This window comes from Microvirga sesbaniae (assembly GCF_025460805.1).
Classification (GTDB): Bacteria; Pseudomonadota; Alphaproteobacteria; order Rhizobiales; family Beijerinckiaceae; genus Microvirga; species Microvirga sesbaniae.
The window spans coordinates 29,074-215,848 of record NZ_JAMXFJ010000001.1 but is presented as its reverse complement, the minus strand read 5'-3'; the positions used below and the strand labels follow the sequence as shown (position 1 = coordinate 215,848).

The window sequence follows — 186,775 nt, the reverse complement described above, 5'->3', positions numbered from 1 at the left end:
CACACCCGCCGGGCCCGGGGGCCCCCGCGCCCGCCCCCCCCCCGCACCGCGCCGAACGATGTGCACTTCGATAATCGGCATCGCTCCTGACAGTGGAATGCGCTGTCAGGAGCGATGCTTGTGCTCTGAGACCGGGCGGGTAGGCCCTTGCGCCGCTCAAGTCAACCGGTGCGCCGCAGAAGGGCCGGCGCAGGCTCCAGGCCGAAGGGCTGCGGGGCCGCCTGGTCGCCGGCGATCTCCGGCTTGACCGGACGCGGGGCCGCGAAGGCGAAGCCCTGCCCCAGCGGCACGCCGAGATCGCAGAGGACCGGAACCATCCCGTCCTGGTCGACCCGCTCGGCGATGAGCCGGATGCCCTGGCGGCGCAGGGCCGGGGCGAAGTCGCGCACGTCCAGCTCCGGCCCGGCATAGCGGCCGTCCGTCTGCTCGGCCGCCTTGATCATGAGATCGGCCGGCAGCTTCATGAAGCGGATGCCGAGGTCGCCCAGGGCCACGGGATCGAACCGCAGGTCGGCGGCGCGGTCGAGGGAGAACGGAACGCCCCGCTCGCGCAGGGCGGAGAGCGCAGCCCTGTGATCGGCGTCGAGGTGGCGCCAGCTGTGCTGGGGCAGTTCCAGGACGATCTTGCCGAGCAGGTCCGGGCTGGCGTCGACGAGCCCCGCGAGCGACCACAGGAAGCCCGGCTCGGCGACCGCATGGGCGGTCAGGTTCACGCTCACGATGGCTTCGCTGCCGCGGGCGACGAGATGGCGCGCGACCGCCATGGCACGCATCAGGACCCGGCGGTCGAAATCCGCCGCGCGTCCGGAGGCTTCGAGGATCGGCAGGAAGTCCGCCGGCCCGAGGAGCGTTCCATCGGCCAGGCGCAGCCGCGCCAGCGCCTCGTAGAAGCGGATCTTGAGCTGCGGCAGAGATACGACCGGCTGCAGGTGCAGCTCGATCCGGTCGGCCTCGAAGGCCTGGGCCACCAGCCTCATCCGGCCGACCTCTTCGGTCGACGGGCTGCGCATCGACGGCAGCAGGGACGGTTCGGGGAAGCGGACCCCCTGGGGGCGGGCCTGCGGCGGCGGCTCCATCGCGGGGTCGGCCGACCGGGCCAGTTCGCGCAGAACGGCCGCCGGGCCGACCGCCGGCCCCGGCGAACGCAGGACCAGCGGCGCAGGCGGAACCTGTCCGTCCGCCGGAGCGCCCGCGAATCGCATCGCCAGCGCCTGCCGCTCCGCTTCGGCCTGCCACCACAGGACGACGAGACCGAAGAAGACGGTCATGACCAGAAAGCCGAAAACCGGCAGGACGAGCCCCGCCTCCATCGGCATGGTGGCCGAGGCGGCAGCCGTCAGGATGGCCGGCGCGAAGGCGAGCAGCGCCGCCTTCCTGTCCCGCAGGACTGAAGTGTTTTTCTTGTTCGTCACCATGGGTGCCCCCGCTCCCCTGGCTCGGCGAATATGCGCGAATCAGTGTGTTAACAGACAATGAATCAGCGCGATTCGCGGGGCAAGTTTCGCATTCCCGCAATGGACATTTTTACGCATTCCGGCGTTGCCCGCCCATGATGTCGGCCATCCCGTCAGGGCCGATGAAAGGACCGATCCGATGGAAGAACCGCGCAAGGACCTGCTCATGCAGGTGGATGGAATGACCTGCCAGGGATGCGTCAATTCGGTCACCCGGGCGATCCAGCGCCTCGATCCCGGGGCGAGGGTCGACGTGGACCTCGATCACGGCCGCGTGCATGTCACCACCACGGCGCAGAGCGTCGAGGTGGCGCGCGCCCTCGACGCCGCCGGCTACGAAGCCCGCGCCATGACGGGCTGAGCCGAGGGCTGCGCCAGGCTCATGGCTCCGCCCAAAGTTCTTTTTGCGGCGCCCCGAAACGGCTGCTAGGTTCCCGGCCAGCCAGACACCATCGGGGACCATGATGACCGCACAGACCTCCAGAGCCGCCAACGACCTCGTCGCACCCAACGACCTGGATGCCTGGTGGCTTCCGTTCACGGCCAACCGCTCCTTCAAGCAGCGCCCCCGGATGATTGCCCGCGCCAAGGGCATGTACTACTACACTCCGGACGGCCGGGAGGTGATCGACGGCGCCGCCGGCCTCTGGTGCTGCAATGCCGGCCATAACCGCGACGAGATCACGGCGGCCATCCAGGCCCAGGCGCAGGAACTCGACTATTCGCCCGCCTTCCAGTTCGGCCATGCGGGCGGCTTCGCCCTCGCGTCGCGCCTCGCCCAGCTCGCGCCGGGCGATCTCAACCACGTGTTCTTCTGCAACTCGGGCTCCGAGGCGGTCGACACGGCGCTCAAGGTGGCCCTCGCCTACTGGAACGTGAAGGGCCAGGGCAGCAAGACGCGCCTCATCGGGCGCGAGCGCGGCTATCACGGCGTCGGGTTCGGCGGCATCTCGGTCGGCGGCATCGTCAAGAACCGCCAGTTCTTCGGCAGCCTGCTGGCGGGCGTCGACCATCTGCCGCACACCTACAACCGGGCCGAGCAGGCCTTCTCCCGGGGCGAGCCGGAATGGGGCGCGCATCTCGCCGACGAGCTGGAGCGCATCGTGGCCCTCCACGACGCCTCGACCATCGCGGCCGTGATCGTCGAGCCGATGGCCGGCTCCACGGGCGTCCTGCCGCCGCCGAAGGGCTATCTCAAGCGCCTGCGCGAGATCTGCGACAAGCACGGCATCCTGCTCATCTTCGACGAGGTGATCTCGGGCTTCGGCCGCCTCGGCACGGCCTTCGCGGCCGAGCGCTACGGCGTGGTGCCCGACATGATTACCTTCGCCAAGGGGGTGAATTCGGGCACGGTGCCCATGGGCGGCGTGCTGGTGCGCGAGGGCCTGTACAACACCTTCATGAACGGCCCCGACCACATGATCGAACTGTTTCACGGCTACACCTATTCGGGCCATCCGCTCGCCTGCGCGGCGGCCCTCGCCACCCAGGACATCTACCGGGACGAGAAGCTGTTCGAGCGCGCCAAGGCGCTGGAGCCGGTCTGGGCCGATGCGATCCATTCCCTGAAGGACCTGCCGAACGTGCTCGACATCCGCACCATCGGCCTCGTGGGCGCCATCGACCTCGCATCCCGGCCGGACGCTGTCGGCAGGCGCGCCTTCGAGGCCATGGACCGCGGCTTCCAGGAATACGGCCTGATGATGCGCATCACGGGCGACACCATCGCCCTCTCCCCGCCCCTCATCATCACCGAGGAGCAGATCGGCGAGATCGTCGACAAGCTGACCAAGGTGATCAAGGCGGTCGCCTGATCCCGGTCGACTCAAGGCCGGCCCCATGCCGGCCTCGAGCGTTTTCGTTCTTCCCCGCCGGGCGTTCAATCGACCCGTCATGGCCACCCTCCGCACGTCATGGCCGGCCTTGTGCCGGCCATCCCGATACGGAGAAGCGCGGCGCCTCAGACAATCGAGATCACCGGGACGAGCCCGGTGATGACGGGGAGGGTGGTATGAGGCGGTGATGACACCCCTCCGCACGTCATGGCCGGGCTTGTCCCGGCCATCCCGATGAAGACAAGCGCTGAGCCTCACCGCATCGGGATCACCGGGACAAGCCCGGTGATGACAGGGACCAGGCGGCTCGGCACGGAAAGGCATGGCATCTCGAAGCAGCGCGATGCGCCACGCGGGCCCCGCCGTGACCGCCGCCCCTGCCCGCCCGGCAAGAACCCTTGCCCGGCCTCGCTCCAGGGAGTAGTGACCGCAGCACGCTCTTTCCAATCCAACGGCTGCTGTAAGAAACCATGTCCAAGGCCGACAAGATCAAGGCCCGCGCCCCGCGCGGCTTTGCCGATCGCACCCCTGCCGATCTTTCCGCCACCGAGCGCATGCTCGCGGCGATCCGCGAGTCCTACGAGCTCTACGGCTTCGAGGGCGTCGAGACGCCTTTCGTCGAGTACACCGACGCTCTCGGCAAGTTCCTGCCGGATCAGGACCGACCCAACGAGGGCGTGTTCTCGTTCCAGGACGACGACGAGCAGTGGCTGTCCCTGCGCTACGACCTGACCGCGCCGCTGGCCCGCTACGTGGCGGAGAATTTCGACGCCCTGCCCAAGCCCTATCGAAGCTACCGGGTCGGCTGGGTGTTCCGCAACGAGAAGCCGGGTCCCGGGCGCTTCCGCCAGTTCATGCAGTTCGACGCCGACACGGTCGGGGCCGCCTCCGTGGCGGCCGATGCCGAGATCTGCATGATGGCCGCCGACACCATGGAGAAGCTTGGTCTCAAGCGCGGCGACTTCATCATCAAGATCAACAACCGCAAGGTGCTCGACGGCGTGCTCGAGGCCATCGGCCTCGGCGGCGAGGACAAGGCGGGCCAGCGCCTGACGGTGCTGCGCGCCATCGACAAGCTCGACCGCCTCGGCCCGGAGGGCGTCGGCCAGCTCCTCGGCGCCGGCCGCAAGGACGAGAGCGGCGACTTCACGAAGGGCGCGGGCCTCGATCCCGACGCCATCGCCCGTGTGCTCGCCTTCACGGACGCCAAGGGCGCCGACAACGCGGCGACGGTCGAGAACCTGCGCCGGGTGGTCGGCACATCGGACCGCGGCCTCGAAGGCGCGACCGAACTGGCGGAGATCGCCGCTCTGGTCGCCTCGTCCGGCTACGAGGACCGGGTGACGATCGACCCCTCCGTGGTGCGCGGCCTCGAATACTATACGGGACCCGTCTACGAGGCGGAACTGACGTTCCAGGTCCAGGACGAGGACGGGCGCCCCGTGCGCTTCGGCTCGGTGGGCGGCGGCGGGCGCTATGACGGCCTCGTGGGCCGCTTCCGCTCCGAGCCGGTGCCGGCGACCGGCTTCTCCATCGGGGTCTCCCGCCTCCTCTCGGCCCTGCAGATGGTGAAGAGCCCCATCGTGTCCGGGGCCGAGAAGCCGGGACCCGTCGTGGTGCTCGTCATGGATCGGGACCAGATCGCCGCCTACCAGCGCATGGTCTCGACCCTGCGCCAGGCGGGCGTCCGGGCCGAGCTCTATCTCGGCTCCTCGGGCATGAAGGCGCAGATGAAATATGCCGACCGGCGCCACAGCCCCTGCGTGGTGATCCAGGGCTCCAACGAGCGCGAGCGCGGCGAGGTCGAGATCAAGGACCTCATCGAGGGCGCCAAGGCGGCCCAGGCGATCGCGTCGAACGAGGAGTGGAAAGCGGCCCGTCCGGCCCAGTTCTCCGTGCCCGAGGCGGATCTCGTCAGGGCGGTGCGCGAGGTTCTCGACCGCCATTTCGGATAAGCTTGGCCTTTCGGGAACCCCTGTGGTTTCATAGGGGTTGTCTCCCAAGCTTGACCATCAGGAGATGAAGATGCCGAAGGACAAGGACAAGAAAAGCACTGCGAAATCGAAGAAGGGATCCGGCAAAGGCGCCGGCACCAAACTGGCGAAGACGGCCAAGAAGTCCGGCCTCATGGACCTGATCAACACGGATCTCGGCCGCGAGATTCTCGCCGACGCGCTCATCGCGGCCGCCGGTGCCGCGGCGGCCGCCCTGACCAGGACACGTACCGCCAAGAAGGCCGGAGCCGCCGCGGTGAATGCCGGCGCGCAGGGCGCCGACCTGACCCAGACGGCGGCAGGCGCCGTCGCCGGCGTGGTCACGGAGGCCGCCCGCCACTTCCTGCCCGCCAGCCTCGTCGGAGAGGAAGGCGACAAGCAGGAGCCCAAGAAGGTCAAGTACGTCCAGCGCTCCAGCGGCACCAGCAAGAGCCGGACCAGCAAGGCGAAGTCCGACCCCGCCGACAAGCAGTAAGCCCCGGACCGTCGCGCCGTCTCACCCCGTCATGGCCGGCCTCGTGCCGGCCATCCCGCCTGTCCGAGCGCGGGGTCATTGCGATCGGCACCGCAGGAACAGGCCCGGCGAGGGCGCGCAGGGACGGATCCCCCTCCGCAGCCGATGCCGGATCCTCGCCCAGGCATTCACCGTTCCCGTCGAAAACAATCGCCTTCCCGGCCCGGCATTGCTAGAGAGCATGCCGATACAAGGATTGGGCAAGACCAGTGACGGAGACGGATGCCATTGTCGCGCTGACCGCGCTCTTCGAGCGCGAGGGCTATGCGCGGATCGAGCCGCCGGTGCTGCAGCCGGCGGACGTGTTCATCGACCTGTCCGGCGAGGATATCCGGCGCCGCATGTTCGTGACGCAGGACGCCTCCGGGGCGGAGCTGTGCCTGCGGCCCGAATACACGATCCCGGTTTGCCTTCAGCACCTCTTCCACCATGGCGCCCAGCCCTCCGGCTATTCCTATGGCGGGCCGGTCTTCCGGATGCGCCCGGGCGAAAGCGGCGAGTTCCTGCAGGCGGGGCTCGAGTCCATCGGCCGGCCGGATGTCTCGGCCGTCGACGCGGAGATCCTCGCCCTGGCCCTGGACGGGCTCAGGCAGTTCGGCGGCCCCGCCCCGATCGTCAAGCTCGGCGACATGGGGCTTCTCCATGCGCTGATCGATGCCCTCGGAGTGGCGCCGGCCGCCAAGCGCCGGGTGATCCGCGCCATCGTGTCGGGCCAGGGGCTGGCGAGCCTCGGCGAGCCCGACGGATCGGGCGCCCAGGAGCATGCGGGCCTGCTCGCGGCCATCGAGGGGCAGGCTCCCCAGGCGGCCAAGGCCTTCGTGGAGGACATCCTGTCGATTGCCGGCATCGCCCGTGTCGGCGGACGCAGCGCGGGCGAGATCGCCGAACGCTTCCTGGCGCGCGCGGCGAACCGGACCGGCCTGGCCGAGGAGGCGCGGCAGATCCTGGAGCGCTACCTCACCGTTGCGGGCGATCCGGACCATGCGGCCCACGCGGTCCGGAGCCTCGCCAGGGAGGCCGGCCTCGACCTCAGCGGCGCGCTCGCGACCTTCGAGGAGCGCACCGGCTTCATGGCCGCGCGGGGGCTCGACGTGAGCGCCTTCTCGTTCTCCGCGACCTTCGCGCGCAATCTCGATTACTACACGGGGTTCATCTTCGAAGTGCAGGACCCGCGCCGCGGCGACGGCAAGCCCGTGGTGGGCGGCGGCCGCTACGACCGCCTGCTCGAACATCTGGGAGCCGAAGCCCCGATCCCGGCGGTGGGCTGCTCGTTCTGGCTCGACCGTATCGTGGGAACACCCTGATGACCGATTCCCCTCTCATCCTGGCCGTCCCGTCCAAGGGACGCCTGCAGGAGAACGCCGCCGCGTTCTTCGCCCGCGCCGGCCTCGTCTTCACCCAGTCCCGCGGGGCGCGCGACTACCGCGGCACGCTCGCGGGCGTTCCGGACGTCGAGGTCGCGTTCCTGTCGGCGTCCGAGATCGTGAGCCAGCTCGCCAGCGGCACCGCCCATCTCGGCATCACCGGCGAGGACCTGATCCGCGAGCAGGTCGCCGACGCGGACGAGGCCGTCGAACTGCTCACCCCGCTGGGTTTCGGCCATGCCAACGTGGTCGTCGCCGTGCCGCAGGCCTGGATCGACGTGCGCACCATGGCCGACCTCGACGAGGTGGCGGCCGATCTTCGCGCCCGCCACGGCTACAAGATGCGGGTGGCGACCAAGTACGTGAACCTCACCCGCCGCTTCTTCGCCGAGAAGGGCGTGGCGGATTACCGGATCGTCGAGAGCCTCGGCGCCACCGAGGGCGCCCCGGGCGCGGGCTCCGCGGAGCTGATCGTCGACATCACCACGACAGGCGCGACGCTGGCCGCCAACGCCCTCAAGATCCTGGACGACGGGGTGATGCTGCGCTCCGAGGCCAATCTGGTGGCCTCGGCCCGCGCCCCCTGGACGGACCGGGCGCGGATTGCGGCCACGGCCGTTCTGACGCGCATCGCCGCCGAGGAAGAGGCCAGAACGAGCCGCGAGGTGCGGGCGGCCCTCGACCCGGCCCGGGGCGCGGCACTCGTGGCGCTGGCCAGGGATCACGGCGCATCCCTCCCCTATGGCAACGCACTCGGCCGCGAGGTCGTGCTGCATTGCCGGGCCGCGACGGTGTTCGAGATCGTGGCGGCCCTCCAGGGCATCGGCGCCCAGGACATCTCGGTCCGGGCGTTCGACTACCTGTTCCGTCCGACCAACGCCCTCACCGAGCGCCTCCTGCGGCGAATTGGCTGAAGCATGTTTCCTCACGGATGGATAGGACAACATCACCTTGGGCGTTGCCTCGGGGCTCGAGGCCACTTATGGTCCGGGCGTTTTTTGCGTGAAGAGGTTCCGATGAACGCACTTCGACTTGCGACATTTGTGGTGGCTCTCGCCGCCGTCTCGGGAGCTCATGCCCAGTCGGCAGCGACGACCCTCGGCCGGCCGGTCGGCCCGACGCGCCAGGTGGATCCGAAGGTGCCGCAGCCGGGAGACGGCGGCAAGATCTTCCCCCTGAACTCCTCCTGGGTGGCCGTGAGCCTGAACGGCAAGCCGTTCACCGGAGACCGTCCGAGCTTCAAGCTCGACGATCAGCTTCGGGCGACGGGCTTCGGCGGCTGCAACACCTATGCCACGGCGGCCTATCCCCTGCGCGAGCAGGGTCTCGCGGTCGGCCCCTTCGCCCTGACGAAGAAGAGCTGCGACAAGGCCGCCATGGCCATCGAGCAGGCCTTCCTCGTGGCGCTCCGCTCCTCGGGCAAGTGGGATATCCAGGGCCGCAACCTGATCATCCAGACCCAGAACGGCGGACGGCTGATCCTGGAGCGGTCTCTTTAACCTGCTCTCGGGTTTGAACGACAACGGCCGGCGCGAGCCGGCCGTTTTCGTTTCTGGACCCGGCGGACGGCCGCGGAGTGTCATCCACCCCGTCATGGCCGGGGCAAGGCCGGCGATGCCATGGGGATGGCTGAAAGCCTCTCCTATTCCGCGGGCTCGGCCTGGCGCAGATCGACCGGGGTCGAGAGGCCGCCATCGGTCTTCTTCATGTCGATCCGACGGTCGTGGTAGGCCGCGAGCGTCGAGCGATGACCGATGGACACCACCGTCGTGTCCGGCAGCTTGTCCTTGATGATCCGATAGATCTCGCCTTCCGTGGGTTCGTCGAGCGCGGCGGTCGCCTCGTCGAGGAAGAGCCAGTCGGGCTTGGCGAGAAGCGCCCGGGCGACGGCGAGGCGCTGCTGCTCGCCGAGCGACAGGGTTTGAGCCCAGTTGCGGTCGTCGTCGAGCCGCTCGGCGATCTGCGGCAGCCGGGCCGAGCGCAGGGCCTCGGCGATCTGGACGTCGTCGTAGGATTCCGCCCGGCCGGGATAGGTCACCGCCTCGCGCAGGGTCCCGATGGGGATGTAGGGCCGCTGCGGCAGGAGCATCATGGTCTGTCCCTCGGGGACCAGCACCTGCCCCTCGCCGAAGGGCCAGATGCCCGCAATGGCGCGGAACAGGGTGGACTTGCCGGAGCCGGACGGCCCGGTCATCAGGGTGCGTTCGCCCGGGTGGAAGGCCAGCCCGTCCGTATGCATCAGAGCGCTGCCGTCGGGCAGACGCACGTCCAGGTCCTCCAGGCGCAGGTCCCGCCCGGGCGCTTCGGTGACGGCCAGCTTGCTCTCGCCCCCGACGCGCTGGGCCGAGGCGATCGCGCCCTCGAAGGTGGTGAGACGGTCGAGCACGGCCTTGTAGTCGGCGAGCGTGGTATAGATCGTGATGAAATAGGTCAGCGCCGATTCCACCCGCGAGAACGCCCCGACCACCTGCTGCATCTGGCCGAGGGAGATCTTGCCGATGAAGTAATACGGCGCGGTCAGGATGTAGGGCACCACCACGTTGGCCTGGAAATAGGCCGACGTGAAGGTGTTCAGCTTGATGAGGCGGAACACGATCCGCATGTAGTTGTCGACGATCTGACCGAACCGCCGGCCGAGGCCTTCCCGCTCGGCCGTCTCGCCGGACAGAAGGGCGACCTGCTCCGTGTATTCGCGCAGGCGCGCCAGGGAGAAGCGGTAATTCGCCTCCACGCGCTCCTGTTCGAAGTTGAGCGCGATCAGCGGCCGGCCGATGAGGTGAGTCACCCAGGTGCCGAGGATGGCGTAGGCCGCGCAGACCCAGACGAGCAGACCCGGCACTTCCACGCTCGTCCCCGGGAAGGTGAAGCCGGCCGAGATGGTCCAGAGGATCGCCACGAACGACACCAGGGTCGCGGCCTGATTCATCAGGCCGACGGACAGGGAATAGGTGCTCTCGACGAACTTGCGCAGATCCTCCGAGATGCGCTGGTCCGGGTTGTCCGCGCCGCGGCCCATGATCTGCATCCGGTAATGCGTTCCGTCGCCGAGCCACTCGCGAAGGTAATAGGTGTTGAGGAAGGCGCGCCAGCGGATGGAGAGCACGTTCTGCAGCAGCACCTCGGTCAGGGCCATGGCCACGAACACGGCCGCCAGCGGCGTGAAGATGACGAAGAGCTGATACCAGAAGGCTGCCGCGTCCTTGGCCTCGAGCGCGTTGAACATGTCGCGCGAGAAGAAGCTGAGGCGGACGTTCAGCGCGACCTGGGCGAGGTTGATGGCGATGAGGATCCCGATCATCGCGATGCCGATGGTGCCCTCCCGCGCCCGCACGAGGCCGAGGAAGGGGATGCGGATCACGCTGTCCGCCTGCGAGTCGAGATAAAGGTCGGTGATGCGGCAGATGGTGCGCACGACCGGGACGTAGGACAGCCCGTAGATGATCGCCCCGAAGGCCGTCGCGCCCAGCGCCGCAGAGGGCGGCGGCACGTACCCGGTGTAATCGCCCGTGATCAACCCCGTGGCGGCGCCGACGACCAGCGCCACCAGCACCAGATGGGTCGCCGCGATCATCACGACGAAGATCTTCAGGAAGGTCGGGATGGTCCGGCCTGCGAACACGATCCCGGCCAGGAGGAGGCTCGAGAGGGGCAGGTAGAACGGAACTTCGGCCGCCCCGGACAGGGACGCCAGAAGAACGGCCAAACCTACGAGTGCCAGCGCAACGCTCGCCTTGATCATACACATCTCCTGCCGAGATCCCGTTCCCGGCTCCGTGGACATCTCGGAAGCCGGATCAATCGTGCTTGTGGCGAAAGAAAGGAGGAACTTCGCTCCTCCCCATGCGATAGCAGCCTTGTGAGAAGTGCAACAGGCACATAAATGGCCAATTGCGTTCGGCAAAACAGATTGTCCTGTTTAACGAACGAAACAATTGACTTAGAGAACGGGATGTTTCATGTGTCATTTCGACATCCCCGACGTCACTGCAAAGGCGACTTCATGAACGCCCCTCTCGGCTATCTCGGCGGCCAGACTGCCCAGCGCCTGATCCCGGCGGAGCCCATCGTGCGCCTGGAGAAGGTGTCCAAGACGTTTCCCGGACGGGACGACCAGCCCGTCACGGCCCTTCGCGAGATCAATCTCGCCGTCCCCCAGGGTTCGATCCTGGGCGTCATCGGCCGTTCGGGCGCCGGCAAGTCGACCCTGATCCGCCTGGTGAACGGGCTCGAGAAGCCCTCCTCCGGCAAGGTGATCGTCGACGGCGCCGACATCGCGGCCCTGCCGGAAGCCGCGCTTCGTCATGCCCGCCGCTCGATCGGCATGATCTTTCAGCACTTCAACCTGCTCTCCTCGCGCACGGCGGCCCAGAACATCGCCCTGCCCCTCGAGGTGGCCGGCTACGACAAGGCCGAGATCGGGACCCGCGTGGAGGAGCTTCTGGCCCTCGTCGGCCTCTCGGACAAGCGCAACCGCTATCCGTCCGAACTCTCGGGGGGCCAGAAGCAGCGCGTCGGCATCGCCCGCGCGCTCGCCACCAAGCCCAAGGTTCTCCTGTCGGACGAGGCGACCTCGGCTCTGGACCCGGAAACCACCCGGTCGATCCTCGACCTGCTCGGCCGGATCAACGACGAACTCGGCCTGACCATCCTGCTCATCACCCACGAGATGGCGGTGATCCGCAACATCGCCCGCGAGGTCGCGGTGATCGAGGGCGGACGCATCGTCGAGCAGGGCGACGTGTTCGAGGTCTTCACCCGGCCGCAGCACGAGGTGACCCGCTCGTTCCTCGCCGACGAATCCGGCCGCGCCCTGCCGCCCTACGTGCAAAGCAGGCTCACGGCCGAGGCGGCGCCCGGAAGCCAGGCGGTCGTGCGCATCGGCTTCCGCGGCCCCCACGCGACGGACCCCGTCCTCGCGCGGCTTGCGCGCGATCTCAGCATCGAGACCAACATCCTGTCGGGCTCGGTGGACGAGATCGCAGGACGCCCGTTCGGCACCCTCGTGGTCGGCGTGCCCGAGCAATCGCTGGCCACCACCCTCGACTTTCTGAACAAGCACGGTCTCGACACGGAGGTCCTCGGCCATGTCGCCTGAGATGATCCGCCTCATCGCCAATTCCACGGGCGAAACCCTCTACATGGTCGCCGTCTCGGCGCTCATCGCCACGCTCTTCGGCCTGCCGCTCGGCGTGTTCCTCGCCACGTCCGGCAAGGGCGAATTGTTCGCAGCCCCCTGGGTCAACCGGGTGCTCGGCGTCATCGTCAACGCCACGCGCTCGACCCCCTTCATCATCCTCGTCGTGGCGATCATCCCGTTCACGCGCCTGATCGCCGGCACCTCCATCGGCACGAACGCCGCCATCGTGCCGCTGACGATCGCCGCCACGCCCTTCATCGCGCGCCTCATCGAAGGCGCGATCCGTGAAGTGGACCAGGGCCTGATCGAGGCCGCGCGCGCCTTCGGCGCGAGCCCGCTCCAGATCGTGCGCAAGGTGCTGATCCCCGAGGCCCTGCCCGGCATCGTTCTCGGCCTGACGCTCGCCGTCGTGTCGCTGCTGGGCTTCTCGGCCATGGTCGGCGCGGTCGGCGGCGGCGGCCTGGGGGATCTCGGCATCCGCTACGGCTATCAGCGCTTCATGCCCGAGATGATGCTCGCGGTCGTGGTCGTGCTCATCGTGCTGGTCCAGGCGGTGCAGAGCATCGGCGACCGCCTCGCACGCCACCTCAACAAGCGAATCCGCCACGCCTGATCATCGAACACAACATCGCACAAGGAGTCACCCGATGAACCTGAAGAAGCTGGGCCTCGCCGCCCTTCTCTCGATTGCCGCCCTGCCGGCCCTGGCCCAGACCCAGACGATCCGCATCGGCGCCACGCCCGGCCCGCACGCGCAGATCCTCGAAGCCGTGAAGCCTATCGCGGCCAAGAAGGGCCTCGACCTCAAGATCGTCGAGTTCTCCGACTACGTGGTGCCCAACACGGCGCTCGCCGGCGGCGACATCGAGGCGAATTCGTTCCAGAACCAGCCCTATCTCGACAACCAGGTGGCCGACCGCGGCTTCAAGATCGAAAGCGTCGCGCTCACCGTGAACTTCCCGATCGGCATCTACTCCAAGAAGCACAAGAGCCTCGACGCCCTGCCGAACGGCGCGACGATCTCGATCCCGAACGATCCGACCAATGGCGGCCGGGCGCTTCTGCTGCTGCAGGACAAGGGTCTGATCAAGCTGAAGGACAATGTCGGCTTCAAGCCGACGCCCATCGACGTCACCGACAACCCGAAGAAGATCAAGTTCGTCGAGATCGAAGCCGCCCAGGGACCGCGCGTCCTCGAGGACGTGGATGCGTCCGTCATCAACACCAATTATGCGACCGCGGGCGGCCTCGATCCGGTGAAGGATCCCATCGCCCGCGAGAACCCGAAGGGCCCCTACGTGAACCTCATCGCCGTGCGCAGTGAAGACAAGGACAAGCCCTGGGTGAAGGCTCTCGTCGAGAGCTACCACACGCCCGAGGTGAAGCAGTTCATCGAGGAGAAGTTCAAGGGCTCGGTTCTGACGAGCTGGTAGGCATCGTCCTGGACGACGCGCCATGAAGCCGGCCATCCGGGCCGGCTTTTTCGTGCGCTATTTCTGCCGCGGCTCCTTCAGGTTCCCGCCGGCGGCGACGAGCTTTCCGTCCCGCTTCGCCTTGACGGCCTCGAGCAGGGTCCAGGCGGCGTTGCGCACCTCGTCCTGAACGGCCTGATCCCGGTCGAGCTCCTCATGGCTGGTGGCGTAAGGCTTCCAGTAGCCGATATAGCGCTCGAACTCCGCGGCCGCGCCCGCGGGCTCCAGGTCCATGGCGCGCAGCCAGTCGGAGAGACTGCGGCGGACGCTCCCCGCCCCTTCGGCATCGCCGTGGACGATGACGGAGAACTGCCTGCCGGCCAGGTGCTTGGGATAGTCCCAGCCCTTCAGCTCGAGACCCTTGGCGATGTCCGTCTTCTTGCCCTGGGTCGAGGTCGGGTCCGGATTGCCGCCATCGGCGCAGACGAGCCGGTCCATCATCAGCTTCAAGGGCGACGAGACCTGATACCAGTTGACCGGCGTGATGATCATCACCCCATGCGCCTCGACCCATTTGGGATAGATCTCGTTCATCCAGTCGTGCGTCTGACCGAGGGAGTAGTTGGGATAGCAGGAGCAGGGCCAGTGGCACAAAGCGGCCGCCGTCGAGAAGCAGGCCTTGCAGGGATGGATGTGACGGCCGTACTCGGCGGTGAGGCGGCTCAGTTCGAGCACCTCGACCTCCGTGTTGCCGGCACTGGCCAGGACCTGATGGGCGATCTCCACGAGACGGTAGCTCTTGGACATCTCGCCGGGACAGGTGTGCTCGCTGCGCGACGACGCCGAGATGAGAAGGAAGCGGGCCGGACCGGCCTTGTCCTCGTGCCGCTCCTGGGCCCGGCCGATCGCGTCCTTCGCGGCGATCCAGTCGACCGCGAGGTCGTAGTCGGGATCGGTGAAGCCGGGTCCCGCCTTGCGGGTCTTGGGGCTCTTCCGGTGGTGGCTGTAGGCGTCCCAGGCGGCATCGGCGACCCGCTGCAGCACTCCCTCCAGCGCCTCGAAGGCGGGATCCTGGAACTGCTCGAGGAACCGTCTGCGGAACTCCATCTCGTCGAGGGTCGGGTCCGGAGTCCCCTTGCGCGCTTCTGGAATGGACAAGGAGGGCTCCTGTGCAGGGGAAGGACGTGTCAAGCTTGCAACGCAGGGTGCCCATGCCGGTTCCGGCATGGCGTCGGCCGATGGCGGTCACTATTTGCTTATTCCGTATCGGCCCTACCTTCCTGCCGCATTGTCAATGGAGCAGCCCATGTCGACCATTCCCACTGTCCGCCTGAACGATGGCAACGCCATGCCGCAATTCGGCTACGGCGTCTGGCGGGTCTCCAACGAGGAAGCCGCCGGCGCCGTCGGCGAGGCCATCAAGGCGGGCTACCGCTCGATCGATACGGCGGCCATCTACGGCAATGAGGAAGGCGTCGGACAGGCCATCAAGGCCGCTCCCGTGGCCCGTGAGGAGCTCTTCATCACCACCAAGGTCTGGAACGACCGTCACGGCTATGACGAAACCCTGCGCGCCTTCGACGAAAGCCTGGCGCGCCTCGGGCTCGACCACGTCGATCTCTACCTCATCCATTGGCCCGTGGCCGGCAGCGAGGCCTATCGCGACACGTGGCGCGCGCTGATCAAGCTGAAGCAGGACGGGCGCGCGAAATCCATCGGCGTGTCGAACTTCATGGTTCAGCATCTGCAGAAGCTGATCGACGAGAGCGGCGTGACACCGGCGGTCAACCAGATCGAGCTGCATCCGCGCTTCCAGCAGACGGAACTGCGCGCGTTCCATGCGAAGAGCGGCATTGCGACGGAATCCTGGAGCCCGCTCGGGCAGGGCACCCTCCTGAGCGACGAGACCCTCACGGCGATCGGCCGCAAATACGGGAAGACGCCCGCCCAGGTCGTCCTGCGCTGGCATCTCGACAACGGCCTCGTGGTGATTCCGAAATCCGTCACGCCCTCCCGCATGCGCGAGAACATCGACGTGTTCGACTTCAAGCTCGCCGCCGAGGACATGCGTGCGATCGAGACGCTCGACGACGCCTCCGGCCGCGTCGGGCCGGATCCGGCCGTGTTCGGCTAGAGCATCGGACGTGAACAGTGGGACCACGTCTGGGTCCGATGCTCATATCCTTAAGCGGCGCATCGTTCGGGCCCCTGTCCTGATCGCTCGGCCCGATGGTCACCCCGTCGTCATCACCGGCCAGTCCAATCCACCACCACGTCATCACCGGCCTTGTGCCGGTGATCCCGATTGTTCGAGGCGCCGCGCCTCACCGCATCGGGATGGCCGGCACAAGGCCGGCCATGACGTGGGGAGGGTATCAACCCGATGCTCCCCTCTTGGCCGGCGCACCGCTGACTGCGAAAAGCCGGGTCCACTTTTTCGCACGGTGCGCTGACGGCTGCCAGATCCCTACAGGCGGCTCTTCGCGGGGTCGCCTGCCGCCTCCAACTGCTTGTAGATCGCCTCGGCGATCGGCAGGAGCTGGGCGCGATCCGCTTTGGCCGTGACCACGTAGGACAATCCGTTGTCGATCCAGGAACAGGCCGAGACGCCGTCCTGTTCCTCGAAGCGGAAGGACGTCTCGGACTCATTCTCGCGCGACCGGGCATAGAGCGTGAGGCGGCTGCCGCCCGCATTCTCGTACATGAAGAGCGCTGCTGCCTCGCCGCTGTCGGGAAGCAGCCTCCCGCCGATGAGACGATAGCCCTGGGCGTTCAGATTCGGCGCCGTCAGCGGCTTGCCCACGCGCCGCGACAGCCATTGCACGAGATGCGCCTCCTGATCGCCGGGAACTTCCACGGGGTGCAGGCGCTCGCTCACATAGATGCGATGCGCCGCGATGGCGTTGTCGGCGACGGTCATGGCGTCTGCCTGCCTGTAAGCCCGGGCGCTCCACCAGATGCCGCCCCAGGCTCCCAGGCCTCCCCCGATGACAAGCCATGCCAGTGCGGCGGCGAACGCCGCAGGACGGATCAACGGCGTGCGACGGCGGGCAGCCAGGAGGTTGGCGACGCGAAGACGTGAGGGAATGGGCTCCTGCGCCTTGAAGGCGAGGCGCGCGCGCAAGGCGTCCCGCTGCTCGATCTCGCGCTCGACCTGCGTGGCCGCCGCCGGATGATCGGCGAGATACGCCCTCACCGACTCGCGCTGCGAAGCGGAGAGCCGGCCGTCGACGAAGGCCTGCAGATCGTCCTCTCCGATGGGTCGCTCGCCCGTCACTTCACTCTCCTCAAGGCGGCACCGCGCCCGTGTTCCATGAAATCTCTCAATCGCGCCCGCGCCCGGCTCAAGCGTGACATGACGGTGCCGAGCGGGACGCCGAGCACCTGCGCGGCCTGCTCGTAGGACAGATCCTCGACGCCCACCAGCAGCAGGATGGAGCGCTGCTCCTCCGGAAGAGCCTCGAGCCCTTTCAGGACGTCGCGCAGACCGGCATGGCCCTCGGGGCTCATGTCGGGAGACTGGACATCGTTCAGGACCTCCTCCCCCACGGGTGTGCCGCGCACCTTCCTCTGGCGAAGGCTGTTGATGAACAGGTTGCGCTGGATCGTGAAGAGCCAGGCTCTCAGATCGCCGTCGCGCCGCTGGTTCCAGCGGCTGATCGCACGCTCCAGGGTATCCTGGACGAGATCGTCCGCCGCCTCGCCATCGCGCAGGAGGGCCCAGGCGTACCGGCGCAGGCCCGGGATCAGCGGTTCGAGAAGGGAAGCGATCTCGTCCAAGGGCGACTCTCAGCTGGCCGCGTCATTCAACGATGAACGGGCTGCTCCTGCAAGGTTCAGGGGGCCGCGACATGCCAGACATTGTTGACGCCGTCGCCGGTCACCTCGCCCGGTTTGGTGTCCTTGACCCAGAGATAGAGCGGCTTTCCCTTGTAGGCCCATTGCTTGGTCCCGTCGTCGCGGGTGACCACGCTCCAGTCGCCCGAGGCGGCCGCGCTCCCGCCCGCCATCAGCGGCGGCCAGTTCTGGGCGCATTGCCCATTGCAGGCCGACTTGCCGGCGCTGTCGCGGTCGAAGGTGTAGAGGGTCATGCCCTTGGCATCGACGAGGGCCTTGCCCTTACTCGTATCCGCCACCTTGGCGGGGGCAGAGGATTGAGCAAGCGCGACGGTTGCAGCGACGAGGGCTCCTGCCAGGACGGCCGGACGCAGAAACAGCTTCATGGGTGTCCTCCTGAGGCCTGTGATGGCCACGACATGAGAGACACGCCGGGCTTGGGATTATTCCCAAGGATGGAAAATTTCTATCAGCGCCCCATCGCGTTGAAGCCGTTCTCGTCGACGGGCTCCCGCAATTCGATCCGGTGCCGGCCGTTGTCGCGGATCTGCGCCGTGCGATAGCGGCCGTCAAGCTCGTCTTCGGGATTCTGCAGGATCTCGACTCCGGCCTTGCGGAGGCGCTGGACCTCCTTGTCCACGTCGGCGACGAGGAAGCTGATGACCGGCAACGGCGTCACGGCGACATTGCCCGTGGCATGGGGATCCCGGTCCGCCTCCAGCACGTGATCGACCTCTGTGATCTCCAGCAGGAAGCCGCTCCGCTCCAGCACGGCCTGGCGGCCGGGAACCAGGCTCTGGCTCCCGAGCAGCCGAAACCCGAGCATATCCTGGTACCAGCGGACGCTCTCGTCGAAGTCCGGCGTGCGGATGGACGCCGAGCTGGAGCGGGCGGACGAGGCGGACTGCGCCCGGGCCGGAGGAAAGCCCGCGATCTGAACTGCCGCGCCGAGGAGGAGAAGGACGGCAAGAAGGCTGCGCCGCGGCATGGGAAAGGAGAAGATGGTCGGTTTCACGGGTGATCCCTCGTCGGCCGCCGGAACTTAGCCGTCTTCTCTCATGAACGTCCTTCGGTCCAGTTCGTTCTTCGAGCCTCAGGTATTCTCGGCCTGCAACAGCTTGAGCAGCAGGCCCGACAGCTGCCCGGCCTCCTTCTCTCCGAGCTTCTCCCCGAAAAAGCGGCTGATGGCGCCGCCATAGACCGGCCACATGCGCTCCTGCAGGGCTCGTCCCGCTTCGGTGATCTCGACGAGCTGCCGCCGCCTGTCGCCGGGAAACGGAATGCGGCGCACGAGCCCGTCGGCTTCCATGCGGTCGAGAAGCCGGGAGAGGTTGTATTGCTCGAACAGCACAGCCGCCTCGATCTCGCGCGGCGTGAGCCGCCCGTCCGGCCCACGCTTCAGCTCCAGCAGCACGTCGTACCAGTGCAGCGACGGAAAGCCGGCGCTTTTCAGCTCCGCCTCGATGCGCCCCACCACGGTGCGCTCGGCCCGGATCAGGCGCCCCCAGGCCTTGATGACGGCGGCGGACGGCTCTTGCATGCGGGCAAACCCTTCCTTGATTCAATGCAAATGCATATAAGTTGACGGATCGATGCATCTGCATCAAAACTTTATGCACTTGCATGGAGAATTGCAATGCCACTCGCCCATCCGTCCGCTTCCGACTATGCGGCCCTGCTCCTGCGCGTCGCGCTCGGAATCATGTATATCGCTCACAGCGTCGTCCTGAAGTGGATGACCTTCACCCTCGCAGGAACCGCGCAATACTTCGAATCGCTCGGCCTGCCCGGCGCCCTCGCCTACGCCACGTTCCTGGCCGAGTTCATCGGCGGAATCCTGCTCGTGCTCGGCGTGCAGAGCCGCTGGGTGGCGCTGGGCCTGCTGCCGGTCCTGTTCGGCGCCGCCTGGGTGCACGCGGGCAACGGCTGGGTCTTCTCGGCTCAGGGCGGCGGTTGGGAATATCCGCTTTACCTGATCGTCCTGTCCGTTGCACAAGCCCTTCTCGGCGACGGCGCCTATGCCCTCAAGCCCTCGCGCCCCCTGAGCCTTGCCCCCGCCCGGGCCTCCCTCGAGGCCGCGGCCTGATTGCCCTTCAACCCTGGAGAAGACCCATGAAGCTCTATTATTATCCGGGCGCCTGCTCGCTCGCGCCTCACATCGTCGCCCGGGAGGCCGGCATTCCCGTCACCCTGGAGAAGGTCGATCTCGCCAACCGCACCACCGAGACCGGGGCGGACTTCGCCGCCATCAACCCGAAGGGCTATGTGCCGGCGCTCGGCCTGCAGGACGGTTCCGTGCTCACCGAGGCCAGCGCCATCGTCCAGTATCTGGCCGACCAGCAGCCCGACACGGCTCTCGTGCCGCGCCCCGGGACCGTGGAGCGCTACCGCCTGCTCGAATGGCTCGGCTTCGTCAGCACCGAGATCCACAAAGGCTTCGGTCCTCTGTGGAACCCGGCCACGCCGGACGCCGTGAAGGCTGCCACCAAGGAGCGCCTCGCGGCCCGGTTCGCCTATCTGGACGGGGCTCTCGCCCGGCAGCCCTTCCTGATGGGCGAGACCTTCACGATCGCGGACGCCTATCTCTTCACGGTCGTGAACTGGGCGAACTTCCACAATGTCGACCTTTCGCCGTTCCCGCACCTGCAGGCCTTCCAGGCCCGCATCGCGGCGCGCCCGAGTGTGCAGCAGGCCCTTGAGGCCGAAGGGCTTCTCAAGTCCGCCGCCTGATCGTGAGAGCACCGGACGTGATTAGTGGACCCAGGTTTGGGTCCGATGCGCCGGTCAAGAGAGGGAGCCTCGGATGAATCCCAAAAGTGGTGTCCACTTTTGGGTCCGAGGCTCTAGACCGCGACTCCGATGACGAAGGCCCCGGAGGAATCCGGGGCCTTTTTCACGGCTCGGGACCGGACGAGCGATCACACCACGAGGAAGTCGCCGGCCGCGAGCAGGGTGTGCGGGATGAGCTGCGCGAACTTGATCGCAGCATGGCGGGTGCCCATGCCGTCCGCATCGTAGGACAGGGCGCCGGTCTTCTCGTTGTAGAGGACGCGGTCGTCGGCCTCGGCGGCCTTCGCGCCGATATGGAACGCCTCGTCCGACAGGACCCCCTTGGCAAGCCGTCCGAAGATCCGGGACGAGAGATGGATCGCATCCTCGGCAGAGACGAAATCGCCGATCCGGTCCACGTTCGCCGCGCCGAGTCTCGTCGTGAAGGCGAACACGTCGTCGCCCGCGCCGCCGGTCAGCCTGTCCCGTCCGAGCCCGCCGTTGAGGTGGTCATCGCCGTCGCCGCCCTTGAGAATGTCGGCCGCCCGGCCGCCCCGGAGCACGCGCGCCTCCGGGACGGGAACGGGCTGCGACGGGTGGTCCGTGGGAGCAACCGTCACGCCGCTCGCGGTGACCGTGATGAGGAAATGCCTGTCGAGGGACGCGCCCTTGGGGTCGCTCGCCCGCACGACGATGTCGAAGGATTGATCGCCCGCCGCGAAGGGCGTGTCGACGAGAAGCTGGTCGCCGTGGATGCGGAAGTGCCCGCCGGGATTGGCCGCGAGGAAGTAGCCGAGCGGGTCCCCGTCCGGGTCGACGCCGCTCAGACGCCCGACGAGCGCGCCGGACTTGGCGTCCGCCTCGATGCTCGTGTCGTCGAGGCTGACGGAGGTCGGAGCCGAGTTCGTCGTCGCGGTCAGGGCGATCGTTCGATCGGAGAACTGAGCGTACTCGATGCCGGTGAGCGAGTCGGTGCCTTCGTTCGATTCCGACCGTGTGTCCTTTATAGAGACGCTGCCATTGGTATGCTTCTCAAGGACGTAGTCGGAGAAGTTGCCGCTGAAGATCGCGACATCGACGCCATCGCCGCCGAGCAATGCGTCGCTTCCGGTTCCGCCCTCAAGGGCATCATCGCCCCCGTCTCCTTCGAGAATGTCGTGGCCCCGGTCCCCTGAAATCCTGTTGTCGGCTCCATTGCCAATGAGATGATCCGGCAACGAACTCCCGATGAGATCCTCGATGTTGCGGACGGTGTTCCAGGTGAACGGATTGGTCTGCTGCTTGCCGGTGATCCTGAGATCGATGGTGCCAGCGACGTGCAGCGTGTCGATGCCGCCTCCCCCGTCGACGAAATTGGTGTTGGCGCCCATGTTGAACGCTTCGGATCCGTCGCCCCCATAGGCGATGTCGTTTCCGGCGCTGAAGATCACTTCGCCCTTCAGGATTCCTCCTCGTCCGTCATAGATATTCACCGAGGGGCCGCGCGGGGACAGCCAGGCGCCGCCGCCGAGGACGACCTTCCCGTCGATTTCACCTTTGTTGACCACGATATTGGATCCCATACCGAGGCCCAATATGGCAGTGTCGCCCCTGATCAGGCCGGTATTGGTGATCGACAGGGTGTCGTCCGGGGCATCGTACCCATAGAAATAGATGCCGTCTCCGCCCACGATCGTGCCGGAATTCGTAATGCTGGTCTGAGTCCCTCTCGTCGTGTCGAGGAGGATCGCCGCGCCTTCTGCATGGATTCTCCCGGCATTGTTGAGCACATTGAACCAATGCTCTTCATTCGGGGTTGCGAACGTAATCGCGGTCGTCGAACCCAGGACCGATCCAGTCGCTGAAACCTCGATCCGCCCCGATATGGCGACCGCCGTATCCTTCTCGCTCTGAACGGTCCCATCCAGAAGCAACGTGTTGCGCTCGCCGCTGATGCCGAACGAGCCCCATCCTGAGGCACTGATGGAACAACCATCCGCCAGGATCACCGTATCGTCGGATTGCAGCTGAAGCGCGGTCTCGCGGTCCTTCGTCGTCGGCGGCAGAGGACGGGTTTCGTCGATCACATAGACGGTCACGGCACGCTCCGTTGCTTCAAGTTCCATGTGATATAGTGTTTCGATAACCTTAGCAATTCGCTGTGCGCTGGAGCACAAAAGAAAAGCCCCGGAGTTTCCTCCGGGGCTTCCCTTACGTCAGTGCTGTTGGAGCGACTTCTTGGAAGTCCATGCCGCCACTCAAGTCCGGCCTGCCGGACTTGAGCTTCCCTCAGGAAGGGGCGGCCCGAATCGGACCCTTTAGAAGTCCATGCCGCCCATGCCGCCCATGCCGCCGCCCGGCATGGCCGGAGCGGATTCGCGCTTGGGAGCCTCGGCCACCATGGCCTCGGTGGTGACGAGCAGGCCGGCGACCGAAGCCGCGTCCTGCAGAGCCGTGCGGACGACCTTCGCCGGATCGACGATGCCGGCCTGGAGCATGTCCACGAACTCTTCCGTCTGGGCGTTGAAGCCGAAGGTGTCGGACTTCGTGTTGTCGCCGATCTTGCCGACAACGATCGAGCCTTCGACGCCGGCGTTCTCGGCGATCTGACGGATCGGAGCCTCGAGAGCGCGCAGCACGATCTTGATGCCGGCATTCACGTCGGCGTTGTCGCTCTGGAGCTTGGCCACCGCAGCCTTGGCGCGCAGCAGAGCCGTGCCGCCGCCGGGGACGATGCCTTCTTCCACCGCGGCCCGGGTGGCGTTCAGGGCGTCGTCGACGCGGTCCTTCTTCTCCTTCACCTCGACCTCGGTCGCGCCGCCGACGCGGATCACCGCGACGCCGCCGGCGAGCTTGGCCAGACGCTCCTGGAGCTTCTCACGGTCGTAGTCCGAGGTGGTCTCCTCGATCTGCGCCTTGATCTGCGAAACGCGGGCCTCGATGTCGGCCTTCTGGCCGGCGCCGTCGATGATCGTGGTGTTTTCCTTCTCGATGCGGACGCGCTTGGCGCGGCCGAGCATCGGGAGCTGGACGGTCTCGAGCTTGATGCCGAGGTCTTCGGAGATCGTCTGGCCGGCGGTGAGGACGGCGATGTCCTCGAGCATGGCCTTGCGGCGGTCGCCGAAGCCCGGAGCCTTCACGGCGGCGATCTTCAGGCCGCCGCGCAGCTTGTTGACCACGAGCGTGGCGAGAGCCTCGCCTTCCACGTCCTCGGCGATGATGAGGAGCGGCTTGCCGGTCTGGACCACGGCCTCGAGGATCGGCAGCATGGGCTGGAGCGAGGAGAGCTTCTTCTCGTGGATAAGGATGTAGGGATCCTCGAGCTCGGCCACCATCTTCTCGGCGTTGGTGATGAAGTACGGCGAGAGGTAGCCGCGGTCGAACTGCATGCCTTCCACGACGTCGAGCTCGGTCTCGGCCGTCTTGGCCTCCTCGACCGTGATCACGCCCTCATTGCCGACCTTCTGCATGGCATGGGCGATCATCTCGCCGATGTCCTTGTCGCCGTTGGCGGAAATCGTGCCGACCTGGGCCACTTCCTCGGACGAGGCGACCTTCTTGGCGCGGGACTGGATGTCCTTCACGGCCTCGGCGGTGGCGAGATCGATGCCGCGCTTGAGGTCCATGGGGTTCATGCCGGCGGCCACCGCCTTGGCGCCCTCGCGCACGATGGCCTGGGCCAGAACCGTCGCCGTGGTGGTGCCGTCACCGGCGATGTCGTTGGTCTTCGAGGCCACTTCGCGCACCATCTGGGCGCCCATGTTCTCGAACTTGTCGGAGAGCTCGATCTCCTTGGCGACGGTGACGCCGTCCTTGGTGATGCGCGGCGCCCCGAAGGACTTCTCGATCACCACGTTGCGGCCCTTCGGACCCAGCGTGACCTTCACGGCATCGGCGAGGATGTCGACACCACGGAGCATCTTGTCGCGGGCGTCGGAGGAGAACTTAACGTCTTTGGCAGCCATGGGCTATGCCTCCAGTTAAATTGGAAAAGTCTTGCGATCAGGGCGATGGCGGCCGGTTAGCCGACGATGCCCATGATGTCGGATTCCTTCATGATCAGGAGGTCCTGACCGTCGATCCGCACTTCGGTGCCGGACCACTTGCCGAACAGGACGCGGTCGCCGGCCTTCACGTCGAGGGCAGCAACCTTGCCGCTCTCGTCACGGGCGCCGGGGCCGACGGCGACGACTTCGCCTTCCTGCGGCTTCTCCTTGGCGGTGTCCGGGATGATGATGCCGCCGGCCGTCTTTTCCTCGGCTTCGATGCGGCGGACGACGACGCGGTCGTGCAGCGGACGGAACTTCATGGAACTTCCCCTTTGACGATGGGCGCGGCCCCTCTGGCCGCCCCTGGTCTCTTCGCTGTTAGCACTGTCCTTGGAGGAGTGCCAACGCTGGCGGCGAGATAGGCATATGCGTCAGGGGAGTCAAGAGACCTGCCCAGGGACGATGGCAGAAAGTTCCCCTTGGCTCCTCCTAGAGGCCCGGTGCGATCCTTTCAGACCGGGCAGGCGCCGCCGACGAACCGTCGTGCCGGCGCTCCGGGCCGGCCGCCTCAGCGCCGGGACGTCAGCATGGCGGCCGCCACGATGAGGATGCCGCCGCCGAGGGTCGCCCAGGTCGGGACCTCGCTGAACACCCCGTAGCCGATCAGGACCGCCCAGATCAGGGCCGTATATTCGAGCGGGGCAAGCCTTGCCGCCTGGGCCTTGGCATAGGCGGTGGCCATCAGCACGTGGCCGATCACCCCGAGTACGCCCATGAGCAGGAACCAGGGCAGGTGCGCGGTGTTCAGGGGCTGCCAGGCCCAGAGACCGAACGGCGCCACCAGGATGAACGGCCCGATGTTCTGGAAGATCACGATGTGCAGGAACTTGTCCCGTTGCGCGCGCTGGCGCAGGAGCACCAGGCTCAGCGCATAGGTGATGGCGGATACCAGGGCGGCCGCGACGCCCGCCCAGGACCGGGCCGCCCCGGTCTCCCCGGTCTGGCCGAACACCACCACGAGGGTCCCGAGGAACCCGATGGCGATGGCGCCCACGATCCGGCCGTCGACCTTCTCGCGCAGCATCAGCATCCCGAACAGGGCGATGAACATGGGCGACAGGAAGGACAGGACGAGGGTTTCGGCGAGAGGAAGCTGTCCCAGGGCATAGAAGAAGCTCAGCGCCGTGACGACCGCGATCACGGACCGGATCGCATTGGCCGCGACGGTCTCCCGGTTGGGCCAGCCCGGCTTCAGGACGGCGACGACGCCGGCGACCACGAGGCTGCCGCACATGAAGCGCAGGAAGGCGACCTGGAAGGTCGGGTAATGGGCGGACATCCCCTTGATGACCGCATCCATGATGGACAGAACCGCGATGCCCGCGGCCGCCCGCAGGGCGGGACCGAATTTCATGATGTCACGACGATGTGGAGACGGCGTCCGGAATGAGCGCCGTCGAGAAGCACGGCTCTTACAGCACTTTCCGCGCGCCTTCACCCCTCTTTTCGGAGCATCGACAGGAAAGCGATCCGCCGGTCCCAGCTTAAATTCCGCCAGCTTGGCGGAAACAAAAGCCGCGCTTCCGGTTTATTCTGCAAAACAGCTAGACAGGATACTTCGATGCGCGCTTGGACCTCTTGCTCTGCACTGCTTCTGGCCGCCCTCCTCCCGGCTGCAGCTTCCGCGCAGCCCGTCTACCGGAGCGGCAATTTCTACGGCAACACCTATGTCTCCCCGGGCTACGACTATCCCTATGCCCGCACGGAAGACGGCTATGCCGAGAACGATCCCCGCGCGACGCGCCCGGTCGCCCGCGCCTATCAGGCCGAGCAGGTGGCAAGCTACCCGTATGACGTGCGCACCACCGGCAGCGTCGTCGGATCCCTGCCGCAGGATTACGGGAACGGCACGGGCTACGACAACAGCATCGACTACGCGATCGCGCCGGAGTTCCAGCGCCAGCTCGTGTCGTATCGCGGCGCCGAGCGTCCGGGCACGATCATCGTCGATACCAACAACAAATTCCTCTATCTCGTGCAGGACGGCGGCCGGGCCATCCGCTACGGCATCGGCGTCGGCCGCGAAGGCTTCGAATGGAGCGGGCGCAAGACCGTGTCCATGAAGCGCGAATGGCCGTCCTGGCGTCCGCCGGCCGAGATGCTGCGCCGCCGCCCCGACCTTCCGCGCTTCATGGAAGGCGGGCCTGACAACCCGCTCGGAGCCCGGGCGCTTTATCTGGGCTCGTCCCTCTATCGGATCCACGGCACCAACGAGCCGCACACCATCGGCCAGGCCGTCTCGTCCGGATGCATCCGCATGCTCAACGACGACGTGGTCGATCTCTACAACCGCGTGAAGGTCGGAACGACCGTGATCGTGATCTGATCGCGTCCCGCGCGACATTTGCGGGACGTTGCGATGGCCGGGCTCGTCCCGGCCATTCGCTTTTGGGAATCGCCCGCAGGCCGATGTAAGGCGGCATGACTAAAGCATCGGACGTGAAAAGTGGACTTGCCCTTTTGGGATCCATCCGATGCGTTCTTCTTGAATGAGAGCATCGGTCAGAACGGACCCAGCGGGCCGCGCCAGCGAAAACCGGATCCACTTTTCGCTGGCGCGGCCCTTCGGGTCACTGGCGTGGCCCTTCGGGTCGCTGACGCGGCCCTCTGGGTCCGTCCGATGCTCTAGGTCAACGGAAGATGCCATGAACTATGCTTTTCTCTTTGCCGCCATCGTCAGCGAGGTCGTCGCGACATCGGCCCTCAAGGCATCGGAGGGCCTCACGCGCGTCTGGCCGTCGGTCATCGTGGTCGTCGGCTACGGGCTCGCCTTCTACTGCCTGTCCCTGACCATGCGCACGATTCCGATCGGGATCGCCTACGCGATCTGGTCCGGTGTCGGCATCGTGCTGATCGCCCTCGCGGGATGGCTGATCTACCGGCAACCGCTCGACCTGCCCGCGCTCGCCGGCATGGCGCTCATCCTGGCGGGCGTTCTGGTCATCAACGTCTTCTCGACAACGGCCGGCCACTGACACGACAACGCCCGCCGGAGGGCGGGCGCTTCCGCGATCATCGCCGAGGAATCCTCAAGTCCAGTCCCCTTCGTCGCCGCCATCGCCGCCGAAGTCGGAGAAATCGTCCTGGCCGCCCTGGTCGTCCTGCGGGTCCTGATTCTGGTAGAGCGAATCCGTGATGCCGCCGAGATTGGCATTGTCCGCCACCTGATCGGCCCCGCCCAGGCCGGCCAGGGAGGACGCGTCGTTCAACGGATTGTTGTCGCCGCTGAAGGCATGGGTCAGGGCGTTGGCGATCATCATGCCGCCCGCGACGCCCGCCGCGGTCGAGAGGGCGGTTCCGAGGAAGCCGCCGCCGCGCTGCATGCCGCCGCCCCAGGGACCGGGCGCTCCGCCCATCATGCCGCCCTGCGGAGCCCCATAGGGCTGCTGCTGCGGATAGGGCTGCGGCTGGCCCCAGGGCGAGGCCTGGCGGGCCGGCGGCGTGTTGTAGGCCGGTCCCGGCGGACGCGACGCGCCGCCGCCGAAGATGCTGGACAGGAAGCCGCCCTGCTGGGGCTGGCGGCTCGCCCGGTCGAGTTCGGCCCGCAGCTGCTCGTTCTCGGCCTGGAGATTGCCCAGGGCCTGTTCCTGGACGAAGACGGCTTGGGCCAGGGCATAGGGCGCATAGGGCTGCTGGCGCAGCTTCTCGGCGATGAAGCGCTCGGCCTCCGGATCGCGCGGCTGGTCCGCCACCTGCTCGAGGCGTCGGAAGATGTCGCTGATGACCTGGCGTTCCTGATCATTCATGGCATGGCTCCTTGAAGGCGTGCTGGAGGAGGATGTAAGCACGGCCCCTGCCTTTGTCAGGGGTGGGCCAGTCCGAGCCGGCGCATATTCCGCAGGGCCTGCGGGGCGATCGCCTCCAGGTCCGCAACGTCGCGCCATGCCGCACCGTGCACCTCCCGCAGATCGGGACGGAGCGCGCCGGGCTCCGTTGCCCGCACCACATAGCGGATGTCGTGATGCCAATGCTCCGGTTCGTTCCGCTCGGGACGCGCCGGGATGCGGTGGCTGTCGATATCGACGGGAAGGCCCGTCCGCTCATGCCAAGGATCGATCACGAGACCGTGCAGCCCGGTTTCCTCCACGGCCTCCCGCAGGGCAGACCCGGGCAGATCGTCCGGCGGCTCGTAATGGCCGCCGGGCTGGAGCCAGCGCCCGAGGGAGCGGTGATGGATCAGCAGGATCCGCCGGCCGGCGGGATCGAGGATGAACGCCGAGGTGGTGACATGCCCGGGCCACGTCCCGCGGGCGTGAAGAGCGTCCCGGTCCGCGATCTGCCGGCGCAGAAGCGCATGCCGGTCCTGCGGCACGCCGAACGCCTGGGCATGCGCGTTCAGGATGGTCCCGATCTCTTCCCGGAAGGCGGCCGGATCGAAGGGCATGGACGAGGCACCCACGGTCGCTCAGCCTTCCATCACCTTGGCGAAGGCCTCCTTGTAGTCGGGGTGCCAGCGCGAGAGCGGCGGACGGTTCTCGATCAGGTCCTCGGCGGCCCAGCGGATGCGCTTCTCGTCCGTCTCGCGGGTGGTCTCGTTGTCCGGGCAGAGCACGTAGAAATCGTTCCGTTCCAGGGCCGGCAGCAGGAAGTCGACCACCTGCTCCGGCGCCCAGGCGCCGGCCGGCTTTTCGGCAATGCCCCGCGCCCGGGTGAAGCCCGTATAGACGAAGCCCGGAATGAGGAGATGCGCCGTGACCCGGCAGCCGGGCCGGTTGCGCAGGTCGTGGGCCAGCGCCTCGGTGAAGACCTTCACGCCGGCCTTGGAGATGTTGTAGGCGGTGTTGCCGGGCGGCGTGGTGATGCCCTGCTTCGATCCCGTATTGATGATGGCGCCCGGGCTGCTCTGGCCGATCATGGCGGGGGCGAAGACCTGGACGCCGTTGATGACGCCCCAGAGGTTGGTCTCGAGGATGGCGCGCCAGCGCTGCGGATCGCCGAACATCTCGCCGCCGCCCTCGGTCCCGGCATTGTTCATCAGAACGGCCACCTCGCCGAAGGCGGAATGAACCGTCTCGCGGAGATTCTCCACCTGCTCCAGCCGGCTGACATCGGTCGCGACCGCCAGCACGTGGTCCGGGCTGCCGGCGAGGCCGGCCACCTCCTCGGCGGCGAGCCGGAGCGCCTCGCCTTCGAGATCCGCCAGGCAGACCCTCATGCCGAGTTCCGCGAATCGCCGGGCGGCGGCAAGCCCGATGCCGCTCGCGGCTCCGGTGACGACGGCGACGCGGCCGGCGGCGATTGCAGGATGCTGGGCCATTGCTTGGATCCTTTGTTCTCGTTTCTGAGCGGATGCGATTCGACGACAGGCCCAAAGTGGCGCGGCGGGGCTCCTTCGCCAAGGCCGGCGGAGTGATGGGCGCCATATGTCCGACGCGGTGCGCGGGCCCCGGTCTCGCTCCCGGCCTGCACCTTCTCTGCCATGACGCCCTCTCCCCGTCATGGCCGGCAAGGTGCAGGCCGCCCCGATGCAGCGGGGCGCCTCAAGAAAGCGGGGTCACCGGGACAAGCCCGGTGATGACGTGGAAGGTGGTGTGAGCGGATGATGCCACCCTCCCACGTCATGGCCGGCCTTGTGCCGGCCATCCCGATGCGGTGAGGTGCGGCGCCGCAAGCAATCGGGATCACCGGCACAAGGCCGGTGATGACGTGGCGGGTGGGACAAGCCCGGTGATGACGGGCAGGGTGAGAAACGCAAATGCCATCTGCAAAAGAAAAGTCCCGCATCTCTGCGGGGCCGTGGAGGTGAACGGTCTATTCCGCGTCCGGCGACTTCAGGGGCCGGACGTTGGTTTCGGCCTCGTCCTCGTCGAAGAGCGTGGGATCTTCCTCCGGCGTGTCGAGGCGGGTCTTCTTGCGCAGGGCCACGTATTTCTTCTGGATCTTGGTGCGGCTCTCGCGGGCGATTTCGAGGGCGCCCTGGACCAGGGAGCGCTCGGCCTTCTCGTTCTGCAGCTCCTCCGTGAGGCGGCGGTTGGCCGCCTCCAGGGTGCCGCGCTCCTGATCGAAGCGCTTGGTGAGCTGATCGATGCGCTCGGTGAGGCTCGCCAGCTTGTTGTCGGAGCTTTCGATCTGGAAGTCCTTGGCCGCGATGGCCTTGTTGAGCATCTCCACGCGCTCCTGCAGCTCGATGCGCGAGCGCTGGAGTTCGTTGACCATGGCGACCTGGCGCTCGACCTCCTGCTGGGTCGCCTCGAGGCGGCGATCGAGAGTGTTCTTCTCGATGGTCGTCTCTTTCAGGGTACGCTCGACGCCGCGCAGGGCCTCGTTCTTGTCGCGCAGCTGGTCGCGGGTATGGGTCAGGATCTTGTCGGTCGCGGCCAGGCGAGAGTTGAGGCCCTCGATCTTCATGTCGAGAGCCGAAAGATCGGTCTGATGGGCCGAGCGCTCGGAATCGATCTGGGTCTCCAGGCGCTGGCGCAGCACCTGTTCGGCCATGAGCTTGGTCTCGAGCTCGGAGGCGCGCTGGCGCGTGGCCTCGAGCTGGGTCTCCAGTTCGCCGTAGCGGTTCGTCAGGCTGGACAGGCGATAGTTCTGCTCCTCGGCCACCTTCTGCAGGCGCTTCACCTCGTGATCGAGCAGGCCGTTGCGCTCGCGGGTCTCGATGAGCTCCCGTTCGGCCCGGGCCACCGTCTGGTCGGCCTCCTGGGCCTCCAGGCGCAGGGCCTGGTTCTCCTCGGTGATGTTGCGGGCGCGCTCCGTCTCGATGGCGAGTTGGTTCTCGAGATCGGCGACGATGGCCTCCTTGTCCTTCACGTTGAGGCGCAGGTCCTCGATGAAGGATTCCTGCTCCCGAACCCGGGTCTCCGCCTTGCGCAGCTGCGACACCGCGGCAGTCAGGTCGTCCACCGTCCGGGCATGGAGGCCGTTGAGGTCCCCGAGTTCCCGGCGCAGGGCCACGGTCGTGTCGGTTTCCTGCCTGAGCACCGCCTCGGTTTCGAGAAGGCGCGACTGGAGCTGCGGGTAGCTGCGGATGAGATCGTTCACCGGCTCGCTCAGAAGGGCGAAATCCTCCTTCAGGCTGCGGATCTCCTCGAGACGGTCGATCATGTTGGCGAAGCGGACGCGGATCAGCTCGTTCTTCTGGCCGACGGAATCGAGCGCCCCGTTGGGCCGGACGACGATCGTCTCGCTCTTCTGCGACGGCGCCTCGACGGGCGCGGCGACGGCCTCGGCGGTCCCGCCCCCCTCGTGCAGAGATCCTGCGACGGCCTCGTCCTGCCTCTTTCCAAATCGGTTCCTGAACGACGTCCAACCCGAAGACATGTGCCGGCCCTTACGCCTCTGAAATTCACCCTTTCCCGACTTTTAGCCCAGATGCGGCCGGTTTGGAAATGAAATTTCGTTGCGTAAGAGTGTAGCAGCCCTATTCGGCCGCGACGGTCAGCGACCCCGAGATGCGCTTCTGGAAACCTGCCGCCTCCAGGGCTTCCGGCATGGGCCCGCCGGTCGCCCAGTCGAGAAGCTCGACCGTGTGGACGATGGGGATCTCGGTCCCCTTCCCGATCTGGGTCATGCAGCCGATATTGCCGGTGGCGATCAGATCCGGCTTGGTGCGCTCGATATTGGCGACCTTGCGGGCCCGGAGCTGGGCGGCGATCTCGGGCTGGAGGAGGTTGTAGGTGCCGGCCGACCCGCAGCAGATATGCCCTTCCGGCACGTCTTTGACGGCAAAGCCCGCCTGCTTCAGCAGGGTTTTGGGCTCCGTGCGGATCGCCTGACCATGCTGCATGGAGCAGGCGGAGTGATAGGCCACCACCAGGTCGGTCTCGCGCACCGGCTCCATGAGCTTGAGGGACGTGACGTATTCGGTGACGTCCTTGGCGATGGCGGACACCCGGGCGGCCTTCTCGGCATAGTCCGGGTCTTCCCGGAACATGAAGCCGTAATCCTTGATCGTCGTGCCGCAGCCGGACGCCGTGATGATGATGGCATCGAGCCCCTCCCCGTCGATCTCGGCGATCCAGGCGTCGATGTTGCGCCGGGCGAAACCGTGGGCCTCCTCGTCGCGGCCCATATGGTGGACGAGGGCGCCGCAGCACCCCTCCCCCTTGGGCTGGACCACATCGACGCCATGGCGGTTGAGGAGCCGGACGGCGGCCTCGTTGAAGCCGGGCCTGAGCACCGGCTGGGCGCACCCGGACAGGATCGCCACCCGGCCCCGGCGCTCCCCATGGGCCTTGAAGGTGCCGGGCTGGTCGAAGGGCGAGCGGGCAGGCACTTTCGCGGGCGCCAGCTCGATCATCGCCCGCAGCCGGTTGCCGAGGAGCGGCAGCCCGCCGATCACGCCCTTCAGGGGTTTGGCCAGCAAGGCGGCGCCGAGCGCGAACCGGAAGCGGCCCGGATATGGCAACACGCTGGCCAGCACCCAGCGCAGGAGCCGGTCGTGCCAGGGACGCGTGTAGGTCGCCTCGATATAGGCGCGGGCATGGTCGACCAGATGCATGTAATGCACGCCGGACGGACAGGTGGTCATGCAGGACAGGCACGAGAGGCAGCGATCGATATGCTTGACGACTTCCGGAGACGCGGGCTTCCCGCTCTCCAGCATGTCCTTCATCAGGTAGATGCGCCCGCGGGGGGAATCGAGCTCGTCGCCGAGCAGGAGGTAGGTCGGGCAGGTCGCGGTGCAGAAGCCGCAATGGACGCAGGTCCGGAGGATCTTCTCCGAACTGGCCATGGCGGGATCTCTGAGCTGATCGGGCGTGAAGTTGGTCTGCATGGTTTTATCTCACATCGCCCCTTGCCAGCGGTTGATTGCATCCACGGGATGGATCAGCATGATGACGTTCAAAATGAGGTTGTCGCGGATCCAGAGCCCGACGAAGGCTTCCATGGCGGCGGCCACGAGCATGGTCAGCCAGACCGGCCAGATCCGCGCCAGCACGAACCCGGCGATCATGGCGAGGATGTCCGACACCGAGTTGATGACGCTGTCGCCGTAATAGTCGAGCGCGATGGTCGTCGCGCGATAGCGCTCGATGACCGCGTCGGTGTTCTCGGCGATCTCCCAGGCGGCCTCCAGGCCGATGGCGCAAAGAAGCGCAGTGCCGAAGGGCAGCGCCCTTCCGCGCAGCCGCCCGATCGCCCAGGCTCCCGCATAGAACAGGAAGCCGTGGATGACGTGGGAGGGCGTGTACCAGTCGGCCAGATGCTGCGAGTTGCCGGAATCCTTCACGGTGCCGTGCCACAGCTCGATCGTCCCGCAGGTGCAGATCGGCGTGCGGCCCATCAGCAGGAGGATCGCGGCCGCGCATGCGACGAGCCCGAGGGCGAGCCCGGCGACGAGCGCCGTCCGCGCGCTGTTCCGGGGCCTTGCCTGCGCGAGTGATGCCGTGCCGGCCATCTCAGACCCCCGCATACATCCGGCCGGGATTGAGGATGCCGGCGGGATCGAAGGACGCCTTGATGCCGCGCGAGAGCGTCATCAGGGCATCCGGTTGCGGCTCGAACACGTCGACGGCGGAGCGGATCTCGGCCGGGGCGCGCACCAGGGTGGCGTGGCCGCCGAACGCTCTCGTCGCCTCGCGCAGGACCGACGCGCCCGCATCGCCGTCGACCGGCGTCGAGATCCAGACGAGCCCCCCGCCCCAATCGTAGAACCATTGCGCGTCGAGGGACTGAGCGACCTGCGCAACCAGATCCGGCCCCCTGGTCGGCGCCGTGGAGACGCGCCAGACGGCCCGGTTGCCCTGATCGGTCAGGAGGGTCACGTCGCGCACCGACTGCCAGAGGGCCTCGGCCCCGACGCCTTCGAGGATGTCCATGAAGCGGAAGCGCCTCAGCATGCGCTTGAGCTCGTTCATCCGGTAATCGACCGAGATCCTGAAGCCTTCGAGCCGGATCAGGGTGTTCCCGCCCCGGCGGTCGCGGTCCGGAACATGCGCGGCCCCGGTGACGTCGAAGGGAGAACCGAGGGCCATCGACAAAGCCTCGATCGCCTGCCGGTCGTCGAGGCCGCGGATGACCAGGGTCGCCATGCGCTCCTGCTTGGGAAGCACCTTGAACGTCACCTCGGTCAGGAAGCCCAGCGTGCCCCAGGAACCGCCCATGAGCTTCACGAGATCGAGCCCGGTGACGTTCTTCATCACGCGTCCGCCGGACTTCACCGTCTCGCCGCGCCCGTTGACGAAGCGCACGCCGATCAGGCTGTCGCGGGCGGCGCCCGCCATGATGCGGCGTGGGCCGGAGATGTTCATGGCCGCCACCGCCCCGATGGTCGGGTCGCCCTTCGTGCCGAGGAGCGCGCGGTAATCCATCGGCTCGAAGGGCAGTTCCTGACCCTTCGCGGCCAGCACCCGCATGACCTCCAGCAACGGCGTGCCGCTGCGCGCGGAGATCACGAGCTCGGCCGGCTCGTAGAGCGTGATGCCGGTCAGCCCCGACGACGAGATGGACGCGTCGGTCTGGTTCGGCCGCCCCATGGGGCTCTTGGTGCCGTTGCCGGCTACGTTGAGGAGCGTGCCCTTGTCGGCGGCCTCGCGGATGATGACGGACGCGTCCTGCTCGTCGCGGGGGGTATGGCGAGGGGAATCGACGATCACGCGGCGAACCTTCCTTCGAGGGGGAACACCTTCGCGGGGTTGAGGAGCCAGCCGGGATCGAACACGCCGCGCACGCGCATCTGCTGCTCGAGATCCGTGGCATTGAACTGGCAGGTCATCAGGTCGCGCTTCTCGATGCCGACACCGTGCTCGCCCGTGAGGCAACCGCCAACCTCCACGCAGAGTCTGAGAATGTCCTCGCCGGCCTTCTCGGCCTTCTCCATCTCGCCCGGCACGTTGGTGTTGAACATGACGAGCGGGTGCAGGTTGCCGTCGCCCGCATGGAACACGTTGGCGACGCCGAGCCCGTAGGACTTCACGATCTCGTCGATGCGGTTGAGGACATAGGGCAGCTGGCCCGTCGGGATCGTGCCGTCCATGCAGATGTAGTCGGCGACGCGCCCCGTGGCCCCGAAGGCGGATTTGCGGCCCTTCCAGATCGCCGCGCTCTCGGCCTCCGATTGCGAGACCTTCATGGTCTTCGGCCGGAACGGCTCGGCAATCGCCACGATGCGCCGGAGCATGTCGTCGATCTCCTGGTCGGAGCCCTCGACCTCGCAGATCAGCATGGCCTCCACGTCGAGCGGATAGCCCGCATGGGCGAAGGCCTCGCAGATCTGGATCGCCGGCTTGTCCATGTATTCGAGCGCCACCGGGATGATGCCCGCCCCGATGATCGCCGCCACGCAGGCGCCCGCATCCTCCACCGACGAGAAGCCGAAGAGCGCGGGCCTTGCGCCTTCCGCCGCGCGCAGGATCCGCACCACCGCCTCGGTGACGACGCCGAGCTGGCCCTCCGAGCCGCAGATCAGGCCGAGCAGATCGTAGCCCGGAGCGTCGAGGTGCTCGCCGCCGATCTCCACCACCGTGCCGTCGAGGAGCACCAGGGTGACGCCGAGCAGGTTGTTGGTGGTCACGCCGTATTTCAGGCAATGCGCCCCGCCCGAGTTCATGGCGATGTTGCCCGCGATGGTGCAGGCGAGCTGGCTCGACGGATCGGGCGCGTAGAAGAAGCCTTCGTGCGACACCGCCTGGCTGATGCCGAGATTGGTGATGCCCGACTGGACGCGCGCCGTGCGCGCCTCGAAATCGACGTTCAGCACCCGGTTCATCTTGGCGACCCCGAGCACGATGGCATCTTCCTGCGGGATCGCCCCGCCGCAGAGCGAGGTTCCCGCCCCGCGCGGCACCACCTTCACGCGGTTCTCATGGCAGAAGCGCAGGATGGCCGAGACCTCCTCGGTGGTCGAGGGCAGCACCACCGCGAGCGGCATCCGGCGGTAGGCGGTCAGGCCGTCGGTCTCGAAGGCGCGGCGCTCGTCCTCGGACACGATCAGCGCCTCCGACGCGACAAGGCGTCCCAAACCCTCGACGATCTCCCTTCGGCGCGCCAGAACCGCCTTGTCCGGCTGTGGAAATGCAATGGTCATGGCATCCTCCCGAGGAGTTATCGCTGCGTCCAGGGAATGGCTACCTTAACAATAAGGCGGCTTTTCCCGATGGCGTTTTCACATAATGTAGAATGTCTCTAACGCATTGTGCGGAAAAGTGGACCCGGTTTTCCGCAAAGAACGATGCGTCGCTCAATAAATTGAGCATCGGATGGATCCCAAAAGTGGTGTCCACTTTTGGGTCCGATGCTCTAGGATGAGACAGGGGTCCAGCAAAGGAGTTTTTGATGCGTTCCTTCGTTCTTTCCGCCGCCCTGCTTCTCGCCGGGCTCGGGTCGGCCCAGGCCCAGGACGCCGCTGCCGGCGAGAAGGTCTTCGCCCAGTGCCGCGCCTGCCACCAGGTGGGCGAGAATGCGAAAAACGCCGTGGGCCCGGTGCTGAACGGCCTCTTCGGCCGCCACTCGGGCTCGGTGGAGGGCTACAACTACTCGGCGGCCAACAAGAATTCCGGCATCACCTGGGACGAGGCCACGTTCCGCGAGTACATCAAGGACCCGAAGGCCAAGATCCCGGGCACCAAGATGATCTATGCCGGGGTGAAGGACGAGCAGAGGGTCAACGACCTCGTGGCCTATCTCAAGCAGTTCGACGCCACGGGCAAGAAGGTCACACAATGAGCGTTCTGCCGTTGCAGGGCCGCCCGGCCAATCCCCGGGTCGGCCTCTTCGTCACCTGCCTGGTCGATCTGATGCGCCCCTCCGTGGGCTTTGCCGCCGTCAAGCTTCTGGAGGACGCCGGCTGCATCGTCGACGTTCCCGTCCAGACCTGCTGCGGGCAGCCGGCCTACAATTCGGGCGACCGCGGCACCACGCGCGACCTCGCCATGCAGGTGATCGACGCCTTCCACGGCTACGACTACGTGGTCGCGCCCTCGGGCTCCTGCGCCGGGACGATCAGGGTCCACTACCCGGAACTCTTCGAGGAAGACCCGAACTGGCGCGCCAAGGCCGATGCGCTCGCGGCCAGGACCTACGAGCTGACCAGCTTCCTGGTCGACGTGCTCGGCGTCACCAGGGTCGATGCGTCCTTCGACGGCCCCGTCACCTATCACGATTCCTGCTCGGGCCTCAGGGAACTCGGCGTGCAGACCCAGCCGCGCCGGCTTCTCGGGAGCGTGGAGGGACTGAGCCTCGTCGAGATGAAGGACAGCGACGTCTGCTGCGGCTTCGGCGGCACGTTCGCGGTCAAATACAGCGACATCTCGGGCGCCATCGTCGACGCCAAGGCCCGCAACGTCGAGGAGGCCCATGCCCCCACCCTGCTCGCCGGCGACCTCGGCTGCCTCATGAACATGGCGGGCAAACTCACCCGCGACGGCCGCCCGATCCAGGTGCGCCACGTGGCGGAGGTCCTGGCCGGCATGACCGACGAGCCGCCGATCGGTGTCGCCAAAGCCCCCGCCGTCAAGTAAAAGTCGATCATGACCGTTCATTCCACCTCTCCCCAGTTCAAGCAGAATGCCGCGCGGGCGCTGAACGACGATCAGCTCCAGAAGGCGCTCGGCAACGTGAAGCAGGGCTTCATCGACAAGCGCCAGATGGCGGCGGCCAAGCTGCCGGAATTCGAGGCGCTGCGGGATGCGGCGCGCGACATCAAGAACCACACGCTCGAGCATCTCGACCTCTACCTCGAAGCCTACGAGGAGAAGGTGAGATCGTCGGGCGGGCACGTGCATTTCGCCCGCAACGCCGACGAGGCCCGCGACATCATCCTCGGCATCTGCCGGGACGCAGGCGCGAAGACGGTCACGAAGGGCAAGTCCATGATCTCGGAGGAGATCGGGATCAACCATCACCTGGAGGCGAACGGGATCCGGCCGGTCGAGACCGATCTCGGCGAATACATCATCCAGCTGCGCGGCGAGCTGCCGAGCCACATCATCGCGCCGGCCGTTCACCTCAACGCCACCCAGGTGGAGGAGGATTTCCGGCGCGTCCACACCCATCTCGACGCCAAGCGCGACCTCTCCGAGCCGGTGCAGCTTCTCACCGAGGCCCGGGCCGTCCTGCGCGAACGGTTCCTGGCCGCGGATGTCGGCATCACGGGCGCGAACTTCCTGGTGGCGGAGACCGGCACCTCGATCATCGTGACCAACGAGGGCAACGGCGATCTGACCCAGATCCTGCCGAAGACCCATATCGTGCTCGCGTCCATCGAGAAGCTCGTCCCGACCCTCGAGGACGCGAGCCAGCTCCTGCGGGTGCTCGCCCGCTCGGCCACCGGCCAGGAGATGTCGGTCTACACCACCTTCTCCACCGGCCCCCGCCGCAGCGCCGACGCGGACGGGCCCGAGAATTACCACGTCGTCATCCTCGACAACGGGCGCTCCTCCATGCTCGGCACCAGCTTCGAGGAGATGCTGCGCTGCATCCGCTGCGGCGCCTGCATGAACCATTGCCCGGTCTATCACGCGGTCGGCGGGCACGCCTATGGCTGGGTCTATCCCGGCCCCATGGGGGCGGTGCTCACGCCCTCGCTGATCGGCGTCGACAAGGCCGGCCATCTGCCCAATGCCTCCACGTTCTGCGGGCGCTGCGAGAGCGTGTGCCCGGTCCGCATCCCGCTCCCCAAGCTCATGCGCCACTGGCGCGAGCGGGAATTCGAGCGGCACCTGACCCCCGCCACCGTCCGGTCCGGCCTCCAGCTCTGGGGCTTCTTCGCCCGGCGCCCCGCCCTGTACCGGTTCGCCACCCGGGCCGCCATGGGGGTCCTGGCCCTGGCCGGCCGCCAGCGTGGCCGCTTCGCATGGCTGCCCATGGCCAGGGGCTGGACCAAGTATCGGGACTTCCCGGCCCCGCAGGGCGAGACCTTCCAAGCGCGCTGGAAGCGCGAGCGCCAGGGAGCCCGCGCATGAGCGCCCGCGACGACATTTTCGCCAACATCCGCCGATCCCTCGGCGTCAAGGGCAGCGAGACCATCCGCCGGCAGATCGTGGCCGACCGCCTGGAGCGCGCGCCCAAGGGCGTCATCCCCAAGCGCGGGCAAGTGTCCGGCGAGGACCGCATCGCGCTTTTCAAGACCATGGTCGAGACGGCGCTCGCCACCGTGACGGAGGTCGCCTCCCCGGCGGAGGTGCCGCAATCCATCGCGCTCTTCCTGCGCAACCACAACCTGCCGGCGACCCTGCGCATGGGCGAGGATCCGCGCCTGCAGGCCATGCCCTGGTCCGAGACCGCCCTCGAGATCGCCCAGGGGCCGAGCGAGGGCCGCGACCTCAACGCGGTGAGCCACGCCTTCGGGGGCGTGGCGGAATCCGGCACCCTCGCCATGGTGTCGGGCCCCGAGAACCCCTCCACGCTCAACTTCCTGCCCGACAACCACATCGTCGTGGTGTCGGGCAAGGACATCGCGGGCGACTACGAATCCGTGTGGAACCGGGTCCGTTTCGCCTACGGCAAGGGCACCATGCCGCGCACGGTGAACTGGATCACCGGCCCGTCCCGTTCCGGCGACATCGAGCAGACCCTGCTCCTCGGCGCCCACGGCCCGCGGCGGCTGCATGTGGTGGTGGTGCGGGACTGAGGGCGCTGCCCGAACCTCACCCTCGTTTCAGGCACAAGCCGCGTCTCCCCGTCATCACCGGGCTTGTCCCACCCTCCACGTCATCACCGGGCTTGTGCCGGTGATCCCGATCCGAAGAACGCCGCGCCTCACCGCATCGGGATGGCCGGGACAAGCCCGGCCATGACGGAGAGGTTGGACGGAGAGGTTGGCCTTACATTCCCCGATCCTTGCTTCGGCCCGCGAGCGGCCCTCGATTCGACAAGCCGTCCGGCTGAGCCATAATCCACCGGCACAAGAGCTGCGCCCCGGAGCCCCGCATGTCCATCCCGACCCTGATCTTCCGCGCCCTCCGCTGGTCGGCCTGGAACGGCTGCGAGACCGGACTGGAGCATGTGGACGTGCGGCCGGCCGATGGGGGCCTCGCCATCGCGGGCGTCGTCATCGGTCAGGACGGCGAGGACGAATTCGGCCTCTCCTACCGGGTCAGGCTCGACGCCCTGTGGCACACCAAGGAGGTTCACGTGCGGACCACCTCGGGGCATGTGCTGCACCTCGAGGGCGACGGCCGCGGGCACTGGCGCGAGAACGGCAGGGACCGGCCGGACCTGCAGGGCTGCATCGATATCGACATCCAGGCGACGCCGCTGACCAACACCCTGCCGATCCGGCGCCTCGACCTGGACACCGGCGAGAGCATGGACATCCGCCTCTGCTACATCGGCACGCCCGATCTGGCCGTCTCTCCGGCCGACCAGCGCTATACGGCGCTCGAAGCAGGTTCCCTCTACCGGTTCGAGAGCCTGGAGAGCGGCTTCACCGCGGATCTGCCCGTGGACGAGGACGGCTTCGTCCTGGACTATCCCGGGCTGTTCAGGCGCCTGGGCTGACGCGCCCGAGCTCGGCCGTGACAACTGGGCACAGGAAAGAGTGCTGGCGTCTCGCCGATTTTTCCATTAAGTCTTTGATATCACATGTAGTTTTTAGTCATTCTAAACTAGAACAACAAATGATCGTCTGTTCCTGCAACATTCTCTCCGACGGTGATGTCAAAGCGTGCCTCAAGCCGGGACCGGAATGTCCCCGCACCCCGGCGCAGGTCTATCGCTGTCTCGGCTGCAGCCCCAATTGCGGGCGCTGCGCGCGGACGATCCGCGCGATCATGGACCAGGCGCTGATCGATGCGGGCGTCGAACCCATCGCGGCCTGCAACCGCGGCTGCTGCCCGACTGCCCTGGAAAAAGCCGCCGCCGAACCCACCCTTTGAACAAAAGGACTTTCACCCTAGTTCACAAATCCTCTAAGGAATGCTCCGGCGCATCCGGCGCCTTGAGCATCGGACCCGAAAGTGCATGGCACTGTTGGGACCCGGCCGATGCTTTTCCTGGATGGGTGCATCGTTCGTGCGAAGACCGGATCCACTTTTTTGGCACGATGCGCCAGTGAACGAGAGGGTAGGATGAAGGGTGATCCCAAGGTAATCGAGTATCTCAATCGCGGCCTGCGCTCCGAGCTGACGGCGGTCAACCAGTACTGGCTGCATTACCGGCTCCTGGACGATTGGGGATACAAGGAACTTGCGAAGACCTGGCGCAAGGAATCCATCGAGGAGATGCACCACGCCGACCGCTTCATCGAGCGCATCATCTTCCTCGAGGGCTTCGCCAACCTGCAGGTGCTCGATCCCCTGCGCATCGGCCAGAACATCCAGGAAATCCTCGAATCCGACCTCGCGGCGGAATACGACGCCCGCAACCTCTACGGCGAGGCGGCCGCCTATTGCGACAGCATCGGCGACCGGGTGTCCAAGAACCTCTTCGAGGAGCTGATGGCCGACGAGGAAGGCCATATCGACTTCCTCGAGACCCAGCTCAACCTGGTCGAGCAGGTCGGCATCGAGCTCTACGCCCAGAAGCATATCGGCGGGCTCCAGGACGACCACGACTGATTCCGCTTCAGCGACAAGCGAATGCCGCTTTCCATGACGTCACCGGCCCCGTGCCGGTGACGCCGGGTGTTTGGAACGCGGCGTCTGTGCGATCGGGATGGCCGGGACAGGCCCGGCCATGACGCGACGGAGGAGCGGTGTGCCCTTCTCCCTCACGCCGGCGGCTGCTGCGCGAGCTTTTCCGGTTCGTGGATCGACGCGATCGGCAGGGTGACGAGGCGCAATTCCGGATCGTCCGGATCGACCCGGACCGAGAAGCCGAGGCTGCGGCACATGTCGAGCATGGTGGAATTCTCGCGCAGGACCTGCCCTTCGATCTCGTGCAGGCCGTCCACCTTGGCCCATTCGATCATCAGGCGCATCAGCTCCCAGCCGAGACCGAGGCCCTTGAGGTCCGAGCGGAGCAGGATGCCGTATTCGCCCGTCTCATGGTTGGCGTCCGCATGGAGACGGACCGCGCCCATCATCTCGCCTGTTCCCTCGTCGAAGGCCACGAAGGCGATCGCCCTGGCATAGTCGAGCTGCGTCAGTCGGGCCAGGAAGGTATGGCTGAAGTCCCTGACCGGCGCGAAGAAGCGAAGGCGCAGGTCCTCGGGCGTGATCTTCTCGAAGAAGCGCCGAAACTCCGCCTCGTCCTCCGGCCGGACGGGCCGCACGAACGCCATTCGGCCGTTGCGCAGCCGGATGTGGCGCTCCCATTCCCTCGGGTACGGCCTGACGGCGAAGCGCGGATGGCCGCTCCCCTTGCGGGTCTCGGGCGCGACCGCCACGCGGGCATCGACCGCGATCACGCCGGTCTGGTCGGCGAGCAGCGGGTTGATGTCGAGCTCGCGGATCTCCGGGATGTCGGCGGCCATCTGCGCCAGCTTCACCAGCGTGAGGGCGATCGCCCTCTCGTCGGCGGCCGGGACGTCCCGATAGGCCTTCAGGCGCCGTGACACCCGGGTGCGGGCGATCAGGTCGCGGGCGAGCTTCAGGTCGAGGGGCGGCAGGGCCAGGGCCTTGTCGTTGATGACCTCGACGGCCGTGCCGCCGCGCCCGAACAGCACGACGGGGCCGAAGGAGGGATCGTCCGCGAGACCGACGATGAGCTCGCGGGCCTTGGCCCGCCGCACCATGGGCTGGACGGTGACGCCCGTCACATGAGCCTGCGGCTTCAGGCGGGCGGCGCGCTCGAAGATCTCGGCCGCCGCCTTTTTCACCGCCTCCTCGGTCGTCAGGTCGAGCTTCACGCCGCCGATGTCGGACTTGTGCACGATGTCGGGCGAGAGGACCTTGACGGCCACCGTGCCGCCCTCGGCGATGATGGGCCGGGCCGCCTCTCCGGCTTCGTCCGGCGTGGTCGCGAGGATGACCGGCGCCGTCGGAATGTCGTAGGCCCGCAGCAGAGCATTGACCTCGAGCGGATCGAGCCAGCGCCGGCTCTGCGCCAGCACATGGGCCACGACGGCGCGTGCCGCCTCCGTGTCCGGATCGAAGTCGTGCGGGAGGTTGTCCGGCGTCTCCATCAGCTCCTCCTGCGCCTCCCGGTAGCGCACGAGCTGCATGAAGCCGCGGACCGCGTCGGCCTCGGTGGCGAAATTCGGGATCCGCGCCTCCTCGAAGAGGCGGGCCGAGTCCGGATCCTCCCCGATCCAGGCGGCGAAGACCGGCTTCTGCCGGTAGCCCCGCGCACGGTCGCGCTTGACCACGTCGACGATGGCTGCGGCCACGTCGGCAGCACCGGCAATGGCGGTCGGCACGTTGAGGATCAGGACGGCGTCGTTCTCGGGATCGGCGAGCAGCGCCTCGAGCGCGCCCGCGTAACGGGCCGGGTCCGCATCGCCGACGATGTCGATGGGATTGGCGTGCGACCAGGTCGGCGGCAGGATGGCGTCGAGGGAAGCTCGGGTCTTCTCCGACAGGGCGGCAAGCGTTCCGCCGAGATCGATCAGCCGATCCACGGCCAGGACCCCGATCCCGCCTCCATTGGTCAATACGGCCAATCGGCTTCCAGGAAACGGCTTCTGGCGCCCCAACGTCTCGGCCGCGGCGAAGAGCTGGTCGAGATCGAGCACCCGCAACAGGCCGGCGCGCCGGAAGGCGGCATCGTAGACCGCATCGGATCCGGCCAGGGCGCCGGTATGGGTCGCGGCCGCCTTCGCCCCTTGAGCATGGCGCCCGGCCTTGATGACCACCACCGGCTTCACGCGCGCCGCGGCCCGGGCCGCCGACATGAACTTCTGCGCGTTGTCGATGGACTCGATGTAGAGGAGGATCGCCCGGGTGCCGCTGTCGGCGGAGAAGAAGTCCAGGCAATCGCTGAAATCCACGTCGACCTTGTCGCCCAGGGATACGATGGCCGAGAACCCCACCTGCCGCTGGGCCGCCCATTCCACCAGTCCGGCGGCGAGCGCCCCGGATTGCGATACGAGGGCCAGATCTCCGGGCCTGACGCTGCGGGCGGCGAAGCTGGCGTTCATCTTGGCCCGCGGCGCCAGCACGCCGATGCAGTTGGGTCCCACGATGCGCAGGCCATGGGCCCGGGCCGCAAGCTGGACCTGATCGCCCAGGGATCCCGCGCCATAGCCCATCCCGGCCGTCGCCACGATGGCGGCGCTCACGCCCGCTCGCCCGGCCTCCTCGATCACGCCGAGCACCCGGCCCGGTGGCACGGCGACCACGATGAGGTCCGGGATTTCGGGAAGTTCGGCCACGGACGGAAAGCAGGGCCTGCCCTCGATCTCGACGTGATGCGGATTGACGGAGAAAAGCTCTCCGTCGAAGCCTCCCGCCACGAGATTGCGCAGGAAGGTCAGGCCGAGAGAACCGGGACGCGGGCTTGCGCCGACGACCGCAATGGAACGGGGGGCAAACAGCCGGTCGAGGCGATAGGTGGACATGACGATCCTTCGTCTCGTGGAGCATCCGAACCCAGTAGGTATCGCAGCCGCTCATATCTGCAATACGCGCCGGTGGCGTTGATCGACCGCAATTCGTCCAGGATGGGAAGCCTTACCCGGACAGGACCGAACGCCGATCCGGCCCGGAAAGCTGCCGCACCCAGCGATAATGAGCGTCCGGACAACGCTCCTCGTTGCTCGAACCGTCCGTCACGGCAATGAGGCGGAAGCCTCGACTCTCGTAGAAGCGGCGAGCCTGCGCGTTCGCCTGGAACGTCCAGAGGTTCAGCTCGCAGCGCCGGTCACGGGTGCAGGACAGGAGAGCCGACCCGACGCCCCTGCCGTGCCACGCCGGATCGACATAGAGGTGGTCCAGCCAGTCGAGCCGAGCAGCGGCAAACCCGAGAAGCTGAGCGCCCGCCTCGGCCAGCCAGACCTCGGACGTCGGAAACACCGTCGCCTGGAAGAAGACGAGATCCTCATCCGGCGTGTGAAGATCCGGCAGGTAAGGCAGGCACGCGTTGCGGACGCGACGGTTCAGACCCGCGACGGCCGGCATGTCCGCCGGACAGGCCGCGCGGAGGGTGAAGCGAGGCACTACTCGGCCAGAACGCGCGCCGGAGGGAAGATCACCTCGACCAGGGTTCCCTCGCTCGGCTTGCTGGCAATCTGCAACGCGCCCCGGTTCGCTTCGACGAGAGCCTTGGTCAGCGGCAATCCGAGGCCCGTGCCGCCGCGCTTGCGCGAGGTGGCGAGCTGGCGGAACGGCTCGAGCGCCGCCTCGACCTCCTCGGGCGTCATCCCGATCCCGGTATCGCGCACACGGAAAGCCACCTCGCCCTGGTCCATGATCGCCGTGGAGACGATGACCTGCCCGCCCGCATCGGTGAACTTGATGGCATTGGAGACGAGATTGAGGACGATCTGGCGCATGGACCGCTCATCGGCCACCACCGGCGGCAGCTTGGGTGCAAAGCTCATGCGCATGACGATGCGGTCGCGCGCGGCCTGCGGCTGGAGCAGGGTCACGCAGGACGAGACCAGTTCGTTCAGGCTCACCCCCGTGAAGGACAGTTCCAGACGGCCAGCCTCGATCTTCGCGAGATCCAGAAGATCGTTCACGAGGCTGATCACATGGGACCCGGAGGCATGAACGTCTTTGAGATATTCCTTGTAGCGTTCGTTGCCGATGGTGCCGAACCGCTCTTCGAGCATGACCTCGGCAAAGCCCAGAATGGCGTTCAGCGGCGTGCGGATTTCATGGCTGATCTTGGCCAGGAGATCGGATTTCTGAGCGCTCGCCTCTTCGGCCGCATGCTTGGCGCCGATCAACTCGCCCTCGGCGCGCTTGAACACCGTGATATCGCGAAGGACTGCGCAGAAGCGACGATCCGGCCCGTCCCCGAGACGGCCCATGGTCATGAAGAGCGGGATCGATCCGCCCTGACGCTCCCGGCCGAGCACCTCGCGCCCGTCATTGAGCAGGCTCCGGACACCGGGGGTGCGCAGCGTCTCCAGGTAGTCGAGAGCGACCATATGGCTCTCCGGGGCCAGGAGCACGGTGATCGCATCTCCCGCCACGGCCTGCTCGTCATAGCCGAAGAGCGCTTCGGCCGAGCGGTTAAGGGAGAGGATGCGCCCCGTCTCGTTGAGCACGATGACGCCGTCGGTTGCCGTATCGAGGATTGCCTCCAATTCGTGGACCCGGCTGTCCTGGGCAGACGCCGGAGCGTCGCCGCCGGCCGCAGGCCGGACGACCATCAGATCAGCCGCTTCGCCTCCCCACTCGGCAGACGCGGAGCGCACGGCGACGGCCATCGTCTCGCCGGCCCTCGTGGTGAGAGCGAGGGCGGATTCTCCGTCACCTGCACCTCCGAGGGCGGGGGAGCCACGAAACAGGTGAACGAGCCCCCCGTCCGAGCGGATCTGCTCGACGTCTCCGTAGCCGGTCAGGTCGAGAAGGAAGCGATTGGCGAACAGGACGGTCTCGCCGCGATGGACCAGCACACCGATGGGCAAGCGGTCGAGCACCCGGTCACCCTTGTCCGAAGCAATCGGCGGCTCCAGCGAGGACAGTCCGGGATCGGGCGCCTCCCCCGGCCCTTCCGGAGCCCCATCATCCCGGGTCGGCGCATTGGGCTCCAGACGCGCTCCGAGCGCGCGGGCGATTTCACGAAAGGCGTTGCGCTCCGCCGTGGAAAGGCCCGATGTCTGGGCTGTCTTCTCGGCGGGACGGCTTGGCTCGAGCGGTTCCGGATCGGACGGCTTGGGACTGGACAGGGCCTCGGTCACGCGATGGCGCAGGTTCGAGAACCAGCTTTCCTCTCCAGGCCGCTCGGGGGCGGCGGAAGGTTCCTCATCCGGCATTTCCTCAGGGGGCCGGAACGGCAGCGTCTCGTCATTGACCAGGCTTTGTGCAATCAGATCGGCCGGGACAATCGACGGCCCATCCTGTGCCGCGCGCTCGCGAACGTCTTCCATGCGCAGGAGGCCGAATCCGCGGAAGCCGGCGAGTTCCCGCCCCGCGCCGAAGACCGGCATCCCGGCCCAGTCGACGGGCACCTGCAGCCGCGAATTGTCGATCCTCCAGAGAACCGTGTGCCCGCTCCAGGTTTCCCGTCGGGAGAAAAGGGCCGCGACGGCCCCATCGGGATCCTCGACGACCGTCTGGGCCACCTCCTCCCAGGTTTTTCCCACCACGGAGCCGGCCATGCTCCCGACGGCCCGGGCAAGCTCGGGCGACACGTCGGTGAACCGCGTATCCGCATCCATGTGCCAGATGAAGCGAACCGGACCGGGACGCCTGTCGGGCCGGGAATCGGCCTCGACGTCCGTGGGCACGACGGGCTCGGGGCCTGTGGGCTCGATCGTCTGGATCGTGCGAGGGCGGGACGAGGTCTTTGGCACGCCACCGGCGAAAATGGTCACCAGGACGGTCTCGCCACTCTCCAGCGCCTCCAGACGACAGAGGGTCGCGACCGGAAGCCAGGGGCGGTTCGGATCAAGGCGAAGCCGCTCTTGACGGGCACCCTGCCGCGGTGCGAGGCCGCCTGCCAGGGCCCTGATGCGGTCATGAGCCCGGAAGCCCGGGACCACCTGCCCGGTCGCATCGGTGAGTGCGTCCTGCACCCCCCTGGCCGCCGGTGACGCCCAGAGCAGCCTCTCCCCTGCCTGGTCCCAGACAAGCGCGCCCGCGTTGGGCTTGGCCAGAAGGCGCAAGTCCGGCTCTGCGGCAAGCCGCGCCATCAGCGCCTCGAATGGGTTGGGTCCGCCCTTCATCAACGGTCCTTGCTGTGAACTGCCTTCGATCCACCTCTGGCAGAGCTTTTAGCCTAATATCGGCAGCCAGGCATGCAAAGCACCGACACTTGAATCCTTTTACTTTCAGGTAACCTTAATAGGGGCGAAGCAAAAGGGAGTTGATTTTGCAGCGCACAATGTGATATTGCACTGCACAAATCCCTCAACGAGCAGGAGTATCCTATGGCCACGAACCCGACCCAAGGTTATGAAGTTCCCCCGGAGATGCGCGACTTCGCCGAGAAGAGCGTCGAGCAGGCCCGCAAGGCCATCGACGGCTTCATGAGCGCCGCTCAGAAGACCGCCGACACGTTCGAAGGCTCGGCCAACACCGTTCAGGCCAGCGCCAAGGATGCTGCACGCAAGACCTTCGCCTATACCGAGCAGAACCTCTCGGCTGCCTTCGATCTCGCCCAGCGGATGGTGCGCGCGAAGGACATGCAGGAAGCCATGCAGATCCAGGCCGAGTTCGTCCGGACCCAGTTCGAGGCGATGCAGACCCAGATGAAGGAGTTCGGCTCCCTGGCTCAATCGGCCATGAAGCAGCCCGGATCCAAGAAGTAACCACCCTGCTCCCTTAGATCTTGCGAGGACGTCACGATGGCGGAAGTGAAGAAGCCCAGAGCCAAGAGTACAGCCAAGAGCGTGCAGAAAGCCGGCGATCTGGTCGAGATGGCTGCCATCCCGACCGCCGAAACGGTCGAGGCCGTCACCGATGCGACGCCCGTTCCGCTTCCTGCGACCGCCGCAGCTCCCACTGAGGCCGGAACCTTCTTCTCATCCGCCAGGAAGCAGGGTGATGCTCTCCGCCAAGCCATGAGCGAAGCGGCGGCGGCATCTGCCAAGGGCGCCCTCGAGGTGAACGACAAGATCATCGACGCCATGATCACGCAGCGCCATGCTGCGCTCGACCTGTGGCGCTCGGCCATCAAGCCGTCTCCTCTGCCCGAGGCCTTCAAAGCCCAGAGCCAAGCCACCCGTCAGGTCTTGGAGGCGGCTTCCGCGCAGTGGAAGGATATCGCCGAGACCACGGCGCTCTGGTTCACCAGGAGCCTCGAGCCGTTGCAATCGGCGCTGCACCGCTCGGATCGCTGACCGCACTCCACATCGGCGTTGCAGTGTATTAAGGCTCGGCCATTCATGGCCGGGCCTTTTTCCATGTCCCTATCCCCGATCCCCGCCGTCATCGCCGTCGTCATCCGGGACGGCCACACCCTGCTCGTGCGGCGCGCGAACCCGCCGGATGCCGGCTTATGGGGCTTTCCGGGAGGCAAGGTCGAATTCGGCGAAACGGTCAAGGACGCGACGAGGCGGGAGCTTCTGGAGGAGACTGCCGTTCATGCGGAACCTCAGGACGTGGTCACCACGCTCGATGTCCTGGTGCGGGATCCGGACGGGCAGGTTCGGCAGCACTATATCCTGATCGCCGTGCAATGCCGTTGGGTGTCAGGTGAGCCGCTCGCCGGCGACGATGCTCTTGAGGCGCGGTGGTTTCCTGTCGAGGATCTGGATCCGGCCGCCCTGCCGATGAGCGCGGACGTGGACGTGATCGCCCGCCGCGCGCAGGCCTCGAACCGTCGTGATCCCTGACACCTCCGTCGAACGCAAAAAGGCCTCGCCTCGAGACAAGGCGAGGCCAAGTTTTGTCTCATACTTGGAGGCCTCGCGGCCGAACTTCACGCCGGGATCTGCGCACAACGGCCGGAAGACCTCAAGTCGACCGCAGCTGGCGTGGTTGATGAACAGTAAACATTCATCAATCGTCAATCATGTTTCGAATGGCTACGGCTGCCGATATTGCAACATTCTCTCGCAATCCCTTATTAGACGCGGGACAGGCAATAAATGCCTATCTGATCTTGGTTGTTAAGCACGGATGACAGTAATGCGTACCTCTGCTCTTGGACTGCTCGCTGCCACGGCGGCTCTTGCCGTTGCGGCTTCGGCGGCGCACGCGGCTGACCTGCCGGGCCGCTATTCCCCTGCTCCCGCCTACAATGCTCTTCCTGTCTTCACCTGGACGGGCTTCTACGCCGGTCTCAATGCCGGCTACGGCTGGAATGCGGGCGACAGCCGCTTCTACGATCCCGCCTTCGGCACCATCAAGGGCCGTCGGAGCGGCGGCTTCGTCGGCGGCGCTCAGGCTGGCTACAACTATCAGTTCGGCATGTTCGTGGCCGGCGCCGAAACGGATCTGCAATATGCCGCCGTCGGCAACAAGGGCGCGTCCTACGGGACCACCTATTATCCCGGCGACTCGGACGGCTTCTTCGGCACGATCCGCGCCCGCGCCGGCGTCGCCTTCGACCGAGCCCTCGTCTATGGAACGGGCGGCTTTGCTTATGGCGATATCGGCGGCAACCGAGGCTATGACCCGCTCCTCGGTCATCACAGCGGCGACGAGATCAACTGGGGCTGGACCCTCGGCGGCGGCGTGGAATATGCCATCACCAATAATTTCACCGCCAAGGTCGAAGGCCTCTATGTCGATCTCGACACGAAGGACAACTACAATCTCGGCGGCCGCGTCAGCGTGAACCGCGATGCCGAATTCGGCGTGCTCCGCGCCGGCGTGAACTACAAGTTCAACTGATCAGGCTCTGCCCCCGATACGCAAAAGACCCGATGGCGACATCGGGTCTTTTTCATATGATAGCCGCATCAAGGATCATTCACGCCTTTCGGCACCTTGAGCCGATCTCCTTCAGTCTCGCTGCGTTTGATGGCGAGCAGTCGCCGCGCCGCGATGGCACCCGGCTCGGTGGAATAGAGTCTGTTGTTGAGCACCTCGATCTGCCAACGCTGCAACTCGAGCAAGGCTTGCAGGCCCTTCACCCGGGCCTGGAGAGCGAGAGCATCCTTCAAAGGGTCTGGTCCACCAGTCGTCGTGGGACCATCCCTGACAATCTTGGGATGAATCATGTCGGAACGCGCAATAGGAGGGATGAAGCACTAGTCGATTCTACGCCAGGAACATAGTCCCCGAAGCAGCTGTGCAATAGGGTTCAAATTATACGCTATTACGTCAGAAATATGGCCCGCTTCGCAGCCGATACGGCGTCCAGGAACCTGGGAGCGGTCAGGCGGTTGGATCGGCACAGCTTACTGGAAATTGTCATGCCCGAGACCCGTCATGAGAGGGAGGCCGAAAAGATCCTGGGCCCGTTGAGCCCGGCGATACGCGACCCAGAAGCTCTGCTGCAGAGCCGTCGCCTTCTGGCTGAAGCGCTCGAGAATGCCGAGCAGAGGGGACGTCGCATGTCCGCGCGTCAGAAGGAGTCGAGCGGTTGAGGTTCTTCACCCTTCTCTAACACCGGCCATGCGATGCGTATCGACGGCGGCCACCCTCCCCTGCGACATTGATACCGAGGAACGGCCTATGGCGAGGCACGTTCCTTCCCTGTGCGATAGGACACAGCGGGAAACTCTCGGGCGTGGTGATCTCCGAGTGTTGGGAGAATCGGTCAATGCGCTCCACTTTGCTTGCAATCACGCTCGGTGCCCTCGGTGCCTGTGCGGTCGGGTCTGCCACTCTGGCGGCCGATACACGCGTTGCAACCATGCCTTTCGGCGAGTGCCTTTCGATCATCAACGAGGCCGCGCAGGATGTGGGCGAGGAGCCGGTCAAGCTGGTGAGCACGAGCGATATCGTGACCGTTCGCATCAATGCCTCGGACGGCTTCGTCACCGTGTCCTGCGATCGGCGCAATGACCGGATGACCTTGACCAAGAGTCCCGTCCCCGAAGCCGCCGGCATGACGGCGGAGGCCCGCTAGAGCCTCGGACCCAAAAGTGGACACCACTTTTGGGATTCATCCGAGGCTCCCTCTCTTGACTGGCGCATCGGATGAGGCGGACCCAGCGGGCCGCGCCAGCGAAAACCGGGTCCACTTTTCCGTCCGATGCGCTAAGCTTTCAGCTTCACCCCGACTGAAAACGGCGAGCCGAGGCTCGCCGTTCTGCCGAGGCACACCAGTGGAAGCGCTTACTTCTTCCGGTTGTAGACATCGAGGGAGACGGCCGCGAGCAGCACGAGGCCTTTGATGACCTGCTGATAGTCGATGCCGATGCCGAGGATGGACATGCCGTTGTTCATCACGCCCATGACGAAGGCGCCGATCACCGCACCGGTCACCTTGCCGACGCCGCCGGTCGCCGAGGCGCCCCCGATGAACACGGCCGCGATCACATCGAGTTCGAAGCCGAGGCCGGCCTTCGGGGTCGCGGTATTGAGGCGGGCTGCGAAGATCAGGCCGGCGAGTCCCGCCAGCACGCCCATGTTGACGAAGGTCAGGAAGGTCAGGCGCTCCGTCTTGATGCCCGACAGCTTGGCCGCCTTCTCGTTGCCTCCGAGCGCATAGATGCGCCGGCCGATGGTGGTGCGGTTGGTCACGAAGGCGTAGAGGGCGATCAGCACCGCCATGATGACGAGCACGTTCGGCAGGCCCCGATAGGTCGCCATCAGGTAGCAGAACGCAACCACCAGGACGGCCAGGAGGCCGTTCTTGAACAGGAACAGCCCAAAAGGCGCCGTCTCGACCGCATGCTTGAGCTGATTGGCCCGGCTGCGGAAGCTGAAATAAATGATCGCGGCCACGCTGGCGGCGCCCAGGAACAGCGCCGTGTAGTTGAAGCCCTCCCCGCCGAAGACTTCCGGAATGAAGCCGGAGCTCAGGCGCTGGAACACCACCGGGAATGGGCCGACCGACATGCCGCCGAGGAGCGCCAGGGTCAGTCCCTTGAACACCAGCATGCCGGCCAGCGTGACGATGAAGGACGGGACCTTGAAATACGCGACCCAATAGCCTTGAGCGGCACCGATGAGGCCCCCCACGATCAGGCAGGCGATGGTGGTCGTCACGGGATCGAAGCCCCAGCGCACCATCATCATCGCGGCGAGGCCTCCGACGAAGCCCACGATGGAGCCGACCGAGAGGTCGATGTGCCCGGCCACGATGACCAGGAGCATTCCCAGCGCCATGATGACGATGTAGCTGTTCTGGAGCACCAGGTTGGTCAGGTTGAGCGGCCGCAGGAGCGTGCCGTCGGTCACCACCTGGAAGAACAGCATGATGACCAGGAGCGACAGCAGCATGCCGTAGTCGCGGAAATGGGCTTTGACGAACTCCATCCACGACGTTTTCTGCTGGGGAACGTGAAGCTCGTCAGCGGTTCTCGTGTCCATCTCAGCGTCTCCCCGACTTAACGATAGCGTGCATGATCTTTTCCTGGGATGCCTCGGCAACGTCGAGCTCGGCAATCAGGGAGCCTTCGTTCATGACATAGATCCGGTCGCACATGCCGAGCAGTTCCGGCATCTCCGAGGATATCATGAGAACACCCTTGCCGGCATCGGCCAGCCGGTTGATGATCGTATAGATTTCATACTTCGCCCCGACGTCGATGCCGCGGGTCGGCTCGTCCAGGATCAGAATCTCCGGGTCCGAGAAGAGCCACTTGCTCAGGACGACCTTCTGCTGGTTGCCGCCGGAGAGGTTCACCGTCTCCTGGAAAACATTGGAGCAGCGGATCCTCATCTTGCCCCGGTAGTCGTTGGCGACCGCCAGCTCCTGGATATCGTCGATGACGAGGTTCTTCGAGACGCCCTCGAGATTGGCGAGCGTCACGTTCTTGCGGATGTCCTCGGCCAGAACCAAGCCATAGGTCTTCCGATCCTCGGTCGCATAGGCGATGCCGTTGGAAACGGCCTTCTCGACGGTGCTGACGTCGATCTCCTTGCCGTGCAGGGTCACCCGGCCGGAGATGTTCTGGCCATAGCTGCGGCCGAACAGGCTCATGGCGAACTCGGTTCGCCCTGCCCCCATCAGCCCGGCGATGCCGACGATCTCGCCGCGCCGGATGTTCAGGTTGACGTTCTTGACCACCTGCACGTGGCTGTGGAGCGGATGATAGGCCGACCAGTTCTCGACCTGGAAGATCGGCTCGCCGATCTTCGGCTCGCGGGTCGGGTAGCGATCCTCCATGGTGCGGCCCACCATCCCGCGGATGATGCGGTCTTCGCTGACCTGCTCCGCCCGGCAATCCAGCGTCTCGACCGTGCCGCCGTCGCGCAGAACCGTGATGGAATCGGCGACCTTCGAAATCTCATTGAGCTTATGCGAGATCAGGATCGACGAGATCCCCTGCTCCTTGAACCGGAGCAGCAGATTCAGGAGCGCGTCGCTGTCCTTCTCGTTCAGGCTGGCGGTCGGCTCGTCCAGGATGAGGAGCTTCACCTTCTTCGAGAGAGCCTTGGCGATCTCGACGAGCTGCTGCTTGCCCACGCCCAGATTGGTGATCAGTTCATCGGGCGATTCGTTGAGACCGACGAGCTTCAGCAGCTCCTTGGTTCTCGCAAACGCCACCGACCAGTCGATGACGCCGTACCTGGCCTGCTCGTTGCCGAGGAAGATGTTCTCCGCGATCGACAGGAGGGGCACCAGGGCAAGCTCCTGGTGGATGATGATGATGCCGAGCTTCTCGCTGTCGGCGATGCCCGAGAAGCGCCGCTCCTCGCCCTCGTAATGGATCTCGCCGGAATAGGAGCCGTGCGGATAGACCCCGCTCAGGACCTTCATCAGCGTGGACTTGCCGGCGCCGTTCTCACCGACCAGAGCGTGGATCTCGCCGGCCTTGACCGCGATGTTGACGTTGTCGAGCGCCTTCACGCCCGGGAACGTCTTGGTGATCCCCCGCATCTCAAGGATCGCATTCATTGCATGACCTCAGGCAAACAGCCTTCCAGAAACGAGCAAGGACCCCGCGCGGCTGCGCAGGGTCCGTTCTTCGTCGGACCAATTACTTGAACTGGTCTTCCTTGTAGTAGCCGCTGCCGACCAGAACTTCCTTCCAGTTCGAGGCGTCGACGCTGACCGGCTTCAGCAGGTAGGACGGAACCACCTTCACGCCGTTCTCGTAGGTCTTCGTGTCGTTGACCTCCGGCTGCTTTCCGGAGAGCACGGCATCGACCATGTTGACCGTGACCTTGGCAAGCTCGCGGGTGTCCTTGAACACCGTCGAGGTCTGCTCCTTGGCAAGGATCGACTTGATCGAGGGGACCTCGGCATCCTGGCCGGTGATGACCGGCATCGGTTGCTTGGGCGTGCCGTAGCCCACACCCTTGAGCGACGAGATGATGCCGATGCTCAGACCGTCATAGGGAGAGAGAACCGCATCGACGCGCTTGTCGGTGTAGAAGGCGGACAGGAGGTTGTCCATGCGGGCCTGGGCGACCGCGCCGTCCCAGCGCAGGGTCGATACCTTGTCCATGCCGGTCTGACCGCTGACCACCTTGAGCTTGCCGCTCTTGATGTAGGGGTCGAGAACGGACATGGCGCCGTTGTAGAAGAAGTAGGCGTTGTTGTCGTCCGGCGAGCCGCCGAACAGCTCGATGTTGAACGGGCCCTTGCCCTCCTTCAGGCCGAGCGCCTTCTCGATGTAGCCGCCCTGGAGAACGCCGACCTGGAAGTTGTCGAAGGTGGCGTAGTAGTCCACGTTCTTCGAGTTACGGATCAGGCGGTCATAGGCGATGACCTTGATGCCCTTGTCGGCGGCCTGCTGCAGCGCGTCGGACAGGGTCGTGCCGTCGATGGCCGCGATCACCAGCACCTTGGCGCCTTTGGTGATCATGTTCTCGATCTGCGAGAGCTGGTTCGGGATGTCGTCTTCGGCGTATTGCAGGTCGACGTTGTAGCCCTTTTCTTTGAGCACCTTGACCATGTTGTTGCCGTCGTCGATCCAGCGCGCGGACGACTTCGTCGGCATGGCCACGCCGACCGTGCCCTTATCCTGCGCCTGGGCGGCGCCAAGCAGGCCGAAGGCTCCAAGAGCCACGGCCGCCAATGTGGTGGTGAATGTCTTCAAGGTCGTTCTCCCTCTCGTCCATGCCCGGAACGACATTCTTTCGCCCGGTGCATATTCAGCATTCTTCGTTCCGGGCTCCCGGTCGGCCTCCCGCACGCGAGGCATCCATGCCGCCCTTTTCGTCCCATGATAAAGGCAGAGCCGCCCCTTGGAACAGCCCTCCCCTCCACTTTGCCGGCGGAGTGTTAGTCCGCTCCCTCCCGGCTATAAATCATACTATAATACTAATCCACGCAGCAAGGACCTCCCCGGGCGCGGATCGCCCCTGAACTGCGGTCCAGCCGGACGGCTCAGTCCACTCCGGAGAAGGCGTGGATCTGGACATTCGCCAGCGAGCTTTCCTCATGCTTGATCCGGACCCGCTGCGCCGCCTGCAGGATCAGGTCGGACATGGCGTCGCTGGCTGCCGCGGGATCGGATTGTTCGATCCCATCGTATACGGCCTGATGCTGCCGCATCACCTCGCGGAAGCGGTCGTCGCTGGATACCGGGGAGCTGATCGTGAACGAGGTCGCGAGCGCCGCGCCGATGACCGATCCGATCGATTGCAGGAAGGGATTGCCCGAAGCTTCCAGAATGGCCTGATGGAAGGCGAGGTCCGCCTTGGTGAAGCCCTGACGGCTGCTCTCGCACTGGTACATGGCCTGGAGGGCCCGATGCATCTCCTTGAGCTGGTCGGGCGTGCGCCGCACGGCGGCAGTGGCGCAGGCCAGGGGCTCGAGCATCTGCCGGATCTCGAAGAGCCATCCGAGGAAGCGGGCATCGACGCCCATCTCGAGATGCCATTCGATGATGTCGGCATCGAACATGTTCCAGTTGTTGCGATCGAGAACCTTCGTCCCGACCTTGGTTTTCGACTCGATCAAGCCTTTCGCCGCCAAGGTCTTCATCGCCTCCCGGAGGGCCGTCCGCGAGACGCCGAAGAGCTCCATCAGCTCCGCATCCCCGGGCAGGGTGCTGCCGATCGGGAAGCGCCCCTGCATGATGTTCTGGCCGATCCCATGGGCAACGAGATCATGGGCGGATCGCGCTCTCGAAGGCCTCTGGATATCGTTCAGCAACACCCGTCTCCTTTTGCTCTACCGTGTTCGAAGCGATGCCGCCGACAGCCCCCGCTGGAGCACGATGAATGCGAACAGCAGGGCCCCGATGGCGATCTTGGTCCACCACGAACTCAAGGTCCCCTCGAACGTGATGTAGGTCTGGATCAATCCCTGGATCAGCACGCCCACGAGCGTGCCGATGATCGTCCCGTAGCCCCCCGTGAGCAGGGTACCGCCGATGACGACCGCCGCGATCGTATCGAGTTCGACTCCCGTCGCCGCCAGCGAGTAGCCGGCAGACGTATAGAAGGAAAACACGATCCCGGCCAAGGCCGCGAGAAAACTCGACAGCATGTAGATGCGGATGGTCGTCCTCCCCACGGGCACGCCCATCAGCTGGGCCGACGTCCTGTTGCCGCCGAGCGCATAGACATTGGCGCCGAAGCGCGTGTAATGCGCCAGAACGATGCCGGCCCCGAATGTGACCAGCATGATCATGGCGATGAAGGTGAGCCTTCCCCCGCCCGGGAGCCCGAAGGCGATATCCGTGATCTGACCATAGGCGGGCGCGTTGATCGGGATCGAATCCGTCGTCAGGACGAAGCACAGGCCGCGTGCCAGGAACATGCCGGCGAGCGTGACGATGAAGGCCGGAATCTGGAATGTATGGATCAGGAACCCCATGGCGGCCCCGAACAGGGCCGAGATCCCGAGGATGAGCACGAAGGCCAGGTAAGGATTGAGACCATATTTCTCGATGGTCACGGCGAGGAACACGCCCGTGAAGGCGATGACCGAACCGACCGAAAGGTCGATGCCGCCGGACAGGATGACGAAGGTCATGCCGACCGCCACGATGCCCAGGAAGGCATTGTCGGTCAGGAGATTGCCGATGACCCGGGTCGAGGCGAAGCTCGGAAACTGCGCGAGGCAGATCAGGTAGCCGACGATGAACACGGCGAGCGTCACGAGGACGGGAAGATGACGCCTGATCATGTCCTGGCCTTCCACACGGAACGGACGGCGGACAGGACCGGCGACTGGGCGAGAAGAACGGCGAGCACCACGATGGCTTTCACGATGAGGTTGTATTCCGGCGGATAGCCGCTCAGCAGGATGCCCGTGTTCATGGCCTGGATGATCAGGGCACCGATGACGGAGAGACCGAGACTGAAACGCCCGCCGAACAGGGACGTGCCGCCGATCACCACGGCCAGGATGGCGTCGAGCTCGAGCCAGAGCCCGGCATTGTTGGCATCCGCCCCGCGGATATCCGCCGTCACGATCAGCCCGGCGATGGCCGCGCACAGGCTGCACCACATGTAGACCGCGATGGTGACGACCTTGGTGCCGATCCCCGCATAGGCGCTCGAGCGCACATTGGCGCCGATCGACTCGATGAAGAGTCCGAGGGCCGTGTAGCGGACCATGACATGCGTGATGATCAGCATCACGATGGCGATCACGACGGGCATCGGCAGCATCAGGAAGGCCCCGCCGCCGATGGCCGCGAATCCCTCGCTCACGAAGGTGATGATCTGTCCCTCGGTGATCAGCTGCGCGAAACCGCGCCCGGCCACCATCAGGATCAGGGTCGCGACGAAGGGCTGAATTTCGAGCACCGCGACGAGGAAGCCGTTCCAGAGGCCGCAGGCCAGGCCGATGCCGGCCGCGGCCGCGAGAGCAGCGGGCAGCGGATAGCCCTGTGCGGTCAAGGTTGCGGCGGTCGCACCCGCGATGGCCATGACGGCCCCGACGGAGAGATCGATTCCCCGCGTCGCGATGACGAGGGTCATGCCGAGAGCCAGAATGGCCACCGGCGCGCCGCGGTTCAGAACGTCGACGAGGCTGCCGAAGAGCCGGCCGTCCTGAAGGCGCAGGGCGAAGAAGTCGCGGAAGACGAGCCAGTTGACCAGAAAGACGATGAGAAGCGCCGCGACCTGCGGAAGCCCCTTGGGAAGCGTGCGAGGAGCACTGGCCTGAATCATGCCGCTCATTCAATGGCCCGCGATGGTTGTCATGATGGTGTTGGCGCTGACGTCGGATCCGGTGAGTTCGCGCACATGCCGCCGATCGCGCAGGACGACGACCCGGTCGCTGTAGGAGGCGATCTCCTCCAGTTCCGAGGAGATGACGAGAAGGGCGAGTCCGTCTTCGCACAGGCGCTCGATCAGGCGGATGATCTCCGCATGGGCGCCCACATCGATGCCGCGCGTCGGCTCGTCGAGAATGAGGAAGCGCGGCTCGGTGGCGAGCCATCGGGCGAGCAGCGCCTTCTGCTGGTTGCCGCCCGAGAGAAGCCCGATGGGCTTCTCCGCATCCGGGGTCCGGATGTCGAGGAGCTTGATGAACCGGTCGGCGATCTCCTCCTGCCGGCGTCTCGGGATCAGACGCAGCCAGCCGCGTTGCGCCTGCAGCGCCAGGATGATGTTCTCGCGAACGGACAGTTCCGCCACGATGCCCTCGGTCTTTCGATCCTCGGGAGTGAAGCCGAAGCGCAGGCGGGCGGCATCCCGCGGCGTGGCGATGCGCACAGGCTTACCGCCGACGAAAGCCTGACCGCTGTCGGCGCGCTCGATGCCGAAAACCAGCTTGGCCGTTTCCGTCCGTCCGGAGCCGAGCAGGCCCGCAAGTCCCACAACCTCGCCGGGGCGAACCGCCAGATCGAAGGGTTCCATGAGACGGCGTTTGCCGTAATCCATGAACGCCACGAGCGGCTCTCCCGTCACCTCCCTGCGCTGGTTGCGGTGGAGTGCCTCGGCGGCCAGCTCCCGGCCGAGCATCATCGAGACCAGCTCGATGCGCGGCAGTTCGGCGATGGGACGAGACCCCACGAGACGACCGTTCCGCAGCACCGTGATCCGGTCGCAGACGGCATAGACCTGGTCGAGGAAGTGCGTGACGAACACGATCCCGATGCCGCGGCTCCTGAGGTCCCGCAGAATCTTGAAAAGAGTTTCGACCTCGTGCGTATCGAGGCTCGCCGTCGGCTCGTCGAGGATCAGCACCTTGGCCGAGAGATCGACCGCACGGGCGATTGCGACGATCTGCTGGACTGCCACCGAATAGGCGGCCAATGGGTTGGCGACATCGATGTCGAGGCCATAGCCTGCCAGAAGCTCTTCGGAGCGACGGCGCATCTCGCCCGTGCGCACCAAGCCGAATCGGTGAGGCTGACGGCCGATGAAGAGGTTTTCCGCGACCGACAGGTTCGGAAGAAGGTTGACCTCCTGGTAGACGGTTCCGATGCCGAGCGAGAGCGCGTCCGCGGGATCGCGCGCCTCGATCTCCTGCCCGTCGAGCCGGATGGTGCCGGCATCGCGCTTGAAGACGCCGGTCAGCACCTTGATCAGGGTCGACTTGCCGGCGCCGTTTTCCCCCAGAAGGCCGTGGATCTCCCCGGCCTGCAGCGTAAAATCCACATGGTCGAGCGCCTGAACGCCCGGGAAGCCCTTCGTGAGACCTCGGATCTCGAGAAGCTGAGGCTGTTCTGTCAATGGTGGAATCCCGTCCTCACCGGCCCGCGGGCGAAGCAGCAGGCGAAAGCCCGCCTGCTGCCGATCACTTGAGGATCCTAGTAGAGGTCCTTGCGCTTGTCGTATTCGGCCTTCGCCGTCTCAGGCGTGAAGACCTTGGACTCGGTCTGGATCCACTTCTTGGGCGCGGTACCGTCCTTCTTGAAGGCCATGAGCGCGTCGAGCGCAGGGCCGGCCATGTTCGGCGTCAATTCGACCGTGACATTGGCCTCGCCGTCGGACATCGCCTTGAAGATATCCGGAACGCCGTCGATGGAGACGATCTTGATGTCCCGGCCGGGCTTCAGGCCGGCTTCCTTGATCGCCTGGATCGCGCCGATCGCCATGTCGTCGTTATGTGCGTAGACGGCGCAGATGTTCTTGCCGCCACCCTCCGCCTTGATGAAGCTTTCCATCACTTCCTTGCCCTTGGTGCGGGTGAAGTCGCCGGACTGGGTGCGGATGATCTTCATGCCGGGATTGGCGGCGACGACCTGATCGAAGCCCTTCTTGCGATTGATCGCCGGGCTCGAGCCGACCGTGCCCTGAAGCTCGACCACGTTGCACTTGCCGCCGGTTTCCTTCGCCAGCCACTCGCCGGCCACCTTGCCCTCATACACGGTGTCGGAGGTCACGGCGGTCAGGTAGAGGGACTCGTCCTTCGTGTCGATCGAACGATCGAGCAGAACGACCGGGATCTTGGCGTCCTTGGCTTCCTTGAGGACCGCATCCCAACCCGTCGACACGACGGGAGCGATGAAGATGGCGTCCACGCCCTGCGCGATGAAGGAGCGCACGGCGCGGATCTGATTCTCCTGCTTCTGCTGCGCGTCGGAGATCTTCAGGTCGACGCCGCGCTTGTCGGCCTCGATCTTCGAGACCTTCGTCTCCGCGGCCCGCCAGCCGGACTCTGATCCAACCTGCGAGAATCCGACGGTCATTTTATTCTGGGCATAGGCGGCGCCTGAGGACAGCATCAGCGCAGCCATGCCGATCGTCGTCAGAAGATGACGGGCCTTCATGAGTTTTCTCCCTAAAATTTGTCGTTGCTCTTCGACTTTAGCAGCCTTATCAGCTGGCCATTAGTACTATTATATGAATCACATTGAGCGCCTATTCAACCAAAGTCGCGTTCTTTTGAGCCCCGAGCGGCGGGGCGCTACACAGTTGCGAAGGCACCGGGACCATGACCGAAGACAAGAAACGCTCTCTGCGCAGCCAAGCCTGGTTCGGCCGCCAGGACAAGATGGGATTTTATTACCGCTCCTTCCTGAAGAACAGCGGCTTCCCGCAGGACCAGTTCGAAGGCCGGCCCGTCATCGGGATCTGCAACACCTGGTCCGAGCTCACCCCCTGCAACGCGCATTTCCGCACCATCGCCGAGCATGTGAAGTACGGCGTGCTGGATGCCGGCGGTTTCCCGCTCGAATTCCCCGTCTCCTCGCTCGGCGAGGTGACCATGCGGCCGACCGCCATGCTGTTCCGCAATCTGGCCGCCATGGACGTGGAGGAGGCGATTCGCGCCCATCCTCTCGATGGCGTGGTTCTCCTGATGGGCTGCGACAAGACCACCCCTGCCCTGCTGATGGGCGCCGCATCGGCGGATCTGCCCACCATCGGCGTGTCGGGCGGCCCCCAGCTGCGTGGCGTCTATCGCGGCAAGTACATCGGCTCGGGCACCAACATCATCTCCATGAGCGAGCAGCTGCGCGCCGGCGAGGTGACCCTGCAGGAATTCCACGAGGCGGAAGGCGGAATGAACCGCTCGGCCGGTCATTGCATGACCATGGGCACGGGCTCCACCATGGCCTCCATGGTCGAGGCCCTCGGCGTAGGCCTGCCGGAGAACGCCGCGATTCCGGCCGCCGACGCCCGGCGCAACCATCTCGCCCGCATGGCAGGACGGCGCATCGTCGAGATGGTGAACGAGGATCTCGTGCTGTCGAAGGTGATGACCCGGCAGGCCTTCGAGAACGCCATCCGCACCCTCGCGGCCATCGGCGGCTCGACCAACGCGGTCGTGCACCTGCTCGCTATCGCGGGACGGGTCGGGATCGACCTCTCCCTGGACGATTTCGACAGGCTCGGCCGCGAGATCCACTGCCTTGTCGATCTCATGCCGTCCGGCCGCTTCCTCATGGAGGACTTCTACTATGCAGGCGGCCTGCCCGTGGTGCTGCGCACCCTGGGCGAGCGCGGCCTTCTGCACAAGGATGCGCTCACCGTCAACGGCAAGTCGCTCTGGGAGAATGTGAAGGACGCCCCGTGCTGGAACCGTGAAGTCATCACCACCTTCGAGGAACCCTTCAAGCCGGAGGCCGGGATCGCCATCCTGAAGGGCAACCTTGCGCCGAACGGCGCCGTCATCAAGCCGTCGGCCGCCTCGCCCGAGCTGATGCAGCACACGGGCCGCGCGGTCGTGTTCGAGACCATCGAGGATCTGCACCACCGCATCGACGACGAGGATCTCGACATCGACGAGACCTGCATCATGGTGCTCAAGAACTGCGGACCGAAAGGCTACCCGGGCATGGCCGAGGTCGGCAACATGCCGCTGCCGCAGAAGCTGCTCAAGAAGGGCGTCCGAGACATGATCCGGATCTCGGACGCGCGCATGTCGGGCACTGCCTACGGCACGGTGGTGCTGCACGTGGCGCCGGAGGCGGCCGCCGGCGGTCCGCTGGCTCTCGTGCAGAACGGCGATCTGATCACGCTGGATGTCGCGGCCCGCAGCCTGCATCTTCACGTCGAGGCCGAGGAGCTGGAGCGTCGGCGCGCCGCCTGGGTTCCTCCGGCCCCGCATGCGGATCGCGGCTGGGCCAAGCTCTACATCGACCACGTTCTGCAGGCCGACAAAGGTGTCGATCTGGACTTTCTCGTCGGACGGACAGGATCACCTGTTCCCCGCGACAACCATTGAACACGACGCCGACCACATTGAAGGGAGAAAACATGTCCTCGACCGGCAAGACTTCCACGCGCCCGCACCGCGGCGTATTCCCGGTGGCCCCCACCATCTTCGATGACGACGGCAGGCTCGACCTCGAAGGCCAGAAGCGCGCCATCGACTTCATGATCGAAGCGGGCTCCGACGGCCTCTGCATCCTGGCGAACTTCTCCGAGCAGTTCGTTCTGACCGACAGCGAACGCGAGACCGTGATGACGACGGTGCTGGACCATGTCGCCGGCCGCGTCCCGGTCATCGTCACCACCAGCCATTTCTCGACCGACATCTGCGTCGAGCGCTGCCAGCGGGCGGAGGCTGCGGGCGCCGCCATGGTGATGATCATGCCGCCTTTCTTCGGCGCGACCCTGCGGGTGTCCGAGCCCGGGATCTACGAGTTCTTCCGCAGGGTTTCGGACGCCATCGGCATCCCGATCATGATTCAGGATGCTCCCATGGCGGGCACGTCCCTGTCGGCACCCTTCCTCGCCCGCATGGCTAAGGAGATCGCGAACGTCTCCTACTTCAAGATCGAGGTGCCCGGCACCGCATCCAAGCTGCGGGATCTCATCGCCCTCGGAGGAGACGCCATCGAAGGTCCCTGGGACGGCGAGGAAGCGATCACCCTCATGGCCGATCTCGATGCCGGCGCCACGGGGGCGATGACCGGCGGCGCCTATCCGGACGGGATCCGCAAGATCATCGACCCCTATATGGCGGGCAACAAGGAAGAGGCCGCGGCCGCTTACGAGCGCTGGCTTCCGCTGATCAATTACGAAAACCGGCAGTGCGGATTGCTGGCCGCCAAGGTGCTCATGAAGGAGGGCGGCGTCATTCGGTCGGAGGCGGTCCGCCATCCGCTGCAACCCCTGCACCCGGAGACCCGCAAGGGCCTGATCGAGGTCGCCCGCCGCGTCGATCCGGTCGTGCTCCGCTGGGGCCGCTAGCGCATCGGACGGACCCAGAGGGCCGCGCCGAACGATGCGCCGCTTAAGGGGTTGAGCATCGGATCGATCCCAAAAGTGGGTCCACTTTTCACGTCCGATGCTCTAGAGAGACATGACGCCACCACCGCCGAAAGTATAACGGGCCGCGGATTCGAGGGATCCGCGGCTTTTTCTTTCCATCGGAGGCAAATATTCCGCTGTTCGACGAGACCGGGTCAACCGGGTTAAAGAACGGATAACAAAGCCGCAGAAAACGCTAAGTGTTTCCACCTATTGACGGCCGGGACAACTCTCACAGACTTTGGCGCGCCTGGTAGAGCGTGTCGTGGGGGCACGCGCCCCCCGTGGCGATGCGGGCAGGTCCACAAAGAAAAATGTCTGATAAGAATTCTACCCTTCGACACAAGTTGACGCGTTCACTCACCGGCGTGGCCGGCCGGTTCTATGCCGGCATCGCGGCGGGAATCGTAGCCCTGGTTGCGCTCGCGATCTTCGGCTCCGTCACGATCTCCACCATTCTGACCGAACAGAAGAAGACCGAGCTCAAACATCTCGTGGAATCTGCCGTCAGCATTGTGGCTGACTTCGATGCCCGCGCGAAGCGGGGCGAGATGTCCGAGGACGAGGCGAAGAAGCGTGCCTCCGAGACGCTGCGCATCCTGCGGTATGGAGGCTCGGAATACTTCTTCATCCAGGATTACCAGACGGTGATGCTGATGCATCCCTTCAACAAGACCGTGGAAGGCAAGGACAACTCGGCCGTGAAGGACGCGAATGGCGTCGCGTTCTTCAAGGAGATCGGGCAAGCGGGCCGGGCCGGCGGCGGCTTCGTGGCCTATCTCTTCCCCAAACCGAACCAGCCGGAACCGCTCCCGAAGCTCACCTATGCGGCCAACTTCGACAAATGGGGCTGGGTGATCGGCAGCGGCGTCTATATCGACGACCTGGCGGCGACGGCCGCATCCTATCGCAACCTGTTTCTGGCGCTCGTCGGCGGAGCGGCGGCTTTTCTCATGCTGATCGCCTTCGGCCTTGGCCGCAGCATTTCCAGGCCGATTCAGAAGCTCGTGGCGAACATGGGTGCGCTCGCCGGCGGCGATCTTTCCGTGACGATCGAGGGAACCTCCCGCCGGGACGAGATCGGCGTCATGGCAGGGTCCGTGCAGGTGTTCAAGGATGCCCTGATCGCCAAACAGCGGGCCGATGAGGCAACAGCCCTCGAGGCCGACGCGAAGTCCCGCCGCGCCGAGCTGCTCGACCAGCTGACGAAGCGCTTCGAGATGAACGTCTCGGCCCTGACGCAGGGCCTGTCCTCGGCCGCCACCGAGATGGAGGCCACGGCAGGGTCCATGACCGCGGTCGCGAGCCAGACGACCCAGCAATCGGTCGGCGTTGCCGCCGCCGTGCAGCAGACCTCGTCGAACGTGCAGACGGTGGCGGCCGCCACCGAGGAGCTGTCGATCTCGATCCGCGAGATCGCCGCCCAGGTCAGCCAGTCCTCGCAGGTGGCCGAGAAGGCGGTGGCCGGCACCCAGCGCACCAGCGCCACCGTGCAGGAGCTCGCAGCCTCCGCCGAGAAGATCGGCAACGTGGTGCAGCTGATCAACACCATCGCGGGCCAGACCAACCTGCTGGCGCTCAACGCCACCATCGAGGCGGCGCGCGCGGGCGAAGCCGGCAAGGGCTTCGCGGTCGTGGCCTCGGAGGTGAAGGATCTGGCGACGCAGACCGCCAAGGCCACCGAGGAGATCTCGCAGCAGATCGGCTCGGTGCAGCAGGCGACCGGCCAGACGGTGGCGGCGATCCAGGAGATTGCGCGCACGATCACCGAGATGAGCCAGATCTCGACCTCGATCGCCGCCGCCATGGAGGAGCAGGGCGCCGCCACCGCGGAGATCGCCCGCAACGTGCAGGAAGCCGCGCGGGGCACGGAAGCTGTCACCGGCAGCATCGCGGATGTGCACCAAGGCGCCGGCGAGACGAGCACGGCAGCCGGCCAGGTGTTGGGCGCGGCCCGCGAGCTTGCACGCCATTCCCACGATCTGGGCCAGGAGGTGACAGCCTTCCTCTCGGGCGTGAAGGCCGCCTGAGACCGCCTGATTCCACCTCCCACATCCCGCCCGGCTCCAACAGAGCCGGGCTTTTTCTTTGGGCACGCCCGGACAGGCCCCTCCCGGATCAGATCCCATCAGGCATTTGCCAAAAGAATGCGATGGAAACGAAAGCCATGAGACATATATGGGAGGGAACTCCTTCGAGACCTCTCATGCCCGAGTCAGACGAACAGCCGGACGACGAACTGGAAGAGTTGAACGGCACGAAGCGCGTCAACTTCCGCGATTATCCGAGCTCCGGCCTCGTGGTGATCGCAGCGCTCAGCTCGGGCCTGGGATGGATGCTGTTCAGGTGGCTGGGCAAGAAGCGCAAGGCCCGGAACGATCCCCAGGCCGACGAGAGCAAGCCTTCCGGCGCGCCGCCTGAGCCGGAGACGCCGGATGGTTCGAGCTCCTGATCCCCGCCTCGATCTATCGCGTGCTCAAGCGCACCGCGGCCGGCGTCTCAAGAGTTTACGGTAGGGAAATTGGCAGGAGGTTTTTATGGCCCGCGATGCTGTTTCCTTCGTTCTCGGCATCATTGCTCCCGTGGCTCTGGTTGGCTGGCTGCTTGTCCTCCATTGACGGGCCGGAACACTGCCGATGAGTTCCATGAGATTTGCCTTCACCGCCGGCGTCGCTGGTCTCCTGGCAGCCGGGGTCGCGCATTCGGCCGAGTTGATGCAGGGCCGGTGCCGGATGGACCATTGCGCCTGGTTCAGCATCGAGAGCCGCGACATGGTCGGCTCCAACGGGAATGGCGCCCTGTTCAAGGTGATCCCCAGGGAATGGACCTCTCATCACCCGAACGGCCGCTATGACAAGCGCCGCCCCCGATCAGGCGGCGAGGTGTCGACGGGTTACTATTTCTGCTCGAAAGCGAGGCCGTCCGCCATATGGCAAGGTGACGAGGGACATTGGCAAGGGACAATGGCAAGGGACAATGGCAAGGGACACTGGCAAGGGACACTGGAAGGTGGCTCTCCTCAACTTGGCCTCGCCCTCCGGAGCCGAACAGAATGCGGTGATCGAGTATTTCGCCGTCTGCCATGGCGTGCAGAGTGGACATGACCCGAAGGGCTCGTTCGAGTCCCTCACGGAGCGGTTCGGGTACGCGCCTGCCGAGAGCGCGGGTCTGCGAGACGTCGAACGGCCCGAGGACGTCTTGAAAGATTAGCCTTCGCGCGCGTTTCGTAACCAGCCGTTTACCTTTTGGGCGCAGCCTTCTCAGGTGCCTGGCTGGCACGGTCCTCCCTCTGGCCGCAGCGGCGGCCTCCCTAGAGCGCCAATCGACCCGGCGCTCTTTCTTTGCGACGGCCTAGCGCATCGGACGGACCCAGAGGGCCGCGTCAGCGACCCGAAGGGCCACGCCAGTGACCCGAAGGGCCGCGCCATCCGATGCGCCGGTCAAGAGAAGGAGCCTCGGATGAATCCCAAAAGTGCAAGTCCACTTTTGGGTCCGATGCTTTAAGCAACAGGCGCTGCACTACGACCTCCATTGTCGTTCCTGCACTCCCCCTTTTCACGCAAGGAGCCACGTCGCCGCAAAACCAGGCATATAATCCTCCCGCGCTCCTTGGACCCTCGGAGAAGACAGAATCCTTACCAGGGAACTCAGATTTTCCTGATAGGCCACGATGTTGCCTTATTCGGTTATCAAAACATCCGCAGCGGATATCGAGCTATAGACATCGGGGTCCGCAGTATTGTGAGCGTCTATAGCCACGTTCATTCCCACCTGTACGTATCGTGCGTTTTCTTCCGGCATAATCCTCGCTAGTTCTCAAGAGAACTGCACAAAACTTATTCAGAAGCCTCGTCAAAGGGGCTCGTTCAATTTTGGGGCATACATCATGGCTTTGAACTCTTCTGTCGCGCCAAGCGGCAACTTTGACCTGTCTAATTGGAAAATCACCCTTCCTGTGGACTCAAACGGCGGGTTCAGCGGCACCGCCATGGAAGTCAAGAACCTCTCGGGCTACCAGCACTCCAAGTATTTCTACACGGCCGCCGACGGAGCGATGACCTTCGTGGCTCCCGTCGAGGGAGCGACCACCAGCGGGTCGTCCTATTCCCGCTCGGAATTGCGCGAGATGAACGGCACCGCAACGGCCGCCTGGAACCTCAAGACCGGCGGGTTCATGAGCGCGACCCTCGAGGTCGATGCCGCGCCCAACCGCGACGGCGTGGGCGGCAAGATCGTCGTCGGCCAGATCCATGGCCAGAACGACGAACTCGTCCGCCTCTATTGGGAGAACGGCAAGGTCTATTTCGCCAATGATCAGGCCGGCTCCGGCAACGCCGAGACGAAGTTCTATTTCGTGAATGCTTCGGGCCAGCAGCCGAGCGTGTCCCTGGACGAGCGCTTCTCCTACACGATCAACGCCAAGGGCGACGATCTCGAGGTGACGATCTTCGCCGACGGCCAGGTCTACAAGTCGGTCAGCAAGATCAACAGCGTGTGGCAGTCCGACACGTTCTACTTCAAGGCCGGCGCTTATCTTGGCGCCAACGAGACGAATGGCTCAGGCTATGGCCAGACTTCGTTCTATGCCCTGAGCTTCAACCACAACGGGGTCGTCACCTCGCCGACGCAGCCGACCCCGACGCCGAACCCCACGCCTGACGCCGGCGACCATGCGCTCGTCGCGACGAGCGACAGGTATGCTGCGAACGAAGACAGGGCTCTGACCGTCTCCGCCGCCCAGGGCGTGCTCGCCAACGACGTGGCGGCCGACGGCGGCAAGGCTGCGCTTGCCGGAACCTTCGCCACGGCTCAAGGCGGCAGCGTGAAGCTGAGTGCCGACGGCTCGTTCGTCTACACGCCGAAGGCCGGATTCCATGGCTCGGACAGCTTCAGCTACAAGGTCAAGGACGTCGACGGCGATACCGACACCGGAACCGTAACCCTCCAGGTGGCCGATGCGTCCGAGCCGAACCCCACTCCGGCGCCGCGCCCGACCACGACGAAGACGATCAACGGCACGAGCGGCGCCAACAGCCTGACGGGAACGTCCGGCAACGACGTGATCGACGGCAAGGGTGGCGACGACAAGATTTGGGCCAAGAACGGCAGCGACGTGCTGATCGGCGGCGCCGGCAAGGACACCTTCACGTTCGATACCAAGCCGGGAGGCACCAATGTGGACGTGATCGTCGACTTCAATGTCGCCGACGACACGATCCGCCTCAACGACTCGGCGTTCACGACCCTCAAGTACGGGGCACTCGCCTCGAGCAGCTTCGTCATCGGCACGAAGGCGCTGGATGCGAGCGACCGCATCATCTACGACGACAAGACGGGCGTGCTCTCCTATGACGCGGACGGCACGGGTTCGACGGCCGCGGTGAAGTTCGCGGTGATCGAAAACCTCGCCAAACTCTCGGCAGCCGACTTCATCATCATCTAGCGCATCGGACCCGAAAGCGGGTCCACTTTTCGCTGACGCGGCCCTCTGGGTCACGTCCGATGCTCTAGCGCACCGTGCGAAAAAGTGGACCCGGTTTTTCGCGTCGGACGGTGCGCTGCTTCAGGAGATGAGCATCGGATCTGATCCCAAAAGTGGGTCCACTTTTGGGTCCGATGCTCTAGGCAAGCTGCCTGGGCGTTCAGAAGCGGCTTCGGCATGGACCGAAGCCGCTTCTTTTGCGCGACCCGATCACGGATGGGCCCGTCCTGTCCGTCTCAATCCTCGAGCCAGCGCTTCGTCGACGCATCGAGATGAATCCGCATCGCCGCCTGTGCTAGGAGGGGATCCGAAGCCTCCAGCGCCGCGTAGATCGCTTCATGCTCCAGGAGCGCGGTGTGCCAGCCTTCCCGGCTTTCGAACCGGACGCTGAGCTGAGCGGAAATCGGGCTGTGACGCTCGTCGAACAGGCCGCGGACGATGCGCATGAGAACGGAATTGCCGCACAGGGCCGCAATGGCGAGATGGAACTGGCGATCCTGCTCGAGCGGATCGCGGCCATCCGCGATGTCGGCCCGCATCGCCTCGAGCGTCGCCCGGAGGGACGCCAGCCCCTCAGGGGTCATGCGCGCACAGGCGAGAGCCACGACCGTTCCCTCGATGGCAGCCCGCGCCTGCATGAGTTCCGACGGGCTCTCGCCCATCGAGTTCATCATGCTCGCGGCGCGTTCCAAAGGTGTGCAGACATAGACGCCGGATCCCGAGCGGATTTCAACGCTGCCGTCGATCTCGAGCGCGATGAGGGCCTCCCTGAGCGAAGGACGCGATACGCCCAGGTGATGGGCCAGATCCCGTTCGGCCGGGAGGCGGGCTCCCGGCGGGAAATGGCCGGACTGGATCAGGCCGCGGATCTGTTCGGCGATCTGCTGGTAAAGGCGCCTCGGCTCAAGGGTCTTGGATGGGATCGACATTGGCGCGGAGCCCTCCGGACAGGAGGGAAATGTAAAACTGGCCTGACCATAGTTCACGCTCCGGTCGCTGACAATAAGGCCGAACTGACACAATTCTGCCGAAACCTTTTAACTTGACCAAATATTCCTCCCGGCCCTATTCCTATTGCAACCAATCTGGCCTGACCAATTAGGGCGGACAGAGAGCTCTGCAGCCAACAGAGCCCTCTTGCAGAGGGAGGATTCATGCGAGGCGTACGGGCCGTTCTCCGCCATTGCACCAGCACGCCGGTGAAGTCCCGAACAGCGCGACGGGCTGCGGATCCGGGACGCGCTCGGATCGGGGCTGTCCCATGAGGGCTTCCGACCGCCGCCCCCTGCCCCGCCGCGATTTGTCTCTCACGGCGCTCGGTCTCGGGACCGCCCCGATGGGAGGGCTCTACAGCCACACCCGCTTTGCGGAAGCCCAGGCGGCAACCGAGGCCGCATGGGCTTGCGGCATCCGCTACTTCGACACCGCTCCCTATTACGGCTATACGCGGGCCGAGCGACGGCTGGGCGCTCTGCTGAGCGATCACGAGCGGGACGGCTACGTCGTCAGCACGAAGGGCGGGCGCCTGATGGTGCCCGACAATAGCGTGAGCAAGGAGGAGAACGGCTGGGTCCGGCCCCTCCCGTTCCGCCCGACCTACGACTACACCTATGACGGCATTCTGAAATCCTTCGAGCACAGCCAGCAGCGGCTGGGCGTCGTCGGGATCGACATCCTCTACATTCACGACATCGGTCCCTACACTCATGGCGAACGGCATGAGCATTACTGGCGCCAGCTCACCGCAGGCGGCGGGTTCCGCGCGCTTCAGGAACTCCGCCGCGACGGAGCCGTCACGGCCATCGGTCTCGGCGTCAACGAGGCGGAGGTGGTTCAGGACGCGATGCAGGAGGCGGATCTCGATGTCGTCATGCTTGCGGGCCGCTACACATTGCTGGAGCAGATGAGTCTCCCATTGATGGAGGCCTGTGCCCACGCAGGAACCGCGATCGTCATCGCCGGCCCGTTCAATTCGGGCATCCTCGTCGGCAACAACAAGTTCGACTACCAGGATGCGCCGCCCGAGGTGGTGGAGCGCGTCCAGGCCTTGAAGGCCGTCTGCGACGAGTTCGACGTGCCTCTCCCGGCGGCCGCCCTTCACTTTCCCATGGCTCATCCGGCCGTCGTCTCCTGCGTGACCGGAGCCCGCGACGCCGGGCAGCTTCAGACGAACGTGGCATGGTTCGAGGCCACGATCCCTGACGAGCTCTGGACCGCCCTTCGCAGGCGCGGCCTGATAGACGAAGCCGCCCCCCTGCCTGGCGAAGGCGGATGAGCTCCATGCGCATCGACGCCCACCAGCATTTCTGGCTGATGCGCAACCGGGAAGGCCAGTGGCCGCCGCCGGAACTGGCTGACATCCATCGTGATTTCGGGCCGCAGGACCTGGAGCCGACCCTGATGGCCTGCGGCATCGCCGGCACGGTCCTGGTTCAGTCGCTTCCGACGATGGACGACACCGACTTCATGCTGGATCTGGCGGATCGGCATTCTTTCATCCTGGGCGTCGTGGGCTGGGTCGACCTCAAGGCTCCCGATGCCGCTCGTCACGTGGTGCGCCTCTCGGCTCATCCGCGGCTGAAGAGCCTGCGGCCGATGCTGCAGGACCTCGCCGACGACGATTGGATCGATGACCCGCGGCTCGACCCGGCCATCGACGCCATGAAGGAGGCGGACCTGCGGTTCGATGCGCTGGTGATGCCGCAGCATCTGAAGGCTCTGACGGCGTTTGCCAAGCGACACCCGGATCTCCCGATCGTGATCGACCATGGAGCGAAACCCCGCATCGCGACCGGAGAGATCCATTCGTGGCGTGGTCCGATGGCTGAGCTGGCCGCCCTCCCCCGGGTTCATTGCAAGCTCTCGGGCCTTCTCACGGAGGCCGGGGGTCGGCGCGACCTGTCGAGCATCGGACCTTATGTCGAGACTCTCCTCGACCTGTTCGGTCCCGAGCGCCTCATCTGGGGCAGCGACTGGCCGGTGCTCCGGCTCGCCGGGACCTACGAGGGGTGGCTCGCCATGTGCCATGATCTCGTGCCGGCCCGCCATCATGACCAGGTGTTCGGCCTGAATGCAGCCCGCTTCTACAAGCTCGATCCGAGGCAGAACGAGAGGGCGGCATGATGCCGGGCACCGGAAGAGACCGAACAAGCCGGCACCCTTTTCACCAAAGGTGCAGATGACACCGCACGGCCCCCCGTGCTTAGATCGGCAATGGCGCGAAGACGCCGCACAGGCAAAGGCCTGAAGTTTGAGGGAGGAACGCTCTTGTCACTCCTCGTCCTGCAAGACGTCGGAAAGGAATTCGGCGCCATTCGGGCTCTGTCCCATGTGAATCTCACCATCAAGCCCGGCGAAGTCGTCGGCCTCATGGGAGACAACGGCGCCGGCAAATCGACCCTGGTGAAGATCATTGCGGGCAACTTCCCGCCCTCCCACGGCAGAGTCCTGTTCGAGGATCAGGAGGTTCACTTCACCAGACCGGTCGATGCCCGCTCGGTCGGCATCGAGGTGGTCTATCAGGACCTCGCCCTGGCGGACAATCTGACGGCCGCCGCGAACGTGTTTCTCGGCCGCGAGCTGAAACGCAAGGTCGGGCCGTTCTCGTTCCTCGACCACGCGACCATGAACCAGCGGACGGCAGCCCTCTTCCGCGAGCTCAAGTCCGAGACGCGCCCGGACGACGTGGTCCGCGCCATGTCGGGCGGGCAGAGGCAGGCGGTCGCCATCGCCCGCACGAGGCTTGCCAAAGCCAAGCTGATCCTCATGGACGAGCCGACCGCGGCGATCTCCGTCCGCCAGGTGGCCGAGGTTCTCGATCTCATCCGCCGGCTGAAGGATGCGGGCATTGCCGTGATCCTGATCTCGCACCGCATGCCTGACGTATTCTCGGTCTGCGAACGGGTGGTCGTCATGCGGCGCGGGACCAAGGTGGCGGACAAGCCGATCAGCCAGTCGAGCCCCGAGGAAGTCACGGCGCTGATCACCGGCGCGAAGGAAGCGGCGTGATGAGCGAACTCTCTCCAGCCACCAGTTCCGACACGAGCGACTTCTCGAATGTGGGCCGGGCCCGCTGGTGGCGGCGCGGCTTCTTCGCGAGCCAGACCGCCTATGTGGCGGGGGCCCTCGTGGTCATCATGATCGTGATGTCGTTCCTGAGCTCGGCCTTCCTCAGCCCCGGCAACCTGGCCAACGTGGCCAAGAACTTCTCCTTCGTCGGCATCGTGACGCTCGGGGTCACCCTGGTGATCGTCACGGGCGGGATCGATCTCTCGGTCGGCTCCACCATGGCCCTGTCGGCGATCACCTGCGCCATCGTCATGCAGGCGTTGAGCGGCACCGCTCTCGACGGCATTCCGCTGGCCGGCATGCTGGTCTCGCTCGCCGCCGGCCTCGGCGTCGCGCTGCTGATCGGCCTGGCGAACGGGCTGCTCATCGCCCGGGTCGGGCTCTCGCCCTTCGTGACCACCCTCGGCATGCTCTCGATCGTCCGGGGCCTCGCCTATGCGGTCACGGAGGGACGTGGACAGGCTCCGACCGGACCGGACGTGAACCTCTTCTACGACATCACCGACGGCAACATCGCGGGCGTTCCGGTCGCCATCATCTATCTGATCGTTCTCGCGGTGATCATCGGCGTCGTTCTTCACCACACGGCCTTCGGGCGGCACATCTTCGCGCTGGGCGGCAACGAGAAGGCCGCGGCGCTCACCGGCATCGCGGTCGAACGGGTGAAGATCGCCGTTTACGTGCTGTCCGCGCTGTCCGCAGGATTTGCCGGCATCCTGATGGTGGGATGGCTCGGCTCCGCTCCGGCCAATCTGGCGACCGGCTACGAACTGACCATCATCGCGGCGGCCGTCATCGGCGGCGCGAACCTCAACGGCGGCATCGGTGGCCCGGCAGGAGCGGTCATCGGCGCCCTTCTCATCGAGGTGATCCGCAACGGGCTCGTGCTCGCCGGAATCAACGCGTATTGGCAGATCGTGCTCGTGGGCGGGATCATCATCCTGGCGGTCCTGGTCGACCGCCTGCGGACCCTGCGCATGACGACCTGAGATCCCGTTGTCTGAGGCAAGCTGCCTTGCCTCGAAAGCGGATGCTAGAAACCGGCCGCGAGAAGCCGGTCACCAGACCCCGGGCATGGGGCGGACAATCAACCAGGAGGAAGACATGATGAAACGCCTGATCCTTGCCGCGGTCGCCGCCGCGGCGCTCACAGCGCCGGCCATGGCGCAGCAGACCTACAAGTTCGCCATCGTGCCGAAGGCGATGAACAACCCCTATTTCGACCTCTCCCGCGACGGATGCATGAAGCGTGCGAAGGAGCTGGGGAACGTGGAATGCATCTATAAGGGTCCGGTCGAGCATGAGCCGGCAAGTCAGGCTCAGATCATCCAGGATCTGATCAGCCAGAAGGTCGACGGGATCGCCATCTCGGTGTCCGATGCGGCGGCTGCGGTGCGCGTGATCAAGTCTGCGCGCGATGCCGGCATTCCGGTCATCACGTTCGACGCCGACGCGCCGAACTCCGCCCGCCAGGCGCATGTGGGCACCGACAACCGCGCCATGGGGCGCGCTCTCGGAGAGGAACTCCTGAAGCTGCGCCCGGAAGGCGGAAAGTACGCCATGGTGTCCGGCGGTCCGGCGGCCGCCAACCTGAAGGAACGCGTCGAGGGTGTGCGCGATGCCCTGAAGGGATCCAAGTGGACGGAAGTCTCCGGCTCTCCCACGTATTGCAACGATGACCTGGCGCTCGCCGTCCAGCAGATGCAGGACCTCAAGACCGCCAATCCGGATCTCGCCGCCATCGTGCCGGTGGGCGGCTGGCCGATGTTCGTCCCCGAGGCCTACAAGAGCTTCGTGAACAAGAACAAGGAAGCCATGAGCCAGGGCAAGTTCTCGCTCGTGGTGGCGGACACCCTGAAGGTCCAGCTCGAGCTGCTGCGCGACGGCTATGCCAACGCGCTGGTCGGCCAGCGTCCGTACGAGATGGGCGAGAAGGCCATGGACATCCTTCTGCAGCTGAAGAAGGGCGAGAAGGTCCAGGACATCATCTATGCCGGTATCGACCGCGTGACGAAGGACAATGTCGCGTCCATGCTGAAGTGAACCGACGTCTTACTCCGCGTCGAATCCAGCCCTGGAGAGGTTTCCCTCTCCAGGGCTCTTCTTTTGCACGCTAGAGCATCGGATGGATCCCAAAAGTGCAAGTCCACTTTTGGGTCCGATGCCTCAGGGGGATCTCGACAGACGCTTACTCCGCAGCACCCGCCGGCTTGACGAGCTGGAGCCCCTCCTGGGCCACGGCCGGTGCCGTCTCCCCGCCCGCCACCTGAACCGTCGGGAAGGCGAACTTGATTCCGTTCTCGTCGAAGGCCTGCTTGATGCGGGCAAAGGCTTTGCGGCGGATCACGAACTGCTCGCCCGGACGCGTCGTCATCTTGCACCGGATCTGGATGGCGAAATCTCCGAATTGCTCGACGCCCTGCATCTTGAGAGGCTCGATGATGTTGTGAGCATATTCGGGATCGGCCGCCATATCCTGGCCGATCTTCTTGATGAGCTTTCGCGCCTTCTCCAGATCCGTGTCGTAGGGGACGTTGATCTGGAACTTGTCGATCACCCAGTCGCGGCTCATGTTCTCGACCGCCCCGAGCACGCCGAACGGCACGGTGTAGACCGGCCCGCGATGATGGCGCAGCTTGACCGAGCGGAGGGAAAAGGATTCGACCGTGCCCTTGTAGCTTCCGCTCTGGATGTACTCCCCGACCCGGAACGCATCGTCGAGAAGGTAGAACACCCCGCTGATCACGTCCTTGACCAGCGTCTGCGCGCCGAACCCGACGGCGACGCCTGCGATCCCGGCGCCTGCGATCAATGGTCCGATTTCCACCCCTAGCGCGGAGAGGACCATCAGCACGGCAACGACGGCGAGGACGGCAAAAATCACGTTGCGAAAGATCGGCAGGAGCGTTCTGAGCCGCGCCTCACGCGAAGCGATCTCGCTGTCCGTGGATGTCTGCGACTGCGCCCGGGCGAGCCGCTTGTCGATCAAGGTCTTCACGACTTGCCAGACGAGATCGGCGACGAGCAGGATGACGATGGCGCTCAGGGCGCCGCGGACGAGGCGGGTCAGCAGCGTATCGCGGCTTGTCATCTCGACCAGGTCGATATGCCAAGCGTCGGCGAGCAGCAGGACGGCGCCGGCGATGAGGAGGGCTCTGATTCCGCGATCCAGATAGACGGCCATCAGTCCCGTATGCGCGGCGGCTTCTCCCTCCACGTGGGGGCGAAGGGCATGGCGGCTGGCCTTCTCGGTCAGGGAGATGGCAAGCGGCAGCACCAGAGCGATGACGGACAGCCAGAAGAATCCCATGAGGCCCGCCACCCACAACCCCCAGACAAGCACGAAATACAGGGACAGCAGGCTGCCTGCGAGCGCGCGCGGCAGCCGCCTCGGCGCGCTCGCCTCCGGGGCCCTGCTGAAGGCCGGCCTAGGGCGGGTCCAGACCACCTCGATGGCGATGACCAGGAGCCCGAGGCCGAGGGCATAGGCCATGACGGCTCGCGCCTCCGGGGTGAAGCCCAGAACCCTGAGCGCATCGACGGTCGCCCATCCGAAGGCGAACCAGCCGACGAACAGGGCAACATGCCGGTGCCAGAACCGCGCCGTCGCCGCATCCATCGGGATCAGCCGGAACTGCTCGGCATGGGCCGGCCCGGCATGATTGGGCGCGAGCAGGAAACGGCTCGCGATCAGAGCCAGCCGCAGGATCACGGCGGCGACGAGAAAGGCGACCACGACCTGGCGGAGGAGCGCAGGCCAGTCGAGGGCCAGGAACGCCCCGATGCTCCCGGCGGCGAAGATCGCCAGGTCGGCGAGATTGAACGCGAAGCGCAGGACGACTGCATGCAGGCGTTCGGAGGTGGTGGTCACCGGGCGGCTCACGATCCGTCCCCGGGACGGACCGGTCACGAGTCGGAAGAGCCGTTCGGCCCCTGCTCCCAGGGCAAGGAACCCGAGAATGAGGATGAGCACCGACAGGGGCCGTCGTCCCTGGAGTTCTTCGAGAAGGCGGCCGGAGGCTCCCCGGAATTCATCCGGCAGCCGCGGCACGGCGGCGGCCAGGGCGGCCAAGCGACCCCGCAGGCCCGTGATCCGCTGCATCATGATCTCGGACGCCGTCGGCCCAGCCGCTGGAGTCTCCACGGCGACGGGAGGCCTCTTCTGCTCATTGATCCAGGTCTGAACGGCGGGATCCTGCAGAAGCTGCAGCAATTGCTGAACCTGGGGTGGAGGAGGAGGGGCCGGTTGAGGCTGCGCCTCGGCTCCGAGCGGCCCCAGGACCAGGAGAACAGCGCCACAGACCATGGCGATCAGCACTCTGCTGCAGGAACACCCACGCATCGCAGGCAAGCACCCTCTTCAGGACCTGCCTTGAAGCGCATCGTGCAGGCCCGGCCACGGTTGGGGATAGCATCGGGCCAAGCCGTCAAAATGTCCATCCGGCCTCACAACGCCTCTGTCCGGGATCGAGGCCCCGTTGCCCCGTCCGGGCTCGCCGGGTTCGGCACGGGCGGCGCCGATCTCAGGGCGCTCATGGTGTAGAGCGCAAGAGCGATCCAGATCAGCCCGAACGCAAGGGCATCGATCCATCCGAACGCCTCGCCATAGGCCAGAACCCCGAGTGCGAGCTGGCCCGAAGGGGCCAGGTACTGCAGCAGGCCGATGGTGGAGAGCTTCAACCGCTGCGCGCCCGCGGCGAACCATATGAGCGGCAAGGCCGTGCTCAGTCCCGTCAGGACGAGCAGCGCGTCCAGAACCAGGTCGCCCCGAAAGGCGGCGGATTCACCGTTCACGGCAACCCGGGCCAGGTAGCCCAGGGCCAGAGGAGTGAGCAGAAGGGACTCGACACAAAAGCCGATGAGCGGCGCGACCGGCACGATCTTTCTGACAAGGCCGTAGCAGCCGAAGCTGAAGGCCAGAGCCAGCGCGACCCACGGCATCTCGCCCGACGAGACCGCAAGGACGAGCACGCCCGAGGCGGCGATCAGGCAGGCGCCGATCTGCGCCGGATTGAGTCTCTCCCGCAGGAAGACAACGCCGAGCACCACGTTCAGGAGCGGGTTGATGAAGTATCCGAGGCTCGTCTGAACGAGATGTCCGGCATTGACGGCCCAGATATAGATGAGCCAGTTGACGGCGATCAGGGCGGCCGAAAGGCTCAGGAGCAGCAACCGGCTGCCGGAGGTCAGCGCCTCGACAAGCTTGCGCCATTGCCGGCCTGCGAGGATGAGGCCAAGGGCAAACAGGCTCGCCCAGACAATACGGTGGGCGAGAATCTGAAGGGCGGGAACAGCCGAGATAAGCTTGAAATGGAGGGGAACGGCCAAGCCCCACATGAAGAATGCGGCCAACGCGTAGAGAACGCCGATCCGCGTCCCGCGCGCTTCGGAAGCCGCCTGTCCTGTATCCATCATAAGCCCCTGGGCATGCCCTTGCTCGGACGACAGGCCGGCTGCCCCGACATCTCCTGCGCGCCACCCTCCTATTTCACATTCTGCAAGGGCGATCACCCCGACTTTGGTGAGACGGCAGGAGCTTTGGAATCAGGAACCATCCGCGCTCCAGGAGTGGAGGAGCCGTCGACCGCCCCGGCAGCCCGAAAGCCGCAGAGGATCCGCGCCGCAACGTCCCGGCTGTTGTCGAGGCCTGAACGTGGCGGATCGATGCGGTGCGAACGGGAGCGGCGGGTGATGCGCGTCAATCGTCCCACAAATCGCGCGGACCCTGTTTGCATCGATATCCCACGAAGCAGATGGGCGTCTCGATGCTTGGAACATAGGCCGCCTGGGCATATTCCGTCACGTCGCAGAAGGTAGCGTCGCGAACGAACCGATCATAGGTCATTCCGCCGGTTCCGAGCACGATGGCGCCTCTCGCGAACACCAATTGGCGGCTGGCCCCGCATGGCATGGTCACCGTTGAAGGGCGTGTCTGGGCCTCAGCGCCGGCCGCCACCAAGGAGATAGCTAAGGCGATTGCGACCTTATCCATTGTCGTCTCCTGTTCCTGAAAGCCCATTCTGCCATAGAAAGGGCCGGAATTCGAGATGATGAGCAGGGCGAAGCCGTGGTCCGATCCAATGGACCCGCTCGCCTTTCAGCCCGTTCCACGCGCCTCATCGACGCTCCGCGATCGCCAGGCCGCAGGATGAGGGGCCCCGGGCCGGCCTTTCGCCTGAGGTAGCCCCTATGATGCGGTTGCGGGTTTGCGCGTTCGGGTAGAGGCTCGTGCGGCTGGGGAGATCATCGACGGAGGGTTCGCCATGACCCACTTGCTGCGACTGAGCACGAGACCGGCAGCATCCTCATTTGTTTCGATCCAGCGGCTGTTCATCGGCTTTCTCGAGACCAGGCGGATGGAAGGCCCGCCATACCGCGCCGCAGGGGCCGACTGGCATTACGACGACTGCGATTGACCGGACCGCCCCCCGCGTCCGGCATCCCCCTGGGCCAGGCCCGATCCCGCAGCCTCTTCGATTGCGGCGATCCGCCCTCGGCTGTTTCGGGCCTGCACTCCATGGAAGGGTCCTGGAAGAAGGACTCCCGAACCTGCGAGTGCCAAAGTCATCGGCAGGGATGGTACAGCCGCCCCGGCTCGAACGAAGGTCCCCAGATCCGCCATCCGAGGTTGCGTGTGATCATGAGGGATTGGGAAGCATCATATCGCAAAGCCCAGGGCAGGCACGAGCCACGGTCAATATCCCTGCCGAAGTCATTCATCGCGAACTCCTTCGCACCCGGGAGACCGGGACATGGGAACAGATTAGGATTGTGATGGACGACGAGCGTTCTCCCATCCGGGTTCGTCTTGTGCTGCGGCGGATTGCCCAGAGCGGAACATCCGGCGCTTCTCCAGCCTGAGACAAAAGTCCGGCCAGCTTGAGCGAGAGGGGCCAACAGACGGATTGGCGAGAGACAGCGGCTCGGACCTGCAAGGGGCGGACCTTGGCCGGCAACCTTGACAGGAAAGGACCTTCTCCTTCCCCCCGAGGCTGGTCTTCCTTTGCCGAAGTGGCTGAGTGCCCGTGTCATCCCTGGCGACAATCATCACTGAGAACATCAAGCCTTTGCTCCCGCATCCGGCAAGAGTGGCTTGACCCGAGGCTGTAATTGGCTAACTGAACGTGCCTGACCTTCCCTGCTACTGGACGTGTTATGGATCAGCCTGAACCGCCGCTGGACCTTGCCAGCATCACCGCCGACATCGTTTCGTCATACGTCGCCAACAACTCGGTTCATCGAGGCGATTTGCCGACCGTGATTGCTTCCGTCCATGCTGCCCTGCAAGGCCTGACGGCTCCAAGACAGGTCGAGCCCGAAAAGCCAGAGCCGCGCGTTTCAATCCGCAAGTCCATCACGCCTGACTTCCTGATCAGCCTTGAGGACGGAAAGAAGTACAAGACGCTCAAGCGCCATCTCAGGACATTGGGGCTGACGGCTGAGGAGTATCGCGCAAAGTGGGGGCTGCCGGCTGATTACCCGATGGTTGCATCGAGCTATGCGGCAAGGCGCTCCGAACTCGCCAGAAGCAGCGGCCTCGGCCAACAGCGGAGGAAGACTGCCGCGAAAGCAGTTGCCGCGACGAAGGAGACCACGACGGCTCCGGCTGAGGATTCGAAGCCCAAGCGTCGCGCATCGTCCAAGAAGAAGACCGGCGAATAAGCGCCGGATAGCCCAGGACGGTCGACCACATCGATCCGGTGCCGGACCCGAGAGCGTGCAGGCCCTCAGCCAGCCAGGCCGATGAGCAAGCGCCACTGATAAAAAAGGAGCGCCTCCCGTCTCAGGGGCGCTCCAAGGTGCGGCCCGCCGCTGCTAACTACGGGGCCGGGATCACCTGCCTATCCGCCCCTGGCTCTCGGCGTCAGTCGGATAGACGACAGATCCAAGAAAATTTGACATTTCGCCTGCTTAATCTGTCCCTCGGGACCGCCCCGCACCCAGTCTCGCTCCTCTAGCGCATCGGACGGACCCAGAGGGCCGCCTCATCCGATGCGCCAATCAAGAGAGGGAGCCTCGGATGGATCCCAAAAGGGCAAGTCCACTTTTGGGTCCGAGGCTCTAGACCGATCCTGAGGAAGCCGCGAAGGAAAGCAACCTGCAATTTCGAAGATCGTTCAGGTTGGAATGCACCTGCTGCTCCTGAAATTTAACCTTGGCCGTTTCAGGATGCCGGCACCGGGCGCGTTGCCTATCAGCCCGATCAAGGCGGGGCTCTACCCCTCGCAAGTGCCCTGGCCGAGGTCCACGACTCCCTCGGCTGGGGCATGTCCTCGTCGGCGAAAATGCCAAGTCGTGAAGGGCCGTGTATGGACCAGGGCCACAAGGCAGGGCGCCTCGGCATCGAACCGAGGCGCATAAGGAAGGACGGGCTCCAAGGGACTGAGATCGAGCCGCTTCATTGCCGAAGGGCTACGAAGCCAGTTCGCGCGGGGCCGAAGCGCGGACGGTCCTGCTCGGGTTATCCAACGTTCCTTTAGAACACGAAGAAGTCCGATGCCTTGACGTTGTTGGGACTTCCAAGGAGCGTTGCAAACTGGACCTGTGCAGCGCCTCCGATGCCATCAGGATCGAAATACAGAGCACCCGTGACATTATCGTAGATGATCCGATCACTGCTATCGGCGGCGGCCGTGCCGACATGGAATGCGTTTCCCCTGAGCGTCCCGGCGGACAATCCCGTGAACACCGCATTGTCCAGCGCAATCGTGTCAAAGAACGATTGGAAGCCGCTGACCTCGTCGACATTCCCAGTACCCAATGCTGTCGTGAAAGCGTAGGTGTCAAAGCCGCTCCCGCCGCGGAGGAAGTCGATGCCGAGGCCGCCATCCAGGCGATCGTTGCCGCTCTCCCCAAACAGGCGATCATCTCCCGTGTCACCGTTCAACCGGTCATTGTCGGAGCCTCCGCGTAACTGGTCATTGCCGGCGCCGCCGCTCAATCGGTCGTTGCCGCGCCCGCCGCTGAGCCAGTCATTGTCATCCAGGCCCCGGAGCGTGTCCCTGCCGTCCTGCCCAAAGAGCGCGTCGGCCAAGCCTGCGCCCGTGAGAACGTCATTGCCGCCAGCGCCGACGAAAATGGCCGCAGCTCCGGTGGACGTGAAAGTATCGTTCGCATTGCTGCCTTCGCGAATGTCAGGATCCGGCAGTGCGTCAAGGCGGAGGGTCAACGAGACCCTCTCCACGTCCACAGGTGTGTTGGTGCCTGCTCCGCTGTCGCCTGGGCCGGTCGGTTGCGTGAAAACGATGTCGGAGATATCGGCGGTGAACTTAAAGCCATTGACCACGAACGAGACAGGAGCGAATGCCGCGGTGAAATCCACGTCGGCATCGCCGGTTGATCCCGGCAACGTCGTGGGAGCAGGCTGGTCGCGTGGGAGGGGAGGAGTGAAGGTAAAGCCTGCCGGGCCGGATTGTACGGTCGGCACCGCCTCAAAGACGAGCGGAGTGGCTACTCCGTCCACGTTGACCGTGACGGTCAGCTTGAGCTCCGCCGGGTCGGCTGGATTGTGCTGGTAGGGCGCAGCGATATAATCCTCACGCAAGGTGGCTGTGCCGAACACCAACGATCTTTCGTCGCCGACAGCGTTGAACGTCAAGCCTTGAGGAGCAAACGCGTTGGTTTCAAAACCTGCATTCAGCAGGCCGCGGACAGCGGTTGTCGTTCCTGGCGGGTTATAGCCTCTTTCGGTCGCTGGATCGTGTTCAAATGCGAATGCGAAGTCACCAGGATCGAAACTCAGGGTCGTTGGCATGGGGTAGCCTCCCTCAATCTTCCGCATGCCTGAGATGGTCACACCTGGGCATGCCAGTGGGTTCATTCGACATCAATGATGCGCGGGCTTGGCCCTATACTGACTACAAACAAGTTGACTCAGGCACAACACGACAAGCTTGGCTTTATTGTCGATCCTCACGGTTCTTATAGAATAAGAATGCCTAGTGTTGTTCACTGTGACTTCAAGAGTGGCGCCAGCATATATGGCAATGTTACTGTGACCTTAATGCCTTAGAGCTACCACGCGAGAGTTGATCGCAAGGAAAACTTGCTTCTCGCAAGTATCGATTCTGCGAGGAAGGTGCGCATTCTAAAGTGCCTTCATAGGACGGTGAACGAGCAGCTTGTCCGTTGGATCGGTCCGCACTTTCTGGGGAGGATGGCTGGCGCTTCCGGTGCAAAAGGCACTCGGGTCAACAGGAGTGCCGTTCGACCATAAAGCCGATAAGCAGCACCGCGATGACCGGCCCGACCCTTGTCATCGTCGAGAGCATCGGACGTGAAAAGTGGCCCCCGCGTCTCCGGCGGGAATGACATCCCGCGGTTGCCGCGGAGCCTGGGCGGAACGGGCGAGATGGTGCGGCGGCGCACACGGCATTGCCCTGGATCATGAGGATTAGGAACAGCAACCCATCTGCTTTGTTGGAGGTTCCATCAACCATTTGCAGATGCCAGCCCGATGTCTGATTCCGAGCCCCGAATGGTGGTCCTGGTGGTCGAGGATGAGACCCTCGTACGCATGTTCATGACCGACTTCCTGGACGAGGCCGGCTTCAAGGTCTTCGAGGCCGTCAATGCCGATGAAGCCTTGACTGTCCTCAAGGCTCGTCCCGACGTTCAGGTCGTCGTCACCGACATTGAGATGCCAGCAGGGTCCATGAACGGCCTCAACTTGGCTCGCGCCATTCAGAAGCGTTGGCCGGGGGTCGGGGTCGTCGTCACGTCTGGTCGAGAGCGCCCGGGTCCAGACGACCTGTCGGAGAAAGTAGCCTTCCTCGCCAAGCCCTACTTGCCGGACACCATCATCAACGTGATCCGGCAATTGGCTACGCCTCAGGTGGTTGAGCCGCAGTCTTCCCAGAGCGCCTGACGTCGCACCGGCTATCAGTGGACGATAGACTCCGGAGGAATTGACGCAAGGACTTCGCCAGATGGGGCTACGATGTCGAGCCGACAAGCCTGATCCCATGACCCATTGAGGTCGCGAGCAGCTTTCCGGATGTCCCGGATGGCATTCTTCAACGGGAATAAATGGCGGGCCCCAACCGTTTACGGAGTTTGTGCTGGTCAAATCACCGGGGCGTTATAACAGTGGTGCGTACAACCGCAGCAATTCGGGGGCGTCTATCAACCTATGAAAACCGCAGCAGAATATAGAAAGCACGCGGAAGAGTGCCGGGTGCTCGCCAAGCAGATGCCCGATGGGGAGCAGAACAAGCAGCTCCTTGAGATGGCTCGAACCTGGGACACCCTGGCGGCAGAGCGGGAAAGGTTGGTTCGAAACCGCTCCGAACTCGACACCGCAGAAGAGTCGAGCAAGGCTCGCATGTCCTCGATCCGCCGGTCTTAGGACAGGCCCATGCCACGCGACGACTTCCAGGCCGGATGTCCGGGAAACCCGATAGCCCTGACCGCAATCATAGTGATTGTGGCCCTTTCGACCCTGTACTCGCTTGTCGTGAGTTGAAAGAAGCCTCACGCGCGGGAAGTCGACACTTCGCACACCATCGAGTAGGCGGTGCAGCCGGCAGCGGGTGATGGGAAGAGGCTATAACCGAGAGGACCAAAACCGGAGCCTGCCATTGGCGACGAGCGCAGCACTGGCCACTCAACGGCCTCGAGTATTCTTAACAAGCGAGAGGTGACTAGACCGCAAGGGGTTCATTCCTCTGGCTCTCCTTGTGCGAGTGGCAGAAGCTGTAGGTACTTCGCCCGAAGAACGGGGTAGCACTCACATGCCGCTTCCTCGACCCGTGAGCGGTCGAGAATGGTAATCTTACCTCGGCTTTGTCGGATCAGCCCATTGTCGTGAAGACCTTTGATGACAACGCTTACAGATGACCGCTGAACGCCGAGCATCTCGGCCAGGTACTCGTGCGTGAGGGGTACGTCGTTGCGGCCTGTCCGATCACCTGAGGCCATAATCCAGCGGCAGCAGCGAGCCTCGATGCTATGAGCGGCATTGCATGCTGTCGATTGTAGAGTGAGCGCCATCAACAACTCGGTGTATCTCAGAAGCATCTGCTGGATGCCTGGACGGGCCGCCGCCGCCTTGCGCATCCTGCCGGCATCCATCCGCAAGGCCGTACCTGGAACTTGGACAAGATACCGTCCAACGGAGTTGAGCGGAATGCCAATAAACAACAGCCCGACCATGCCCTCACGGCCGAACGCAGCCATCTCGACGATCTGGCCGTTGGCCATGTCCCGCACGAGGGATACGATAGCGGTTTGAGGGAAGTAGACGGACTGAAGCACCTCTCCCTGATGGGCAATTTCCATGCCTCGTGGCAGCTCCACCTGCTCAAGGTGCGGCTCCAGGTACTTGAGGTCTCCGGAACTTAAGGTCTCCAGAAGGCGGTTCATGGCATAGGCGACCGTCATCCACCTCTCCTGACATACACAAAGAATGCAGTCTGTGCCCAATAGGTTCGCTGGGGAGTGAAAGTCACGAGATCATGCACCTTCATTGTGAAAACAGCGCAGTTGCTTCGCCGATCCCGGCTTGGGTATGGGCCTGATCGTCTTCGCGTCGTCCCTGCCCCATCGAGCAGCCCCGGTCTTCAGGTCGATTTCCGTGGTGAACCGACGCGGAGCCGCTTCCGGGGCACCACCGCACTTGCCGCCGTGCTTCTCCCGAACTGGGACCGTTGCCACCGTCTTGGTCCCTTCTTGCAGCACGAAGCACGAACAAGCCAACTCCGCTCGCGAAAGAAGGCGGCGTTGAACCATGGTCCGGTGAGCCATTTGCAGGACAGCACCCTCGTCTGACGCATGTGCAGACAACGGGACCGGGCAAACGAGCCAGGCGACCTGGACGAAGCGGCCGAGGACTTCATGGGTCCGCAAGCCCCGATCGTCCGGAGCCTGCATGTCGCGGGCGGCGATCAGGGTCTTGGCCCGACTGCCATCCAGCGAGCGGGCGGGCTGCTTGAGTTTGGCGTCCTCGAGGTCGGACAACTGATTGCGGAGTCGATCGACCTTGGCCTCAGACAGGCTCGGGGGCTGGCCATAGCTGCGGTAGCGGCTGTCCGACGCGGGCCTGTGCCTCGGCGTGCTCAGCCATGAGAGCGTTTTTCGGTGAAGTGGATCCGGTTCACCGTCAAAAAATGCGGCTCGGCAAAGAAGAGAGATGATTCCACGTGAGTGGAAACAGCTCTCGTGTGCTCCCGCGGTGCGGGGATGTGGCGGGCGCCCAGATGAAGCGAAGAACCAGGCCGACGAGTTGCTGCCAGGGAGCCTTGCTGCCATTGGCCCCGCTGTGCCCGTGCTTGGGCGATGGCCGAGCAGTCATAGCAGCCAGCGACCGCAAGCGGGTGGGCCGTAGCCTGGCGGGCCAGCCGGTCCAAGCGGGCAATCTCAAGAACGACAGGCAGGATGCGCTAACCGCTTTTGCGAGCGGCTCATGGGAGCAGGATGCTGTGTATCTTGGCAGGTCTCTCCGGGTCCTGCTTCCCATTCAGCATGTCGGGAAAGCAAGCCTCGAACCTGCGAGGGCCTAAGTCTTCGATTGAAGTGGTACAGCCGCCCCGGCTCGAACGGGGGACCCCCAGATCCACAATCTGGTGCTCTAACCAACTGAGCTACGGCTGCACGTGAGGCAGGGTGTAATCGTCCGGACGGGCAATTTCAAGCCCTGTTCGAGAAGTCAGAGCCCGAAAGGAGGACGGCGGGCCCGAAGGCCCGCCGGGCAGAATGCTCAAGCTTTCGCCGGCTTATTCGGCGGTGGCGCCGGCGGCCTTGAGGACCGGAGTCCAGCGGGCGACCTCGCTCTCGACGAGCTTCTGCAGGCCCTCGGGCGTCCGCTCCGAGGCGGTCGGCAGCACGCCGCCGAGGTCGAGCAGGCGCTTCTTGGTGTTCTCGTCCTCGAGGGACTTGATGAGCGCGTCGCTGAGCTTCTTGACCACGTCCGGCGGGGTACCCTTGGGCGCGAAGACCGCGTTCCAGGCGCTGACCTCATACCCTTCGAGCCCGGCTTCCTTGGTGGTCGGCACGTTCGGCAGCACCGGGGAGCGCTCGGGCGTCGCGATGGCATAGGCCTTGATGTTGTTGCCCTGGATCTGCGGCGCCACGTTGACGATCTGGTCGGTCATGAAATCGACCGTGTTGCCCATGAGGTCGTTCAGGGCCGGACCCGTGCCGCGATAGGCCACCATGGTGGGCTTCACCTTGACCACGGAGTTGAAGAAGATGCCGGTGGAATGGGAGACCGAGCCCACGCCCGCATGGGCCATGTTCACCTTGTCGCCGTTGGTCTTCACATAGTCCAGAAAGCCCTTGAGATCATTGGCCGGGAAGTCCTTCCGGGCCACGATCACGATCGGCGTGCCGGCCGCCACGCCGATGGGCGCGAAGTCCTTGGTCGGATCGTATTTCAGGTTCGGGTAAAGGGCCGGCGCGGCGCCGTGGGTGCCCATGTGGCCCATCATGATGGTGTAGCCGTCCGGCTGGGACTGCGCGGCCCGGGTGATGCCCGTGGTGCCGCCGGCACCCGCCACGTTCTCGATCACGATCTGCTGGCCGAGCGTCCGGCTCATGTGGTCGCTGACGATGCGGGCGATCACGTCGGTCGGGCCGCCGGCCGCGAACGGCACGATCATGGTGATCGGGCGCGTGGGGTAGTTTTGGGCCTGGGCGCCCGTTGCGGCCAAGCCGACGACAGCGGCAAGGGCCAGTACAACCTTCTTCATCAGTTTTCCTCCCTGAATTGGTTACGGCCTTACATGTGGGCAAGGCTCGATCGAAGGCAAGCTACTCCGTGAACACCTCGTCGCGACCCTTGCGGATGGACGGCAGGAGGGCGATCACGAGCAGGATGGCCGCAACGGCGAGCAGGCCGGCGCTGATCGGCCGCTCGATGAAGGTCTCCATCGACCCGCGCGAGATGATGAGCGCGCGGCGCAGGTTCTCCTCCATGAGCTTGCCGAGCACGAAGCCGAGCAGCATGGGGGCCGGTTCGAACCCGAACTTGATCAGCACGTAGCCGACGAACCCGAACAGCCCGATGAACATCACGTCGGTCGGCAGCGAGTTGATCGAGTAGATGCCGATGGCGCAGAACATCAGGATCGCCGGGAACATCAGCCGGTACGGCACCTTCAAGAGCCGCACCCACATGCCCACCAGCGGCAGGTTGATGATGAGCAGCATCAGGTTGCCGACCCACATGGAGGCGATCATGCCCCAGAACAGGGTCGGGTTCTTGGTCATCACCTGAGGGCCCGGGATGATGCCGTGGATGGTCATGGCGCCGACCATCAGGGCCATCACGGCGTTCGGCGGAATGCCAAGGGTCAGGAGCGGAATGAACGAGGTCTGCGCGCCGGCATTGTTGGCGCTCTCCGGCCCCGCCACGCCCTCGATGGCGCCGCGGCCGAAGCGGCGCGGATCCTTGGCGAGCTTCTTCTCCAGCGTATAGGAGGCGAACGGCCCGAGCACCGCGCCGTTGCCCGGCAGGATGCCCAGGATGGCGCCAATGAAGGTACCGCGCAGCACCGGCTTGTAGGATTGCCGGAAGTCGTCCTTGTTCGGCAACAGGCGGCCGATGGCTTGGCGCACCACGTCCCGGTGCTCGGTATGGTCGAGGTTCCGCATGATCTCGGCGATGCCGAAGATGCCCATGGCCAGCACGGCGAAGTCGATGCCGTCGGCCAGGAACGGCAGCCCGAAGGTCATGCGCTCTTCGCCGGTCTCCAGATCGGTGCCGACGGTGGAGAGCAGCACGCCGACCAGGATCATGGCGATCGCCTTCAGGATCGAGCCGCGCGCCAGCACCACCGCGAACACCAGGCCCATGACCATGAGCGAGAAGTACTCGGTCGGGCCGAACACCAGGGCGAGGCCGGTGAGCGGGGCGCCGAGCGCCGCGATGACGAGCGTCGCCACCGTGCCGGCGAAGAACGACCCGATGGCCGCGATGCCGAGCGCCACGCCGGCGCGGCCCTGGCGGGCCATCTGGTGGCCGTCGAGGGCCGTCACGACCGACGTCGCCTCGCCCGGGATGTTGACCAGGATCGCCGTGGTCGAGCCCCCATACTGGGCGCCGTAATAGATGCCCGCCAGCATGATCAGCGCACCGACCGGGTCGAGCCCGAAGGTGATCGGCAGCAGCATGGCGATGGTGGCGATCGGCCCGACGCCGGGCAGCACGCCGATCAGGGTGCCGACGAGGCAGCCGAGAAAGGCGAGCCCGAGGTTCTGGAGCGACAGGGCAACGCCGAAGCCAAGGCTGAGATTGGAGAAGAAATCACCCATCAGATCCTCCCGGAATGGTCGGCCACGTCGATCGGGCCGCGGCGCCGATTGCGGGTTGCGAGGAATACGACGACGGCCGCGACGGCCATGATGGCGGCACAGGCCCGCAGCACCGCCTTCTGCGACCAATCGGCGGGGAAGAGCCCGGTGAGCGCCTGCGGGAAGACCGGGATCGGCAGGTTGAGCAGATCGCCGAACAGCACCATGCAGAAGGGCGTGAGGCTGAGCGCCAGGACGACGAGATCGCGCAGGCGCGCCTCCGGGGTGGCGAAGCCGCCCAGGATGATGGCGAGGGGGCCGGCGACCAGGAGGCCGAGGCCGGGAATGCCGAACGATCCGAAGGAGTAGCCGCGGATGGTGAGCGCGAAGGCCACGATGGCCCCGATCACGAAGACCGGGCCGCGCAGGCTCCAGCGTTCGAGCAGATCGCCGTTCTTGAGGAAGGCGGCGGCGAGCAGCGCCAGGCCCGACAGGCCGACCCCGATGGCGAGCCAGCGCGGCAGCATGGCCGGCCCCATGGCATTGAGCGTGCCCTGATCGAGATCCCGCGTCAGCCACAGCGCCAGGGCGGCCAGCGCAATGAGAAGAAGACCACCGGCCAAGCTTTGCGGAGCCCTCACGGGCCCGCGGTGGCGTGAAGGCTCCGAGCCTTCGTGGAGAACAGACATGGACGACCTCCCGACGGACGCAGCCTGCGTCCAAGGCAATTGAGACCGATATGGCCCGAGGCCGCAGTCTGGATCAAGCTTCCGTTGTCCTGCCGAGGATGCTTCTCAACAAGACCTCCTCGAATGAACAGCCAGGGAGAAAACGTCTATTGAACTATTGGACAGTAGCCTGCCGTTTTCGGGAGATCACTTGATCCCCCGCCTTATCTTGTCTAGATGGACCCTCGTAGCCAGGCCGGGCCCCTCTGGTCGCTCCTTGGGGAGCGGCGATGTCGGACTGGATGAAAACCAGGGCGGCCTGGGTTCGTTCAAACAGACGGTTTTGCCTGCATTTCGGCTTCCGATCCGGGGATTTCGGATCAAGCCAGAGCCAGATGCGTCTTTTTGAGCGTTTCGCATGCTTTGCCCCTCACCCGACAGATGAGGCTCTGCATGTTTGATCTCTCGCAGTTTTTCGGACCCGAGGTCGTCGCCTTCCTGATGGTCATCGGCATCGATCTCGCCCTTGCCGGCGACAATGCCATCGTGATCGGCCTTGCGGCCGCCGGCCTTCCGAAGGAACAACGCAACAAGGCGATCCTTCTCGGCGTCCTGGCCGCCACCGTTCTGCGCATCGCGTTCGCGCTGGTCACCACCCAGCTTCTCCAGATCGTGGGCCTCCTCCTGGCCGGCGGCATTCTCCTCCTGTGGGTCTGCTGGAAGATGTGGCGCGAGCTCCGCGCCGGTCACGAGCAGGAGGAGCAGGCCGCCGAGGAGGCTCTCGAGGGCCGGGACATCAACCAGGACGGCACCGTCGCCGGCGGCGCTCCGCGCAAGACCTTCGCCCAGGCCGCCTGGCAGATCATCATCGCGGACGTGTCCATGTCCCTCGACAACGTCCTGGCCGTGGCCGGGGCCGCCCGCGAGCACCCCTACATCCTGGCCTTCGGCCTCATTCTGTCGGTCGCCCTCATGGGCATTGCCGCCTCGTACATCGCCCGCCTGCTCCACCGCTACCGCTGGATCGCGTATCTGGGTCTGGCGATCATCCTCTACGTGGCGCTCAAGATGATCTATGAGGGCTGGCTCGAGGTCGCGCCGCACGTCACCGCGGCTGTCGGCTGAATCGGACCATCGATCCGAGCCCTTTATTCCCCGATTGACGGCGAAGGGTCGGGAAGGCACAGAACGTCTCGCTCATGTCTCCCGCTCTCCGCCCTCATTTTTCCACAGCCGGACTTCGACACGGCGCGCGCGCGGCCCTGCCCGCCTTTCCCGGCTTCATCATGTTCGCCGTGGCCTTCGGCACGGCGGCGGCTCAGAAAGGCCTGTCGCTCGGCGAGACTCTGGGCCTCTCCGCTTTCGTCTATGCCGGCGCCTCCCAGATGGTCGGGCTCGAAATCTGGCAGCAGGTCTGGACGCCGTCGACGATCCTCACGATCATGACGGTCACGGCCATCGTGAATGCGCGGATGATCCTTCTGGGCGCCACCCTCCAGCCCTGGCTCAGGGATGAGCCGCTCGCCCGCACGACCCTCAACCTCTTTCTCCTCACCGAGGCCAGCTGGCTCGTCGGCACCCGCTATCACGGCGAGGGCGGTCGCGATGTGGGCGTGCTCCTGGGCTGCGGGATCATCCTCTGGCTGGTCTGGCTCGTCGCGACGCTCACGGGATTCTTTGCCGGGGCCCTCGTGCCGGAGCCGAGGCGCTTCGGCCTCGATCTGGTCATGCCGATCTTCTTCGGCGTCATGCTCGTTCCCCTGTGGAAAGGCGCGAAGCCCGCCCAGCCCTGGCTCGTCGCGGGCATCGTCTCCCTCATCGTCCATGCGCTTGTCCCCGGCTATGTCTTCATCATCGCGGGCGCGTTGGCCGGGGTCGCCGCCGGGATGCTGATCGAATGACCACGCTCGGCAGCGCCATCGCGAGCCCCTGGGGCTCCGTTCTCGCCATCGGGTCCATGGCCGTCGTGACATACCTGTGCCGCATCGCGGGCGTCGTTGTCATGAGCCGGGTTCGCCTGACGCCGCGCATCGAGCGGGGACTTCGCGCCCTTCCCGGCTCCATCGTCCTGGCGACGATCCTGCCCGTGGTCATCGACAACGGCTTTCCTGCGCTCGTCGCCCTCGCGGCGGCGATCATCGCCATGGCGGTGACGCGGATCGACATCGTGGGTCTGCTCGTGGGACTAGGCACCCTCTCCGTCATCAGGATTCTTGGCTGATCCCTGCTTGAGCCGGAGGCGGATGCGGTACATCAATCCGTCGCGAATGTTGCGATAGGCATCGAGCACCTGCTCGCGCGAGCCCTGCGTGATCGTCGGATCCGGGGTCGGCCAGTATTCCACCTCGGCCGCGATGGTGCGGGTCAGCTCCAGCGCCGCGTGATGCGCCTCCGGCGAGAGCGAGATGATCAGGTCGAAATTGAGACCCTCCCACTCTTCCAGTTCCTGGAGCGTCCGCGGCTTGTGCTTGGAGCCGTCGATGCCGATCTCGGACAGGATCGATGCCGTGAAGGCATCCGCGTCGCTCTTGCGGACACCGGCGGACTGCACATAGATCGACTTGCCGAAATAGTGCCGTGCGATCGCCTCGGCCATCACCGAGCGCACCGCGTTCATGGCGCAGACGAACAGAACGGAATGGATCCGTTTCGAACGGGGCTCGTCCAAGGGCTTGTCCAAGCGCTCTTCCAAGCGTCAGCCCTTCCAGTGAAGCGCGAAGATCAACGTGAAGATGCGACGCGCCGTATTGAAATCGAGGATCAGCTTGCCGTCGAGACGCTTCATCAGGAGTTCGGCGGCTTCGTTGTGCAGGCCGCGCCGCCCCATGTCGATAGCTTCGATCTGCGCCGGCGAGGCCGAGCGGATGGCCTGATAATAGCTGTCGCAGATCATTTCGTAGTCGCGGATGGCCTTTCGGAACGGTGTCAGGGACAGGTGATGCGAGACGAGATGCACACCGTCCTGAGCCGTCACTTCGAAACAGAGCTTCTTCTCGATGAGAGAAATGCGCAGGGCATAGGGACCCCCGTCATAATTCGGCAGGGCGAAGGTGTTCTCCTCGAGGATGTCGTAGATCGCGATGGCCCGCTCGTGCTCCTGATCGGGGTTGCCGCGGCCGATGGAGGATTCGTCGAGGGTGACGGCAACCAGCCGGGTCCGCTCCTTCGCTTCGCTCGCCATCCCGTTCCCTCGCCGTTACAGGTTCAGGCGGATCGCGACCGACCGCGCATGCCCCTCCAGCCCTTCCGACCGCCCGAGCGTGATCGCCGCGGGACCGAGCGCACGCAGAGCCTCCGCATCGCATTTCAGGATCGAGGTTCGCTTCATGAAGTCAAGCACGCCCAGGCCTGAGGAGAAGCGCGCCGATCGGGCCGTGGGCAGCACATGATTCGGGCCGCCGACATAATCGCCGATGGCTTCCGGCGTATGACTGCCGAGGAAGATCGAGCCGGCATTGCGAACCCTGGCGGCCAGTTCCTCCGCGTTCTCCGTCTCGATCTCCAGGTGTTCGGGGGCGAGCCTGTCCACAAGGGGAATGGCGTTCTCCAGGCGGTCGATCAGGATGATGGCGCCGTAATCGCGCCAGCTCGCTCCGGCGATATCCGCCTTGGGCAGGGTCTGGAGCTGGCGTTCGACGGATTTTTCCACCGCGTCGGCGAGAGCGGGGCTGTCCGTCACCAGGATCGACTGCGCGGCCGGATCGTGCTCCGCCTGGGCCAGGAGATCGGCCGCGATCCAGTCGGGATTGCCATGGGCATCGGCCAGGATCAGAACCTCGGAGGGGCCGGCGATCATGTCGATGCCGACCTGACCGAAGACGCGGCGTTTGGCAGCCGCCACATAGGCATTGCCGGGACCGACGATCTTGGCCACGGGCCGCACCGTTTCAGTCCCGTAGGCCAGCGCCGCCACCGCCTGCGCTCCGCCGATGCGGAAGACCTCGTCGACACCGGCGAGGCGCGCGGCCGCGAGGACGAGCGGATTGGTTTCGCCCTTCGGAGTCGGCACCACCATGGCGATGCGCGGAACGCCCGCCACCTTCGCCGGCACCGCGTTCATCAGGACCGAGGAGGGATAGCTCGCACGCCCGCCGGGGACGTAGAGGCCAACCGATTCCAGCGCCGTCCAGCGCCACCCCAGCGTGACCCCGAGCGGGTCGGTGGACATGCTGTCCTGCGGGCGCTGTGCCCGGTGGTAGGTCTCGATGCGCTCCTTCGCCAGCGCCAGGGCGTCCAGGGCCTCCTTCGGGCACTGGGCCTCGGCGGCGTCGATCTCGGCCGCCGAGACGCGCAGGGTCTCGGGCTGGAGCGCCAGTCCGTCGAAGCGAAGGGTGAAATCGATCAGGGCCTCGTCGCCCTTGACCACCACCTCCTCGATGATGGCGCGAACGGCCTGATCCACGTCCTCCGACACCTCGCGCTTGGCCGAGAGGAGCGCGGCGAAGGCCTGCGGGAAGGATGGCTCCCGCGCATCGAGCCTCTGCGCCATTACAGCTGCCCCGCCGATTGGACAGGCTCCTCGTGCGAGGGGCGGCTTTCAGCGGCCCAGACGGGGCCGGTATCCTTCATCTGCATTTCGATGCACTCCAGGTCGACCTGGATGGCCCCGCCTTCCGCAAAGATCAAGGTGGCAGTGCCCGACGGAGCGTTGGTCTCCTCGAACGCGATGGCGAGAAGGTTGAGAACCGCATCCTTGTTGGTCTGGTCGATGCCGCGGACCCGTACGCCCGTGACATTCTCGAAATGCATGCAGGTCAGCCGGCGCTGGGGGCTGGTCGCCTCCCAGTCGTAGCGGCGCGTCTGGATGGCGAAGCGCCGTTCCCGGGGCAGATAGGCGATGTCGCCCACCCTCAGCAGAGAATCCTGCAGGTGGGCGGAAATGACGGCGAGATCTTCCGGATCGAAAGCGACAAGTCTCAGGAGGTCCATGGGCCACCAACCTATTGTTGAACTTTAAGGTTTAGGTAGAGAGCCCCCGGCCCCAGCGCAACCTGCACGGGGCGGCTTCTTCTTCGTGCCTTCCTCTGGAAAAGGCCGGCTGGGGCAGCCGGCCCGTCTGATCCTCAGCCCCTCAGGCGCTCGATCTGGGCGCCGCAGCGGGCGAGCTTGGCCTCGAGCGCCTCGAAGCCCCGATCCAGGTGATAGACCCGGTTGATCGTGGTCTCGCCCTCGGCCACCAGTCCCGCAATGACCAGGGACACCGAAGCCCGCAGATCGGTCGCCATGACCGGCGCGCCCTTGAGGCCGGCCACGCCGTCCACATAGGCGCTGTCTCCGTCCAGGCGGATCTGGGCGCCCAGACGGGCGAGTTCCTGGACATGCATGAAGCGGTTCTCGAAGATCGTCTCGCGGATGCGCGACGTCCCGTTCGCCCGGGTCATGAGAGCCATGAACTGGGCCTGAAGATCGGTCGGGAAGCCCGGGAAGGGATCGGTGGTGACATCCACCGGCTGGATCCCGTTGCCGTTACGTCGGATGCGGATGCCGCTATGGGTCGGGGACACCTCGGCACCCGCCTGACCCAGCACGTCGAGGGCGGCCTGGAGATAATCGGGCCGGGTGTTGTCCAGGACGAGGTCGCCGCCCGTCATGGCCACGGCCATGGCGTAGGTGCCGGTCTCGATCCGGTCCGGCATGACGTCATGGGAAGCGCCGCCGAGGCTGGTCACGCCTTCCACGACGATCTCCGACGTCCCGGCACCCTGGATTTTGGCTCCCATCTTGATCAGGCATTCGGCCAAGTCCACCACTTCCGGTTCGCGAGCGGCATTCCGGATCACGGTCGTGCCTTGAGCGAGCGTCGCCGCCATCAGGGCCACATGCGTGCCGCCGACCGTCACCTTCGGGAAGTCGATCTCGGCGCCGATGAGCCCCTTGGGGGCCGTCGCCACCACATAGCCGCCCTCGATCTCGATGGCCGCGCCCAGCTTGGCGAGAGCCATGATGAGCAGATCGACCGGCCGGGTGCCGATGGCGCAGCCGCCCGGCATGGACACCTTGGCATGGCCGAACCGGGCCACCAGGGGGGCAATGACCCAGAAGCTCGCCCGCATGGTCGAGACCAGTTCGTAGGGAGCCGTCGTGTCGATGATGTTCCTCGCGGTCAGACGGATGGTCTGGCCCGTTTCCGACGACTGGCCGGGTCGGCGGCCGGCAATCGAGTGGTCGACCCCGAAATTGCTCATGATCCGCAGGAGTGAGGAGATGTCGGCGAGCCGGGGCACATTGCCGAGTTCCAGGTTCTCCTCCGTCAGAAGGCTGGCGATCATCAGTGGCAGGGCCGCGTTCTTGGCACCTGAAATCGGAATCAAGCCGTTGAGAGGCGCGCCGCCCCGGATGCGAATGCGATCCATCGAATTCCCCTTGCAATATCGTGTCGAGCCATGCGCTATGCGCGCCTTGAGCGTTCTAAGCTAGTCGGACGGCTTGTCGCGCTCAGCGGAAACGCCCAAGCTCCCGGGTTCGTTTCCGGACGGTTTCGCAGCCTGACGTCCCCGGGCCTGAGCCTTCCGGCGCTTGAGGTTCTCTTTCAGGGCCGCCTTCAGCCGATCAGCTTTCTCTTGCGATTTCACGTCAGTCATGGTTCACGCGACCCATCGTCGCCTTTATCAAATAGAGGCTTCGCAAGCGGCGCTCAACCGCAATATCACGGCTCAGGACTTTGACCCGGATCAATGTGCTCTGGCATAATAGGTCCACAATCCCCGGGCATGTATTGCCCACCCGGTGAGATGATGGATTACCAAAACTTCTTCGCATCAGCCCTCGAGCGTCTCCAGGCCGAGCGGCGCTACCGCGTTTTTGCCGACATCGAGCGTCTGGCCGGCCGTTATCCCCAGGCGGTCTGGCACTCTCCAGAGGGCTCTCGCCCTATCACCGTCTGGTGCTCCAACGATTATCTCGGCATGGGCCAGAACCGGGACGTCACCCGCGCCATGGTCGAGGCCGCCTGGCGGCTCGGCACCGGAGCCGGCGGCACCCGCAACATCTCCGGCAACAGCAATCCCATCGTGGCGCTCGAGGCCGAGCTCGCCGACCTGCACGGCAAGGAGGCGGCCCTGGTCTTCACCTCGGGCTATGTGTCGAACCAGACCGGCATTTCGACCCTGGCCAAGCTGATCCCGAACTGCCTGATCCTGTCGGATGCGCTCAACCACAACTCGATGATCGAGGGCGTGCGCCAGTCCGGCTGCGACAAGGTGATTTTCCGCCACAACGATCTCGAGCATCTGGAGGCGCTCCTTCAGGCCGCCGGGGATCGGCCCAAGCTGATCGTGTTCGAGAGCGTCTATTCCATGGATGGGGACATCTCCCCCATCCACGCCATCTGTGACCTGGCTGAACGCTATGGCGCCATGACCTATATCGACGAGGTCCATGCGGTCGGCATGTATGGCCCGCGCGGGGCCGGCATCGCCGAGCGCGATGGCGCCATGCACCGGATCGACGTGATCGAAGGCACCCTGGGCAAGGCTTTCGGGGTCATGGGCGGGTACCTCACGGGCACCCGGGCGGTCATGGACGCCATCCGCAGCTTCGCTCCGGGCTTCATCTTCACCACCGCGCTGCCGCCCGCGGTGGCCGCCGCGGCCACCGCGTCGATCCGGCACCTGAAGGAATCCTCCGCCGAGCGCCAGCAGCAGCAGCGCCAAGTTGCCCGCACCAAGGCGGTTCTGACCGGGGCCGGCCTGCCGGTCCTCGATACGGTCACCCATATCGTGCCGGTCATGGTGGGAGACGCGGAAGCCTGCAAGGCGGCCTCGGACCGCCTGCTGGAGCAGCACGGCATCTACATCCAGCCCATCAACTACCCCACCGTCCCGCGCGGCACGGAGCGCCTGCGCATCACTCCGGGGCCGTTTCACTCGAACGCCCACATCGATGCCCTGGCGGCCGCCCTGGTGGAGGTCTGGACGGCGCTCAGGCTCCCTCTGGAGCCCAAAGTCCAGGCCGCCGAATAAAGATCATTTTCAAGCTTGCATGGAGGGCTGCCCTGTGGCAGTAAGCGGCCCTCCCCGTTGGCGCGCTGCCGTAGCTCAGTGGTAGAGCACTCCCTTGGTAAGGGAGAGGTCGAGAGTTCGATCCTCTCTGGCAGCACCAGCCAAAGATCTCGCCGGTCCATGGACCGCAGGTTCTATGGGGAGATGCTGGAGCCCAGTGCCGATCGGGAACACTGCAGGGACGATCGCCGGTCGTGATGTCAGTCGGCCAGGCGGCGGTCGCCCTTCTGGCCAGAACCATCAGCGGCGCCGCGGTTTGACGCCGGTGTGTCCATCCCTTCCCGGGGATTTCCGAGGGATCCTCCTCAACATCTCCTTCACGTGTTCCTTGACGGTCTTCTGGCAGGGTACAGGTATTTTCGGGTTCGGCTGCGTCATCCCACACTCCTCGTCCTGCTGGGCACGCGACGGCAGGTGTGGGCGACCATTGCTCATCCGGACAACTTCTTCTGTGACCAAAGTCACACAATTCCCAGGATGAGACTAATTGCCAATAGACCCCGCTCCTGCCGCTCGGAGCTGGCAGGCGAGGCGTTCGAGGCAGATCATTGTGAGCCGATCGGGCACCTGCAAGGCTTAGAGCATCGGGCGCAAAAGTGGGAACCGGTTTTGCGCGAAAAGATGCTTTGAAACAAAAGCTAAGGCATCGAGCGTGAGGTCGATGACACGAGCGATGCTTGAGAGAGGTAGACCTTCCATAGCCCGCGCGATCGTGACGGCCCAGCCCTCTCCCTAGGGAATGTCCCTGGACCGACAGGCTCGGTTTGCCGTGATGTCCCGCGGGGCGTTGAACATCCGATCCGGCTCGGCCGCCGTACCATGGCACGCCTCTGAATCCAGCAGCATCTTCGATCTTGAAGCCCGCGACGGCCTCTCCGACGCAGCAATGACACCCCGATGGCCCTGCCTTTCCGGATAGAGGCGCCTGCTTGCCCTACCTCCCATGGGTATCTGCGATGATCCAGCACGGGTTTGCCACAATTGAGTGTCCAAACAGGGTCTCCGATTGCGTGATCGTCGGAGAGCCCAGTGACCCATGTCTACGCCGCCGATGAAATGGTCGACCTTCTCGCCGTCCGGCGCCCGTTCGACGATCCCGAACTCGTCGCGGTGAGGATAGACACCATGCCCCTTGATCAGGCGACCGCAACCGTGGTCGAGACCTGGGCCGGCGATGAGTTTCGGCAGATGAACGCTGTCATTCGCCGGCGATCCGGCCCGAGCATCCGGAGCTTCGAAGAGATCAAGCGGCTCTATCAGCTCAACTTCGGATCGGTTGGCCACCTGCTCAAGCTCGGTCTCATCAGCTTTGGATTGTTCCTATAGCGCCCAGGTGACCGGCGATCCGAGCGACCCGCTCCGTCCGGCTCAGCCAGCACGTCGCTAGCGCATCGGACGGAAAAGTGGACCCGGTTTTCGCTTGCGCGGCCCGCTGGGTCCGCCTCTTCCGATGCGCCGGTCAAGAGAGGGGCCCTCGGATGAATCCCAAAAGTGGGTCCCGTCTTGGGATCGGATCCGATGCTCACATCCTGAAGCGAGGCATCGTCCGCAGGATGCGCTCGGCGGTCTTCCGATCGAGGTCACCGGGACACGCCCGGCGATGATACCCTCCCGATCGGGAATGCGCTGCACCTCTCAGAAGCGGGATCACCGGGACGAGCCCGGTGATGGCGTGGAGACGGTGGCAAGGGCCGGTGACAATACCCTCACACGCCCCCCCGCACGTCATGGCCGGCCTTGTGCCGGCCATCCCGATCGGAAGGGCGCGGCGTTCCAGACAAGCGGGATCACCGGGACAAGCCCGGTGATGACGTGGAAGGGGACGCGGCTCTCCCGTGCCGGGGCATGGCCGGCGCGAGGCCGGGGACGAGAGCATCGGACATGAAAAGGGGGTCCACTTTCGGGTCCGAGGCGCTAGGCATGGATGGGCTCCGGACCGTCTCGGGCTCATGGCCGCACGCGCATGAGAGGGTTAGCGCGCCGGACCCGCTCAGGGGCCGGCGCAAAAAAACGGCACGAGCCCGGATTAGGAACGTCGCCGGCGGCGTATACTTGGCATGAACGACGTGAAGCGCATGGATGTCATCAGCCTGTTGGGTCCGTTGCGGCGCTACGCCCGTTCCCTGACCCGGGACGAGGCCCAGGCGGAGGATCTGGTTCAGGATGCGCTCGTGCGCGCTTACGAGCACAAGGCCTCATTCAGGCCCGGCGGCAATCTGCGGAGCTGGCTGCTCTCGATCCTCCACAACGCCTTCATCGACAATCGGCGCCGCCGCATCGCGGAGCTGCGCCGCCTGGAGCAGGCTGCCGAGCTGGCGGAGACGGCCGCCGTGCCCGACCAGGAGAGCCGCGTGCGGCTTCAGCAGATTCAGGCGGCCTTCATGAGCCTGCCGGACGAACAGCGGGCAGCCCTGCATCTGGTTGCGATCGAAGGCCTGTCTTACCAGGAGGCAGCCACGGCGCTCAAGATTCCGATCGGCACGCTCATGTCCCGCCTCGGGCGCGCTCGCGCAACGCTCCGGGATTTTGAAGCAGGCCATGACCGGCCGGGGGAGCCCTCAGCCAAGCGGCCCGGTCTGCGCATCGTTGGAGGATCCGATGTCTGACCCGATCACCGAAACGGATCTTCTCGCCTATGTGGATGAGCAGCTCGACGCTGCCAGGCGGATCGAGGTCGAGGAGCATCTGGCCCGCGATCCCGAAGCGGCTGCGCGCATCATGGCGGACCTGAAGGATCGGGACGCTCTCCGGCTGCTCCACGGGACACCCCTGCCCCGCCCGAGAGAGTCCATGCTGGCAGCCGGAGCGCGCCTCGAGCGGGCCCTCGCCTGGCGGGAGGTCGGACTGAAACTTCGCCGCATCGCGGCCGTCGCGGCCCTCATCGGGATCGGCTGGTTCGCTCATGGTCAGGTGGGTCTGGGCATCACCGACAGCGAGGCCTCCCCCAAGCCGCCGGCTTTTGTCGAGGATGCGGTTCATTCCCACGCCACCTCGCTCCTGCGGGCCCGCATGACGTCCCAGCGCCAGACGACGGATTTCAATGCCGCTGAGATCCGTGCGGAGACTGGGATCGAGCTTCCCGCCTTCCCCAGTGACTGGGTGGTGCGGGACGTGCAGGTCTTTCCATCGCGGCACGGCCACAGCGTCGAGATCGCCATCGATGCGGGCTCGCTCGGGCGGCTGTCGCTGTTCGCCGCCCAGGTCCCCGCGTTCGATGTGATCTCTCCGACCTCCGCGCGGATCGAGAACGCGCAGGCCGTCTACTGGCAGCGCGGTCCGCTTGCCTATGCCCTGACGGGCACGGCAAGCGACAAGGCCATCGAACGAGCAGCCCTCCGCCTGTCCCACACGCTTCGTTGATCCCCCACCAAGAGGACTTGAGATGAATACACCTTATGCATGGCAAACCGCCGCAGCGCGTCCCAGCGGCGCCCTCTTCGACGAGGGCCTGCGCCAGCACATGCTGCGGGTCTACAACTACATGGGACTGGGGCTCGTGGTGACGGGCCTCGTGGCATTCGTCGTCGCCTCGACGCCTGCCCTCTACGTGCCGATCTTCCAGACACCGCTCAAGTGGGTGGTGATGCTGGCGCCATTGGCCTTCATCTTCTTCTTCTCGTTCCGCATGGACCGGATGACCGCGGCTTCCGCACGCACGGCCTTCTTCGCCTTCTCGGCCGTGATGGGTCTGTCGCTGGCATCGGTGTTCCTGGTGTTCACCGGCGCGAGCATCGCCCGCACCTTCTTCATCACCGCCACCATGTTCGGCGCCACCAGCCTCTATGGCTACACGACCAAGCGCGACCTCTCCCGGTTCGGCTCATTCCTGGTCATGGGCCTGATCGGCATCATCATCGCCTCGCTGGTCAACATCTTCCTCGCGTCGAGCGCCCTGCAGTTCGCCATCTCGATCATCGGCGTGCTCGTGTTCACCGGACTGACCGCGTACGACACGCAGACCATCAAGGAGCAGTATGCCGAAGGGTTCGGCCACGAGGCCAACGGCAAGATGGCCGTGTTCGGCGCTCTCTCGCTCTACCTGAACTTCATCAACCTGTTCCAGCTGCTTCTCAGCCTTACGGGGCAGCGGGAAGAATAATCTCTCCACCACACCGTCATTGCATGAGAGGATCCACATTTATGGACCATCAGGACCGTCAGGCCATCGAACAGCTCTTCGGCAAGATTGCGCAGGTCGAGCGCCAGTCCACCCCCCCGGACGCCCAGGCGGCGGAGTTCATCCGGTCGCAGATGGGGCAGCAGCCCAACGCCCCTTACTACATGGCTCAGACCATCGTGGTGCAGGAGCAGGCGCTGAGCGCTGCCCAGGGGCGCATCCAGCAGCTGGAGCATGAACTCGCCAGCCGCCCCGCAGGCGGAGGCGGCTTCTTGGCCGGCCTGTTCGGCGGGCAGTCCCGCCCGCAGCAGCAACCCTCGTACCAGCCCTATCAGCAGCCGATGCAGGGCATGCCGCCTCACACGGCATCCGGCATGATGGGCGGCATGGCACAGCAACGCGGCGGGGGCGGTTTCCTGGCCGGCGCGGCCCAGACTGCGATGGGTGTCGCGGGCGGCGTGCTCATCGGCAACATGATCGCCGATGCCTTCGGGGGTGGAGACGAGGCGAAAGCCGCCGATACCGGGCAGGCCGAGCCGCAGCAGGCGGCCGCCGAAGACTTCGGCGGCGATGATTTCGGCTTCGAAGAGGACATCTGAGTCCGATCGACGATGGGTCGGCCCGCCCGACAAGGCTGGCCGCCCGCAACCTCCCGTCACGGGAGCAAGAGCGTGGCCCTGCCGGCGCGTCCCGGGCTCGCAAGCGCTGTCTGACCCCGCCGGGATCTTCACACCTCCCCAAGCATCCATGACGGAACACCGGGCCGGTCAACATCGTTGCCAGCGGCGGGCTGGGAGCGCCCTCGCCCGGCCAGGGTTAAAATAAGGAACATCGCGTGGACTTTTCCTGGCTCTCGGATCCGACGGCCCTTGTCGCCCTGGCGACCTTGGTCGTCATGGAGGTGGTGCTCGGCATCGACAACCTGATCTTCATCTCGATCCTCACCAACAAGCTGCCCGAGCATCAGCGCTCCAAGGCCCGGCGAATCGGGATCGGCCTGGCGCTGATCCTGCGCCTCGGCCTGCTCGGCACCATCGCGATCATCGTCACCCTGACGGAGCCGATCTTCACCGTCTTTGGCCACGCCTTCTCCTGGCGCGACCTGATCCTGATCGGCGGCGGTCTCTTCCTCGTCTGGAAAGCCACGAAGGAAATCCATCACAACGTCGATCCGAGCCCCACGGACGACGTGTTCGACACCGCCAAGGCCACGATGACCTTCGGCTCGGCCATCACCCAGATCCTGCTGCTCGACCTCGTCTTCTCCCTCGACAGCATCATCACTGCGGTCGGCATGACCGATATCGTGATGATCATGGTGATCGCGGTCGTCGCCGCCGTGACAGTCATGCTCCTGGCGGCCAACCCGCTGGCCCAGTTCATTCACAATAATCCGACCGTGGTCATGCTGGCGCTCGGCTTCCTGTTGATGATCGGCATGACGCTGATTGCGGAAGGATTCGGCGCCCACGTACCCAAAGGCTACATCTACGCCGCGATGGCATTCTCGGCCCTGATCGAAGGCTTGAACATGCTCTCGCGACGCGCCGCGCGACGGAAGAGTGCGGCGAGTCCGTCCGTCAACCGATGAAGGGAGCGAGGAAGCCCGTCGGTCGACGCACCTTCCTCTCCCGACCCGAAGATCTGAATGGTAGATTAGGATGATCAGCCTCGCGCGCCTCGCCGTATTCTCCTTCGCTCTCCTTGGCGCCTTTGCGGCCTCCGGCGGCGGCAGCCTTGCCCAAGGCAACAGCGCGTATCGAAGCGCCGACGCGGTGGCCGGCAAGTCCCATCGCCTGGGTGTGTATGGAAATGTTCAGAAGGATTGCACATCCGGACCTCTGCCGACGATCAGGGTGGTGACGCCTCCCAGGCATGGCGAAATGAATGTCCGGAGCGGCACCTTGAAAGCGGGACGCATCGCGCGCTGTCCGAATCTCGCCGCCAAGGCGCAGGGCATCTTCTACACGGCGAACTCCTCGTACAGGGGAAGCGATGAACTGACCTATGAGGTTCGCTCGGCCAGCGGCAAGGTGGAAAGCCATACGGTCAGGATCATGGTGAAAGAAGCGCCGCCCTCGGGAGCTGCGCCAAATCCCGATTCAGATCAGGATCTGTGAGCTCGCACCGCCTTGATCCGGTCATCCCCAGCGGCTGACCGCGAGGGCCAGGGTGCAGTCGCCGGCAGCTCTGGCGATGCTCCGTTGCAGGCTCGGTTCCATCGCGATGCAGGTTCTGTCAGGGTTCCCGTGGATTGCGGATGCGTGACCCAAGCCAGCCTGGCCGGAGTTGATCCACGTTGACAACGAGGGCGCCCGCTGCGGCCATCAGCGCCAAGGCCGCCCAGGTGATTGCATAAACGAGATGATTGTTCGAGAACGCAATGACCGTCAAACCACCGACCGGAAGGCCTGCATCGCCCGGCGCGCGTTCGGCATCGATGAAGTAGGGCGCGACCTCACCCAACCCGCGCGCCGAGGCGATTGCCACCACGTCGCGGGAGAACCAGCGGTTGGACCCGGGATCGTTCGTGCGCAGGAAAGCGCCTCGCGGCTCGGAGACGCGCAGGAGGCCCACGACCGTAACAGGGTTCGGGCTCGGTCGCCAGGCGGTCGGGTCCCGCCCGGACGCGGGAACGAAGCCGCGATTGACGAGGATCGTCGTCCCGTCGTCCCGCGCCAGGGGCGTCACGACCCAATACCCGCCGCCCAGTTCCGTCACGGCTTGGACAAGCGTCGAGCGATCCTCGATCCAGGTTCCGGTTACCTGCACGCGGCGATACGCGTCCGCCGCCGTCACGCTGGCCCACCGTTCCGGTCCCGGCGCAGGCACCGGGCTCGCATGGACCCGAGCCTCCACGCGCTCGATCAGGTCGAGCTTGTAGGCGCGGCGATGGACCTGCCAAACGGCGAGCGCGACGAGAAGGGCCACGATCAGGATCGCCACCCCGTCGAAGGCGACCAGCGCGGCGATCCGTCTGCCCGTCAGGGCCGCTGCAGCGCCTCGTGCGGCGACATCGGCATCATGTTCTGGTCCATGTGGTACATAACCCATATCGAGCCAACCAGCGTGATGACGACAAGAATGAGGGTGAACAACAGGGCCAGAAAGGTCCAGCCGCCCTCCGACTTCGTGTTCATGTGCAGGAAATAGATCATATGGACGACGATCTGTGCCGCAGCCAGCGCGATGACGACGATGCTCGTCGTGCGCGCGTCGCCCAGCACGTCGCCCATCACGAGCCAGAACGGAATGGCCGTGAGGATGACGGACAGGATGAAACCCGTCATGTAGCTTCTGAACGTACCCTGGGCGCCGTGGGCGTGATGCTCCCCGTGCACCTGGCTTTTGCCGTGCGGCTCTCCGGCAGCCCCGGGTTCGGCGACCTCGCTCATCGCATGACCCCTATCAGATAAACGAAGGTGAAGACGCCGATCCAGACCACGTCGAGGAAGTGCCAGAACATGGAGAGGCACATGAGCCGGCGCTGATTCTCCAGGATCAGCCCACGCCGGCGCACCTGGACCATCAGCGTGATGAGCCACAGGATGCCGAATGTCACATGCAGTCCGTGTGTTCCCACCAGGGCGAAGAACGAGGACAGGAACGCACTGCGCTGGGGCGTCGCGCCCTCGCTGATCAAGTGCGAGAACTCATAAAGCTCGATCCCGACGAAGGCGGCTCCGAACAGACCCGTGACCGCCAACCAGGCGAGGGTCTGCCTGATCCGATCCCTGTCCATCTCCAGCATGGCGAAGCCATACGTGATCGAGGACAGCAGCAAGAGACTCGTGTTGACGGCGACGAGCCGCAGATCGAACAGGTCGGCCCCCGACGGTCCCGCTGCGTAGTTGCGGCCGAGTACGCCATAGGTCGCGAACAGAACCGCGAAGATGAGGCTGTCCCCCATCAGGTAGATCCAGAAGCCGAACAGCGTGCCTCCATCCCCGTGGGCGTGCTCTTCCTGCTCGTAGAAGACGGGCGCCGTGGCGCCCGGTGGGGGCGTCGTCTCATGCATCGGCTCAAGCCCCTCCTGCGGGCTGGGCCATTCTCTGGCCTTCAATTCGGACGACCTCCTCGGCCGGAATAAAGTAATCCCGGTTGTAATTGAACGTGTGGACGATGGCCGTCGCGATGAGAGCGACGAACGAGAGGGCGGCCAGCCACCAGATATACCAGACCAAGGCAAAGCCCAGGACGGTGCTCAATCCGGCCAGAATGACGCCTGTGCCCGTGTTCTTGGGCATGTGGATCGGCCTGAACCCCTCCAAGGGATGGTCATAGCCGCGCTTCTTCATGTCCCACCACGCATCCAGATCGTGGACCACGGGCGTGAAGGCGAAGTTGTAGGGCGGAGGCGGCGAAGTCGTCGACCATTCGAGCGTTCGCCCGCCCCAGGGGTCACCCGTGAGGTCGTGCAGCTTCTCACGCCGAACATAGCTGATGAAGAGCTGGAACACGAATGCCGCGATCCCCGCCATGATGATGAAAACGCCGATCGCGGCGATTGTCAGGTAGGGCTGGACGGCCGGATCCTCGAAGTGCTGGGTCCGCCGGGTCACGCCCATGAGCCCCAGGATGTAGATCGGCGTGAACGTGGTCCAGAAGCCGACCAGCCAGCACCAGAACGAGACTTTTCCCCAGAATGGGTCGAGCTTGTAGCCGAAAGCCTTCGGGAACCAATACTGGACCCCTGCAAGCAGGCCGAACACGACGCCGCCGATAATGACGTTGTGAAAGTGAGCGACCAGGAACAGGCTGTTGTGCAGGACGAAATCGGCGGGCGGCACGGCCAGCAACACGCCGGTCAGGCCGCCGATCACGAAGGTCGGGATGAAGCCTATGACCCAGATGAACGGCGTCTCGAACCGGATCTTGCCCCGGTACATGGTGAAGAGCCAGTTGAACACCTTCGCTCCGGTCGGGATGGAGATGATCATCGTCGTGATCCCGAAGAAGGCGTTGACGTTGGCGCCGGCTCCCATGGTGAAGAAGTGGTGCAGCCAAACCAGCCAGGACACGAGAGCGATCACCATCGTGGCATAGACCATCGACGTGTAGCCGAACAGCCGCTTGCTGCAAAAGGTCGAGACGACCTCGGAATAGATCCCGAAGGCAGGCAGGATGAGGACGTAGACCTCCGGATGCCCCCAGATCCAGATGAGGTTCATGTACAGCATCGAGTTGCCGCCGAAATCGTTCGTGAAGAAGCGCGTTCCCACGTAACGATCGAGCGCGAGGAGCACCAAGGTTGCGGTCAGAACCGGAAAGATCGTGACGATGATGGCGTTGCTGGCCAGCGTCGTCCAGGTGAAGACCGGCAGCTTCATCATCGTCATACCGGGAGCGCGCATCTTCACGATGGTTGCGATCAGGTTGATGCCGGACAGCGTGGTTCCGACACCCGCGATCTGAAGCCCCCATATGTAGTAATCGACCCCGACACCGGGGCTGTAGGCGGCGCCCGACAGCGGCGGGTAGGCGAGCCAGGTGGCTCGCGAGAACTCCCCCACGAACAGGGACATCATCGTGAGAACGGCCCCTCCGGCCGTCATCCAGAAGCTGAAGTTGTTGAGAAACGGGAAGGCCACGTCACGCGCGCCGATCTGCAACGGCATGATGTAGTTCATGACGCCGGTCACGAAGGGCATCGCCATGAAAAAGATCATGATCGAGCCATGGGCCGTGAAGACCTGGTCATAATGGTGCGGCGGAAGATATCCCTCCGCCGCGCCGACCGACAACGCCTTCTGCGTGATCATCATGACGGCGTCGGCGAAGCCGCGCAGCAGCATCACGATCGCTAGGATGACGTACATGATGCCGATCTTCTTGTGGTCGACGCTCGTGAACCATTCCCGCCAGAGATAGCCCCACTGCCCATACCAGGTGATCGCGCCGACGAGCCCCAGGCCGCCCAAGGCCACGACGATGAAGGTCCCGAGCAGGATCGGCTCATGGTAGGGAATGGCTTCGAGCGACAAGCGCCCGAAGAGGAGTTGGCTGAGATCTGAGTTCGAGAACATGCGGATGCCCGTCCGGATCAGTGCTGGTGGGGGTCGGCAGGTCGAGGGTTCAGTTGGGACGGCGCGGGACCACTGCCGGCACCGGGCGGGGCCGTACCCTGCCCTCGGTCGTTCGGTCCTTCGCCGGGTTGATCGCGCGGCATCACGCCCTGGGGCTCTTCGAGACTCCTGGGCGCGCGGCCGGAGGCCGGGAAAGTCGCGCCGGACGGTTCGGTGCCGCTTTCCAGGCGGCGGCCGTCGTAGTCCAGCCGCTTGCGGTTCTCCTCGCTTTCCTCGGCGGCGCCGCCCATCCTGTCGATGTGATGCATCTCGTGCACGCACATTTGGCCAGGCGCGACGCACAAGCCCAGGATGGCGTCGAAGAGCCCCGCCTCCACCGAGCCGTATTGGCGGACCGGCTCCTCCTCGCTCGGCTTCTCAAGCTTGAGATAGGCTTCACGGTCCAGGGGCGTTCCGGCCGACTTGGCCTTTGCCACCCACTCGTCGAAGCCCTGCGGCGAGAGACTTAGGAAACCGAAGTTCATGCGTGAGAAGCCCGATCCGCTGTACATCCCCGAGAGGCCGGTGAACTCCCCTTCCTGGTTCATCACGGCTTGGAGCTTCGTCTCCATGGCCGGCATGGCGTAGATCATGCCGGCAAGAGCAGGGACGTAGAACGTGTTCCAGACGGAGGACGACGTGATCCGGAAGGAGATCGGCGCGTTCACAGGGGCGGCCATCTCGTTCACGCTCGCGACACCGTACTCGGGATAGATGAACAGCCATTTCCAGTCGAGCGCCACGACTTCCACGGTCAGGGGCTTCACGTCGGCGGGCACCGGCTTGCCGGGCGCGATCCGGCCGAGGGGCCTGTAAGGGTCGAGCGTGTGCGTGCTGATCCATGTCATGGCGCCGAGTGCGATGATGATGAGCAGCGGGATCGTCCAGATAACCACCTCGAGCTGTGTCGAATGGTGGAAGTCCGGGTCATAGGTCGCATCGTTGTTCGAGGCTCGGTAGCGCCATGCGAAAATGAACGTGAGCGCGATCACCGGCACGATGACGAGAAGCATGAGCGCGGTGGATGCAATGATGAGGTTACGCTGCTGAACCGCGATATCGCCGGAGGGGTTCATGACGACCAGATCGCATCCGGCGAGAAGCCCTGCGACGGCGATCAGGGCGAGACCACGGAGAGATCTGCGCCGCCAGGACGTGAGCAGGCGGCGTGCAGAGGGCGGTTGAGTGGGAAACTTGGCCAGGGCAGTCACTCCATGATTCCCCGCAGATCCGTACCTCGAGACGTATTCCGATGGATCCCGATCGGCTTCCGCATGCTTCAGACCTGACGGATTTCCGAGCGGGACAGGCTCAACGCCACGAGGGTCGTGACAGCCCCCGACAGCAGGTACAGGCCGACGCAAGCAAGACCGTATCGGGCCGACAGGAAGAGGACGATCAGCGGCGCAAAGCCCGCGCCAAGCAGCCAGGCGAGGTCATTGGTGAGGGCCGCGCCTGTATAGCGGTATCGCTGCGCGAGCTGCGACGTCACTGCACCGGACGATTGTCCGTACGATAGGCCGAGAAGCGCAAAGCCGGCATTGACGTAGATCGTCTGGCCGATCGCATTCTCCTCGATGATCAAGGGAGCGATGGTGCTGCAAATCGCGAAGACGGCAATGAGACCTGCGGAGATCAGGAGGAGCCTTCGACGTCCGATCTGGTCGGCGATCAGCCCGGAAGCGACGACCGCGACCGCACAGATGAAGGCGCCGGAGCATTGGACCATCAGGAACTCTCCAGCGGAACGCTCGGTGAACAGAGTGATCCAGCTGATGGGAAAGACGGTCACGAGATGGAAGAGAGCGAAGCTCGCCAGCGGGATCAGCGCCCCGACCAGGAGAACTCCCGCGTGGTTCCGGATCAGCGGCAGGATGGGAGACGGTTCGAGCCGTCGGCGTTCGAGCAGCCGGGAAAACTCTTCAGTCGCGACGAGCCGCAAGCGTGAGAACAAGGCCACGACGTTGATGGCGAAGGCGCAAAAGAACGGATAACGCCAGCCCCAATCCAGAAAATCGGCCTCTGACAGGTTAAGCATAAAGAACGCGAACAGCACGCTGGCAACCATGAATCCGAGTGGTGCACCCAATTGCGGTATGGCGGCGTAGAAGCCTCGTCGCTCGACAGGCGCGTTGAGAGCCAGAAGGGATGCAAGCCCGTCCCATGCGCCGCCCAGGGCAAGGCCCTGGCCAATTCTCAGAACACCGAGAAGATACAGGGACCATGCGCCAATCTGAGCGTATCCGGGCAGGAAAGAGATCGCCATGGTGGAGAAGCCGAGCAGAAACAGCGCGATGGTCAGCTTGACGCCCCGGCCATGGCGGCGGTCGATCGCCGTGAAGATGATCGAACCGACCGGCCGGGCGACAAAGGCCAATGAGAACATGGCGAACGAATAAAGCGTTGCCGTCACAGGTTCCGCGAAGGGGAAGAACACCTTTGGGAACACCACCACCGAGGCGATGGCAAAGACGAAAAAGTCGAAATATTCCGCAGCGCGACCGATGATCACCCCGATGGCGATCTCGCTTGGAGCAACCTTGTGATCGGTGGACGCCAAGCGCGCGTCGCGCTCAAGGGGCGTGGAGGATGAATGTGACCCTTGAACCTGATCCATCGTCATCTGGGTCATAGCCTCCAGTGAGAATAGTTCAGCCCAGCCGGTAGATCCGGTTCAGACCTGCAGAGGCCTGTCTTCCCGCTACGCGATCCGAGGCTCCGTCGCCATCATCGAGGTTAGAGTTAACCGCAGGTTTTAGGGCTGATGACTGGTTCAGCAACCAGCACCGTCAAGCATTTTCCTGTGCGACACCGGATTTTGCTGTTCGGAAGCGGGCCGACGCAAGTGCAGCGCAGTCCGGGATATCGTCAAGTTCCGATGTAACGGTATGACCCTGGTCCGAGTCGGGGCCGCTTCGGTGGCAGAACCGTCAACTCCTCCACGACAGAGTATCAACAGCGAGCGGCGGCGAGGCGATCACGCCGCGGGAGCCGGTGAATTGGCCTCCCCTCTCGACCTTGGGCTGAACCGCACCACCAGCGATATTCTGTTCTTTTCCGCTCCCTCGTATCGTCCACGCTGGTCGTCATCTGCCGCGGTTGGGGGATGATGCCGGCGAAACCGCCGTCCCGTGTCGGGCCCCGGTGTCGTCAATGTTACCAATCTGATACCAGGTGGTCTCGGGCTCCCGCGACGGGCGAAACGCAGGGCTCAAAACCTGCCCGCACCCGGCTCCCGCCCAAGCTCCGAATCATTCCCCGGATCCTGTCCGAAAGTGCAGTTTCTTTAGCGCGGCAGCTTTGCAATACTTGTCTGAGGAAATGTCTTGTTCGCAGGCGTTCCGACCAAAATGACTGAAGGAAAACCTTCGGCATATGGGGGAAATCATGAAAAACATGGCCGATGCGCCCGGAGTCGTCGATCCATACGCAACCCTTGAGAAAATCCTCAAAGTGATTGGCCGATCCTGGTTGAGCGAGGAGTGGCGGCTGGAAGACATCCGCCTCCTTGCTCAGGAGGCCATCACGGAGCGGGGTAAGACGAAGGGCGGAAAGGCCGTCAGGGTCGCCGCGCCACCCCTCGAACCGCAGATCCGCTTCGAACCGGGTATCCACCGAACCTCGGTCAAACGGGGCAACCGCCTCCCCTCCTAGCGCATCGGACGTGACCCAGAGGGCCGCGCCGGCGGCCCGCTTTCGTCCGCACGATGCGCTCGCCGTCTTCAGACCGGGACGGGTGTTTTCTCCAGGAAGCCGTCAGGGCCCGCCTGAGAAGACAGGCTTGGAGCTCGGAAGCGGCATGCCATGAGCAATGCCCTGCGGCATGTTGTCGAACGAGCCGGCAGCCAAACACATCTGCTTTCGATAAGGCCGGAAACTGCCTATAGCTCCCGGAGCGACTCATTCGCGCGAGATCAAACCAGTCAAACGAATCTCGTCGGGGCTCGGATCAGAACATCATAACAGTTATGAAGTAACAGTCCCGTCCCGGACGGGTTCCTCTGCCAAGCTTAAGTCTTTTGGAAGGGCCTTAGGTTACCCTTCAAACACCGCCCTGCTTTCGGTTCGTCGGCCGATCGCCGTGCGAATGTTCGCCTTCATCATTTCTGCTCTATCCGTTTGAAGAATCATGCCTGCTGTCGAAACGTACAATCCCACGGGAAATGCTTACATCGATGCTGTTCTCGGTACGATGAAATGGGTACCGAGCAATCTGACTTATAGCTTTCCCGCAACGGCCGCCTCTTACGGATCGTCCTACGGGGGCGGCGAAACCGCGAAGGGTTTTGGCGCATTCAACGATGCCCAGCAGGCCATTGCGCGCTCCGCATTGTATCTCTACGCGGCAGTCAGCAATCTGACCTTCCAGGAGCAGAGCGGAGCCGGCACGTCTTCCGCCGATCTGCGGTTCGCGCAATCGGACGTGCCCAGCACGGCCTGGGCCTATTTTCCGACAACCGACGCGACAGGCGGCGATGTCTGGCTCAACAATTCCAGCCGCAGCTACGCAAGCCCGGCGAAGGGCAACTATGCCTACCTCACGATCATGCATGAGATCGGGCACGCCCTTGGGCTTGAGCATTCGCATGAGGGCAACATGCCCCTTGATCGAGACAGCCTGGAATACACCGTGATGAGTTACCGCTCCTACGCGGGCGCTTCGACCGGCACGGGCTACACCAACGAGACCTGGGGCTATCCCCAGGCCCTCATGATGTACGACATCGCCGCTATCCAGCACATGTATGGTGCGAATTACGGGTTGAACGGTGGCGACACGAGCTATGCCTGGAGCCCCACGACGGGCGAGATGTTCATCAATGGCGTTGGCCAGGGTGCCCCCGGCGGCAATCGGATTCTGCTGACTATCTGGGACGGCGGCGGCATCGATACGTACAACTTCGGCAATTACACCACCGGGCTTTCCATCGATCTCGAGCCTGGAGCCTGGACGATCACATCCCAGGAGCAGCGCGCAAAACTATATTGGGACGGATCGAAACTCGCTGCCGGCAACATCGCCAACGCATTCCTTTATCAGGCCAGCGAACGCTCTCTCATCGAAAATGCCTCCGGCGGTTCCGCAAGCGATGTGATCAAGGGCAATACGGCCAGCAACACATTGCAGGGCAGTGGTGGCGACGACAAGCTCTATGGCCAAAGCAACGATGACATTCTGATCGGCGGGAGTGGCGGCGACTTTCTCAGTGGCGGAAGCGGCTCGGACACGGCGAGCTACATCACCGCGAAGGCAGCTGTGACGGCCGATCTTCAATCTCCCTCAGGCAATCGGGCAGATGCCGCGGGCGACACCTACGAGAGCATCGAGCACCTGACCGGCAGCGCGTTCAACGACATGCTCCACGGCAACGGTGCTTCCAATGCCATTCGCGGAGAAGACGGGAAGGACTCTCTTTTCGGGCGCGGCGGCAATGATACGCTCGAAGGCGGGTCCGGCAGCGACAAGCTGTATGGTCAGAGCGGCAAGGATCTGCTCATCGGAGGAAGCGGCGCAGACGTCTTCGTCTTCCAGGCCATGAGTGATTCGCGCAAATCCACCGTGGATACGATCACCGATTTCCTCCGCGGCTCGGACCATATCGACCTTCGCGGGATCGATGCCAACACCAAGGTCGCAGGCAATCAGGCCTTCAACTTCATCGGCAAGACTGCGTTTCACGGTAAAGCGGGGGAACTGCGCTTTGCTGATGGCATCGTGTCGGGCGACGTGAACGGCGACAGATCCGCAGACTTCAAAATCAAGGTCGCAGACCTGACCGCGCTGTCGAAGAACGACTTCTATTTGTGATCAGACTTTCGTGATCGATCCTTCGGGCCGACCGGGGTTGCCACCTGGCGAGGGATGGTGCGAGGAGAAAGGCCTCGGAACCGAACCGATTCCATCGCGGGAGCCATGCATGCAACCCTCCATCGCCGCCTGTCTCATCCTGCTCGCCGGAACACTCGCGCCGGCCATTGCGCTGGCAGCCGACAGCGAGCGGCCGCTTCCGGAAACCGATCTGACCGCCCCCTTCCACACAAAGGAGCGCACCTATTTCCGAGAGCATCGCCTGCGCGCGTACGAACGCTCCCGTGCGGATATGCGCCAAGGCGCCACCTGCACGACGCCGAAAGGCGTGTGCTGGATCGCAGAGCCCTTGTCCAAGAACAGTGACTGCACCTGCGAAAGCCGGCGCTTCGGAACGGTCCACGGCACAATTGGTGGCTGACTCAAGCATCGGACGTGTCATCGATCTCACGCCCGGTGCTTCAAGCTTTTGTTGTGGAGCATCTTTTCGCGCAAAACCGGTTCCCACTTTTGCGCACGATGCTCTAAAATAATCCGTTAACCATCTGGACAGACACCAAGCTCAGGCATTATCCCCATTGTGAACCTTCCGGCTTTTGAGGAAGCACGATGGAACAGACGGGAAAACGCCACCCCGCCAACGATGCCTTGGCCTATCTCATGAACCTTGTCGCACTCGCGTTCAGCTTCAGCTGCCTTTGGATTGTCGCATCCGCGGCCAAAATGTAATTCAGTATCTCAACTCTGGCGAGAGCGGAATTCCCTGGCCGCATCGGCGAGCTGATAACTCCAATAGGTGAGCTGGGCGGCGGCGCGGCCGATGATGCCGCCGTTCCACGTCAGACCGAACGGCGCGAAGAGACGGTAGCGGTCGCTCTCGCCGGTAATGCCTTCCGCGACCACCGTACCGCCGATCGCCGTGGTGTTCATACCGTGGCCCCCGAAAGCCGTGCAGTACCAGACGCCCGGCTTCCATGACCCGATCTGCGGCATCAGGTGTCGGGCGTACGACATGAGACCCGACCAAGCGATCTCCACGTTCAGCCTGGATAGCTGCGGATAGGTTGTCACCATCTCCCGTTTGAGCAGGGCCGCGATGTCGCGCGGATCGGTCGTTCGGGTGGTGATCCGTCCTCCCCACAGAATGCGGCTTCCCCCATCAACCAAGCGGTAGTAATCCCCTGCCCGCCGATCGTCCAGAACCGCCGCCTGGGTGCGAATGGCTCCCTGGACTAGGTCCGGCGACGGCTCGGTCAGGAGAACATAAGTGGCAATCGGCAGGAATGCGCGTTTCAGCGCGGGCAGCACGCCGTCCGTATAGCCGCCCGTTGCAAAGACCACGTGCTCGGCAGAAATCTCCGCGCCCGTCGTGCGGACGATCTTGCGGCCCCCCTCGAGATCTGCCGTCATCACGGGCGAATGCTCGTGAATGGCGGCGCCCAGCCGCTTCGCCTCGCGCGCCAAGGCCCACCCGTAGTTCAAGGGATGGAAGTGAAAAGCGCCCTCGTCCAGAACGGCCTCGTGGTATCGGGGCGAGGCGAGCATCTCTCTCACCTCGGCCCGGGGCAGGTAGCGCAGCGCTTGACCGAACTGGCGCTGCTGACTTTCACTGGCGGCCTGCAAGGCTCCCCGCGAGTCATAGCGCAGTGCCTTTGCGATCCCCGGCACCGGATGAGCATCCTTGATGCCGAGTTCGTCGATCCCCCTGCGCACGATCTCGACGCCTTCCATCGAAAGCCGGAACAGCTCTCGCGCGTGGTCGGACCCCACGCGCCGCTCGATGGCGGAGAAGCCCGTCGCATAGCCTGCGGAGACGAAGCCGCCATTGCGGCCGGAGGCGCCCCAGGCAATCCGACGGGCTTCGAGAAGAACGACCTTCCGTCCGCTGCGCGCGAGCTTCAGCGCCGCCGTCAGGCCGGCGAGGCCGCCGCCGATGATACAGACATCCGCCTCCATGCGGCCCGCCGCCATCGGATAATTGTCCGGGACGGCGGCCGTGCGGCTGTAATAGGTGTCGAGATAGGCGGCGTGCATGCGTCGGGCTAAAGCGTGATGTCGGAAGCCTTGAGATAGATCCCGACCAGCGCCTCGCAGCCCTGACGGTCCTCTTCGTCGAACCGGTTCGGGCTGGGGCTGTCCAGATCGAGGACGCCCAGAACCTTGCCGTCCTTGATGAGAGGCACGACGAGTTCGGAGCGCGAGGCACTGTCGCACGCGATGTGGCCGGGGAAGGCATGCACGTCCGGCACCACGATGGGCTCCCTGCGCTCGGCGGCCGCGCCGCATACGCCACGACCGACCGCGATCCGCACGCAGGCCGTCTTGCCCTGGAACGGCCCGAGAACGAGCTCCGATCCGCGCATGAAATAGAAGCCCGCCCAGTTCAGATCCGGCAGGAACTGGTAGATCAGGGCAGACATGTTGGCGGCATTCGCGATGGCGTCCGGCTCACCCTCCAGAAGTCCGGAGAGCTGCTGGGCGAGAGAAGCGTAAAACTCCCGCTTGCTGTCGGAGACCGGAATATCTTTGACTTCAAACATGGCAATTTCCTTAGAGTTTTCAAAGGATTTTGTCCAGACGTCCTATTCTGCGGCCATATCGGACCTGGCCCCTTTTGCGAGATCCAGACCCTGGTGGTCGCAGAGTCGGCGGTAGAGTCCACCTTTTGCGTAGAGCGTGAGGTGGTCCCCCTCCTCTACGATCCGCCCCCTGTCGAACACGACAATGCGGTCGAGAGCCCGCACCGTGGAAAGCCGGTGTGCGATCACGACCGAGGTCCGCCCCACCATGAGCCGCTCCATGGCCTGCTGAATCAGCATCTCCGATTCCGAGTCGAGGGCCGAGGTCGCCTCGTCCAGGATCAGAATAGGCGCGTCCGCCAGGAAGGCGCGCGCGATGGCGACCCGCTGCCGCTCGCCGCCCGAGAGCTTCACGCCGCGCTCACCCACGAGCGTCGAGTAGCCTCTGGGCAGCCCCATGATGAACTCATGCGCATTGGCGAGCCGCGCCGCCCGCTCGATGTCGGCCATGGAGGCGCCGGGGCGCCCGTAGGCGATGTTCTCGGCCAGGGTGCGATGGAACAGGATCGGTTCCTGCTGCACGATCGCAATCTGCGAACGCAGGGACGCCTGCTCGGCCTGAGCGATGTTCTGCCCGTCGATCAGGATCTGGCCACCCGTCACGTCGTAGAGACGCTGGATCAGCTTGACGAGCGTGGTCTTGCCGGAGCCCGACGGCCCCACGAGGCCGACGCGCTCGCCCGCCCGGATCGTCAACGACAGATCCCGATAGAGCGGAGTCTCGTGTCCGACATAATGGAACATGACACGCTCGAAGGCGACCTCGCCGCGGGAGATGTGGATCGGCCTCGCGCCGACACGGTCAGGAACACCGATGCGCTCCCGGTGGATCTCGACGAGCTCCTCCATGTCATTGACGGAGCGGCGCAGGTTGTTGATGTGCATGCCGACATCGCGCAGGTATCCGTGGATCACGAAATACGTCGTGAGCACGTAAGCGAGATCCCCCGGCGTCGCACGATCCTGCCACCACAGCCAAATGGCCGTTCCGATGATGGCGGCGCGGATGCCGAGCAGCGCGATGAACTGCACCGTGCCGCTGTTGGTGCCCCGTTGCCAGACGCGCCGGGTGCGGCTCTGCCACTTCCCCAGCACCTGGGTCAGGCGCCTGTCCTCACGGATCTCGGCGCCGAACGCCTTGACCACCGGGTTGCAGCTCAATGCATCCGCCAGAGTGCCGCCGACACGGGTATCCCACGCATTCGCCAGCCGCGCCGCAGGCGCGACATAGAGGGTCGCCAGGAAGCCCGTCATGACGATGTAGGCCAGCGCGCTCACCCCTATGACGAGCCCCATCACGGGCCAGCGCAGGCCCAGGATGATCATCGAGCCAGCCAGCACCGTGAGAGAAGGCAACAGGGCCAGCAGGAGCGTATCGTGCATCAGGTCGAGCGCCCACATGCCGCGCGTGATCTTGCGCACGGTGGAGCCGGCGAAGGAGTTTGCATGCCAGTCGGTCGAGAACCGCTGCACGCGCGCGAACGCATCCTGCGCGACGCGTCCCATGACCCGCAGCGTGAGCTCCACGATGCCGTAGAAGGCCAGATGGCGCATGACGATCATGAGCAGGCCGAGGCCGGTCATGAAGGCGAAGGCGACCAGCGCCGCATGCAGGGCCGCGTCGCGGTCGCCGCTGCCCGCCGCGATGGCATCGACGAGCCGTCCCGCGAAGACGGGCATGAACACGTCGGCCAAGGTCGAGACCATCATGGTCACCATGATGAGCACCACGTAGCGCGGCTCTTCACGCCAATGGCGGAAGGTGAATGTCAGGACATCGCGGGTAGCGTCCCCGCTTTTCTTCGACTGGATCATGGAAGCGAACAGGCGGCGCTCGGAGCGCGCGCCTCTCCCCGGAAGAGTGAAGAGCGACCATAGAAACGCCGGCCTACAGCGTCCGGTGCCGCTCGAAGATCATCACACGTGATAGCTTGGTAAGGTTTGCCGGGCCTCGGTGCCCCGCCTGGTCCGACCTAGAGTCGGGACGCGGGAGGAACGTTCAGCAAGCACATAGAAGCCATGCAGTCCTCCCTCTCTAGAAATTAAACCTAGGCTTAAAGTAATCCAGTTCCTTCAACTTGGCAACCGCAGTTTTGTTGCAAGTGCGTCCGGACCTTCATACGACTTCGAGCGGCCGGTATGGTTCGGGCGGCAATTCCAGTCGAACGGCATCCCCCGCCCTCACCTCGCCGCCTTCGACGACGATCGCCATGATTCCGGATTTTCGGACAAGATTTCCATGCGGGTCCTTTCCGAGCACAGCCTTCATGAGGCCTTTTTGGAAGCGATCGATCTGCACGCACGGGTTTCGCAGCCCCGTGACCTCGATCACGGCTCCCGCGCCGATGAGCAGGCGCGCGCCCACCGGCAGGCGGAGGAGGTCGATGCCGCGCGTCGTGACATTCTCGCCCATGTCGCCGGCCGAGACGTCGAACCCCGCCTCGCGCAGTTCGTCATGCAGTTCGGCATGGATCAGGTGAACCTGCCGCAGATTCGGCTGGGTGGGGTCCTTGGCCACCCGGGAGCGATGCTTGACCATCGTGCCGAGATGCGCGTCGCCCTCGACCCCGAGGCCTGCGAGAAGACGGATGACATCCCGATTGGGCTTGCTGAAGCTGTGGCTGGGACTTGCGCTGACCGCGGTGACGAATGCCTGCATCGGGTGTCTCGGCCGAACGGGAGGTTCTCTCCCTTGTAGCGTCAGAGGACCGACAGATCCACCGTCTCGAAGCCCTTCTCGGCCAAATGCCGCGCCAGGACGCGACGGTGGCAATTGGCGGGATCACGCTCGAAGCAGAGAAGGCAGATCGGCCGGGTCAGGGCCAGGGCTTCGAGTTCCCGAAGGGATTCCTGGGCCGGTCCCGTCGCCAGAACCTCGTCGCAATAGATCCGGCGCATCAGTTCGCCGTCACCCGCTCGCGCCGCCTGTCGTCCCGCCTTCGGCGTCCCGAGCCGGATGAAATGCTGGTAGCCGATATCCTGGCTCGCCAGTGCGTCACGCAGAGCCGATTTCGAGAACCCACGCTTGCGTGAGAGCGCGACGGCCCGCACATCTGCGAGAACCGCAACCCCGGCATCCTTCAAAGTCGCGAGGAAGCGGTCCACGTCCGCTCCCTCGTATCCAACCGTAAATACCTGCGGCTTTGTCATGCCGTTAGGTTACATAGACGGCTGCGGATGTCGAGGCGCCTCAGGTTGCGTGTAGGGCCGCAGCGCTTCCGGCGTGCGGAAGTCGGGCGGCACCTCGAAATCCCGCGCCGCGCCATGGCTCTGCTCGATACCCCGAGGATAGCCGGTGCGGCCGGAGTAATCCTGCATCGGCGGCAGCGGATGGGGACTCTCGCGACTGAGGGTCTGGGCGCAATACACATCGAGGGCCGTCACGCCGGCAACAGCCGCCATGGCGATCCCGACATTGCCCTTCTTGGGGTTTTTGCCCTCGAGCGCGGTGGCCAGGGTCGCCAAGTCGAGCCCGTCACCCGCGACGCGGCCCCAGATCCACGGCGTCGGATCCTTCGATGCCAGGATGCCGATGCCGGTCGCGATCTCGCGGACGCCGTAGCCTGCGATCAGGCCCTCCTGCCCTTTCATGCCCAAAGCCCGCGCCAGGGCACGAGGCGCCGCGATCTCGGCAATTCCAAGAGCAATGGAAAACAGCCCGAGCCCACGGGCGAGAGTGTCGGTCGCCGTATCGGCATGACCACGGCGTCGCGTTCTTTCGGTTTCGTAGCGCATGATCTCACCTGTCAGGGTTTGATGACGACCTTGATGCAGCCGTCCTGCTTGTCGCGGAAGACCTTGTACATGTCGGGTCCTTCGTCGAGGGACACGGTATGCGTGATGACGAAGGACGGATCGATCTGGCCATCCTCGATCCGACGCAGGAGGTCGTCCGTCCAGCGGTTCACATGCGTCTGGCCGGTGCGGATGGTCAGCCCCTTGTTCATGATCGCCCCGAACGGGATCTTGTCGAGCAGGCCGCCATAGACGCCAGGAATCGAGAGGGTTCCGGCCGGTCGGCAGACATAGGCCATCTCGCGCAGCACGTGGGGACGATCCGTCTCCATCATCGTCGCCTGCTTCACGCGGTCATACATCGAATCGATCGTCGCGGTCGCATGCGCCTCCATGCCGACTGCATCGATGCACTTCTCCGGCCCCCGGCCGTTGGTGAGTTCATTGAGCCGCTCGATCACGCTCTCCTCGTCGAAGTTGATCGTGACGGCGCCTCCGGCCTCCGCCATGGCCAGACGTTCGGGGACCCGGTCGATGGCGATGACCTGCTTCGCCCCGAGCAGAATGGCGCTGCGGATCGCCATCTGTCCAACCGGGCCGCAACCCCAGATCGCGACCGTGTCCGTCGGCTGGATGTCGCACTGAACCGCCGCCTGCCAGCCGGTGGGGAAGATGTCGCTGAGAAAGAGGAGCTTCTCGTCGGGAATGCCGTCCGGCACCTTGATATGGGTTGCATCGGCGAAGGGCACGCGCAGGTACTCGGCCTGACCGCCTGCATAACCGCCGGTCAGATGCGTGTACCCGAAAAGGCCTGCCGTCGTATGGCCGAAGGCCTTGGCGGCGATGTGCCCGTTGCGGTTCGTCCGTTCGCAGACCGAGAAATTGCCGCGCTTGCACTGATCGCATTCGCCGCAGATGATGGTGAACGGGATCACCACGCGGTCGCCCACCTTGAGCTTGCCTTTCGACTCGGCTCCGACGTCGACGACCTCGCCCATGGTTTCATGGCCCATGATGTCGCCGGACTTCATCCCCGGCATGAAGTGATCGTAGAGATGGAGATCCGAGCCGCAGATGGCGCAGCTCGTCACCTTGATGATCGCGTCGCGGGGATGCTCGATCCGGGGATCGGGAACCGAATCGCAACGGATGTCCGTGGTGCCATGCCAAACCAGCGCCTTCATCGAAATCTCCTCGCATGCCTGTGAATGGCCAAGCTCCGCCGCCTGGCCGCATTCGTCACAGGAAAGACTTCTTGAAGGGCTTTGCGTTCCCGGAAGCGGCCCGAAATCTGCTCACTATTCCGCGGCGGCGCCGTCCAGGACGTGATCGGGCAGGCTCAGGATCAGATCGGCGAGTGCCGGCTCCAGAACCTGATGGGCGGCCTCCTCGACCGGAAACCATTGCGACTTCCGCTGCCCCTTCTCGCGCCAGGACTTGAGCTGCTTGGAGACTTCGAGCGGATAGACGTTGACGCGGCACAGGTCGAAGTGAGCAGCCCGACGCTTCCAGTAATCATAGGAGCCGAGGGGCCTGTTCCTGATCTCGCCCTTGACGCCAGCCTCCTCCTCCGCCTCCTGGGCGGCGGCCTTGTGGGGCTTCTTGCCCTTCATGGGCCAGCCTTTCGGTATCAGCCAGCGCTTGGTCTCGCGGGACGTGACGAGAAGGACCTCGAGCTTGCCGTCCTTGATCCGGAAAGGGAGTGCCGCAACCTGGCTGAGTTCTTCTTTTGGGGTCTGGGGCATTCGACGAGAGTAGGACTCCTCATGGGATAGTTTGTAACGTAGATGATTTGAGCCGGCTAAGAAAGGCTAAAAATCGAAAGCTGGCATGACCGGCGTCGGCCTTATACGATTCTCCATCCTCTCAAAGCTTTGTGACCGCCTCATAACAATGGAAGCTTCCATTTTGATCCAGAAGGACGCCCGCCGTGATGCCGACCGAGAGCCTGGACATGAGATTCGCCGCAGCCTGCGCCATTGCCCGGGAGGCCGGCGTACTGGCCCGCAAGCGCTTCCTGGAACGACCGCGGTCGCAACGGCCGGACTTCAAGGGACCTCAGGACTTCCTCACGGCCACCGACGCGGAGGTGGAGGAATTGATCCGCGGTCGCCTGAGCCATCTGTTCCCCGGCGATTCCTTCTTCGGTGAGGAAGGAGGCGGCTCCTTCGGGCGCGATGTGTGGGTGGTCGACCCCATCGACGGCACGGCGAACTTCGCCCGAGGGATCCCTCACTTCGCCATCTCGATCGCCTTCGTGCGCGAGAACCGGGTCGAGATCGGCGTGATCTACGACGTGATGCATGCCGAGCTTTATACGGCCCAGCGAGGTCGGGGCGCCATCCTCAATGGAGAGACGATCCGTGTCAGCGGCCTCGACGACATGAAGCAGGCCACCGTGGAGGCAGGGTGGTCGCCGCGCCTGCCGCCCGAGCCCTACATGGCCGTGGTGGACAAGCTCAAGACGGCGGGCGCCAACGTGCGCCGTGCCGGCTCGGGCACGCTGGGCCTTGCTTACGTCGCGGACGGGCGCATCGACGCCTATTGCGAACTCCACATCAATTCCTGGGATGCCCTGGCGGGTCTCCTGATCATCGAGGAAGCCGGCGGCTGGACCAACAACTTCCTGGCCGAGGATGGCCTCAGGAAAGGCAATCCCGTTCTGGCCTGCACGCCCGGACTGGCCGCTGCCCTCACCCAGGCGACAGGGATCGCGAAAGAGCCCTGAGACCGCATCTTATTCTAAAGATTCAGATTTGGAGCGCCGGCCAGGCACTTGACCCGCCGCCACAATGGAGGGAGCTTAGCCGACCAACCAAAAACAAGAACGGCATCACGGGAGGATAGAATGAACGCTAAGAAGAATCTCGTTGCGGCAACCATGCTGGCGGGGACCATGACGGCCCTGTCCTTCGTGTCCGCCGGAACGGCTCAGGCGCAGGGCGCGCTGGTCATGTATTGCGGCGTGCAGGAGGAATGGTGCCGGGCCATGACGACCGCTTTCGAGCGCGAGACGGGCATCAAGGTTTCCATGACCCGCAAGAGTGCGGGCGAGGTCTACGCCCAGGTCAAGGCCGAGGCGGCCAATCCCCGCGCGGACATCTGGTGGGGCGGCACGGGCGATCCGCATATGCAGGCTGCCGAGGAAGGCATCACCGAAGAGTACAAGTCGCCGAAAATGGGCGACTTGCAGGACTGGGCTGTGCGCCAGTGGGAGCAGTCCAAGGGGCGCACCGTCGGCATCTATTCCGGTGCTCTCGGCTTCGGCTACAACACGGAACTCGCAGCGTCGAACAAGATCGGCGAGCCGAAATGCTGGGCGGATCTGCTGAAGCCCGAGTTGAAGGACGAGGTGCAGGTTGCCGATCCGAACTCCTCCGGCACCGCCTATACGCTGCTCGCCACCATCGTGCAGATCATGGGCGAGGACAAAGGCTTCGAGTACCTGAAAGCCCTGCACAAGAACGTCAATCAATATACCAAGTCGGGCGCCGCCCCGGCCAAGGCCATGGCGCTCGGCGAGACGACGGCGGGCATTGCTTTCATGCACGACATCGTCACGATGGTGGTCGACAAGGCCCCCGTGAAGGTGGTCGCCCCCTGCGAAGGCACGGGCTACGAGATCGGCTCCATGTCGATCATCAAGGGGGCCAAGAACCTGGACAACGCCAAGAAATTCTATGATTGGGCGCTCACCGCGGATGCCCAGAAGCTCGGCGCGGAAGCCAAGTCCTACCAGGTGCCGTCGAACAAGAGCACGCCGGTTCCGCCGCAGGCTCCCAAGCTCAGCGACATCAAGCTGATCAACTTCGATTTCGCGAAATACGGCTCGTCAGCCGAGCGCAAGCGCCTCCTGTCCAAGTGGGACAACGAAGTGAAGAACCTCCCGAAATAGCTGGGGCTTGAAACGGGCCTTGGGGGCGCGGGGGGCCGCGACGGCCCAGCGCCCCAGCCGCCCCGCAAGAAAGAGGGGGGGGCTTCACCGGGCCGTGGCCCACGCGGACGTCCGCTTCGCCAAGGCCCATCGACACCGGAATCATGAAGGCCGGGTTCGGCATCGGCCTCGAAGCGAGAACAGAAGATGTCACGGGCAACCCTTGGCTGGATCGTTCTGGGCTGGGTCGGCTTTGCCCTCCTGCCCTGGTACGGGTTCGACCGCACAGCCGTACCGACCCTTGCGGATTATTTCGTCAGCGGGTCGGCTTTGATCCACGGCATCAAGGGCGCGTGGTGGCTTCTGCCGATCCTGATCCCTTTATGTCTGGGCCTTGTTCCCGTGATCCGCCCCTTGGCGCAGACCAATGGCGGCTGGCTCATCGCTTCCGGACTTCTGGGCCTCGCCCTCGTCATCCTTCAGGGCTTCGCCATCGGTCTCAACGGCTGGACCTTCGACATCCTGAGGGCCTCCTTCGGCGCGCCGGGGCCGAGCCAGGCCGGGATGGGCTATGGCGCGGCTTTGACCGCGACCGCCTTCCTCATCATCCTTTGCCATGGTCTTGCTGCACGCGGCTGGTGCCGGGGCGATGCGTTCGTCACCTCGTCGATCGGCGTCGTCATCGCGCTGATCGTCGTGTTCGTCTTCTTCCCGGTCACCACCATTCTTGCGAGTGCCTTTGCCGACAATGACGGCAACTTCGCCCCGTACGAGTTCCTGGTGAAGTTCCTGGATCGGTCGATCTGGGGGCTCGACTGCCTGTCGAGCGACCTGCGCTGCGGCGTCGCCTGGAACACCCTGTTCCTGGGTCTGCTCGTCGGCGTGGGCACCACCGCCCTCGGCCTTGCCTTCGCGCTGATCGCCACGCGCACGGATTTCCGGTTCAAGAAGCTCCTCCGCGTGATGAGCGTTCTGCCCATCATTACGCCACCCTTCGTGATCGGCCTCGCCCTGATCCTGCTCTTCGGCCGGTCGGGCGCGCTGTCGGCTGTCCTGTGGGACTGGTTCGGCGTGCCGCGGTCCCGCTGGATCTATGGATTGCCCGGCGTGCTGATTGCGCAGCTTCTCGCCTTCACGCCCATCGCATTCCTCGTCCTGATCGGCGTGGTGCAAGGCATCAGCCCGACCCTCGAGGAAGCCTCGCAGACCCTGCGCGCGAAGAGCTGGACGACGTTCTGGACCGTGACGCTCCCCCTCATGCGTCCGGGTCTCGCAAACGCCTTCCTGCTCGGATTCGTCGAGAGCCTGGCCGATTTCGGCAACCCGTTGGTGCTCGGCGGGAATTACGAGGTGCTTTCGACCAAGATCTTCTTTGCCGTCGTCGGCGCGCAGCAGGACCAGGGCCGCGCGGCCGTCTTGTCCATCATCCTGCTCGCCTTCACCCTCGGGGCCTTCTGGCTCCAGCACGCCTGGCTCGGCAAGAAGGTCTACACGACCGTCACCGGCAAAGGTGACGCCGGCATTCCCCTGCCGCTTCCGCGGCGGGTCGCGCTGGCCTCCTATCTCACCGCATTGCCTTGGGCGATCTTCACGGTTGCCGTTTATGCGATCATCCTGGTCGGCGCCTTCGTGCGGTCGATGGGCCGCGACTACACGCCAACCTTCGAGCATTTCCTCACGGCCTTCCGGGTGGAGCGCTCGGGCTCGGGCCTCTACTTTTCCGGCTCCGCCTGGGACTCGTTCTTTGCGACCGTGAAGGTGGCTGCGCTCTCGGCACCGCTCACAGCGGCCATCGGCCTGCTCACCGCTTATCTCCTCACGCGCCAGCGCTTCTCCGGTCAGCGCGCCTTCGAGTTCGGCACGCTGTTGAGCTTCGCCATTCCCGGCACCGTCGTGGGCGTATCCTACATCCTCGCCTTCAACGTGCCGCCCATCGAGATCACCGGAACCGGGTTCATCCTCGTGATGTGCTTCGTGTTCCGCAACATGCCGGTCGGCGTGCGCTCCGGGATCGCGACCCTGAGCCAGATCGACAAGAGCCTCGACGAAGCATCGCTGACGCTGGGAGCCGGCTCGTCGACCACCATGCGCCGCGTGGTGCTGCCGCTGCTGCGTCCGGCGATTGTCGCGTCCCTGGTCTATTCCTTCGTGCGCGCCATGACGGCCGTCAGTGCCGTGATCTTCCTCGTCACCGCCGAATACAACATGGCGACGACCTATATCGTCGGCCGGGTCGAGGCCGGCGAGTTCGGCCTTGCGATCGCCTACTCCACGGTGCTCATCCTCGTGATGCTGGTCGCCATCGTGGCAATCCAGCTCGCGGTCGGCGAGCGGCGCCTCGGACGCCGCAGCGCGAGCGCTGCTCCCTCTCCCGTAGCCGTGCAGGCGATCCCATGAACAACATGCCTTCTATCCATTCCCTGTCCCGCCCGGCAGCCTCCAAGAAGCAGGCGGCATCGGTGCAGTTCCGCAATGTGACGAAGCGCTACGGCAGCGTCACCGCCGTCGACGACGTCTCCTTCACCATCGAGCCGGGCCAGCTCGTGACCCTTCTCGGCCCGTCCGGCTGCGGCAAGACCACGACCCTGCGCATGATCGCGGGGCTCGAGATGGCGAGCGAAGGCCAGATTCTGATCGGCGGACGCGACGTGACGAACCTGTCCGCGGCCGACAGGGACGTGAGCATGGTGTTCCAGTCCTACGCGCTCTTTCCGCACATGTCGGTGCTGGAGAACGTCGCCTATGGGCCGTCCGTTCAGGGCGTGCCGAAGAGGGACGCGATCGAGATGGCCATGGAGAAGCTCGCGCTGATCGGCCTCAAGGGACTCGAGAAGCGCGCTCCGTCCGAACTCTCCGGCGGGCAGCAGCAGCGGGTCGCGGTCGCACGGGCGCTCGTTCTCGAGCCGCAGGTTCTGCTCTTCGACGAGCCTCTGTCGAACCTCGACGCCAAGCTGCGCCGGCGCGTACGCGAGGATATCCGCGAGCTTCAGCAGAGCCTCAACCTCACCGTGGCCTACGTGACCCACGACCAGGAGGAGGCGCTTGCCGTCTCCGACCACATCATCGTCATGTCGAACGCCCGGATCGCCCAGACCGGAACGCCGCGCGAACTCTACGAGGAGCCGGCAAACCTGTTCGTCGCCGATTTCATCGGCGATGCCAACATCATCCCGGGTGAGATCGTGGGCGTCACCGGATCGACCGCACAGGTGAATGTCGGCAATGTCCCTCTTCAGCTCCCGCATCGGAATGCCGGGCCGGGGCCGGTCAAACTCGCGGTCCGACCCGATGCGATCCTGCTCGACGAAGGGGCAACCGGCGCCCTGTCCGGCACGGTTCGCAAGGCATCCTATCTCGGCACGCAGGTGGAATACGAAGTGGAGAGCCCGATCGGGAACCTGTTCGTGGTCCAGTATGGGCGCAAGGAGCCGATCATGACGGGCACGCCGGTGTCGATCGCCTTCACGCCACAGCGCGGTCTCGCCATCATCCCGAACTCTTGAGGATTTCAGATCGCTCCTTCATCGGGAATGTCGAGGACTGTGCCGCAGGCCTTGCAATGCACCGCATCCCGGTCATGGCGCTGCAGGGCGCAGACCGGACAGGGAAACCGCACCTTGTCGGGTCTCAGCAGCACCTGCACCAACCGCAGGAAGAGCGTGACGCCGAAGATCATGATGATGACCGAAATCAGATGCCCCAGCGTTCCGGTCAACGTGATGTCGCCGAACCCGGTCGTGGTGAGCGCCGCGATCGTGAAATACAGCGCGTCGATGTAGTTGCCGATCTTCGCATTCGTCCAGCGCTGCGTCTCGTAGACGAAGCCCGTCATGACGAAGATGAAGACGCCGAGATTGACCGAGGCGATGATCAGGTCTTCGTTGCGCCGGAAGAAGACGCTGTCGGACCTCAGGCGGGCGAGCAGCTGATAGGTGCGCAGCAGGCGCAGGGTGCGCAGGATCCGCAGGAACCCGATTCCCTCTCCCACGACAGGCGCGAGAAAGGACACGATCGCGGCGATATCCGCCAGGGTCGCGGGATGAGCCAGGTCCCGCCAGGGCGTCCGGCTGATGGCCAGGCGGGCAGAGAAGTCAGCCAGAACGATCAACCCGATGATCACATCCATCCACTCGAAGGCGGGCGAGCGTGGCAGGAAGGACGTGACGACGATGAACAGGATCGTCGCCACGTCGAAGACCAGGAGAGCATACCGGAACTGATGCGCTTCCTGAGTATCACCCTCATAGAGAAGCCTCAGCCTGTCTCTTATCCCCATCGGCAGGTCTCGTCGGATGGGCGGAATGGAATGCGAACCATCGGTCGGGTCACGTTTTATGGGGTTTATCGACTCCCTGATTATCTATAGAGCAGGGTTGCAATTCCAACGGGGTGCCATCCGGGACGAAGCGGTCTATTCCCTCGCCCCGAGACCCGATTCTGTTGAGAGATGTCCCGATGCTGAAAGCTCTGATCTTCGATATGGATGGAACATTGGTGCACAGCGACCCCGTGCATCTGGAAGCCTTCGCCGAGGTTCTGAAGGCCGAGGGCGTCGACATCACCGAGGACGTCTACCGCTCCAAGATCATCGGGCGCACCAACGAGGCGATCTTCGCGTCCCTCCTGCCGCACCTGCCGGTGGAGCAGCACGAGACCTATGCCGACGAGAAGGAGGCCACCTTCCGTCGCATGGCATCGAACCTCAAGCCGCTGGACGGGCTTCTCGAACTCCTCGACTGGGCCGAGGAGCGCCAGATCCAGATCGCTCTCGTCACCAACGCGCCGCGGCTCAATGCGGATCACATGCTCGAAGCCTTGGGACTGGCGGGCCGGTTCAAGGTCGAGATCACCATCGAGGAGGTCGAGCGCGGCAAGCCCGATCCCCTGCCTTATCTGACGGCGCTGGAGCGCCTCGGCATCCGGGCCGAGGAGGCCGTCGCCTTCGAGGATTCCCCGTCAGGCATGCGGGCCGCCAAGGCCGCAGGCCTCTTCTCCTTCGGGGTCCTGACGGGCCTGACCGCTGGCGAGATGAGGGAGATCGGCGCCGATGGCGCCATCGTGACCTTCCACGACCGGGCCCTGTGGGAGATTCTGGAGCACAGGGTCGCGGCCTAAAGCATCGGACGTGAAAAGTGGACTTGCACTTTTGGGATCCATCCGATGCTTTCTTCTTGAATGAGAGCATCGGTCAGGACGGACCCAGCGGGCCGCGCCAGCGAAAACCGGGGCCACTTTTCGCTGACGCGGCCCTCTGGGTCCGTCCGATGCTCTAGATGCCTCAGGCGGCGTCGGGCCGCAGCTCGTTGGAATCAGACCCGGCATCGCCCTCATCGAAGCGTCGGCGCGCTGCCAGGATCTCGTCCCGGTTCTGGATCGCCCATTCGCCGAGGCCCCGCACAGTCCTGAGCAGGGAGCAGCCCAGCTCTGTGAGTTGGTAATCCACCCGGGGCGGAATGGTCGGGTAGACGGTGCGCGTCACGAGCCCGTCCCGCTCCAATCCGCGCAGGGTCAAGGTGAGCATGCGCTGGGAAATGCCCGTGACCAGGCGGCGCAACTCGTTGAATCTCTTGGGTCCTTCGCCCATCTGGACCACGACCTGCACGCTCCACTTGTCGCCGACGCGCGACAGGATTTCGGTCACGGTCCGGCAATTGGTGGGCACATGGATGTGACTGGGTGACATGAAAGTGCCTCCTTGCGCGGCGCTCAGGAAGTTACTTAATGAGCCTCGGTTACAAAACGGAACTTAAGAGCTCCGGCCCTCGAATGCAAACCAAGGACATCCCATGAAGCCCAAGCTTCACATTATCATCGCCAGCACGCGTCCGGGCCGGATCGGTCCGAGCATCGCCGAATGGTTCCGCGATTTCGCCGAAGAGCACGGCAGTTTCGATCCGGTTCTGGTCGATCTGGCCGATTTCAACCTGCCGATCTTCAACGAGCCTGAGCATCCCCGCCTGCGCAATTACCACCATGCACATACCAAGGCCTGGAGCGACAGCGTGGCCGAAGCGGACGCCTTTGTCTTCGTAACGCCCGAGTACAATTTCGGCCCTCCTCCCTCGCTGTTGAACGCCCTCAACTATCTCGTGGCGGAATGGCAATACACCCCGGCCGGCTTCGTGAGCTATGGCGGCATCTCGGGTGGTCTGCGCGCCGTCCAGATGACGAAGCAGATCCTGACCACCTTCAAGGTGATGCCGATCACGGAAGGCGTCCCGATGCCGATGGTGTTCCAGAACCTCGAGAACGGAAAGCTGAAGCCCGCCGAGATCTACAGGACCTCGGCTGCGGCCATGCTCGATGAGCTCCATGTCTGGACCAAGGCCCTGGAGGGTGTCCGCTCCAAGCACAAGGCTTCTCTGGAGCGCAAGGCCGAAGCCGCCTGATCGTCCTTGCCGATCCAGGAGGCACCGCTGTCGTCCACGGCGGTGCCTCCGTGCGTCCGTCAGCCGTCAAGGCGATCAGAGACGTCCGGTGAGCGCATCTTCGAAGAGCCTGCGGGCGCTCTCCCGGGTGATCGGCACCGGATTGCCGCCGGCGGTCGGATCGTTCGGCGCCATCTCGGACATCTCGTCGAACCGGGCCGCATCGACCTTCAGCCCCTCTAGGGTGTGCGGCACCCCGAGATCCCTGCGCAGCTGCAGGACCCAATCGAAGAAGGCCTGGAACGACGGCTCGAGGCCGATATAGGCGGCGAGGCGCTCGATCCGGGCCTCGATGGCCTTGCGGTTGTAGACCAGCACATAGGGCATGAAGACCGCGTTGGTCAGGCCGTGATGGGTGTCGTAGAGCGCGCCGGTCGGATGCGAGAGGGCGTGGATCGCGCCGAGCCCCTTCTGGAACGCGGTCGCCCCCATGGCGGCGGCGGACATCATCTGCGCGCGGGCCTCGATGTCCCGGCCGTCCTTGTAGGCGCGCGGCAGGTACTCCTTCACGAGGCGGATGCCCTCGACGGCAATGCCGTCGGCCATCGGGTGATAGCCCGGCGCGCAATAGGCCTCGAGGCAGTGAGCCAGCGCATCGAGGCCGGTGCCGGCCGTGATGTGCGGCGGCATTCCCACCGTCAGCTCCGGATCGCAGATCACGATCTTCGGCATCATGAGCGGATGGAAGATCACCTTCTTGGTATGCGTCGCTTCCTGGGTGATCACGCCGGCCCGGCCGACCTCCGAGCCGGTGCCGGCGGTCGTCGGCACGGCGATGATCGGCAGGATGCCCTTGGGATCGGCGCGGGTCCACCAATCGCCGATGTCTTCGAAGTCCCACATGGGCCGCGTCTGGCCCGCCATGAAGGCGATGACCTTGCCGGCATCGAGCGCCGAGCCTCCGCCGAAGGCGACGACCCCGTCGTGCTTGCCCGATCGCAGGACCTCGAGCCCCTTGTAGACATTGGTCTCGACCGGATTCGGCTTGATGTCCGAAAAGATCGCCGCCCTCAGGCCGGCGCCCGTGAGCTGGTCGAGCGTCGCCTTCGTCATGGGCTGGGTGGCGAGGAACGGGTCCGTGACGATGAGCGGGGCCGAGATTCCCGACGCCTTGCAGGCTTCGGCCAGTTCCGCGACGCGACCTGCGCCGAAGCGCACGGCGGTGGGGTAGTTCCAGTTGGAGCGGGGAGATGCGGTCATGACGGTTTCAATCAGATCTGACGGAGGTGATAGGATTTCGGGCGGGTGAGCGATTCATAGGCCAGCTTCGACAGGCTCGCACCACGGCCTGTGTCCTTGACGCCGGTCCACGCGAGAGCGGGATCGAGATAGTCGCAGCGGTTCATGAAGACGGTGCCGGTCTCGAGCCGCTCGCCGATCGTCTCGGCGGCATCGACATCGGATGTCCAGATCGCCGCGGAGAGGCCGTAGGGCGAGTCGTTCATGAGGCGGATCGCCTCCTCGTCGTCCTTCACCTTCATGATGCCGACCGTCGGGCCGAAGCTTTCGTCGCGCATCACGCTCATGGAGTGGTCGACGTTCGTCAGCACCTGCGGGGCCAGATAGGCCGTGTCGCCCACATCCGCCCCGAAGCGCCGGGTGTCGATATGCGCCCTCGCGCCCTTTGCGACGGCCTCAGCATTCTGGTGGCGCACGAGGTCGGCGAAGCGCTTGTGCGCCATCGGGCCCAGCGTCGTCGCCTCGTCGAGCGGGTTGCCGAGCACGTACCGGTTCACCAGATCGACCGCGCCTTCCACGAAGCGCTCGTAATGCCGCTCGTGCACATAGATGCGCTCGATGCCGCAGCAGCACTGGCCCGAGTTGAAGAAGGCGCCGTCGACCAGATTCTCGATGGCGTGATCGATGTTGGCATCCTCGCGCACATAGGCCGGATCCTTGCCGCCGAGCTCGAGGCCGAGCGACGTGAAGCTGCCCGCCGCCGCCCGCTCGATGGCGCGGCCACCCGAGACCGACCCGGTGAAGTTGCAGTGATCGACGAGACCTGCGCCCAGGATGCGGCTCGTCTGGTCGTGGCTCAGATACAGGTTCTGGAACAGACCGTTCGGCATTCCCGCCCGGTCCATGGCCGTCTGGAACCGTTCGCCCGCAAGAACCGTCTGGGAGGCGTGCTTGAGCAGCACCGCGTTGCCGGCCATCAGCGCCGGCACGATGGTGTTGATGGCGGTAAGATACGGATAGTTCCAGGGCGCGACGACCAGGACGAGCCCCACCGGCTCCCGTTTGATCATGCGGCGGAAACCCGGCTTCTCGTCATCGGCCGGAATGGGCTCGAGGCTCTTCTCCGCGATGCCGATCATGTGGCGCGCACGCTCCTCGACGCCACGGAACTCGCCCCCATACCGCACCGGGCGTCCCATCTGCTGGGCAAGCTCGGGCACTGCCTCCTGGTTCATGGCGAGCAGCGCGTCGAGAAAGGCGGAGACCTTTTGCGCGCGCTCGGCCATGGAGGTGTTGCGCCACCCCTTCTGCGCCTCGCGCGCCGAGGCAAGGGCAGCCTCGATCGCAGCCTCGGTCAGGATGGGGCGGCGGACGAGCTCGCGCCCGTCAATCGGGGAAATGCAGACGATATCGGTATCGGCCATGATCATATGCCTGAATGACCATGATCCCTGGGAATCATGGCCGTCTCCTGTGGGTTGAACCGGGATAGTCTTCTAGCGCATCGTGCGGAAAAGTGGACCCGGTTTTCCGCCCCGAACGATGCGCCGCTTAAGGAAGAGAGCATCGGATCCGATCCCAAAAGTGGGTCCACTTTTGGGTCCGATGCTCGAGAGCTGTTTCCGCGAACGTGGAATCATCTCTCTTCTTTGGCTTGCCGCATCTTTGACGGCGAACCGGATCCACTTCGCCGAAGAATGCCCTAGATGATCTCGAAGTAGCGGGCGAGTTGCCAGTCGGTGATGGCCTTGCGGGCCTCGCGCTCCTCCCATTCACGGGTGGCCGCATAATGGTCGACGAACGTGTCGCCGAAAAGCTCCCGCGCCGCCTTGGACCCCTTCAGACGCTCGGCGGCCTCGCCGAGGGACCGCGGCAGGGCCCGCTCCTTCGGATGCTCGACCGCATAGGCGTTGCCCTCGATGGGTTCTCCAGGATCGATCCGGTTTTCGATGCCCCAAAGGCCGGACCCGATGGCCGCCGCCAGGGCGATATACGGGTTGATGTCGGCGGCGGCGACTCGGTATTCCACCCGCTGCGATTTCTCCGATCCGGGGATGACCCGCAGCGCCGTGGTGCGGTTCTCGACCCCCCAGGCGGAGTCGGTCGGCGCCCAGAAGCCCGGGATGAGCCGCGTGTAGCTGTTCACCGTGCAGGCCACCATGGCCAGGATCTCCGGCATCAGCGCCTGCTGGCCGCCGACGAACCAGCGCATGGTCTCGGACATGTTATGCTGTCCGGACGGATCGTAGAACGCGCCCTTGCCGGACCGCAGATCGCGCAGGGACGTATGCAGGTGGCCGGATTGCCCGGGCCAGTCGCGCGACCACTTCGCCATGAAGGTCGCCATCCAGCCACGGCGCTGCGCCAGGATCTTGGTGTAGGTCTTGAACAGCGCCGCCTTGTCGGCTGCCTTCAAGGCATCGTCGACGCGGATCGCGGCCTCCAGAACGCCCGGCCCCGTCTCGGTATGGAGGCCCTCGATCTCGAAATCCATCCTGTTCGCAAGGTCGAGGAGCTCGTGGTAGAAATCCGCATGGACGCCTGAGCGAAGCACGGAATATCCGAAGAAGCCCGGCGTGATGTTCTTGAGGTTCCTGTAATCCTTCTCCCTTACGGAGTGCGGCGTTTCCTCGAACAGGAAGAACTCGAACTCGGCCGCGGCCGACACGGCAAAGCCCATCGCTTCCGCCCGCTTCAGGACCCGCCGCAGCACCCCGCGCGGGCAAGCCTGTTCCGCATAGCCGTCGAACTCGGCGAGGAAGAACGGCAGATCATTCTCGAAGGGGATCAGCCGCATCGTCTCCGGCAACACCCGGACTGGCGCGTCCGGATAGGCCGTGTGCCAGCCGGTCAGCCTGGTGTTGTCGTAGAGCTGATCGTTGGAATCCCAGCCCAGCACCACGTCGCAGAAGCCGAAACCCTTCTCGAGCGCGGATTCGAACTTGTCGCGGGCCATGTACTTGCCGCGCATGATGCCGTCGACGTCGGTCACCCCGACCTTCACGAAGCGAAGATCGCGGCTGCGCACATATTCCACCGCATCCGCGGCATTCTTGATCGTGGGAGCGTCCATACGAAGAACCTTGACCTGAAAGGGATGGGAGCGCGCACGACGCGCGCTCCCTTGTGGCGTCAGTGCGTCCTGTATTCGCTCTCACCCTTGGTGAGTGCGAACTCCTCCTCGGGCGAGAGGATGAGCTTGTGGCGCCCGATCAGGAGGAAATAGGCCATCATCACCACATAGTAGATGGCCACGCCGGTCACGCCGGCCCGGAACACCGGGTCGGTCAGCTGGAAGACGAGCGTCACCGCGGCGATGGCCATGCAGATCACCGCGCCCGCGATGCCGAACGGGCTCGTATAGGGCCGGTGCAGGTGCGGGAACTTCCTCTTGAGCACGATGTAGGACATGCCCTGCATGAAATAGGCCAGCATCGCTCCCGCCACCGCCATGTTGAGCAGCGTCCCGCCGATGACCGTGGCGCCGGCTTCGGCGCCGACCGAGAACCAGATGACCAGCATGACGAGAAGGCCGATCACCGCTCCCGCCACCAGGGCCACATGCGGGGTCTTGCGCTCTCCGTGCGTGACGGACAGGAAGCTCGGAAAGTAGCCTGCCCGCGACAGCGAGTAGATCTGCCGCCCGAAGGCGAAGATGATGGTGTGGAAGGAGGCGATGAGCCCGATCACCGCGATGGCCGCCAGGATCTTCGCGATATCCGTGCCGAACAGGGTCCGGAACCCGTCGAGCAGCGGCTCGCCGGACTTGCCGAGCCCCACCGCGCCCGGAGCGATGCCCGTGTTCAGGAACAGCACGAGGAACGCGGAGGCGATCAGGGTCAGGATCCCCGCGATGATGCCCTTGGGCATGTCCCGCTGCGGGTCATGCGATTCCTCCGCCGCGAGGGGGAGTTGCTCGATGGCGAGGAACAGCCACACGGCGAAAGGCAGCGAGGCCAGGATGCCGACAGCGCCGTTCGGCAGGAACGGGCCGTTGCCGCCGGGAAGCTCCGCACCATCGGGGCCGATGTTCAGCGCCCAGCGGGCGAAGTCGAACTGGCCGGAGAGCAGCACCGACACGTAGAAGAACGCGAGCACCGCGAGCGCCGCCAGGGTGACGGTCACGGTGACCTTGAACGACAGTTCCACCCCGATGATGTTGAGGCCGACGAACAGGGCGTAGCACAGCACCCAGTAGACCGGCTGGAAGGCCGGCGCGGTCTCGAAGATCGCCGACAGGTACGAGCCGATGAAGAACACGATCACGGCCGGCGTCAGGACGAACTCGATGTTCTCCGCGATGCCCGTGACATAGCCCGCCCAGGGGCCCATCGAAGTCCGCGCGAAGGAATAGGCGCCGCCGGTATGCGGAAGCGCCGGCGACATCTCGGCCAGCGAGAAGGTCAGGCCAAGATACATGACCGCGATGACGATGGTGGCGAAGAACATCGACCCGAAGCCGTTGGCGAGGCCGAGATTCCAGCCTGAATAATGGCCCGAGATCACCGCCCCGACGCCGAGCGCCCAAAGCGACCAGACGCGGGCGTGGCGCTTGAGGCGCCGTGCCTCGAAATAGCTCTCATCCACCGTCGTGTAGGTAATGCCCGCGGCACCCTGCACGCCGGCCGGTGGGGCGTGAACCCCGGTGCTTCCTTGTCCGACTGACATCGAGTTGATCCTCCAAGAAGTTCTGCCTTTCGGGTCACGGCACATTTCGCGCCATGCCCGTCATCAGAGCGTCCGTGCCCCCTCCCTCAAAAGCGGCGCCAGACGGCGAGCCCACGACGCCTGTCCGTCTTGTGTGCGGATCAGGTCGTTGCGGATTTCGATCATCAGCGGATGGAGGCCTCGCCTCACGGCGTGTCGCTCCAGGGTGTGGAACACCCGGTCCGCTGGAGAATAGGGTTCGTTCATGCCGACGATGAGCGACCGGTCCTGCCTCAATCCTGCTTCGACGCTGCGCGCATAACGCTCGTCGCGATCGAAGATCAGGCCGATCTGCCAGGGGCGCGGCACGTCCCGATAGACCGGCGTGAACGAGTGGATGGACACGATGGCGGCCAGTTGTCCTGCGGCCGTGCGGGCCTTCACGGCGGCGTCGACCACGCCGTGGAAGGCGTCGTACACCTCCCGCACCCGGACCGCCCGCTCCGCCTCGTCGAGATCGAGATTGCCAGGGATCGTGGTGCGTTCGCTGAGCGTCCAGATCGAATCCGGCGCGGAGGGATCGCGGTTGAGATCGAGCACGAGGCGCGAGACGCCTGCGTGGATCAGCGGCGCGTCGAGGAGCCGCGAAAGCTCCATCGCCACCCCGAGCGCGCCCGGATCCCAGGCGATGTGGCTTTCGAGATCGGAGGGCTGGAGGCCCAGCGTCCCGTAGCGGGCCGGAAGGTGATTGGAGGCATGTTCGCAGATGAGCAGAATGGGCGACCGCCCGTTCGGGTTTTCGATGAAGGCAACCGGTTGTTCTGCCGTAACGGCAGGAGACAGACCGTCCGTCTTCCGACTCGCCTGCGTCATGCGGTTCTCCGTCGGCCCGCCGGAAGCAGGCCAGTCCCCGTTTGAACGCTTGGTACGTTTCTTATATTTTTCTCACGTGATGAAATTTCTGATACAGCTTTTCAGAGCCGTCAAGGAGGGGGTGTGAATCAATCCGACATGCGTGACGAGCACCGTCCTCCCCTGACTGCCCCGCCGAGCCTCGCCGAGCGCATCCGTCTCGACATGGATTCCTTCACGCCCAGCGAGAAGCGCGCCGCGCATCTTCTGTTGAGCCATTATCCGTTCGCGGGCCTCGACACGGTGGCCGAATTCGCCTCCAGGGCCGGGATTTCGGCTCCGTCGGTCCTGCGCTTCGTCACCCGCCTCGGATTCGGCGGCTTTCCGGAGTTCCAGAAGCACCTGCGCGAGGAGTTGGAAGCCCAGCTCCTCTCCCCGCTGGCCAAGGCCGGTCCCTCCGACAAGAGCCAGAATGCGCCGGCGCTCGCCGCCTTTGCGGAGGCGGTGATCGGGAACCTGCAGGCCACGGTGGAGAACATCGCCCCGGCCGAGTTCGAGGCCGTGGTGGCGCTGCTGTCGGATCCGCGCCGTCACATTCATTTTACGGGCGGGCGCTTCACCGGCGCCCTGGCCCGCTATGCGGAAAGCCACTTCCGCATCGTGCGCAGCCACGTGGATTTCATCGAGGGGCAGCCGGTGCTCTGGCGCGACCGGATGATCGAGATCGGGCGCAAGGACGTGGTCGTCGCCTTCGACATCCGGCGCTACCAGGAGGACGTCACGGCCCTGTGCGAGACGGCCGCCAGGCAGGGCGCGACCGTGGTTCTTCTCACCGATCCCTGGCTCTCGCCCATCGCCCGTGTCGCCCGGCACGTGCTGCCGGCCCATATCGTGGCGCCCTCCAACTGGGACTCGTCCGCAGGCCTCCTGCTCCTGACCGAAGCTCTCGTGGCCGCCGTCACGAAACGGCTGTGGGACAGCGCCAAGCCGCGCATGGAGGCGGTGGAGCGGCTGCGGGGCGAACAGCGGTAACGTCTATTCCGCCGCTTCCGGCCGGGCTCTCTGCAGCCAGCCGATGAAGAACGGAAGGACCAGGCCGATTCCCAGGAAGCGGACCAGGTGGTGGATGCCCACATAGAGCGGGTCCAGGCCGAGGATCAGGGCCAGCACGGTCATGGCCTCGAGACCGCCCGGCGCGAAGGCGACGAGTCCGTTGGCGAAGCTGACCCCGGCGAGCCAGGCGGCGGCTCCGGCGAAGAGGGCCGCCACCACCATGCCGACCGTGAAGGAGCCGAGCGCGGACACGAGCGCCCGTCTCAGGGTCGAGCGCTGGAGGTTGCGGAACCGTTCGGCGATGAACAGCCCGATCAGCACGAGGCCACCCGTGGCGATCACCGGAGGGATGACGCCGGTCACCCACTCCGCTCCGTGGCTGACCGAGCTGACGACGGTGGCGCCGAGCAGGATCGGAGCGGCCACCTTCAGCCGGGCGAACGCCGTTCCCAGCGCGAGGCCGCCGAGGAGGATGAAGGCCATGCCGCCGGGGCTCTCGATGGGAAGCCCCTCGCCGACCAGCATGCCGGCATTGCCTCCGCCTCCCGTCACCACCACGAGGCTCGGCAGCAGGGCGATCAGCACGAAGAGGCGGAAGTTCTGCACGATGGCGATGGACGCCACCTCGGCCTTACGGTCGGCCGCCACGGCGAGGACCGTCGAGAGGGCGCCTGGGACGGATGCCAGAACCGCATCGGCCTTGCGCCAGCCCGAGATGCGCACGAGCCAGGCGCTCGAGGCGGCCGAGATCGCCACGACGCCGATGACCAGCAGGATGAGGCTGCCCGGATAGCGCCCCATGGCGGCGATGGCGGCCGGCGTCACGGCGGCCCCCATGGCGGCCCCCGAGGTCAGCATGGCGGCATCGGACAACGCCTTCGGCAGCGGCACGGCCCAGCCGGTCAACCCCCACAGGGTGGCGGCGATCGCCGAGCCGGACAGCCACGCGGCCGGGACGCCGAGCCAGTAGAAGACGAGCCCGCCGAGAGCGGCGACGAGAATCTGCGCGAGATGGGCAAGGACAAGACGCATCACGGTTTGGCTCAATGGACGGCCCGGCCCCTTACGTCAAATGCCGATGGTGCGCAGTGGCCATGCGGTCACGGTCTGGCCATGGAACGATGCAAGCGTTGCGGAGATCCCGAAAGCCTGATGAGATTGCACCGCCAGTCACGACACGGAGGAAACGGTGCTTCACGGACTCGACCCGGCGCTCAATGCCGACCTGCTGTATGTGCTCCGGTCTATGGGCCACGGGGACGATCTCGTGATCTGTGACGCCAATTTCCCCGCCGATTCCATTGCGCGCCAGACGGCCTATGGCCGCGTGATCCGGATGGACAATATCGGCTCGCCCCGGGCCATCCGGGCCGTCCTGTCGCTGATGCCGCTCGACAGCTTCGTCGACACTCCCGCAGAACGCATGGAAGTCGTCGGCAACCCCGACGACCTTCCGGCGATCCAGCAGGAAGCCCAGGCCGAAATCGACGCGGTGGCCCGCCGCGATGCCGGGCGTGACACCTGGCCGATGGGATCGGTCGAGCGCTTCGCGTTCTACGAGCGCGCCAAGCGGGCCTTTGCGATCGTGGCGACCGGCGAGCGCCGCTTCTACGGCTGCTTCATCCTGAAGAAAGGGGTAATCCCGCCGCCCTAGCGCATCGTGCGGACCCTTCGGGTCCGCCCCCAAACGATGCGCTGCTCTAGGCGAGATTGCCGCTTCAGGCGACGAGCCTCGGCAGGGCTTCGCTGATCCGGCGGACCGCCTCTTCCACGTCCTCGGGCTTGCGCAGGTAGCACAGACGCAGGTAGCCCTCCCCGGCCTCCCCGAAGGCGGAGCCCGGGGCGAGGCCCACATTGGCCTCGTCGATGAGACGGAACGCGATATCCTTCGAGCTCGTGGCGCCCTTGATCTTCAGGAAGGCATAGAAGGCGCCGCTCGGCGGGGCCAGCTCCACGAGGCCGGTCTCGGCCAGCCGACCGACGATGTCCCGGCCGCGGCGGGCCTTGGCGATCTGATCGTCCAGGAAGCTCTCACCCTGCTCGATGGCCGCGACGCCGGCGCGCTGGATGAAGACCGGCGTTCCCGAAGTCTGGTACTGGACCAGGTTCTCGATCACCTGCCCCATGGCGGACGTGGCTTCGAGCCAGCCGAGACGCCATCCGGTCATGGCCCAGTTCTTGGAGAAGGTCTGGATGAAGAGGATCTTGTCGTCCACCGCCATGACGTCGCGGAAGGAAGGCGCCCGTCCGTCGATCGCCAGCGCCGGATCGTGAATGAAGCGCCCGTAGATCTCGTCCGCCACGATCCAGAGGCCATGCCTCCTGGCGAGATCGAGCGCGGCGCGAAGATCCGCATGGCTTGCGACCCAACCGGTCGGGTTCGACGGCGAGTTGATGACGATGGCGCGGGTCCGTGAGGTGATGGCCTTTTCGAGACGCTCGAAATCGAGGTGCCAGCCTCGTGCATCGATGGTCATCGGCACGGCCACGGGACGGGCGCCGGCCACGGTGATCGCACCGGTGAAATTCGGCCAGGCCGGGGTCGGGACCAGCACCTCGTCGCCATGGCCCGCCAGCATGCGGAAGGCGAGTTGCATCGCCGGCATGCCGCCCGACGTCACGAAGAATCGCTCCGGATCGAAGGGTTTGGCGTAGACACGCTCGTGGTAGGCGGCGATGGCCTGGCGCAGTTCCGGAATGCCGCGCTGGTAGGTGTAGAAGGTCTCGCCTCCGGCAAGCGACCGGGCAGCCGCATCGCAGATGAAGGACGGGGTCGGCAGGTCACCCTCGCCCACCCAGAGCGGGATGATGCCGGGCTTCAGGCGACCGTAGCTGAACACGTCCACGATTCCGCTTGTCGGCGCCTGCTCCGCCTCGGGGCGCAGGTTGAGAACGGACGGAATCGACACGGACGCATTCATGGGACATTTCCTCGAAGACGGGCGATCAGGCATGGCCCGTTCGCCCGCTCAAGGCAAGCCTGGAATAGGTCTCATCACGAAAGACGAAGGGTCCGATCGAAACCTGTGATCGATCTCAGGTCGTCCGTCCGGTCTTCAGGAGGTCGCGGATCTCGGTCAGCAGCTTCACGTCGGCGGGGATTTCCGGGGGCTTATCGGCCGTGCCGGTCTTCGCATCCTCCGTGCGGCGGAGCCGGTTCATGCCCTTGACCAGGAGGAAGAGGATCCAGGCGATGATGGCGAAGTTGATGGCGACCGTGATGAAGTTGCCCCAGCCGAGCACTGCGCCCTGCTTCTTGGCCTCGTCGAGCGACCCCGCCGTGACGTTGCCCGACAGGGCCGTGAAGTAGTTCGAGAAATCGAGGCCGCCGGTGATCGCCCCGATGATCGGCATGAAGATGTCGCCGACGAGGGAGTCCACGATCCTGCCGAACGCGGCACCGATGATGATGCCGATGGCGAGATCGACCACGTTGCCGCGCAGGGCGAACTGCTTGAATTCATTCCACATGACCGGACCTCTCTGCTTGCCCCCTGGCTAAAGCTGCCCGATCTGGGAATTTCGTCAAGCTTCCCGGGCGGCCAGGAGATCCTGCAGGTCGAGGCGCTGGGTGACCATGGCGAGCTCGCCCTCGGCGGTTCTCGGCCATTGCTCCGGCGGCCGGTCGACATAGAGCTCGATGCCGTTGCCGTCGGGATCGCTCAGGTAGAGCGCCTCGCTCACCCCGTGATCGCTCGCACCCTGGAGGGCAATGCCGGCCTCGGCGAGCCGGTAGAGCGCGTCGGCGAGAGCGGCCCGCGTCGGGTAGAGGATCGCCACATGGTAGAGACCGGTGGTGCCGGGAGGCGGCGGGGACCCGCCCTTGCTCTCCCAGGTATTGAGACCGATGTGGTGATGATAGCCCCCGGCCGACACGAAAGCCGCCTGGGTGCCGTAGCGCTGGATCAGTTCGAAGCCGAGCACGCCGCAATAGAAGGCGAGCGCCCGGTCGAGATCGGCCACCTTCAGGTGGACATGGCCGATCCGGACGCCCGGATCGATGGGGCGGGCCACCGGTTTCCCGGCGGCATCGTAGGGAATGGGCTTGATCATGGCGCGAGCCTCAGGCCGAACGGGTGGACAACACGGGCGCAGTCTTCGCCGAACCGGCCCTGACGGCAAGCGCGCCGTCTCCCAGGAGGGCCTGGGCCACGAGAGCGACGATCCAGAACGCCAGGTACTCCCAGCCGCCCTTCGGGTTGTTGAAGAAGAACCCGGCCGGGCCGTGCACGAACGCAATCGCGCCGAGAAGGACCGGGATCAGAGCCAGAGCGACCCAGCGGGTAAAGAACCCGAGGATGAGAGCGATGCCGCCGGCCGTCTCGGCCGCGATGGTCAGGTAGGCCAGGGCCGGAGGAAGTCCGAGGCTGCCGAAGAACTGGGCTGCGCCGGCGGGCGTGAACACGAAAACCTTGAGGCCGGCATGGGCCAGGAACAGGACGCCGAGCGTGATCCGCAGGATCAGGGCGGCGTAGGGAGCGGTACGGGTATCGATCATCGGAGATCTCCTGAAACGGGTTATTTCCTATGATCTCAAACCAGCGATATGATAATCCGAGAATTGGAATTTCACCTCACACCCGTAGAGTGAGATCAAGCCATGCTCGACCGTGTCACCGGCATGCAGGTCTTCGTTCGCGTCGCGACGCTCGGCAGCTTCTCGGCGGCCGCGCGGGCGCTCCACCTGTCCCAGACCATGGTGACGAAGCACGTGGTCGCCCTGGAGGACCGCCTCGGCGTGAAGCTCCTGCACCGGTCCACGCGCAAGCTGGCACTGACCGAAGCGGGACGGAGCTATCTCGCCGCCTGCGAGCGCATTCTGGCCGAGATCGAGGAGGCGGACGCCTCGGCCAGCCTCGATCGCGTCGAGCCCAGGGGGATGCTGCGGCTCAACGTCCCCCTCACCTTCGGTTTCCGCCAAGTCGTCCCGGCTCTTGCCGAGTTCAGCCGGCTCTACCCTGCCGTCTCGTTCGACCTGGGACTGGCCGACCGCTATGTCGATCTCGTGGAGGAAGGATGGGACCTGGCGGTCCGGATCGGCCGGCTGAAGGATTCGAGCCTCGTCGTCCGTCGGCTCGCCGCCTGCCGGACCGTCGTCTGCGCCTCCCCGGCCTACTTGGCGGCGCATGGAACCCCGCGGACCCTGGAGGATCTCGCCCGGCACAATTGCCTCGGCTACACCCTGCCGAGCGCCATCGGGGCGAGCCGGTGGACCTTCGGCATCGACGGTGCCGTCGTCATGCCCATTCAGGGCAACCTGCGGGCCAATAACGGCGATGCGCTTCTGGCCGCCGCCGTCGCCGGACAGGGGCTGATCTATCAACCCACCTTCATCGTGGGCGACAGCCTGCGGGCAGGCGATCTCGTCCCGGTCCTGCGCGACTACCCGACCTACGAACCCGCCATCCATGCCGTCCTGCCCTCCGGCCGGCAGGCTCCGGCCAAGGTCCGCGCCTTCGTGGCGTTCCTGGCCGAGCGTTTCGGGCCCGAGCCGGAATGGGACCGGGACCTGTGACGGTCCCGCCATGGCTTTCACGCGCCTGAACGGCTAAACCTGTCGAATGTGTGCTTTTGAGGGTTGAGCCTATGGTTGCCACCTGGGCCGTCGTGCTGTCGGCGCTGGTCTATCTCTGCTTCCTGTTCACGGTGGCCCATTGGGGCGATTATGGCGGGCGGCGATTCATTCAGGGCCCGGCCCGCTCGACCATCGCGTCCCTCGCCCTTGCCGTCTATTGCACGTCCTGGACCTTCTTCGGATCGGTCGGGCTCGCCAGCCATTCCGGCTTCGACTTCCTGGCCATCTATATCGGGCCGATCCTCGTCATCGGACTGGGCTATCCCCTCGTGGCCCGGATCGTCAGGGTGGCGAAGACGCAGAACATCTCCTCCATCGCCGACTTCGTCGCGGCCCGCTACGGCAAGAGCGAACCGGTGGCCGCCCTCGTCAGCCTGATCGCGCTCGTCGGCTCCGTGCCCTATATCGCATTGCAGCTGAAGGCGGTCTCGTCATCCCTCGACGTTTTTCTGGAAGCGGCCAACGAGACGTTCCCGTCGCAGCTTCCCTTCATCGGCGATCTCGCCTTCGTGGTGGCGCTCGTGCTCGCGGGCTTCGCCGTCGCGTTCGGCACCCGGCACACGGACGCGACGGAGCACCAGAACGGGCTCCTTCTGGCGATCTCCCTGGAATCCCTGGTCAAGCTCATCGCCTTCCTGGTCGTCGGCGGATACATCACCTTCGTGATGTTCGACGGCTACGACGCCATCGTGCAGCGCCTCCATGCGCAGGGGACCACGGCGGATCTGATGAGCCGGACCTCCGGCTTCGGCAGCTACATCACCCTCATCCTGCTCTCCACCTGCGCGGCGCTCCTCCTGCCGCGCCAGTTCCACGTGACGGTGGTCGAGAACCACGACATCGCGGATCTGAAGCGGACCGCGTGGCTGTTCCCGCTCTATCTGGTCCTCATCAACCTCTTCGTGATCCCGATCGCGCTCGCCGGGCTCGCGGCGTTTCCGGAGGGTGCGGTCGATCGGGACATGACCCTGCTGGCATTGCCCCTCGCCGACGGGGCGGGCGCCGTCGCGGTCATCGCCTTCCTGGGCGGCTTCTCGGCCGCCACAGCCATGGTGATCGTCGATTCCGTCGCGGTTGCGGTGATGATCTCGAACCACCTCGTGATGCCCATCGTCCTGCGGCGGCGCGCCTTTGCGGGCATCGATCCCGGCAACTTCGTCATCGGCGTGCGGCGCATTTCGATCGTTATCGTCATTCTGCTGGGCTATGCCTATTACCGCGCCTCCGGTGAAGCGGCGCTTGCCGCCATCGGGCTTCTCTCCTTCGCGGCCATCGCGCAGGTCGCGCCTGCCTTCCTCGGCGGGCTCATCTGGTCGCGCGGCACGGCGTTCGGAGCCAGCATCGGGCTCGTGGTCGGCTTCCTCACCTGGGCCTACACGCTTCTCCTGCCGAGCCTCGTCTGGGACGGGGTGTTCTGGTCCGACGTGGTCGTCACCGGTCCCTTCGGGATTACGGCCCTCAAGCCCACCGCCCTGTTCGGCGTCGACCTGCCTCAGCTGACCCATGGCGTGGTCTGGAGCCTGACGCTCAACATCCTGTGCTATGTCGGCTTCTCCCTGTGGCGGCCGGTGACCGCCATGGAGCAGATCCAGGCGGATCTGTTCATGGGCGAGGCTGCCGCCTCGGCTGCGCCGAGCTTCCGCCTGTTCCGCGCCAGCGTCACGATCGGCGAACTGCGCGCCACCGTGGCCCGCTATCTCGGCGAGGAGCGGACGAACCGCTCCTTCGAAGGATTCACCCATAGCCGCGGACAGAACCTCGACCCGCGGGCCGAAGCCGATGTTCATCTCCTGCGCTATGCGGAACATCTCCTGGCATCGGCTATCGGCACGGCGTCCTCGCGCCTCGCGCTGTCGCTGCTCCTGCGCCGCCGGACCGTTTCCACGGAGGCCGCCCTCAAGCTGCTCGACGATGCCTCCGCGGCCATCCAGCACAGCCGCGACCTGCTCCAGCATGCGCTCAACTACGCCAAGCAGGGCATCACCGTCCTCGACAGCGAACTGCGCCTGCTCGCGTGGAACCAGGCCTTCATCGATCTCTACGACATGCCGCCCAACTTCGTGCATGTGGGAATCAGCATGGAGCGCATCGTGCACTACAATGCCTCGCGCGGCTCCTACGGACCGGGCCGAATCGACGAACTCGTCGAGGCCCGCCTGCACTCCTTCCGGCACGATGTGGAGCCCGTTCGGCTCAAGCTTTTTCCCTCCGGCAAGGTGATCGAGATCCGGTCGAACCTGCTTCCCGACGGCGGCCACGTGACCACCTACACGGACGTGACCGAAACGGTTCTCGCCGAAGAGGCGAGCCGCCGGGCGAACGAGACCCTGGAACAGCGCGTGCGCGAGCGAACCGAGGAACTGACGCGCCTCAACGAGGCCCTGCGCGGCGCCAAGGCCGAGGCCGACGAGGCGAACATCTCGAAGACGCGCTTTCTCGCCGCCGCCTCGCACGACATCCTGCAGCCCCTCAATGCGGCGCGCCTCTACGCCGTCTCCCTCGTGGAGCGCGATCGCGAGGCGGGCGACGCGACGCTGGCCGAAAACATCGACGCCTCCCTCGACGCGGTCGAGGAGATCCTGACCGCCATCCTCGACATCTCGCGCCTCGACACCGGCGCCATGAAGCCGCAATGGTCGAGCTTCCGCATCGACGAGCTGTTCCGCCAATTGCAGCGCGAGTTCGAGCCCGTGGCCCGCAACAAGGGCCTGAAGCTCACCTTCGTGCCCTCGTCCCTGACGGTGCGCTCCGACCGGCGCCTGATGCGGCGCCTGCTGCAGAACCTGATCTCCAACGCCATCAAGTACACGCCGTCGGGCCGCGTGATCGTCGGCGGACGCCGGCGCGGCGGCCATCTCGTGCTGGAGGTCTGGGATACGGGCTTGGGCATTCCGCCCTCGAAGCAGCGCATCGTCTTCCGCGAGTTCCAGCGCCTCGATCAGGGCATGAAGGCCGCGCGGGGCCTGGGCCTCGGCCTGTCCATCGTCGAGCGGATCGGGCGCGTGCTGAAGCATCCGGTCACGTTGAATTCGGAAGTCGGCCGCGGCTCCGTGTTCCGGGTCGAGGTGCCGGTCGTGGCGGCTCTGCCGGCGACGGCCGCAGCGCCCGAGCCGCCGAAGCCGGCCGCCACCGTGCTGTCGGGTCTGCGGGTGCTGGTGATCGACAACGAGCCGGCGATCCTCGAAGGCATGCGCCTTCTCCTTTCGGGCTGGGGCTGCGATACCTGGACGGCATCCGATCTCGACACCGCCCATCAGGCCCTCAGAACGCACAAGGCTCTTCCCGAGGTGATCATCGCCGATTACCACCTCGACGACACGGACGGGCTCGAGCTGATCAAGGCCCTGCGATGGAAGACTCAGGTCGACACGCCGGCCGTGCTCGTGACCGCCGACCGCACGCCGGCCGTTCGCGATGCCGCAGCGGCCATGAACATCCACGTGCTCAACAAGCCCCTGAAGCCGGCGGCCCTGCGGGCGCTGCTGACCCAGTGGCGGGCGACGAAAGTGGCGGCCGAGTAGGAACCGGCGCGCCGTCACCGCCGGCTCTGTGCCGGTGATCCCGATACCGAGAAGCGCTGGGCTTCAGACAATCGGATCGCCGGGACAGGCCCGGCCATGACGGGGGAGAGGTCGCAAGAAGAGTGTCACCCCGCCTGCAACGCGCGATCCACCGCCGCAAGCGCGTGGAGTGTCGTCGTGTCGAACAGGGGCACGGCGCTGTCCTCGTCGGAGACCAGCAGCATGATCTCGGTGCATCCGAGGATGATCCCCTGTGCGCCGCGTTCGATCAGGCGCCCGATGATCTCGCGGTAGGCCTGACGCGACTCCGGCCTGATGGTCCCGAGCACGAGCTCCTTGTAGATGATCTCGTGCACGATCCGCCGGTCATCCTCGTTCGGGACCATCACATCCAATCCATGATGCTGCTGCAGGCGGCCCTTGTAGAAATCCTGCTCCATGGTGAAGGCCGTGCCGAGCAGGCCGATGCGTGCCAACCCGGCCGCCTTGATCTTTGCGGCCGTCGGATCGGCGATGTGAAGAAGCGGAAGGCTCACGGCCGACGAGACCGCATCGGCGAGGCGGTGCATCGTGTTGGTGCAGATGACGATGAAGTCGGCTCCGCCGCGCTCCAGGCGCAGGGCGGCTTCCGTCATCGCCCCGGCGAGCCGGTCCCATTCGCCGGCATGCTGGAGCCGCTTGATGTCCTCGAAATCGAAGGAATACATCAGGCACTGCGCCGAGTGCACCCCGCCGAGCCGCCGGTTCGTCTCCTGGTTGATGATACGGTAATACTCGGCCGAGCTTTCCCAGCTCATGCCGCCGATGAGCCCGATCGTCCTTGGTCGCATGGCAGGTCCTTACGGGTTCGCCCGGTAGGGCTCGCGCCCGCTCGTCAGCGCATCGTCCAGAAGGTCGAGCCGGTCCTGGCCCCAGAACACCTCCCCGTCGAGCACGTAGGCCGGCGAGCCGAAGACGTCCCCCGCCACCGCATTTTCCAGGTTGAGGGCATAGATCGCCTCGGTGGTGCTGCCGGTCACCACGTCCATGAGGGAAGACGAGTCGAGCCCGGCCTGCTCGGCGAGCTCGGAGAGAACGAGCGGATCGGACAGGTCCCGCTCCTCCTCCCACACCGCCGCGAAAGCCCGCCGCAGGAAGCTGTCGGGACTCTTGCCGGAGGCCGTGATCGCGATGACGAAACGGTCGGCGAGGTTCACGTCGAAGGGCCAGTGCTTCGGGTTGATGTTGAACGACAGGCCGCGCTTCTCACGCCAGCGCTGCAATTCGAGGATCCGGTAGCGCTGGCGCGCCGGGTGGCGCTGGGCCAGGGGCAGGCCGCCGGTCTCCGAGAAGACGCGTCCGAGGAAGACGGGCTTGTAATTGACCTCGACCCCATGCTTCTGCGCGATCTCCATGAAAGGCGCATGGCCGATATAGGCCCAGGGGCTCACGAGGGAGAAGTAATAGTCGATGATGCGGGGCATGGGTCCGATTCGGGGTTCTCGCAGGCCGGAACGGCGTCGGCCACACCTTGGACCATCAGGCGGCGCTCTTCAACGTCTCTTCGGCCATGAGGAAAGCCTCCACCTCCGGGGCGGCCGCGGGCGCCTCCGCATCGACGCCGATCTCGCCGAGCAGGCGCTCCATGGGCACGAAGCGCCGCTCCCTGCGGTCATAAAGCCCCGCCCGCACGAGCGCGATGGCGTTGAGGACGGGGCTGCCGTCCCGGGCCTTCGAGATCAGCCGGTGCTCCATCACCACATGGCTGGCCGACCAGGTGAGGATGCGGGTCTCCAGCATGAAGGAGCGAAAGGGCCTGAGTTCCCGCCGGAAGCGGATCTGTCCCGCTCCCACGACGGGCACCCAGCCGTGCCTGAGGATGGGGCGCCACAGGCCGGAGCGGATCATGATGTCGGTGCGCCCGAGATCCATGAGGGTCCAGTATCGCCCGTTGTTCATGTGCAGAGACGTATCCAGATCATGCGGCCATACCCGGAACCCCAGGCGCGACACGTCCCGCACCGGGTCGAGCCTCTTTCGGAAGAGCGACGCGACGATGAGGTGAAGGACCCGCAGCCAGAGATTCATGCCAGGCCCATGCCCGTCTGGCGCTGAAACAGGATCAGGTCGAGGGAGGGAGCCTCGAGGCCGAAGCCGGTGAGCAGGCCGTGGACCTGACCGCGATGATGGGTCTGGTGATTGAAGAAGTGGGCCAACGCCGGCGCCAGGGGCTGCTCGACCTCGGCGGGGTTCGTGATCGTCCGATAGCGGATGCGCCCCGCGAGGTCGGCGTCGGACAGGCCGTCGATGTAGCCGACGATCCGCGCGTCCTCCCGGTCGCGCGCCTCGCGAAGCTCGGAGAACCCCTCGAACAGGATCGCGTCGAGCCGGTTCGGCGCATCCCCCTGCCCGGTGAACCGCCTCATCCAGATGCGGTCGGTGGCGAGGAGATGATTGAGCGTGCCGTGCACCGACTTGAAGAACGCCCCGCGGTCCGCGCGGTAATCCGCATCGGACAGGCGCGCAGCAACATCGTAGATGCGCGCGTTGCACCACGCATTGTAGCCCGCCATCATGGCAAAGTGCGGCTTCATGGGGAGCCCCTTCCGTGTCTTCACACCCTCCGAGTCATGGGACGCAGGAGGGTATCGGTCAAGGTTTTGCCGAGCCCCCTCCCCGCCATGGCCGGGCTTGGCCCGGCCATCCCGATGCGGTAAGGCGCGGCGCTTCCCGGATCGGGATCACCGGCACAGGGCCGGCGATGAAGAGACGCGGAGGACGATCAAGCCGCCTTCTTCGTTCCCGCGGCGCGACCGTAGAACGTGTCGCCCGAGGCGGCCATGTCGAGGAGAATCCTCGGCGGCGCGAAGCGGTCGCCGTGCCTGGACTGCAGGCTCTGGCACAGGGCCACGAAGGCCTTCGCGCCCATGAAGTCGATGTAGGACAGCGCACCGCCCGTATAGGGGGCGAAGCCGAAGCCGAGGATCGACCCCACATCCGCCTCGCGCGGATCGGTGACCACCCCTTCCTCGAAGGTGCGGGCCGCTTCCAGGGCCTGGGTCACGAGCAGGCGCTGCTTCAACTCCTGCATGTCGACGAACTCGGGCTCGACGTGCCTGGTCTGCAGATCTTTCAGGCCCGGCCACAGGCGCTTCTGCCCGCCCTCGGGATAATCGTAGAAGCCTTTCCGGTTCTTGCGGCCGAGACGTCCCCCCTTCTCGACGAGCGTGGTGAGCAACTCCTCCTGCTCCGGCACGATGGCGGCTTCACCCAGCTGCGCCTTGGTGGCGCGCAGGATCTTGAGGCCGAGATCGACCCCGACCTCGTCGTTGAGGGAGAGCGGCCCGACCGGCATGCCGGCCTGCCTGCCCGCCTGCTCGATCATCGCGGCCGGCAGCCCCTCGGTGAACATGAGGTGTCCCTCGAGGATGTAGGCGAGCACGCAGCGATTGGCGAAGAAGCCGCGCGAGTCGTTGACGACGATCGGCGTCTTCTTGATCAGGCGCACGTAATCGAGCGCCGTCGCGAGCGCCCTGTCGCCCGTCTCCTTGCCCATGATGATCTCGACCAGCATCATCTTCTCGACCGGCGAGAAGAAGTGGATGCCGATGAACTGGTCGGGCGTCTTCGCCTGCTGGGCCAAGCCGGTGATCGGCAGGGTCGAGGTGTTGGACGCGAAGACGCAGTCCGGCCGGATCGCGGCCTCGACCTTCTGGATCACCTCGGCCTTGACCTTGGGATCCTCGAACACGGCCTCGATGACGAGATCGCAATCCTTGAGATCGGCGTAATCGGCCGACGGCGTGATGCGGGCGAGCAGCGCATCGCGGTCCGCCGTCTTGGCGCGGCCCTTCATGATCTGGTCGGTCATGAGCTTGTGCGAATGGGCCTTGCCCTTCTCGGCCGATTCCCTATCGCGGTCGATGAGCACCACGTCGAGACCGGCATTGGCCGTGACGTAGGCGACGCTCGCGCCCATGAAGCCCGCGCCGACGACGCCGACCTTCTTCAGGCTCGTCGGCGGCACGTCCTTCGGACGGCGCGCGCCCTTGTTGAGATCCTGCATGGAGATGAAGAGCGTACGGATCATCGCCGCCGCCTCCTTCGACCGCAGGATCTTGGCGAACCAGCGCGACTCCACCTTCAGGGCGAGATCCATCGGGAGCTGCAGCCCCTGATAGACGGATTCCAGGATCGCGCGGATCGCCGGGTAATTGTCCTGGGTCTCGCGCCGGTAGATGGCGTTGGCCGGAGGCCAGATCTGCATGCCGGCCGCGGAATAGACCTTGTTCGACGGCAGCTTGTAGCCCTTCTGGTCCCAGGGCGCGACGGCCGAACCGCCTTGCCTGATCCAGTCCCTGGCCGTCTCGACGATGGCCTCGCGCGGCGCGACCGCATGGACGAGGCCCATGTTGCGGGCCATGAGCGGACGGATCTGCTCGCCCTTGAACAGCATCTGCAGGGCGTCGCCCGTCTGCATCAGGCGCGCCACGCGTTGGGTGCCGCCGGCGCCCGGGAAGAGCCCGACCTTCACCTCGGGCAGGCCGACGCGTGTGGAATCCACGTCCGAGAGCACGCGGAAATGGCACGCGAGCGCGAGCTCGAAGGCGCCGCCGAGGCAGACGCCGTGGATGGCCGCGGCAAACGGCTTGCCGCAGGTCTCGAGGCGGCGATAGAGCAGCGAGAGCCGGCGCGATTCCTCAAAGAAGAACTGCATCGCGGCCTCTTCGCCCTTCTCCTTGGCGAGCCGCGCGTATTCTGCGCCGAGGCCCTGAAGCATGGTGAGATCGGCCCCGCCGGAGAAAGCCTCCTTGCCGGAGGTGATCACGCAACCCTTGATCGCCTCGTCGCCGGCGACCGTCTCGATGATCTGCTCCAGTTCGCCCATCACCTCGGGGGTGATCACGTTCATGGAGCGGCCGGGCATGTCCCAGGTGGCGACCGCAATCCCGTCGGAATCCGTCTCGAAGCGGAAATTGGTGAAGTTCGTCATGATGGTTCTCCCGTTCCCGCCGTCTCAAACCCGCTCGATGATCGCAGCCGTGCCCATGCCGGCCGCGACGCACAGGGTGATCAGGGCCGTCTGCTTGTCCGTGCGCTCCAGCTCGTCGAGCACGGTGCCCAGGATCATCGCCCCGGTGGCGCCGAGCGGGTGGCCCATGGCGATGGCGCCGCCGTTCACGTTCACCTTCGCCGGGTCGAGATCCATCGCCTGCATGTAGCGCAGCACCACGGACGAGAAGGCCTCGTTGATCTCGAAGAGGTCGATGTCGTCCTTCGTCATGCCGGCCTTGCGCAGGGCGAGTTCCGACACGTCGATGGGGCCGGTGAGCATGAGTGCGAGATCGGACCCGATGGACGCGAAGCCCTTGAGGCGCGCGCGGGGCTTCAGGCCCGCCTTCGCGCCGCCTTCCCGGCTGCCGATGAGCACCGCGGCGGCACCGTCCACGATCCCCGAGGAATTGCCCGCGTGATGCACGTGATCGATGAACTCCACGTCCGGGTGCGCCGCGGTCGCGACCGCGTCGAAGCCGCCCATCTCGCCCATCTGCACGAAAGCGGCCTTCAGCTGGCCCAGCGACTGCATGTCGGTCTGCGGCCGCATGTGCTCGTCCTTCGCCAGGATCGTGATGCCGTTGACGTCCTTCACGGGCACGACGGACCTGGCGAAGCGGCCCTCGTCCCAGGCCCTGGCGGCGCGCTTCTGGGACTCGACCGCGTAGGCGTCCACGTCGTCGCGCGAGAAACCGTACTTCGTGGCGATGAGATCCGCCGAGATGCCCTGGGGCAGGAAATAAGTGGGAATGGCGATGCCCGGATCGACCGGCCATGCGCCGCCCGACGCCCCCATGCCGATGCGGCTCATGGATTCGACGCCGCCCCCGATGGCGATATCCTTCATGCCCGACATCACCTGCGCGGCCGCGAGGTTCACGGCATCCAGCCCCGAGGCGCAGAAGCGGTTGATCTGCACGCCGGGAACCTCCTTGCCGAAGCCCGCCTTCAGGGCCGCGGCGCGTGCGATGTCGCCGCCGGCCTCGCCGATGGGATCGACGCAGCCGAGCACCACGTCCTCCACGAGCATCGGATCAAGATCGTTGCGCCTGCGGATGGCGTCGAGCGCCGTCACGGCGAGATCGACCGCCGGAACCTCGTGCAGCGAACCATCCTGTTTGCCGCGGCCGCGCGGGGTGCGAACGGCGTCATAGATAAAGGCATCAGCCATGAGGGTCTCCCGGTCGTGTGGTCGTCCCGGACGCAAGGCGCGCCGGGATCGTTGTCGGATAAGGAACGCTTTACTTGCTGGGCGGTCAGAACGCGTCCGCCGGCAGCGCCATGGTCGTGTCCGCCCCGGTGGAGATGCGGGCGAGACGCATGCCGGTCTCGGGCAGCATCCGCTCCATGAAGAAGCGGCCGGTCAGGAGCTTGGCATCCATCTTGTCGGCGACGCCGTTGCCCTCGGCCTTCTTCGCCTGGGCCACCTTCGCCATCCGGGCCCACATGTATCCCAGGGCCACGAGGCCGAAGAGATGCATGTAGTCGGTGGCGCCCGCGCCGGCATTGTCGGGCTTCGTCATGGCGTTCTGCATGAACCACATGGTGGCCTGCTGCAGATGGCCGAGGCCCTGCTGCAGGGGCGCCACATAGGCCTTCAGGCCATCGTCGCCGGCATTCTCCTGGCAGAAGGCGCCGACCTCGTTGAAGAACGCCATGATGGCCCGCCCGCCGTCCTTGCCGAGCTTGCGGCCGACGAGATCCATGGCCTGGATGCCGTTGGCGCCCTCGTAGATCATGGCGATGCGGGCGTCGCGCACGAACTGCGACATGCCCCATTCCTCGATGTAGCCGTGGCCGCCGAACATCTGCTGCGCCTTCACGGCGTTGTCGAAGCCGAGATCGGTGAGCACGCCTTTCACCACGGGAGTCATCAGACCCATGTAGTCCTCGGCGGTCTGGCGCTGCGCCTCGTCGGACGAGCGATGCGCGATGTCGCTGTTCAGCCCGGTCCAGACGATGAGCGCCCGCGCCGCCTCGTTGAACGCCTTGATGGAGAGCAGCGTGCGGCGCACGTCCGGATGCACGATGATCGGATCGGCCGGCCTGTCGGGGAACTTGGCCCCGGTGAGCGCACGGCCCTGGAGGCGGTCCTTCGCGTAGGCCACGGCGTTCTGATAGGCGACTTCCGACTGGGACAATCCCTGGACGCCGACCGCGAGCCGCGCCTCGTTCATCATCACGAACATGGCGTTGAGGCCGCGATTCGCCTCGCCGATCAGCCAACCCGTGGCGCCGTCGTAGTTCATCACGCAGGTGGCGTTGCCGTGAATGCCCATCTTGTGCTCGAGCGACCCGCAGGAGACGCCGTTGCGCTCCCCGAGGGAGCCGTCGGCGTTGACGAGGATCTTCGGCACCACGAAGAGCGAGATGCCCTTGGTTCCGGCGGGCGCTCCCTCGATGCGGGCCAGCACCAGGTGGACGATGTTCTCCGCCATGTCGTGCTCGCCGGCCGAGATGAAGATCTTGGTGCCGGTGATGGCATAGGAGCCGTCACCGTTCGGCACGGCCTTGGTCTTGAGCAGGCCCAGATCCGTGCCGCAATGAGGCTCGGTCAGGTTCATGGTGCCGGTCCAGGCGCCCTCGACCATCTTCGGCAGATAGGTCTTCTTCTGCTCGTCGGTCCCGTGCACCATGAGGGCCGCGATGGCCCCCTGGGTCAGGCCCGGATACATGCCGAGCGCCAGGTTGGCCGAGGACACGAATTCCTGCATCACCGTGTTGAGGACGGAGGGCAGCCCCTGGCCGCCGTATTCCTCGGGAGCGGCCAGTCCCATCCAGCCGCCGGCGGCATAAGCGTCGTAGGCTTGCCTGAAGCCCTTCGGGGTCGTGACCGAGCCGTCCGGATGGCGGGTGCAGCCCTCCTGGTCGCCGGAGAGGTTCAGGGGCGCGAACACCTCCTCGCAAAGCTTGGCGCCCTCGGCGAGGATCGCCTCCACCGTCTCGGAGGTCGCATCGGCGAAACCGGGCAGGTTGTTGTGACGCTCAATCGGGAACACGTCGTTCAGGAGGAACATGACGTCTTCGACGGGGGCCTTGTAGACCGGCATTCGAACTCTCCCAGATCGCATTCCGGCATGAACGTCCCCGTGAGGAAGATGCCGGTCAAGTAGATAGTTCACATATAAACCATTACGCCGTTTTGGAAAGAGGTAGGGTGGGAAATCTTTGGCGGAAGCGGCAACGACCGGGGCCCGCCCGCCTCGACCCCATCACGAGGCGACCTCCCCGTCTTCCGGGAGGATCGGATTTTGGAGCGGCCGGCGATCGCGCGGCAGCATCCGGGGCCAGAGGCGCATCAGCGCGGCGGGGCGAGCGCTTCAGCGGGAGGCGGCCTGGCCTTTCCGCCCTCCCAAGCGAAAACGCCCATCCGTCCGCAGACCGGCGGTCTGCGGACGGATGGGCTGTCTCGGACGATTGCGTTCCGGCGCTGCGGCTCAGGCCGCCACGGCGAGGCCCGCGCGGCGGGCCTGGAGCTCGGCCAGGGCCTCTTCGATCTCGCCCTTCTGCTGCTCGAGATGGCGGATCTGATCTTCGATCTGGTCGAGAGACAGCTTGAGATTCATCGCCGCTCCATTGCCGGACCGCTCTTCGGCCACCATGGCGCGGATCTCGGTCAGCGTGAAGCCGAGCTGCTTGCCCTTGAGGATGACGGAGAGACGCTCGCGGTCGCGGGCATCGTAGATTCGTGCCGTCCCGTCCCGTCGGGGCGAGAGGAGGCCACGGTCCTCGTAGAACCGCAGGGTGCGGAGAGTGACCCCGAACTCGCGGGCCAGATCGCCGATCGTATAAAGTCTTGCACTCTCGCCGGCAGGAGTGCTGCCTGTAATGTGGTCCATGGAACCCCCCGTGATTTCTTCATGACGAGGCAAGCCTGAGGACTTCCCCTTCAGTAATGAAATGATAGAACATCTTTTTACCCAATTGCAAGAGTGTTACGTTTCGGATCTGCCGCTGGGGTAAAGGCAGAGCGCTTCGGAAGATTACCGTTACGGAAGATATGAGACCCCATGCCCGGATCGTCGCTAAATCCCCTCTGCTTAACGGGTTTTTTACTATGCCGGACGGAAGTTGCAGCGCTGGGCAAGGGGTCGTGGCGCGAGGTGATTCGCCTCTCTCAGGCTCCGGGTCCGTCAGGCGCGCACCGGCACGGGGCCGTGCGGGCCCTCTCGAGTTCACGCGTACCCCGGCGAGCCCAACCATGAGACGACCCGTCTTCTCAAGATCTGACGACCTGGATCTCGATGCACGCGCGCTGATCTCCGCCGCGGCTCGACAGGCCGGCATGAGCCTCGAGGAGTGGATCGCAGCCGTCCTCGAAGAGGCTCGGGACAGGCCCGGATCAACACCGGGGCGGGCGGGCAGCGATCTCGACGGTCTCATTGCCCGGATGTCCGCCCGTTCGCGGCCCAAGCGCGACTACGACACCCTGATGGCCGCCGTGGCGGCGCAGAACGGGCGCCCCGCTCAGGATCAGGCCTCCCGGACCGCGGTGGCGCTCGAATCCATGGCAAGCTGGATCGAACAGGCGGAAATCCGCCTGACCGACGCCACCCGCAGCTCCGCGGATCAGCAGGAGCGGATCGCCGCCGTGCTCTCGGAGGCCCTGTCGTCCCTCAAGGAGCGTCTCGAGACGGTGGAGCGGCAGGTCACGGCGGAGCGGGCTGCCCCGCCACGCATCGAATTTCCGGTCGAGGAGGCGCTCAAGGCGCTCGCCCCCGTGTCCGAAACCCTGGTCGGCCTGCGGGCCGACATGTCCCGTCTCGCCGCCCATCTCGAACAGCCCAATCCGGCCTTGACCCCTGCCGTCGACGGGATCCGCGCGGAGATCGACGGCCTGCGCTCCGGCATCGAAACTCTGGCGACCCGTGAGGAGATCGGCGCGCTCGACGCCGCCCTCGGGTCGATCGCCAAGGATCTCGGCCAGGGGCCGACGGCCCGGGACATGCGCACCCTCGCCGGCTCGATCACCGTGCTCTACGAGCAGATCCGGTCCCTCGCGGGAGAGGTGAGCGAAGAGCTGCACGGGCGCATCGGCCAGGAAATCGACCAGATCAAAGCCAAGATCGACGCGGTGGCCGCGTCCGGGGTGGACCGCTCGGTCGTGGATTTCCTCAGCGGCCAGATCGTCGACATGCGCCAGGATCTGGCGCACCGGGCCGAGCCGCAGCAGATCGCCCGGCTCTCCGGCGAGATCGAGGTCCTCGCCCGCCAGTTGTCGGAGCTGCGCCTCCATCAGGTGAGCAAGAGCGATTTCACCGCCCTGAAGTCGTCCCTCGACGACGTCTGCTCGGCCCTCTACGTCACCGCCACGGCGCAGGAGACGAGCCGGGTTCCCGAGCAGCTCGAGACCTTGAGCCGCAGCGTGGACCTTCTCGCCCGCCGCCCTCAACCGGCACCGGCGGACCTGACCCCGATCAGCGAGCAGCTCGCCCTGCTGACCGAGCGCATGGCCGGCCTGTCGGAAAGCCGCGCCGCGGGCGGCGAGACGCTGATCGACAGGATCAAGCATCTGTCATCGCGGATCGAGGCCGTGGCCGAAAGGGAGGCCCAGCCCCGCGAGCCCCTGATGGAGCGGTTCGACCGAATCGAGCAGGAGCTGCGCGAACTCGTCCGGCAGGCCGACACCTCCGGCATGGCGCAGATGCTGCGATCCATCGACCAGAAGCTCGAACGGGCGCCGTCTCAGCCCGCAAGCCTCGATGCTCTCGAGCGCCAGGTGGCGGCTCTGGCCGAGCGGTTCGATCAGATGCCGGGGGCAGCCCTGCAGACAGCCCTGACCGAGGCGAGCGGGCACCTCAAGAGGCTTCAGGACGAGGCCGTCGGCCTCGCCGAGCGTGCGGCCAGGACCGTGCTGAACGACATCCGCCCTGCCTTGCCGGATTCCGGCGATCTCGATGCCCTGAAGCATGGGGTCGTCGAGCTGAAGGCCCTTCACAGCCGGTCCGACAAGAAGACGCAGGAGACGCTCCGGGCCGTTCGCGACGCGCTGGAATCCCTCACGTCCCGGCTGCCGAACGGGGATGCTCCCGTGGCGGCCCGCCAGGACCCCTCCATGCCGGCCGCTCCCGCGGGGCCGCGGCTGCCCGCGGATCGTCTCGAAGCAGCCGTCCGCAGGCTCCATGCCGCCACCCTGTCGCAGGTGGAGGAGGCCGCCCCGCCTCCTCCGGACGCCGCCTCCCCGCCCGCCCCGACGGCTGCGCCCGAACCGGCCCCCGAATCCGATCTCGGCCATCTGCGGGCCAGCTTCATCGCGGCCGCCCGACGGGCCGCGCAGAGCGCAATTCCGGAGCCTGTCCCCACTCCCTCCCCGTCACCCCTCAAGCAGGAGGCCGGGTCCGCGGTCGAGGCCGATCAACCGGAGACCGGCGAATCCGCAGCCGGCGTCTCATCCCTGTTCGAGCGCCTGCGCCGCAGCCTCGACAGCCGCCGGCGCCCTCTTCTGTTCGGGTTGGCGTTCCTGATCCTGGCGACCGGAACCTATCCGATCCTGTCCGTCGGGCAGGTCCCGCCCGATCCGGCGCCGGCGAGCGTGCGGCAGGAAGCGGCGCCTGCCGAGAATGCGAAGCCGGTCGTCACCGCCGACGCTTCTCAAGCCGGTGATCTGAGCGTCTTCCAGTCGTCCAGCCTCGCCACCGGGTCCGTCTCCGCCGATCCGCTCGTGTCCGGGCAGTTTCTCGTCGATCCCGCGACCGTTAAGGGCATCCCGGCGGATGCCCCGGCGAGCCTGCAGCAGGCTGCCCGCTCGGGCGACGCGGCCGCGCTCTATGAGATCGCCTCGCGGGCCGCCGAAGGACGCGGGATGGCAAAGGACGTGACCGCCGCCGCCCGGCTCTTCGAGCGGGCCTCTCAGGCCGGCCTTCCTCCCGCACAGGAGCGGCTCGCCATGATGCACGAGAAGGGCGACGGGATCCCCCACGACATCAAGCAGGCCGCGTTCTGGTACGAGCGGGCGGCTCTCGGCGGCAACGTCCGCGCCATGCACAACCTCGCCACCCTTCTCGCCTCGGGCCAGTACGGCAAGCCGGATTACGCCGCCGCGCTGCGCTGGTACGGCGAGGCGGCCGAGTCCGGCCTGCGGGACAGCCAGTACAATCTGGGCGTCCTGCTCGCCCTCGGCATCGGGGCCAAGGCGGATCCGTCGAAGGCGTTCCGGTGGTTCGCCCTCGCGGCCGATCAGGGCGACGCGGAGGCGAGCCAGAAGCGGGACGAGATCGCCGGGCGCCTGAGCGCGGCCGAGCTGAAGGCCGCCAAGGCCGCTGTCGAAGCCTGGCGCCCCCGGCCGGTCGATCCCGTGGCCAACCGACCGCCCGTCGCCGTCCAGGGCCGGACGGCCGCTCTGGATCGAACCCGGGCCGAACGGAGTTGAGGGCACGCAGGCTCTGTCATCTTGCGTTCAGAACATGACCGTTACACCGCCTGCCTGATGCTGTAACAACGACGTGGCTGCACCGGCCAATGGGGGAACCGGGTTGCAAATCTATTTGCCGATCGCCGAGATGCCTGTGAGCGTTCTTCTCATCCTCGGGATGGGTGCGGCGGTGGGCTTCATATCGGGGCTTTTCGGGATCGGCGGCGGGTTTCTCATGACGCCGCTCCTCATCTTCCTGGGGATTCCTCCGGCCGTCGCCGTGGCGACCCAGTCGGCGCAGATCGTCGCCTCCTCCACCACCAGCGTGCTCGGCGCGCTGCGCCGCAACGCCCTCGACCACAAGCTCGGCGCCATCCTGGTCGCCGGAGGACTTGTCGGCTCGGCGCTGGGCGTGTGGTTCTTCGCGGCGGCGCGACGGGCCGGCCAGCTCGATCTCGTGATCGTCATTTCCTACGTGACGCTCTTCACCATCGTGGGCAGCCTGATGCTGAAGGAGAGCATCCGGGAATTCTGGAGCCGGCGGAAGGGCGGCGCGGTGCGCCTGCGGCGGCGGGCGGGCGAGCATGCGCCCTATCTCGGCTGGCCCCTGCGCATGCGGTTCTACCGGTCCAAGCTCTACGTGAGCATCATCCCGATCGTCGGGCTGTCCCTGTTCATCGGCTTCGCCGGCGCGCTGCTGGGCATCGGCGGCGGCTTCATCGTGGTGCCGGCCCTTCTCTACGTCTTCCGGGTGCCGACCAACGTGGTCGTGGGAACCTCCCAGTTCCAGATCGTCTGCACCACCCTCGTGGCCCTCATCCTCCACGCCGTGACGAACCAGGCGGTGGACATGGTCCTGGCGATCCTGCTCATCGTCGGAGGCGTGTTCGGGGCCCAGTTCGGCGCCCGCATGGGGCGGCACCTGAGAGCGGAGCTGTTCCGCTTCCTGCTCGCCATCCTGCTCCTCGCGGTGGGCCTGCGCTTCGGCCTCGAACTCGTGCTCAAGCCGGACGAGCCCTTCTCCATCTCCACGCAGGAGACGCGCACGTGAGGATCGTGGGCGCCCTCCTGATCCTGGTCGGCACGATGGTCGGCGCGCGGGCGGAAACCCTCATCACGTCCCTGTCGAACCACCGGGTGCTGATCAATTCCAACTACACGGGCACGCAGATCGCCGTGTTCGGCGCCATCGAGCGCGACGCCCAGACGGTTGCCCGGGCCACGAGCTACGACATCGTCGTCACCGTCCGCGGCCCGCGCCAGTTCCTCACGGTGCGCGAGAAGGAGCGGCTCGGCCCGGTCTGGATCAACCAGGACCAGCAGAAATTTCCGACCGCGCCCGCCTACCTGAACGTCCTCAGCTCGCGGCCGATCGAGGAGATCACGAGCGATCAGCTGCGCCAGCGCCAGAAGGTCGGCCTGAGCGCCATCATCAATTCCGGCGATCTCACCCTCAAGCGCGACGGCGCGGACCAGCCGTTCCGGGACGCCCTTTACCGGCTCAAGGCCCAGGAGGGCCTCTATCTCGAGGACGAACGCGGTGTGACCTTCCTGACGCCCGAGATCTTCCGCGCAAGCGTCGCGCTGCCGGCGACGGCCCCGCCGGGCAACTACGACGTCGACGTGACCCTCTTCGCCGACACGGTGATCCTCGCCCGCACCCAGACTCATTTCGAGCTGGTCAAGACCGGGTTCGAGGAACAGGTCGGTGTCATTGCCCGCGACTGGTCCCTGGCCTACGGCCTCTCGACCGCCGCCATCGCGCTCCTGTTCGGCTGGCTCGCCAGCACGATCTTCCGGCGGGACTGACCGGGACGCGCGCAGGTCTTTACGCCTCAGGGTCGCCACGCGATCCTGCCGATGGCGCATGCAGGGAGAATGGCATCATGATGCTCCGGTGCGGAACGGTTCAGTTCCATCACAAGGCCGACGACAAGACCGCCAACATGGCGGTGGTGGAGCGCTTCTCCCGCGAGGCTGCGGATCAGGGCGTCAAGATCCTGGCTTTTCCGGAGATGTGCCTCACGGGCTACTGGCACGTGCGCAACCTCGGACGCGAGCGGCTGGACGCGCTGGCCGAACCGGTGCCGGCTGGCCCCTCCACGCAGGCCGTCCTCGCCCTCGCGGCCCGCCACCACATGGCCATCGGGGTCGGCCTGATCGAGCGCGCCGACGACGGGCGCCTGTTCAACACCTACGTGGTCTGCCTGCCGGACGGCCAGGTTCACCGCCACCGCAAGCTCCACGCCTTCGAGAGCGACCACATCGCAAGCGGCGACAGCTACACGGTCTTCGACACGCCGTGGGGGGTGAAGATCGGGGTTCTCATCTGCTGGGACAACAACCTCGTGGAGAACGCCCGCGCCACCGCCTTGCTCGGCGCCGATGTGGTCATGGCGCCGCACCAGACCGGCGGGTGCCTGTCCCGCAGCCCCCAGGCCATGGGGCTCATCGACCCCGCCCTCTGGGAGAACCGCCATGGCGATCCGGAGGCCATCGAGGCCGAGTTCCGGGGGCCGAAGGGACGCGAATGGCTGCTGCGCTGGCTGCCGGCCCGCGCCCACGACAACGGTTATTTCCTGCTCTTCGCCAACGGCGTCGGCGAAGACGACGGCGAGGTGCGCACGGGCAACGCCATGATCATCGACTGCTACGGCCGCATCGTGGCCGAGACCTGGAAGGCCCAGGACGCCCTGGTGGTGGCCGATCTCGACCTCGATCTCCTGCCGCTCGCCACCGGCCGACGCTGGATCCGCGGCCGCCGGCCGGAGCTCTACGGGATCCTCACCCAGCCGCAGGGCCATGAGCTCGCGCCCCGGCAGGCGCGGTTCTCGGAGGCGCCGGTCGGCAAGACCACGGGGTAGGTCGTGTCGGGCCCGACAGGGCCTCGACGGAGGGACGGCACCGGACGGTGATCTCGATTGCCGGGAACGCCGTGCCTTTCCGATCGGGATGGCCGGGACAAGCCCGGCCATGACGTCGAGGACAAGGGCTCTCCTCAATCCCGGCAGAGCATCGCCCGGGCGATGGCGAAGATGCGCTCGGTGCCGATGAGATGCGCCGTGAAGCCGTCCGGGAAGAGCGGCTTGAAGGCGGCGTCGCAGGCATTCAGCCCGCCCGCATAGGCGCCGAGCGCCGGCATGACGCAGCGCCGGCCGTCTGTGAGGAAGCAGCGGCGGCGGGTGGCGCGTCCGCGCATGACCACCTTGCCGACCGGGTGCAGATGACCGGCGATCTCCGCCTGCTCTCCGTGAGCCGGCTCATGGCGAAGCGTCAGCGAGCCGAGCGCCATCTCGTCCACCACCTGCCCGCCGATGCTGTCGGGCAGAATGCGGTCGTGATTGCCCGTGACCCAGATCCAGTCGCGGCCCGCCTGGACCTCGGCGAGAGTGGCGCGCTCGTCGTCGCCGAGACGGTCCGGCCCGCCGATGTCGTGGAAGCTGTCACCGAGCGCCACGACGGTCTTCGGACCGAAGCGGACCACCGCATCGGAGAGCGCCATCAGGGTCTCGCGGGTGTCGTAGGGCGGCAGCATCATGCCGCGCCGGGCGAAGGACGAGCCCTTCTCGAAATGGAGATCGGCCACGAGCAGGGCGTCGTGGGCGGGCAGATACAGGGCGCCCGTCAGGTCGAGGAGCGCCAGCTGCCCGGCCAGCTCGATCTCGTGTGTTGTCTGTTTGTTCTTCCGCAATGCCGTCACGCCAAAGCCTCGTCGAGAAGCGCCGCTTCCGCCTCGGCCAGAATCTCGTCCGCGTTGTCGCTATAGACGCGCTCGCGGCCGATCTCCAGCATGACGGACACGCTCAAAGGAGAAACCCGGTCGAGCGGCTTGTGGATGATTCGCCCCCGGATGCGCTCTAGCATCATGCCCAGGCGCCTCACGTCGAGGAGTCCCGTTGCCGCATCCGCCCGCGCGGCGCGCAGGAGCACATGGTCGGGCTCGTGCTTGCGCAGCACGTCGTAAACGAGGTCGGTGGAGATCGTGACCTGGCGGCCGGTCTTCTTCTCGCCCGGGAAGCGGCGCTCGATGAGGCCGGCGATCACCGCGCATTGGCGGAAGGTGCGCTTCATGAGCGAGGATTCGGCGAGCCAGTCCTCGAGATCGTCGCCGAGCATGTCCTCGGAGAACAGGTCGTCCATGAAGGCGGGATCGCGCGCGGCGCGGCCGGCGATGTCGCCCGAGGCATAGACCGCGATGCCGTAATCGTTGGCCACGAACCCGAGGGGCTTGAGCTTCGCCCGCTCGAGGCGACGGGTGAGCAGCATGCCGAGCGTCTGGTGCGCCAGCCGTCCCTCGAAGGGAAAGCAGGTCATGTAGAAGCGGTTGCCGCGGGGAAAGGTCTCCACCAGGAGGTCGCGGGGCCCGGGCAGGAGCGAGCGCCGGCGCTGCTGCAGGAGCCACTCGGTCATCTGCGCCGGCAGCCGGTCCCACTCGAAGGGATCGGCGAGGATCTGCCGCACCCGCGCGGCCAGGAAGGTCGAGAGCGGGAACTTGCCACCCTCGTAGGACGGGATCATCGGGTCGGTGCCGGCGCCCGCGCGGGTCACCAGCACCTCGTCCTCGGAGATGCCCTCGAAGCGCAGCACCTCGCCGGCGAAGAGAAAGGTGTCGCCCGGCGTCAGCGTCTCGGCGAAATATTCCTCGATCTCGCCGAGGATGCGCCCCCGCGGCAGCACGGTGCCGGGCCGCGAGCGCGCCGATTTGCCGAGCCGCACCTTGATCATGCTGGATTCGACGATGGTGCCCACGTTCAGCCGGTATTGCTGCGCGACCTTCGCGTCGCGCACGCGCCACAGATCGTCCTTGCCCTTCACGATCTTGGCGAAGCGCTCGTACGCGCGCAGCGCGTAGCCGCCTGTCGCCACGAAGGCCACACAGGCCTCGAAATCCTCCCAGGTCAGGCCGGCATAGGGCGCGGCGGAGCGCACCTCCTCGTACAGGCCGTCGAGCTTGAACGGCTCGGCGCAGGCCATGCCGAGGATGTGCTGGCAGAGCACGTCGAGGGCGCCGATGCGCGCATCCGGCGTGTCCTGCGCGGCCTCGTGCACCGCGTCCAACGCCGCGCGGCACTCCAGGATCTCGAAGCGGTTCGCCGGCACGAGATAGGCCTCCGACGGCTCGTCCATGCGATGGTTCGAGCGGCCGATGCGCTGCATGATCCGCGACGCCCCCTTGGGCGCGCCCACGTTCACCACGAGATCCACGTCGCCCCAGTCGATCCCGAGATCGAGAGTCGCGGTGCACACCACGGCCTTCAATTTTCCTGCCGCCATCGCCTCTTCCACGCGGCGGCGCTGCGACACGTCGAGGGAGCCGTGATGGAGCGCGATGGCGAGGTTGTCGTCATTGAGCTTCCAGAGCTCCTGGAACGTGTATTCCGCCTGCAGCCGCGTGTTGACGAAGACGAGGGTGGTCTTGTGCGCCCGGATGAGATCGTAGATCGCCGGCATGGAGAGCGAGGCGGTGTGGCCGGCGAGCGGCAGGCGCTCGTCGATCTCGAGCATGCGGATGTCCGGCTGCGCGCCGCCCTGCACGACGACGAGGTCGGCAAGCTCACCGCGCTCCGCCCCGCCCTCGGACCGGGACGGCGAGCGCTGCGGCACCAGATAGCGCCTGAGATCGTCCGGCTCGCGCACCGTGGCGGACAGCCCCACGGCGGTCGCCTGGGGGGCGATGGCGACAAGCCGCGCGAGCCCCAGCGACAGCAGGTCGCCGCGCTTCGATGTGACGAGGGAATGCAGCTCGTCCAGCACCACCCGGCGCAGATCTTTGAAGAACTCCCGCGCCTCCGCGTGGGCGAGCAGCAGCGCCAGCTGCTCCGGCGTGGTGAGCAGGATGTCCGGCGGGCGCTCGATCTGCCGGGCGCGCTTGTGGGAGGGCGTGTCGCCGGTGCGCGTCTCGATGCGGATGGGAAGCCCCATCTCCTGCACGGGCGCCTCGAGATTGCGGGCGATGTCGGTGGCCAGCGCCTTGAGGGGGGAGATGTAGAGGGTGTGGAGGCCGCGCCTGTCCTTGGCCGTGCCGCGACTCGGTTCCCGCCCGGCCAGTTCCACCAGGCTCGGCAGGAAGCCCGCGAGGGTCTTGCCCGCCCCCGTCGGCGCCACGAGCAGCACCGAGCGGCCCTCCCGGGCCTTGGCGAGCAGGTCGAGCTGGTGCTCCCGGGGCGTCCAGCCTCGGTGCCTGAACCAGTCGCGGAAGATCTTTGGGAGGAGGGAGGCCGGCGCGTGGGACATCTGTCCTCAAGATAAGGTACGGTGTGCCATTCGCCAGACCGCGTCTTGACGAACGAAACAAAATTACCATGATGGCGGCACGAGGGGTGGACGATGAGCGAGGAGCTTCGCGCAGCCGAAGACGATGAGCTGGAGGCCATCGGCCGGCTCTATCACGCGGTCTGGCTGGAGACGCAGGCGCCGCTGCAGCCCTCGAGCGTGGCCGAGCATCGCGACGAGGCCTTCTTCATCGAGCGGGTGAAGCGGCTCCCCGTGCCGCCGCTGGCCGTCTACGGGCAAGGCCGGCTGCTCGGCTTCGCCGCCTGGGCGGACAACCTGCTCGGCCAGCTCTACGTGGCCCGCGAGGGCCGGCGCCTCGGGATCGGGCGCGCGCTCCTGCAGGCGAGCGAACACGCGATCTGGGCCAGCGGCTTCGACAGGGCCCGTCTGCGCTGCCTGGTCGGCAATCACGGCGCCCGCTCGTTCTACGAACGCTGCGGCTGGTGCTGCACGGCCACCATCACCGAGGACGCCGAGACCCGGACCGGCCCCGTCCCGGTCCCCTGCTGGGAAATGGTCAAGGAACTGACCGTGTAGACATTGACCAAAGCCCTTGCACCAAAGCCCTTGCCATCCGGCCCGCGATCCCGTCAGCTTGGGCAACGCCAGCAACGAGAATGAAAAGGCACACGCCATGCCGCACGACTTCCAGTTTCAGAACGCCGTCGCCGTCGTGACCGGGGGGACGCAAGGGCTGGGCGAGGCCATCGCCCGCACCTTCGCCGAACGCGGCGCCAAGGGCATCGTGATCTGCGGCCGCAACGCGGAGCGCGGGCATGCGGTGGCCCGCGCGATCTCGGAACAGGGATGCCATACGGAGTTCGTGCAGGCCGATCTCGAAAGCGTCGACGAGGCCCGTCAGGTCACAGCGCGGGCGGACACCGTGTTCGGGCGCGTCGACGTGCTGGTGAACGCGGCCGGCATCACCGACCGCGGCACGATCTTCGACACGAGCCCGGAACTGTTCGACCGCATGTTCGCGGTCAACGTGCGCGCGCCCTTCTTCCTCATGCAGGAGGCCGCCAGGATCATGCGGCGCGAGAGGATCGAGGGCGCGATGGTCAACATCCTGTCCATGTCGGCCCATGGCGGCCAGCCCTTCATCACCGCCTATAGCGGTTCCAAGGGCGCGCTGGCCACGCTGACCAAGAACGCCGCCTTCAGCCTCATGCCCTGGCGCATCCGGGTGAACGCCCTGAACATCGGCTGGATGAACACCCCCGGTGAGGACCGGATCATGAAGACCTACCACGATGCCCAGGACGGCTGGCTGGAGAAGGCCATGAAGGAGCAGCCCTTCGGCCGCCTGCTGGAGCCGGCGGAGGTGGCGCGCGCCGTGGCGTTCCTGTGCAGTTCGGAATCCGGCATGATGACCGGTTCGGTGATCGATTTCGATCAATCGGTGGCCGGCTGCTACGAGAGCGCCCCGCACCCGTCGACGCGGGCCGAGTAGGCCCCCGGCACGAGGCAGCGTGGTTCGGAGGATGGGTCAGAGGCCCGTCGGCTTCGTCATCACCGGCACAAGGCCGGTGATGACGGGGTGGTGGATCGGCCGAGCGATCAAGACAGGGGCCCGAACGGTGCGCCGCTCAAGGGCTCGAGCATCGGACCCAAAAGTGGACCCGATGCTCTAGCGTTGCATCACGACGAGCAACCCGGGAACCGGCACGCCGCGATCCTCCCGGGTCGAGACGCGCTCGAAAATTACGACGTCGAATCCCGCATCGTCCGCAAGCGCCCGCAGGTAGGATTCACTGTGCGCGTAGCGGGCATCCGGGCCGAGGACGTAGCCGTCGCCCTCATGCGCCTGTACGGTGAAGGCGAAAAGCCCTTCGCGCCCCAGCACGCGGTGTGCCTCGCGGAACACGGCATCGAGCGCCGCCATGTAGACGAACACGTCGGCCGCCACCACGAGATCGGCCTCGCCCGTCCGGCGGCCGTCGAGGAACGCCACGAGTTCGCCCTCGTGCAGGGCATCGTAGAGCTTCGTCTTCTGCGCCTTCTCGAGCATGCGCGGCGAGAGATCGACGCCTTCGATGGACGCGCAGCATCCTGCGAGTTCCTGCGCCATCAGCCCCGTGCCGCAACCGAGATCGAGACTGGCGCCGAAACGATACTCCCGCATCCGCCTGGAGCACGCCCGGCGCAGGGCGTCGGCGATCAGCGCCGGGCCGCGATAGGCGAGGCTTCTCGTCAGGTGCCGGTCGAATTTAGGGGCGTAATCGTCGAAGAGTGCCCGCACGTAGCCGTCCGTGATCGCATCCTCGGGCGCGAGCGCACCGAGGCGAGCAAGGTCGAGCCGTACGCCCAGCGCATCCTCCGGCTCGAGCGCGAGGGCGCGATGCAGGGCGTTCACCGCCTCTTCCGCCGAGCCCAGTTCGGCGGCGGCGCGGCCGAGCATGGCCTGGGCGGGAGCGAAGTCCGGGACGAGCTCGAGCACCTGACGGGCCAGGTCGGCGGCGGCCTCGAAGTCGCCCTCCTCGAAAGCGGCGCGGGCATATTCATAGCGGCGATCGGCGTGGAAATCGCCGGTGGATCGGGCGGTGGCGGCGTGCGGCATGGCGCTTGGATGCGGGAGAGAAACGAGGCTGTCAATGGCGTGCCGTCCGGGCCATCCCACGGGTCTGGCTGACGCCCTCCCCGTCATGGCCGGCCGATCATGACCTGCCTCTTGCCGGCCATCCCGATGCGGTGAGGCGCGGCGTTTCACCTCATCGGGATCACCGGCCTAAGGCCGGTGACGACGTGCGAGGGTGGTGCGACCCGGCGATGACGCCCTCCGCATGTCGTGACCGGTCCTGACGGGGGCCGGACGGAGCGGGGCCGATCCGGCGCCGCGATGGAGCCCATTCCCATGGGCAGCATTATCCCTCCGCCTGACATCAAACGGCCGAACCCTATATTCTCACCCATGGCGCTGCGTTCCACCGACATCCTCACCCAGACACCGCAAGGGCTCTACTGCCCCCTCGGCGAGTTCCACATCGATCCGGTCCGGCCCGTGAAGCGGGCACTGATCACCCACGGCCATTCCGACCATGCCCGCTCGGGACACCGGTCCGTCCTGGCGACCCGGGAGACCCTGCTCATCATGGCCGTGCGCTACGGGGCGGATTTCGCCGACGCCACGCAGGAGGCCCCCCTGGGCGAGAGCCTGCGCGTCGGCGACGTGACCGTGCGCTTCACCCCGGCCGGCCACGTGCTCGGATCGGCGCAGATCGCCATCGAGGCGGGCGGCACCCGGGTCGTGGTGTCGGGCGATTACAAGCGGGCGGAGGACCCGACCTGCCGGCCCTACGAGGTCGTGCCCTGCGACGTCTTCATCACCGAGGCGACCTTCGGCCTGCCGGTCTTCCGCCATCCGGACACCCGCGCCGAGGTCCGCAAGCTCCTCGATTCCGCCGCCCTGTTCCCGGAGCGCGCCCATATCGTCGGCGCCTATGCGCTCGGCAAGGCGCAACGGGTCATGGCGCTGCTGCGCGAGGAGGGTTACGACCGGCCGATCTACCTGCATGGCGCCATGGAGCGCCTGACCGAGTTCTACAAGTCGGAGGGCATTCCCCTGGGCGAGACCCCGAAGGTGCTGGCCGCGGAACGGTCGAAGCTCGCGGGCGCCATCGTGATCTGCCCGCCCTCGGCGATCCAGGACCTGTGGTCCCGCCGCTTTCCCGACCCCGTCACCTGCTTCGCGTCCGGCTGGATGCGCGTGCGGGCGCGGGCGCGGCAGAAGGGCGTCGAGCTGCCCCTGGTGATCTCCGACCATTGCGACTGGGACGACCTCTGCCGCACGATCCGGGAGACCGGCGCCGGCGAGGTCTGGGTCACCCACGGCCAGGAGGATGCGCTGGTCCATTGGTGCACCACCCACGGCATCCGGGCCCGGCCCCTGCACATGCTGGGCTATGGCGACGAGGGCGAGGCCGAGGAGGCTCCCGCGGCGGATGCGGGGACGGGAGACGCCGCATGAACCGCTTCGCCGCCCTCCTCGACCGCCTCGGCTACGAGCCCCGCCGCAACGCCAAGCTGCGGCTGCTGACCGATTATTTCCGCCATACCCCGGACCCCGACCGCGGCTATGCGCTGGCGGCCATGACCGGGGCGCTCATGTTCAAGGAGGCCAAGCCCGCCCTGATCCGCGGCCTCGTGGAGGAGCGCACCGATCCGGAGCTCTTCCGCATGTCCTACCATTACGTGGGCGATCTCGCCGAGACCGTGGCCCTGATCTGGCCCTCGCCCGGACACGAGAGCGTGGCCCCGGCCTCGGACGACGCACCCACCATCGGTCACAACAACCCGCCGCCCCATGTTCCGACCCTGACCGAAGTCATCGAGACGCTCGCGACCACGAGCAAGAGCGATCTGCCGGCCCGCGTCGCCGAATGGATGGACGCGCTCGACGAAACCGGGCGCTGGGCGCTGATCAAGCTGATCACCCGGGAGCTGCGGGTCGGCGTCTCGGCGCGGCTCGCCAAGACGGCGGTCGCCCAGCTCGGGGAGATCGAGCCCGACGAGGTCGAGCTGGTCTGGCACGGGCTGGAGGCGCCTTACGAGGACCTTTTTGCCTGGGTCGAGGGGCGCGGGCCCAAGCCCGAATCCGGCAATCCCGCACCGTTCCGCCCGTCCATGCTCTCGCACCCCCTCGAGGACGAGGATTTCGAGAAGCTGGAAGCGTCCGAGTTCCTGGCAGAGTGGAAATGGGACGGCATCCGGCTCCAGGCCGCCGCCGGCCACGGCAGCGACGGACGCCCCGTGAGGCGGATCTATTCCCGCACCGGCGAGGACGTCTCCCGGGCCTTTCCGGATCTCGTGGAGGCGCTGAACTTCGAGGGTGCCATCGACGGCGAGTTGCTGATCGTGCGCGAGGGGCGCGTGCAGAGCTTCAACGTGCTCCAGCAGCGCCTGAACCGGAAGGCCGTGACGCCGAAGCTGATCGCCGAGTTTCCGGCTCATCTGCGGGTCTACGACATCCTGTTCGAGGGCGAGGAGGACCTGCGCGCCCTCCCGTTCGCCGAGCGCCGCAAGCGCCTGGAGGCGCTCGTCGCCCGCCTCGACGATCCGCGCATCGACCTCTCGCCCATGGTGCCGTTCACGACCTGGGAGGATCTCGCCGCCGCCCGGGCCGATCCGGCCTCCGTCGGGGCCGGGCCGGACGCGGACGCCATCGAGGGCTGCATGGTCAAGCGGGCGAACAGCCCCTATCTTCCCGGCCGCCCCAAGGGCTACTGGTACAAGTGGAAACGCGATCCCTACCTGGTCGATGCGGTCATGATGTACGGGCAGCGCGGCCACGGGAAACGCTCGTCCTTCTATTCCGACTACACCTTCGGGGTCTGGCGCGAGGGCCCAGGCGGCGAGGAGCTGGTGCCGGTCGGCAAGGCCTATCACGGCTTCACCGACGAGGAGCTGGTGAAGCTCGACCGCTATGTCCGCAACCACACGGTCAACCGCTTCGGGCCGGTGCGGGAGGTGGAATACGGCAAGGACCGGGGCCTCGTGCTGGAAGTGGCCTTCGAGGGGCTCCAGCGCTCGACCCGGCACAAGTCGGGCGTCGCCATGCGCTTTCCCCGCATCAACCGCATCCGCTGGGACAAGCCCGCCGCGGAGGCCGACCGGATCGAGACCCTGGAGAAGATCCTGGAGCGGGGCGAGGAGGAGGTCTATCCCCTCCAGGACAAGGCGGCGAAGAGGCGGAAGGGATGAGGATCGAGACCCTGTCGGAAGGCCAGACCACGCGCCAGGCCAGCGGACGGCTCGGCGTCGACACGCGGGGTCAGGGCTTCACCGAGATCACGGACGCGGTGGCGCGCTGGGTGGCCGGGACGGGGATCCGGCACGGCCTTCTGACCGTCTTCTGCCGGCACACCTCGGCCTCGCTCCTGATCCAGGAGAATGCCGACCCGGATGTCCGCCGGGACCTGCTGACCGCCTTCGATCGCCTGGCGCCGCGGAACGCCGGCTATGTCCATAAGACCGAGGGCCCGGACGACATGCCGGCCCATATCCGGACCGTGCTCTCGGGCGTCTCCTTGAGCATCCCCGTGGCCGAGGGGCGGCTGGCCCTGGGAACCTGGCAGGGACTCTACGTGGCGGAGCACCGGGACAGACCGCACCGCCGCGACCTGGTCTTCCATCTCATCGGGGCATAATCCACATGATGCCATGGGAAGCCTCCGTACTTTCCCTTAGATTGGCAGAGGTTTTCGATTGCCAGCTTGCCATTTCATCGGGGATGCGGCTAAGGCTCAAGCAAGCGTCTCGTGGGAGAAGGCACACGTGCAAAGTCAAACCACCACGATCATCATTGCCGATGACCATCCGTTGTTCCGGGGGGCATTGAGGCAGGCCGTCGCGTCCAGCATGCCGCAGGCCCGGGTGGTCGAGGCGAGCGGCATGGAGGACCTGAACGCCACCCTGACCCAGGAGCGGGACGTCGACCTGATCCTGCTCGATCTGACGATGCCGGGCGTGCAGGGCTTTTCCGGGCTGATGTCGCTGCGCGCCCAGTATCCGGAACTGCCCGTCGTGATCGTGTCCGCGACGGAGGAGCCCACCGTGATCCGCCGCGCCATGGATTTCGGCGCCTCGGGCTTCATCCCGAAGTCGATCGACACGGACCTCATCGGCGGCGCCATCCAGGCGGTGCTGGCCGGCGACACCTGGACCCCGCCGGACGTGGACCTCTCGGCCTCGGAGGATGCGGAGACGGCTGATCTCGTCCGCCGCCTCGGCACTCTCACCCCGCAGCAGGTCCGCGTCCTGACCATGCTGTCGGAGGGCCTGCTCAACAAGCAGATCGCCTACGAGCTCGGCGTCTCGGAAGCGACCGTGAAGGCGCATGTCTCGGCCATCCTCGACAAGCTCGGCGTCGACAGCCGCACCCAGGCGGTCATCGCGGCGTCCAAGATCGGCGTGACCCAGCGCCCCTCCCCGGCCGGAGCAGATTAAAGCCCCGCGATGAACCCGTCGATCCGCGCCAGCGCCTGGTCCGACAGGCCGCTGTCGAAGCGGATGAACACGTGGCAGCCGCCCGGCCAGAGGGCGAGCTCGGTCCGGTTGCCGGCGGCCGCCCAGCGGGCCCCCATGAAGAGGCTGTCGTCGAGAAGCATGTCCTTCGTGCCGACCGAGAACAGGGCCGGCGGCAGGCCCTTCAGGTCGGCGTAAAGCGGCGAGATGTCGGGATCGCGCCGGTCGGGCGCCCGTCCGCAGAAATTGTCCGCGAAAACCTTCACGTCGTTGGTATTGAGGATCAGCCGCTCGCTGCCCCAAAGCCGGACGCTCGGCGTGAGGGAGAGATCGTAGCACCCGGCGAACAGGTTGGCGCCCCGGAAGGGCGTCAGGCCGTGCCGGTCCCGCAGGCGCAGGATCGTCACGGCCGAAAGATGCGCCCCGGCCGACTCGCCGCCGATGAACAGGCGCGTGGTGCCGAAACGGCTCTCCATCTCCCGGACGAGCCAGAGGGCCGCCGCCTCGCAATCGTCGGGCGCTGCCGGATAAGGATCCTCGGGGGCGAGCCGGTACTCCACGGACACCACGGCCAGCCCGCAGCGCTCCGCCAGACGGTCGAGCCAGGGATCCTGCTCGTCCGCCGTGCCCCAGGTCCAGCCGCCGCCGTGGATGTGCAGATAGACGCCGCGCGGGTTCTCGGGAGCGATGATGCGCAAGGGGATGGGCCCGGCCGGCCCATCGATGGTGACCGCCCGGGCCCGGCGGCTCGACGGCATCTGGGGGAAAGGTCCCAGGCCCTGGCGCCGCCGCTCCCGGACCAGAGCGGGCGGCACCGACATCGGATCGGGCAGTGCCGCGAGCTTCGCCACGATCTCGGCGTTCTGGGCGCGGATCTCGTCGCTGATGGCGGAGGGGTCGAAAACGGCAGGATCGATCATGCGAGGCTCGGATTGGGTTGCGTTCATCGCCGGCCCTTGCGATGAAGCACACGCAACGCACCAGGTCCAGTTACGCTTTCTGACGAGATGAGGACATGTCCAACCTGAACCGCTTTCTCGGCGGCTCCCCCGGCTCCGTGCTGGTGAAGCTGATCTTCCTGTCCCTTCTGGTCGGCGCTTTCCTGGCGTTCCTCGACATCACGCCCTTCGGGCTGATCGAGGGCCTGTTCAACTGGATCAGCTCCGTCCTCGACCTCAGCCTCGAGACGGTGGAAGAGGTGGGCCTCTGGATCCTCTACGGGGCGATCATCGTCGTGCCGCTCTGGCTCATCTCGCGCCTGTTCGGCAGCCGGCGCTGAGGTCTCCGGGGCCCATCATGGACGGAACTGCGCCCGCTCGGCGCCTGGACATCTCCCACCGCCGCATCCTGGCGCTCGCCCTGCCGATGACCCTGTCGCATGTGACGACGCCGTTGCTCGGCCTCGTCGACGCGACGGTGATCGGGCGGCTGGGCGAGGCGCATCTGCTCGGAGCGGTGGCGCTCGGCGCCGTGATCTTCGACTTCGTGTTCTGGAGCTTCGGATCCCTGCGCATGGCGACCGCCGGCCTGACCGCCCAGGCGACCGGCGCCGGCGACCGGCACGAGATCGATCTGACCCTCGCCCGGGCCATTCTGGTCGCCGGGGCGACGGGCCTCCTGCTGATCCTGCTTCAGTGGCCGATCGCGGCCGTCGCCTTCTCCATGGCGGGCGCGAGCCAGGCGGTGACCGAGGCCCTGTCGACCTATTTCTTCATCCGGATCTGGGCAGCCCCCTTCACGTTGGCGAACTACGTGATCCTGGGATCGACCCTGGGACGGGGCCGCACGGATCTCGGCCTGCTGCTGCAGGTGGCGATCAACGTGGCCAACATCGTGTTCACGATGACCCTGGTCCTCGGCTTCGGTCTCGGCATCGCGGGCGCGGCCGTCGGCACGGCCCTGGCCGAGGTGCTGGGCGCGGGCCTCGGCATCCTGGTCCTGCGCCGTCTCGGCTCCAGCCCGCTCGCCGTCACATGGCACGAGGTCCTGAATCGGGCCGCGATGCTGCAGACGCTCGCCATGAACCGGGACATCATGATCCGCAATGTGGCGCTGATCCTCGCCTTCTCGATCTTCAGCGCGCTCGGGGCGCGCTCGGGCGACGTCACGCTCGCGGCGAATGCGGTGCTCTACAACATGTTCCTGATCGGCGGCTATTTCCTCGACGGGTTCGCCACCGCGGCCGAGACCCTGTGCGGCCAGAGCATCGGCGCCCGCGACGAGGCCGGCTTCCGGCGCGCCATCCGGTTGAGCCTGGGATGGAGCCTCGGCTTCGGCCTCGCCGTCTCGGGGCTCTTCCTGGCCGGCGGCGGGCTCTTCATCGACTTCGTGTCGACGAACCCGGATGTGCGCTCCTACGCGCGGGACTATCTGGTCTTTGCCGCCCTGACCCCGTTCTTCGGCGCCGCCGCCTTCGCGTTCGACGGCATCTACACGGGTGCGACCTGGACCCGGTCCATGCGTGACCTGATGGTGATCGCGTTCGTGATCTACGGGGCCATTCTTCTGGCTGCGGGAACTCTCGGCAACACGGCGCTTTGGATCGCTCTCCTGGCGTTCCTGAGCGCGCGAGGGCTCGGTCAGTTCGTTCTCTATCCGCGGCTGGCGAGGAAAACGTTCGCGGGCCTGTCTCGAGCCTAGAGCATCGGGCGCGAAAGTGGGAACCGGTTTTGCGTGAAACGATGCTCCACAACAAAAGCGTGACGCATCGGGCTTGAGGTCGGGTCCACGTCCGATGCTTGAGGACGTCCTAGAGCATCGGACGGAAAAGTGGATCCGGTTTTCCGTTCTGACCGATGCTCTCATTCAAGAAGAAAGCATCGGATGGATCCCAAAAGTGCAAGTCCACTTTTGGGTCCGATGCTTTAGATGCGGCCTTGTGCGATCGCCGACGCATCGCGTCCGAGGGCCAGATCCAGCGATGACTTCTCACGCTCAAGGGTCTGCAGCAGCCCCCGCTTGATGTCCCCGATGAGGCCGGGTCCCTTGTAGACCATGGCCGAGTAGAGCTGCACAAGGCTCGCTCCCGCGCGGATCTTGGCCCAGGCGGCATCCGCCGAATCGACCCCGCCGACCCCGATGAGCGGGAGCTTGCGCTCCACGCGCAGGAACGTCTCGGCAAGAAGCCGCGTGGACGGCACGAACAAGGGCTTGCCCGACAGGCCCCCCATTTCAGAGGCGAGCGCCCTGTCCTTCAGGCTGTCGGGCCGGGCAACCGTGGTATTGGAGACGGTCAGGCCGTCGATGCCGCGCTTGAGCGCCGTGGCCACGATCGCATCGAGCGTGTCGAGAGAGATATCGGGAGCGATCTTCAGCAGAACGGTCGTCTTGCGCCGGCCCTGATCGGCTCTGTCACGAGCGTCCATGCTCCGGGCCAGGAGATCGTCCAGGAACGCCTCACCCTGCAGATCGCGCAGTCCCGGGGTGTTCGGCGAGGAGACGTTGATCGTCAGGAAATCGGCGAGCCCGCAGAGGCGCTCGATGCACAGGACGTAATCGGCGATGCGGTCGGCGGAATCCTTGTTCGCCCCGATATTGACGCCAACGATCCCCGGGCGCCCGCGCCGGCTGGCGAGCCGCTGCCGGGCCGCATCGAGCCCGTCGCTGTTGAGGCCGAACCGGTTGATGACGGCTTCGTCGCGAGCCAGTCGGAAAACCCGTGGCCGCGGGTTGCCCTCCTGCGGCTTCGGCACCACGCCGCCGAGTTCGACGAACCCGAAGCCGAGGCCGAGGAGCTGGTCGGGCACTTCGCACTGCTTGTCGAAGCCTGCCGCGAGCCCGACCGGATTGGGGAAATGCCGGCCGAACACGTCGACGGCGAGACGGGTATCGTCCGCGGGCGCCGGCGAGACCGGCATCAGCGACAGGCCCCGGATCGTCAACTGGTGCGCCGTCTCGGCGTCCAGCGCGTGGAGAGCGGGTCTGGCCAGGGAAAAGAGCGTGCCGATCATTGGGAGAGATCCGGAAAGATGTGCCGACCATCCTGGCCGAGGGGAACCGGCTTCACCCACCGGACGGCGGAAAGGGGCAGCGCGGCATAGAGGTGCGGGAACAGGTCCCCTCCCCGGGAAGGCTCGTAGCGGAGAGCCTCGCCAAGCGAATCGGCCTCGACGGCGACGAGCAGGAGACCGTCCTGCCCGGCGAAGTGCCTTTCGGCGGTTTCATAGACCTGATTTTCTGTTGAAAAATGGATGTACCCATCTTGGATATCGATGGGCGCTCCTTCGAAGGATCCGGCGTTTTCGGCCTCCTGCCAAAGCAAAGCAGGGCAAATTTTAAAAATAATGGTCATGAAGTCTTGAGTATCCGCACGTCACATCAGGAGCAACCCAAATTAGACATATTGTCTCAATAGACTGCTGGCAAATGTCTAAGTTTTCGGTCACATTTAATTCCTAGTTATAGGTTCGCTTTCACTGATTTCGCTCCTAGCGAAGGTTAGTACGATGTTATCTCACGAGCGCGTCTGGGCTGCTATCGATGCGTTGGCATCACGTCATGGCATGACCGCTTCAGGACTGGCTCGCAAGGCCGGTCTCGACGCGACCAGCTTCAACAAGTCGAAGCGCGTGAGTCCCGAGGGCCGGGAACGATGGCCTTCCACGGAGTCGATCTCGAAAATCCTGAAAGCCACGGGCGCGACCCTGGAGGATTTCCTCCGCCTCGTCGAGCCCTCCGGTTCGTTGCGCCGTTCCATGATCCCGCTGATCGGCATGGAAGAGGCGGCCTCCGGCAAGGTGTTCAACGACGAAGGCATGCCCAACGAGGGCCCTGGCTGGGACGAGATCGAGTTTCCCGATTTCGGGCAGGAAAAGGTCTTCGCGCTCGAGGTGACGGGTGACGCCCTGGCTCCGCTCTATCGCGATGGGGACGTTCTCATCGTCTCGCCGACGGCCAGCACCCGCAAGGGCGACCGGGTCGTCGTATGCACGACGTCCGGCGCGATCCTGGCCAAGGAGCTCAAGCGCCGCTCGGCCAAGACCCTGGAGATGTCGTCCCTTGCCAAGGACCAGGAAGACCAGGTGATCCCGGCCGAAGAGGTCTCGTGGTCGGCCCGGATCATGTGGGCCCGGCAATAGCCGGCGCTCAGGCCGCGCGGCCGGCCTCGCGCTCCTTCAGGAAGGCCTCGTGCTCGCGCACGAGAATGCCCTCGAGCGCCTTTCGGATCAGCGCCCGCGTCTCCTTCACGCCGTAGAGAGCCACGAAGGAGCCGAAGCGCGGACCGCGGGGCTCGCCCAGCAGCACCTGGTAGATCGTGTTGAACCAGTCGATGGACACGCCCGGACGCTCGGGCGTCGCGCCCTTGGCCTTGAGGTCCTGATAGCGAGGCTCGGCCCGCCCCACGTTGTAGATCTCCTCCTGGATCGCCTCGGCGGTGGCCGGGCGCTCCCCGGACTCGAAGGAGCCGAGCGCCTCCTCCAGGCGCCGCAGGGAAGCGGCCTCCACGTCGTCCGCGAGGCGATAGGCCTTCTGGGGCTTCACGAAATCCTCGAAATAGCGGACGGCACGCTTGACCAGGCTGTCGAGGCGCGGATGCGTTTCGGGCGAGACGCCCGGCGCATAGCGGCGGATGAAGCCCCACAGCACCGCGGGATCCTCGGAATTCGCCACGGCCACCAGGTTGAGCAGCATGGAGAACGAGATCGTCGTGCCGGGCTGGTTGCCTCCGCCGGACGACACCAGTTCGGGAGCCGGCGGCTCGCCCGCATGAAGATGCCAGACCGGGTTCATCAGGCGGGCCTTGGTGTCCTGCGCCGGATACTTCTCCAGGAAGGTCAGGTAGTCGTCCACCTGCCGCGGGATCACGTCGAAATAGAGCTTCTTCGCCTCGCGGGGCTTGCTGAACATGAACAGCCGAAGGCTGTCCGGCGTGCCGTAGGTGAGCCACTCGTCGATGGTGAGCCCGTTGCCCTTCGACTTGGAGATCTTCTGGCCCTTCTCGTCCAGGAAGAGCTCGTAGTTGAACCCGTCCGGCGGCAGGCCGCCGAGCGCCTTGGCGATCTCGCCGGAGAGCTTCACGCTGTCGATCAGGTCCTTGCCGGCCATCTCGTAATCGACGCCGAGCGCCACCCAGCGCATGGCCCAGTCGGGCTTCCATTGCAGCTTGGCATGCCCGCCCGTCACCGGAGTCTCGAAGCGCTCGCCCGTATCGGGATCGCGCCACACGATGGTGCCGGCATCGAGCCTGCGCTCGTCGATCGGCACCTGCATGACGATGCCGGTCTTCGGATGAACCGGCAGGAACGGCGAATACGATTGCTGGCGCTCCTCTCGCAGGGAGGGCAGCATGATGGCCATCACGGCATCGTAGCGCTCGAGCACGGTGAGCAGGGTCTTGTCGAAGCGGCCGGCCTTGTAGCACTCGGTCGCCGACAGGAACTCGTAATCGAAGCCGAAGGCATCGAGGAATTCGCGCAGGCGCGCATTGTTGTGATGCGCGAAGCTCTCATGGGTGCCGAATGGGTCAGGCACCTGCGTCAACGGCTTGCCGAGCGCCGAGGCCACGAGATCCTTGTTCGGGATGTTGTCCGGCACCTTGCGCAAGCCGTCCATGTCGTCCGAGAAGGCGACGAGGCGTGTCGGAATGCTGTCCCCGGTCAGCACCCGGAAGGCGTGGCGCACCATGCTGGTGCGGGCGACCTCGCCGAAGGTGCCGATATGCGGCAGGCCCGAGGGACCGTAGCCCGTCTCGAACAGAGCCTCCTTCTTGCCCGTCCGTTTGAGCCGCTCGACGAGCTTGCGCGCCTCCTCGAAAGGCCAGGCGGTGGCGGTCTGAGCGGCTTCGGTCAGGGCAGGATCAAGGGTCAGGGGGTGAGACATGGGCCTAGTGCTTGCGGAAAATGCGTCCAGAAGCGCGGCACACTAGGGAGGAGACCCGCAGGGGTCAATGCGGTAAAGCCGCCTTCGGCCGAGCCCACAAGGCTTCAGAAGGGGCTGATCGGGAAGAAACGCAGGTAAAGTTCCGCGTATTTCCCTTCCTTCCACAACTGCTGCAGGGCGAAATCGAGCGCTCGGCGCAGAGTGTCGTCCTCGGTCCGCGTGATGAACCCGATTCCTTCGCCGAAGAAACGGCTTTCCAGGTAGGGACCTCCGGAGAAGTCGCAGCATCCGCCGGCCTCCTCGCCCCCGATCCAGAGAGCAAGGCCGAGGCCGTCGGCGAACAGGTAGTCGATGTCGCCGGCCTTGAGGGCCGACTGGGCAGCCGCCAGCTCCGGATAGGGCTTGAGCGTGCCGCCCTTCATGAAGGCCTTGGCGTAAGCCTCGTGAGCCGTCCCCCCAACGACCCCGATGGTCTTGCCCTGAAGGGTCTTGGCCTCGGGAACCGGCTGGTTTCGATCCTTGCGCACGGCAAAGCGGGCCGGGATCTTGAAATACGGCGCCGTGACGGCGAAGCGACCCCGCAGATCCGTCGTGACGGGAATGGCCGCGGCGACCACATCGCCCTGCCGCTCGTTCAGGGCCCCGAGCAGCATGTCGAACCGGCGGACCTGGATGGTGCAGGTGAGGCCCAGGCGCTCGCAGGCCGCACGCGCGAGTTCCACCGACAGTCCGGTCGGATTGCCGTCCGGTCCCGGAAAGTGCAGCGGCGGAAAATCGTCGTCCACCAGAAAGCGAATCGTCCGGGTCGCCGGCAGATCGGGCCGATCGAGCTGGGTCTTGGGATCCCAGAAGTTCGGAATGTTCACGCCTTCGGCCTGCGCGAGGCACGGCATCGCCATCAGGGCCACCGGCAACAGCACTCTCGGGAGCTTGATCGTGCCTCGGAGGCGCGCCAGGAATGCAATGCTATATCGAACCGTCTGGACGATGTTCACTTGGGTGTTCACTTGGATATTCACTTGGATGTTCACTTGCACGCTGCCCCGCACCCGATCCGAACGCCTGCCGGAAGCGTCCTTTGCTCATGAGGCAGGGTCTAGCGGAGAGCGGCCCACAGTCAACGGCGCTCCCCATCGAGATCGGCTTCCTGGCTCATCATGGGCAGCCGCCGGAGACCCTTCGGCAGGCAGCGATCCTGGCCGGCCTCGCCTCTCCGAACGGGGGCCAGGCCGGCCGGAGGGGTCTGAGGGAGCTCGCAACCGCACCCTTCCGCTGGAACGAGACGAGCCATGGGCTGGCCCGGACATCGCGAACGGACAGATCTAGAGGCACCAGGCCAGGGTCGTCGACACGAGATCGTTGAAGACGGCGCCGCCATAGCGCCACCACAAGAGGCCGCCCGACGCGACCAGGCACAGGACCGCTCCGGCCAGAAGCCCGGCCCGGACCCTCCTCTCCTGATGTTCGACCTGTCCAGGAACCACGTTCACATCCCTCATCGGCGGCTGCCGGGGAGCGAGTATAGAGCGCTCCACGCTCTCGTAAAAGGGATCAGGCCTCCAGCCAGTTCCGCAGCCTGGACAGCCGCGGCTCATCCTCGTGCGTGACGGCCTGCGCCAGGGCGGCCCGGCTTCCCACCATGACGACGAGTCGGCTTGCGCGCGTCACTCCCGTATAGAGCAGCTTGCGCCGGAGCATGGAGGCCTGCTGCGACGCCACGGGGATGATCACCGCCGGATACTCGGACCCCTGCGCCTTGTGGATCGTCACCGCATAGGCGAGCGCCAGTTCGTCGAGCTCCCGGAGCGTATAGACCACGGGCCTGTCGTCGAAGGCGACCGTCAGTTCGCCGTGGTCCCGATCCACCTCGCGTACGATGCCGACCTCGCCGTTATAAACGTCCCGCTCGTAGTCGTTCCTCACCTGCATGACCTTGTCGCCGGGCCCGTAGATCCAGCCGGCCCGGTGCAGGCTCTCGGTTCCCGGCGGATTGAAGATCTGCTGCAACTCGCCGTTCAGCATGTGAGTGCCGAGCCGCCCGCGATTCATGGGGCACAGGACCTGCACGTCGCGCACGGGATCGAGGCCGAATTTTCGCGGGATGCGATCGCGCATGAGGATCGTCATCTTGGCGATGGCGTCGGCCGGCGTATCAGCCTCGACGAAATAGAGATCCGAGTCCGGCTGATGCGAAAGATCCGGCACGATTCCGCGATTGATGGCGTGCGCGACGGTGATGATGCGGCTCTCGCGCTCCTGGCGAAACACTTCCCGCAGATGCACCACCGGAACGGTCCCGGAGGCGATGATGTCGGAGAGGATCTGTCCCGGCCCGATGGAGGGAAGCTGATCCACGTCGCCGACGAGGAGCAGGCAGGCCTCGTCCGGCATGGCGCGCAACAGAGCCGCCATGAGCCGGATATCGAGCATGGACGCCTCGTCCACCACGAGGAAATTGCAGTCGAGCGGCGCCTTGGCGTTGCGCCGGAATCCGCCCTCGGAGGCTTCGAGGAGCCGGTGCACGGTCTTGGCGGGAAAGCCCGTGCTCTCGGCGAGCCGCTTGGCCGCCCGTCCGGTCGGAGCGCACAGAGCGACCTGCAATTGATGCTTCGCGCATAGATGCGTGAGGCTCCGGATGAGCGTGGTCTTGCCCACGCCCGGGCCGCCGGTGACGACGAGCACCTTGGCCTCGCAGGAGGCGATCAGCGCCTCGCGCTGACTGGCCGAGTAGGAGACGCCCGTGGCGGCTTCGACCTCGGCGATCACGTGCGCGGGATCGAGCCCGCGCCAGGGATGGAACCCTTGCGCGATCTCCTTCAGGCGCTGGGCGATGAAAATCTCGGCCCCGTAGAGGCTCTTGAGGAAGATGCGGCGAGGTCCGTCGAGCTCGTCGGCGACGAGCTGGCCGGCCGCGCATTGCGCGTCGAGCACGGGCGCCAGCCGGTCCGTCGGCACCGCGAGCAGGACGCTGGCCTGCCGCAGGAGGTCATCGACCGGCAGCCCCGAATGCCCCTCCTTCACGGCATCCGACAGAACGGTGGCAAGCCCCGCCTGCAGCCGGATATCGGCGGTGGGCTCGACGGCGAGCTGCGTGGCGACCTGATCGGCCAGGGCGAACTCGATGCCTGGAAGATCGAGGGCAAGCCGATAGGGATTGGCCTTGATGGTGTCGATCGCCCCGATCCCAAAGGCGCGATAGATGCGCGCGAGCAGAAAGCCCCCGATGCCGTGGGCGTTCAGGAAGGCCGCGATGTCCTTCAAGGCGCGATGCTCGGCCCAGGCCTCGCCGATGCCGAGCGCCTTCGCCATCCCGATGCCATGCACGCGCGTCAGCTCGTGCGGCTTTTGTTCGATCACGTCGAGGATGCGCGAACCGAAGGAGGCGATGAGCCGCTGCGCAACGGATGGGCCGACACCCTTCAGGAGACCGGACCCGAGAAAGCGCTGCAGGTCTTCCGCCGTTGTCGGCGCCGCGGTCTTCAGCTCGACGGCAAGAAACTGAACGCCATGGTTGCGATCGTGCAGCCACTCCCCGCTCGCCTCGACCACTTCGCCGATGGCGACGGACGGCGCGTGGCCGACGACGGCGACCGGCTTGCGGTGCCCCCGCGCCTTGACGCGCAGCACGCAGAAACCGGTCTCGTCGTTGTGGAACGTCACCCGCTCGACGGAGCCGACGAGATGTTCGGTGAGAGTGAGAGCGTCCTGACTGACCGCAGGGAGGGCGGAGGATTTCGGCATCGATCGGAAAGACCAGAAGCGCGGGACGCAAGCGCGGAAAGAGAAATGGGCGAGATGATCGTCAAGCCATCTCGCCCATGATCGCAGCGAAAGTTAGGCCGCCTTCTTGGTCGGCCACCCGAGTTCCACGAGACGCGCCTTGGCGAAGTCGCGGATCTCGTCGCGGATGCCCTCCGGCAGATCCGCGAGGGTCTTCTGGGTGTCGGCGTGGAGCATCAGGTCCGTGACCGCGTTGATGGTCTTGGCCTTCTTGATCTTCGCCTTCAGGTCGTCCTCGACCTTGCCGTCGGCGGCCGCCGCCTCGACCTTGCCCCTCTGCGGCTCCGACTTCTCGATCTCCACATGGGGATCGGCATCGCCCGGGCGACCCTGCTTGAACTCGTCCGCCTCCTCCTCGGAGTAGACATAGCCGTGCAGCTCGATGAGCTTGAGGATCACCCGGTCCTTCGCACGCTTCTCGGCCATGGCATAAACGTAGGCCGCCTGCTTGCCGGAGACGCGGTAGTTGACGCCGATCAGCGCCTCGCCGATCGACCATTCCACGCGATCGCCCATGCGGCCGGTCACCTGGATCACGGCCTCGTCGCGCTCGGCACGGATGATCTTGGGCTCGTCGAAGACGACCTTGGCCTGGGCGGCAATCCGCTCGAGGGTCTTGTGATAGATCACGGCCGTCCCCTGGACGCGCCAGACGTTTCCGGCCATCGGCTCGCCGAATTTCGCCAGCACCTCGGAAATCTTCTTGTCTGTCGTATTCATCCTCGATCCTAACTTTCTCAGAGGCCCGTACATCGCAGACGCGCTCTTGTCGCAGCCTTGTCACGGCAGGCGCGTTCGTTCTTTGTTCTATACCAAATTTGCACCGTCCGGTCCACTTCGGGGCCGGTGGGACAAGACGATTATTCTTTCTAGGTCAACCACTTAACTCCTGTGCCATTTTGTCCCAATGCGGCGGCGTGCGGCCATCGCCCGTGATCGGGCCGGAGCGTCGCGAACGAGGCCGAACGTTTGACCGGGAAGACATTGTTCTATATATGTTCCTTTTTCCGGAGGCGGGCGGCGGTGAGCGCTGGCCCGCCCGCTCCATCCCTTCGACCGACCAAGCTGGAGGCCCCGATGTCCGCGCAAGCGCTCCTCGACCTTTCGGACCGACGCCCTGCCCGGCGCCCGGGAACCCGCCGAGCCGCGAAGCGCCCGTCCGCGCCGCTCACGCGCAATGCCTTGATCGCCGATTATCTGGCGCTGTGCGAGCTCGATGCGGAGGTAGAATCCTTGCGCGCTCCCGCCGATCCGGCCATGTTCGCCGTCGGGGAGGAAACCATCGAGCACGTGGCGGATTTCGAGATCGTGAAGGACGGCGCCGCCTTTCTGGTCGACGTGGTGACCGACGACGATCTCCTGAAGCATCCCCTGCGCGCCGCAGCGATCCACGGCATCGCCTCGGCGGACGGCCGCGCCTTCGTGATCGAGACCGCGGCGAGCATCCGGGCCGAGCCGCGCTTCACGACCATGCGCCTCATCATGGCCTGCAAGCGCACCCCCGTGACCGCCGGAGACCGGGTTCGGGTCCTGCATCAGCTCGACGAGATGGGCGCGATGCGGCTGGTGGATTGCGCCAGCGCCGTGATGAACACGCAGGACGGCGTGGCGGCCGTTCTGGCGCTCGCCTGTGAGGGATTGGTCGCCGTCGACATCAGTCGGCCGATCCTGCCGGAAACCCAGGTGCGCCGCCGCCGCCTGCCCTACACCGATCCGTTCGCGTTCTAGCGCATCGGACGTGAAGAGTGGACCCGGGTTTGGGTCCGATGCTCGAGCCTTTGAGCGGCGCACCGCTCGGGACCCTGTCTTGATCGCCCGGCCGATCCACCACCCCGTCATCACCGGCCCGTCCAATCCACCACCACGTCATCACGGGCCTTGTGCCGGTGATCCCGATTGTTTGAGGCGCGGCGCTTCACCTTATCGGGATGGCCGGGACAAGCCCGGCCATGACGTGGGGAGGGTGTTCGCACCGCCTCATGCCACCCTCTCACGTCATCACCGGCCTTGTGCCGGTGATCCCGCTTCCGTAGGGCGCCGCGCCCGAAGCTATCGGGATGGCCGGCGAGAGTCGGGTGATGACTGGCCGGCCATGACGCCGGAGGGTGGCAGGAAGGGCGGAGGGTGCCATGACGTGGGGAGGGTGTTCGCACCGGCCCGTGCCACCCTCCACGTCATCGCCGGCTCACACCACCCGCCACGCATCACCGGGCTTGTCCCGGTGATCCCGATTGTCCGATGCTCCACTCTGGGCTGGCGGGGCGGGGGGGGGGGGGGGGGGGGGGGGGGGGGGGGCGCGGGGGGGGGGGCGGGGGGGGGGGGGCGGGGGGGGGC

At 65.5% G+C, this 186,775-nt stretch carries 171 protein-coding genes and 2 tRNA genes; 80 read left to right on the top strand and 93 right to left on the bottom strand.

Translation table 11 applies throughout. From position 1 onward, the window contains the following. Positions 1 to 161: 161 nt before the first annotated feature. Positions 162 to 1,415, bottom strand: a complete 1,254-nt coding sequence (locus tag OCW50_RS00990) for an EAL domain-containing protein (protein ID WP_262296118.1) — start codon at positions 1,413 to 1,415, stop codon at positions 162 to 164. A 178-nt stretch (positions 1,416 to 1,593) separates the two neighbouring features. Here OCW50_RS00990 and OCW50_RS00985 point away from each other — a divergent pair, with 178 nt between their 5' ends. The 7 genes from OCW50_RS00985 (at position 1,594) to OCW50_RS00955 (ending at position 8,660) form a co-directional block, all read left to right on the top strand. Beyond that, positions 1,594 to 1,815, top strand: coding sequence for a heavy-metal-associated domain-containing protein (locus tag OCW50_RS00985; RefSeq protein WP_262268464.1), 222 nt, complete (start codon positions 1,594 to 1,596; stop codon positions 1,813 to 1,815). A gap of 103 nt (positions 1,816 to 1,918) precedes the next feature. Beyond that, positions 1,919 to 3,268 (top strand): omega-aminotransferase AptA, encoded by a 1,350-nt coding sequence (aptA, locus tag OCW50_RS00980; RefSeq protein ID WP_373371277.1) that lies wholly within the window; start codon positions 1,919 to 1,921, stop codon positions 3,266 to 3,268. A 491-nt stretch (positions 3,269 to 3,759) separates the two neighbouring features. After that, the gene (gene hisS, locus OCW50_RS00975; RefSeq protein WP_262296117.1) at positions 3,760 to 5,244 is read left to right on the top strand and encodes a histidine--tRNA ligase; all 1,485 of its coding nucleotides are present in this window, start codon (positions 3,760 to 3,762) and stop codon (positions 5,242 to 5,244) included. A gap of 70 nt (positions 5,245 to 5,314) precedes the next feature. Next, positions 5,315 to 5,758: a hypothetical protein gene (locus OCW50_RS00970; RefSeq protein ID WP_262296116.1), complete on the top strand. Its 444-nt coding sequence runs from the start codon at positions 5,315 to 5,317 to the stop codon at positions 5,756 to 5,758. Positions 5,759 to 6,006: 248 nt separating this feature from the next. Further along, a complete protein-coding gene (locus tag OCW50_RS00965; protein WP_373371276.1) occupies positions 6,007 to 7,101 on the top strand; it encodes an ATP phosphoribosyltransferase regulatory subunit in 1,095 nt (364 codons plus the stop codon). Next, the gene (hisG, locus tag OCW50_RS00960; protein WP_262268460.1) at positions 7,101 to 8,075 is read left to right on the top strand and encodes an ATP phosphoribosyltransferase; all 975 of its coding nucleotides are present in this window, start codon (positions 7,101 to 7,103) and stop codon (positions 8,073 to 8,075) included. Before OCW50_RS00965 ends, hisG begins: the two co-directional genes overlap by 1 nt. A gap of 102 nt (positions 8,076 to 8,177) precedes the next feature. Further along, the gene (locus tag OCW50_RS00955) at positions 8,178 to 8,660 is read left to right on the top strand and encodes an META domain-containing protein (RefSeq protein ID WP_262268459.1); all 483 of its coding nucleotides are present in this window, start codon (positions 8,178 to 8,180) and stop codon (positions 8,658 to 8,660) included. 143 nt (positions 8,661 to 8,803) lie between these two features. Here the strand turns inward: OCW50_RS00955 and OCW50_RS00950 are convergent, their stop codons facing one another. Continuing rightward, entirely contained in the window at positions 8,804 to 10,900 is a 2,097-nt protein-coding gene (locus OCW50_RS00950) for an ABC transporter ATP-binding protein/permease (protein ID WP_262296115.1), read from the bottom strand. 261 nt (positions 10,901 to 11,161) lie between these two features. Here OCW50_RS00950 and OCW50_RS00945 point away from each other — a divergent pair, with 261 nt between their 5' ends. The 3 genes from OCW50_RS00945 to OCW50_RS00935 are packed head-to-tail and all read left to right on the top strand — an operon-like array spanning position 11,162 to position 13,731. Next, a complete protein-coding gene (locus OCW50_RS00945) occupies positions 11,162 to 12,256 on the top strand; it encodes a methionine ABC transporter ATP-binding protein (protein WP_262296114.1) in 1,095 nt (364 codons plus the stop codon). Further along, positions 12,246 to 12,911 (top strand): methionine ABC transporter permease, encoded by a 666-nt coding sequence (locus OCW50_RS00940; protein ID WP_262268457.1) that lies wholly within the window; start codon positions 12,246 to 12,248, stop codon positions 12,909 to 12,911. Before OCW50_RS00945 ends, OCW50_RS00940 begins: the two co-directional genes overlap by 11 nt. Positions 12,912 to 12,945: 34 nt before the next feature. Then, the gene (locus tag OCW50_RS00935; protein WP_262296113.1) at positions 12,946 to 13,731 is read left to right on the top strand and encodes a MetQ/NlpA family ABC transporter substrate-binding protein; all 786 of its coding nucleotides are present in this window, start codon (positions 12,946 to 12,948) and stop codon (positions 13,729 to 13,731) included. A 57-nt stretch (positions 13,732 to 13,788) separates the two neighbouring features. Here the strand turns inward: OCW50_RS00935 and OCW50_RS00930 are convergent, their stop codons facing one another. Then, positions 13,789 to 14,817, bottom strand: a complete 1,029-nt coding sequence (locus tag OCW50_RS00930; RefSeq protein WP_262296339.1) for a flavodoxin family protein — start codon at positions 14,815 to 14,817, stop codon at positions 13,789 to 13,791. 199 nt (positions 14,818 to 15,016) lie between these two features. Here OCW50_RS00930 and OCW50_RS00925 point away from each other — a divergent pair, with 199 nt between their 5' ends. Next, positions 15,017 to 15,844, top strand: a complete 828-nt coding sequence (locus OCW50_RS00925; RefSeq protein ID WP_262268455.1) for an aldo/keto reductase — start codon at positions 15,017 to 15,019, stop codon at positions 15,842 to 15,844. A gap of 333 nt (positions 15,845 to 16,177) precedes the next feature. Here the strand turns inward: OCW50_RS00925 and OCW50_RS00920 are convergent, their stop codons facing one another. The 5 genes from OCW50_RS00920 to OCW50_RS00900 all read right to left on the bottom strand — a co-directional run bounded on the left by OCW50_RS00920 (position 16,178) and on the right by OCW50_RS00900 (position 19,087). Beyond that, entirely contained in the window at positions 16,178 to 16,987 is an 810-nt protein-coding gene (locus tag OCW50_RS00920; RefSeq protein ID WP_262296112.1) for an anti-sigma factor family protein, read from the bottom strand. Then, positions 16,984 to 17,490, bottom strand: coding sequence for an RNA polymerase sigma factor (locus tag OCW50_RS00915; RefSeq protein WP_262268453.1), 507 nt, complete (start codon positions 17,488 to 17,490; stop codon positions 16,984 to 16,986). Before OCW50_RS00915 ends, OCW50_RS00920 begins: the two co-directional genes overlap by 4 nt. Before the next feature lie 56 nt (positions 17,491 to 17,546). Continuing rightward, entirely contained in the window at positions 17,547 to 17,933 is a 387-nt protein-coding gene (locus tag OCW50_RS00910) for a COG4315 family predicted lipoprotein (protein ID WP_262268452.1), read from the bottom strand. An 83-nt stretch (positions 17,934 to 18,016) separates the two neighbouring features. Beyond that, on the bottom strand, positions 18,017 to 18,562 hold the full coding sequence (locus tag OCW50_RS00905) for a VOC family protein (RefSeq protein WP_262296111.1): 546 nt from the start codon (positions 18,560 to 18,562) through the stop codon (positions 18,017 to 18,019). 78 nt (positions 18,563 to 18,640) lie between these two features. After that, the gene (locus OCW50_RS00900) at positions 18,641 to 19,087 is read right to left on the bottom strand and encodes a MarR family winged helix-turn-helix transcriptional regulator (protein ID WP_262268450.1); all 447 of its coding nucleotides are present in this window, start codon (positions 19,085 to 19,087) and stop codon (positions 18,641 to 18,643) included. A gap of 96 nt (positions 19,088 to 19,183) precedes the next feature. On the opposite strand from OCW50_RS00900, the gene OCW50_RS00895 reads away from it, so the two are divergent. Together OCW50_RS00895 and gstA are read left to right on the top strand one after the other, a co-directional pair. Then, positions 19,184 to 19,633 (top strand): DoxX family protein, encoded by a 450-nt coding sequence (locus OCW50_RS00895; protein ID WP_262296110.1) that lies wholly within the window; start codon positions 19,184 to 19,186, stop codon positions 19,631 to 19,633. Between the two features lie 26 nt (positions 19,634 to 19,659). Further along, positions 19,660 to 20,277 (top strand): glutathione transferase GstA, encoded by a 618-nt coding sequence (gene gstA / locus OCW50_RS00890; protein WP_262296109.1) that lies wholly within the window; start codon positions 19,660 to 19,662, stop codon positions 20,275 to 20,277. A gap of 188 nt (positions 20,278 to 20,465) precedes the next feature. On the opposite strand, the gene OCW50_RS00885 is transcribed toward gstA, so the two are convergent. The 4 genes from OCW50_RS00885 to OCW50_RS00870 form a co-directional block, all read right to left on the bottom strand. Continuing rightward, positions 20,466 to 22,421: a calcium-binding protein gene (locus tag OCW50_RS00885; RefSeq protein WP_262296108.1), complete on the bottom strand. Its 1,956-nt coding sequence runs from the start codon at positions 22,419 to 22,421 to the stop codon at positions 20,466 to 20,468. A gap of 192 nt (positions 22,422 to 22,613) precedes the next feature. Beyond that, positions 22,614 to 24,260, bottom strand: a complete 1,647-nt coding sequence (groL, locus tag OCW50_RS00880; RefSeq protein ID WP_259060208.1) for a chaperonin GroEL — start codon at positions 24,258 to 24,260, stop codon at positions 22,614 to 22,616. A gap of 56 nt (positions 24,261 to 24,316) precedes the next feature. Beyond that, positions 24,317 to 24,604, bottom strand: coding sequence for a co-chaperone GroES (gene groES / locus OCW50_RS00875; RefSeq protein ID WP_262296107.1), 288 nt, complete (start codon positions 24,602 to 24,604; stop codon positions 24,317 to 24,319). Positions 24,605 to 24,852: 248 nt separating this feature from the next. Then, a complete protein-coding gene (locus tag OCW50_RS00870) occupies positions 24,853 to 25,698 on the bottom strand; it encodes a DMT family transporter (protein ID WP_262296106.1) in 846 nt (281 codons plus the stop codon). A gap of 207 nt (positions 25,699 to 25,905) precedes the next feature. Here OCW50_RS00870 and OCW50_RS00865 point away from each other — a divergent pair, with 207 nt between their 5' ends. Both OCW50_RS00865 and OCW50_RS00860 read left to right on the top strand, forming a co-directional pair. Next, complete coding sequence (locus OCW50_RS00865) at positions 25,906 to 26,670, top strand: L,D-transpeptidase (RefSeq protein WP_262296105.1); 765 nt, start codon at positions 25,906 to 25,908, stop codon at positions 26,668 to 26,670. Between the two features lie 268 nt (positions 26,671 to 26,938). Then, the gene (locus tag OCW50_RS00860) at positions 26,939 to 27,319 is read left to right on the top strand and encodes a DMT family transporter (RefSeq protein WP_444547389.1); all 381 of its coding nucleotides are present in this window, start codon (positions 26,939 to 26,941) and stop codon (positions 27,317 to 27,319) included. A gap of 54 nt (positions 27,320 to 27,373) precedes the next feature. Here OCW50_RS00860 and OCW50_RS00855 read toward each other — a convergent pair whose 3' ends face one another. The 8 genes from OCW50_RS00855 to OCW50_RS00820 form a co-directional block, all read right to left on the bottom strand. Further along, entirely contained in the window at positions 27,374 to 28,090 is a 717-nt protein-coding gene (locus OCW50_RS00855; RefSeq protein WP_262296103.1) for a DUF2076 domain-containing protein, read from the bottom strand. A gap of 56 nt (positions 28,091 to 28,146) precedes the next feature. Further along, positions 28,147 to 28,728: an NUDIX hydrolase gene (locus tag OCW50_RS00850; RefSeq protein WP_262296102.1), complete on the bottom strand. Its 582-nt coding sequence runs from the start codon at positions 28,726 to 28,728 to the stop codon at positions 28,147 to 28,149. A 21-nt stretch (positions 28,729 to 28,749) separates the two neighbouring features. Further along, positions 28,750 to 29,601 carry an SDR family NAD(P)-dependent oxidoreductase gene (locus OCW50_RS00845; RefSeq protein ID WP_262296101.1) on the bottom strand — a complete coding sequence of 284 codons (852 nt, stop codon included), beginning with the start codon at positions 29,599 to 29,601 and terminating at the stop codon, positions 28,750 to 28,752. A 494-nt stretch (positions 29,602 to 30,095) separates the two neighbouring features. After that, positions 30,096 to 31,607, bottom strand: coding sequence for a chromosome partitioning protein ParA (locus tag OCW50_RS00840; RefSeq protein ID WP_262296100.1), 1,512 nt, complete (start codon positions 31,605 to 31,607; stop codon positions 30,096 to 30,098). Between the two features lie 100 nt (positions 31,608 to 31,707). Further along, a complete protein-coding gene (glcF, locus tag OCW50_RS00835) occupies positions 31,708 to 33,063 on the bottom strand; it encodes a glycolate oxidase subunit GlcF (RefSeq protein WP_262296099.1) in 1,356 nt (451 codons plus the stop codon). 9 nt (positions 33,064 to 33,072) lie between these two features. Continuing rightward, positions 33,073 to 33,687 (bottom strand): DUF2585 domain-containing protein, encoded by a 615-nt coding sequence (locus OCW50_RS00830; protein ID WP_262296098.1) that lies wholly within the window; start codon positions 33,685 to 33,687, stop codon positions 33,073 to 33,075. Between the two features lies 1 nt (position 33,688). Beyond that, on the bottom strand, positions 33,689 to 34,885 hold the full coding sequence (gene glcE / locus OCW50_RS00825; protein ID WP_262296097.1) for a glycolate oxidase subunit GlcE: 1,197 nt from the start codon (positions 34,883 to 34,885) through the stop codon (positions 33,689 to 33,691). Continuing rightward, entirely contained in the window at positions 34,882 to 36,315 is a 1,434-nt protein-coding gene (locus OCW50_RS00820) for an FAD-linked oxidase C-terminal domain-containing protein (RefSeq protein WP_262296096.1), read from the bottom strand. The genes glcE and OCW50_RS00820 overlap by 4 nt, the downstream gene beginning before the upstream one ends. A gap of 248 nt (positions 36,316 to 36,563) precedes the next feature. On the opposite strand from OCW50_RS00820, the gene OCW50_RS00815 reads away from it, so the two are divergent. The 7 genes from OCW50_RS00815 to bfr all read left to right on the top strand — a co-directional run bounded on the left by OCW50_RS00815 (position 36,564) and on the right by bfr (position 41,785). After that, positions 36,564 to 36,953, top strand: coding sequence for a c-type cytochrome (locus tag OCW50_RS00815; protein ID WP_262271605.1), 390 nt, complete (start codon positions 36,564 to 36,566; stop codon positions 36,951 to 36,953). Then, entirely contained in the window at positions 36,950 to 37,747 is a 798-nt protein-coding gene (locus tag OCW50_RS00810; protein WP_262271606.1) for a (Fe-S)-binding protein, read from the top strand. Before OCW50_RS00815 ends, OCW50_RS00810 begins: the two co-directional genes overlap by 4 nt. A 9-nt stretch (positions 37,748 to 37,756) precedes the next feature. Then, on the top strand, positions 37,757 to 39,190 hold the full coding sequence (locus tag OCW50_RS00805; protein ID WP_262296095.1) for a LutB/LldF family L-lactate oxidation iron-sulfur protein: 1,434 nt from the start codon (positions 37,757 to 37,759) through the stop codon (positions 39,188 to 39,190). Continuing rightward, a complete protein-coding gene (locus tag OCW50_RS00800) occupies positions 39,187 to 39,858 on the top strand; it encodes a LutC/YkgG family protein (RefSeq protein WP_262296094.1) in 672 nt (223 codons plus the stop codon). The genes OCW50_RS00805 and OCW50_RS00800 overlap by 4 nt, the downstream gene beginning before the upstream one ends. 299 nt (positions 39,859 to 40,157) lie before the next feature. Then, positions 40,158 to 40,727, top strand: a complete 570-nt coding sequence (locus tag OCW50_RS00795) for a putative glycolipid-binding domain-containing protein (RefSeq protein ID WP_262271609.1) — start codon at positions 40,158 to 40,160, stop codon at positions 40,725 to 40,727. Between the two features lie 119 nt (positions 40,728 to 40,846). Further along, the gene (locus OCW50_RS00790) at positions 40,847 to 41,104 is read left to right on the top strand and encodes a (2Fe-2S)-binding protein (RefSeq protein ID WP_173946458.1); all 258 of its coding nucleotides are present in this window, start codon (positions 40,847 to 40,849) and stop codon (positions 41,102 to 41,104) included. Positions 41,105 to 41,296: 192 nt separating this feature from the next. After that, positions 41,297 to 41,785 (top strand): bacterioferritin, encoded by a 489-nt coding sequence (gene bfr, locus OCW50_RS00785; protein ID WP_262271610.1) that lies wholly within the window; start codon positions 41,297 to 41,299, stop codon positions 41,783 to 41,785. Between the two features lie 152 nt (positions 41,786 to 41,937). On the opposite strand, the gene OCW50_RS00780 is transcribed toward bfr, so the two are convergent. From OCW50_RS00780 to OCW50_RS00770, 3 genes are all read right to left on the bottom strand, one after another. Beyond that, a complete protein-coding gene (locus tag OCW50_RS00780; RefSeq protein WP_262296093.1) occupies positions 41,938 to 44,667 on the bottom strand; it encodes a bifunctional acetate--CoA ligase family protein/GNAT family N-acetyltransferase in 2,730 nt (909 codons plus the stop codon). Between the two features lie 112 nt (positions 44,668 to 44,779). After that, entirely contained in the window at positions 44,780 to 45,265 is a 486-nt protein-coding gene (locus OCW50_RS00775; protein ID WP_262296092.1) for a GNAT family N-acetyltransferase, read from the bottom strand. Then, on the bottom strand, positions 45,265 to 47,946 hold the full coding sequence (locus OCW50_RS00770) for an ATP-binding protein (protein ID WP_262296091.1): 2,682 nt from the start codon (positions 47,944 to 47,946) through the stop codon (positions 45,265 to 45,267). Before OCW50_RS00770 ends, OCW50_RS00775 begins: the two co-directional genes overlap by 1 nt. Before the next feature lie 204 nt (positions 47,947 to 48,150). On the opposite strand from OCW50_RS00770, the gene OCW50_RS00765 reads away from it, so the two are divergent. The 4 genes from OCW50_RS00765 (at position 48,151) to OCW50_RS00750 (ending at position 50,560) form a co-directional block, all read left to right on the top strand. After that, positions 48,151 to 48,531, top strand: coding sequence for a phasin (locus OCW50_RS00765; RefSeq protein ID WP_315974387.1), 381 nt, complete (start codon positions 48,151 to 48,153; stop codon positions 48,529 to 48,531). Positions 48,532 to 48,567: 36 nt separating this feature from the next. Next, complete coding sequence (locus OCW50_RS00760; RefSeq protein WP_262271614.1) at positions 48,568 to 49,062, top strand: phasin family protein; 495 nt, start codon at positions 48,568 to 48,570, stop codon at positions 49,060 to 49,062. 63 nt (positions 49,063 to 49,125) lie between these two features. Then, positions 49,126 to 49,557: an NUDIX hydrolase gene (locus OCW50_RS00755; RefSeq protein WP_262271615.1), complete on the top strand. Its 432-nt coding sequence runs from the start codon at positions 49,126 to 49,128 to the stop codon at positions 49,555 to 49,557. A 295-nt stretch (positions 49,558 to 49,852) separates the two neighbouring features. Beyond that, a complete protein-coding gene (locus tag OCW50_RS00750; protein ID WP_262296090.1) occupies positions 49,853 to 50,560 on the top strand; it encodes an outer membrane protein in 708 nt (235 codons plus the stop codon). A 68-nt stretch (positions 50,561 to 50,628) separates the two neighbouring features. Here OCW50_RS00750 and OCW50_RS00745 read toward each other — a convergent pair whose 3' ends face one another. Continuing rightward, complete coding sequence (locus tag OCW50_RS00745; protein ID WP_262271617.1) at positions 50,629 to 50,832, bottom strand: hypothetical protein; 204 nt, start codon at positions 50,830 to 50,832, stop codon at positions 50,629 to 50,631. A 252-nt stretch (positions 50,833 to 51,084) separates the two neighbouring features. Between OCW50_RS00745 and OCW50_RS00740 the strand changes: the two genes are divergently transcribed. Further along, complete coding sequence (locus tag OCW50_RS00740; protein ID WP_262296089.1) at positions 51,085 to 51,258, top strand: hypothetical protein; 174 nt, start codon at positions 51,085 to 51,087, stop codon at positions 51,256 to 51,258. A 176-nt stretch (positions 51,259 to 51,434) separates the two neighbouring features. Then, positions 51,435 to 51,743, top strand: a complete 309-nt coding sequence (locus OCW50_RS00735) for a hypothetical protein (RefSeq protein ID WP_262296088.1) — start codon at positions 51,435 to 51,437, stop codon at positions 51,741 to 51,743. A 209-nt stretch (positions 51,744 to 51,952) separates the two neighbouring features. On the opposite strand, the gene mmsB is transcribed toward OCW50_RS00735, so the two are convergent. The 8 genes from mmsB to ytfQ form a co-directional block, all read right to left on the bottom strand. Beyond that, positions 51,953 to 53,098 (bottom strand): multiple monosaccharide ABC transporter permease, encoded by a 1,146-nt coding sequence (mmsB, locus tag OCW50_RS00730; RefSeq protein WP_373371289.1) that lies wholly within the window; start codon positions 53,096 to 53,098, stop codon positions 51,953 to 51,955. Between the two features lie 55 nt (positions 53,099 to 53,153). Then, the gene (gene mmsA, locus OCW50_RS00725) at positions 53,154 to 54,683 is read right to left on the bottom strand and encodes a multiple monosaccharide ABC transporter ATP-binding protein (RefSeq protein WP_262296086.1); all 1,530 of its coding nucleotides are present in this window, start codon (positions 54,681 to 54,683) and stop codon (positions 53,154 to 53,156) included. A gap of 82 nt (positions 54,684 to 54,765) precedes the next feature. Continuing rightward, entirely contained in the window at positions 54,766 to 55,866 is a 1,101-nt protein-coding gene (gene chvE, locus OCW50_RS00720; protein ID WP_373371288.1) for a multiple monosaccharide ABC transporter substrate-binding protein, read from the bottom strand. 254 nt (positions 55,867 to 56,120) lie between these two features. Further along, entirely contained in the window at positions 56,121 to 56,891 is a 771-nt protein-coding gene (locus OCW50_RS00715; protein ID WP_262271623.1) for a FadR/GntR family transcriptional regulator, read from the bottom strand. An 18-nt stretch (positions 56,892 to 56,909) separates the two neighbouring features. After that, positions 56,910 to 57,869 (bottom strand): galactofuranose ABC transporter, permease protein YjfF, encoded by a 960-nt coding sequence (yjfF, locus tag OCW50_RS00710; protein ID WP_373371274.1) that lies wholly within the window; start codon positions 57,867 to 57,869, stop codon positions 56,910 to 56,912. After that, complete coding sequence (gene ytfT, locus OCW50_RS00705; RefSeq protein WP_262271624.1) at positions 57,866 to 58,870, bottom strand: galactofuranose ABC transporter, ATP-binding protein YtfT; 1,005 nt, start codon at positions 58,868 to 58,870, stop codon at positions 57,866 to 57,868. The genes yjfF and ytfT overlap by 4 nt, the downstream gene beginning before the upstream one ends. Next, complete coding sequence (gene ytfR / locus OCW50_RS00700; protein WP_262296338.1) at positions 58,871 to 60,379, bottom strand: galactofuranose ABC transporter, ATP-binding protein YtfR; 1,509 nt, start codon at positions 60,377 to 60,379, stop codon at positions 58,871 to 58,873. A 68-nt stretch (positions 60,380 to 60,447) separates the two neighbouring features. Then, entirely contained in the window at positions 60,448 to 61,410 is a 963-nt protein-coding gene (ytfQ, locus tag OCW50_RS00695) for a galactofuranose ABC transporter, galactofuranose-binding protein YtfQ (RefSeq protein WP_315974386.1), read from the bottom strand. 164 nt (positions 61,411 to 61,574) lie between these two features. Between ytfQ and OCW50_RS00690 the strand changes: the two genes are divergently transcribed. The 6 genes from OCW50_RS00690 (at position 61,575) to OCW50_RS00665 (ending at position 69,782) form a co-directional block, all read left to right on the top strand. Continuing rightward, on the top strand, positions 61,575 to 63,308 hold the full coding sequence (locus OCW50_RS00690) for an IlvD/Edd family dehydratase (RefSeq protein WP_262296085.1): 1,734 nt from the start codon (positions 61,575 to 61,577) through the stop codon (positions 63,306 to 63,308). 32 nt (positions 63,309 to 63,340) lie between these two features. Next, positions 63,341 to 64,279, top strand: a complete 939-nt coding sequence (locus tag OCW50_RS00685; protein ID WP_262271627.1) for a dihydrodipicolinate synthase family protein — start codon at positions 63,341 to 63,343, stop codon at positions 64,277 to 64,279. Between the two features lie 407 nt (positions 64,280 to 64,686). Further along, entirely contained in the window at positions 64,687 to 66,369 is a 1,683-nt protein-coding gene (locus OCW50_RS00680) for a methyl-accepting chemotaxis protein (RefSeq protein WP_262296084.1), read from the top strand. Positions 66,370 to 66,545: 176 nt separating this feature from the next. Further along, on the top strand, positions 66,546 to 66,791 hold the full coding sequence (locus OCW50_RS00675) for a hypothetical protein (RefSeq protein WP_262271629.1): 246 nt from the start codon (positions 66,546 to 66,548) through the stop codon (positions 66,789 to 66,791). A 524-nt stretch (positions 66,792 to 67,315) separates the two neighbouring features. Then, complete coding sequence (locus OCW50_RS00670; protein WP_262296083.1) at positions 67,316 to 67,549, top strand: hypothetical protein; 234 nt, start codon at positions 67,316 to 67,318, stop codon at positions 67,547 to 67,549. A 676-nt stretch (positions 67,550 to 68,225) separates the two neighbouring features. Then, positions 68,226 to 69,782 carry a polysaccharide lyase family 7 protein gene (locus tag OCW50_RS00665; protein WP_262296082.1) on the top strand — a complete coding sequence of 519 codons (1,557 nt, stop codon included), beginning with the start codon at positions 68,226 to 68,228 and terminating at the stop codon, positions 69,780 to 69,782. A gap of 275 nt (positions 69,783 to 70,057) precedes the next feature. Here OCW50_RS00665 and OCW50_RS00660 read toward each other — a convergent pair whose 3' ends face one another. Beyond that, the gene (locus OCW50_RS00660) at positions 70,058 to 70,750 is read right to left on the bottom strand and encodes a FadR/GntR family transcriptional regulator (RefSeq protein WP_262271632.1); all 693 of its coding nucleotides are present in this window, start codon (positions 70,748 to 70,750) and stop codon (positions 70,058 to 70,060) included. Between the two features lie 332 nt (positions 70,751 to 71,082). On the opposite strand from OCW50_RS00660, the gene OCW50_RS00655 reads away from it, so the two are divergent. From OCW50_RS00655 to OCW50_RS00635, 5 genes are all read left to right on the top strand, one after another. Next, positions 71,083 to 72,096 (top strand): aldo/keto reductase, encoded by a 1,014-nt coding sequence (locus OCW50_RS00655; RefSeq protein ID WP_262296081.1) that lies wholly within the window; start codon positions 71,083 to 71,085, stop codon positions 72,094 to 72,096. 5 nt (positions 72,097 to 72,101) lie between these two features. Further along, the gene (locus tag OCW50_RS00650; protein WP_262296080.1) at positions 72,102 to 72,944 is read left to right on the top strand and encodes an amidohydrolase family protein; all 843 of its coding nucleotides are present in this window, start codon (positions 72,102 to 72,104) and stop codon (positions 72,942 to 72,944) included. A gap of 144 nt (positions 72,945 to 73,088) precedes the next feature. Beyond that, complete coding sequence (locus OCW50_RS00645) at positions 73,089 to 73,829, top strand: ATP-binding cassette domain-containing protein (RefSeq protein WP_262271635.1); 741 nt, start codon at positions 73,089 to 73,091, stop codon at positions 73,827 to 73,829. Then, a complete protein-coding gene (locus tag OCW50_RS00640) occupies positions 73,829 to 74,878 on the top strand; it encodes an ABC transporter permease (RefSeq protein ID WP_262296079.1) in 1,050 nt (349 codons plus the stop codon). The genes OCW50_RS00645 and OCW50_RS00640 overlap by 1 nt, the downstream gene beginning before the upstream one ends. A 118-nt stretch (positions 74,879 to 74,996) precedes the next feature. Next, positions 74,997 to 75,932: a sugar-binding protein gene (locus OCW50_RS00635; protein ID WP_262271639.1), complete on the top strand. Its 936-nt coding sequence runs from the start codon at positions 74,997 to 74,999 to the stop codon at positions 75,930 to 75,932. Positions 75,933 to 76,077: 145 nt separating this feature from the next. Here OCW50_RS00635 and OCW50_RS00630 read toward each other — a convergent pair whose 3' ends face one another. From OCW50_RS00630 to OCW50_RS00620, 3 genes are all read right to left on the bottom strand, one after another. Continuing rightward, positions 76,078 to 78,102, bottom strand: coding sequence for a mechanosensitive ion channel family protein (locus tag OCW50_RS00630; RefSeq protein WP_262296078.1), 2,025 nt, complete (start codon positions 78,100 to 78,102; stop codon positions 76,078 to 76,080). A 233-nt stretch (positions 78,103 to 78,335) separates the two neighbouring features. Next, positions 78,336 to 79,301, bottom strand: a complete 966-nt coding sequence (gene rarD, locus OCW50_RS00625) for an EamA family transporter RarD (protein ID WP_262296077.1) — start codon at positions 79,299 to 79,301, stop codon at positions 78,336 to 78,338. Between the two features lie 286 nt (positions 79,302 to 79,587). Then, complete coding sequence (locus tag OCW50_RS00620; protein ID WP_262272647.1) at positions 79,588 to 79,881, bottom strand: hypothetical protein; 294 nt, start codon at positions 79,879 to 79,881, stop codon at positions 79,588 to 79,590. 1,163 nt (positions 79,882 to 81,044) lie between these two features. Here OCW50_RS00620 and OCW50_RS00615 point away from each other — a divergent pair. Next, on the top strand, positions 81,045 to 81,551 hold the full coding sequence (locus OCW50_RS00615) for a Ros/MucR family transcriptional regulator (RefSeq protein WP_262296076.1): 507 nt from the start codon (positions 81,045 to 81,047) through the stop codon (positions 81,549 to 81,551). Positions 81,552 to 82,365: 814 nt separating this feature from the next. Here the strand turns inward: OCW50_RS00615 and OCW50_RS00610 are convergent. Then, a complete protein-coding gene (locus OCW50_RS00610) occupies positions 82,366 to 83,643 on the bottom strand; it encodes a calcium-binding protein (protein WP_262296075.1) in 1,278 nt (425 codons plus the stop codon). Between the two features lie 702 nt (positions 83,644 to 84,345). On the opposite strand from OCW50_RS00610, the gene OCW50_RS00605 reads away from it, so the two are divergent. Further along, a complete protein-coding gene (locus OCW50_RS00605; RefSeq protein ID WP_262272650.1) occupies positions 84,346 to 84,756 on the top strand; it encodes a response regulator in 411 nt (136 codons plus the stop codon). Positions 84,757 to 85,547: 791 nt separating this feature from the next. On the opposite strand, the gene OCW50_RS00600 is transcribed toward OCW50_RS00605, so the two are convergent. From OCW50_RS00600 to OCW50_RS00575, 6 genes are all read right to left on the bottom strand, one after another. Next, positions 85,548 to 86,270, bottom strand: coding sequence for a Crp/Fnr family transcriptional regulator (locus OCW50_RS00600; RefSeq protein ID WP_262296074.1), 723 nt, complete (start codon positions 86,268 to 86,270; stop codon positions 85,548 to 85,550). A gap of 72 nt (positions 86,271 to 86,342) precedes the next feature. Beyond that, positions 86,343 to 86,846, bottom strand: coding sequence for a hypothetical protein (locus OCW50_RS00595; protein WP_262296073.1), 504 nt, complete (start codon positions 86,844 to 86,846; stop codon positions 86,343 to 86,345). 556 nt (positions 86,847 to 87,402) lie between these two features. Further along, positions 87,403 to 87,479, bottom strand: a tRNA-His gene (locus tag OCW50_RS00590). A gap of 122 nt (positions 87,480 to 87,601) precedes the next feature. Then, a complete protein-coding gene (locus OCW50_RS00585) occupies positions 87,602 to 88,576 on the bottom strand; it encodes a tripartite tricarboxylate transporter substrate binding protein BugD (RefSeq protein WP_262296072.1) in 975 nt (324 codons plus the stop codon). Positions 88,577 to 88,637: 61 nt separating this feature from the next. Then, positions 88,638 to 90,140, bottom strand: a complete 1,503-nt coding sequence (locus tag OCW50_RS00580; RefSeq protein ID WP_262272654.1) for a tripartite tricarboxylate transporter permease — start codon at positions 90,138 to 90,140, stop codon at positions 88,638 to 88,640. Continuing rightward, positions 90,140 to 90,808: a tripartite tricarboxylate transporter TctB family protein gene (locus OCW50_RS00575; protein WP_262296071.1), complete on the bottom strand. Its 669-nt coding sequence runs from the start codon at positions 90,806 to 90,808 to the stop codon at positions 90,140 to 90,142. Before OCW50_RS00575 ends, OCW50_RS00580 begins: the two co-directional genes overlap by 1 nt. 432 nt (positions 90,809 to 91,240) lie before the next feature. Between OCW50_RS00575 and OCW50_RS00570 the strand changes: the two genes are divergently transcribed. The 3 genes from OCW50_RS00570 to OCW50_RS00560 all read left to right on the top strand — a co-directional run bounded on the left by OCW50_RS00570 (position 91,241) and on the right by OCW50_RS00560 (position 93,008). Then, positions 91,241 to 91,912: a TerC family protein gene (locus OCW50_RS00570; RefSeq protein WP_262272656.1), complete on the top strand. Its 672-nt coding sequence runs from the start codon at positions 91,241 to 91,243 to the stop codon at positions 91,910 to 91,912. 74 nt (positions 91,913 to 91,986) lie between these two features. After that, the gene (locus OCW50_RS00565; protein ID WP_262296070.1) at positions 91,987 to 92,688 is read left to right on the top strand and encodes an AzlC family ABC transporter permease; all 702 of its coding nucleotides are present in this window, start codon (positions 91,987 to 91,989) and stop codon (positions 92,686 to 92,688) included. Then, positions 92,685 to 93,008: an AzlD family protein gene (locus tag OCW50_RS00560; RefSeq protein WP_262272658.1), complete on the top strand. Its 324-nt coding sequence runs from the start codon at positions 92,685 to 92,687 to the stop codon at positions 93,006 to 93,008. The genes OCW50_RS00565 and OCW50_RS00560 overlap by 4 nt, the downstream gene beginning before the upstream one ends. Here OCW50_RS00560 and OCW50_RS00555 read toward each other — a convergent pair. From OCW50_RS00555 to murA, 5 genes are all read right to left on the bottom strand, one after another. Beyond that, positions 92,973 to 93,467, bottom strand: coding sequence for an arsenate-mycothiol transferase ArsC (locus OCW50_RS00555; protein WP_262272659.1), 495 nt, complete (start codon positions 93,465 to 93,467; stop codon positions 92,973 to 92,975). The two genes, OCW50_RS00560 and OCW50_RS00555, sit on opposite strands and share 36 nt — an antisense overlap. A gap of 15 nt (positions 93,468 to 93,482) precedes the next feature. Continuing rightward, the gene (locus OCW50_RS00550; RefSeq protein ID WP_262272660.1) at positions 93,483 to 93,968 is read right to left on the bottom strand and encodes a UPF0262 family protein; all 486 of its coding nucleotides are present in this window, start codon (positions 93,966 to 93,968) and stop codon (positions 93,483 to 93,485) included. A 15-nt stretch (positions 93,969 to 93,983) separates the two neighbouring features. Continuing rightward, positions 93,984 to 95,276 (bottom strand): histidinol dehydrogenase, encoded by a 1,293-nt coding sequence (gene hisD, locus OCW50_RS00545; RefSeq protein ID WP_262296069.1) that lies wholly within the window; start codon positions 95,274 to 95,276, stop codon positions 93,984 to 93,986. Further along, the gene (locus OCW50_RS00540) at positions 95,276 to 95,716 is read right to left on the bottom strand and encodes a DUF2948 family protein (RefSeq protein ID WP_262272662.1); all 441 of its coding nucleotides are present in this window, start codon (positions 95,714 to 95,716) and stop codon (positions 95,276 to 95,278) included. Before OCW50_RS00540 ends, hisD begins: the two co-directional genes overlap by 1 nt. Before the next feature lie 134 nt (positions 95,717 to 95,850). Continuing rightward, the gene (gene murA, locus OCW50_RS00535) at positions 95,851 to 97,140 is read right to left on the bottom strand and encodes a UDP-N-acetylglucosamine 1-carboxyvinyltransferase (RefSeq protein ID WP_262272663.1); all 1,290 of its coding nucleotides are present in this window, start codon (positions 97,138 to 97,140) and stop codon (positions 95,851 to 95,853) included. A gap of 381 nt (positions 97,141 to 97,521) precedes the next feature. On the opposite strand from murA, the gene hemA reads away from it, so the two are divergent. The 9 genes from hemA (at position 97,522) to OCW50_RS00490 (ending at position 105,024) form a co-directional block, all read left to right on the top strand. Further along, on the top strand, positions 97,522 to 98,748 hold the full coding sequence (gene hemA, locus OCW50_RS00530) for a 5-aminolevulinate synthase (protein WP_262296068.1): 1,227 nt from the start codon (positions 97,522 to 97,524) through the stop codon (positions 98,746 to 98,748). 64 nt (positions 98,749 to 98,812) lie between these two features. Continuing rightward, positions 98,813 to 98,887, top strand: a tRNA-Thr gene (locus OCW50_RS00525). A gap of 929 nt (positions 98,888 to 99,816) precedes the next feature. Continuing rightward, a complete protein-coding gene (locus tag OCW50_RS00520) occupies positions 99,817 to 100,113 on the top strand; it encodes a hypothetical protein (RefSeq protein ID WP_262296067.1) in 297 nt (98 codons plus the stop codon). Positions 100,114 to 100,844: 731 nt separating this feature from the next. Then, on the top strand, positions 100,845 to 101,393 hold the full coding sequence (locus tag OCW50_RS00515) for a sigma-70 family RNA polymerase sigma factor (RefSeq protein ID WP_262296066.1): 549 nt from the start codon (positions 100,845 to 100,847) through the stop codon (positions 101,391 to 101,393). Continuing rightward, positions 101,386 to 102,147: an anti-sigma factor family protein gene (locus tag OCW50_RS00510; RefSeq protein ID WP_262296065.1), complete on the top strand. Its 762-nt coding sequence runs from the start codon at positions 101,386 to 101,388 to the stop codon at positions 102,145 to 102,147. The genes OCW50_RS00515 and OCW50_RS00510 overlap by 8 nt, the downstream gene beginning before the upstream one ends. Before the next feature lie 22 nt (positions 102,148 to 102,169). Continuing rightward, positions 102,170 to 102,886, top strand: a complete 717-nt coding sequence (locus OCW50_RS00505) for a Bax inhibitor-1/YccA family protein (RefSeq protein WP_262272707.1) — start codon at positions 102,170 to 102,172, stop codon at positions 102,884 to 102,886. Positions 102,887 to 102,927: 41 nt separating this feature from the next. After that, a complete protein-coding gene (locus OCW50_RS00500) occupies positions 102,928 to 103,503 on the top strand; it encodes a DUF2076 domain-containing protein (RefSeq protein ID WP_262296064.1) in 576 nt (191 codons plus the stop codon). Positions 103,504 to 103,739: 236 nt separating this feature from the next. After that, positions 103,740 to 104,495 carry a TerC family protein gene (locus OCW50_RS00495; RefSeq protein WP_506323693.1) on the top strand — a complete coding sequence of 252 codons (756 nt, stop codon included), beginning with the start codon at positions 103,740 to 103,742 and terminating at the stop codon, positions 104,493 to 104,495. Between the two features lie 70 nt (positions 104,496 to 104,565). Continuing rightward, on the top strand, positions 104,566 to 105,024 hold the full coding sequence (locus OCW50_RS00490) for a 4-aminobutyrate aminotransferase (protein ID WP_262272705.1): 459 nt from the start codon (positions 104,566 to 104,568) through the stop codon (positions 105,022 to 105,024). 118 nt (positions 105,025 to 105,142) lie between these two features. On the opposite strand, the gene OCW50_RS00485 is transcribed toward OCW50_RS00490, so the two are convergent. The 6 genes from OCW50_RS00485 to OCW50_RS00460 form a co-directional block, all read right to left on the bottom strand. Beyond that, positions 105,143 to 105,958 (bottom strand): SURF1 family protein, encoded by an 816-nt coding sequence (locus tag OCW50_RS00485; RefSeq protein ID WP_262296063.1) that lies wholly within the window; start codon positions 105,956 to 105,958, stop codon positions 105,143 to 105,145. Further along, on the bottom strand, positions 105,889 to 106,299 hold the full coding sequence (gene cyoD / locus OCW50_RS00480; protein ID WP_262296062.1) for a cytochrome o ubiquinol oxidase subunit IV: 411 nt from the start codon (positions 106,297 to 106,299) through the stop codon (positions 105,889 to 105,891). Before cyoD ends, OCW50_RS00485 begins: the two co-directional genes overlap by 70 nt. After that, positions 106,296 to 106,922, bottom strand: a complete 627-nt coding sequence (gene cyoC, locus OCW50_RS00475; protein WP_262272702.1) for a cytochrome o ubiquinol oxidase subunit III — start codon at positions 106,920 to 106,922, stop codon at positions 106,296 to 106,298. The genes cyoD and cyoC overlap by 4 nt, the downstream gene beginning before the upstream one ends. 4 nt (positions 106,923 to 106,926) lie before the next feature. Beyond that, a complete protein-coding gene (cyoB, locus tag OCW50_RS00470; RefSeq protein WP_262296061.1) occupies positions 106,927 to 108,930 on the bottom strand; it encodes a cytochrome o ubiquinol oxidase subunit I in 2,004 nt (667 codons plus the stop codon). A 17-nt stretch (positions 108,931 to 108,947) separates the two neighbouring features. Continuing rightward, the gene (cyoA, locus tag OCW50_RS00465) at positions 108,948 to 110,132 is read right to left on the bottom strand and encodes a ubiquinol oxidase subunit II (RefSeq protein WP_262296336.1); all 1,185 of its coding nucleotides are present in this window, start codon (positions 110,130 to 110,132) and stop codon (positions 108,948 to 108,950) included. A 116-nt stretch (positions 110,133 to 110,248) separates the two neighbouring features. Then, positions 110,249 to 111,592, bottom strand: coding sequence for an MFS transporter (locus OCW50_RS00460; protein ID WP_262296335.1), 1,344 nt, complete (start codon positions 111,590 to 111,592; stop codon positions 110,249 to 110,251). 764 nt (positions 111,593 to 112,356) lie between these two features. On the opposite strand from OCW50_RS00460, the gene OCW50_RS00455 reads away from it, so the two are divergent. The 3 genes from OCW50_RS00455 (at position 112,357) to OCW50_RS00445 (ending at position 115,199) form a co-directional block, all read left to right on the top strand. Beyond that, positions 112,357 to 112,623, top strand: a complete 267-nt coding sequence (locus OCW50_RS00455; protein WP_262272700.1) for a hypothetical protein — start codon at positions 112,357 to 112,359, stop codon at positions 112,621 to 112,623. 475 nt (positions 112,624 to 113,098) lie between these two features. Next, entirely contained in the window at positions 113,099 to 114,778 is a 1,680-nt protein-coding gene (locus OCW50_RS00450) for a M10 family metallopeptidase C-terminal domain-containing protein (RefSeq protein WP_262296060.1), read from the top strand. A 109-nt stretch (positions 114,779 to 114,887) separates the two neighbouring features. Then, positions 114,888 to 115,199, top strand: a complete 312-nt coding sequence (locus OCW50_RS00445; protein ID WP_262296059.1) for a hypothetical protein — start codon at positions 114,888 to 114,890, stop codon at positions 115,197 to 115,199. Positions 115,200 to 115,516: 317 nt separating this feature from the next. Here the strand turns inward: OCW50_RS00445 and OCW50_RS00440 are convergent, their stop codons facing one another. From OCW50_RS00440 to OCW50_RS00405, 8 genes are all read right to left on the bottom strand, one after another. Beyond that, positions 115,517 to 116,812 carry an NAD(P)/FAD-dependent oxidoreductase gene (locus OCW50_RS00440; protein ID WP_262296058.1) on the bottom strand — a complete coding sequence of 432 codons (1,296 nt, stop codon included), beginning with the start codon at positions 116,810 to 116,812 and terminating at the stop codon, positions 115,517 to 115,519. A gap of 8 nt (positions 116,813 to 116,820) precedes the next feature. After that, positions 116,821 to 117,318: a free L-methionine (R)-S-oxide reductase MsrC gene (gene msrC / locus OCW50_RS00435; RefSeq protein WP_262296057.1), complete on the bottom strand. Its 498-nt coding sequence runs from the start codon at positions 117,316 to 117,318 to the stop codon at positions 116,821 to 116,823. Positions 117,319 to 117,360: 42 nt separating this feature from the next. After that, on the bottom strand, positions 117,361 to 119,172 hold the full coding sequence (locus OCW50_RS00430; protein WP_262296056.1) for an ABC transporter ATP-binding protein: 1,812 nt from the start codon (positions 119,170 to 119,172) through the stop codon (positions 117,361 to 117,363). 301 nt (positions 119,173 to 119,473) lie between these two features. Continuing rightward, entirely contained in the window at positions 119,474 to 120,016 is a 543-nt protein-coding gene (locus tag OCW50_RS00425) for an MOSC domain-containing protein (RefSeq protein ID WP_262296055.1), read from the bottom strand. A 41-nt stretch (positions 120,017 to 120,057) separates the two neighbouring features. Continuing rightward, positions 120,058 to 120,507: a DUF488 domain-containing protein gene (locus tag OCW50_RS00420; protein ID WP_262296054.1), complete on the bottom strand. Its 450-nt coding sequence runs from the start codon at positions 120,505 to 120,507 to the stop codon at positions 120,058 to 120,060. A gap of 9 nt (positions 120,508 to 120,516) precedes the next feature. Continuing rightward, the gene (locus tag OCW50_RS00415) at positions 120,517 to 121,092 is read right to left on the bottom strand and encodes a cyclase dehydrase (protein ID WP_262296053.1); all 576 of its coding nucleotides are present in this window, start codon (positions 121,090 to 121,092) and stop codon (positions 120,517 to 120,519) included. Positions 121,093 to 121,103: 11 nt separating this feature from the next. Continuing rightward, on the bottom strand, positions 121,104 to 122,276 hold the full coding sequence (locus OCW50_RS00410) for a zinc-dependent alcohol dehydrogenase (RefSeq protein ID WP_262272691.1): 1,173 nt from the start codon (positions 122,274 to 122,276) through the stop codon (positions 121,104 to 121,106). Positions 122,277 to 122,390: 114 nt separating this feature from the next. Continuing rightward, a complete protein-coding gene (locus OCW50_RS00405) occupies positions 122,391 to 122,837 on the bottom strand; it encodes an NUDIX hydrolase (RefSeq protein WP_262272690.1) in 447 nt (148 codons plus the stop codon). 209 nt (positions 122,838 to 123,046) lie between these two features. Between OCW50_RS00405 and OCW50_RS00400 the strand changes: the two genes are divergently transcribed. The 4 genes from OCW50_RS00400 (at position 123,047) to OCW50_RS00385 (ending at position 128,469) form a co-directional block, all read left to right on the top strand. Then, positions 123,047 to 123,820, top strand: a complete 774-nt coding sequence (locus OCW50_RS00400) for an inositol monophosphatase family protein (protein WP_262296052.1) — start codon at positions 123,047 to 123,049, stop codon at positions 123,818 to 123,820. 120 nt (positions 123,821 to 123,940) lie between these two features. Next, positions 123,941 to 124,987 carry an ABC transporter substrate-binding protein gene (locus tag OCW50_RS00395; protein WP_262296051.1) on the top strand — a complete coding sequence of 349 codons (1,047 nt, stop codon included), beginning with the start codon at positions 123,941 to 123,943 and terminating at the stop codon, positions 124,985 to 124,987. Between the two features lie 186 nt (positions 124,988 to 125,173). Beyond that, entirely contained in the window at positions 125,174 to 127,363 is a 2,190-nt protein-coding gene (locus tag OCW50_RS00390) for an ABC transporter permease (protein ID WP_262296050.1), read from the top strand. A 5-nt stretch (positions 127,364 to 127,368) separates the two neighbouring features. Then, positions 127,369 to 128,469 (top strand): ABC transporter ATP-binding protein, encoded by a 1,101-nt coding sequence (locus OCW50_RS00385; protein ID WP_262296334.1) that lies wholly within the window; start codon positions 127,369 to 127,371, stop codon positions 128,467 to 128,469. Between the two features lie 5 nt (positions 128,470 to 128,474). Here OCW50_RS00385 and OCW50_RS00380 read toward each other — a convergent pair whose 3' ends face one another. Further along, a complete protein-coding gene (locus OCW50_RS00380; RefSeq protein ID WP_262268110.1) occupies positions 128,475 to 129,242 on the bottom strand; it encodes a potassium channel family protein in 768 nt (255 codons plus the stop codon). A gap of 179 nt (positions 129,243 to 129,421) precedes the next feature. Between OCW50_RS00380 and OCW50_RS00375 the strand changes: the two genes are divergently transcribed. After that, entirely contained in the window at positions 129,422 to 130,081 is a 660-nt protein-coding gene (locus OCW50_RS00375; RefSeq protein WP_262296049.1) for an HAD family hydrolase, read from the top strand. A gap of 163 nt (positions 130,082 to 130,244) precedes the next feature. On the opposite strand, the gene OCW50_RS00370 is transcribed toward OCW50_RS00375, so the two are convergent. Beyond that, on the bottom strand, positions 130,245 to 130,649 hold the full coding sequence (locus OCW50_RS00370) for a winged helix-turn-helix transcriptional regulator (protein ID WP_262268108.1): 405 nt from the start codon (positions 130,647 to 130,649) through the stop codon (positions 130,245 to 130,247). A gap of 103 nt (positions 130,650 to 130,752) precedes the next feature. Between OCW50_RS00370 and OCW50_RS00365 the strand changes: the two genes are divergently transcribed. Next, a complete protein-coding gene (locus OCW50_RS00365; RefSeq protein ID WP_262268107.1) occupies positions 130,753 to 131,355 on the top strand; it encodes an NADPH-dependent FMN reductase in 603 nt (200 codons plus the stop codon). A 75-nt stretch (positions 131,356 to 131,430) separates the two neighbouring features. On the opposite strand, the gene OCW50_RS00360 is transcribed toward OCW50_RS00365, so the two are convergent. The 5 genes from OCW50_RS00360 to OCW50_RS00340 all read right to left on the bottom strand — a co-directional run bounded on the left by OCW50_RS00360 (position 131,431) and on the right by OCW50_RS00340 (position 138,093). Next, positions 131,431 to 132,594: an iron-containing alcohol dehydrogenase gene (locus OCW50_RS00360; RefSeq protein ID WP_262296048.1), complete on the bottom strand. Its 1,164-nt coding sequence runs from the start codon at positions 132,592 to 132,594 to the stop codon at positions 131,431 to 131,433. 11 nt (positions 132,595 to 132,605) lie between these two features. Beyond that, entirely contained in the window at positions 132,606 to 133,997 is a 1,392-nt protein-coding gene (locus OCW50_RS00355; protein WP_262296047.1) for an aldehyde dehydrogenase family protein, read from the bottom strand. A 278-nt stretch (positions 133,998 to 134,275) separates the two neighbouring features. Continuing rightward, a complete protein-coding gene (locus OCW50_RS00350) occupies positions 134,276 to 135,646 on the bottom strand; it encodes a glutamine synthetase family protein (protein ID WP_262268104.1) in 1,371 nt (456 codons plus the stop codon). 59 nt (positions 135,647 to 135,705) lie between these two features. Next, positions 135,706 to 137,241: an amino acid permease gene (locus OCW50_RS00345; protein WP_262268103.1), complete on the bottom strand. Its 1,536-nt coding sequence runs from the start codon at positions 137,239 to 137,241 to the stop codon at positions 135,706 to 135,708. 63 nt (positions 137,242 to 137,304) lie between these two features. Then, entirely contained in the window at positions 137,305 to 138,093 is a 789-nt protein-coding gene (locus tag OCW50_RS00340; protein WP_262268102.1) for an N-formylglutamate amidohydrolase, read from the bottom strand. Positions 138,094 to 138,216: 123 nt separating this feature from the next. Between OCW50_RS00340 and OCW50_RS00335 the strand changes: the two genes are divergently transcribed. Further along, complete coding sequence (locus tag OCW50_RS00335) at positions 138,217 to 139,104, top strand: MurR/RpiR family transcriptional regulator (protein WP_262268101.1); 888 nt, start codon at positions 138,217 to 138,219, stop codon at positions 139,102 to 139,104. Positions 139,105 to 139,107: 3 nt separating this feature from the next. On the opposite strand, the gene OCW50_RS00330 is transcribed toward OCW50_RS00335, so the two are convergent. Further along, the gene (locus tag OCW50_RS00330) at positions 139,108 to 140,157 is read right to left on the bottom strand and encodes an AbrB family transcriptional regulator (protein ID WP_262296046.1); all 1,050 of its coding nucleotides are present in this window, start codon (positions 140,155 to 140,157) and stop codon (positions 139,108 to 139,110) included. Between the two features lie 157 nt (positions 140,158 to 140,314). On the opposite strand from OCW50_RS00330, the gene OCW50_RS00325 reads away from it, so the two are divergent. Beyond that, positions 140,315 to 140,779 carry an RbsD/FucU family protein gene (locus OCW50_RS00325; RefSeq protein WP_262296045.1) on the top strand — a complete coding sequence of 155 codons (465 nt, stop codon included), beginning with the start codon at positions 140,315 to 140,317 and terminating at the stop codon, positions 140,777 to 140,779. A 64-nt stretch (positions 140,780 to 140,843) separates the two neighbouring features. On the opposite strand, the gene OCW50_RS00320 is transcribed toward OCW50_RS00325, so the two are convergent. The 4 genes from OCW50_RS00320 to OCW50_RS00305 all read right to left on the bottom strand — a co-directional run bounded on the left by OCW50_RS00320 (position 140,844) and on the right by OCW50_RS00305 (position 143,623). Further along, a complete protein-coding gene (locus OCW50_RS00320) occupies positions 140,844 to 142,046 on the bottom strand; it encodes a pyridoxal phosphate-dependent aminotransferase (protein ID WP_262296044.1) in 1,203 nt (400 codons plus the stop codon). 115 nt (positions 142,047 to 142,161) lie between these two features. Beyond that, a complete protein-coding gene (gene mscL / locus OCW50_RS00315; RefSeq protein ID WP_262268097.1) occupies positions 142,162 to 142,596 on the bottom strand; it encodes a large conductance mechanosensitive channel protein MscL in 435 nt (144 codons plus the stop codon). Between the two features lie 54 nt (positions 142,597 to 142,650). Next, positions 142,651 to 143,178 carry a VOC family protein gene (locus OCW50_RS00310; protein ID WP_262296043.1) on the bottom strand — a complete coding sequence of 176 codons (528 nt, stop codon included), beginning with the start codon at positions 143,176 to 143,178 and terminating at the stop codon, positions 142,651 to 142,653. 10 nt (positions 143,179 to 143,188) lie between these two features. After that, positions 143,189 to 143,623 (bottom strand): DoxX family protein, encoded by a 435-nt coding sequence (locus tag OCW50_RS00305; protein ID WP_262268095.1) that lies wholly within the window; start codon positions 143,621 to 143,623, stop codon positions 143,189 to 143,191. Between the two features lie 102 nt (positions 143,624 to 143,725). On the opposite strand from OCW50_RS00305, the gene OCW50_RS00300 reads away from it, so the two are divergent. Together OCW50_RS00300 and OCW50_RS00295 are read left to right on the top strand one after the other, a co-directional pair. Beyond that, the gene (locus OCW50_RS00300) at positions 143,726 to 144,640 is read left to right on the top strand and encodes a LysR family transcriptional regulator (protein ID WP_262296042.1); all 915 of its coding nucleotides are present in this window, start codon (positions 143,726 to 143,728) and stop codon (positions 144,638 to 144,640) included. A gap of 71 nt (positions 144,641 to 144,711) precedes the next feature. Next, complete coding sequence (locus tag OCW50_RS00295; RefSeq protein ID WP_262296041.1) at positions 144,712 to 148,221, top strand: PAS domain-containing hybrid sensor histidine kinase/response regulator; 3,510 nt, start codon at positions 144,712 to 144,714, stop codon at positions 148,219 to 148,221. Between the two features lie 125 nt (positions 148,222 to 148,346). Here the strand turns inward: OCW50_RS00295 and OCW50_RS00290 are convergent, their stop codons facing one another. The 8 genes from OCW50_RS00290 to OCW50_RS00255 all read right to left on the bottom strand — a co-directional run bounded on the left by OCW50_RS00290 (position 148,347) and on the right by OCW50_RS00255 (position 157,094). After that, on the bottom strand, positions 148,347 to 149,051 hold the full coding sequence (locus tag OCW50_RS00290; RefSeq protein ID WP_262296040.1) for an aspartate/glutamate racemase family protein: 705 nt from the start codon (positions 149,049 to 149,051) through the stop codon (positions 148,347 to 148,349). A gap of 9 nt (positions 149,052 to 149,060) precedes the next feature. Then, a complete protein-coding gene (locus OCW50_RS00285) occupies positions 149,061 to 149,684 on the bottom strand; it encodes a 2-hydroxychromene-2-carboxylate isomerase (protein WP_262296039.1) in 624 nt (207 codons plus the stop codon). A 55-nt stretch (positions 149,685 to 149,739) separates the two neighbouring features. Then, positions 149,740 to 150,288: an acyl-CoA thioesterase gene (locus tag OCW50_RS00280; protein ID WP_262268090.1), complete on the bottom strand. Its 549-nt coding sequence runs from the start codon at positions 150,286 to 150,288 to the stop codon at positions 149,740 to 149,742. Then, entirely contained in the window at positions 150,285 to 150,794 is a 510-nt protein-coding gene (locus OCW50_RS00275) for a DinB family protein (protein WP_262268089.1), read from the bottom strand. The genes OCW50_RS00280 and OCW50_RS00275 overlap by 4 nt, the downstream gene beginning before the upstream one ends. Positions 150,795 to 150,982: 188 nt before the next feature. Continuing rightward, the gene (locus OCW50_RS00270; RefSeq protein ID WP_262296038.1) at positions 150,983 to 153,193 is read right to left on the bottom strand and encodes an FAD-dependent oxidoreductase; all 2,211 of its coding nucleotides are present in this window, start codon (positions 153,191 to 153,193) and stop codon (positions 150,983 to 150,985) included. Between the two features lie 24 nt (positions 153,194 to 153,217). Beyond that, positions 153,218 to 154,426, bottom strand: a complete 1,209-nt coding sequence (locus OCW50_RS00265) for an acetyl-CoA C-acetyltransferase (protein WP_262296037.1) — start codon at positions 154,424 to 154,426, stop codon at positions 153,218 to 153,220. Between the two features lie 85 nt (positions 154,427 to 154,511). Then, complete coding sequence (locus OCW50_RS00260) at positions 154,512 to 156,305, bottom strand: acyl-CoA dehydrogenase C-terminal domain-containing protein (protein ID WP_262296036.1); 1,794 nt, start codon at positions 156,303 to 156,305, stop codon at positions 154,512 to 154,514. A 387-nt stretch (positions 156,306 to 156,692) separates the two neighbouring features. Next, complete coding sequence (locus tag OCW50_RS00255) at positions 156,693 to 157,094, bottom strand: MerR family transcriptional regulator (protein WP_262296035.1); 402 nt, start codon at positions 157,092 to 157,094, stop codon at positions 156,693 to 156,695. A gap of 362 nt (positions 157,095 to 157,456) precedes the next feature. On the opposite strand from OCW50_RS00255, the gene OCW50_RS00250 reads away from it, so the two are divergent. The 4 genes from OCW50_RS00250 to OCW50_RS00235 all read left to right on the top strand — a co-directional run bounded on the left by OCW50_RS00250 (position 157,457) and on the right by OCW50_RS00235 (position 163,470). Beyond that, entirely contained in the window at positions 157,457 to 160,624 is a 3,168-nt protein-coding gene (locus OCW50_RS00250) for a hypothetical protein (protein ID WP_262296034.1), read from the top strand. A 103-nt stretch (positions 160,625 to 160,727) separates the two neighbouring features. Further along, positions 160,728 to 161,657: a sulfite exporter TauE/SafE family protein gene (locus tag OCW50_RS00245; protein ID WP_262296033.1), complete on the top strand. Its 930-nt coding sequence runs from the start codon at positions 160,728 to 160,730 to the stop codon at positions 161,655 to 161,657. Continuing rightward, complete coding sequence (locus tag OCW50_RS00240; RefSeq protein WP_262268082.1) at positions 161,654 to 162,415, top strand: TIGR02186 family protein; 762 nt, start codon at positions 161,654 to 161,656, stop codon at positions 162,413 to 162,415. The genes OCW50_RS00245 and OCW50_RS00240 overlap by 4 nt, the downstream gene beginning before the upstream one ends. Positions 162,416 to 162,492: 77 nt before the next feature. Then, complete coding sequence (locus tag OCW50_RS00235; RefSeq protein ID WP_262296032.1) at positions 162,493 to 163,470, top strand: nitrilase family protein; 978 nt, start codon at positions 162,493 to 162,495, stop codon at positions 163,468 to 163,470. A 134-nt stretch (positions 163,471 to 163,604) separates the two neighbouring features. On the opposite strand, the gene pdeM is transcribed toward OCW50_RS00235, so the two are convergent. Next, the gene (pdeM, locus tag OCW50_RS00230) at positions 163,605 to 164,306 is read right to left on the bottom strand and encodes a ligase-associated DNA damage response endonuclease PdeM (RefSeq protein WP_262296031.1); all 702 of its coding nucleotides are present in this window, start codon (positions 164,304 to 164,306) and stop codon (positions 163,605 to 163,607) included. Then, positions 164,303 to 166,840 (bottom strand): ligase-associated DNA damage response DEXH box helicase, encoded by a 2,538-nt coding sequence (locus OCW50_RS00225; RefSeq protein WP_262296030.1) that lies wholly within the window; start codon positions 166,838 to 166,840, stop codon positions 164,303 to 164,305. Before OCW50_RS00225 ends, pdeM begins: the two co-directional genes overlap by 4 nt. A gap of 93 nt (positions 166,841 to 166,933) precedes the next feature. Between OCW50_RS00225 and OCW50_RS00220 the strand changes: the two genes are divergently transcribed. Both OCW50_RS00220 and OCW50_RS00215 read left to right on the top strand, forming a co-directional pair. Then, entirely contained in the window at positions 166,934 to 167,416 is a 483-nt protein-coding gene (locus OCW50_RS00220) for a GNAT family N-acetyltransferase (protein WP_262296029.1), read from the top strand. A 97-nt stretch (positions 167,417 to 167,513) separates the two neighbouring features. Further along, a complete protein-coding gene (locus OCW50_RS00215; protein WP_262296028.1) occupies positions 167,514 to 168,332 on the top strand; it encodes an SDR family oxidoreductase in 819 nt (272 codons plus the stop codon). A 177-nt stretch (positions 168,333 to 168,509) separates the two neighbouring features. On the opposite strand, the gene OCW50_RS00210 is transcribed toward OCW50_RS00215, so the two are convergent. Then, the gene (locus OCW50_RS00210) at positions 168,510 to 169,439 is read right to left on the bottom strand and encodes a class I SAM-dependent DNA methyltransferase (RefSeq protein WP_262296027.1); all 930 of its coding nucleotides are present in this window, start codon (positions 169,437 to 169,439) and stop codon (positions 168,510 to 168,512) included. 351 nt (positions 169,440 to 169,790) lie between these two features. Here OCW50_RS00210 and OCW50_RS00205 point away from each other — a divergent pair, with 351 nt between their 5' ends. The 4 genes from OCW50_RS00205 to OCW50_RS00190 all read left to right on the top strand — a co-directional run bounded on the left by OCW50_RS00205 (position 169,791) and on the right by OCW50_RS00190 (position 173,824). After that, positions 169,791 to 170,846, top strand: coding sequence for a ligase-associated DNA damage response exonuclease (locus OCW50_RS00205; protein ID WP_262296333.1), 1,056 nt, complete (start codon positions 169,791 to 169,793; stop codon positions 170,844 to 170,846). After that, positions 170,843 to 172,579 (top strand): cisplatin damage response ATP-dependent DNA ligase, encoded by a 1,737-nt coding sequence (locus tag OCW50_RS00200; protein ID WP_262296026.1) that lies wholly within the window; start codon positions 170,843 to 170,845, stop codon positions 172,577 to 172,579. Before OCW50_RS00205 ends, OCW50_RS00200 begins: the two co-directional genes overlap by 4 nt. Beyond that, positions 172,576 to 173,025: a secondary thiamine-phosphate synthase enzyme YjbQ gene (locus OCW50_RS00195; RefSeq protein WP_262296025.1), complete on the top strand. Its 450-nt coding sequence runs from the start codon at positions 172,576 to 172,578 to the stop codon at positions 173,023 to 173,025. Before OCW50_RS00200 ends, OCW50_RS00195 begins: the two co-directional genes overlap by 4 nt. A gap of 127 nt (positions 173,026 to 173,152) precedes the next feature. Continuing rightward, complete coding sequence (locus tag OCW50_RS00190; protein ID WP_262268073.1) at positions 173,153 to 173,824, top strand: response regulator; 672 nt, start codon at positions 173,153 to 173,155, stop codon at positions 173,822 to 173,824. Here the strand turns inward: OCW50_RS00190 and OCW50_RS00185 are convergent. Next, the gene (locus OCW50_RS00185; protein ID WP_262268072.1) at positions 173,821 to 174,762 is read right to left on the bottom strand and encodes an alpha/beta hydrolase; all 942 of its coding nucleotides are present in this window, start codon (positions 174,760 to 174,762) and stop codon (positions 173,821 to 173,823) included. The two genes, OCW50_RS00190 and OCW50_RS00185, sit on opposite strands and share 4 nt — an antisense overlap. Before the next feature lie 95 nt (positions 174,763 to 174,857). Here OCW50_RS00185 and OCW50_RS00180 point away from each other — a divergent pair, with 95 nt between their 5' ends. Together OCW50_RS00180 and OCW50_RS00175 are read left to right on the top strand one after the other, a co-directional pair. Continuing rightward, positions 174,858 to 175,121: a DUF6460 domain-containing protein gene (locus OCW50_RS00180; RefSeq protein WP_262268071.1), complete on the top strand. Its 264-nt coding sequence runs from the start codon at positions 174,858 to 174,860 to the stop codon at positions 175,119 to 175,121. 17 nt (positions 175,122 to 175,138) lie between these two features. Next, the gene (locus OCW50_RS00175; RefSeq protein WP_262296024.1) at positions 175,139 to 176,482 is read left to right on the top strand and encodes an MATE family efflux transporter; all 1,344 of its coding nucleotides are present in this window, start codon (positions 175,139 to 175,141) and stop codon (positions 176,480 to 176,482) included. Positions 176,483 to 176,706: 224 nt separating this feature from the next. Here OCW50_RS00175 and OCW50_RS00170 read toward each other — a convergent pair whose 3' ends face one another. Both OCW50_RS00170 and OCW50_RS00165 read right to left on the bottom strand, forming a co-directional pair. Beyond that, entirely contained in the window at positions 176,707 to 177,792 is a 1,086-nt protein-coding gene (locus tag OCW50_RS00170) for a quinone-dependent dihydroorotate dehydrogenase (protein ID WP_262296023.1), read from the bottom strand. Next, entirely contained in the window at positions 177,789 to 178,133 is a 345-nt protein-coding gene (locus OCW50_RS00165) for a DUF952 domain-containing protein (RefSeq protein ID WP_262296022.1), read from the bottom strand. Before OCW50_RS00165 ends, OCW50_RS00170 begins: the two co-directional genes overlap by 4 nt. A gap of 154 nt (positions 178,134 to 178,287) precedes the next feature. On the opposite strand from OCW50_RS00165, the gene OCW50_RS00160 reads away from it, so the two are divergent. Beyond that, a complete protein-coding gene (locus tag OCW50_RS00160; protein ID WP_262268067.1) occupies positions 178,288 to 178,920 on the top strand; it encodes a S24 family peptidase in 633 nt (210 codons plus the stop codon). Between the two features lie 7 nt (positions 178,921 to 178,927). On the opposite strand, the gene OCW50_RS00155 is transcribed toward OCW50_RS00160, so the two are convergent. The 5 genes from OCW50_RS00155 to OCW50_RS00135 form a co-directional block, all read right to left on the bottom strand. Then, the gene (locus OCW50_RS00155) at positions 178,928 to 180,661 is read right to left on the bottom strand and encodes a lysine--tRNA ligase (RefSeq protein ID WP_262296021.1); all 1,734 of its coding nucleotides are present in this window, start codon (positions 180,659 to 180,661) and stop codon (positions 178,928 to 178,930) included. A gap of 104 nt (positions 180,662 to 180,765) precedes the next feature. Beyond that, entirely contained in the window at positions 180,766 to 181,560 is a 795-nt protein-coding gene (locus tag OCW50_RS00150; protein ID WP_262296332.1) for a transporter substrate-binding domain-containing protein, read from the bottom strand. A 423-nt stretch (positions 181,561 to 181,983) separates the two neighbouring features. Then, positions 181,984 to 182,145 (bottom strand): hypothetical protein, encoded by a 162-nt coding sequence (locus OCW50_RS00145; protein ID WP_262268065.1) that lies wholly within the window; start codon positions 182,143 to 182,145, stop codon positions 181,984 to 181,986. Positions 182,146 to 182,212: 67 nt separating this feature from the next. Then, on the bottom strand, positions 182,213 to 184,402 hold the full coding sequence (gene recD2, locus OCW50_RS00140) for an SF1B family DNA helicase RecD2 (RefSeq protein WP_262296020.1): 2,190 nt from the start codon (positions 184,400 to 184,402) through the stop codon (positions 182,213 to 182,215). 93 nt (positions 184,403 to 184,495) lie between these two features. Beyond that, on the bottom strand, positions 184,496 to 185,161 hold the full coding sequence (locus OCW50_RS00135; RefSeq protein WP_262296019.1) for a trna delta -isopentenylpyrophosphate transferase: 666 nt from the start codon (positions 185,159 to 185,161) through the stop codon (positions 184,496 to 184,498). 357 nt (positions 185,162 to 185,518) lie between these two features. On the opposite strand from OCW50_RS00135, the gene OCW50_RS00130 reads away from it, so the two are divergent. Further along, a complete protein-coding gene (locus OCW50_RS00130) occupies positions 185,519 to 186,169 on the top strand; it encodes a hypothetical protein (protein WP_262296018.1) in 651 nt (216 codons plus the stop codon). Positions 186,170 to 186,775: the final 606 nt, after the last annotated feature.

Excerpts from the sequence above, each read along its gene's own strand:
- OCW50_RS00510 (WP_262296065.1), top strand. The coding sequence starts at position 101,386 with ATGTCTGACCCGATCACCGAAACGGATCTTCTCGCCTATGTGGATGAG.
- aptA (WP_373371277.1), top strand. The coding sequence starts at position 1,919 with ATGACCGCACAGACCTCCAGAGCCGCCAACGACCTCGTCGCACCCAAC.
- OCW50_RS00605 (WP_262272650.1), top strand. The coding sequence starts at position 84,346 with ATGTCTGATTCCGAGCCCCGAATGGTGGTCCTGGTGGTCGAGGATGAG.
- OCW50_RS00640 (WP_262296079.1), top strand. The coding sequence starts at position 73,829 with ATGAGCGAACTCTCTCCAGCCACCAGTTCCGACACGAGCGACTTCTCG.
- OCW50_RS00340 (WP_262268102.1), bottom strand. The coding sequence starts at position 138,093 with ATGACGCAGGCGAGTCGGAAGACGGACGGTCTGTCTCCTGCCGTTACG.
- OCW50_RS00305 (WP_262268095.1), bottom strand. The coding sequence starts at position 143,623 with ATGATCGATACCCGTACCGCTCCCTACGCCGCCCTGATCCTGCGGATC.
- groES (WP_262296107.1), bottom strand. The coding sequence starts at position 24,604 with ATGAAGTTCCGTCCGCTGCACGACCGCGTCGTCGTCCGCCGCATCGAA.
- OCW50_RS00570 (WP_262272656.1), top strand. The coding sequence starts at position 91,241 with ATGTTTGATCTCTCGCAGTTTTTCGGACCCGAGGTCGTCGCCTTCCTG.
- OCW50_RS00985 (WP_262268464.1), top strand. The coding sequence starts at position 1,594 with ATGGAAGAACCGCGCAAGGACCTGCTCATGCAGGTGGATGGAATGACC.
- yjfF (WP_373371274.1), bottom strand. The coding sequence starts at position 57,869 with ATGATCAGGCGTCATCTTCCCGTCCTCGTGACGCTCGCCGTGTTCATC.
- OCW50_RS00205 (WP_262296333.1), top strand. The coding sequence starts at position 169,791 with ATGGCGCTGCGTTCCACCGACATCCTCACCCAGACACCGCAAGGGCTC.
- cyoD (WP_262296062.1), bottom strand. The coding sequence starts at position 106,299 with ATGAGCGAGGTCGCCGAACCCGGGGCTGCCGGAGAGCCGCACGGCAAA.
- OCW50_RS00885 (WP_262296108.1), bottom strand. The coding sequence starts at position 22,421 with ATGGAACTTGAAGCAACGGAGCGTGCCGTGACCGTCTATGTGATCGAC.
- OCW50_RS00620 (WP_262272647.1), bottom strand. The coding sequence starts at position 79,881 with ATGGATAAGGTCGCAATCGCCTTAGCTATCTCCTTGGTGGCGGCCGGC.
- OCW50_RS00130 (WP_262296018.1), top strand. The coding sequence starts at position 185,519 with ATGTCCGCGCAAGCGCTCCTCGACCTTTCGGACCGACGCCCTGCCCGG.
- OCW50_RS00445 (WP_262296059.1), top strand. The coding sequence starts at position 114,888 with ATGCAACCCTCCATCGCCGCCTGTCTCATCCTGCTCGCCGGAACACTC.
- OCW50_RS00455 (WP_262272700.1), top strand. The coding sequence starts at position 112,357 with ATGAAAAACATGGCCGATGCGCCCGGAGTCGTCGATCCATACGCAACC.
- OCW50_RS00800 (WP_262296094.1), top strand. The coding sequence starts at position 39,187 with ATGAGCGCCCGCGACGACATTTTCGCCAACATCCGCCGATCCCTCGGC.
- glcF (WP_262296099.1), bottom strand. The coding sequence starts at position 33,063 with ATGCAGACCAACTTCACGCCCGATCAGCTCAGAGATCCCGCCATGGCC.
- OCW50_RS00660 (WP_262271632.1), bottom strand. The coding sequence starts at position 70,750 with ATGTCGATCCCATCCAAGACCCTTGAGCCGAGGCGCCTTTACCAGCAG.
- OCW50_RS00635 (WP_262271639.1), top strand. The coding sequence starts at position 74,997 with ATGAAACGCCTGATCCTTGCCGCGGTCGCCGCCGCGGCGCTCACAGCG.
- OCW50_RS00580 (WP_262272654.1), bottom strand. The coding sequence starts at position 90,140 with ATGGGTGATTTCTTCTCCAATCTCAGCCTTGGCTTCGGCGTTGCCCTG.
- OCW50_RS00665 (WP_262296082.1), top strand. The coding sequence starts at position 68,226 with ATGGCTTTGAACTCTTCTGTCGCGCCAAGCGGCAACTTTGACCTGTCT.
- OCW50_RS00295 (WP_262296041.1), top strand. The coding sequence starts at position 144,712 with ATGGTTGCCACCTGGGCCGTCGTGCTGTCGGCGCTGGTCTATCTCTGC.
- groL (WP_259060208.1), bottom strand. The coding sequence starts at position 24,260 with ATGGCTGCCAAAGACGTTAAGTTCTCCTCCGACGCCCGCGACAAGATG.
- OCW50_RS00685 (WP_262271627.1), top strand. The coding sequence starts at position 63,341 with ATGTCCTCGACCGGCAAGACTTCCACGCGCCCGCACCGCGGCGTATTC.
- OCW50_RS00385 (WP_262296334.1), top strand. The coding sequence starts at position 127,369 with ATGCCTTCTATCCATTCCCTGTCCCGCCCGGCAGCCTCCAAGAAGCAG.
- OCW50_RS00575 (WP_262296071.1), bottom strand. The coding sequence starts at position 90,808 with ATGTCTGTTCTCCACGAAGGCTCGGAGCCTTCACGCCACCGCGGGCCC.
- OCW50_RS00270 (WP_262296038.1), bottom strand. The coding sequence starts at position 153,193 with ATGACGAACTTCACCAATTTCCGCTTCGAGACGGATTCCGACGGGATT.
- OCW50_RS00290 (WP_262296040.1), bottom strand. The coding sequence starts at position 149,051 with ATGCGACCAAGGACGATCGGGCTCATCGGCGGCATGAGCTGGGAAAGC.
- OCW50_RS00585 (WP_262296072.1), bottom strand. The coding sequence starts at position 88,576 with ATGAAGAAGGTTGTACTGGCCCTTGCCGCTGTCGTCGGCTTGGCCGCA.
- OCW50_RS00600 (WP_262296074.1), bottom strand. The coding sequence starts at position 86,270 with ATGACGGTCGCCTATGCCATGAACCGCCTTCTGGAGACCTTAAGTTCC.
- OCW50_RS00355 (WP_262296047.1), bottom strand. The coding sequence starts at position 133,997 with ATGGCCGATACCGATATCGTCTGCATTTCCCCGATTGACGGGCGCGAG.
- OCW50_RS00845 (WP_262296101.1), bottom strand. The coding sequence starts at position 29,601 with ATGGCCCAGCATCCTGCAATCGCCGCCGGCCGCGTCGCCGTCGTCACC.
- OCW50_RS00450 (WP_262296060.1), top strand. The coding sequence starts at position 113,099 with ATGCCTGCTGTCGAAACGTACAATCCCACGGGAAATGCTTACATCGAT.
- OCW50_RS00405 (WP_262272690.1), bottom strand. The coding sequence starts at position 122,837 with ATGCCCCAGACCCCAAAAGAAGAACTCAGCCAGGTTGCGGCACTCCCT.
- OCW50_RS00490 (WP_262272705.1), top strand. The coding sequence starts at position 104,566 with ATGATCAGCCTCGCGCGCCTCGCCGTATTCTCCTTCGCTCTCCTTGGC.
- OCW50_RS00500 (WP_262296064.1), top strand. The coding sequence starts at position 102,928 with ATGGACCATCAGGACCGTCAGGCCATCGAACAGCTCTTCGGCAAGATT.
- cyoC (WP_262272702.1), bottom strand. The coding sequence starts at position 106,922 with ATGCATGAGACGACGCCCCCACCGGGCGCCACGGCGCCCGTCTTCTAC.
- OCW50_RS00150 (WP_262296332.1), bottom strand. The coding sequence starts at position 181,560 with ATGGCGATGCCGTGCCTCGCGCAGGCCGAAGGCGTGAACATTCCGAAC.
- OCW50_RS00390 (WP_262296050.1), top strand. The coding sequence starts at position 125,174 with ATGTCACGGGCAACCCTTGGCTGGATCGTTCTGGGCTGGGTCGGCTTT.
- OCW50_RS00300 (WP_262296042.1), top strand. The coding sequence starts at position 143,726 with ATGCTCGACCGTGTCACCGGCATGCAGGTCTTCGTTCGCGTCGCGACG.
- OCW50_RS00990 (WP_262296118.1), bottom strand. The coding sequence starts at position 1,415 with ATGGTGACGAACAAGAAAAACACTTCAGTCCTGCGGGACAGGAAGGCG.
- OCW50_RS00310 (WP_262296043.1), bottom strand. The coding sequence starts at position 143,178 with ATGATCAAGCCCATTCCCTACGATGCCGCCGGGAAACCGGTGGCCCGC.
- OCW50_RS00155 (WP_262296021.1), bottom strand. The coding sequence starts at position 180,661 with ATGTCTCACCCCCTGACCCTTGATCCTGCCCTGACCGAAGCCGCTCAG.
- OCW50_RS00425 (WP_262296055.1), bottom strand. The coding sequence starts at position 120,016 with ATGCAGGCATTCGTCACCGCGGTCAGCGCAAGTCCCAGCCACAGCTTC.
- OCW50_RS00280 (WP_262268090.1), bottom strand. The coding sequence starts at position 150,288 with ATGAATCTCTGGCTGCGGGTCCTTCACCTCATCGTCGCGTCGCTCTTC.
- OCW50_RS00185 (WP_262268072.1), bottom strand. The coding sequence starts at position 174,762 with ATGATCGATCCTGCCGTTTTCGACCCCTCCGCCATCAGCGACGAGATC.
- OCW50_RS00795 (WP_262271609.1), top strand. The coding sequence starts at position 40,158 with ATGTCCATCCCGACCCTGATCTTCCGCGCCCTCCGCTGGTCGGCCTGG.
- OCW50_RS00195 (WP_262296025.1), top strand. The coding sequence starts at position 172,576 with ATGAGGATCGAGACCCTGTCGGAAGGCCAGACCACGCGCCAGGCCAGC.
- OCW50_RS00420 (WP_262296054.1), bottom strand. The coding sequence starts at position 120,507 with ATGACAAAGCCGCAGGTATTTACGGTTGGATACGAGGGAGCGGACGTG.
- OCW50_RS00830 (WP_262296098.1), bottom strand. The coding sequence starts at position 33,687 with ATGGCCGGCACGGCATCACTCGCGCAGGCAAGGCCCCGGAACAGCGCG.
- OCW50_RS00400 (WP_262296052.1), top strand. The coding sequence starts at position 123,047 with ATGAGATTCGCCGCAGCCTGCGCCATTGCCCGGGAGGCCGGCGTACTG.
- OCW50_RS00690 (WP_262296085.1), top strand. The coding sequence starts at position 61,575 with ATGACCGAAGACAAGAAACGCTCTCTGCGCAGCCAAGCCTGGTTCGGC.
- OCW50_RS00225 (WP_262296030.1), bottom strand. The coding sequence starts at position 166,840 with ATGTCCCACGCGCCGGCCTCCCTCCTCCCAAAGATCTTCCGCGACTGG.
- OCW50_RS00350 (WP_262268104.1), bottom strand. The coding sequence starts at position 135,646 with ATGGACGCTCCCACGATCAAGAATGCCGCGGATGCGGTGGAATATGTG.
- OCW50_RS00360 (WP_262296048.1), bottom strand. The coding sequence starts at position 132,594 with ATGACCGCATCTCCCCGCTCCAACTGGAACTACCCCACCGCCGTGCGC.
- msrC (WP_262296057.1), bottom strand. The coding sequence starts at position 117,318 with ATGTTTGAAGTCAAAGATATTCCGGTCTCCGACAGCAAGCGGGAGTTT.
- OCW50_RS00930 (WP_262296339.1), bottom strand. The coding sequence starts at position 14,817 with ATGGAGTTCCGCAGACGGTTCCTCGAGCAGTTCCAGGATCCCGCCTTC.
- OCW50_RS00180 (WP_262268071.1), top strand. The coding sequence starts at position 174,858 with ATGTCCAACCTGAACCGCTTTCTCGGCGGCTCCCCCGGCTCCGTGCTG.
- OCW50_RS00175 (WP_262296024.1), top strand. The coding sequence starts at position 175,139 with ATGGACGGAACTGCGCCCGCTCGGCGCCTGGACATCTCCCACCGCCGC.
- OCW50_RS00895 (WP_262296110.1), top strand. The coding sequence starts at position 19,184 with ATGCCACTCGCCCATCCGTCCGCTTCCGACTATGCGGCCCTGCTCCTG.
- OCW50_RS00265 (WP_262296037.1), bottom strand. The coding sequence starts at position 154,426 with ATGGCTGATGCCTTTATCTATGACGCCGTTCGCACCCCGCGCGGCCGC.
- OCW50_RS00855 (WP_262296103.1), bottom strand. The coding sequence starts at position 28,090 with ATGAATGATCAGGAACGCCAGGTCATCAGCGACATCTTCCGACGCCTC.
- OCW50_RS00505 (WP_262272707.1), top strand. The coding sequence starts at position 102,170 with ATGAATACACCTTATGCATGGCAAACCGCCGCAGCGCGTCCCAGCGGC.
- OCW50_RS00395 (WP_262296051.1), top strand. The coding sequence starts at position 123,941 with ATGAACGCTAAGAAGAATCTCGTTGCGGCAACCATGCTGGCGGGGACC.
- OCW50_RS00865 (WP_262296105.1), top strand. The coding sequence starts at position 25,906 with ATGCGCGCTTGGACCTCTTGCTCTGCACTGCTTCTGGCCGCCCTCCTC.
- OCW50_RS00285 (WP_262296039.1), bottom strand. The coding sequence starts at position 149,684 with ATGCCCCGCATCATCGACTATTACTTCTCCCTCGTGAGCCCCTGGGCC.
- OCW50_RS00820 (WP_262296096.1), bottom strand. The coding sequence starts at position 36,315 with ATGACCATTGCATTTCCACAGCCGGACAAGGCGGTTCTGGCGCGCCGA.
- rarD (WP_262296077.1), bottom strand. The coding sequence starts at position 79,301 with ATGGATACAGGACAGGCGGCTTCCGAAGCGCGCGGGACGCGGATCGGC.
- OCW50_RS00380 (WP_262268110.1), bottom strand. The coding sequence starts at position 129,242 with ATGGGGATAAGAGACAGGCTGAGGCTTCTCTATGAGGGTGATACTCAG.
- OCW50_RS00610 (WP_262296075.1), bottom strand. The coding sequence starts at position 83,643 with ATGCCAACGACCCTGAGTTTCGATCCTGGTGACTTCGCATTCGCATTT.
- OCW50_RS00275 (WP_262268089.1), bottom strand. The coding sequence starts at position 150,794 with ATGAAGCCGCACTTTGCCATGATGGCGGGCTACAATGCGTGGTGCAAC.
- OCW50_RS00850 (WP_262296102.1), bottom strand. The coding sequence starts at position 28,728 with ATGCCCTTCGATCCGGCCGCCTTCCGGGAAGAGATCGGGACCATCCTG.
- OCW50_RS00430 (WP_262296056.1), bottom strand. The coding sequence starts at position 119,172 with ATGATCCAGTCGAAGAAAAGCGGGGACGCTACCCGCGATGTCCTGACA.
- recD2 (WP_262296020.1), bottom strand. The coding sequence starts at position 184,402 with ATGCCGAAATCCTCCGCCCTCCCTGCGGTCAGTCAGGACGCTCTCACT.
- OCW50_RS00365 (WP_262268107.1), top strand. The coding sequence starts at position 130,753 with ATGAAGCCCAAGCTTCACATTATCATCGCCAGCACGCGTCCGGGCCGG.
- OCW50_RS00750 (WP_262296090.1), top strand. The coding sequence starts at position 49,853 with ATGCGTACCTCTGCTCTTGGACTGCTCGCTGCCACGGCGGCTCTTGCC.
- bfr (WP_262271610.1), top strand. The coding sequence starts at position 41,297 with ATGAAGGGTGATCCCAAGGTAATCGAGTATCTCAATCGCGGCCTGCGC.
- OCW50_RS00900 (WP_262268450.1), bottom strand. The coding sequence starts at position 19,087 with ATGCAAGAGCCGTCCGCCGCCGTCATCAAGGCCTGGGGGCGCCTGATC.
- OCW50_RS00200 (WP_262296026.1), top strand. The coding sequence starts at position 170,843 with ATGAACCGCTTCGCCGCCCTCCTCGACCGCCTCGGCTACGAGCCCCGC.
- OCW50_RS00540 (WP_262272662.1), bottom strand. The coding sequence starts at position 95,716 with ATGGACCTCCTGAGACTTGTCGCTTTCGATCCGGAAGATCTCGCCGTC.
- OCW50_RS00565 (WP_262296070.1), top strand. The coding sequence starts at position 91,987 with ATGTCTCCCGCTCTCCGCCCTCATTTTTCCACAGCCGGACTTCGACAC.
- OCW50_RS00485 (WP_262296063.1), bottom strand. The coding sequence starts at position 105,958 with ATGGGTTATGTACCACATGGACCAGAACATGATGCCGATGTCGCCGCA.
- OCW50_RS00815 (WP_262271605.1), top strand. The coding sequence starts at position 36,564 with ATGCGTTCCTTCGTTCTTTCCGCCGCCCTGCTTCTCGCCGGGCTCGGG.
- OCW50_RS00615 (WP_262296076.1), top strand. The coding sequence starts at position 81,045 with ATGGATCAGCCTGAACCGCCGCTGGACCTTGCCAGCATCACCGCCGAC.
- OCW50_RS00950 (WP_262296115.1), bottom strand. The coding sequence starts at position 10,900 with ATGATCAAGGCGAGCGTTGCGCTGGCACTCGTAGGTTTGGCCGTTCTT.
- OCW50_RS00925 (WP_262268455.1), top strand. The coding sequence starts at position 15,017 with ATGTCGACCATTCCCACTGTCCGCCTGAACGATGGCAACGCCATGCCG.
- OCW50_RS00810 (WP_262271606.1), top strand. The coding sequence starts at position 36,950 with ATGAGCGTTCTGCCGTTGCAGGGCCGCCCGGCCAATCCCCGGGTCGGC.
- mmsB (WP_373371289.1), bottom strand. The coding sequence starts at position 53,098 with ATGGAGTTCGTCAAAGCCCATTTCCGCGACTACGGCATGCTGCTGTCG.
- OCW50_RS00165 (WP_262296022.1), bottom strand. The coding sequence starts at position 178,133 with ATGACCATTATTTTTAAAATTTGCCCTGCTTTGCTTTGGCAGGAGGCC.
- murA (WP_262272663.1), bottom strand. The coding sequence starts at position 97,140 with ATGGATCGCATTCGCATCCGGGGCGGCGCGCCTCTCAACGGCTTGATT.
- OCW50_RS00330 (WP_262296046.1), bottom strand. The coding sequence starts at position 140,157 with ATGCGTCTTGTCCTTGCCCATCTCGCGCAGATTCTCGTCGCCGCTCTC.
- OCW50_RS00215 (WP_262296028.1), top strand. The coding sequence starts at position 167,514 with ATGCCGCACGACTTCCAGTTTCAGAACGCCGTCGCCGTCGTGACCGGG.
- chvE (WP_373371288.1), bottom strand. The coding sequence starts at position 55,866 with ATGTCGTTCCGGGCATGGACGAGAGGGAGAACGACCTTGAAGACATTC.
- gstA (WP_262296109.1), top strand. The coding sequence starts at position 19,660 with ATGAAGCTCTATTATTATCCGGGCGCCTGCTCGCTCGCGCCTCACATC.
- OCW50_RS00755 (WP_262271615.1), top strand. The coding sequence starts at position 49,126 with ATGTCCCTATCCCCGATCCCCGCCGTCATCGCCGTCGTCATCCGGGAC.
- OCW50_RS00790 (WP_173946458.1), top strand. The coding sequence starts at position 40,847 with ATGATCGTCTGTTCCTGCAACATTCTCTCCGACGGTGATGTCAAAGCG.
- ytfQ (WP_315974386.1), bottom strand. The coding sequence starts at position 61,410 with ATGAAGGCCCGTCATCTTCTGACGACGATCGGCATGGCTGCGCTGATG.
- OCW50_RS00670 (WP_262296083.1), top strand. The coding sequence starts at position 67,316 with ATGGCAAGGGACACTGGCAAGGGACACTGGAAGGTGGCTCTCCTCAAC.
- OCW50_RS00560 (WP_262272658.1), top strand. The coding sequence starts at position 92,685 with ATGACCACGCTCGGCAGCGCCATCGCGAGCCCCTGGGGCTCCGTTCTC.
- OCW50_RS00170 (WP_262296023.1), bottom strand. The coding sequence starts at position 177,792 with ATGATCGGCACGCTCTTTTCCCTGGCCAGACCCGCTCTCCACGCGCTG.
- OCW50_RS00935 (WP_262296113.1), top strand. The coding sequence starts at position 12,946 with ATGAACCTGAAGAAGCTGGGCCTCGCCGCCCTTCTCTCGATTGCCGCC.
- OCW50_RS00210 (WP_262296027.1), bottom strand. The coding sequence starts at position 169,439 with ATGCCGCACGCCGCCACCGCCCGATCCACCGGCGATTTCCACGCCGAT.
- mscL (WP_262268097.1), bottom strand. The coding sequence starts at position 142,596 with ATGTGGAATGAATTCAAGCAGTTCGCCCTGCGCGGCAACGTGGTCGAT.
- cyoB (WP_262296061.1), bottom strand. The coding sequence starts at position 108,930 with ATGTTCTCGAACTCAGATCTCAGCCAACTCCTCTTCGGGCGCTTGTCG.
- OCW50_RS00370 (WP_262268108.1), bottom strand. The coding sequence starts at position 130,649 with ATGTCACCCAGTCACATCCATGTGCCCACCAATTGCCGGACCGTGACC.
- OCW50_RS00655 (WP_262296081.1), top strand. The coding sequence starts at position 71,083 with ATGAGGGCTTCCGACCGCCGCCCCCTGCCCCGCCGCGATTTGTCTCTC.
- OCW50_RS00415 (WP_262296053.1), bottom strand. The coding sequence starts at position 121,092 with ATGCGCTACGAAACCGAAAGAACGCGACGCCGTGGTCATGCCGATACG.
- OCW50_RS00375 (WP_262296049.1), top strand. The coding sequence starts at position 129,422 with ATGCTGAAAGCTCTGATCTTCGATATGGATGGAACATTGGTGCACAGC.
- OCW50_RS00735 (WP_262296088.1), top strand. The coding sequence starts at position 51,435 with ATGCGCTCCACTTTGCTTGCAATCACGCTCGGTGCCCTCGGTGCCTGT.
- OCW50_RS00460 (WP_262296335.1), bottom strand. The coding sequence starts at position 111,592 with ATGACGATGGATCAGGTTCAAGGGTCACATTCATCCTCCACGCCCCTT.
- OCW50_RS00940 (WP_262268457.1), top strand. The coding sequence starts at position 12,246 with ATGTCGCCTGAGATGATCCGCCTCATCGCCAATTCCACGGGCGAAACC.
- OCW50_RS00770 (WP_262296091.1), bottom strand. The coding sequence starts at position 47,946 with ATGAAGGGCGGACCCAACCCATTCGAGGCGCTGATGGCGCGGCTTGCC.
- OCW50_RS00235 (WP_262296032.1), top strand. The coding sequence starts at position 162,493 with ATGATGCTCCGGTGCGGAACGGTTCAGTTCCATCACAAGGCCGACGAC.
- OCW50_RS00255 (WP_262296035.1), bottom strand. The coding sequence starts at position 157,094 with ATGGACCACATTACAGGCAGCACTCCTGCCGGCGAGAGTGCAAGACTT.
- OCW50_RS00410 (WP_262272691.1), bottom strand. The coding sequence starts at position 122,276 with ATGAAGGCGCTGGTTTGGCATGGCACCACGGACATCCGTTGCGATTCG.
- OCW50_RS00870 (WP_262296106.1), bottom strand. The coding sequence starts at position 25,698 with ATGAAATTCGGTCCCGCCCTGCGGGCGGCCGCGGGCATCGCGGTTCTG.
- mmsA (WP_262296086.1), bottom strand. The coding sequence starts at position 54,683 with ATGAATGCGATCCTTGAGATGCGGGGGATCACCAAGACGTTCCCGGGC.
- OCW50_RS00550 (WP_262272660.1), bottom strand. The coding sequence starts at position 93,968 with ATGGCGAGCGAAGCGAAGGAGCGGACCCGGCTGGTTGCCGTCACCCTC.
- OCW50_RS00760 (WP_262271614.1), top strand. The coding sequence starts at position 48,568 with ATGGCGGAAGTGAAGAAGCCCAGAGCCAAGAGTACAGCCAAGAGCGTG.
- OCW50_RS00320 (WP_262296044.1), bottom strand. The coding sequence starts at position 142,046 with ATGAATGCGTCCGTGTCGATTCCGTCCGTTCTCAACCTGCGCCCCGAG.
- OCW50_RS00345 (WP_262268103.1), bottom strand. The coding sequence starts at position 137,241 with ATGTCAGTCGGACAAGGAAGCACCGGGGTTCACGCCCCACCGGCCGGC.
- OCW50_RS00970 (WP_262296116.1), top strand. The coding sequence starts at position 5,315 with ATGCCGAAGGACAAGGACAAGAAAAGCACTGCGAAATCGAAGAAGGGA.
- hisD (WP_262296069.1), bottom strand. The coding sequence starts at position 95,276 with ATGGCGCAGAGGCTCGATGCGCGGGAGCCATCCTTCCCGCAGGCCTTC.
- OCW50_RS00220 (WP_262296029.1), top strand. The coding sequence starts at position 166,934 with ATGAGCGAGGAGCTTCGCGCAGCCGAAGACGATGAGCTGGAGGCCATC.
- OCW50_RS00135 (WP_262296019.1), bottom strand. The coding sequence starts at position 185,161 with ATGAATACGACAGACAAGAAGATTTCCGAGGTGCTGGCGAAATTCGGC.
- OCW50_RS00160 (WP_262268067.1), top strand. The coding sequence starts at position 178,288 with ATGTTATCTCACGAGCGCGTCTGGGCTGCTATCGATGCGTTGGCATCA.
- hisS (WP_262296117.1), top strand. The coding sequence starts at position 3,760 with ATGTCCAAGGCCGACAAGATCAAGGCCCGCGCCCCGCGCGGCTTTGCC.
- OCW50_RS00675 (WP_262271629.1), top strand. The coding sequence starts at position 66,546 with ATGCCCGAGTCAGACGAACAGCCGGACGACGAACTGGAAGAGTTGAAC.
- hemA (WP_262296068.1), top strand. The coding sequence starts at position 97,522 with ATGGATTACCAAAACTTCTTCGCATCAGCCCTCGAGCGTCTCCAGGCC.
- OCW50_RS00515 (WP_262296066.1), top strand. The coding sequence starts at position 100,845 with ATGAACGACGTGAAGCGCATGGATGTCATCAGCCTGTTGGGTCCGTTG.
- OCW50_RS00765 (WP_315974387.1), top strand. The coding sequence starts at position 48,151 with ATGGCCACGAACCCGACCCAAGGTTATGAAGTTCCCCCGGAGATGCGC.
- OCW50_RS00780 (WP_262296093.1), bottom strand. The coding sequence starts at position 44,667 with ATGTCCACCTATCGCCTCGACCGGCTGTTTGCCCCCCGTTCCATTGCG.
- ytfT (WP_262271624.1), bottom strand. The coding sequence starts at position 58,870 with ATGAGCGGCATGATTCAGGCCAGTGCTCCTCGCACGCTTCCCAAGGGG.
- OCW50_RS00650 (WP_262296080.1), top strand. The coding sequence starts at position 72,102 with ATGCGCATCGACGCCCACCAGCATTTCTGGCTGATGCGCAACCGGGAA.
- hisG (WP_262268460.1), top strand. The coding sequence starts at position 7,101 with ATGACCGATTCCCCTCTCATCCTGGCCGTCCCGTCCAAGGGACGCCTG.
- OCW50_RS00840 (WP_262296100.1), bottom strand. The coding sequence starts at position 31,607 with ATGTCTTCGGGTTGGACGTCGTTCAGGAACCGATTTGGAAAGAGGCAG.
- OCW50_RS00805 (WP_262296095.1), top strand. The coding sequence starts at position 37,757 with ATGACCGTTCATTCCACCTCTCCCCAGTTCAAGCAGAATGCCGCGCGG.
- OCW50_RS00440 (WP_262296058.1), bottom strand. The coding sequence starts at position 116,812 with ATGCACGCCGCCTATCTCGACACCTATTACAGCCGCACGGCCGCCGTC.
- OCW50_RS00250 (WP_262296034.1), top strand. The coding sequence starts at position 157,457 with ATGAGACGACCCGTCTTCTCAAGATCTGACGACCTGGATCTCGATGCA.
- OCW50_RS00740 (WP_262296089.1), top strand. The coding sequence starts at position 51,085 with ATGCCCGAGACCCGTCATGAGAGGGAGGCCGAAAAGATCCTGGGCCCG.
- OCW50_RS00910 (WP_262268452.1), bottom strand. The coding sequence starts at position 17,933 with ATGAAGCTGTTTCTGCGTCCGGCCGTCCTGGCAGGAGCCCTCGTCGCT.
- OCW50_RS00260 (WP_262296036.1), bottom strand. The coding sequence starts at position 156,305 with ATGCCGGTCTACAAGGCCCCCGTCGAAGACGTCATGTTCCTCCTGAAC.
- OCW50_RS00945 (WP_262296114.1), top strand. The coding sequence starts at position 11,162 with ATGAACGCCCCTCTCGGCTATCTCGGCGGCCAGACTGCCCAGCGCCTG.
- OCW50_RS00955 (WP_262268459.1), top strand. The coding sequence starts at position 8,178 with ATGAACGCACTTCGACTTGCGACATTTGTGGTGGCTCTCGCCGCCGTC.